Below are 219,633 nucleotides of genomic sequence, written 5' to 3' on the forward strand. Positions count from 1 at the left end.
ATCGTCTCGACCCGCAACTCGTCCGCCAACTGGCGTAACTGGCCAATTTCGAGGCGGCGAAGATCGGCGGGCATCGATACGGTATCGAGAAGCGGCGTGGGGCTGACGTCAGACATCAATCCCGTCTAGACCACACCAAATGGCGTGTCGATTGCCCTGCATCAACTGGCACCGAAGCGCACCCATTCTTGACGTATCCTGCACCAGTCGTGGACAGATCAGCCATGAGCTTCACACACCGTATTGCCGCGTCCGCCGACATCCCCGCCATCGCTGCGTTGATGGCGCGCGCGATCGAGTCGCTACAGACGTCGTTTCTCACCCCGGAACAGGTCGCAGCAAGCCGGCTCAGCATGGGGCTCGACACACAGCTCGTAACCGACGGCACGTATTTTCTGGTCGAGCAGGACGGCGCCCTGGCCGGATGCGGTGGATGGAGTCGCCGCGCGACGCTCTATGGCGGCAACCATAGCGCTGCACTGCGCGACGATCGCCTGCTCGACCCCGCCACCGAACCGGCACGTATCCGGGCGATGTATACCGATCCGGCCTTCACCCGGCGCGGTGTTGGCCGTTTGATCCTGTCCCTGGCCGAAGGCGCGGCGCGTGCAGCTAGGTTCCGGCGGGCGGAGATGATGGCGACGCTGGCCGGCGAACCCCTGTACCTGGCCTGCGGCTACACCCCGATCGAACGGGTGATGAAGATGGCTGCGGACGGACCGGCGGTGCCCGGCGTGCGCATGGGCAAGGCGCTGGTCTAACTCCTCTAACCCGGCGCGTCGCACTCCGCGCAGGTGCCGCGCACTTCGATCACCGGACGGATCGGTGAAAAGCCGGTCGCTTCGGCCGCGGATCGCACGCCACGCGTGATGACGTCGTCGTCCAGATGCACCGTGTTGCCGCACGAATCGCACACCAGGAAGATGCAGTCGTGCAGGCAATCCGGATGCGCGTTGGCGACATAGGCGTTGGCGCTCTCCACCTTGCGGGCGAGGTTCGAGGCCACGAACAAATCGAGGATGCGGTACACGCTGTTGGCGGCGACGCGGCGCCCCTCCGCTTTCGACACCGCCTCGGCGATGTCATAGGCCGAGGCGGGCTTGTCGAACGCGGCCAGCGCCTTGAAGATCTGTGCGCGCATCGCGGTCCATTGCTCACCGGATTTCTCCAGCGTCGCCTGTGCTGCGGTGGCCAGATCCTGGCCCTGCGGTTCGTGATGGTGATGATGCGCGGCCATGACGGGAACGTAAGCCTTCGGATCGCGTGCGGCAAGTTGCCAGAGGGTCAGTTCACCGCGCGACGGTTGAGATCATGGCCCAGAGCGAGCAGGCCGACACCGACCAAAGTCCAGATCGTCTCATTGCCCGAACTGTCATGCGGCAGGCTCATCGCACCGGCCATGATGCCCAGGCCCAGCGCGCCGACCGCCGCCGGCATCATATAACCGTGCTGCACGATCCCGCGGCCGAGCGCGAGAATGCCGAACCCGATCGCGATCGTCAGCCCAACCTCGTGGACCAGAGGATTGAGCAGCCCACCCGCCGTGGACAGCAAGGCGAGCAACACAGCACTGGTTAGGCAATGCACCATGCACAGCCCGGACAGCCCGATCGCCAGGCGATCGGCATGCGACTCGATCCACTCGAGATAACGGGGGTGTGCATGGGACGACATCGTGCGGCGGATATGGCACGGGATTGCGCAAGTTACAATATATCATGCGACGGATTTTATCCGTGCGCACCACATGTCCGTTAGAAGGGTTTCAACCACCGAAGTTCACACAAAGTCACGCGAAACGCCCGTTGCGATCGCGTCGCGCAACCCTCCAACGCCGTTCCAACATTTCAAGCGCCAAATGCCGATCGACGATCATAGACGGGTTCACCACGCTCAAGTATGCGGCGTCATGCTTAAGGCTTCCACCGACTCCTCCGCCCGCCCGCGCGCACTCTCCAACTGGCTGTTCATCGTCGCGGCACTGATCGTGCTGATCGTCGTCGTCGGCGGGATCACTCGGCTGACCGAATCCGGCCTGTCGATCACCGACTGGAAACCGATCACCGGCATCGTGCCGCCGCTCACCGATGCGCAGTGGCAGGCCGAATTCGCCAATTACCGCAAGATCCCGCAATATACCCAGCTGAATGCCGGGATGGAGCTGGCCGGGTTCAAGGCGATCTTCTTCTGGGAATATCTCCACCGCTTCCTCGGGCGGTTCATCGGCATGGCTTTCCTGTTGCCGCTGATCTGGTTCGCGGTGCGGCGACAGATCCCGCGCGGTTATGCCTTGCGATTGGTGGCCCTGTTTTCGCTGATCCTGCTGCAAGGGACGCTCGGCTGGCTGATGGTCCGTTCAGGACTGACCGATCGCACAGCGGTCGCGCCCGGCTGGCTCGCCACGCATCTGTTGACCGCTTTGTTCACGCTGGCCGGGATGGTGTGGACCGCGCTCGACCTGCGCGCGCTGGCGCGGCGGCGGGAGGTGCGGACGACGCGGCTGACGGCGCTCACCGTCACGGTCGGTATCGTGCTGTTCGTGCAGATCCTCTACGGCGCGCTGATGGCCGGATTGCGGGCCGGGCTGGTGGCGCACGATTGGCCGCTGATGAACGGCGCGATCTTTCCCGGTGCCAACAACAGCGGCGAATCGATCGTGACGATGCTGTTCGGCGATCCCGCGATCGTCCATTTCATCCATCGCTGGTGGGCGTGGGTCGCCTTCGCCGCCCTCGTCGTTCTGGCCCGCACGGTGAAGCGGGCGGGACAGCGCCAGGCGGCGATCGCCATCCATGCCGCACTCGGCGTGCAGATCCTGCTCGGTATCGCTACCGTGATGAGCGACGTGAACATCACGCTGGCCGCGTTGCACCAGCTGGTCGGCGCGCTGCTGCTGGTGGCTGCGGTGTGGGGCGCACATGCAATCGGGCAGCTGCGCCGCGCCTGATCGCAACACATGGTATCATAATACCCGTCAGGAAACCGGCGCAAAGCTTGACTTCACGGCCCTCCCCCATCATTAGGCCTGCATTCGCGCTGTTCGGAAACGGGCGGCGCGTTCTGTTTAACCTGGAAGGTCTGCCATGAAGGCGCTGATGAAGACCACCAAGTCGGTCAAGCCGTACGAGGTGGAGAAGAAATGGCATATTATCGATGCCGATGGTCTGGTAGTCGGCCGCATGGCGTCGATCGTCGCCAACGTCCTGCGCGGCAAGCACAAGCCGAGCTTCACCCCGCACGTCGATTGCGGTGACAATGTCATCATCATCAACGCCGACAAGGTGAAGTTCACGGGCAACAAGCTCAAGGACAAGATCTATTACCGCCACACCGGCTATGCCGGCGGCATCAAGGGCGTTCCGGCCGGCAAGATCCTCGAGGGTCGCTTCCCGGAGCGGATCATCGAAAAGGCGATCGAGCGCATGATCCCGCGCGGTCCGCTCGGCCGTGAGCAGATGCGCAACCTGCGCGTCTTCGCCGGCAGCGAACATCCCCATGCCGCTCAGGACCCGCAGGTCCTCGACATCGGCAGCATGAACCGCAAGAACAAGGTGGGCGCATAATGACCGACAACCGCCAGTCGCTTTCCGATCTCGCCGGCCTGACCGGCCAGGCTCCGGCCACCTCGAACAACGGCCAGGGCAGCACGCCCGTCCTCGCCGGTGACGAATACGCACCCGCCGCTCCGGTGATCGAGCGCGAGCCGATGCCGCTGCGCGAGCAGATCATCGACAAGCAGGGCCGCGCCTATGCTACCGGTCGCCGCAAGGATGCGGTCGCCCGCGTGTGGATCAAGCCCGGCACCGGCAAGATCACGATCAACGGCCGCGACCAGGAAGTGTATTTCGCACGTCCGACGCTGCGTCTCGTGATCAACCAGGTGTTCGGTGTGACCGAGCGCGAAGGTGCCTACGACGTCAACTGCACCGTCAAGGGCGGTGGTCTTTCGGGCCAGGCCGGCGCGGTCAAGCACGGCATCAGCCAGGCGATCACCAAGTACGAGCCGATCCTGCGCGCTCCGGTGAAGGCAGCAGGCTTCCTGACCCGCGACAGCCGCACGGTCGAGCGTAAGAAGTACGGCAAGGCGAAGGCGCGCAAGAGCTTCCAGTTCTCGAAGCGCTAAGCTTTTTCGGTTCACCCAGTCGCGAAGGGGCGGTCCAGAAATGGGCCGCCCTTTTTCGTTATCGCTGTCGATCGTCCCGCATCAATCGCTGCGATCGCTGCGATCTCGCCGCCAGGTCTGCGAGCGGCAGAGCATGAGCACGCAGCCGCGTACGTCCAGCGTGCGGCCGTCCGCCGTCGCGATGAACGAACGATAGGTCCGGCCGCTGCGCGGATCATAGACCTGCCCGCGCCAGCGTGCGCCATCCGCCACGAAACCGCTGAGGATGACCACGCTGTCGGCGCGACGATGGCGCAGGCGCGGATCGGGGTTGTTGACGTCGGTTTCCGGGGCACCGGGATCGCGGCGGAGGATCCGCGCGATACGCCCGCACAAGCCGCCCCCACACGGGCCGATCGCGATTATCGCCGTATTATCCTGCGTGATCCAGCGTCCGACCGGCGACGGCGCGGCCGGCACCGCCATCGCCGTGCCTGCGCCCATGATCGTGACCGCCGCCGCTACGCCTGCGCGCGCCAGTCGATCGCGCATCGCGGTCAAGACGTCGCACCGCACGTCAGGGTCGCGCCGCGCAATTCGTAACCGGCGATCAGCGCGTTCCAGCCGATATCGGGTGCCCGCACCAGCCGCAGGTTCGGCACGCGCAACAGCCGGTCGAGGAAGATCGCGCTTTCCTGCAACGCGACCTGCGCGCCCGGGCAACGATGCTCGCCATCGCCGAACGCCATGCCCGCGCCGCCAGCTTTGCCGATGATCGCACGATCGGGGTCGATCGCATGGGGGCAGCGCCCGACGACGGCCTCGTCCGCATTGCTCGCGCGGACGTCGATCCCGATCACATCGCCCTTCCCGCCGCCGGCCTCGTCGCCACCGACGCGCCGGTACAGCATGCCGACGACCGGCTCGAGCCGCAGGATCTCCTCAAGCAGCGCGATCTGGCCTGGTTCATCGGCATCGAGAAAGCGCTGCCGCAGATCGTCGCGCTCCAGCAGATGCCAGCCGGCCATGGTAATGAATTCGCGCGTGGTGATCATGCCCGCGGCGCCGTAGGTCAGGCATTCGGTCAGGATCTGGCGGTCGTTATAGCCCTCCGCGAGCAGATGCGAGATGACGTCCTCACGCGGCGCGCGGCGGCGGGCGCGGATCGCCGGCTTCACGTCGCGGTAGAAGAAGTTCATCGCCCGGGCCTGACCGCGCAGATAGCCCAGCAACCGGTCGCGCCAAGTCGCCTGCTCCTGCATGCCGCTCGCCAGCACCTCAAGTCGCGTCGCCATGCCGGCGGGGTCGCTGTTGGTCAGCCCGACGATTTCCGCCGCCACCGTCACCGCCAGTTCCAGCGACAGCGTATCGAGATCGGCGCGTTCTTCGCGCACCAGCCGGTCCACCAGCAGGCCGGTGGTCTGCTCCATCAGCACGCGATAGTCCGCCGTGACGACGCGCGGCGCGAAGAACCGCGCGGTGGCGCTGCGCTGCCGGCGATGCGCGGCACCGCTGAGATACAGGACCGGCGCCCGCATCGTGCCGAAGCGGGTGACGAGATCGGCCAGGAACCCCGCCTGCCGCGCCGAAGGATCACGCAGGACGCGGCGCGCCGCCGCGAAATCCGCCCCGATCATGCGCGCCTGCACCATGCCGCCGCGCATCGCGATCCCCGCCGATTTGCGGTCGTCGGTATCGGCAAGGTGTGGGCAGGATTGGACCGATCGCTGTGGTTGCGCCATGATAGCCTCCAGTTATGATATACAGTGGATCATAAATGCGCATTGCGGCGAAAAGTTCAAGGGAAGATGCGCGGATCGGCAAAACGCGAGAGGCGCTGCAAACCGCGCTGATCAGCCTGATCGGGACCGAGCCGTTCGAGACGCTGACCGTGACGGCGATCACGCAGCGCGCGAATATCGGCTATGCGACGTTCTTCCGGCACTATCCGGACACGCAGGCGCTGTTGGCGGAGATTGCGGACGGGTTGATGGACGAGGTGATCGTGGCGATCGCGCCCAGGGTGCTGGCGCAGGACAGCCGGGGCATGGCGCAGGTGCTGACGGAGTTCGTCGCCACCCGCCGGCCGTTATGTCATGCGCTGCTGATCGGTGCGGGCGACGCGATGCGGCGAGAGATCACCGCCCGCGCGCTGGCGGCGGCTCGGATGACCGAGACGGCGATGCCCGCCGGGCTGCCGCGCGATCTGGCGCTGATCCACGGCGTCGGCGCGACGCTGACGATCCTGGCGTGGTGGCTCGGCCAAGAGGAGGTCGAACCCGGGGCCGAACCCGATATGGTGGCGATATTGGAACGTCTGGTGTTCGAACCGCTCAGCCAGACGGTGCGCTGAGCGGCCTTACTTGCCGTCCAGCCCGGCCACCGTGCCCGTCGCCGGCGGTTCGCCCTTCATCGCCGTTGCGACTCGCTCCGCGCCTTCCATCACGCGCAGCACGTTGCCGCCGGCCAGCTTGGCGAGATCCGCGTCGCTCCAGCCGCGCCGGACCAGTTCGGCGAACAGGGCGGGATAGGTCTCGACCCCGCTCAGGCCCTGCGGCACTTCGGGCACGCCGTCATAATCCGATCCGATCCCGACATTGTCGTGCCCAGCGACCTTGGCGACATGATCGATGTGATCGGCGACCTGCGCCAGGGTGACGACCGGCTTGGGATGCGCCTTCTCCCACTCGGCCAGCGCGGCCTTGGCGCGATCGGGCTGGCCGATATAGAGACCACCGAAGGGCGGCGCGTTGTAGCTGGCGATCTCGCCGTTGCGCGCGGCCTCCCAGCGGCGGCGCGCATCGGACACGTAGCTCGGCGCGTAATCGACCATCACCACGCCCTTGTTCACCGCGACCAGCTTCAGCACGGCGTCCGACACGTTGCGCGGATGATCGTTCACAGCGCGTGCGCCGGAATGCGAGAAGATCACCGGTGCCTTGGTCACGCGCAGCGCGTCGAGCATCGTGCCCTCGCTGACATGGCTGAGATCGACCAGCATGCCGAGCCGGTTGAGTTCGCGCACCACCGCCTCGCCGAACTTGGTCAGGCCGCCATGTTGCGGATCGTCGGTCGCCGAATCCGCCCAGGAGATCGTGCGCGAATGGGTCAGCGTCAGGTACGACGCGCCGAGCCGGCGATAGGCGCGCAGCACGTCGAACCGCCCGTCGATCTGCCCCCCGCCCTCGACGCCGAGCATCGAGGCGATCCTGCCCTGCGCCTGGATACGCCGCACGTCAGCCGCCGTCGTCGCCGCCTCGAACACATTCGGGTAACGGCGGAAGATATCGTGCATCAGCCCGATCTGCTCGATCGTCTGTTCGACCTGTTCCGGCCCCGGCAATTTGGCATCGACCCAGACCGACCAGAATTGCCCACCGACATGCCCGGCGCGCAGCCGCGCGATATCGGTGTGGTATTTCGCCGGGTCCAGCTTAGTCAGGTCCATCGACCAGCGTGCATCGCCCGCCCGACCGACCAACGTCTCCGCCCAGTCGTTATGCCCGTCGATCACCGGACTGGCCTTCAGCACACGCTCGACGCGCGCCTTGATCGTGGCATCCCCCGCCTTCGAATTGTCTTCGGGCGCGGCGGCGAGGAGCAGCGGCGCGAGGGCGAGCAGGAGGGCTGGCTTCATGCGCTCCAGCATAGCCGCGTCGCAATCGCCTACAAGGCCTCGACATGCTCCTTGGGCAGGATCACGTCCGGCTCCGGACTGAACGTACGCAGCTTCACGTCGAAGCCTTCATCGGCGATGCGGATTTCGTTGAAACATGGCGGCATCGCGCGCGTGCGTTCGGACAGCGTGCCCGCGCCGATCATCCTGAGCGGACGCCCGCCGACCTCGTGCACGATGTCGAACGGATCGTGGACGTGACCGGTCAACACCGCCACCGCGCCGGCCCTGGCAAGCGCCTCGAACGCCTGTGCGCCACGCCGCGTGTCGGACGTCGCCTGCGTTTCCCCCTCGATCAGCGGATGATGGCAGGCGACGAATACCTGCGCCTCGGGCGGCGCGGCCGCGATCAGCGCCAGGGTCTTTCGCAACTGATAACCGGAGACATAGCCCTTGGACCAGTTGCGGAACTGGAACCGCACCGTCGTGACCAGCGGCACGATCGCGACGCCGGGCAGATCGAGCGGTCGTTCGATCATGCGCTCGATCTTGTGATACCGGTGATACGGTCGAAGGAAGCGGCGGAACAGGTTCCATAGCGGCAGATCGTGATTGCCCACCTCGACCGTCACCGGCACGTCGAGCCGTTGCAGCCAGGCCAGCCCCGCATCGAACTCGGCCGAGCGTGCGCGCATCGTGAGATCGCCAGTCATCACCACCGCATCGGGCCGTTCGGCCTTCACCAACGCCTCGAACCACGCCACCGCCGCGCGATCCTCGCGGCCGAAATGGACATCGCTGACGTGGAATAGGCGGATCATGCGAGGTCGAACGCGCGAAGCGGGGGAAAGTCCCGGTCGATATGCTGCGCCGTCAGGTCAAAATGCGGTGCCGTCACCGATGCCGTGGTTGGTGCGGCGATCATAATCCACATCGCGGGCGCTGATCCGCTTGACCGCTGCCAGCGCCGCAGCGTTCGCCGTGGCACATGTCGCGCCGGCGATTGCCGTCAGTATTTCCGCTCGTCCGGAATAACCGTTGCCCACATGCCATGACTCATGTCGCTCCAGCGTCGCGACATAGGCATCCCAGCTCGCCAGCACGTTGGCCGGCACGACCGTTCGATCGGCGAGACGCGGCATCCGCACTTTCGCACTAAACGACAAGGTCGCGCCGGTCAGATCGCATCCACGAGCCGTGCCCCGCCAGGACCAGCGCCAGAACCAGCTGCTCAGCGCATCGACCCGCTGTCCGTCGTTCGGATCGGTCGGCCGCACCTTGAGCATCGCCGCACGGATCGTGCCGAGCGTACGTCCGGGCAGGTCGTAATAATCGAAGGCGACATCGGGTGCACCGGCGAAGTCCGCATGCGTCTGCGCCACCGCCGGCATCGCGATCAGCGACGTGGCGAAAAAGAGGACGTAAAGCTTCACACGTCCGCCCAACGGCGCAGGAGATTGTGATACACGCCGGTCAACTGCACCACCGCCGCATCGCCCTGCCCCTGCGCCGCCGCGACCGATTGCACGGCGGAATCGAGATCGAACAGGATGCGTCGCGCGCCATCGTCGCGCACCATCGACTGAATCCAGAAGAAGCTGGCGGTACGCGTGCCTCGCGTCACCGGTTCGACGCGGTGCAGGCTGGAGGCGGGATAGAGCAGCATATGCCCGGCAGGCAGCTTGACCGATTGCACGCCGAACTGATCCTCAATCACCAGTTCGCCGCCGTCATAATCCTCCGGTGGTTCGAGGAAGAGCGTTGCTGACAGGTCGCTGCGGATGCGGAAGTCACTGCCGCGCCGGATGCGGATCGCATTGTCGACATGCATGCCGAACGCCTGCCCGCCGGCATAGCGATTGAACAAGGGCGGGAAGACCTTGAGCGGCAAGGCGGCGGCGACGAACAGCGGTGAGGCGGACAGCGCATCGAGCACCAGATTGCCCGCGCGCTTCGCCGCGTCCGAATCCTCCGGCAATTGCTCGTTGCGCTTGGCGAGCGCGCTTTGCGCACCGGAGGTGGCGTTACCATCGATCCAGTCGGCGGCATCGATCAGCGTGCGGATATCGGCGACGCCATCGGCATCCAGCACGTCCGGGATGGAAATCATCATCGCACACCGCCCCTGAGTGCCGCGACGCCGTCCGTGGCGAAGCGGGAGATTGGGGAGGCCGCGAGCCACGTCGCGGCCTTTTCGACGAAGGCCGGCGTCGCCGTCTCGCCGACGCGGCCGAGCCAGATCAGCGCATCGTCGATCCGCCCGGCTTCACCGAGCATCCGGGCGTGGTTGAACTGGCCGCGAAAGTCGCCGCCTTCCGCCGCCCGCGCATAGCAATCGGCGGCGACCGTCATGTCGCGCGCCACGACCCAGCCATCCTCGTGGAAGCTGCCGACGAAATTGATCGCTTTCGCATTCCCCAAATTCGCAGCTTTCCGGAGCCAGTCGAGTGCCGCCGCCTTGTCCTCGGCGACGCCGTCGCCGAGCGCCAGCAACGTCGCGTAATTGTACATCGCCCAATCCAGCCCCTGCCCCGCCGCGATGCGGTAGCATTCCGCCGCGCGGCGCTTGTCCGGCGCGGTGCCCCAGCCGAGATCGTAGCAGCGCCCGACCATGTTGAGCGCCATCACATGATGCTGCGCCGCCGCTTTGGTGAACCAGCCGAACGCGGCGCGCGGATCTGCGGCCACGCCCGCGCCGTCGAGCAGCATCTGGCCATAGACCGCCTGCGCTTCGGCCAGGCCGGCCTCCGCCCCCACACGCACCAACGCCGCCCGCTCCTCCGGGGAACCGGAGAGGCTGGCGGCGATGGCATCGGGACTGAGCGTATCGAGATCGATCGTCATCCGGTCCTTCAGAACTTCACGTTTACCGTGCCGAACACGGTACGGGCCGGCGCGATCGTCGCATAGTGGTTCGCATAGGCCTGCGAGAAATACACCTTGTTGGTCAGGTTCTGCGCATTGACGCTGAGCGAGACATTGTCGGTGACCCGATAGCTGGCCCGAGCATCGAAGCGCCAGTAGCTCGGGATTTCGCGGCTCAGCAGCTTGGTGGCGGCGTTGATCGTCACCACGCCCGCCGCATTCTGCGTCGCGCTGCGATTGTCGGAATAGCCGCCGAACTGCTTATCCATGTAGATCGCGGTGCCGCCGACCTGCAGGCGCGGCGTGACATCGACATTGCTCGTCAGCGTGAAGCTGTTCTTCGCGGTCTGCGGAGTCTGCTTGCCGTTGTTGACCGACGGTACGTACACGATCTGCGCGGCGCGATCGGTGATCACGACACCGCCCACCGTCCGCGTCAGTGCGGGTGCGGTCAACGCGCTGTTGCCGGCATCGATAATCTTCGGGTCGAGATGCGTGTAGCCGCCGAACACCGTCCAGCCGGGCAGGATCGTGCCGCTGACGTTCAGTTCCACGCCGCGAATGCGCGTGTTGCCGAGGAAGGCGACGGTATTGGCATCCACCTGCGTGCGGGCATTGGTGATGTCCGTCTGGAACACCGCCGCGCCCAGTTGCAAACGCTCGCCGAACAGGCTGGCCTTGGCCCCGACCTCATAGCTCTTGGTCTTCTGCACCTTCAGCTGATCGAGCAGGTTCTGCGTGGTCGTCGTGGTGGGCAGCGCATTGCCTTCCTGCCCTTCGCCGAGCAGCGCGTTGGGCGGCGTCGCGGCGGTAGCGTAGCTGGCGTAGAGGCTGGTGTCCTTGGTCGGCTTGAACACCGCACCCGCCTGCCAGTTGAACAGTTCGTCGACCCGCGACACGGGCGGCAAGCCGTTGGCGATCGGCACCGTCAGCTTCGACTGGAAGCGATCGTAGCGCGCGCCGAGGTTCACGATCAGCGCAGGCACGATCGTGATCGAATCGAACGCATAGACCGCGCGGGTGTTGGCATCGTTCTGCGTCTCGCCGGCGGTGCCGATCTTGGTGATCGGCGTCTGCACATTGGACGTATCGCTGACGTAATTGACCCAGGGATCGCTCGGATTGGGATTGAACAGATCGGTGCAATTGTAGCGCGACACGGTCGAGGTGTTGCAGCGCGGAGCCGCGGTCGCGCCGGTCGCCAGCACGAAGGTGCCGCGCCGCGTCTTTTCCCAGGCGAATTCGGTGCCGACCGAGAAGCTGTGCTCGATGCTGCCGGTGTTGACCTTGCCGAACAGATCGGTCTGGTTGATCAGGCTCTCGCTATAGCCGTAGCGCGTGTTGGCGCGGCGCCACACGTAGCCACCTGTGAGCAGATCGCCACGCGTCCCGGCTGCCCCGGTTGTTGGGTTGGTGGCCGCAGTGCCATAGACGTTGCCCTGCGTGTCGTCGGGCTGGGTGAAGATATAGGCCTGATAATTGTGGTTGTAGCGCGCGGTGTTGCGCAGCGTGACGCCACCGAAATCATGTTCGGCCCGCACCGTCACCTGATGCGTCCTCGTGTCGCGGAAATCGCGATCCGTGAGGCCGTAGAAGGTGTTGCGCGACACGGTGCCGGTGCGACCGCCGGCCGTGGTGATCTGGCCGATGGCCGGGCGCGACGCGATGTTGCCGGTGCCCGGCGCATTGCCGATCGAATAGAGATACGGAATGCCGCTGTCGGGCAGTTCGTGGCTTTCGAGATAATAATAGCCGACCGTCAGGCGGGTCGGCGTGCCGAGGCCGAGCGTGACCGAGGGTGCCACGCCCCAGCGGCGCGAATAGAGCGCATCGCGCCCGGCGACGTCCTGATCGTGCCACACGCCCGAGATGCGGAAGGCGGCCATATCGGAAAGCTTCAGGTTCAGATCGCCGGTGACGCGCTTGAAATCGGCCTCGCCGTAGCTGCCGCTGACCGAGCCGAACGTGCCGAGCTGAGGCTGCTTCGACAGGATGTTGATCGTGCCGCCGGCGCTGCCGCGCCCGCCCAGCGTCGAATCCGAACCGCGCACGACCTGCACGGATTCGATCGCGAAGACTTCGCGGCTCTGCGAACCGATGTCGCGGACGCTGTCGACATAGATGCTGCCCTGGCTGTCGAAACCTCGGATGAACGGACGGTCACCGATCGGGTTGCCGCCCTCCGCCGCGCCGAAGGTGATGCCGGGCACGGTGCGCAGCGCATCCTGCAGATTGACCGAACCTGTCTGTTCGATGATCTCCTTGGGCAGCAGGATCACCGAGCGCGGGGTGTTGACGATCGGCGCGACATCCTTGGCCTGGCGCTGTTCCTTCAGCCGCTGGCCGTTGACCAGGATTTCCTGATCCTTCGAATCGCCAGCGTCGGCGGAGGCATTGGTGTCGGCCGGCTCGTTCGCCCAGGCGGCGCTGCTGGCGAAGGCGCCGACGCACGACATGGCGAGGAACGCCGGCTTGATGAAGGACGGCCGGCGGTGGGAGGTATTCACGTCAGATCCCCTTTTTTGGTGTTGGGGGCCGGCTATTGCGAGTCACTCTCATTGTCAACGCTATTGAGAGTGAATCGCGCTTTTGCCGCGCATCGCGGCGGTGGCTACGACCGAGGGTTGCGCGCAGCCACCAACCGCGGCACCGCTGGCGGATGGACTTGGACGCTCTCCTCAATCATTATTTCGACACCACCGAGCTCGACACGCTCGAAGAAGCCGCGTTCGAACGCGGCGTGGAACGGCTCGGCACCGCATTCGGCATGGAAAAGGAACCCGGCCGCCGCTTCGCGCTCTGGTCGCTGCTCCATACGCTCGGCGACGCGCCCGATCCGGCGGTCGCGTTCGAGGATCCACAGGAACGCCGCGCGGCGGAGGCCTATGCCCGCGCCACCAGCCGGGCGACCGAGACCTGATCGAGACGCTCCCCCTGCCCCAGGCCCGCCGGATCGCGCTCGCCGCGCAGGGCTTCGGCGCGGCGCATCCGGAGCGCGTGACGCAGGCACATATGCGCCGCACGATCGATCGCCTTGCGCTGCATCAGATCGACAGCGTCAACGTGCTTTCGCGCGCGCATTACCTGCCCGCTTTCTCGCGCCTCGGCGCCTATGATCGCGGCTTGCTGGAGGCCGCCGCCTGGGGCCGCAAGCCGGAGCGGCGGCTGTTCGAATATTGGGCGCACGAGGCGTCGCTCCTGCCGCTCGATCTCCACCCGCTGCTGCGCTGGCGCATGGCGCGCGCCGATCGTGGCGAGACGGGCTGGGCCGCAATGCGCCGCTACGCCACCGAAGGGCGAGCGGAGGCCGAGGCGATCCTCGCCCGCATTCGCGTCGACGGCCCCCTCGCCGCCTCCGATTTCGAGGAGGGCAAGAGCAGTTCCGGCTGGTGGGCGTGGGGCGACACCAAGCGCGCGCTGGAATGGCTGTTCTGGGCGGGGCACATCACCACCGCGACCCGGCGCAACAGTTTCGAGCGCGTGTACGATCTCACCGAACGGGTCATTCCACCCGCCATTCTTGCGCTACCGACGCCGGACGAGGCAGATGCCCACCGCGCACTGATCGCCCGCAGCGCCGCCGCGCTCGGCATCGCCACCGAAACCGACCTGCGCGACTATTTCCGGTTGAAGCCCGACGACGCCCGGCCGGCGATCGCGGCGTTGGTCGAGGAGGGCGTGCTGATCCCCACGCACGTCGCCGGCTGGCCGAGGATCGCCTATCTCCACCGCGACGCCCGCCGACCGCGCCGGATCGCAGGCGCCGCCCTTCTCGCCCCGTTCGACCCACTGGTCTGGGAGCGGGCCCGCACCGAACGCCTGTTCGGCTTCCACTATCGCATCGAGATTTATGTGCCCGCCGAGAAGCGCCAGCACGGTTACTACGTCCTGCCCTTCCTGCTCGACGACCGCCTCGTCGCCCGCGTCGATCTCAAGGCCGATCGCCAGAACGGCCGCCTGATCGCGCATCGCATCGGCCTGGAGCCGCTCGCCCCACCCGAGACGATCGAGCGGCTCGGACTGGAATTGCGCCGCATGGCGGGCTGGCTGGGGCTGGCGGAGGTTCGATCGCCACCCTGAACTATCGATCGAGGATCCAGCCCGTCGCATCGTCCAGCGCCCGATCGCGGCCCGACGCGATGTCCCGGGATGTCGGCGCGACGAGCATATCGGGCGCGATGCCAGCATCGGGCGGACTGCCGGGCGGGAAATAGCCGATCAGCGGCAGATCGAATTCGATGCCGCTGGCCGGCAGTCGCACGAAGAAGAAGCACCCGCCGTTGATGCCGCGCTGGTTGCCGCCGGTGCCCTGGCCGAACAGCCGCACCCGACCGCTACTGCGAGCTTTTTGTGCGAACTGGAAGGTGGCGGAACTGTTCACCGGGCCGATCAGGGCGACGACCGGCAAATCGATGTGCGGTCCGACCGGCTGGATCGTGTCGTCGGCGTGATCGCCCTGCAATTGCAGGAATCCATTCTCCACCGGCACGGCATCCTGCCCCAATCGCCGGAAACTGTCGTCCCAGGTATCAAGATATCGGTCGAGATCGGCCGGCGTCCGGCGAAACCGCACTAGCCGCCGCGCGCCCGGCTCGACCAACGTCCGCCGGATCAGGCGCGCCAGGATCAGGTCGCCGCAATCCTGCCCGCCTTCATTGTCGCGCAGATCGACGATCAGGCCGCGCGCACCCTTCAGGCTGTCCAGCCGGTCGTTCAGCCAGCTTCGCCAGTCCCATTTGCTGTCGTACAGCGCCCAGCCCGGCATCGTCAGCACCGCCACATTGTCGGCCCGCACCTTCCAGTCCCACACCGGTTGATCGCCACGATAATCACGCACCGGCATTGGCGCGCGACGCTGTGCGAGATCGATCGCCGGCAGTTCGATCGCTCGGCGCACCCCATCGGGTCCGCGCAAAACGATATGATGCGCTCCGCCGATCGGCCGGGCCGCGACGAGACCGTGGAACACGTCGAAGAACTCGATCGGGTCGCCACCGGCGACGCCGAGCAGCGACACGCGCTTGGCATCGTTATGGCCATCGGCGCGGGCATAAGGCATCAGGCTGCGCAGCAAGGCGCCGCCATCCTGCCCGTTGATCGACAGGATCTCGCTACCCGCCGGCACGCCGAACCGGCCGGGATCGGCGGTCACGATCATTCGCCCGCCGATCCAAATGAAGTGGAACGGCAGCCGCGTCGGACGATCGAACAAATCGGCAGCAACCTGCTTCTTCTGATTGAAGAAGTTGCAATAGCTGTGCCCGCAGCGGATTTCGGCCAGGAAGCGCGACAGCAGGAGATAGCGCTGTTCGAGCGACGACGAGGCCACGAAGCCCTGCCGCAGACGCGCGATGCGCTCTTCGATCTGGCGCGGGGTGGTGTAACGATACAGGCCGGGATGAAGCTTCAGTGCCTCCGTCAAAATCGCTATGTCGCCGGCAAGGTCAGCCGGGCTGACCGCGGCGGGCGGGAATGCGGCGGCGGGCAGTATTGCGGCTGCACCGAGGGCGGTGATGAGTTGGCGTCTGTTCATGGCCCCGGCCTGCCATTCCGCCACCGCCGATGCGCCTCAAAACCGCGTGAGGCACATCTTATTCAGGAATTGAGCCGTGTCGGCGATAGGCACTGGGGCTCATGCCGAAGGTCGCCCTGAAGGCGCGATTGAAACTGGCCTTGGATGCGAACCCGGCCTCCAGCGCCAGATCGATCAGATCCTCCGCTCCACCGCCGCGCAACCTCTCGGCCACCGCTTCGCTGCGCAGTCCGTTGACGAACGCCGAGAAGCCGATACCCAGCCCTTCGTTCAGCGCTCGCGACAGATAGCCGCTGTTGGTGCCGAGCAATCGTGCCAGCGATGCCAGGCTCAGTTCCGGATCGGCGGCCCAGCCGCCCGCGCGCACCGCTTCCGCCCATGCCGCGCCTTGCGCTTGCCAGTCGCGCGCTGCGATCGGCGTAACAGGCGCTTCGGCGAAGTGCGGAAAGGCCAAGGCGGCATGCCGCCAACCCTCGATCGCCAGATACAGCGCAAACGCCGCGATGGCGAGGTAAAGCCCCATCAGGTTCAAATAGCCAAGCGGCGACACCGCGTCCCACACGGCATAGACGCTCCACACCGGCAGCAGCACGAGCATCGCGCCCGTCGCCCGGCTTAGCCAAAGCGCGGCATATCGCACGTCGTCGCTGCGCTCGTCAGCCAACCGGTGCCGATAGCGGCGGAGCAGTCGCAAACCGGCAAGGCCATAGGCCGCGATGCTCACGATCGTCGCCAGCCCGAACACCGCGCTCGAAATCGCGGCACTGGCATCCGACCAGCGATCCTTGAGCGGCATCGGCAAGAGAAAGCCGATCGCCAGAAACGCAAATTGCACGGCGGCAGGCAGCAGGTGCCGCCATCCCCGGGCAGGCCAACGTCCGTCGATCAGCGTGGCGATGTACAGCCATAACAGGGGCGCAACCGCCAAGGGAATCGAGAATGGCGCGAACGTCAGCCAGCGCCAGCGATCGTAGAAGCCGGCAAAGCCGATCATCCACGGCGTCACCACCCCCGCCAGTACGATCAGCAAGGCGGCGAGCGTGCGATTGGCGACATGGTTGCGAAGCGCGCGCGTGAGCGCGAAAGCGATGATCAGCAACTGCACGACGACCACTGCCAGGATCGCCGTACGCCAGCCGAAGACCAGTCCCTCCATCGCGCGCACTATGCGATGGATATCGTCTTCGGGATAGCGCCTAGCTACGCGGATGGTGGCTGAAAATCTGGAGCGGGTGAAGGGAATCGAACCCTCGTCGTAAGCTTGGGAAGCTTCTGCTCTACCATTGAGCTACACCCGCGAAGCCCCGATGGGGCGGAAGCAGCCGATACAGAGGGACCGGCGTGCGCGCAAGCGCGACGATCCCCGAAACGATCTTCAGCTCAGCGATAATTCTTCGGCACGCCGCTGACGTGAAAGATGCCGCCGCGCTGCAACTCGATCACATATTGCGCGCCTTTGTTGCATTCTACCGCCCAGCTTGGCTTGCCGTCGATCCTGCCGCGCGACACGACGTTGTCGATCGACTGGCAATCGTAATCGGCATCGTTGATCGCGCGGAAGAAGGTGGTGCGCTGCAGCGTGGGGGGCAGCGCGGCGATCTTCGCTTCCATCGGATCGGGGCCAGCCTCCGCCGCCGTCGCGGTATTGCCGCCGCGCGGGGGTGGATCGCCGCAGCCGGCGAGCATCGCGCAGCCTAGCACCAATCCGGCGATCGCTTTCTTCACTTGCCGTCTCCCAAAGATCAGATGCCGCCCGTAATCACCTCGCGCCCGGTGGCGACCAGGGCGGTGGTGAGATCAACGATGCAGCGGTCCAGAAGTTCGGCATCGGTGGCACGGACGACGAAATTCGCACCCGTCCGCCCTTCGCGGAAGAACGGATAGCTGCCGATCGCGACGCCCTCGTGTGTCTTTTCGGCGGTGCGCAGCAGCTCGGCGATCTCGCTTTCCGCGACCCAGCATCCGACCGTGGCCGACAGGACCGGCAGGCCGCCCTCCAGCGTGCCGGTCAGCGCATCGAGCATCCCCGCCGTAATGTGCGGCACGCCGGCCATGATGAAGATGTTGCCGATGCGGATGCCCGGCGCGCCGGACATGCGGTTCTCGATCAGGTCCGCCCCCTCCGGCACGCGCGCCATGCGCTTGCGCGTCTCGGTCAGCCCGCCGCGCGTCTCGTAATAGCGCTCCAGCACCGCGACCGCCTTGGGGTGGAACACGACCGGCACGCCCAGCGCTTCGGCGATCGCATCGACGGTGATGTCGTCATGCGTCGGCCCGATCCCGCCGGTGGTGAACAGATAATCGTTGCGGGCGCGCAGCGCGTTGACCGCCTCGACGATCGCTTCGGTCCGGTCGGGCACAACGCGCACCTCGGCTAGGCGGATGCCCTGCACGTTGAGCCACAGCGCGATCTGCGCGACATTCTTGTCCTGCGTGCGCCCGGAGAGAATCTCGTCGCCGATCACCGCGAGCGCGGCCGTCCAGATACGTTGGGTCATGAAACACGGCATAGCCGGTCGCGCACCATCTCGCAAAGCCCGCGCGGTATCGCTATAGAAGGAGGATGACCGATTACGTAACCGTCACCGCCGACGCCCCGATGGGCCGCACCGGCGCGATCAAGCTCCATGGCCGCCATGCGTTCGACGCGATGCACAAGGCCGGCCGCCTCGCCGCCGAGACGCTCGACATGGTAGTGCCGCATGTCGTGCCTGGCGTGACGACCGGCGAGCTGGACGATCTGATCCGCAACTTCATCGTCGCGCGCGGCGGCGTGCCGGCGACCCTTGGCTATCGCGGCTATACGCATGCGAGCTGCATCTCGATCAACCATGTCGTGTGTCACGGCATTCCGGGTGTGAAGACGCTGAAGAGCGGTGACATCGTCAATATCGACGTCACGCCGATCGTGGATGGCTGGCATGGCGATTCGAGCCGGATGTATCTGGTGGGCGATGTGCCGATCAAGGCGAAGCGGCTGGTCGAGGTGACGTACGAATGCCTGATGCTCGGTATCGAGCAGGCCAAGCCGGGCAACACGATGGGCGACGTGGCGCATGTGATCCAGAGCCATGCCGAGAAGAATCGCTACGGCGTGGTGCGCGATTTCTGCGGGCATGGCCTGGGGCAATTGTTCCACGATGCGCCGGAGGTGGTGCATGTCGGCCGTCCGGGCACCGGGCCGGAATTGAAGCCGGGAATGATCTTCACGATCGAACCGATGATCAATATCGGCCGCCCCGACGTTAAGCTGCTCGACGACGGCTGGACGGCAGTGACGCGCGACCGATCGCTTTCGGCGCAGTTCGAGCATTCTATCGGGATTACCGAGGACGGGTGCGAGATCTTCACGACCAGCCCGGGCGGGTTCGACAAGCCGCCTTACTGAGCGCCGGCGAGGGATTTAGCGAAAGCTAAATCCGAGCGCACGAGGCGCGATCGGCCGGCGCGGCCAAAAGCCGCGACCGACAACGCGGCTTTGCCGCGACGCGCCACCACACTCTACCACTGCCACAAAAGCAGGCACCTGCCCTATCCTGCCCCCGCGTTAGGCATTCCTTAACCCGCAAAATCCCCCGCCCCCACGCATTCCCGCCTCTCGCGCGACTGGCACGCTTGTTGTAAGAGACGCGCACGGGCGATGCGTCTTTCGCCCATCCGAGGGGCCATTTCGTGAAAAAGATCGAAGCGATCATCAAGCCGTTCAAGCTGGACGAGGTGAAGGAGGCGCTGCACGAAGTCGGCGTCAGCGGCATCACCGTGACCGAGGCCAAGGGCTTCGGGCGGCAGAAGGGCCATACCGAACTCTATCGCGGCGCCGAATATGTCGTCGATTTCCTGCCCAAGGTGAAGCTCGAGGTCGTCGTCGAGGACGCACTGGCCGAGCGCGTGGTCGAGGCGATCGCCGCCGCCGCGCAGACCGGGCGGATCGGCGACGGCAAAATCTTCGTCATTCCCGTTGAGACCGCGCTGCGCATCCGCACCGGCGAACGCAACGACGACGCGATATAAAGAACGGGCGATCCGACGAATTGGTCACCTGACGATTTGACGCAGCGCAACATTTCGTGACAGCGTTATCCCTACCGGGGCAACTTCATTCCCGATTCTGTCGGGCGAACTATTCGATAACGAAAGGGCATGGGGCTTTATGGCTAACACCGCAAAAGACGTTCTGAAGATGGTCAAGGACCAGGAGATCGAATGGATCGACCTGCGTTTCACCGATCCCAAGGGCAAGTGGCAGCATCTGACCATGGTCGCCGGCGTCGTCGGCGAGGATGAGCTGGACGACGGCTTCATGTTCGACGGCTCCTCTATCGAGGGCTGGAAGGCGATCAACGAATCCGACATGATCCTGAAGCCGGATCTGGACGCGGTCTGGACCGACCCCTTCTCGGCGACCCCGATGCTGATCCTGGTGTGCGACATCGTCGAGCCATCGACCGGCGAACTCTATGCCCGCGATCCGCGCTCGACCGCGAAGCGTTCCGAGGCGTATCTGAAGACCACCGGCATCGGCGACACGATCTATATCGGGCCGGAAGCCGAATTCTTCATGTTCGACAACGTGCAGTTCGAGACGAGCTACGCCACGTCCTATTACAAGATCGACGATATCGAACTGCCGACCAACACCGGCACGTCGTATGAGGGTGGCAACCTTGGCCACCGTCCGCGCGCCAAGGGCGGCTACTTCCCGGTCGGCCCGGTCGACAGCGCAGTCGATATCCGTGGCGAGATGGTTTCGACCATGCTCGAAATGGGCCTGCCGTGCGACAAGCATCACCACGAAGTGGCGGCCGGGCAGCACGAACTCGGCCTGACCTTCGGCACGCTGACGCTGACCGCGGATCGCATGCAGATCTACAAATATGTCTGCCATCAGGTTGCGCAGGCTTATGGCAAGACCGTCACGTTCATGCCCAAGCCGATCAAGGAAGATAACGGATCGGGCATGCACACCCATCTGTCGATCTGGGAAAAGGGCAGCCCACTGTTCGCCGGCAACGGCTATGCGGGCCTGAGCGATACCTGCCTGTATTTCATCGGCGGGATCATCAAGCATGCCAAGGCGCTGAACGCCTTCACCAACCCGTCGACCAACAGCTACAAGCGACTGGTTCCGGGCTATGAAGCGCCGGTGCTGCTCGCCTATTCGGCACGCAACCGCTCGGCCTCGTGCCGCATCCCGTACGGCACGGGTGCCAAGGCGAAGCGCGTCGAAGTGCGCTTCCCCGATGCGATGGCCAATCCGTACCTCTGCTATGCGGCTTTGCTGATGGCGGGTCTCGACGGCATCCAGAACAAGACCCATCCGGGCGAAGCGATGGACAAGAACCTGTACGATCTGCCGCCGGCGGAACTCGCCGAGGTTCCGACCGTCTGTGCATCCTTGCGCGAGGCGCTCGACAGCCTGGCCGCCGATCACGACTTCCTGCTCAAGGGCGACGTGTTCACCAAGGACCAGATCGAAAGCTATATCGAGCTGAAGTTCGTGGATGTGGCGCGTTGGGAAATGACCCCGAGCCCGGTCGAATACGATATGTACTATTCGTACTAAGGCGCGACCGCGTTCGCGCCGGTGCGCGTGAGCGCATAGGGCGAAGCGGCCGGCGTCGCCATAGCGACGACCGACGACGTGGCTTCGCCACGGCGCTGACAAAAAGGAAGGGCGTCCGGATCAGATCCGGGCGCCCTTCCTGCGTTCATCGCCCCGGAAAAACAGATGCCGCCCTGAAGAGCCGCCCAAACCATTACGAATAGTTTTTCGTGTCGCTTTTATACTATAACAAATCCGCAATGTCGTATTTATACAATTACACCCAGTTCAAGTTGCACCGCACAATTCGTTAATATTCTGTAATATATTCTTACACTCCGATTCTAGACAACTTACAACTTACTTCGAATCCTGAATTTTATTCATTGGCACACCATTTGCATCTTCCCCATCGGTCAAACACCAAGGGGAGATTGTCACATGAAGAAGATCGCTTTAGCCGCCGCCGCATTTATGTCGGCCGCCGCACCTCAACTTGCTCACGCCGCGACGATCGTGCTGACGTTCGAAGGCTTGAACAGCAGCGTCAACGAGAGCCCGCTCAACTATTACAATGGCGGCGCAGGCAGCGCGGGCACGACGGGCGGCCCCAATTACGGCATCACCTTCTCGTCCAACACCATCACCGGCTGCACCCAGCCGAATGCGTGCGCAAACACCAATGCGGCGCTGAACCCGTCGGGCACCAACATCATCTTCTTCCTCGGCGGTGGTGCCAGCACGATGAACGTCGCGGCCGGTTTCACCACCGGTTTCTCGTTCTTCTACAGCGCCGCCAACAATCCGGGCGTCGTCAACGTCTATAGCGGCCTGAACTCGACCGGCACGCTGCTGGCGTCGCTGACGCTGCCGGTAACCGGTAACGGCGCAGCCCTGCCGGGTTGCCAGTCGACCAACTTCTGCCCATTCACGTCGATCGGCGTGACCTTCACCGGCACCGCGCAGTCGGTCGATTTCGGCGGCACCAACAACCAGATCGCGTTCGACAACATCACGCTCGGCAGCGCGACCGCTGGCGGCGCGGTGCCGGAGCCGGCCACCTGGGCGATGATGCTGATGGGCTTCGGCATGGTAGGCTATGCCCTGCGTCGCCGCGCCAAGGTCACGACGGGCGTGCGTTTCGCCTGAGACCGAACTACGCGTAAGAACAGAAGAGAGCCGCCGTTCGCGAGATCGGCGGCTCTTGGTTTTTCATAGAGAGCGGCTCTCGGTTCAGGGCAACAGAACCGTCGCGCCCTTCGTCTCGCCCGCCTCCAGCGCCCGGTGCGCGTCGGCCGCATCTTCCAGCGCGAAAGTCTGGCCGATCTCGGCGGTGATCGCGCCCTTCGCTAGCATCGCGAACACGCGCGCGAACCCGGCCTCTCGCTCTTCCGGCGTCACGTAATAATCGAACATGGTCGGCCGGGTGACGAACAAGGATCCGTTGCGCGCCAGCACGCCGATATTCACGCCGTCCACCGGCCCGCTGGCATTGCCGTAGCTGACGATCAGCCCACGCCGTGCCGCGCTCGCCAGCGACACCTCCCACATCGCCTTGCCGACGCCGTCCAGCACCACGTTCACACCCTTGCCGCCGGTCAGCGCGCGCACCTCCTTCGCGACATCGACCTGCTTGTGCAGCAAGACATGGTCCGCCCCGGCCGCCTTGGCCTGTGCCGCTTTCTCCTCGCTGCCGACGGTGCCGATCACCGTCGCGCCGATCGCCTTGAGCCAGCCGACCAGCAGATGCCCGACGCCGCCGGCTGCGGCGTGGACCAGCACGGTCTGGCCGGCCTGCACCCTGGCGCAGCGTTCGATCAGGAATTCCGTCGTCCCGCCCTTCAGCAGCAAGGCCGCCGCCGTACGGTCATCGACATCATCGGGCAGCGCGATCATCTGCGCGGCGGGCACGTTGCGCGCGGTGGCATAGGCACCGAGCGCGGGGCCGAACGTGCCGACCCGGTCCCCCACCTTCAGATGGTCAACCCCTACCCCCAGCGCCTCGACCACGCCGACCGCCTCCGATCCCAGGCCGCTCGGCAGCGGTGCGGGGTACAGGCCCTTGCGGAAATAGACGTCGATATAATTCAGCCCGACCGCGGTGTGCCGCACGCGCACCTCGCCCTCCGCCGGATCGACCGGCGCGACGTCGACCCATTCGATCACCTCCGGGCCACCAATTTTCGTGATACGGGCTGCGCGGTCCATCGGTCGATCTCCTGAAGCTGTCGGCTGAAAATAGGGCTCGCGTTTCAGGTTGCAACCGATCGTGCCGCGCGCCATCTAGACGCCAGCGTACCGCATGTTCAAAAAAAGTGGAGACGATCATGAAGAGCTACCTCAAGCATTACATCGACGGCGCCTGGGTCGAGAGCGACGGCGGCACGCGGCATGAGGTGATCGATCCCTCCACCGAACAACCGGTCAGCGAGATCACGCTGGGCAGCCAGGCCGATGTCGACAAGGCGGTCGCCGCCGCGAAGACGGCGTTCGGCAGCTTCTCGCGCACCTCGGTCGCCGATCGCGTCGCTCTGCTCGAACGCATCATCGAGGAATATAAGGCGCGCATGCCCGATCTGGCCGCCGCCACGTCCGAGGAAATGGGCGCGCCGATCGGCTTCGCCAATGCGGCGCAGGCCCCCGCCGGGCTCGGCTATTTCATCGGCACGCTGAAGGCGCTGCAGGACTTCGAATTCAGCGAACAGGTCGGCAAGAACCGCGTCGCGCACGAGCCGCTCGGCGTGGTGGCGATGATCACGCCGTGGAACTGGCCGCTGAATCAGATTTGCGCCAAGGTCGCCCCAGCGCTTGCCGCCGGCGACACGATGATCCTGAAACCGTCGGAAGAAGCACCGGGTTGCGCGGTGATCCTGGCCGAAATCCTCGACAAGGCCGGCGTTCCGGCGGGCGTGTTCAACCTCGTCAACGGCGACGGCCCGGGTGTCGGCGCGGCATTGTCCACCCACAAACATGTCGACATGGTCAGTTTCACCGGATCGACGCGCGCCGGCATCGCCGTGGCGACCGCCGCCGCCGCGACGGTGAAGCGCGTGCATCAGGAACTGGGCGGCAAGGCCCCGAACCTGGTGCTGGAGGGGGCCGATCTCGCCACCGTCCTGCCGCCGACCGTGCAGGGCGTGCTCGCCAATTCGGGCCAGAGCTGCATCGCTCCCACCCGCCTGCTCGTGCACAAGAGCCAGGTCGCGGATGCCACCCATGTCGTCAAAACGATCATGGAAGCGGTGAAGGTCGATGCCGCCAGCGTGATGGGCGCGCATATCGGCCCGGTCGTCAACAAGGCGCAGTTCGACAAGATCCAGGGCCTGATCCAGTCCGCGATCGACGAGGGTGCCACGCTCGTCACCGGCGGCACCGGCCGCCCCGATGGCCGCAACGCCGGCTTCTTCGTGAAGCCGACTTTGTTCGCCGACGTTACGCCCGAAATGCGCATCTATCGCGAGGAAGTGTTCGGACCCGTCGCCACCATCTCCAGCTATGACGATGCCGAACAGGCGATCGAGATGGCCAACGATACCGATTACGGCTTGTCCGCCACGATCTCCGGCGATCCCGCCGCCGCCGCCAAGGTCGCACCGCGCCTGCGCGCCGGCATGGTCACGATCAACGCCTGGGGCCCGAGCGGACCCGTTCCGTTCGGCGGCTACAAGCAGTCCGGCAATGGCCGCGAGGGCGGGAAATACGGCCTGACCGACTTTATGGAGCTGAAGGCGATCTGCGGCGAGCCGGCCTGATATCGGCATGCCGATGACGGTGGATGTGTTGATGCCGGCCAGCGGCGACGCTTATGCCGAGGGGGCGGCGCGTGGGCTTGATGCCTATCGCGCCGCTTTCGCCGCAAATGGCATCACGCTGAACGCCCGGCCCTGGACCTCGGGCCCGGGCGAAGCGGACGCCACGCTGGCGCTGTTCGCCTGGGGCTATCATTTCGATGTCGCGCGGTGGCTGAAGATGCTGGCGGACTGGCCGGAGGAGCGGCCATTGTTCAACCCGCCTGCCCTGCTCGCCTGGAATACGCGCAAGACCTATCTCGCCGAACTGGAGCGCGCCGGAATCGCGATCGTGCCGAGCATCTTCGGACGCGCCGATGCGGACAGCGTCGCGACCGCCTTCGCGCGGTTCGGCGGGGAGGAGCTGGTGATCAAGCCACAAGTCTCCGCCGGCAGCGACCGTACAATGCGCGTCGGCCGCGATACGCCGGTCGCCCCGATGGACGATGCGATCATCCAGCCACTCCTCGCCGCGGTCGGTGGCGAGGGCGAACTGTCGTTCCTGTTCGTCGGTGGCACCTTCAGCCATGCGGTGCGTAAAGTTGCGGTAAGCGGCGAGTTCCGCATCCAGCCGCAATTCGGCGGGGTCTTCACCCGCTTCGATCCCGAGACCGAGCAATTGGCGCAGGCCCGGCAGGTCATCGCCGCTTTGCCCGTCGCGCCGCTATATGCCCGCGTGGACCTGATCCGGCTGGCCGATGGCACGCTGGCGCTGATGGAGATCGAGGCGATCGAGCCCGATCTGTATCCGCACCTTGAACCGGCGCTGCCGGACCGGCTTGCCAAGGCGGTGCTGGCCGCGATGTAGCCCTGCCCGCGCCGATCACCCTAGGGGCGTTGGCGACGGGCAGCAAAAAGCCGCCGGTCTTGCGACCGGCGGCTCAGCATTCTCAAGGGAGAGAAGTCGTTCAGGCGAAGCTGACATTCGTCTTGGTCGAGCGACGGCGCATCGCGCCACCCATCAGACCGAAGCCAAGGATCATCATGCCCCAGGTGGCCGGCTCGGGAACGGCCGCGACATTGAAGCGTACGTTATCGAGGACCGCATAGCCGCCGCTCTGCGAAACGGTCACGCGGTTGAACGCGTCGCTGCCCGTCAGGCCGAAGAACGAACCCGTGCCCGACGCGACCGAGACGTTGTAGGTGCCGACCAGCGACGAGCCGTTGAACAGCGAGACGAGGAACGCGGCGTTCAAACCGCTCTGGTTGCCACCGCCGAAATTCTGGAACAGGTCGGAGCCGAACGCAGTGGCCAGGCTGTTCAGGCCGATCGTGATGTTGCCACCCAAGGGAAGATTGAGGCCCAATGCGGTCGTCGTATTGCCCGACTGCCCTGCGCCGGCAATATAGAGATTGTTGTTCGTCGGTGCCGAGAAGGTCACGCCGGTCGGAACACCAGAGCAAGGCCCGCTGCTGCTCACGGTCTGGTTGGCGCTCAGCGAAGAGGCGGAACAGCCCTGGAAGTCCACCGTCGTGACGGTGCCCGCTGCGGCGTTGAACGCCGTACCGCTGGTGTAGATTACCGGTGCCGCAAAAGCCGAACCGCTTACGACAGCGCCGGCAAGCATGGTGGCCGCGAAAAGCCCCTTCGTGATGGTCATCGTAATTTCCCGATCAAGCGTGGACCCCGAAGAGATTGCCGGCACCCAGCGCCCTTATCCCCCGAAGAATGACCGTGCTGTTAATAGTCCATTAAAGATATGTCGTGTGTTATTTCGTACAATTTTCGTGATGTATCAATGTGATACGGATATTAGTTAATTTAACTAAGGCACCCGTTTCCATCGTCCCGCAAGGGTCGACCACGCCACCTTCGCCAACTTCCAAAAAACGCATTCTCCGGGGCTGGCGCTGCGCACGGAAAATCGCCACCAGCGAATTCTATGTCGATCGAACTGCTTATCACCCGCTACGGCCTTGCCGCCGTGTTCTTCGGCGCCGGGATCGAGGGGGAGACCATGGTCGTCACCGGCGGGCTATTGGCGCATGACGGGTTGATGCCGGTCGCAGGCGTAGCGATCGCCGCAGCCGCGGGATCGTTCGTCGCCGACCAATTGTTCTTCGCCGCCGGCCGCCGCTTCCGCGATCATCCGCGCGTCAAGAGGATCGAGGCCAAGCCCGCCTTCGCCAAGGCACTCGGCCTGTTCGAGCGGCATCCGACCGCCTTCGTCTTCGGCTTCCGATTTTTATACGGGCTGCGCACGGTCAGCCCGATGGCGATCGGCACCACGGCGATCCGGACGCGCAAGTTCGCGGTGCTGAACCTGGCGGCGGCGGCTTTGTGGGCGGCGCTGTTCACCGGCATCGGGTTCATCTTCGCGGACGGGATCGAGGAGATATTCGGCAAGATCAAATCGGTCGAACATGTCGCGATCGGCGTCGTGGTTGCGGCGGCGGTCGTGTTCGGCGCGGTGAAGCTGTGGAAATGGCAGCGGGGCTGAGGATATCCCCAAACCGCGGCAAAGCCCGCTCAATAATCCTTCGAAACCCGCACGTTGGCGCTTTGCCGGCCCAGCGTCGAGATGCTCGACAGCAAGGATAGCCAGCGCGTGACCTGATATTCCACCTGCGTCGCGGAATAGCCCTGCCCGTCGGTGATGATCTCCGCGAACAGCCGCCGCGTGACGTATTTGCCCGCCGCCACGGACGTGCCCTGCCCGGTCTGCGGATCGGCCGGCAGGATGCGCAACCGGTCCAGCCCCGCCGCGCGGCGCACCGCGTTGATCGGGTTCAGCCCGCCGCTGCCGCTCTGCAACGCCGCCACCGCCGCCGCCAGTTGCAACGCCTCGGGCGCGGAGAGGTTGGTGATCGACGTGCCGAACAGCAGGCGCGAGAGCAGTTCGTCCTCGGGCAAGGCCGGCACGCTGGAGAAGTTGATCTCCGGTTTCAGCGCATTGCCCGTCACCCGGATCGTCGCGTTCAGGCCGGTTGTGTCGGCATTGGCGGCGATATCGAGCGAGGGGTTGGCCGGCACCGATCCGTCGAACAGGATGATGCCGCGCTCCAAATTGAATTCGCGGCCCGAGAATTCGTAATTGCCGCGCACCAGATCGGCGCGCCCGGTGATCGCGGGATTGTCCGGCACGCCGCCGATCTTGAGGTCCGCCGACCATTCGCTCGCCAGCCCCAGGCCGCTGACCCTGAGCGCCTTGGTCGCCCGCGCGCGCACATCGAGCCGCCAGGGCTTGCGCACCACATCGTCGCCGGCATCCAGATCGCCCGGCACGTTGATCTCGCGCAGGTTCAGTTTCGGCACCGCGCTCGCCACGGTCGCGCGGCCCAGCCGGTAGCGGCTGTCGTTGAGCTTCACGTCGCCCGAGATCACGCCACCCGAGCCATCCGACTTGAAGCTCAGCGGACCGGTGACGGTCGCGCCGATATCGTCGCGGTTGATCAGCGCGGCGTGATCCGCCTGCACGTTCAGGTCGATGCCGAAGCCGTTGGCGGCGGACAGATCGAACGTCCCGCTGCCCGTCACCTTGCCGCCCTTGCCCGCATCGGCGGTGAAGCTCGGAATGCTGAGCCGCGATCCGGCGAACTGGCCGTTCGCCTGTAAATTGGTCAGCACCGTACCGGTCGTGCCGCTCTCGATCTTCGCACCCCGCGCCTGCACGACGCCGCGGATGCGCGGATCGTTGACCTTCCCGGTCAGATCGGCGGCGATCGCGACCGGGCCAGTGAGATCGAACAGCTCGATATTGGCCAGCCGCCACAGCGTGTCCGCCGGGCCGGTATAGCGTAGCTGCGCGAACAGATCGGCATTGGCGAGGCGGCTGGCGAGATCGCCCGAGCCGAGCGGCATCAATTGCGCCTGCGCGCGGCCCACCGTCTTGCCGCCGCTCGCCATCACGGCGCGCGCGACGGCCTTGTTGGCCTGCAGCACCGCCGCCACACCGACATCGATCGGCTGCGACGACAGGACCAGCCCGGAGCGCGTCAGCCCGTGCACCGTCATGTCGATCCGCCCGGTCGGGGCCTGCCCCTGCCCCTGCGCATAGGACAGCTTGCCCGAAGCGCTCCCGCCCAGCCCGAGCCCGGGATAGCCGATGTCGAGGATCGCCAGCGGCATCCGCGTCAGGCTGGCGTCGATCGCGCTGGACGTGCCGGTGAAGCGGCCGCCGATCTCCGCCGTGCCGCCGGCGAAGCTCAATTGCGTCGGCGCGATCCGCCAGCCGTCTCCGTCGCGCGTGATGATCGCCGGGGTGATGAGCTTCAAAGGGCGCCGGTCGAGCGTACCCTGCGCCGAAACGCTGTAGCTGTCCGCCGTCACCTGAGTGATCGACTGGATATCGAACGCGCGACCGCGATTGCCCGCGATCGACGCGGTCACCTGCCCCACGCCGCCGCGCAGTTTGGCATTGGCAGCGAACCGCCCGACCGTCAGCGCGCCGCGCCTGAGGCCATTCCCGGTAACGGTCGCCTCGATCGACGTGCCGGCCGGATCGAGCAACGCGACCATGTCGATCCGCCCGCGCCGGAGCGTCACCTGATCCGCCAGTCTGGCCGAGGCGGCATCGATATGCGCCTCGATCCGCTGTACGTCGCCGACCGGCCGGAACAACAATTCACCGGTCAAGCCGCCGCCCGCCACCGCCAGCCGCCCGTCGAACCCGCCGGTCACCACCGTCAGCGCGCCGCTGGCCCGCGTGCCGCTGACGTCGAGCCGCGCGATCGCAATCGTCGCATCCTCGCCGGGCGGCAGCAGGATCTCGCCATCGCCGCTGAACGGCCCGAGCCGCGATTGCCCCTGCGCGGTGAAGGCGAACCCGGCGGCATTGGGATCGAGGTGCGCGGTGACGTTGCTCAACCCCAACGCCTCGTTTGGACGTTCGAACACAAGATCGAGCGTCGGCTTGTCGATCTTGCCGTCCAGTTTCAGAGTCAGCGGACCATAGGTCGCCTGTCGCCCGCTGCCCTCGAAATGGAAGGTGCCATCACGCCTGCGGAAGCCATTGCCGCGCAGCTGGATCTGTGGCGCGGTCAGCACCAGATTCTTGAAATGCAGCACGCCGTCGGTGGTGCGCTCCAGCCCCGTCACCATGCGCGGCAATCCACCGGCGAGCGAGCGGAAGAAGGCATTGTCGAGCCGGATCATCTGCGCCGTGCCGGTGCCGATCACGCGCGTGCCATGCCCGTCCGCGCCCGGCACGACCTGCAATTTCGTCATCACATCGACGACGCCCAGACCGGGGATGAGGTAGCGCCCCAGCCCGCCATTCAATCCGATCTCGTAACGCCCGGTCTTCAAATCGAGGATCAGGTTGAAGCGCCCGTTCAACTTGTCCGAACTCAGTTTCAGGTCGGTGCCGGTCACGTCCGCCGAGGTGATCTTCAGCACGCCGGCAACGCTCAGATTGCGCAATATGCCCCCGGCGACATCGCCGACGCCGGTGACGCGCTGCGCCACCATCGTGATCGGCACGCTGACCGGGGCCTTGGAGAACCGCCCCTTGCCGGCTGCGTGGACGCCCTCGAACCCGGTATCGTCGAACGCGAAGCGATCGGCGGTCAGGCGATAGTCGAACCCGGCGGTGGCGAACGCCCCGTCCAGGATCGCGCGCAACGCGATGTTCCGCCCGGTCATGTTCGGGAACAATGCCGATGGCCGTAACAGGTTCGCGGCGATGCGGACGTTGCGATAGGCGTTCGCCGCGAGATCGATCGTGCCGGTCGTGTCCACGCTCAACGCCGCAGAGCGGAGCGACAGCTTGCCCTCCAGCCGACGGTTGGCGAACATCGCGCCGCCAGTCACCAGCACGCGCGGCGAGGTGAGCCGCATCCCCTTGCCGTGCAGGAACGGTGCCGGGATCAGCGTACCGCCAAGCGTGTACGCCCCCTTCTTCGCGCCGAGTTTCAGGTCCACCGCGCGGATATCGCCGATATCGGCCTGCGCCATGCCGTGCCACGCGCGCCAATTGCCCTCGCCCGACACGTCGAGCGCGATCGGACGGCCAAAGCCCGACAGCTTGGCCATCACTCCATCCGCCGTGCCGCGCGCCTGCACCGACAGGTCGAAGCGGTCGCGATCCGGTTCGGCGTCCAGCGTCATCTTCAGCATGTCTTTGCCCTGCACCGCCGCCGACAGATCGACCAGCGCGCGCCCGGCATGGATGTCCGCCCGGCCCCGGATCTGCGCGTTGCGCGGCGTGCCGGCGATGGCCGCGCCGATCGTCAGCCGATCGATCCTGAGTGCGCCGATGCGGATGTCGAAATCGGGCAGGATCGGCCCGGTCTTGCCGGTCGGAATCGTCTTGGGCAGCCGCGCGAGGACCGCGCGCGGGATAATCAGGCGGCTGATGTCGAGCCGGTTCGAAATCCACGCGAATGGCGTCCAGCCCAATTCCGCGCGCGGCGCGAAGAAGAACACGCCCTTGGGATCGCGCACGCGCACGTCGATCAGCACGGCATTCGCATAGAGCGAGCCGTCGATCCGCCCGACGCTGTAGCGCAGGCCGTTCGATGGCCGCTGGCTGGCGATCTGATTGGCGACCCAGCGATGCCCGACGCTGGTATCGAGCACGAACAGCACCAAAGTGACGAGGCCGGCCAGCCCGACCAACGTATAGACCGGCCAGCGCCACCAGCGGCGCGGGCGGGGCGCGACGATTGCGGGCACGGCCTCGTTCAAAACGCCTGCCCCAGCGACACATAGACCGCGACGCGCGCATCGCCCGGCTGCGGGTTGAGCGGCGTGCCGACATCGACGCGGATCGGCCCGAAATTCGAATAATAGCGTACGCCGAGGCCAGCACCGAAGCGGAACTCGCTGAACTTCGGCAGCGGCGAGGTGTAGATATTGCCGCCGTCGAGGAACGGCACCACGCCGAAATTGCCGAACGCCTTGACCCGCGCCTCGAGCGAGAATTCGGTCAGGCTGCGTCCGCCGACCGGATCGTTATTGGGGTCGCGCGGCCCGATATCCTGATAGCCGTAACCGCGCACCGACGCGCCACCGCCGGCATAGAAGCGCCGCGACGGCGCCACCGCATCGCGCGGCGCGCCGACGATCGTGCCGAGCCGCACGCGCCCGGCGACGATCAGCGCCGGCGTGACCGATTTGTAGGCGCTGGCGTCGAATTGCACACGGGCATAACCGAACACCTTGCCCTGCAACGACACCTCCGGCGACACGCGCCCGCCGAGCCGGAAGCCGCGCGTCGGGTTGAGCAGATCGTCCGACCCGTCATAGGTCAGGCTGGTCGGGAGCGCGCCGATGAAGAAGGTCCGGCGGCGCGGCTCACCGGTATCGAGGATCACGTCGCGCTCGTCGGTCGCGACCAGTTCCGCCCCCAGCGACCAGGTCCAGGTCTTCTGGAAGAAGATGTTGGTCTGCCGTTCCAGCGTGCCGGACAGCGAGAAGCTGGTCGCTTGATAGGCATCGCGCAGCAGATTGGAGGCGACCGCCTGAAACGTCAGCACCCGATCCCGCGCATGGAAATTGTTGCGCCGGAACACCACGCTGCCGAGCTGTTCCTTCGTCCCGAGCACGCCGCGCAGCGTCAGTGCGCCTTCGGGCGGGAACAGGTTGCGGTGCGTCCAGCTGACTTCCGCGCGCGCGCCTTCGCCGGTACCATAGCCCAGTTCGCCGGCGATGGTATGCGGCGGTGCCGGCTCGACCGCGATCGCGATATCGACGACGCCCGGGTCCTTCGCCTGGACCGGCTTGATGTCCACCGTCGAGACAAGCCCGGTCTGGATCAGCGCGCGGCGCAGATCGGCGATCTGCACGTCGCTATAGGGATCGCCGGGGCCGAAGCGCGCGATGTCGGCCATGTGCGCGGCATCGAACACCTTGTTCGGCGGGCTGGTGATCTGCCCGAAGCGTTTCTCGCCGCCGGGCTTGATCGTCATATCCAGCGTCGCGGTGCGCGTGGCGCGATCGACCACGATTTCGGGATCGCCGACCTGGGCGAAGGGGAAACCGTCCGCGCCGATCTTGCGCGTCAGGTTGGTCTGCCCGGCGACGATCGTATCGGCATTGACCGGATCGTCGGCCTTCACCCCGAACGCTGTGCGCAAATCGTCGCTCTTGGCACCCGCATCCGTCAGCCCGTTCAGCGTGACCCCGGCGAAGCGGTACAGCGTGCCCGGCTCGGCCTCCAGCGTGACCAGCGGCTTGCCCCCGCGCGGCTCGATCCGGCTGGTCACGCGTGCATCGTAATAGCCCTCGCCACGAAGCAGGCCGGTGAGCAGGTCGACATCCTCGGTTGCCCGCCGGTCCAGCTGAGCGGCGTTGGCGGGGGCGTTCGCATGCTGTTTCAGGGTGGAAAGTTCGTCGAACCGCTGGCGCAGCAGGGGGCTGGCCACCGCATCGATCCCGTTCACCGCATAGGAGTAGCGCGTCTCGCCCACCAGTTCGAGGGTCGCGGCGGAGTCGACTGGCTCAACCGCAGCCCTAGCAAGATCGGGCCAATCGACGCCCAGATCGGGCAACGCCGCCATCGGCGCATTCGGATCGAGCTGGGTCGCATCCGGCGTGCCCGGCACCGGAACACCGGCCGGCGCGGCGACCTGCGCACGGGCCGCGGGGGCCGTGACGGCGAGGAGAACCACGGCGGCACCACACATCGCGCCATGCCGTCCGACCGGAAGAGACATAAGCCCGCTCTAGCGACAGTCATGCGCCAGCGACAGGCCCAAGCGCCCGATTTCTGGTGAGTCGTGCTTAGTGGATCGTACCCACGGCACGATTGACCGACAGCAATACGATCAGCCGTTCGATCTGGCGCCAGCGGCAGAAGTGAACGTGGTTGCCGACATCGCGACTGCGGTCCGCGCGGGCGGCCGCTTCGAAGCCGGCATCGTCGCCGAAGGTCGACATCAGGTCCGCCGCGTCGAATACTTCGGCACGGTCGGCGAGGTACGGCAAATAAGACATCAAGTTCCCCGGCATATCGTGCGGGGAGGATTGCATCGCGCGTGCCAGAACTACGCGGGCACCGGACAGCGCGGCAGACGGTGGTAAACGATTTTTTGAAAGCCGCCCCACCGGTCCCGCTGCGGGACGCTGGCGTGCCGCTGCGGGACATGGCAGAGGGCGACGATGGCGAACCATACCCCCAATACTCCCCCGAACCATCAGGCCGGCGGCTTCCTGATCGCGGTCGGCGCGACGCTCGGCGCAGGCATCGGGTTCATCTACGGGCAGGCGACGCCGGGCTTTCTGATCGGCTCCGGCGCGGGCATCGCGCTGGCGGTGGCGATCTGGCTGATCGATCGGCGGCGGGGATAATCGTTCCTGCTCCCCTCCCTGGAAGGGAGGGGTTGGGGGTGGGTCGGTATGGGGTGAGGACAACGCTCGCTCGAGAGCGACCCACCCCCGCCCCCTCCCTTCCAGGGAGGGGAGTTAGGCTACCGCAACGCTCGCGACAGCCACACCACCTTTCCGATAATTTCCACCTCCGCCGCATCCCGTGCAGGGATCGCCGGATAGTCGGGATTATCGCTGACGATCGTCATCCTGCCGCCCGCCAGCGCGATACGTTTGACCATCAGCGCCCCGTCCAGCCGGATCACGTAGATCCCGCCGCGCGCGCCGACCCGGCGATCCGCCTCATCGACCATGATCCGGTCGCCATGTTCGATCCCCGGCGCCATCGAATCGCCCGCCGCATCGATCATCGCCAGTCTGGTCGATCGGATGCCCAGCCCTTCCAGCATCGCGCGATCGAACGGTAACGTTGCGGTGGCGCGCTCCGCCTCGACCAGTCGGCCCGGCCCGGCCGACGCGGCGATATCCAGCATGCGCACCGCGATCGTCGGCAGCGGCGCAGGTGTGGCCGGTCCGCCCAGCACCGCTTCGTCCACGCGGAAATACGCCGACAACACCCGCCGATCCTGCTCCGCCAACACGCGCGGCGTACCGCGCCGCACGAACTGCTGCAGATAGGCATCGTTACGCCGGAGCATGCGCGACAGCGCGGTGAAGCTCTCGCCGCCCCCGGCGACGAGATCCTCCAGAACCCGGCGCGGATCGGCTTGCTCCATTATCGATCAATAGCCCTAGGAAATTTCCTAGACAAGTTGGAAAGTGGAGAACATTTCAGGAACAGAATCGAGACTCGGGGACCATGGAGATCGCAAATGTCGGTGTTGAGAAAGATCGAACGCTACCTGCGGGTGAGCGAAATGCCGGAAACGAAATTCGGGCGCCTGGCGCTGAACGACCCGCGGCTGGTGCGCGATCTGCGCAACGGGCGCGAGCCCGGCGCACGGGTGACGGCGCGGATCGAGGCGTTCCTCGCCCGTCGGGTGCAAAAATGAGCCGCGGCCCGGATATCGGCATGCTGTTGGTGCGCGCCCTCTACCGCGATTCGGTCGCGAACGGCTGCCCGATGAAGATCGTCACGTCCGATTGCGTCCGCTGGGCCAGCGCGACCTTCGTCGGCGCACGGCACGCGATGAAGTGGACCGCCCTGCCCTCGCCGGCTTTGGATGCGTGGCTCGCGGAATTGCCGGAAGCGGAGTTCGAGATGCGTGGTCACCTGCTCGCCGACATCGATGTCATCGCGATCACGCGCACGGCGACCAGCGTGGGCATCGAGTTCGAGGCGCTTACGGTGGAGGCGCTGGATGCCTAGCGCGTCGCAAGCCGGCGCAGCGTCGTGAGTGCTTCCTGCAGCGAATCGTGGCGCGGCGGGACGGTCGGGACGACGACTTTGACTTCGACCTCGCGTCGCGCGACACTCTTTTCCAGCCGGTCGAGCAGCGAGTGGATGCTGGCCGACGCATCGAACTCGGATCGCGCCGGCTTGGCCGGGACGGGCTTCAATTCGAACGTCTCGAACCGCTCGCTGGACGTAAAGGTCTGCGGGCGATCGGGCTGGACGAACGGCGCGGCCGGTGGCGTCGGGCGGGGCGGCACGAACCATGCGATCGGCTGGTCGGGGATCGCCTGCGGGTCGAATGCGGCCAGCGGTTGATCGAGATCGGCCGGCAGCGCGGCTTCGACCGGAGGCATGCGCACGACCGGTTCGACGATTGGTGGCGTGGGTAGTTCGGGAACGGCCACCACCGCCGCGATCTCCTCGGCGACGATATGCACCGGCGCGCGGACGTCCAGAAATGGCGTGCCGAGATCGCTATTGGCGAATAGCGGCCGACGTGCCGGCGCATCGGGATGCGCGTCGGCGCGGCGCAGGACGGGGATGTCGGCGGTCTTCAAATCGGATCCCAGAATCGCGATCGATCGCGTGCCGATCAGCAGATACAAGGCGAACCAGGCGATCGCTCCCATTCCGCCGCCGCCGATCAGCACCAGCATCGCGCGCGCCGTAAGCCCGAGCGGCGGTTCGGCCGCCGGGATCAGCGCCACGACGCCGCTATCGAGGACGAGATTGCCGAGGATGCTGCCAGGCAGCAGCGCGAAGACCAAAGCCGTCACCGCCGCCACGCCGCCCGCGACGAGCGGTGCGACGGGAAGGTTCAGGCGCTTGCGACGGGATATCTCGACCATGTCCCGTTAGATGCACCAGCTTCGGTAAGTTTTTGGTAAACGGGCGCATAACGGGCAACGTTAACGGACCAGTTACGCTCGTCCTCGACGAACGCACGCCCGCGTGCCCGCCGCGACTCCCACAGATGACGGTCGCCGAGCAGCCCGCCCAACGCCCGCGCCATCGCCGGCGGATCGTTCGGCGCGAACAATGTGCCCGTTTCTACGTCGCGAATCAGTTCGCGATGCCCACCGACATCCGATGCCGCGACCAGCCGTCGCTGCGCCATCGCCTCCAGCGGCTTCAGCGGCGTGACCAGATCGGTCAACCGCATCTGCTTGCGCGGATAGGCCAGCACATCGATCAGGCTGTAATAGCGATCGACCTCATGATGCGGCACCCGCCCGACGAAGCGGATATGATCGGCGACCGGCGATGCCGCCGCCTGTGCGCGGAGCGCCGCCTCCATCGGCCCGCCACCAACCAGCACGAGATGCGCATCGGGCCGTGTCGCGACCAGCATGGGCATCGCCGCGATCAGATCGTCCAGCCCCTCATAATTGTAGAAGCTGCCGATGAAGCCGATCACGTCCTTGCCCGTCAGCCCGAGCGACAGCGCGAGCGGCGCATCATATTCCAGCGGCGCGCCGAACATCTCCAGATCGACGCCGTTGGGCGATACGAGAATTTTCTCCGCCGGCACGCCCCGCGCGACGAGATCGCGGCGCAACCCGTCGCAGATCACCGCGACGCCGTCCGCCTTGTTCACCGCCCAGGTTTCCAACGCACGAATCGCCTTGTATTTCAGCGATCCTTCCGTCCCCGTCCCGTTGCCGACCGCCGCATCCTCCCAAAAGGCGCGGATCTCGTAGAGCAACGGTAGGCCGCGTTTCTTCGCCACCTTCAGCGCGGCCAGCGCATCCAGCACCGGCGAATGCGCGTGCAGGATATCGGGCCGGAAGGTGTCGATCGCCGACTCGATCCGCCGGGCGAACGCGGAAATCTCACGCAATTCACCGAACGGACTCGGCCATGCGCCTTTGCCGGGCGTACGATGGAAATCGATCCCGTCGATCGTCTCCATCCCCGCATCCGAACTTCCGTGCCGGGGCCCGGTGACGGCAGCGACCTGCCACCCCCGCCGCATCTGGCTCTTCAGGATCGCACGGGTGCGGAAGGTATAGCCGCTCTGCAGCGGCAAACCATGATCGAGGATGTGGAGGATGCGCATCGTGAGCCCTCCCTGCCACGCGAGTGTTTAACGGCCCGTCAACCCCGTGAGGATTACAAGCCCAGCTCTTACACCGTTCGCCCTGAGCTTGTCGAAGGGCCGTCTTTCTGTTGCACGCTGCGAAAGAAGGACGATGCTTCGACAGGCTCAGCACGAACGGATATTTGGGGCGGGCGGAAACCTATGATCGACAATCTCGCGCTTGCCATCAGCCACGGCCTAATGCTGCTTGCCGCGTGGCTGTTGCTCAAGCGGCCCGATCTCGACGACGATTCCGCCTCCCCGACCGCGCCGCCGCCCGCGACAAAGACGAGGAAGGGCGATCCGCGTGCGTGATCTCGTCTTCGTCGCGTTCCTCGCCGCGTTCTTCGCGTGCGGGTTCAAGCGGCCGTTCATCTTCGTCCTGTCCTACGTCTATATCGACATCGTCAGCCCGCAACGGCTGACCTATGTCCTACTCAACACCGTGCCGATCTCGCTGATCGCGGTCGGCCTCGCGGTCGGCGGCTGGGCGCTGGTGGACAAGAAGGCGGACAGCCGCGCCGCGCCGCGCCAACTGTTGATCGTGCTGCTGCTGGTCTATTGCTACATCACCACGCTCACCGCCGATTTCCCGGTCGAGGCGCGGGACAAATGGGATTGGGTGTGGAAGGCCCTGGCCTTCGCTGCCTTCCTTCCGCTCACCCTGCGCACGCGGCTGCGGATCGAATCGCTGTTGCTGTTCATGATCCTCGCCGCCTCGTCGATCATCATGGTCGGCGGGATCAAGACGATCGCGTCCGGCGGCGGCGGGTACGGCCAGCTCGATCTGATGGTCGCCAACAATTCGGGCCTTTACGAAGGCAGCACGATCAGCACCGTGGCGATCGCGATTATTCCGCTGATCCTGTGGTTCAGCAAATACGGCACGATCTTCCGGCCCGACTGGAAGGTGAAGGGCTTCTGCTACGGCCTCGTCTTCGCTTGCCTGCTGATCCCGGTTGGCACCTCGACGCGCACCGGCCTGTTGTGCATCGGCCTGCTCGCGGTGCTGATGTTCCGCGATACGACGCGCAAGATGCTCTATCTCGGCTTGCTGGCCATGGCCGGCGTGGTGGCGGTACCGTTCCTGCCCAGCACCTTCACCAACCGGATGAATACGATCCAGACCTATAAGGGCGACGAATCCGCCTCGACCCGCCTCGCGGTGTGGAAATGGACCTGGGACTATGTGCAGGATCATCCGCTGGGGGGCGGCTTCGAAATGTATCGCCAGAACCAGATCCGCTACGACACCGACATATTGGAACGCGGCGACGACGGGCAGCAGCGAATGGTCCACAAGGTGCTGGTCGACAAGGCGCGCGCCTTCCACAGCGCCTATTTCGAGACGCTGGGCGAACAGGGTTTCCCCGGCCTGATCATGTGGCTGATGATCAACGTGATCGGCCTGTTCCGCATGGAGGTGATCCGCCGCCGCTACCGCAAGCCGGATGAGGGCCAGGAATGGATCGCGCCGCTGGCCGGCGCGCTACAGGCGGCACAGCTCTGCTATTTGCTAGGCGCGACGTTCATCGCGATCGCGTTCCAGCCGTTCATCTACATGCTGCTCGGCGCGCAGATCGGGCTCGATACGTATCTGGCGCGCAAGCGCAAGGAGACGAGCTTCCGCCCGATGCGCAAGGCCAGTCGCCATGACCGCGAACCCGTGCCGGCATGAGCGCCAGACCCGAACTCCGCGCCCTGACCAGCATGCGTGGCATCGCGGCGTGGTTCGTCGTTTTGTACCATATCCGCCTGTCGGTCGCCGGGCTGCCGGCGGCGTGGGTGGCCTTTTTCGCCAAAGGCTATCTCGCGGTCGATTTCTTCTTCCTGCTCTCGGGCTTCGTCATCTGGCTCAGCTGGAATGAGAAATTACGCAGCGGCGGATTCGCCGCGGTGCCGGGGTTTCTGCGCAAGCGCATCGCGCGCATCTGGCCGCTGCACCTGTTTGTCCTCGGCGGAACGGTGGCGCTCGCGGTGCTGCTGCTGGCTACGGGGCGGCACGATGCGGCGAAATATCCGTTCGACCTGCTGCCGCTGCACGTCCTGTTGCTACAAAATTGGGGCTTCACCGATCGGCTGGCATGGAACGACCCAAGCTGGTCGATCAGCGCGGAACTCGGCGCGTATCTGCTGTTTCCGCTGCTGACGCTGGCGATCGACTGGCGTCGCGTGCCGAGCTGGGCGATCTTAACCGCGATCGTCGCGCTGGCGCTGATCCTGAACACGGTGTTCGCCAGCACGGGACACGCATCGCTCGGCTACGACATCGCCCGCTTCGGGCTGATCCGCTGCCTGATCGAATTCGCCGCCGGCACCGCGATCTGCGCCCTGTGGCTGCGCTGCAAGGACCGCCCTGCCCGCCCGGCGATACTAGCTGGAGCAGCCGCCGCGATGTTGGCCCTGCTGTGGTACGCCGGCCTGCCCGAACCGCTCGTCGTACCGCTCCTGTTCGGCGCGCTTTTACTGGCCCTCGCCCTAACCTCCGGCATGCGACGCAACCCGCTCGACACGCCCGCGCTCCACTATCTGGGCGAGATTTCCTACGCGACCTATCTCGGCCACTTCATGCTGTTCGTCGCATTCAAGCTGGTGCTGGTGGATGACGCGCATGCCATCCACCCGCTCCTGATCGCGCTCTACCTCGCGCTCGTATTCGGCAGTTCGATCGCGCTCTACCATCTGGTCGAGCGCCCGGCGCAACGCTGGATCAACGGCCTCGACCTGCGCATACGCAGACCGAGGCCGCTCACTCCCTGACGCTTCAGGCCGCGACCGGCTCTTTCTCCAGCGCGGCGAGCAACGCCTTGCTGAACACCGGGATATCTTCGGGCTTGCGGCTGGTGATGAACTGGCCGTCGGTCACGACCTCCTCGTCCACCACATCTGCGCCGGCATTGGCCAGATCGGTGCGCAGCGACGGCCAGCTCGTCATGCGCACGCCATCCACCACGTCAGCCTCGATCAGCAACCACGGCGCGTGGCAAATCGCCGCCACCGTCTTCCCGTCATCGACGAACTCCTGCACGATCTCCACCGCGCGCTCCTCCATCCGCAGTGCATCGGGGTTGGCAAAGCCACCGGGCAGCAGCAACGCGGTGTAATCGTCGCTGTCCACGTCCTGCAGCGTAATATCGGGCGTGATCGTGTCGCCCTTCTCGTCATGCTTCATGCCTTGGATCGGATCGGTCTTGATCGACGCCAGCGTCACTTTCACGCCGGCGTCGAGCAAAGCCTGACGCGGATCGAACAATTCCGCCTGTTCGAAGCCATCGGTGGCGAGGATCAGGACGTGCGCTTGCGAAAAATCGGCCATGAAACGAATTCCTTATGCGTGGGAAGAGCAGTCCGAACCCCTGCCGCGCCGCCCTGTTCCGGAACGAAGCGACGAGCCGCGCATTTTCAGGGCTCTGACGAGGATGCCCGATGAAGATCATCTACCACGACGATTCCGACCCCGGCATCACCCGCAAGAAGATGTCGCACGGCTGGGGCTATTACGATCCCAAGGGCAAACGCATCACCGACCGTGACGAGATCGACCGGCTGAACGCCATCGGCCTGCCGCCCGCCTACAAGGATGCGTGGTTCTGCCCGAAGTCCAACGGCCATATCCAGGCGGTCGGCTGGGACGAGAAGGGCCGCAAGCAATATCGCTATCACGTTGAATTCCGCGAAAAGCAGGAAAGCGCGAAATACGATTTATGCGCTGCGTTCGGCCGCGATCTGCCCAAATTGCGCGCCCGTGTGGACAAGGATCTGAAGCGGCGCGGCCTTGGCAAGGACGCTGCCGTCGCCGCGATCGTCCGCCTGCTCGATCTCGGCCATGTCCGCATCGGCAACGAGGGTTACGTCAAAGAGAACAAGTCCTACGGTGCCACTACGCTGCGCAAGCGCCACGCGAAACTCAGCGGCAACACGCTGAAGCTTCAGTACAAGGCCAAATCCGGCAAGCTGCGCATGCTGACGATTACCGACGGATCGCTGAGCCGTTTTGTCAAGAAATGCTCGGACCTCAATTGCCAGCACCTGTTCAGCTGGGTCGATGCGGATGGCGGCTGCCACCCCGTTACCTCTTCGGACGTTAACGACTATATCCGTGACGCGATGGGCGACGATTACACCGCCAAGAATTTCCGCACCTGGAGCGCCAGCGCCATCGCGTTCGAAACGCTCGCCACCGCTACCCACGATCTCGGCCTGAAGACGATGCTCGAACCCGTAACCGAGGCGCTCGGCAACACGCCGGCCATCGCGCGCAAATCCTATGTTCATCCCGCGCTCATCGCGCTTGTGAAAGAGGGACAGACCGAATTTCGCCAGGGCCTGTCGCTGCCGCGCAAGACCCAATATCTGTCGCGGGCCGAACGAGGGCTGATCGCCTTCCTCGACCATGCTAAGCCGGGCCACACCGCCAAGGCTGCCTGAGAGTTTAGATGACCAATACAACGGCTGCCGAGCCGACCATCCCCGCCGCCGATCTCGGCACGCAGGCGCAGAGCCTGTTCCATGTCGGCTATGCCTGGGTGCAGACCCATTGGCTGCAGATCATCATCGCGTGCGCGATCGGCACCGGCATCTTCCTCGCGCTGCATGCCGGCCGCAAGCTCGGCGATCGCCTGTGCCGGAACAGCACCAGCCCGGCCGGATGGGGCACGGTCTTCGGGCGCGCGATCTCGCGCACCGGCAATTTCTTCATGCTGATGGTCGCGATCAAGCTGGTCGAGGGCTATGCCGGTGCGCCGGTGCAACTCGCCACCACGATCACCTTCCTGTTCACCATCGCCGCCGTCTTCCAGGCGGCGATCTGGGCGCGGGAGATCATTCTCGGCGCGATCGAACATCGCACCATGTCGGAAAACTATTCCGGCGAGGCGCTGGGCAGCGCGATGGGCATCATCCGTTTGCTCGTCACCTTCGCTCTGTTCGCGATCGCGCTGATCGTCGTGCTCGACAATCTCGGCGTGAACGTGACTGGCCTCGTCGCCGGTCTCGGCGTCGGCGGTATCGCGATCGGTCTCGCCGCGAAGGGCATCTTCGACGATCTGTTCGCCGCGCTGGCGATCATTTTCGATCGCCCGTTCCGCCGCGGCGATGCGATCACCTTTGGTGCGTCGGCCGGTTCGGTCGAGGCGATCGGCCTGAAATCGACCCGCATCCGCGCGACGAACGGCGAAGAGCTGATCATCGCCAACAAGAACCTGCTCGACAAGGAGATCATGAACAACACGCGGCGCGATTATCGCCGCATCAAGTTCACGCTCGGCCTGGTCCAGTGGACGTCCGTCGAGGTGATGGACCGCGTCCACGACATCCTGAAGGAAGAGATCGAGCGCTGCGGCCTGAAATTCGTCCGCGCCGGCTTCTTCCAGTTCGGCGCGAGCAGCTACGATTTCGACGTCGAATTCGATTCCGAAAGCGCCGCGTTCCAGGATTTCTTCGACGCGCGCCACACCGTTGGTTTGGCGATCATCCGCCGCTTCAATGCGGAGGGGATCGAATTCGCCTACCCGACCCAGACGGCCTTCACCGCCGCTCCGGACGGCCGCATGATCCTGCCCTATGAGAGCCATGACGAACCGGCTCCGGAACGGCCCAGACAGGACGGCCCACCGCCGACGCCTCGCGAAAAGTCGACCGACCGTTCGGCGGTGGACGGGTAGGATCAGTCGATCCTACCCGTTACCCGACATCAGATGATGTCGGGATCTTTCGACTTGCCGATCAGCTTCATGAAGAACCGCCCGACCACTCCGGCTGCGATCACCACCAGCACGATCAGCTTCTTGCCCAGCCCGAGCGCGATCGCCAGGAAACCCAGCTTCTTGGCCGCAGCAACACCGACACCGGCCGCAACCAGTCCGGCCAGCCCATATTCCGCTTTCTTATCGAGGTTCGGGTCGAAATCGGCATAAGCGTGCCCTCGCACGAACTCCGCCGCCCGGCCGAAGCCCGCTGCCGCCGTCCGCACTTCCGGCAGATGTGCCATGTCCGACACCATGTTGAGGCTCAACACCCCGCTCCGCCCCAGCAACCGCACATCGTAATTGAGGGAATCCGTTTTTTCGCCGTCGATGCGAAAATCGCGCGCCCAGATCAGCGTGTGCCGCCCCTGATCGTAGAACGGCGGCTGCGCCCACCCAACGAGATGCGATGCGGGAAAGCCTGCTTTGGCGCGTTCGGCGTTGCGCTCCTGCTCGCCGCTTCGCACATCGGCCAGCACCTGATCGTAATCCGCCGTCTTGGCATCGTCGTCGGCGACGTAGCCGCTCGGTTCATAGGTGACGACCGCGCCCCATACAGTGTCGATCACCGTCTTATCCTTCGGCAGGACGAGTCCGAGTACATCGCCCACCGTGTCCGGCGGATTGCCCCAAACGTCGGTCAAGACCTTTTTGGCCTCATCCGCGCCGAGGAAATAATAATCCTGTCCCAGATGCAACACGGCCTGAGCGTCCGGCACCGCCACATCGCCGGATTGCTTATGCAGCCCCTTTTCGAATTGTACGAGCGCTGGCGGAATTCCCGGCGACGGATCGGCAGGTGCATCCTTCGCAACAGCGGTCATCGCCACAAGCATCGCAGCAACAAGCACTACCACGCTCGCTTTCGCACCTATCCTCATTCGCCAGCCCCCTGGTTGTGGCAGCGAATCGCTCCCGGCTACAAATTGGTCATTTCGCTATCCGGCCGTCAAGCGAGTGGCCGATTAATGATTTTTTCGAAAGTCGGGTTTGTTTTTCGACCCGTCACACCATTGGTTTTCTGGGCATAGGTGGCATGCCCTGCACTCACTTCTAGCTTCCGGTCGGTCACAGGCTTGCGTCGCGCGGGCCGTGGTGCCATTTGCGCAGCGCAACATCTTTTCGAGGAAGCGCACCGTGACGACGATCACCGCACAGGAAATGGCCGGCCGCATCGGCAAGGAAAGCGTCTCCGAATGGGTCGAGGTGAGCCAGGAGATGATCGACAAGTTCGCCGACGCGACCGGGGATCACCAGTTCATCCACGTCAACCCGGCGATGGCCGCGATGACCCCGTTCGGTGGCACGATCGCGCACGGTTTCCTCACCCTCTCCCTGATGCCTTTGCTGTCGTCCAAGATCATCGATCCGGTGACGATCGAGGGTGTGAAGATGGGTGTGAATTACGGCGGCAACAAAGTCCGCTTCCTCACCCCCGTCCGCTCGGGCAGCAAGGTCCGTGGCCGTTTCAAGCTTCTGTCATTCGACGAGAAGAAGCCTGGCCAGTGGCAGCAGACCAACGAATTCTCGGTCGAGATCGAAGGCGCCGACAAGCCCGCGATGATCGCCGAATGGATCAGCCAAATCTTCGTTTAAATTCTTATCGCAACAACCAAATCCGTCACCCCAGCGCAGGCTGGGGTCTCCCGGTTCGGGCCGCAGCGCTCGCCCCACAAAGACCCCAGCCTGCGCTGGGGTGACGACCCAGAGATAGAAGGACCACCAATATGCGTTCAGCCGTCATCGTCTCCACCGCCCGCACCCCGATCGGCCGCGCCTATCGCGGCGCGTTCAACAACACGCCGTCGCCCACGCTGGCGTCGCACTCCATCAAGGCCGCCGTCGAGCGCGCCGGGATCGAGGGTGGCGAAGTCGATGACGTCGTGTTCGGCTGCGCGCTGCAACAGGGCCACCAGGCCGGCAACATCGCGCGCACCTCGCTGTTGCGCGCGGGTCTGCCCGTCACGGTCAGCGGCATGTCGGTCGATCGCCAGTGCGCGTCCGGCCTGATGGCGATCGCCACCGCCGCCAAGCAGATCATCACCGACAACATGGACATCACCATCGGTGGCGGCGTGGAGAGCATCAGCCTCGTCCAGACCCCACAGATGCGCGTCGCGCCCGATCCCGAGCTGATTGCGATGCACCGCGACGTCTACATGCCGATGCTGCAGACCGCCGAAGTCGTCGCCAAGCGCTACGGCATCAGCCGCGACGTTATGGACGAATATGCGCTCCAGTCGCAGCAGCGCACCGCCGCCGCCCAGGCCGCCGGCTATTACGACAAGGAGATCGTGCCGGTCACCGCCAACATGGCGATCGTCGACAAGGAAACGAAGGCGGTCTCCTACAAGGAAGTCACGCTCTCCAAGGACGAAGGCAACCGCGCCGATACCACGCTGGAAGGGCTGAAGTCGCTGAAGCCCGTCATGGGCCCCGAGTTCACGATCACCGCCGGTAACGCCAGCCAGTTGTCGGACGGCTCGTCGGCCAGCGTTTTGATGGAGGAAGCGATCGCCTCGAAGCGTGGCCTCCAGCCGCTCGGCCGGTACATCGGCATGGCCGTCGGCGGCACTGAGCCCGACGAAATGGGCATCGGCCCGGTCGTCGCGATCCCGCTGCTGCTCAAGCGTTTCGGCCTCAAGATGGACGATATCGGCCTGTGGGAGCTGAACGAAGCGTTCGCGGTGCAGGTGCTGTATTGCCGCGACAAGCTCGGCATTCCGGACGAGCTGCTCAACGTCTCGGGCGGCGCGATCTCGATCGGCCACCCCTACGGCATGACCGGCGCGCGCGCGACCGGCCACGCGCTGATCGAAGGCAAGCGTCGTGGCGCGAAGCATGTCGTCGTCACCATGTGCATCGGCGGCGGCATGGGCGCGGCCGGTTTGTTCGAGGTGCTGTGAGGCGATCTTGAATTTTAACCCCAATACGATATGTATTGGGCTGGCGCTGACATATCGCCTTTCTGAGGGCCCCGGTCGTTGCAGCGACCGGGGCTCAATGGTTTTGAGCCTCACGTTTGGGGTCCGGCTTGCAGGCCGAACCCCGCCCGTGTGACTTAATCCCGACGTGAAACTTCGATAATCTTCACGACCAGGGTCGCGAAGGCGAAGATTACGCCGAGGGTAAGGCACAGATCGGACACTGACATATCAGTCCTTTCTGAGCTTGACGGCAGAATCGCCGCCGCTGTCATTTCTGCCGGGCGAAGTGCCATCGCGCAACTCGACGGAAACCCTTTGCCTCCTGCGCGTTACCTCCCCGAACCCGATCGAGGAGCACGCAGATGGCCGACACACACGAAATCAAACAGACCCTGTGGGACAAGATGTCCGCCAGCCCGTTCGTCATGGTCGGTCTCACCGATGGCCAGCATAGCGAGCCGCTGACCGCGCAGCTGGACAAGGATCAGGTCGACACCTTGTTCTTCTTCATCGGCAAGGACAATCGCCTCGCCGGCGGCGGTGATGCGATGGCGCAGTTCGTGTCGAAGGGGCACGATTTCTTTGCGTGCCTGAGCGGCACGGCGCGCGTGGACAACGATTTCGCGATGATCGACAAGCTGTGGAACAAGCAGGTCGAGGCCTGGTTTCCGGGCGGCAAGGACGATCCCAACCTTGCACTGCTGCGTTTCGACATCGCCAGCGCGGAATTGTGGGAAGCGGATGTATCGCTCACCGGCAAGCTGAAGATGCTGTTCGGCGGCACGATCAAGCCGAGCGAAGCTGGCAGTCACGCCAAGGTCGATACGACCGCAGCCTAACCTAACCGTCACCCCAGCGCAGGCTGGGGTCTCTATGAGGCGGGCGTAACGCCCGACGCCTGAGACCCCAGCCTGCGCTGGGGTGACGACGTTAAGCGGGGCGTCGGACCCCGCCCGTTAGGCGGCGTTATCCGCCATCCACTTCACCACCACCGGTGCGATCTTGTCGCGCCAGCGGCTGCCGTTGAAGATGCCGTAATGCCCGGCCCCTTCGGCCATGTAATATTTCTTCTTCGCCGCCGGCAGCTTGGTGGCGATGGTCAGCGCGGCCTTGGTCTGCCCCAAGCCGGAGATATCGTCCTTCTCGCCCTCGATCGCCAGAATGCCGATATCGATGATCGCAGCCGGATCGACCCTGCGGCCGCGATGCTGCATCGTGCCCTTGGGCAGCGCATGATCCTGGAACACCACGTCGATCGTCTGCAGATAGAATTCCGCCGTCATGTCGCAGACCGAACGATATTCCTCGTAGAAATCCTTCGATAGATCGGCGCTGTCCTCGTCGCCCTGCACGAGGTGTTTGAACATCTCGTAATGCGACATCATATGGTTGCCGAGGTTCATCGACATGAAACCGGCCAGCTGCAGAAAGCCCGGATACACCCGGCGTCCTGCCCCCGGATAGGTCGCAGGAATCGTCGCAATCACGTTCTGCGAGAACCACGAATGCGGCCGCTCGGTCGCCAGCGTGTTCACCGCGGTCGGTGCCTCGCGCGTATCGACCGGCCCGCCCATCATCGTCAGCGTCGCGGGGCGATGCGGGTGCTTGTCCGCGCTCATAACGCAGGCGGCGGCATAGCACGGCACCGACGGCTGGCAGACTGCCAGCATATGCGGCCGCTTGCCCTTGGCGTCGCCATCTCCGCCCTTGCCGATCATGTCGAGGAACTCGATCACGTAATCGACATAATCGTCCAGATCGAACGTCCCGTCCGAAAGCGGCACCTGCTTCGCATCACGCCAGTCGGTGATGTACACGTCCGCCACCGACAGCATCCACTCCACCGTACCGCGCAGCAATGTCGCGTAATGGCCGGACATCGGCGCGACGATCAGCAGCTTCGGCCCGCCGGTCAAACCCTTGCGCTTGAACCGCTTGAGCTGCCCAAAGGCCTTCCGCAGCACGATCTCCTCCTCGACCGCGACATCCTTGCCGTCGATGATCGTGTGATCCAGCCCGAATGCCGGCTTGCCGCGCGGGGCGGACGCATGCGCGAACACCTCGAGCGCGGAGGCCAGCACCGTTCCGCCACCCAGATAGGAGAACGGATTGGCCGGATTGTTCAGCCATCCCGCACTGAAATCGGCCATCGCGCTGGCACCGGCCAGCATGGATTTCTGCATTTCGTAGGCATTATAAAGCATTGCATACCCAAACTTTGAAATCGGTTCTTTTCGCACGTGCAGCAATACGCATAACGGGCAAAGGTTACAATGACACAAAGGAGCAACACTCCCTGCGATCATGGCCCGTTGAGAGACCGCCCCCACCCTGCTAGCGCTGAGCGCCATGTCCGACATGCCCCCAATTCCGATTCCGCCAGCTTCGGCCCCGGTGGAACCCGCGCCGAAACGCCGCCTCGGCGATCTCGCGATGGTGTGGCAGCATGCCCGCAAATATCCGCGCCAGATCGCCACCGCCGGCCTGGCGCTGATCTTCACCTCGGCAGCGACGATCGGCATCCCCTACGGCTTCAAGCGCGTGATCGATCGCGGCTTCGGCCCCGGCCAGGACGGTTCGGTCGATTCCTCATTCCATTACCTGCTGATGATCGTCGTGGTTCTCGCACTGGCGACGGCGGTGCGTTTCTACTACGTCTCCTGGCTGGGTGAGCGCGTCGTCGCCGACATCCGCACCTCGGTGCAGGCCCATCTGCTGACGCTAACGCCGCGTTTCTTCGAGGAGAACCGCCCGTCGGAGATCGCCTCGCGCCTGACCTCCGATACCACGTTGATCGAACAGGTCGTCGGCACCACCGTTTCGGTCGCATTGCGCAACAGTTTCACTGGCGTCGGCGGGCTCATCTATCTGTTCGCGATCTCGCCCAAGCTGGCCGGCATGCTGATGCTCGGAATCCCGGTCATCATCCTGCCGATGGCTTTGCTCGGCCGTCGCGTCCGCAACCAGTCGCGTCAGTCGCAGGATCGCGTCGCCGATGTCGGATCGATCGCGGTCGAAACGCTCGGCGCGATGAAGATCGTCCAAGCGTTCGGGCAGGAAAGCCGCGAGGCCAAGCGCTTCAGCGACGCCGTCGCCGCAACCTTCGCCGCGGCCCGTCGCCGCATTGCCCTGCGCGCGGTGATGACCGCGATCGTCATCGGCCTGATCTTCGGGTCGATCACGCTCGTATTGTGGGAAGGCGCGGTGGATGTCGCGGCGGGCCGGATCAGCGGCGGATCGATCGCCGCCTTCGTGCTGACCGGCGGCATCGTCGCGGGCGCTTTCGGCGCGCTGACGGAAGTCTATGGCGACCTGTTGCGCGGGGCCGGCGCGGCCAGCCGCCTGGCGCAATTGCTCGCCGAACGGCCCGAGATCGCGCCGCCCGCGCATCCCGCCACCCTGCCCGTTCCGGCCCGCGGCAGCCTCACCTTCGATCATGTCGAGTTCCGCTATCCGACGCGGCTCGACATGCCCGCTCTGCACGATTTCTCGCTCGACATCGCACCCGGCGAGACGGTGGCGGTGGTCGGCCCATCGGGTGCGGGCAAGACGACGTTGTTTCAGTTGATCCAGCGTTTCTACGATCCCGCCGGCGGTGAGATCCGCCTCGACGGCGTGGCGCTGCGCGATGCCGATCCGGCCGAGATCCGTCGCCGCATCGCCATGGTGCCGCAGGAAACCGTGATCTTCGGGGCCTCGGCCCGCGACAATCTGCGCTACGGCAAATGGGAGGCCGGCGACGACGAACTGTGGGCCGCCGCCGAGGCCGCCAATGCCGCCGAATTCCTGCGCAAACTGCCCGAGGGGCTCGACACCTTCCTCGGCGAAGGCGGTGCGCGCCTGTCGGGTGGACAGCGCCAGCGCGTCGCTATCGCCCGCGCCCTGCTGCGCGATGCGCCGATCCTGTTGCTCGACGAAGCGACCAGCGCGCTCGATGCGGAAAGCGAACGCCTGGTCCAGCAGGCGCTCGAACGCCTGATGTCGACCCGCACCACGATCGTCATCGCCCACCGCCTCGCCACCGTCCGCGCGGCGCAACGCATCATCGTGATGAGCGACGGCCGCATCGTCGAAAGCGGCAGCCATGCCGGCCTGATCAGCCAGAACGGCCTCTACGCCCGCCTCGCCAGCCTGCAATTCAACGAGGCGGCGTAACTACTCTCCCCTCCCGCTTGCGGGAACGGCTCCCTTTTACGCCCCTCCCGCTTGCGGGAGGGGCTGGGGGAGGGCATGAAAGAGGGTATACCGCGCGGACGGTCGGGCCCTCCCCCGCCCCCTCCCGCAAGCGGGAGGAGAGACAAAATGGCAAAAGACTTCGACATCATCGTCTACGGCGCCACCGGCTTCACCGGCCGCCTGGTCGCCGAATACCTCCTCGCCCGAAACGCGCCGCGCTGGGCGATGGCCGGCCGCTCGCTGACCAAGTTGCAGGAGGTGCGCGACGAGATCGGCGCGCCCGCCGACACGCCATTGATCGTCGCCAACAGCGACGACCCCGCCACTCTGAAGGCGATGTGCGAGCGCACCACCGTCGTCCTCACCACGGTCGGCCCGTACCAGCTCTACGGCAACGACCTCGTCGCCGCCTGCGCCGAGACCGGCACCGCTTATGTCGATCTGTGTGGCGAGCCGGCCTGGATGCGCCACATGATCGATGCGCACCACGAAACGGCCAAGCGCACCGGCGCACGCATCGTGTTTAGCTGCGGCTTCGATTCCATCCCCTTCGATCTCGGCGTGCTGACGCTGCAGGAGGCGGCGAAGGCCAAGTTCGGCCACCCTGCTCCGCGCGTGAAGGGCCGCGTGCGCAAGATGCAGGGCACCTTCTCCGGCGGCACCGCGGCCAGCCTGAAGGCGACGCTCGCCGCCGCCGCGCGCGAACCGAGTATCCTCGGCCTGCTCATCAACCCCTTCGCGCTCACCCCCGGCTTCGACGGCCCGAGCCAGCCCAAGGGCCTGCTGCCCGAATATGACGGCACGATCGGCGCGTGGGTCGCGCCGTTCATCATGGCGCCGATCAACACCAAGAACGTCCACCGCACCAACTTCCTGCTCGGGCAGGCGTATGGCAGCGACTTCGTCTATGACGAGATGATGGTCGCCCCCGGCCTCGGCGACATGGGCAAGGCTGCGGCGGAGGCGATCGCCCGGATCAATCCGATGGCGAGCGACAAAGGCCCCAAGCCCGGCGAAGGCCCCTCGAAGGAAGAACGCGACAACGGCTTCTACGATCTGCTGTTCATCGGCGAGATGCCCGGCGGCGAGCGCATCGACGCGGTGGTGACGGGCGACCGCGATCCCGGCTACGGATCGACCAGCAAGATGATCGCCGAGGCGGCACTCTGTCTGGTGAACGACGTTCAGGGCGATGGCGGCATCTGGACCGCCGGTGCATTGATGGGCGCGCCCTTGCGCAAACGCCTGATCGAGCATGCGGGGTTGACGTTCACGGCCGCTTGAAAAAACTTAAGCCCCTCCCCTTCAGGGGAGGGGTTGGGGTGGGGCCGTGCCGCAGATACTTGCGCTGGTCTCTTCGAGACGGGACTGCCCCACCCCAACCCCTCCCCTGAAGGGGAGGGGCTAAGAAACTACGCCCCTCACCGCACCGCCGCGGCCGCCCGTTTGAGATACGGCTTCACATCCACCGATACATAACCCGGCACCGTCGCCGCAAAGTGTCGCAGCCAATATCCGTGCCCCGCGCCGTACACCACCAGCACGCGGTCCCCCGGCGTCGCGACGTTCATCAGCTTGGCGAAGATCTTCGCATTGCGCAGATACCACATCGCGTTGAGGTCGGCGCCCGGTTGCTTGTCGCCGTCGCCGAACGCAAGCATGCCGTAGGACACCTGCTGCCCCGCCATCGGCGACGTCTCGTCGTTATAGGGGACGAGCAATTGCGGGATCGTCTGCCTGCCCATGCGCGCCTCGGCCGCCTTGGCCGCTTCTTTCAGCGGCGCGAACACCGCATCCAGCCGCGCGGCCTCGCCCTTGTCCTTGGCATAGGCTTGCACCTTGTCGAACGGGAAATAGTCCGGCTCGTCGCCCTGCGGCTGCTCGTCGATACCCTGTACGGATTTCAGCCCGGCGCGGGCGGCGATGCGAAAGCCCAGCTGCACGGTCTCGTCCGGGTCCTTGGTCAGCACTGCCGGCGCGAAGGCGGCATATTCCTTGACGTCGTAATCCGGGCCGGGCCGCTGCCGCTCGACCATCACCCGCGTCGGCCGGAACTTCGCGATCGCCTCGGCCAGCGCCGCCAGTTCGCGCTGTCGCTTCAGGGTCCTGACATCGTCGGCCTTGATGTTGACGACGTCGCGGCCGGGATTATCGAAATGATAGCTACCGAGCACCATCACCTGCACCGGTGCCACCGGCGTCGCAACCGCGGCCGCAGCGGCCATCATCATCCCGATCATTCCATCCTCCCATGTGTACTATAAATATAATACACCCGGAAACGAAGCTGTCGAGACGCAAATCTCGGATTTAGCGCTTCTTCCCCTGATGCCGGATATTCGCCGGTCGCCCGCGCCGCTTGATCACCCGCGCCGGCGTCACGCCGCGCTCGCGGTCCGGCCGTTCCGCCTTTCCGTCGACCATCTCGAAACGCAGCCCGCCCGATACCGGGTTCGCCTCGGCCAGCCGCAATTGCAGCCGCTGCCCGCTGGCGAAGGTCGTGCCCGAATGCTCGCCGACCAGTGTCCGCGCCTTCTCGTCGAAGCGGAAATATTCCCCTCCGATGTCTCGCACCGGCATCAGCCCGTCGCCGCCGATCCCCTCGACCGTCGCGAAGAAACCGAAATTCGTTACGCCGGTGATCCGCGCATCCACCACGTCGCCGACCCGTTCGGCCAGGAACGCCGCGACATAGCGATCGATCGTATCGCGTTCCGCCTCCATCGCGCGGCGTTCGAGTGCGGAAATGCCCTCGCCGATCCGCTCCATCCCCGCCGCTTCGCCGTCGGTCAGCCCGCCCGGCCCGAGCTTGAACGCGCTTACCAGCGAACGATGCACGATCAGATCTGCATAGCGGCGGATGGGCGACGTGAAGTGCCCATAACTGCCCAAAGCCAACCCGAAATGCCCGAGATTGGCCGGCGCATAATAGGCCTGGGTCTGCGTGCGCAGCACCTGTTCCATGATCTGCTGCCGGAAATCCGCTTCACCCACGCGATCGAGGATGTGGTTGAACGTGCGCGGCTGCACCACCTGCCCGAGCGCGAATTCCACCCCGAACGTCTTGAGGTAATCCTTCAGTGCGACCAGTTTCTCGCGGCTCGGCGGCTCGTGCACGCGGTACATGACGGGGGCCTTGCGGCTCTCCAGCGCCTTGGCCGCCGCGACGTTCGCCGCGATCATGTAATCCTCGATCAGCCGCATCGAATCCAGGCGTTCGCGCGGGGCGACCGACATGATCCGGCCCTTCTCGTCCAGCACGACGCGGCGTTCGGGCAGGTCGAGATCGAGCGGCCCCCGCTTCTCCCGCGCCTTGTACAGCGCGTGCCAGCAGGCCCAGAGGGGCTGGAGGATTTCTAAAAGCCCCTCCCCTTCAGGGGAGGGGTTGGGGTGGGGCAGTCCAGCAATGCCAGTCTCGGTGAGACTTCCCCCACCCCCAACCCCTCCCCTGAAGGGGAGGGGCTTAGAATCTATAACCGCCTGCGCATCCTCATAAGCAATATTCGCTGCCAGCCGCACCACCGCCCGCGTGAAGCGCCAGCTCTTCAGCTCGCCATTCTTCCCCACCCGCAAATGGCACGCCAGAGCCGCCCGATCGACGCCCTCCTTCAGCGAACACACATCCGCCGACAGGATCTCCGGCAACATCGGCACGACGCGATCCGGGAAATACACCGAATTGCCACGCCGCCGCGCCTCGCGATCCAGATCGGAACCGGGCCGTACGTAGAAGCTCACATCCGCGATCGCGACGATCGCCTTCCATCCGCCCTCGTTGGCCGGGTCGTCATCCTCCGCCGCCCACACCGCATCGTCGTGATCGCGCGCATCCGCCGGATCGATCGCCACGATCGGGATATCGCGCAGATCCTCGCGATCGTCGCCCAGCGGCAGCGCCGCCATCCGCGTCGCCTCGGCCAAAGTCTCCGGCGAAAACACCGTCGGGATGCCCAGTTTGTGGATCGCGATCAGCGAGAAACTGCGCGGCGCGAACGGATCGCCCAGCACTTCCGTCACGCGCACGGTGATGCGCGGCGGTCGTCCGCCTTTCTCCGCCAGCACCAGATCGCCGGCTTCCGCCCCGCCCGCATCCGCGACCAGATATTCGCTGCGGTCGCGCTTCTCGACGCCGGTCAGCCACAGCTTCCCGCCTTCCTGCCGCAGCACGCCGAGCACCAGTTCCTCGCCCTTGGCCAGCGCCTTCATCGGGTGCGCGATCCAGCCCGCGCCCGCTTCTTCGGTCCGCGCCAGGATCCGGTCGCCGATTCCCAGCGCCCCGCGCCGGCCCTTCTCGCGCACCCGCAGTTTCGGCGGCGGCGTCTCGGCGTGCCAATTTTCCGGCACCGCCCAAACGTTTCCGCCGTCATCGACATCGGCGATGCGCAGCACCGTCACGCGCGGCACCCCGCCCATCTTGTGGAACGCCCGCGCGCCGGCGCCGTCGATCAGCCCCTCGTCGGCCATGTCCTTGAGCAGCGCCTTCAGCCCGATCTTCTCCTGCGCGGTCAGCCCGAACGCCTTGGCGATCTCGCGCTTGCCCGCCGGCGTCGCACTGGTGGAGATGAAGTCGATGATCTGGTCGCGCGACGGAAGGCCGGTGGATTTCTTGGACATGGCCATCAGCCTAGAGCGTCACGCTGCTGCCGTCACCCTTTCCTGCCGCCGCTTCAGGATCACGCCCGCGCGCCAGTAGTGGAAGATCGCCCAGGGCGTCGCCGCCACCGCCGCCACCAGCGCCCAGCGCAGCGATTCCGCCTTCCCCACATACGGCACCAATGCATCGCTCAGCAGCCCGATCGACGTCGGTCCCAGCCCCAGCCCGACCAGGTTGATCACCAGCAACGTGATCGCCGCCCACATCGCCCGCATCCGCAAGGGCGCCAGCCCCTGCAACATCGCGAAGGTCGGCCCGAGATAGGAATTGGCGAACAGCATGTTGAACGCATAGGCACCGATCGCCACCGCCGGAATGTCGGTCGTGAAGAAGATCAAAGTGAACGGCAACGCGGCGCATTTCAGCAGCCCGACCATCCAGCTCTGCGCGTGGATGCCCCAGCGCTTCGCCGCCCAGTCCGCCACGCGCCCGCCGCCCACGCCCGATACCGTGCCCAGCACCGCCGCGATCGGCGCGACGATCAGCGCCACCTGCCCGACCGAAAATCCCAGCGAGCGCTGCAGATAGCTCGGCCCCCAATAGGTCGTCGCATAACCGATCAGCGAGGTCAGCGTGACGGCCAGCACCAGATGCCGCGCCGCTGCATCACGCCACATATCGGCGAAGACGGACCAGATGCCGGGCAACTCCCCCGGTCCTGCAGCACTATCAACCGCGCGCGCCGCGTCGGACAATCCCCGTCGCGGCTCGACCACGAACATCCGCACGATCACCGCCAGCAAAATCCCCGGAATGCCGATCGCGATGATCGCCACGCGCCAGCCATAATGGCTCGCCAGCCACCCGCCGAGCATCGTGCCGAACCCGCCGCCCAGCACCACGCCCAGCGAATAGATCGCCATCGCGCTGGCCCGCTTCTCGACCGGATAGAGATCGGCGATGATCGAATGCGACGGCGGGCTGGACCCCGCCTCCCCCACGCCCACGCCGATCCGCGCGAGCAGCAATTGCACGAAATTCTGCGCCAGCCCGCACAAAGCGGTCATCAGGCTCCACAGCGCCAGCGACACCGCGATGATGTTGCGCCGGTTGGAGCGATCGGCGAAGCGCGCCACCGGAATGCCCAGCCCGGCATAGAAGACCGCGAACGCCAGCCCGCCCAGCATCCCCATCTGCGTGTCGGACAGTTTCAGGTCAGCCTTGATCAGCTCGACCAGGATCGAGAGGATCTGCCGGTCCATATAGCTGAAGAAATACACCATCGTCAGCAACGCGAGCGTCATCGTGCGCCGCTTCAGCGCCAGCGTATCGGCGATCTCGGGATGGGTCGCGGCGAGCGTCACGATGGCTCCCTCTTCATCCATGAGAGGAAACGGGCGCGCCGAATCCCATTGCCGTCACCCCGGGCTTGACCCGGGGTCCCGCTTCTTCGCCACCCAAGCGCCCGCTCGAGGAAAGCGGGACCCCGGATCAAGTCCGGGGTGACGGAGAATTGAGATGCAGGCTGCGCTTCACCGCACATGAATCCGGGATCAAAGATCATCGCAGGCCTTTTAAAAAAAAGCCCCCCGTCCTTCATGTCGGACGAGGGGCTGTCAGTCACTTCATTCCAACACTTTAGTCGGTAACATTATGTTGCTGGCGATCAGAACTTGCCACGCAGCGTAATGCCGTAAGTCCGCGGTTCGGCGAGGAACTGCGAGAACAGCTGGCGGCCACCCGGATACTGGCCGTCCTGGAATGCGGCCGTCGCGGCACCTTCCTGGAACGGCGAGTTGAACGCGACCTGGGCGTAGTTCTTGTTGAAGATGTTCTGGCCCCAGAACTCGATCGCCCAAACCTGGTTCTTGCCGCGCAGGCCCACGCGAGCGTTGAACAGTGCGTAACCGTCCTGCGCCTTTTGCGGGAACAGATCGGACCCGGTGTTGTAGTCGCTGGTCAGACGGCCATCGACATAGAACAATGCCGAGAGGCCGCTGTCGCCGATCTCCGGCGTGAACGACACGGAAGTCGTCGCGACGATACCGGCGGAGTTCGACAGGCGCTGACCCGGCAGCAGGCGAAGCGCCTGATCGAGTGGGGCGCCGGCCGAGTTGCCGACCAGATTGTTGCGATACTTCGTGCTGGTGAACGTGGCACCCATCGACACGCGGAAGTCGCGCGCCGGAACCAACGAGGCCTCCAGCTCGACACCCTGTGCCCGCACGCCGTAACCCACGCTGCTCGCCGCGCAGGCACCGGTCGTCGCGGCCGTCGCACTGTAATTGGCCGCTGCCGGGAACTTGCTCTGGTCGCGATCGCCACCGTTCAGGCTGTCGCTGCAACCGTTGATGTTCTGCACCAGGAAGACCGTGCCGTTGAACGTGTTCAGCTGGAAGTTGCTGAAGTTCTGGCGGAACGCGGCGACGTTCAGCGAGAACGGCCCGGTCGAGTATTTCGCGCCCAGTTCGAACGCGTTGACCGTTTCCGGGTCGAACTGCAGATTGTTGACCAGCGCCTGTGCGCCGCCGGCCGCTGCAAAGGTCGTGGTCGGCACGCCGTTCACGATCTGGATCGGGTTCTTCAATGCCGAACGATCGAGGTTGAAGCCGCCGGCCTTGTAGCCGCGCGCGAAGCTCGCATAGACGAGCAGATCGTCGATCGGCTTCCACGACAGTACGGCCGTGCCGGTGAACTTGCTTTCGCTGCGCTTCGAATTGATCGAGACGCCGTTCAGTTCGGCGGTCGAATTGCCCTGGCAGCCGAGACCGACCAGCGCCGCCGCAAGCGCGCGGCCCGTGGCCGTCGTCAGCGGGTTGCTGATATCGTCGGTCAGCGAGGATTCGAGCCGCGTGCACACCGTGTTATCGTTGCCGAACGTCGCGTTGAACTTCTTGCGTTCGTGCGTGTAACGGCCACCCAGCGTCAGGCTCACCGTGTCGGTAACATGGATGATGTTGTGCGTGAACGCGGCATAGCTGCGGCTGTTCTGCTTGTAGGTATCGTTGGTCGTGCCGAGATCGTTGAGCGAGTCCAGCAGCGTGAAGCCCGCCACCACGTCCGGACCGCTGAGGCCGCTGGCCCCGCCGATCGTCGCCGGGCCCACGCCGGGAACGACGCAGCTCGGGCTCGTCGGCGAATACAGTCCGGCTAGGCCACCACCGGAAATGATGCGGCAGGTGGCGAAGCGGCCATATTGGCTGCCGAAGCGCAGATTGTCGTGCACGGTCAGGTCTTCGTTGGCGAAGAACCCGCCGACCAACCAGTCCAGCTTGCCGTTGAACGCCTCGCCCTGCAGGCGAAGTTCCTGCGTGAAGGTCTTGAACTGACGCGAGGATCCGCCGTTGGCCGCGCGATACAGGATGTCTGCGCTGCTATAGTCCGTGTCCGAACCCTGATCCGACTTATAGTCGCGATACGCGGTGATCGACGTCAGCTTTGCACCGCCGAAATCGTAATCGATCTGCCCCGAAAAACCGTAATCCTTGGTGGTGCCGCCGAAGCCGCGGCCCGGCGTGGTCGAGATCGTACGCGAATAGCCCGCCGACTGCAGCCGATCGAGCGGCTGGCCGAGCGCGGTCAGAACGTTGACGATGTTGTTGCCGTTCGGCAGTCCGGTCGTCAGTGGCGTCGCCGGATCGTTCAGATTGCCGATATACGGATTGACCGAGCGCGTGACGTACGTCGCCGCGCAGCACTTTTCCTTGCGATGCGTGTAATCCGCGATCAGGCGGATCTTCAGGTCCGACGAAGGCTCGAACAGCAATTGACCGCGCACGAAATACCGGTTGCGGTTGTTGACGTCGGTGTTGTTGGCCGGATCGTAATAGAAACCGTCACGCTTGTTGTAGACCGCATCGACACGCGCCGCGATCGTCTCGCTCAGCGGCACGTTGACGTTACCGGCCAGGCGGATGTTGTTGTAATTGCCGTAGGTCGCCTCGCCGCCGGCGCTGATGCCGCTGAAGCTCGGCGACTTGCTGATGATGCTGAGCAAACCGGCGGTGGAGTTGCGACCGCCAAGCGTGCCCTGCGGCCCGCGCAGCACTTCGATCCGGTCGATCTCGCCCAGATCGTTCATGCCGATGCCGGCGCGCGAACGGTAGACGCCGTCGATGAACACCGCGACCGAGCTTTCCAGGCCGGGATTGTCGCCGACCGTGCCGATGCCGCGAATACGTGGCGACGCGTTCGCTTCCGAGCCGGTCGAGGAGACCAGCAGCGACGGTGCGACCTGGTTCAGCTGGCGGATGTCGTTCGCACCGGAATTCTGCAGCATTTCGGCCGACACGGCGGAAATGGCGACCGGCACGTCGGCCAGCGCCTGGGCGCGGCCCTGTGCGGTGACGACGATGTTGCCCTGATCCGAAGTATCGTCGGCCTGCGCTTCGGCCGGAGCTGGCGCGGCGGGCTGGGCCACCTGCGCGAATGCCGGCGTCGCCAATCCCAAAGCCAGGACCGTAAAGGCGCACGCCGACATATACTGCTTCTTACGCATCACTCTCTCCCATATTGGCCGAAGCGCTCACCGGCTCCGTACCTCATCCTCGAAATGACAGGGAGAGTGCGTCCGCGTCAAGCAGAACTAACGTTTCAAAACGCTACTTACGGAGGCGTGTTGCTCAAAAAGCATAGTCGGGAAACTTCCGAACCGGCCAGAACGGACATTCGAAACGGGTGTTTTGGGTGTTCGAAAACCGGGATGACGTAACGTTAACCGTAAGGGCATCCAAATAACCACCCCCGTCATCCCGGACTTGATCCGGGATCCCGCTGCCTTGCCCCGCACCTAGAAGAAGAAGCGGGACCCCCGCCTCCGCGGGGGTGACGAGATGGCGCTGACTGCTTTCCGGCTCCTCAATACCCGTTCAGCCGAGCGAACCGCTCGCGATGAAACGCCGCATTTCCCCACATCGTTTCAAGCACATAAGCCCGCTTCAGATAGAAGCCCGCATCATGCTCGTCGGTCATGCCGATGCCGCCATGCAACTGCACCATCTCGCGGCTGACCAGATGCAGCGTATCGCTGGCGATCGCCTTGGCCAGGCTCACCGCCTGATCGGTATCGCTGCGCCCGGCATCGATCGCCTCCAGCGCGCCTTCCACGGCAGAGCGCATCAGCTCCAGTTCGGTGAACATCTTCGCCATCCGGTGCTGCAACGCCTGGAACGTCGACAACGCCTGCCCGAACTGCACGCGCGTTTTCAGATAATCGTTGGTCACCGAAAACGCCTGCTCCGCCATGCCGAGCATTTCCGCCGACAGCGCAGCGGTGGCGAGGTCGATCACCTTCGCCGTCAGCTCCGGCCCGCCCAGCTTCTCGGCCTTGGCGGCGTCGAACTTCACCTGCGCATGGCTGCGGAAGTCCGCCATCTTGCGCGGCGATCGCGTCACGCCAGCATCGCCGGCGACCAGATACAGCCCGTCCACCGCCGCGACGACGAACACCTGCGCGCTGTCGCCCTCGGCGACGAATGCCTTCGTGCCGCTCAGCAGTCCGCCCGACACGCTCGTCGAGATCTTCGTCGGATCATGGTTCGGGCCTTCATCCACCGCCACGGTCGCAACGACCTCGCCCGCCGCGATCTTCGGCAACCACTCCGCCTTCGCCGCATCCGATCCGCCCAAGGCGATCGCCGCCGCAGCGGCAGCCGTCGAAGCCAGAGGTGACGCGGTCAGGTTGCGCCCCAATTGCTCCAGCACCATCCCGAGCGACAGATAGCCGAACGCCGATCCGCCGAATTCCTCCGGCACGACGATCCCGGCCCAGCCCATCTGCCCCATCTCGGCCCAGGCTGCGGCATCGTAACCCTCCGCCGGCGCGGCATTGCGCACCTTGCGAAACGCGCTCACCGGCACCTCGTTATCCGCCCATTCCCGCGCCATATCGCGCAGCATCGTCTGTTCTTCGTTGAGTACGGCCATGTCAGAATCCTCTTGTCCCAGTAACGTCATCCCGGCTCACGTCACCCCGGCGAAGGCCGGGATCGCCGGGCGGCGCGCGCAGCACCCGCCCCGCAGCGGCCCCGGCCTTCGCCGGGGTGACGCTAACTATTGATGATCCAGCATCCCCAGGATGCGCTTGGCGATCACATTGTTCTGAATCTCGCTCGATCCGCCATAGATCGACACCGCCTTGCCCCACAGCCAGGTACGCGTCTGGTTCAGTTCGTCCTCGCTGAAGCCCTCGCCTTCCCAGCCGAGGCCGTTCATTCCCATGATCTCAATCGAAAGTTCGGCGCGATCCTGTGTGATGCGCGCACCGACATTCTTCATGATCGAGGTCGCGGCGGAAGGCCCCTGATTGGAACGCGATTCCAGCGCCGCGCGCCGCAAAGTCAGCGCGAAGGCCCGGCTGTCCATCTCATGCCGCACGATCCGCATGCGCAGGTCGCTATCGTTGACCCGGCCGGCCTCGTCCGCGCCGCGATACTCCTTGGCCAGCGCGCCCATCGGTTTGCCCGCGAACATCCGCGCCGCCGATCCCCCACCGGACAGGCTGGAACGCTCATGCTGCAAGAGCCGCTTCCCGATCGTCCAGCCCTCGCCCTCGCGCCCGACCAGATTGCCCTTCGGCACGCTGACATTGGTGAAGAACGTCTCGCAGAACGGCGACGAGCCCGAGATCAGCCGGATCGGCTTCACCTCGACGCCGGGCGAGGTCATGTCGATCAGCAGGAAGCTGATGCCCTCATGCTTCTTGGTCTTGTCCGTCCGCACCAAGGCGAAGCACTTGTCCGCCCACTGCCCGCCCGACGTCCAGGTCTTCTGGCCATTGACGATGTAATGGTCGCCCTTGTCCTCGGCGAACATCTGCAAGCTCGCCAGATCGGAACCCGCGCCCGGCTCGGAATAGCCCTGGCACCAGCGGATCTCGCCGCGTGCGATCGGCGGGATATGCTCCTGCTTCTGCGCCTCGGTGCCATATTCCAGCAGCGTCGGGCCGAACATCATCACGCCCATCCCGCCGATCGGGTTCCAAGCGCCGATCCGCCCCATCTCCTCCTGCAACACGCGCACCTCGGCCTTGCCGAGCCCACCGCCGCCATATTGCGCGGGCCAGGCCGGCACGCCCCAGCCCTTGTCGCCGACCGCTTTCTTCCACTGCGCCTCGGCCGGAGACAATTCAGTCGGCCCGTCGATCGCGGACATCGCATTGTCCTTGCCCTTCAGCTCGGGCGGAAAGTTCGCAGCAAGCCAGTCGCGAGCATCCTTGCGAAACGCGTCGGTCGGGTTGACGGGAGCGTCGAGTTCGGCGGCGGAAGCCATGAATCCTCATCCTTTTATGCGAATCTGAATGTCGGGTATGGCGAACGAATGCCACAGAACGCCGCCCAAGCAAAGGGGCGCTGACGCTACCGTTCCCCGGCGCACTCGTTCCCCGGCGAAGGCCGGGGCCCAGTCGCGAAGGTCGAAGTAACTGAGCGTAACGCCCGCCAAAACCGGCGTCACGACTGGACCCCGGCCTTCGCCGGGGAACAAGATGCCAAGCGCCAACTACCGACACCGCTTTTCATAAGAAGTATTGCTCGCACGAAGGCGCGAAGCAGAAGAAGAAATCAGCCAGCGGATCGCGCAACGCGATGGCAACGCACCTTCTCCTTCTTAGTGCCTTTCTGCTTGGCGTCTTCGCGCGAGCTAAAACCTTCTTCTTGCTCCCCCGAAAGCGAAGTACAAACCCACCCGACCGGCAACCGACGGAAGGCCACGACATGCGATTCGATCACCGCGCCGTCCCCATCGTGCTCGCCGCCGTCCTGATCGACACGATCGGCTTCGGCATCGTCATGCCCGTCTTCCCCGCGCTCATCACGCAGCTCGGCCATGTCGATCTCGAACAGGCGACGCGGATCGCCGGCTACATGCTCGTCATGTTCGCGGTGACGCAATTCTTCGCCGGCCCGGTGCTCGGAAACTTGAGCGACCGGTTCGGCCGCCGCCCGGTCCTGCTCTTCTCGATGCTCGCCTTCGCCGCCGATTACGCGTTGATGTCGGTCGCCCCGACGCTCGCCTGGCTGTTCCTCGGCCGCGCCATCGCCGGCGCGGCGGGCGCGGTGTACGGCCCGGCCAGTTCGGTGCTGGCCGACGTCACCCCGCCGGAAAAGCGCAGCGGCGTGTTCGGCCTGATCGGCGCGGCGTTCGGCATCGGCTTCATCGTCGGTCCGGCGATCGGCGGGCTGCTAGCGCAGTTCGGCCACCGTGCCCCGTTCGTCGCCGCCGCCGTACTTGCGTTCATCAACGCTATCGTCATGCTGATCGCGCTGCCCGAGACGCTCAAGCCCGAGAACCGCCGCCCGTTCCACCTGCGCGACGCGCACGTCATCGGCGCGTTCCGCCCGCTGTTCGCCGCCGGCCTCGCCGCGCCGTTGCTGATCGCGTGGTTCATCTGGCAGCTCGCGCACATGATCTATCCCGCGACCTGGTCGTTCTGGGCCGCGATCCGCTTCGGCTGGGATGCCAAGGCGATCGGCTGGAGCCTGGCCTTTGTCGGCCTCGTCATGGCGATCGTGCAGGGCGGCCTCACCGGCAAGTTCATCGCCCGCTACGGCGAACGCCACGCGCTGGTCGTGGGATTGGCGGCGGGCGGCACTGCCTTCCTCGCCTACGCCTTCGTCACCGCCAGCTGGCAGGCATACGCACTGTTCCTCGTCAGCGCTTTGTCCGGCTTCGTCTTCCCGGCGATGAACGGCCTGCTCTCGCGCCTCGTCGACGCCTCGCATCAGGGCGCGTTGCAGGGCGGGATCGGCAGCATGACCAGCGTTTCCTCGATCATCGCGCCCTTGTTGCTGACACAGGCGCTGGCGTTCGGCGTCGATCGCGGTTTCCCCGGCGCGGCCTTCCTGCTCGCGGCGATCTTCGCCTTCGTCGCGCTCGGCATCATCGTGTGGAAGGTGCTGGACCGCGTGCCGCCACCTGCCCCGGTTGCGTAACGATCGGTCGCTCCCCACTTCGCGCGCACCATCCGAAGGAGCATGCGATGATCGACCTGCATTACTGGCCCACACCGAACGGCCACAAGATCACGCTGTTCCTGGAGGAAGCCGGGCTCGAATATCGCGTCGTCCCCGTCAACATCGGCAAGGGCGAACAGTTCGAACCCGATTTCCTGAAGATCGCCCCCAACAACCGCATGCCCGCGATCGTCGATCACGATCCCGTCGATGGCGGCGAGCCGATCGCGATCTTCGAAAGCGGTGCGATCCTGATCTATCTCGGCAACAAGACCGGCCTGTTCAACGGCGGCAACGATCTGCGCGATAAGGTCGAGATCGTGCAATGGCTGATGTGGCAGATGGGCGGCCTCGGCCCGATGCTCGGCCAGAACCACCACTTCACCCGCTACGCGCCCGAACAGGTGCCTTATGCGATCGACCGCTACGTCAAGGAAACCAACCGCCTGTACGGCGTTCTCGATCGCCGGCTGGAGGGCCGCGAGTTCATCACCGGCGCCGATTACACGATCGCCGACATGGCCAGCTATCCGTGGATCATCCCCGAGATCCAGGGCCAGAATATCGACGATTTCCCCAACGTGAAGCGCTGGCACGCCGCGATCAAGGCCCGCCCCGCCACGATCGCCGCCTATGAAAAAGGCAAGGCGATCCAGCCGACCCAGACCCCGATGACCGACGAACAGAAGAAAGTGCTGTTCGGCCAGACGGCTAAGGTCGGCGGCTGACGGGAAACCTCGACCGTCCGCCAAACACGAGTTCCCCGGCGAAGGCCGGGGCCCAGTCGGGAGACAGAAGTGATCATGCGCTGCACGACGTAACTCCGACCTCCGCTACTGGACCCCGGCCTTCGCCGGGGAAGCAATAGAGTGCAAAAAGGGGGCGGCCCGAAGGCCACCCCCACAAATCACTTCTTGGCTGGAGCCGGAGCAGCAATCGGAACCACCGGCGCAACCGCTCCGGCAACCGGCACGCTCGCCACCGGTGCCACCACCGTGATCGGCTTCACCGCAGCCGTGTTGACCACGAACGGCACGTCTTCATCGATGAAGCCCTTAACCGGTGCGCCGAGCGCGATCTTCGCGCTGGTGCCGGTCATGAAGAACCCGGCCGGCAGGAACACAACCGCCGACACGGCAGCAGCCCCGATGCCGCCCGCAGTGCCCTTGTCATCGAACGCACCCGACAGGCGGATCTGCCGCCCATTGACCGTCAGATACAGGATGCGCGCCGCGAGATGGCCCGATTTGCCCCACATGCCCTTGTTGCGCACATCGGTGATCTCGCCGACGGCTGGCGACCCTGCGGGCACCACGACCGATCCGTTGACCGTCATGTTCTCCGCGACTTCCATCTGGAAACGCTGCCCGACCTTCAGCTTCTTGCCCTTGGTCGTCAGTTCCTCGCTGGTCTTCAGCGGCACTGGCGTGCCCACGCGAAGGATGCTCTCGCCGGCGACCGGCTGCAACATCACGCCATTAGCGGACGGCGTCTGTACGACTTCGGTCGCGACGACGGGCTTTACGGTGGCGGCCGGAATGGCAACTTGCGCCATGGCGGTGCCGGAAACGGCAGACGCAACTATGGCGGTAAATACTAACGATCGCATGATTAATTTTCCCCCGGGACAAGATTAGCCCCCGGGGGAGTATTTCGATTAGTCCGATTTTTCTGTCAATCCATTATGAAACGGAAATGACGGGATTCAAATCTCCCGCCCCGGCCGCCGGCTCAGCCCGACATCCAGATGCGCGCCGGCGTCCAGCAGCATCACCTCGCCGGTGATCGCGCGGGCGTCGGGGTCGAGCAGCATCACGATCGGCCCGGCCACGTCGTCCGGCCCCGCCGCGATGCCCAGCGGCGTCTTGCTGGCGATCGAGGCGTTCAGCGCGGCGAACCCTTCCTCGCCCAGCCGTTTCTCGAACCAGCCGGTGCCGACATAGCCCGGCGCCACCGCATTGACCCGGATCGCCGGGGCCAGCGCGCGGGCCAGACTCCGCGTCATCGTCACCAGCGCGCCCTTCGACGCGGCATAGGCGACCGACGATCCGTTGCCGAACACCCCCGCCACGCTCGCCACGTTCACCACCGCACCGATCCCGCCCGCCCGCATCGCCGGCGCGCACGCCCGGATCATCTGGAACGGCGCGATCGTGTTCAGCCGATAGATGTCCACGAAATCCTCGGCATCCAGTGCATCGAGATCCTCGTGATTGGCGAATTTGGTCCGCCCCGAATTATTGACCAGAAAGTCGATCCGCCCGAACGCGTCCACCGCCGCCCCGGCCAGCGCGCGGCACGCCGCATCCTCGACGATATCCGCCTGCACCGCGATCGCCCCGTTGCCGACCTCCGCCGCCAGCGCCTCGGCCTCGTCGCGGCTCGACGCATAATTGATCACGCAGCGCACTCCGCGCTTGGCCAGCCTGCGCACCACCGACGCGCCGATTCCCGTACCGCCCCCGGTGACGATCGCAACCGCATCCTGCATCATCCGCCCCTTCCCGATTCCATTTTTCGAACTTCGCGTATGGCATTTCGCAAGAGGCTGGCCTAGCGATCTCGAACCATCGGAACCGAAAAGGCCTTTATGCCCACTGCCGCCGAGATGCTCGAAAGCGACTTCGCCACCCTCCCCGATCTGATCCGCGCCCACGCCCGGGAGCGGGGCGACAAGATCGCATTGGCCGAGGCCGGCGGAGAACTCGATTATGCCGGGCTGGATGCCCTGATCGACCGCATCGCCGCCGCCCTCCAGCGCGACGGGATCGCGCAAGGATCGTCGGTCGCGATCGTCGCCGCCGCCAGCATCGAATATGCCGCCGTGTTCCTCGGCGCCCTGCGCGCCGGCTGCGTCGCCACGCCGCTCGCCCCGTCCTCCACCGGTGCGGCGCTCGTCGCGATGATCGCCGATTGTGGCGCGCCCATCACCTTTATCGACGCCGACGCCGCAACCACGCTCGCCGGTCAGCACGTTCCCGGTAAACTCGTCCACCTGAAATCGCTAGGCACCTGGCTCGCCCCCGAAGGCGCGCAGCCTGAGCCGGTGACGATCACTCCGGACGACGGCTTCAACATCATCTATTCGTCCGGCACCACCGGCACGCCCAAGGGCATCGTGCAGAGCCACGCGATGCGCTGGGCCCATATCGCGCGCAACGCCGCCGCCGGGTTCGGCGATGCCGTCACGATGATCGCCACGCCGCTTTATTCGAACACCACGTTGGTCAGCTTCCTGCCGACGCTCGGCTGGGGCGGCACCGTAGTGCTGATGAAAAAGTTCGACGCGCGCGGGTATCTTCAATTGGCCGAACGCCACCGCGCCACGCACACCATGCTCGTGCCCGTCCAGTATCAGCGCATCATGGCACTCCCCGATTTCGACGGCTTCGACCTCACCAGCTTCCGCCTCAAGACCAGCACCAGCGCGCCCTTCTCCGCCGCGCTCAAATCGGATGTGCTCGCGCGCTGGCCCGGCATGCTGCTCGAATATTACGGCATGACCGAGGGCGGTGCCTCGACCGGCCTCAACGCCACCGCGCATCCGGACAAGCTCCACACCGTCGGCCCGCCGCTGCCCGGCCACGAAATCCGCCTGATCGATGAAGACGGCAACGAAGTCGCCCCCGGCGAGATGGGCGAGGTCGTCGGCCGCAGCCCGACGATGATGACCGGCTATCACGGCCGTGCGGAGGCCACCGCCTCGGCCGAATGGCACGATGCGGCGGGCAATCGCTACATCCGCCACGGCGATGTCGGCCGCTTCGACGAAGACGGTTTCCTCATTTTGATGGACCGCAAGAAGGACCTGATCATCTCGGGCGGCTTCAACATCTACCCGACCGATCTGGAGGCCGTCTTGCGCCAGCATCCCGCGGTCGCCGATTGCAGCGTCGTCGGCGTGCCGTCCGAGGCGTGGGGCGAAACCCCGGTCGGCTTCTACGTGCCGCACACCGGGATCGACGCCAGCGCGGAGGAAATCCGCCAATGGACCAACACGCAACTCGGCAAGACGCAGCGCCTGTCCGAACTCCATGCGATCGAGGAATTGCCGAGAAGCGCGATCGGCAAGGTGCTGAAACGCGAATTGCGCGATCGTCTTGCGGGGGCGGACGCATGAGCACCCTGCTCGAAATCCTCTCCGCCGCCACGCCGACCGATACCGGCTTCACCGCCAACATCCCCGCCAACTGGCTGCAGGGCCGCACCGCGTATGGCGGCTTGTCCAGCGCGCTCGCGCTCCACGCCGCGCAGGCGATCGAGCCGGACCTGCCCCCGCTCCGCTCCGCGCAGGTGTCCTTCATCGGCCCGCTCGCCGGCGACGTCACCGTCACCGCGACCAAGCTGCGCCGCGGCCGCAACGCCGCCTTCATCCAGTCCGACATAACGTCGGAGGCGGGCCTAGGCTACCGCGCCACCTTCGTGTTCATGGCCCCCCAGCGATCGCGCGTCGATCTCGACGCGGCGGAACCCGCGACCCGCAAACCGCCCACCGCCGACGACAAGCTCTATGTCGGCCCGCCCGAATTCTTCACCGGCAATTTCGAATTCTTCGATTACAAGGACGAACCCGGCGCGGCGACCTGGCTCCGCTGGGCACGGCTGCGAGATCGGTCCGCGCTCGATCCGATGGTCGAGATGATGGCGATCGGCGACGCCCTGCCGCCCGCCGCCTTCAAGCTGTTCGGCAAGGATTTCGTGCCGCTGTCCTCGCTCACCTGGATCGTCAATCTGCTCACGCCCGAGCCCAAGACGACCGACGGCTGGTGGCTGCTTGCCGCCGATTCCAGCTTCGCCCGCAACGGCTGCTCCAGCCAGACGATGGCGGTGTGGAACGCCGACGGGATCAAGGTCGCCGAGGGCATGCAGAGCGTTGCGATCTTCGGGTGATATCGGGCGGCACTGCTGGCCCGGTTCGGTGCTCATATACCTTTGCTGTTCCCCCGCGAAAGCGGGGGTCCAGGGGCCACAAGCGGCATCTTCTATGACCTTGGACTCCCGCTTTCGCGGGAGAACACGTGCGTAAATGTCCGATCTGTAGAAGTCCGACCCAACCCAACCCAAACCAACCCAACCTAACCCGTTCGCCCTGAGCCTGTCGAAGGGCGTGTCCCAAGCAAGGAACAGTGTTCGGGGCACCCGCTTCGACAAGCTCAGCACGAACGGGGGATCGTGGCTCAAACTCATGGATGAGCCCAAATCCCTGCGACAAGTTGCGACACTTTCCCCCACCCCCTGACACATCGCCACGACAGCCCCGGTGCATTACGCTGTTCAGGACGCGGATCGGCTGCGTCATCCGCTGAACAAGGAAATCCCAGGGCCATGAAGATGCTCGTTCTCGCCGCCGCGCTTGCCGGCACGATCTTGGGTGGCACCGCCATCGCCGCCCAGACCACCCCCTCACCCGCACCCGCTGCTCCCAAGCCCGGCCGCATGATGCAGGCCGACGTGAATGGCGACGGCACGGTCACGCGCGCCGAATTCCTCGCCCAGGCCGGCGCGCGCTTCGACGCCCGCGACACCAACAAGGACGGCACGATCTCCGGCGACGAGCTCATCGGCCGCAACGGCCAGATGCGCCCCAACGCCCAGCCGATCACGCGCACCTCGGCGATGGAACGCGCCGCCGCGATGTTCGACCGGCTCGACACCAACAAGGACGGCAAGCTTGATCCGACCGAGCGTCAGGCGATGATGGAGCGCATGGGCAAGATGCGGCGCGGCGGTGGCGGCGAAGGCGCGCCCGGCATGGCACCCACACCAGCGCCCGCCGGCACGGAAGGGCCGCACGCCATGAACGGCCACCGCCACGGCAAGATGCTGGCCAAGCTTGACACGAACAAGGACGGCAAGATCAGCCGCGACGAAATGCGCGCCCAGGCCGACGCTCGCTTCGCAAAGCTGGACACCAACAAGGACGGCTTCGTCGATCAGACCGAACTCGCCGCCGCCCGCGCGACCCGGAAGATGCACGCCCCCGGCGCCATGCCCCCGCCGCCGGTCGGGCAGTAGTCGCGCCGCTTACCTTCACTGTTCCCCCGCGGAAGCGGGGGTCCAGGGCCACAGCCGCATCACTTGCGACCCTGGGCTCCCGCTTTCGCGGGAGAACACATGCGTGGAGGCCCGCCGGCTGCCTAATCGAACGCCTCGCCCCTGCCCGGCACCTTCCCCCAAGCCTTCTTTCCTACAGGGATTATCATGCTAAGCCCGGACCCGATGGGAGATCTGCCACATCTGCTGCTGGTCGATGACGAGCGCTCGATCCGCGAGCCGCTCGCGCAATATCTGACCAAGCAGGGTTTCCGCGTTACCCAGGCCGGCGATGCCGAGACGGCGCGCACCCGGCTTGCCGCCTATGCGATCGATCTCGTCGTCCTGGACATCATGATGCCGGGCGAAGACGGCCTGAGCCTCACGCGCCACATCCGCGAGAGTGGCGAAATCCCCGTCATCCTGCTCACCGCGCGCAGCGAGGAGACGGACCGGATCGTCGGCCTCGAAATGGGCGCCGACGATTATGTCGTGAAGCCCTTCTCGCCGCGCGAACTTTCCGCCCGCATCAAGGTCATCCTACGCCGCGCCGCCGCCGGCGGCACGCGCCAGCATGCGCCGGACAGCGGATCGTTCGCGTTCGCCGGCTGGGTGTTGAAATCGGGCGAGCGTGCGCTGGTCGATCGCGAGGGCGTCTCCGTCCCGCTCTCCACCGGCGAATACAATCTCCTCCACGCGCTCGTCACCCGTCCGCGTCAGGTGCTGACGCGCGATCAATTGCTCGATCTGACGCAGGGCCGCGAAGCCGCCGCCTTCGATCGCGCGATCGACAATCAGGTCAGCCGCCTGCGCCGCAAGATCGAGGCCGATCCAAAGAATCCGGACCTGATCAAGACCGTTTGGGGCGGCGGCTACACGCTCGCGGCCGAAGTCACCCGCCTGTGAAGCACCTCCGTTTATGGCCGCGCAGTCTCGCCGGCCAAATGGCGCTGATCATCGCCGTCGCCCTGTTTCTCGCGCAGGCGATCAACTTCACGCTGTTGCTGCAGGAACGAAAGAACTTCCGCTACGAACAGGCCACCGGCCCTGCCGTCGCCCGCATTGTCGATGCCGTGGAGCGCGCCAATGCCGGCGGCTTCGTCGAGCGCTCCAATGGCCGCGTCCGCGTGATGGCCACCTCCCCGATCAAGCCCGGTGCCGAACATCGCGCCGAGATCGAACAGGGCGTGCACGAGGCGCTGGCCGAGGCCGGGCTGAAAGTCGGTCGCGTCGAAACCGGCGTACGCGATATCCGTGCCGATAGCCCTCGCCTGAAGGGCCTCAATCCGCGCTTGGCCCAGCGCATGATCCGTCGTGGCGGCGAACTGGTCATCGCGGTAGAACAGGCCGGCGGCACCTGGCTCGTCCTCACCTCGCCATGGCCGCGCGCCGACATGGACATGGTGTGGCGCACGATCGCGCAGACGCTGATCCTCTACGGCATCGTCCTGCTGCCGGTGCTGTGGATCGGCCGCCGCATTTCGCGCCCCTTGCGCAGCCTCTCGCTCGCCGCGCGCAACTTCACCCCCGGCGAGGTCGATGCGCCGATCGCGGAGGGCGGGCCGCAGGATCTGCGCGACGTGGTCAGCGCCTTCAACGCGCTGCGCCTGCGCGTCACTGCGATGCTGGACGAAAAGGACCGCATGCTGGGGGCGATCGGCCACGATCTGCGCACCCCGCTTGCCGCGTTGCGCGTCCGGATCGAATCGGTCGAGGACGATGCCGATCGCACCAAGATGGCCGACACCATCATGGAAATGGATCGCACGCTGGACGATATCCTCAGTCTCGCGCGCTTGGGCCGCCCGAGCGAACCGCTGACCGAGGTCGATCTCGCCGCCCTGGTCGATGCCGTGGTCGAGGATTTCCGCGATCTCGGTGCGGACGTAAGTTTCGACGAAGATACCCCCCGCCTGCAAATGCGCCTCCGCCCTTCGCTGATGCGCCGCGCGGTGCGCAACCTGATCGAGAATGCGGTGAAATACGGCAATACCGCCGCCGTCAGCATCGCCGCGACGCCGGGCAAGGTCGAGATCGTCGTCGCCGATTCCGGCCCCGGCATCCCGGCCGATCGCCTCGGCGACGTGTTCGATCCCTTCACGCGCCTGGAAACCTCCCGCAACCGCGACACCGGCGGCATCGGCCTCGGCCTGGCGCTCGCCCGCGCCATCGTCGGCGATGCCGACGGCCAGATCGTGCTGGAGAACCGCCCCGAAGGCGGCCTGAACGCGATCATCGCGCTCCCGCGCTGACTGGCCTGTCATTCGAAAAAGTTGGTGCGGGCGGTCGGAATCGAACCGACACTCCTTTCGGAACCGGATTTTGAGTCCGGCGCGTCTACCAGTTCCACCACGCCCGCATCGGCCAGGACGGATCGAGCGTTGCCGCTCCCGTAATCGCGAGCGGCGCAGATGGCATAACTGGTCCCGCCCCGTCCACCCCCTTTCGCTGCACTTGCCCGCCATGCTTTCTCCGGGAATGATCCGGCGATGAACTACGCCGCCTTCCCAATTCCCGTTTCCGACGTCGCCCATATCCGCGCCCTGCTGATCGCGGCGGCGCAGGAGCGGCGGGCGATGAGCTATTCCGAAATCCTCCTCGCCTTGGGCCATCGCTTCACCCGGCCGAAGATGCGCGCGATGTGCAAGACGCTCGACGCGATCGACGCCCGCGCCGCGGCAGACGGCGAACCCGAACTGGCGGTGCTGGTCGTGCGCGAATCGGATCGCCTGCCGGGGCAAGGCTGGTGGGTCGGGCTCGCGCAATCGCCACATGATTATGCCGGCCCCTGGGATGGCCCGGAGGCGCAGGCCTTTGTCCGCCGCCTGCACGACATCGCCTTCGACTATTGGGCCACGCATGCGCTTTGATCGCAGGAATCGGAAAGCATCGCTGCCCGTCCTGCCCTATCCAAAGGCGCGAGAAGGATGCGAACCATGACCTACGCCTGCAAGACGATGCCCTCCCCGGTCGGAGAACTAAAACTGGTCGCCAGCGCGAACGGCCTCGCCGCGATCTTGTGGGAAAACGACGCCCCCGACCGCGTCCGCCTCGATGCCATGATCGAGGACGCGAGCAACGCGATCCTCGCCGAAACCGAACGCCAGCTCGCCGCCTATTTCGCCGGCACCCTCACCCAATTTACCGTGCCGCTCGACTTCCACGGCACCGATTTCCAGAAAAGCGTCTGGGCCGCGCTGCTCACCATCCCGTTCGGCGAAACCCGCAGCTACGGCGAGATCGCGCGGGCGATCGGCCGCCCCACCGCCTCACGCGCCGTCGGTGCCGCGAACGGCAAGAACCCGATCTCGATCATCGCCCCCTGCCACCGCGTGATCGGCACCAACGGCAGCCTCACGGGGTTTGCGGGCGGGTTGGAAGCGAAGCGGCTGTTGATAGAATTAGAGCGTGGACATCACCCCCAATCCCGTCTGTGCTGAGCCTGTCGAAGCACTGCCCTTCTTCTCAACGGCAGAAAGAAGGACAGTCCTTCGACAAGCTCAGGACAGACGGGAATTTTGGCACGCGCGCCCCCTAACTCCGCGGTGCCTGCCGCCGATAACTCAACGCCTCCGCCACATGCACCCGCCCGACAATCTCGCTTCCGCCAAGGTCCGCGATCGTCCGCGCCACCCGCAGGATCCGCGTATAGCCCCGCGCCGACAGCCGCATCGCCTCGCTCGCCTGCGCCAGCAGCTTGCGACCCGCCTCGTCCGGCGTCGCTACCGCCTCCAGCAGCACGCCGTCGATCTCGGCATTGGTCCGCACCGGATGCTCCAGATACCGCGCCGCCTGCACCCCGCGCGCCACCGCCACCCGCGCCCGCACCTCCGCCGATCCCTCGGCCGGCGGCGGCAGCACCAGATCGGCCGCGCTCACCGCCTGCACGTCGACATGCAGGTCGATCCGGTCGAGCAACGGCCCCGACACCTTCGCCTGATAATCCGCCGCACACCTTGGCGCGCGCGAACAGGCCAGAGCCGCATCGCCGAGATGCCCGCACCGGCACGGGTTCATCGCCGCCACCAGCTGCACCCGCGCCGGAAACGTCACATGCGCATTGGCCCGCGCCACGCTCACCGTGCCCGTCTCCAGCGGCTGCCGCAACGAATCGAGCACCGAGCGCTGGAATTCCGGCAGTTCGTCCAGGAACAGCACCCCCAGATGCGCGAGACTCACCTCGCCCGGCTTCACCTTCAGCCCGCCGCCGACCAGCGCCGCCATCGACGCCGAATGATGCGGGCTGCGATACGGTCGCGTCCGCGTCAGCCGCCCGTTCTGCAACGTCCCCGCCACGCTCGCCACCATCGACACTTCCAGCGCATCGGCGGCATCCAGCGGCGGCAATATCCCCGGCAAACACGCCGCCATCAGCGATTTGCCCGCGCCCGGCGGCCCGACCATCAGCAGATTGTGCCCGCCCGCCGCCGCGATCTCCAGCGCGCGCTTCGCCGTCTCCTGTCCTTTCACCTGCCGTAAATCCGGCCCGGTGAACGCCTCGTCGGCCTGCCCCGGCTGCGGCGCGGACAGCAGGCCATGGCCCTTGAAATGGTTGAGCAAGGACAGCAGGTCCGGCGGCGCGATCACCTCGATCGATCCCGCCCACGCCGCTTCCGCACCCTGCGCCGCCGGGCAGATCAGCCCCTTGCCCTCTTCCGATGCATGCAGCGCCGCCAGCAGCACCCCCGGCGACGGCGCGATCCGCGCGTCCAGCCCCAGTTCGCCGACCGCGACATAGCCGCTCAGCGTCTCGGCATCGATCACCCCCATCGCCCCCAGCAAGGCGAGCGCGATCGGCAGATCGTAATGCGATCCCTCCTTGGGCAGGTCCGCCGGCGACAGGTTCACGGAAATACGCTTCGGCGGCAGCGCCAGCCCCATCGCGGCGATCGCCCCGCGCACCCGCTCGCGGCTTTCCGCCACCGCCTTGTCGGCCAGCCCCACGACGATGAAATTGGGCAATCCCGGTGCCAGCGACACCTGCACCTCGACCGCGCGCGCCTCCAGCCCGAGATACGCGACAGTCGATACGATCGCGACCATCCGCGCATTCCCCCAGAAGAGGCGCGACCATAACCGCAAACCGCTTATGGGAAATAGCCCTATCGCCATTTATCCCATACCGTGTTTCACGCTCGTCAGAGAATGACATAAGCTGTCTTGCGCAAACAAGACACCTGCCCCACATCCGCGCTCGTGACCGACACCGCGCCCGCCCCCGCACCTCGCCCGAGACGCCATCCCGCGCGGCGTCAGGCCGAACTCGCCGGCGGAGTCCTGCTCGTCGTCGTCACCCCCGCCGTGGCGATCCTGCCCGGCCCTGCGGGGACGATCGTGTTCGCCGGCGGCATGGTGCTCATCCTGCGCAATTCGCACTGGGCGCGGCTGCGCTGGGCCCGGCTGAAGCGACGTTTTCCGCGCATCGGCGGCTTCATCGATCGCATGATGCGCCGGGGCAGCGCGCTCCGTCGCCACGCCCGTGACAAGATGGCAGCAGAGAATTGACTTCCGCGCGACCTTTGCCTAATGGCCCTGGCTTCAAGGTCGCCCTCGTGGCGGCCCTTTTGCATTTAGACTTCCCCCCCGGGGTTCAGACGTCAGGGGGATTAGAATCTTAGGGAATGACCGATGAAGCGGACCTTTCAACCGAGCAACCTGGTGCGCGCACGTCGCCACGGCTTCCGCACGCGCTCGGCGACTCCGGGCGGTCGCAACGTCCTGCGCGCCCGCCGCAACCGCGGCCGGAAGAAGCTGTCGGCCTAACTGTTTTAGCGATTCGCCGCGATTTCCTCGCGGCGAACGCCGGTAAACGCGCACCGATGCCGGGCTTCGTCCTGCTCGTGCGCGATCGGCAGGACGGTTCGCCCGATATGCGAATCGGCTACACCGTCACCAAGAAGATCGGCAACGCCGTCGTCCGCAACCGCATGAAAAGGCGGCTGCGCGAATTGGCGCGCGACCTGCTTCCTGTCTCCGGGATTCGCGGCGCGGATCACGTGCTGATCGGGCGCGCCGGCGGCGTCGAACGCGATTACGCCCTGTTGCGGACTGAACTCGCCAAGGCGTTGGCCAAGGTGATGCGGTGACATCGCCGATGTCCGCTCCTCCCCAAACGCCATCACCCGTTCGCCCTGAGCCTGTCGAAGGGCAAGCGCAGGACGTGCCCTTCGACAGGCTCAGGGCGAACGGAGGGAGTGGGGGTTGCTGTGAAATGCATCACCCGAGCATCTTCGCCCGCCTCCTCATCCTCCTCGCCCGTGCCTGGCAACTCGGTCCCTCGGTCGTCCTGCCGCCCACCTGCCGCTACGCGCCAAGCTGTTCGGCCTATGCAATCGAGGCACTTCGCCGCTATGGCGCGCTCAAGGGGGGCTGGCTGGCCGCACGCCGTATCGGGCGCTGCCATCCCTGGGGCGGTTCGGGTTACGACCCGGTTCCCTAAAGCAACAGATTATCACGACAGGATTCCCGACCGGTGAAAGACGACCAAAAGAATTTCATCCTGTTCGCGGTGATCGCGGCGCTGATCCTGTTCGGCTGGCCGTTCCTACAGGGCAAGTTCTTCCCCACCGCCAACCCGCCGGTCACGCAGATCGTCGACGGCAAGGCGAAGGTCGTGCCCAACCCCTCGGCCGATCCAGCGGCGGACGGCGTCGCCGCCACGCGTGACCGCAAGGTCGTGCTGGCCGAATCCCCGCGCATCCGCATCCAGACCCCGACGCTCAGCGGCTCGATCAACCTTAAGGGCGCGCGGATCGACGATCTCGTGCTGACCAAATACAAGGAAACGATCGCCAAGGATTCGGCACCGATCCGCCTGCTCTCGCCCGCCGGCGCTGCGGATGCCTATTTCGCCGGTTTCGGCTGGCAGGATAACGGCCTGAAGCCGCCCGCAGCCAATACGGTCTGGACCGCCACCGGCGATGTCCTCGCCCCCGGTAAGCCCGTCCGCCTCGATGCCGCCAACGCACAGGGCCAGCGCTTCCGCATCGAACTGTCGGTCGACGACGACTACATGTTCACGATCCGCCAGACCGTGCTGAACACCGCCGCGAACGCGGTGCCGGTGGCCAGCTACGCGTTGGTCAACCGTTCCGGCCATTCGAAGGATCCGACGACCTGGACCACCCATGTCGGCCCGATGTCGGTCTTCGGCGGCGGCGCGAAATACGGTCCCAATTTCACCGATCTCGACAAGGCCGCCGATCCCGGCTTCACCATTCAGGGTGGCTGGCTTGGCTTCACCGACAAATATTGGCTGACCGCACTGATCCCCGATCAGGGCCAGCCGGTCTCCGCCGAATTCCGCAAGGGCGGCAACGACACCTATCAGGGCAATTTCGCCAGCGCCGCGCGCGTCCTCGCCCCCGGCCAGGCGATCACCCAGACCAGCCGTTTCTTCGCCGGCGCGAAGGAAGTGAAGCTGCTCCAGCGCTACGAGAATGACGGCAAGATCCTCATGCTCGACAAGGCGATCGACTGGGGCTGGTTCGAGATCGTCGAAAAGCCGATCTTCACCTATCTCGACTGGCTGTTCCGCATGATCGGAAACTTCGGCGTCGCGATCATCCTGCTCACGCTCACGATCCGTGGCCTGATGTTCCCGATCGCGCAGAAGCAGTTCAAATCGATGGCCGCGATGAAGCTGCTCCAGCCCAAGATGAAGGCGCTGCAGGAACGCTACAAGGACGACAAGCCGCGCCAGCAGCAGGAGATCATGGCGCTGTACAAGACGGAGAAGGTCAATCCCCTCGCCGGCTGCCTGCCCACCCTGCTGCAGATCCCGATCTTCTACGCGCTCTACAAGGTGCTGCTGCTGACCATCGAAATGCGCCACCAGCCGTTCGTTCTGTGGATCAAGGATCTGTCCGCGCCGGATCCGGCAACGATCCTCAACGCCTTCGGCTATCTCAACTTCACGCCGCCCCACTTCCTGGCGATCGGCATCGTGCCGGTGCTGCTCGGGATCAGCATGTACTTCCAGTTCAAGCTGAACCCCGCGCCGATGGACGACACGCAGAAGCAGATCTTCGCGATCATGCCGTGGGTGCTGATGTTCGTGATGGCCCCGTTCGCCGTCGGCCTGCAGGTCTACTGGATCACCTCCAACTGCCTGACGATCCTGCAACAGCGCGTGCTGTACGCCCGGCATCCCGGCATGAAAGAGGCGGTGGTGAAGTGAGCGATGCCACTCCCGAAACGCCCCCCACCGAAGGCTTCACGCCGGAACTGCTGGAACGCGCCCGGAAGACCTTCGCCGGCCCGGTCACGTTCCTGAAATCAGCGCCGAAACTGGAGTTCCTGCCCGACGCACAGGTGCCGGAGATCGCATTCGCCGGCCGCTCCAACGTCGGAAAATCGTCGCTGCTCAATGCGCTTACCGGGCGCAAGGCGCTCGCGCGCACCTCGGTCACGCCGGGTCGCACGCAGGAACTGAACTTCTTCGACGTCGGCGAGCCGCTCGCGTTCCGGCTGGTCGACATGCCCGGCTACGGTTTCGCCAAGGCCCCCAAGGATATCGTCAAGAAATGGCGTTTCCTGGTCAACGATTTCCTGCGCGGCCGCCAGGAACTCAAGCGCGTCTTGGTGCTGATCGACAGCCGCCACGGCATCAAGGACGTGGATCGCGAGATCCTGGAAATGCTCGATAAGGCCGCCGTCAGCTACCGCATGGTGCTGACCAAGGCCGACAAGATCAAGGCGACCGAACTCGCCGACGTCTACCAGCGCACGCAGGAAGAGGCCCGCAAGCGCCCAGCCGCGCATCCCGACATCCTGCAGACGTCGAGCGAAACCGGCCTCGGCATCCCCGAACTCCGCGCCGCGGTGATGGAAGCGATCGGCTAGACCGCCACCCCCGCCCCCGCTATCGCTGCCGCCCATGAAGCTCATCATCGGCAACAAGGCCTATTCGTCCTGGTCCCTGCGCGGCTGGCTCGCGTGCAAGCAGTCCGGCCTGCTGTTCGAGGAGGTCGTCGTCCCGCTCTACGACGCGGAATGGGACAAACGCCGTGAGGGCGACGAATTCGCCCCCTCGTCCGGCAAGGTGCCGATCCTGTGGGATGGCGACGCAGTGGTGTGGGACAGCCTGGCGATCGTCGAATATCTCGCCGAGAAGACCAGCCGAGACCTGTTCTGGCCCGAAGACAATGCCGCCCGCGCCATGGCTCGTTCGATGTCGGCGGAGATGCATTCCAGCTTCACCGCATTGCGCCGCAAGCACAGCATGAACATCCGCCAGTCCTTCCCGCCCAAGACCCCCGACGACGACGTCCTCGCCGATCTCACCCGCATCATGGAACTCTGGGCACAGGCCCGCGCGCGCTTCGGCGGCGATGGCGATTTCCTGTTCGGCGGCTTCGGCGCGGCGGACATCATGTTCGCCCCGGTCGTCACCCGCATCGTCACCTACGGCCTGCCGATCGCCCGCTTCGCCGCCGGCTATATGGATGCGGTGATCCGCCACCCCTTCATGCAGGACTGGATCGCCGCCGCGCAGGAAGAGGAATGGGTGATCGAGAAGTTCGAGCTGCCCGCCCAGTGACCGACCCAGTGACCGACGTCGTCGGCCTCGCCAGCGCGCTGATCGCCTGCGACAGCGTCACGCCCGCCAGCGGCGCGGTGTTCGACGTGCTGGAGGCGGCCTTGGTGCCGCTGGGCTTCGACGTAGACCGCTTCATGACCGGAGAGGCCCCCGACGGCCCGGTCGAGAACCTGCTCGCGGTGCGCGGCACCACCGGCCCGCATTTCGCCTTCGCCGGCCATCTCGACGTCGTCCCGCCCGGCAGCGGCTGGACGACCGGCGCGTTCGCCCCCGAAATCCGCGACGGCCTGCTCCACGGGCGCGGGGCGGTGGACATGAAGGGCGCCATCGCCGCCTTCGTCGCCGCCATTCCAGACACCGCCGACGGCACGATCAGCCTGATCATCACCGGCGACGAGGAAGGCCCCGCCACCTACGGCACGCCAGTCATCATCGATCGCATGGCCGCGCGAGGGCTCAAGCCGGACCTGTGCCTCGTCGGCGAACCCACATCCGCCAGACAGCTCGGCGACATGATCAAGATCGGCCGGCGCGGTTCGGTCAACATCTGGATCGACGTGCCGGGCAAGCAGGGCCATGTCGCCTACCCTCACCTCGCCGACAATCCGATCCCCAAACTGATCGCCGCCCTCGCCGAGATCGATGCGATCGTCCTCGACACCGGCAATGCCTGGTTCCAGCCTTCGAACATCGAGGTTACCGACATCATTGTCGGCAACCCGGCAACGAACGTCATCCCCGCCCACGCCTCGGCCCGGCTCAGCATCCGCTTCAACGACGACCAGACCGGCCCCGATCTGGTCGCGCGGATCGAGAGCATCGTCCACCGCCACGCACCCGAAGCCAAGGTCGTCGCGCGCATCTCCGGCGAGGCGTTCCTGACCCCGCCGGGCGCTTTCTCCACGCTGATCGGCGACGCGATCGAAGCCCATACCGGTCAGCGGCCAGAACTCTCCACCACCGGCGGCACGTCCGACGCCCGCTTTCTCTCCGCACTCTGCCCGGTGGTGGAATTCGGCCTGCTCAACGCGACGATGCACAAGCTCGACGAAGCGGTCGCGGTAGCGGACCTGGAAATGTTGCGCGATATCTACGCGGACATCCTCGCCCGCGCATTGGCCTGATCAGCCCGCCAAAGCCCGCCGCTCATCCGTCCGCGACCAGGCGATGAATGCATCCTCGTCCATCGGCTGCGCGATCGCATAGCCCTGGATCACGTCGCACCCGATCACGCGCAGCACGTCGGCCTGCGCCTGATGCTCGATCCCCTCGCCCACGGCCTCGCAACCCAGGCTGTGGATCAGCCCGATCACCGCATGCGCGATCGTCCGCGCCTCGGCACTGTCGGCGATATGCTCGATCAAACTCTGGTGCAGCTTGATGCGATCGACCGGCAACGCGCGCAGCCGCGCCAGATTGGAATAGCCCGTACCGAAATCGTCGATCGCGATCGTCGCGCCGTCCGCGCGCAGCAATTCCAGTGCGGCGATCACGTCCGACGAACAATGCATCGCCAACGTCTCGGTGATCTCCAGTTCCAGAAGATGCGCCGGAGCCTCCGCCGCCAGCATCGCGGCACGGAGGCGGTTGAAGAACGCCGCATGATCCAGCTGCCGTTGCGCGATATTGATCGCCAGGCGCTGCTCGATCCCCATCCGGCCCCAGCGCGCGATAGTCTCGGCCACGGTCGCGATCACCCACTCGCCGATCTCGACGATCAGCCCGGTTTCCTCGGCCCGCTGGATGAACGCCCCCGGCAGCTGCAACCCGCGCTGCGGATGCTGCCAGCGCAGCAATGCCTCCGCCGCCACGATCCGCCCGGCCGGCAGGCTGACCTGCGGCTGGAACACCAACGCGAACTGATCGTGGTCGATCGCCCGGCGCAGATCGCTTTCCAGCTCGACCCGGTCGGCCAGCCGGTCGGCCAGTTCCTGCGTGAAATATTCCGCCCGGCCCCGGCCATTGGCCTTGGCATGATACATCGCGGCATCGGCCGCGCGCATCAGGTCGGTCAGGTTCTCACCATGTTTGGGGCGCAGCGCGATGCCGATCGACGCGCCGATCTCCACCTCGTGCCCCATCAGGTCGAATGGCTCGGACAGCGCGAACAGCATCGCGCGCCCGATCTTGGCGGCCTCGCACGTATCCTTCAGGTCGCTGACGAACATCGTGAATTCGTCGCCCGCCAGCCGCCCGATGAGCGGTGGTGGCATCTCCGCCTCGGTCTGCACACGGTCCGCCACGGCACGCAGGCGATTGGCGACCATGCCGAGCAGCATATCGCCCATCGCATGGCCCATCGTGTCGTTGACCGATTTGAACCGATCCAGATCGATGAAGAACAAGGCGGCGATATTGCCCTGCGGCAACTCGCTCAGCGCGCGTTCGCAGGTGCGGCGGAAATTGGTGCGGTTGGGCAAGGCGGTGACCGAATCGAACATCGCCAGCCGGTGCACGCTCTCCAGATTCGTGCCGAGCTGCTGGAACAAACCGCGCATCGCGCTCGCCAGTTGCGGCACCTGTTCGCCGATCTCCGCCGGGATCTCGCTGTCCAGATCGCCATGCGCGGCACGCGTCAGGCGGGCGATTGCCGAATCGATCGCTCCCGCCGTGCTGGAAATGGCGCGCTCGGCCGAAGCCCAGCACATCGCCGCGCAGACGATCGCCGGAATGATCGCGCGTGCGACGTTATCGAGGCCGATATTACCATTGGACGTCGCCACCACCGCGAGGATGAACGCCACCGCCCCGGCGCACATCGCGAAGGCGACTGCGCGGCTTTTCAGCGTCACTCCTTCCATCGCGCTCGCGTATCCCCGCAATCTGCGACCCACAGGCCGGTCCATCGCGGAGACATGGACCCAATAGGTTAATAAATTCGATTCGGGTCGTTTCGCCGCAGGATGATGTACAATGCCCCGGCCCCGCCATGGCGTGGATGCGCGCCCCGCACGGCGGCAATCGCCGAGGCATGGCGCGATCCCGCCAGCCAATCCCCGACCGCCGCCCGGATCGCACCTCGCGCATGCGGCCGCTCGCTCTCCGCCCGCGGCGGCTTGCCGGTGACGAGCAATATCACGCGGTCCCCCATCCGGATCGACTGCTCCAGCGCGCCGTCCAGCGTGGCATGAGCGGTGGAGAGATTATGCCCGTGCAGATCGATCGAACAATCCGGCGAAACGAGACCACGAGACAGCTTCTTGTCCCACGAACCGTCCAGAGTGTTAGCCCGCTCTTTCTTAAGCCCCTCCCCTTTAGGGGAGGGGTTGGGGTGGGGCCGTGCGAAAAAGGCCCGCTTGGGCGATTCAATCCCCCCGACGCCAAGCTTCAAGAGCTTCTCGAACAGATCGACCGCGCTCGATCCAGCCCCAACCCCAGCCTTGCCGGGAGGGGCAGCAACGTGTGCCGCGGCCGTCGCACGAATGGATTTGGCCGACGCCGCCTTACCCGGCAAAACCTTCGCCACGGCAACCTTGGCCACCGGCTTGGGCGCCACCCGCAATGGCCGCACGGTGGCCAGCACCCGGTCCCACAGCGCGGCTTCGTCAGGAGATAGCGGTCGATCCGACACTCAAAAACCCGGGAAACGCGCCGGAATTGCCGGATCCCCGCCCCCCGCGAGCATCACGCCTCGTCGGTATCGGCAAGCTTCCAGTTCGGATCGCTGCTCTTCAGCGTCCGGGTGAAGGTCCACACGTCGTGCGTCTCTTCCGCATCGCTCATCGATCCGGCGACGATATTGCCATCGGCATCGCGCGTCACGGCGGCGATATCGGCATCGAAGCGCAGCGTGATCCGCGCCTGCTTCCCGTCCAGCCCCGCGTCGGAAATCACCGCGCGCTCGATCGAGACCAGCCGGTTGTCCAGCACATGGCCCGCCTCGCTGCGCGCCGCGATCGCCTCGGCGAACGCCTGCTTCACGTCCGGTTCGACCAGCCAGTCGAGCGAGTCCTCGTCGCCCTTCCAATAGGCCTCAAGGATCATGCGATACGCGCCCTGCGCCCCGTCGACGAACTGCCCGACGTCGAACCCCGGTTCCGCCGCCACGATCTGGCGCAGCCCGGCCTCGGCCTTCGCTTCGACATTGCGGTTGGCGATCTCGCGCGGTTCCGGCGCATTCTCGATCGGGCGCGGCAGCGTCGTGATCGGTGCGCGATCCTCGACCGGCTTGAGCAGCGACTGCTCGTGCCCGGTGCGCTTGCCGAGCACCATATACAGCCGGAGCGCCACGAACCCGGCGATCATCGCAAGAATAACAACGTAAAGCACCCGGTTCTCCGATATTGGCCGCGGTATCCGGCCGATACTCTACATAGGCCGAAGGAGGAAATGTTTCAAATGCCACGCGGGCACGGATTGTTCCCGACCGGTCCCCAAACCGTTGAACATGCCGCCCCCTCCTGCTAGGCGCGCCCATCTCCTACATACAAGGCAAGACTTCACATGGCAGAGCAGGACAACGGCGTCACCACCGAACCCTATAGCAACGGCGAAGACACGTTGCCCGCGGTCGGCCTCATCTCGCAATACATCAAGGATCTGTCGTTCGAGAACCCGAACGCCCCGGCGATCTACCAGAATCCGGAAGCGCCGCAGATCGACGTGCAGTTCAACATCGCCTCCAGCCAGGTCGGCGAAGACATTTTCGAAGTGATCCTGAAGGTCGAGGTCCGCGCCGAGAGCGACACGACCGTCGCGTTCATCGTCGATCTTTCCTATGCCGGCCTGTTCGGCATCCGCAACGTGCCGGCCGAGCATATCCAGCCCTTCCTGCTCGGCGAAGCGCCGCGCCTCATCTTCCCGTTCGCCCGCCGCGTGCTGGCCGATGCCGTGCGTGACGGCGGCTTCCCGCCGCTGCTGCTCGAGCCGATCGATTTCGCCGCGATGTACCAGCAGCAGGCCGCCGGCCAGCCGGCGGTGACGACGGCGGAAACCGGCACGGCCTGATTGCCCAATATATTCCCGTCATCCCGGACTTGATCCGGGATCCAGGCGCGGTCATCCGCCTCACGGATATTGTCTTTTGGGCCACCGACCGCGCCTGGATCCTGAAACGAGTTCAGGATGACGGAGACCGAGGGAAAAGACCGGCATGAACCTGACACGCGCGCTGGGCTCAGTCGGGGGCCTCACCCTCGCCAGCCGCGTGCTCGGGCTGGTGCGCGATTCGCTGTTCGCGCGCTTCGTCGGCGCCAGCTTCGCGTCCGACGCCTTTCTCGTCGCCTTCCGCCTGCCCAACATGTTCCGCGCCTTGTTCGCGGAGGGCGCCTTCTCCGCCGCCTTCATCCCGATGTTCAACAAGAAGGTCGGCGATAAGCAAGGCGCGGGATTGGGCGACGGCGTGCGCTTCGCCGAAGACGCGCTATCCGTCCTGCTGCCGATCCTGATCGTGATGACGGTGATCCTGGAGATCGCCGCATGGCCGATGACCTTCGCGCTGTCCGGCAAGTTCAACGGCGTCAGCCACGATCAGTTCGCCTTCGCCGTGCTGCTCTCGCGGTTCACCATTCCCTATCTGATGCTGATCAGTCTGGTGTCGCTGTTGGGCAGCATCCTCAATTCGCTGCACAAATTCTGGGTCAATGCCGCCGCGCCGATCCTGCTCAACCTCACGCTCATCGCGGCGTTGCTGTTCTTCCACGATCCCGATCCATTTCTCACTGCGCGCAATCAGGCGATCGCGGTCAGCGTGTCGGGCGCATTGCAACTGCTCTGGCTGATCTGGGCCTGCCGCGCCAACGGCGTGCGCCTGCGCCTGCGCCGCCCGCGCCTCAGCCCCGACGTGAAGCGATTGCTGTCGCTCATCTGGCCCGCCGCCGCCGGCGCGGGCGCGGTGCAGATCAATCTCGTGGTCTCGACCGCCCTGGCCGCGTCGCTGCTCGATCACGGCTCGGTCACGTACATCTACATGGCCGATCGCGTGAACCAATTGCCGCTCGGTCTGATCGGCATCGGTCTCGGCACCGTCCTGCTCCCGCTCATCTCGCGCCAGCTCGGCGCGGGCGAGGAAGCCGCGGCGATGGAAACGCAAAATCGCGGGCTGGAACTGGCGCTCTTGCTCACCCTGCCCGCTACGGTGGCCTTGGTGCTGTGCGGCGGCCCGATCGTCGCGGCCTTGTTCCAGCACGGCAAGTTCGGCGCGCAGGACACGCATTTCACGGCGCAGGCGCTCGCGGCCTTCTCGATCGGCCTGCCCAGCTACATCCTGGTCAAGGTGCTCACCCCCGGCTTCTACGCCCGCGCCGATACGCGCACGCCGGTGCGCTACGCGACGATCTCGATGGCCGTGAACCTCGTACTGAACCTCGCTCTGATCGTGCCGCTCAAACATATGGGGCCGCCGCTGGCGACGGCTCTGGCCTCGACCGTCAACGTCGCCTTGCTCTACGGCATGCTGCGCCGGCGCGGTCATTTCGTGCCCGATGCCCGCTTGAAGCGCCGCGCGTGGCGGCTGGCGCTCGCGGCGCTGGCGATGGGCGCGATCCTGTGGCTGCTGCAGGATCTTCTCATGCCCTACACCCATGGTAGCTGGCTCGTCCGCTCCACCGCGATGGTCGTGCTGGTCGGCGCAGGCGGGCTGGTCTATGCGATCGCCACGTTCGTCCTCGGCGCGTTCACCCGCGACGATCTTGCCTTCCTGCGGCGCAAGCGCGCCGCCTGACACGAGTTTCGATCACAATGCGCGTCGTCTCTGGCATCCAGCCCACCGGCAATCTCCATCTCGGCAACTATCTCGGCGCGATCAAGCAATGGGTCGCGCTGCAGGATGCGATGGGCCCGGGCGAGGACAGCCTGTTCTTCCTGGCGGATCTGCACGCGCTGACCGTCGCGATCGACCCGAAGGAACTCCACGCCAACACGATCGAGATGGCCGCGACTTTGCTGGCGGCGGGAATTGACCCCGATCGCGCGATTCTGTTCAATCAGGCCCGCGTGCGAGAACATAGCGAACTCAGCTGGTTACTCAGCGGAACCGCACGGACCGGCTGGCTCAACCGCATGACGCAATGGAAGGACAAAGCCGGCAAGAACCGCGAAGGCGCCAGCGTCGGCCTCTACACGTATCCCGTGCTGCAAGCGGCCGACGTGCTCCTCTACAAGGCGACGCACGTGCCGGTCGGCGACGATCAGAAGCAGCACCTCGAACTCGCACGCGACATCGCGACCAAGTTCAATCAGGATTTCGGCGTGGACCTGTTCCCCCTGCCCGAGCCGCTCGTGTCCAAGGCCGCGCCGCGGATCATGAGCTTGCGCGACGGATCGGCCAAGATGTCCAAATCCGATCCCACCGACGCCTCGCGCATTAACTTGATCGATAGCGACGACACGATCGTCCAGAAGTTGAAAAAGGCGAAATCCGACGGCGACCTGCTGCCCGAAACCTTCGCCGACCTGGCCGACCGCCCCGAGGCGAAGAACCTCGTGACGATCTACGCTGCGCTGGCAGACGTCGCCCCCGATACGGTAGTGGCGGAGTTCGCCGGCAAAGGCTTCGGCGCATTCAAGCCCGCGCTGGCCGACCTCACCGTCGCCAAACTCGGCCCGATCCGCGATCGCCTGACGGCATTGCTGGAGGATCGTACCGCCGTGAGCGAAGCGCTGGCCAAGGGTGCAGCGCGGGCGACGGCACTCGCCGCCCCGACGCTGGCCGAAGCACAGCGCGCGGTCGGGCTGCACGTCTAGACGGCGAACGGATTGCGGATCGTCAGGCGGCCATCGATCACAAGGCCATCGTGCATGTCTTCGGACCAGAGCGTATCGCAATCGGCAAGCAACGCCGATGCGACGATGGCCGCGTCATAGAACGCCAGATTGTAGCGCCAGGATAAGGCGACGGCACGATCATGGACTGCGGTATCGAGCGGCACGACGTTCAGAAGGAGCTTGAGCCGCTTCAGATAGGCCACGATTATCGGCCAATCCAGGCGCAGCTTGCGGCGGCTTACACTGACGATTTCGTTCAGGACCTGCACGCTGATCGTGCCGCCCTCGGCAATCAGGAAACGACCGCGTTCCGCCTTGTTCGGATCGTCGGCGAGGATATAGATCAGCACATTGCTGTCGAAGGCGTTACCGGGCATTTGCCTCTTCGCGATCGAACTTGAAATCCGCCGAGATCAACCCTTCGAAGCGACGTAGGTCTTCAAGCGCCTGTTCGCGCGTCAATGAACGGGAAATCTCGATCGTACGCGGCCCGACCGCGTCCATGTCCACCTCGTCCCCGATCTTGAGCTTAAGCGACTCGACCACGTCCTTGGGTATTCGAATGGCAAGGCTGTTGCCCCATTTCGCGACCTGCATCACAACCTCCGATGATATACATTTCACTTAATGTATATCATCGCGAAGCAAGTTGCAATCTCAGCCCTCCAGCTCCCGCAGCAGCATCCGCACCGCACCGTCGATCTCGCGGTCCGTATCGCGCAGTTCCTCGATCCGCCTCACCGCGTGGATCACGGTGGAATGATCCCGCCCACCGAACTTCCGCCCGATCTCGGGCAGCGAGCGCGTCGTCAGGCGCTTGGCCAGATACATCGCTATCTGCCGCGGCCGCGCCACAACCACCGCCCGCCGTGCCGACACCAGATCGATCGTCTTCAGCTCGAAATGCGCCGACACCGCCTTCTGGATCTCGTCGATCGTCACGCGCCGCTCGGCCCCGCGCAGCACGTCGCCCAACGTCGCCACGGCGAACTCCAGATCGAGCCGGTCGCCGGTCAGCTGCGCATAGGCCACGACACGGCCCAAAGCGCCTTCCAGATCGCGGATGCTCTGCGTGATCCGCGCCGCCAGCAGGTCGAGCACCTCGTCCGGCACGCTGGCGCCCGGCATATCGGCCAGCTTGCGCGTCAGGATCGCGCGGCGCAGCGTCAGGTCCGGCGCCTTGATGTCGGCCACCAGCCCGACCGACAGGCGCGACGTGATCCGCGCCTCCACGCCGTCCAGCCCCTGCGGGCAACGATCGGCGCAGATCACCAGCCTTTTGCCCGCCGCCATCACCTCGTTGATCGTGTGGAAGAATTCCTCCTGCGTGGAATCCTTGCCAGCGATGAATTGCAGATCGTCGATCAGCAGCAGATCAGCGGAGCGCAGCCGCGTCTTGAACGCATGCGTGTCGCGCGCGCGCATCGCCGCGACGAATTCGAACATGAAGCGCTCGGCCGACATCAGGATCACGCGCGCCTCCGGCACCGCCGCCAGATAGGCCGCACCGATCGCATGCATCAGGTGAGTCTTGCCCTGGCCCGTGCCGCCATGAAGGAATAACGGGCTGAAGCGCGGCACGCCCGGCTCGGCCAGCGCCTTGCCCGCATTGAACGCCACCTTGTTCGAAGCATCGACCACGAAGCGGTCGAACGTGAAGCGCGCATCGAGCGGCGGGCGCTCGGAGGGCGCAGGCGCGACCACCGCAGGCGCGGCGGAGGTCTCCACCGTCAGCACCACCGGCTGGGCCACGGACGCGGCCCGAGTCTCGATCGCCACGCTGCGCACATCGGGCAGGATCGCGCGGAACTCGGCGGTCAGCCGGTCGGCATAATGGTTGCGCACCCAGTTCGTCATAAACGCCGATGGCAGCGCCAGGCGGATCGTGTCGGCCTGCTCGTCCTCGATCAGCTCGATCGGCTTGAGCCACTGGTCGAACAGGCGTGCGCCCGCCGACTCGCGCAGATGCCCCCGCACGGTCGCCCATGCGCGCGCGGCATCACCCGGTCGGTTGATCGCAGACACTGACAAACACCAATCCTCTCACCCCACGGCGAAGCTTGAAGCCCCCTTCGCCGAATTGATTTCGCGGCAAAACTCTCCCGCAGCCGGAATCGTATCCGCCTGACGCCGAAGCTTTTGCATCTGGAACACGGTGGCGAGTCCGCCGCCGCGTGAGATGGGTTAAAGGAGATCGGCTTGAGTCGATCAACATCATTATTTCGGATTTGTGACCTTGACAGCGAATGCGCCAAGGTTTCCCGTCGATTTTCTTACAAGCCGCTGGAATCGCTTCATTATCCAGACGAATGCGACATCGCCCGGCAATCGGGGCGGCGCGAATCGCGGTGAATCCTGCCTTTTCCCAACACCTCGCCATTTCGGGGTATTTTGTTCGCAATCGCACATCGATCCGGATCGAAAACCGGTCTCACGCACACGACAAAAAGCCCGCCGGGAATGCTCCCGGCGGGCGATATGTCTGTCACCAAACGCTTTTTAGGCGAGGGCGGCGATCGCCTTGGTCAGGCGCGAGAACTTCCGCGATGCGGTGTTCTTGTGATATACGCCCTTGGCCACGCCACGCATCAGTTCCGGCTGGACCTGCGCCAGCGCGGCGGTCGCTGCCGTCTTGTCGCCCGATGCCAGTGCCGATTCGCACTTCTTGACGAAGGTGCGGATACGACCGACGCGGTTGCCGTTCACGATGGTGCGCGCCGCGTTACGACGGATACGCTTTTTGGCCTGTGGCGTGTTCGCCATGAAATCCTCGTTTCAGAAATAGAAAGGGGCGCGGAATCGCTCCGGCCCCGGAAAGCGTCGCCCTTACCGGCGCATCACGATTCGGTCAAGACTTGGTCGGTCAAGACTTGGCGCGCCAAGACGTGGCGCGCCGATACGAGTGCCAAACGTCATCGCTGGCATTTGGGGCACCAGAAGGTCGATCGCCCGCCCTCGCTGTAGCGCTGCACCTTGCCCCCGCACCCGCACGGCTCGCCCTCGCGCCCGTACACCGCGAACTGTTTGGAGAAATAGCCAAGTTCCCCGTCGGGCCGGGCATAATCGCGCAGCGACGATCCCCCCGCCTCGATCGCCGCCAGCAACACCTCGCGAATCGCCGGCACGAGCCGTTCCAGCCGGGCCAGCGATACCCGCCCCGCCGCCGTCTTGGGTGAAATGCGCGCCAGGAACAGCGCCTCGCAGACATAGATGTTGCCCAGCCCCGCCACGATCCGCTGGTCGAGCAGCATCAGCTTGATCGACGCCTTGCGCCCGGCCAGCGCCGCGTGGAGATAGTCGGCGCTCAGCCCCTCCCCCAGCGGCTCCGGCCCCATCGCCGCGAACGGCGGGTACGCGTCCAGCGTGTCGGTCGCCCACAGATCGACCGAGCCGAATCGCCGCGCATCGTTCAGCGCCAGTCGCCGCCCGGCCTCGGTCGCGATCAGCAGATGATCGTGCGGCAGCAGTTCGCCCGGATCGACCCGCCACCGCCCCGACATGCCGAGATGGAAGATCATCGTATCGCCGCGATCGGTATCGATCAGCCCGTATTTCGCGCGCCGATGCAGCCCGGTAACGGTCGCCCCCGTCATCCGCTGGCGCAGATCGTCCGGGAACGGCCGCCGCAAATCGCCGCGCCGCGTTTCCACCGACGCCAGCCGCTGCCCCTCCAGCACGGGCCGCAGGCCGCGCACGGTGGTTTCGACTTCGGGCAGTTCGGGCAAGGATCGCGCTCCCCCTGCCGTTCGCCCTGAGCTTGTCGAAGGGCACGGGCGACGCCTGGGCTTCGACAGGCTCAGCCCGAACGGATGTGGTTGTTCCTTAAGGCAGCTAGGTTGCGTTTGCCCCTGCCACAAGGCCCCGCTAGAGCCACGCCATGACCGCGCCCAACACCGATACCGTTTCCTTCGGCTACGAAGACATCGCCGCCTCCGAAAAGACCGCCCGCGTCGGCGGCGTCTTCACCAGCGTGGCCGCGAAATACGATCTGATGAACGATGCCATGTCCGGCGGCATGCACCGGTTGTGGAAGGACCGCTTCGTACGCCGCGTGAAGCCGCGCGAGGGCGAACAGATTCTCGACATGGCCGGCGGCACCGGAGACATCGCCTTCCGCCTCGCCGCCAGCGGCGCATCGGTGACGGTGGCGGACATCAACCCGGCGATGCTCGAAGTCGGCATGGAACGCGCCGGCACGCGCGGCCTCGACGGGCTCGTGTGGACCGAGGCGAACGCCGAAATCCTGCAATTCCCCGATCGCTTCTTCGACGCCTACACGATAGCGTTCGGCATCCGCAACGTCACCGACATCCCGGCGGCGCTGAAGGAAGCGCACCGCGTGCTGCGCCGGGGCGGACGCTTCTACTGTCTCGAATTCTCGACCACGCTCTGGCCCGGCTTCGGCGAAATCTACGACGCCTATTCGCACAGGCTCGTGCCCAAACTCGGCCAGTTGCTCGCCGGCGACAGCGAATCCTATCGCTACCTGATCGAATCGATCCGCCGCTTCCCCGACATGGAAAAGTTCAAGGGCATGATCGCCGATGCCGGCTTCGTGCAGACACGCATCGAACCCATGCTCGGCGGACTGGTCGCGATCCACAGCGGCTGGAAGATTTGATGGCGCTGCTTCGACTTCTCCCCTCCCGCTTGCGGGAGGGGGCGGGGGAGGGCCTGTCCGAATTGCATCGACAGCCGTCGGATCGAGCCCTCCCCCAGCCCAGTGACGGGTTAGCTGTGCCCCCGGCACAGCTTGAACGATGCGGGGCATCGTTCACCCGTCACTCGCAAGCGGGAGGGGAGCTTAAATGACCACCTCCGCCACCCACCTCTGGCGCCTCGTAAAATGGGGCCGCATCCTCGCCCGCCACGGCGCGCTGCGCGGGATCGAGCGTGATCCCAACACGCCGACGCCCGTCCGCCGCCTCGTCCGCATCGCCCGGATCGGCGCGCGCGTGCCCAAGATCCCGGCCTATGCCGACGCGCTGCAAGCGATCGGCCCCGCCGCGATCAAGCTCGGCCAGACGCTCGCCACCCGCCCCGACATCGTCGGCGAAGCCGCCGCGACCGATCTGCTGCGCCTGCAGGACGCGCTGCCCCCCGTCCCCTACGAGACGATCCATGCCGCGATGACGCGTGCGTTCGGGCGCGATCCCAGCGCCCTGTTCCAGTCGATCGATCCCGTCCCCGTCGGCGCCGCCTCGATCGCGCAGGTCCACCGCGCGATCACCACCGACGGGCGCACCGTCGCGGTGAAGGTGCTCCGCCCCGGCGTGGAGGAAGATTTCGCCCGCGCGATCGACACCTATCAATGGGCCGCCGCGCAGATCGAGGGGATGGGCGGCGAACTCTCCCGCCTGCGCCCGCGCCTCGTGATCGAGACGTTCAAACGCTGGACCGCGCGCGAACTCGATCTGCGTCGCGAGGCCGCCTCGGCCTCCGAACTCGCCGATTCGATGGCCGCCGAACCCGATTTCGTCGTGCCCGCGATCGATTGGCAGCGCACCAGCGGCAAGGTGCTGACGCTCGAATGGGTCGACGGCATTAAGCTCAGCAACCGCGCCGCTTTGATCGCCGCCGGGTACGACACGCACCGCCTCGCCGAAACGCTCGTCCACGCCTTCCTGCGTCAGGCGATCGCGGAAGGATTCTTCCATGCCGACATGCATCAGGGCAATCTGTTCGCGCTGCCCGGCAACAAGATCGCCGCGATCGATTTCGGCATCATGGGCCGGATCGATCGCCGCGCCCGCGTCTGGCTGGCGGAGATTCTCTACGGCCTGATCACCGGCAATTACAAACGCGTCGCGGAGATCCATTTCGAGGCCGGCTACGTCCCCGCGCACCACAATGTCGCCGAATTCGCCACCGCCCTGCGCGCGGTAGGCGAGCCGATGCGCGGCCTTGCGGTCAAGGACATGTCGATCGGCATGATGCTCGACGGCCTGTTCAACATCACCCGCGATTTCGACATGCAGACCCAGCCGCATCTGCTGCTGCTGCAGAAGACCATGGTGATGGTCGAGGGCGTCGCGACCAGCCTCGATCCCGACATCAACCTGTGGGATTCCGCCGCGCCGTTCGTGCGCGAATGGATCCGGACCGAACTCGGCCCCGAGGCCTATGTCGCCGATCGCCTGATCACCGATCTGCGCACCTTCGCGCGCCTGCCCGAACTGATCCGCAATATCGAGGCGCGGTATCCCACGCCCGGTGGCGCGCCCCCCGCCCCGCCGCTGCGCGAGATCGAGGTCGTGCGGATCGGCGGCGGCTGGCGCTATATCGCGGTCGCTGTGGTGAGCGTCGCCGTTACGGCCCTCGTCAGCTGGGCATTGCTGCCGTGATCGTCCTTCCTCTACTGCTGGCGCTGGTTCAGGCGACCCCCGCGCCGCCGCCGCCAGCGGCGGAAGCGACCGACGAGATCGTCGTGACCGCGATCGACCGCAGCAAGAAATGCCGCATCCGCTTCGCGGATCGCGACATGAACGACGCCGAGTTGAAGCGCCGCTCCGTCGAATGGGCTGCAGGCAAGCCGCTGCGCGTCGTCGCGCGCGCCAGCACCGACATCAAATGCCTGGCGAAGATCGCCTTCAAGCTGGCCGATCGCGGCGTCACCCGCATCGATTTCGTCGAGCCCAAGGATCTCAGGCCCGCCTCCGTTCCTGCCCCGCCGCAATGATCCCGCGCACGCTCACCCCGCTCTGGCTCTCCACGCCCAGCCGTTTCGCCGGCATCAAGCCCGCGCGCGCGCGCTGGGCGCTGGCTCTGCTCGCGTTGCTGCTTGCCGCCAGCCTCACCGCGCTCGCCACGCCCGGCCCGCCGCCGGTCAGCCACGATGCCGCAAACCGCGCCGACGATCAGGCCGATGTAATGCTCTACGAATCGATCGTCGCGGGGGTTCGCGCCGGCGGCAATTACTACGCCGTCACCGCCGCCGCGCTCCGCGCCGGGGATTATCCGCTCAAACCCTTCGTCACCTTCCGCCTGCCCACCCTCGCCATGCTGCAGGCGAACCTGCCGCAGTCCGCGACCGTGGCGATGCTCTACCTGCTTGCGGCGGCGGTCATGCTCGCCTGGTTCATCCGTCTTCGCGGCGCGTTCGCCCGCCCGCCGCCCCGCGCCATCGCCCTGACCCTGCTCGCCGCCGGAATGGTCGCGTTCGTGCAGGCCGATCTGGTCGGCTTCCACGAAATCTGGGCCGGCCTGCTCGTCGCGCTCTCGCTTGCGCTCAGGAAGCCCGGCCGCTGGGTCGAGGCGGTCGCCTTTGGGATGATCGCGATGCTGGTCCGCGAAACCGCCGCGCTGTACGTCGGCATCATGGCCGTCATGGCCTTTGCCGAAGGCCGCCGTCGCGAAGCCTATGGCTGGGCCGCTGCGATCGCATTGTTCGCGATCGTCGTCATCCTCCACGCCCGCGCCGTGGGGCAGGTCATCCATCCGCTCGATCCTACCTCGCCCGGCTGGTCCGGCATGCTCGGCTTCGGCTTCTTCGTGAAGACGATGGTCCTGTCCACCGCATTGAACCTCGCCCCCGGCTGGCTCGCCGCTTTGCTCGTCGCGCTGGCGCTGTTCGGCTGGTCGGCCTGGAACGACCCGCTGGCACTGCGCGCGCTGGCGGTCTTCTCGTGCTATGCCGTATTGCTCGGCCTGTTCGGGCGGCCCGATACCTTCTATTGGGGGCTGATGATCGCACCCACGATCCTGATCGGCCTCGCCTTCGTGCCCGATGCCCTGCGTGACCTGATCGCCGCCGCGCGCGACCGCCGCAAGATCACCGTGACGAGGCTCACGCGATGAAGATCCTTCTCATCGTCGCCGGCGGCATCGCGGCCTACAAGGCGTGCGAACTGATCCGCCTGTGCCGCAAGGCCGGGATCGAGGTGAAGTGCGTCCTCACCGCCGGCGGCGCGCATTTCGTCACGCCGATGACGCTCGCGGCACTGTCGGAAAATCAGGTCTACACCACCTTGTGGGATCTCAAGGACGAAGCCGAGATGGGCCATATCCAGCTCAGCCGCGAAGCCGATTTGATCGTCATCGCCCCTGCCACCGCCGATCTGATGGCCAAGATGGCCGCCGGCATCGCCGACGATCTCGCCACCACCCTGCTGCTCGCCACCGACAAGCCGGTCCTCGCGGCACCGGCGATGAACGTGCGCATGTGGCAGCACCCCGCCACCGTCCGCAACGTCGCCACCCTGCGCGGCGACGGCGTGACCGTGCTGGAACCGGACAAGGGCGCGATGGCGTGCGGCGAATACGGCCCCGGTCGCCTGCCCGAACCGGCGGCGATCCTCGCGGCGATCCAGAGCGCACTCGCTCGTTGAACATGCTCGGGGGCAAGCACATCCTCGTCACCGCCGGCCCGACCCATGAGCCGATCGATCCGGTGCGCTATCTTGCCAACCGCTCCTCCGGCCGTCAGGGGTTCGCCATCGCCGCCGCGCTCGCCAGGCTCGGCGCGCGCGTCACGTTGATCGCCGGCCCGGTCGCGCTCGACACGCCCGCCGGCGTCACCCGCATCGATGTCGAGACCGCGCTCCAGATGACGGCCGCAGTCGAGGCCGCTTTGCCCGCCGACGCCGCCGTCATGGTCGCCGCCGTCGCCGACTGGCGCGTCGAGGGCACTCCGCAGAAGATCAAGAAGTCCGGCGCCCCCCCCGTGCTGCACCTGGTCGAGAACCCCGACATCCTCGCCACGCTCGCCCGCAGCCCGCACCGCCCGAAACTGCTGATCGGCTTCGCGGCGGAAACCGAAAAGGTCATCGAACACGCCACTGCCAAACGCATCCGCAAGCAGGTCGACTGGATCGTCGCCAACGACGTATCCGGCGACGTGATGGGCGGCAGCGCCAACACCGTCCACATCGTCACCGCCGCCGGCGTGGAAAGCTGGGAAAAGCTGCCCAAAGACGATGTCGCCACCCGCCTGGCCGATCGCATCGCCGCCGCGCTGGCCTGAGCAGATGGCCGACCTCGACACGATCATTGCCGACATCGCCGCCGAAATCGCCGACGCGCCCGATCGCGGCAAGGTCGCCGCGTATATCCCCCCGCTCGCCGCGATCGATCCGGCGCGCTTCGGCATCGCAATCGTCACCGCGGACGGCACGCTCCATCAGGCCGGCGATACCGACCAGCCCTTCTCGATCCAGAGCGTCGCCAAGGTCTTCGGCCTGACGATGGCGCTCGGCCAGCACGGCGAGGCCCTCTGGCGACGCGTCGGGCGCGAACCTTCCGGCACCGCGTTCAACTCGATCGTGCAGCTCGAATCCGAACACGGCATCCCGCGCAACCCGTTCATAAACGCCGGCGCGATCGTCGTCGCGGACCTGCTGCTCGGCCATGGCCGCCCGGCCGAGGTGCTGGGCGAACTGCTCCGTTTCGTCCGCGCATTGGCCGGCGACGATGCGATCTTCATCGACGAAACCGTGGCCGAGGCGGAGCGCACCACCGGATATCGCAACATCGCGCTCGGCAATTACATGCGATCGTTCGGCAATATCGACAACGACGTGGACCGCGTGCTCGGCGTCTATTTCCACCAATGCGCGATCGCCATGACGTGCCGGCAACTGGCACAGGCCGGCGCGTTCCTGATGCATGGCGGCCGCAATCCGATGACCGGACGCAGCATCGTCTCGCGCCAGCGCGCGCGCCGCATCAACGCGCTGATGATGACGTGCGGCCATTATGACGGATCGGGCGAATTCGCCTTCCGCGTCGGCCTTCCCGGCAAATCCGGCGTCGGCGGCGGCATCCTTGCCATCGTGCCGGGCAAGGCGAGCATCGCCGTCTGGTCCCCCGGACTCAACGATCGCGGCAATTCGCAACTCGGCACGCTGGCGCTGGAACGGCTGGTGCAGCGCACCGGCTGGTCGGTCTTCGATCCGCCGGAAAGTTAGTTCGCGATCTTCCAGATTGTGCGCTTCCCCGGCGAAGGCCGGGGTCCAGCCGCGGAGGTCGAGGTTACATCGCTCAGCGCCCGATCACTTCTGTGTCCCGACTGGGCCCCGGCCTTCGCCGGGGAAGCATCAATGATCCGATCGGTCCCAGCAAACCCTACCCCTCACCCACCGACAGCAATTCCGCCAGCGCCCGCGCGATATTCTCCAGCGTATAGGGCTTCTGCACGACGATGCGGTTCTGGTGATCCGTCGGCAATTGCGCCTGCTCGCCATAACCGGTGGCGAAGACGAACGGCACGCCCAGTTCCAGCAACTGGTCGGCGATGGCGAAGCTGTTGCGATCACCCAGATTGATGTCGAGCATCGCCACCGTCGGCCGAGCCGCCTCGATCAATTCCAGCGCGGAATCCACCGTCGCCGCCGTGGAGATCGTGTCCGCCCCCAGTCGCCCGACAATATCCTCCGCATCCAGCGCGATGATCAGGCTGTCCTCGACCACCAGCACGTCATGACCGACGAGCAGGCGCGGCGGCGGTGTCTGCGGATGGCCGATCGCCGGCCGTGCGAACTTGATCGCCGGTCCGGCAAAGCTCTTCGGCTCCGACACGTGCCGCGCCGGAATGCGGAAACTCGCCTCCAAGCCGTTGCCGGCATAATCGACCTTGGCCGTCCCGCCGAGATCGTAAGGCACGGAGCGGTGGATGATCGTCGTGCCGAAGCCCTTGCGGGTCGGCTTCTTCACCATCGGGCCGCCCGTCTCGCGCCAGTCGATCAGCAAGTCGCCCGCGTCGTTCCGCGTCCAGCTCAGATCCACGCGCCCCTCGGGCACCGACAGGCTGCCATATTTGGCCGAATTGGTGATCAGTTCGTGGATCACCAGCGCCATGGTCGAATAGGCCTGCGGGTTGAGCAGGATCGGCGCGCCGTTCGAAACCACGCGCTCGCTTTCGGTGACGAATGCCGCCGCCTCGGCATCGATCAGCGCCTGCATCGGCGCCGGGCCCCAATGATCGTCGGTGATCTGGTTGTGCGCGCGCGCCAGCGCATGGACGCGCCCGTCGATCACCCTGACGAAATCCTTCACCGCATCCTCATTCGGCTGCGATTGGCGGATGAGGCCACGGATCACGCCCAGGATGTTGCGCACACGGTGATTCAGTTCGGCGATCAGCACTTCCTGCCGCGCGCCCGCCTGTTGCCGCTCGGCCGAAGCTTCGTCGGCCAGCCGCAATACCACCTCGATCAAAGTCGCCCGCAACGTCTCCGCCACACGCACTTCGGATGGGGTGAACGGCTGCGATTTATCCTGCACCAATTCCTTCCACTCGGCGAAGCTTTCGCGCGGCGACAGGCGCGGGCCATTCGGGCCGTATACGATCGGCTTTTGCGGATCGCCTGCCCAGCGCACCGAGCGCACCAGTTCCGACCGGAACAGCACGACATAATCGCGCGGCGACCGGGAGATCGGAATCGCCAGCATCCCTGCGGCTTCCGACGCGAAACTCTCGGCACCCTGCACGATGCCGGCAATATGGTCGGTCGCATACACCTTGCCCGCGGCCGTGGTGTTCAGCGTCCGCACGATCTTGCGGAAATCCTCGATCCCCGGCGTCACGCCCGAAAAGGCGTGATTGCCCGCGATCCACACACCCACGCCGTCCGCCGGGATCGCATTGGTCAGGATGTCGCCCAGCCAGTCGGGATCCTTCAGCAACGTCTCGTCGGACGCGACCGCGCCGAGCAACTGATCGGAAATGTCGCGCGCGCGGCGCTCATATTCCACCATCAACTGCCGCTCGCGGCTTTCCAGGCGCATCGCGAACATCTGCGCGAACAGTTCGGAAACGGATCGCCGCTCGAAACTCGGGCAGCGCGGCGCATAATGGTGGCAGGCGAACAGCCCCCACAATTTGCCCTCGACGATGATCGAGATCGAAAGGCTCGCCTCGACGCCCATATTCTTCAGATATTCGATATGGATCGGCGACACCGCGCGCAGCAACGACAGCGACAGATCGAGCGGCGCACCGCTAGCGTCGCGCTGTGGCACGATCGGAACTGGCACGGAATTCACATCGGTGATGATACGTAACAGGTTGCGGCGATACAATTCGCGCGCCTGCACCGGGATATCGCTCGCCGGATAGCGCAGCCCCATGAACTTCCCGATCCCAGCCCGTGCCGCCTCCGCCACGACCTCGCCCGATTGGTCGGCGGCGAAGCGATAGACCATGACCCGGTCGAACCCGATCAGCGCACGCACCTGACGTGCGCCTTCCTTGAAGAACGCCGCCATGTCGCCGCACTGGTCGAGCCGCGTGATCATCGATCGCACCATGCCGCCGGCATCGCCATGCTCCCCCGACGCCGGCTCGCATTCGATCACGACATGTCCGTTCGAGACATGCACCGCAACGTCGAAGCGGTGCCCGGTGCCGATCAGGTCGCAATCGAACAACCGTTCAATCGCATCCGGGCCGCGCAGCATCGCGGAGCGATTGCGCAGGTCATGGATGACGCTTGCCGGCAGGAGGTCGGCGATCGGTCGGCCGATCACGTCCTCGGGCGTGCGACCGATAAAGTCGGCCAGATTGGCCGATGCGCGCGCCACCAGCCAGTCGGCGGTCAACGCAAGCAGGAAGCCGATCGGCTGGATCGCGCCAAGGATATGAATCGGTTCGCGATCGCAATTGGTCAGATCGACAATGCTATGTTCGTCCAAGATTACGCTACCTTCATACTCGCTTGACCGGCTCGCTCGAACAGTCCGAACACGGTTCGCGCCGCCGCCACTGCTTCCCCGATCTCCGCGTCGGATCGGAGCCGCGCATCGATGAACTGCATCAGATTACGCCACGCCCCCGGCACGGATGCGCCGAGAAATCGGTGTGGCAAATCGGTCGGTACAGATCGCACCAGCATCGCTCCCCCAAGCCGCGATCCTTCCAGAACATAGATCGCCCCCAACACCGCTGGTTCGGTTTCGAACTGCGGTTCGATGCGAAACGCAGATGCGGGGAATCCGATCCCTGCCAGATCCTGCATCAGCAACGCTGCCCGCCGGCGCATCGGCCAATCGGGTACGATCCGCTCAGCCTGCGCGTGGTCGAGCGCCGCCTCGCACGGGATATGCGCCGCCGCCTGCGCCGCCAGGAACGCACCATATCCTTCCCGGGTATCGAGCCGAAAGGTGGAATAGACCGCATCGACCCGGTCGTGGCAATCGCGCGTCTCGCGTCGCAGAGCCTCGCGCGCGCCGCTCACGCGCGCAGCAGATTGTCGACGCGCCGGGCAAGTTCGTCGATCGCGAACGGCTTGGTCAGCACCTGCATGCCGCGCTTGATATGGCCGTGGTTCAAGACCGCATTCTCTGCATAGCCGGTCACGAACAGCACGCGCAGATCGGGCCTGATGGCGCGCGCGGCATCGACGACCTCGCGGCCGTTCATGCCGCCGGGCAGGCCGACATCTGTGATCAGCAGGTCTATCGCCGCGCCCTTCTGCAGGATCTTCAGCCCCGTCGGACCGTCTCCCGCCTCGATGCAGCGATAGCCGAGATCGCTCAGCGCATCGACGATCAGCATGCGCACGGTCGGCTCGTCGTCGATCACCAGCACGGTTTCGCCCTGCGCGGTCTCGATCGCGGCGTCGGTCGACGCGGCGACGTCCTCCTCCTGCTCGCCGTCATGGCGCGGCAGGTAGATGCACACCATCGTCCCCTCGCCCACCTCGGAATAGATCCGCACATGGCCGTGGCTCTGCCGTGCGAAGCCATAGACCATCGACAGGCCCAGGCCGGTGCCTTGTCCTATGGGTTTGGTGGTGAAGAAAGGTTCGAACACACGTTCGAGCGTCGCCTTGTCGATGCCGCTGCCGGTGTCGCTGACGCAGATCGTGACGTATTGGCCGGGATCCAGCCCGCGATCCTTGCCCGCCTTGCGATCGAGCCATTTGTTGCCGGTCTCGATCGTGATCCGTCCGCCGCCCGGCATCGCGTCGCGTGCGTTGATGCACAGGTTCAGGATCGCGTTCTCAAGCTGGTTGGAATCGACCGAGGTCGCCCACAACCCCGCCGCCGCGACCGTCTCGACCGCGATTTCCGGCCCCACCGTGCGCCGGACCAGATCGACTAGGTCGGTCATCAGCTGGTTGATGATCACGGGCTTGGGCGACAGCGTCTGCCGCCGCGAGAAAGCGAGCAACCGGTGCGTCAGCGCCGCCGCCCGCCGCGTCGCGCCCTGTCCGGCGGAAATATACCGTTCGACATCGGCCGAGCGCCCTTGCGCCACGCGCAGCCCGATCATCTCGAACGCGCCCGAAATCCCCGCCAGCAAATTGTTGAAATCGTGCGCCAATCCGCCGGTCAGCTGCCCCACCGCCTCCATCTTCTGCGCCTGCCGCAACGATTCCTCGGCCACTTCGCGTTCCGCCAGCGCATCGGCGATCCGGCTTTCCAACTGCACGTTCAACGCCTTTAGCGCATTCTCGGCGTTCACCCGATCGCTGACGTCCTTGAACAATACGGCGACCTGACGGTCCTCCAGCGTTCCTACGCGGAACGACGACACCTGCAGATGCCGTCCGGTGGCAACCAGTTCGCGTTCGAAGCGGATCGGCTTGCCCGTCCTCAGCACGCTGCCATAGAGTTCGACCCAGCCATCGGCCTCGTCCGGCACCATCTCGCGCAGTTTCTGCCCGACGATATTGTCGATGCCCGCATTGGTCGCGTACGCGGCATTGGCCTCGATATGGATATAGTCGCTCAGGGGGCCATGCGGGCCATCGAAGAACTCGATGATGCAGAACCCTTCGTCCAGCGTGTCGAACAACGTGCGATACCGCTCCGCGCCGTGGGAACCGGAGTTCGATGGCACTTCGGACGAATTGGCGTCTGGATCAGTCGGCATGGCGCTTGATTACCAGCGCGGGCCGCGACGGATACCCTCTTTTATGTATGAATGTCCCCAACATGTGCGCGTAAACGCGATGACGCACATGAAGTTGCGTCGCCGTCAAAGGGGACCCTAAATTTCGTTGCGGTGGCGACCAAACGCCTTTTTGTGACGACGACATGCGTCGATCCGCGTTTTCATGCGTTTCGGCGTTTCAAATCCCACTCAGGAGTCGCATCCATGATCTCGAAACACTCCGTGCTGGCCATGGTCGCACTCAGCCTGTCGGTCACGGCGCAGGCGCAGGAAAAGAAGAATACCGGCCAGGTCGCGGGCGACATCGCCAGCCAGCCGGTGCGCGATGTCGGCATCGCCAAGACCTCGATCCCGCCGGTGCTGAAATCGGCCGCTGCCGCGCCCTATGCGCAGCTCAAGTCCTGCGCGCACCTCAATAGCGCGATCCGCGAATTGACCGGCGCACTCGGCCCAGATCTCGATTCGGGCAGCACCGCGCCCCGCGCTGGCATCGCCGAAGTCGGCGGCCGCGCCGTGGTCAACTCGCTCATCCCGTTTCGCGGTGTCGTTCGCGAAGTCTCGGGTGCAGCGCCGGCACAGCGTCGCCTGGATGCGGCGATCAGCGCGGGCTATGCGCGGCGCGGTTTCCTGCGCGGGCTGAAGATCGCCAAGCGCTGCTGATACTTCGCCAACCGAAACTTGCCTTTCCCGTTCGTGCTGAGCTTGTCGAAGCACCTGTCCCAAACACGCCCTTCGACAGGCTCAGGACGAACGGGGGAAAAATTAGGGCGCAGTCCGACGCGCGCTCAAATCAACCCGCTAAGCGGACTAGACGGATCGGCATACATGCGTTTGCCCATCCGGCCCGCCAGATAGGCCATCCGCCCGCTCTCCACGCCAGCCTTCATCGCCGCCGCCATCAGGATCGGATCCTTGGCCTCGGCGATCGCGGTGTTCATCAGCACGCCGTCGCAGCCGAGTTCCATTGCCGCCGCCGCATCCGATGCGGTGCCGACGCCGGCATCGACCAACACGGGGACACTCGCGCCCTCGACGATCAGGCGAATCGTCACCCGATTCTGAATGCCGAGACCCGAGCCGATCGGCGCGCCCAGCGGCATGATCGCCACCGCGCCGACATTTTCCAGCCGCTTCGCCGCGATCGGATCGTCCACGCAATAGACCATCGGCTTGAAGCCCTCGTTCGACAGGATTTCGCACGCACGCAGCGTTTCGACCATGTCGGGATACAGCGTCTTCGCCTCGCCCAGCACCTCCAGCTTCACAAGCTCCCAGCCCCCTGCCTCGCGCGCCAGCCGAAGCGTGCGGATCGCGGATTCGGCGTCGAAACAGCCGGCGGTGTTGGGCAGGTAGGTGATCTTCTTCGGATCGATGAAGTCGGTCAGCATCGGCGCATTGCGATCGCTGACGTTCACCCGGCGCACCGCGACGGTGACGATCTCCGCGCCCGAGGCCTCGACCGCGGCAGCATTTTGCACGAAATCTTTGTATTTGCCAGTGCCGACGATCAGCCGCGACGTAAAGGTCTGGCCCGCCACGGTCCAGGTATCGGCCTTGACCGGGGCGGAATGATCGCCACCCCCGACGAAATGGACGATCTCCAGTTCATCGCCATCCTCGACCGTCACATCGCCCAGCGTGGAGCGCGGCACGATCTCCAGATTGCGTTCCACCGCCACCTTTTCCGGCACGAGGCCCAGATCGGCGGCGAGTTGCGCAATGGTCAGGCCGGCGGAGATGCGGCGGTGTTCGCCGTTGACGCGGATCGAGACGGTGTGGTCGGAATGCATTTTTACCCCTTGCCGTTCGCTTCGAGCGAAGTCGAGAAGCCTACCACCGGAACCCGTATCTCGACTTCGCTCGATACGAACGGGTAAAGGGGAGGCAGACGCGATATAGGCCGTAGCGCCTTGGTCGCAACCGAAAGGCCATCCGCTTGTCCGCTACCATCTACGTCCTCAACGGCCCGAACCTCAACCTGCTCGGCCTGCGCGAGCCGGATATCTACGGCCATGACACGCTCGACGACATTGCCGGCATGTTGGAGGATCGCGCGCGCGATCTCGATCTGAAGATCGATATGCGCCAGTCCAATCATGAAGGGCATATCGTCGACTGGCTGCACGAGGCGCAAGCCGAGGGTGCGAAGGCGGTGATCCTGAATGCCGGTGCCTATACCCACACCTCGATCGCGATCCACGACGCGATGAAAGGGATCAAGACGCCGGTGATCGAGGTGCATCTTTCGAACCCGCATGCCCGCGAAAGCTTCCGCCATCGTAGCTATATCGCACGCGCCGCCAAGGGTACGATCGCCGGGTTCGGCGCGCTTTCCTACGTGCTGGCGCTTGAAGCCGCCGCGCGTCTCTGACAGGACGCGGGCCGTATAAAGGGAAACATCCCATAAAAGGAGTTCATGGTCGCATGACCGACACAAACACTGAAGACGCAATGCGGATCGACGTCGATCTGGTGCGCCAGCTCGCGCAATTGCTGGACGATACATCGCTGACCGAGATCGAGGTCGAAGACGGCGGACGCAAGATCCGGATCGCGCGCAAGGCCGCATCGGTCGCCGCCGCGCCGGTACACTATGCGGCAGCGCCTCTGGCCGCTGCCCCGGTTGCCGCGGCCGCCCCCACCGAAGTCGGCACACCCGCCCTGGCCAGCACCGCTGATGCGGTGAAATCGCCGATGGTCGGTACGGCCTATCTTTCGTCGGATCCGACGTCGAAGCCGTTCATCGCGATCGGCGACAAGGTCGCGGCCGGTGCCACGTTGCTGATCGTCGAGGCGATGAAGGTGATGAACCCGATCGTCGCGCCCAGCGCCGGCACGGTGAAGGCGATCCTGGTTCAGGACAAGCAGCCGGTCGAGTTCGACCAGCCGCTCGTCGTGGTCGAGTAACCAGCCTTGGCTCAAATTAAAAAGCTGCTGATTGCCAATCGCGGCGAGATCGCGTTGCGCATCCACCGCGCGTGCCATGAAATGGGAATCCAGACGGTCGCGGTACATTCCACCGCCGATGCCGATGCGATGCACGTGCGCCTCGCCGATCAGGCGATCTGCATCGGCCCGCCATCGGCGACCGATTCCTATCTGAACATCGCCAACATCATCTCGGCGGCCGAGATCAGCGGTGCGGATGCGATCCACCCCGGCTACGGCTTCCTCAGCGAGAACGCCAAATTCGCCGAGATCGTCGAGGCGCACGGCATCATCTTCGTTGGCCCGAAGCCCGAACATATCGTCACGATGGGTGACAAGGTGGAGGCCAAGCGCACCGCCGGTCGGCTCGGCCTGCCGCTGGTGCCCGGATCGGACGGCGCGATCAGCGACGTCGCCGAGGCGAAGGAAATCGCCGCGCGGATCGGTTATCCGGTGATCATCAAGGCCGCCTCGGGCGGCGGCGGGCGCGGCATGAAGGTGTGCACGTCGGAAGACACGCTCGAGACGCTGATGAGCCAGGCCGGCAGCGAGGCCAAGGCCGCGTTCGGCGACGCCACCGTCTATATGGAAAAGTATCTCGGCAATCCGAGGCACATCGAATTCCAGGTGTTCGGCGACGGCAACGGCAATGCGATTCACTTGGGCGAGCGCGATTGCTCGCTGCAGCGCCGACACCAGAAGGTTCTGGAGGAGGCCCCCTCCCCCGTGCTCGGCGAGGAAGATCGCGCACGCATGGGCGCGGTGTGCAGCAAGGCGATGGCCGACATGGGCTATCGCGGCGCGGGCACGATCGAGTTCCTGTGGGAAGACGGCGAATTCTACTTCATCGAGATGAACACCCGCCTGCAGGTCGAACATCCGGTGACCGAGATGATCACCGGCCTCGATCTGGTGCGCGAGCAGATCCAGATCGCCGAAGGTCGCCCGCTGACGTTGCGCCAGCAGGACGTGGTGTTCCGTGGCCATGCGATCGAATGCCGCATCAACGCCGAAAACCCGCGCACCTTCGCCCCATCGCCGGGGCTGGTGACGATGTTCCACGCGCCGGGCGGCATGCATGTCCGCGTCGATAGCGGGCTGTACGCCGGCTACCGCGTGCCTCCGTATTACGATTCGATGATCGCCAAGCTGATCGTCTACGGCACGACGCGCAACGGCGCTTTGCGGCGTTTGCGGCGGGCGCTGGAAGAGTTCGTGATCGAGGGGCCGACGACGACGATCCCGCTGCATCAGGCGCTGCTCGACGATCCGGATTTCCAGGCCGGAGATTACACGATCAAGTGGCTGGAGGAGTGGCTGGCCAAGCAGGAGTGACCCAATCTTAGCCCCTCCCCTTCAGGGGAGGGGTTGGGGTGGGGCAGTGCAATCTCACCGAGACCAGCGCCAGTTCATGCGGCACTGCCCCAACCCCTCCCCTGAAGGGGAGGGGCTAAGAAACGGCGCCAAGCCTCCCACCACTTCCCCCTCCCTCCCGCCTCTGCCAGAACCATCCCCGTAACAGGGGAGAATCGCCATGATCCGTTTGCCCGCCGCCACCGCGCTGGCGCTGGTCCTCACCGCGCCGGTCGCCACGTCCTTATGGGCGCAGGTGAAGACGCCCGACCGGCCCGTCACCGATCCGAAATCCGTCACCTCGCCCGTCAACCCGAACGCCCGCGCCGTGCCGGTCGAGGATATCGGCACGTCGCGCTCGCTCGGCAGCACGGCGTGGAGCGCGGACGGCAAGCAGATCTTCGTCGCCACCAACCTCACCGGGCGCACCAACATCTGGCGCACCGACACCGCCGGCAGCTGGCCGGTACAGCTGACGCAATCGGACGATTCGCAGACCGGCCTCGCACCCTCCGCCGACGGAAAATACGTCTATTTCCAGCAGGATGTCGGCGGTAACGAATATCCCGACATCTATCGCGTTCCGGTCGGCGGCGGCGCGGTCGAGCAGATCACGAAAACGCCCGACCGGCGCGAGGGCAGCATGCTCGTCGGCGGCGCGAACGGCGCGATCGCTCTGTCCACCAAGCTGAAGACCGAGGGGCAGACCAACCTCGCGGTGCTCGATGCGAACGGCACTGTCCGCGTGCTGACGAAGGAGGCCGACCCGCAATTCGCCTGGGGCGCGGTCGCGTGGGTCGACAACGGCACGGCGATCATCGCCAATCGCGACCGGGTCGATTCGAAGGTCGGCGAGGTGTGGCGCGTCGATGCCGCCACCGGCGCGGCGACGAAGCTGATCGCCAAGGCCGACACCGACTATCAGGCCGCCGACGCCACGCCGGACGGGAAATGGATCGCGGTCAGCACCGACGACGGCACCGGGCAATTGCATGCCGGCCTGTACGATACCGCTGCGAAGACGTGGAAATGGCTCAAGCCCACGCCGTGGGAGCAGACCGCGAGCAGCTTCACGCGCGACGGCAAGGCGCTGATCTTCGCCACCAACGCCGATGCGCGCAGCACTCTGTACCGCTACGATATCGCGAAGGGCACCGAGACCGCGTTGCAGGTGCCGCCCGGCGTGAACTACCTTACCGGTGCCGATCCGCGCTCGCCGGACGGGCGCACATTGCTGGTCGGCCATTCCGGGGCGGATTCGCCGACCAACCTGTATCTCTACGATCTCGCCAGCGGTGCGGCCCGCCCGGCGACGCAGCTCGCCATCGCCAGCCTGTCGCCCGAGGTGCTGCCCAAGTCGGAGGTCGTGACCTACAAGAGCTTCGACGGCACGCTCGTCAGCGCGGTGGTGACGATGCCCGCCAACCTGAAGCGTGACGGTCACAATCCCGCGATCGTCCTGCCGCACGGCGGCCCCACCGGTCAGGCGCAGGACGGCTACAGCCGCTACGCCACCGCCTTCGCCAGCCGCGGCTATATCACGATCCAGCCCAATTTCCGCGGCTCGACCGGCTATGGCAAGGCGTTCCAAGAAGCGAACTTCAAGGATCTCGGCGGCGGGGATTTGAAGGATACGGTCGCGGCCAAGACGTTCCTCGTGAACACCGGTTATGTCGATGCGAAGCGCGTCGGCATCTTCGGCGGCAGCTATGGCGGGTTCATGACCCTGATGGCGATCGGCCGCGTGCCGGACGAATTCGCCGCCGCCGTACAATGGTTCGGCATCATCAACTGGCGCACGATGTACCGCGATCAGGACGAGTTGTTGAAGGCTTATCAGCGCGGCCTGCTCGGCACGCCGGAAAGCGACCCGAAGGTCTATGACGCCTCCTCGCCCCTCACCTATATCCGCGCCGCCAAGGCCCCGTTGCTGACGATCCAGGGCGAAAACGACATCCGCGTGCCGCGCGGCCAGGCGCAGGAGGTGAACGACATCCTGAAGGCCAAGGGCAATGTGGTCGAGACGGTGTTCTATCCGGCGGAAGGGCACGGCTTCCAGAAGCGCGAGAACCAGCTCGATTCGCTCAAGCGCACGGTGGCGTGGTTCGACAAATATCTGAAGACGCCGGTGGCGAAATGAAGGCGACCATCTGGCATAATCCGCGCTGCTCGAAATCGCGTGAGGCTCTGGCGATCCTGAACGACGCGCCGGGCGTGGACGTGTCCGTCATCGAATATCTCAAGCATCCGCCGACGCGCAAAACCCTAGCCGCGCTCTATGCCAAAGCGGGAATTTCGCCACGTGACGGGCTGCGGCGGAACGAACCCGACGCCAAGGCATTGGCGGGTGCGAGCGACGCAGCGATACTGGACGCCATGGCCGAGAACCCAATCCTGATCGAACGCCCCCTCGTGGAAACCGACAAGGGCGTTCGCCTCGGGCGTCCCCCGGAGACGGTTAGCGAAATCCTGTGAGTGCGCTGGAGCCGGGCCGCAATTGCTGGCGTATCGAAACCGCGACCCGCGCCACAGTGATCGTCGATGCGGATCGCTACTTCAAGGCGGCGCGCGCGGCGATGCTTAAGGCGGAACACCAGATCCTACTGATCGGCTGGGATTTCGACGCGCGCATCGATCTCACGCCGGATGGCGATACCGGCGACGGCGCGCCCCGCAACGTCGGCGATTTCATCTACTGGTTGGTCAAGCACCGCCCCGAATTGCAGGTCTACACGCTGCGCTGGGATGTCGGCGCGCTGAAGACGCTGGTGCGCGGATCGACCGTCTTCACGATCGCCAAATGGATGACGCACGCCCGCATCCACACCAAGCTCGACGGCTATCACCCGGTCGGTGGATCGCATCACCAGAAGATCGTCGTGATCGACGATTGCCTCGCCTTTGCCGGTGGGATCGACATGACGTCGGAGCGCTGGGACACGCGCGAGCATCTCGACGACCAGCCGTGCCGCACCGAGCCGGGCAGTACCGAGCAATACAAGCCGTGGCACGACGCCACCACCGCATTGTCCGGCCCGGTCGCGTCGGCGCTTGGCCAATTGTGCCGCGATCGTTGGGAATTGGCCGGGGGCAAGGCGATCGCGCCGCCGCCCGCCACCACCGATTGCTGGCCGGACGGGCTGGACGTGGATTTTGCCGACATCCGCGTCGCCGTATCGCGCACCGAACCGGAAATGCCGGAGCACCAGCAGGTGATCGAGATCGAGCAACTCTATCTCGATCTGATCGCCCGCGCGAAGCGGCACATCTATGCCGAGAGCCAGTATTTCGCCTCGCGCTGCATCGCCGAGGCCATTGCACTCCGGCTGGACGAAGCCGACGGCCCCGAAATCGTCATCATCAACCCGACCACCGCACAGGGCTGGCTGGAGCCGATCGCGATGGACACGGCACGGGCGCGGCTGTTCCAGGCGCTCAAGCATCACGACACGCACGGCCGGTTGCGCATGTATCACCCAGTTACGAAGGGCGGCAGGCCGATCTATGTCCACGCTAAGATCCTGGTGATCGACGATCAGGTGCTGCGCGTCGGATCGTCCAACTTCAACAATCGCTCGATGCGGCTCGACACCGAATGCGATGTGACGATCGATGCCGATCACGGCGCGGATCCGAAATGCATCGGCGCGATCCGCAACGGCCTGATCGCCGAGCATCTCGGGCTGGAAGTCGATCGTGTTGCGACGTGCTTGACCGATACGGGATCGCTGATCGCCACGATCGATCGATTGCGCACGCCGGGGCGGACGCTGGTGGATTACGAGGTGCCCGAATTGAGCGACGTCGAGAAATGGCTCGCCGACAATGAGGTGCTGGACCCCGAGGGACCGGGGGAGATGTTCGAGAGTTTGAGCAAGCGGGGACTGTTTCGGCGATTGCAGTTTTGGCGGAAGAAATAGGCGCCAGTCCTACCCCAGCATCTCCGCCGTGATATCCTGCTTCGTCCCATACAGGACCACCGCCTTGCCGTTCCGCTTTTGCACGTCGGCACTCAGCCGCATCCAGCGCAGATCTCCGTCCAGCCGCCGAATCTGCGCTTCGAACGTGAAGCTCCCGCACGTCTCCAATGCCGCGCTACGCAGCCGCCCGAGCAAGGCGCGCGATTCGGGCAGATACATTTCCAGCGTCGATCGGCGATCCACCGCCGTTCCCCGCGCTATGCCGAACAGATCGAACACCCCGTTCGTCCAGCGCAATTCCTCGGTGGCCAGATCGCATTGCCACGCCGCCGGCAGCGCCGGCAGGCCCACAGGCTCGTCCGACATGAAATCGCGCATCGCCGGATCGGGCATTTGCGACGGAAGCGCGTCGGCCCGCCGGAGCCAGAGACGTTTGAGATGCATGCCCATCGATCCAATATGCCGCGCCCGCAATTAAGGCGGCGTTAGCCCGGCGCATCATGACGATTATTCGCCGCTCATCCAGCCGGTTTATGGTGCATGGCAGCAAAAACCGCCGCACCCCACGGGGTGACGGATCGCCCACGCCCCGCTAAAGGCGCAGGCATGAGCCAGATCACGCCCGAGATCGTCGCCGAACACGGCCTGTCCCCCGATGAATATGAGCGCGTGCTGCACGCCATGGGGCGCGAGCCGAATCTGACCGAACTCGGCATCTTCTCGGTCATGTGGTCCGAACATTGCAGCTACAAATCTAGCCGCATCCATTTGAAAAAGCTGCCGACCACTGGCCCACAAGTGATCTGTGGCCCGGGCGAGAATGCCGGCGTGATCGATATCGGGGACGGTCAGGCGGCGATCTTCAAGATGGAGAGCCATAACCATCCGAGCTATATCGAACCCTATCAAGGTGCCGCGACCGGAGTCGGCGGCATCCTGCGCGATGTGTTCACGATGGGCGCGCGGCCGATCGCCAACCTCAACGCACTGCGCTTCGGATCGCCCGATCATCCCAAGATGAAGCATCTGATCGCCGGCGTCGTTCACGGCATCGGCGGCTATGGCAATTGCGTCGGCGTGCCGACGGTCGGCGGCGAGGTGAACTTCCACCCGGCCTATGACGGCAACATCCTCGTCAACGCGATGACCGTCGGCGTCGCGGATCAGGACAAGATCTTCTATTCCGCCGCATCCGGCGTGGGCAATTCGATCGTCTATGTCGGTGCCAAGACCGGGCGCGACGGCATCCACGGCGCGACGATGGCCTCGGCCGATTTCGGCGAGGATGCAGATGCCAAGCGCCCGACCGTGCAGGTCGGCGATCCCTTCACCGAGAAACTGCTGATCGAAGCGTGCCTGGAACTGATGTCCAGCGACGCGATCGTCGCGATCCAGGACATGGGCGCCGCCGGCCTCACTTCCTCCAGCGTCGAGATGGCCAGCAAGGGTGGCGTCGGCATCGAACTGATCATGGACGACGTGCCGCAGCGCGAAACCGGCATGACGCCGTACGAGATGATGCTCAGCGAATCGCAGGAGCGCATGCTTATGGTGCTGAAGCCCGGTCGCGAGGATTTCGCCGAAGCGATCTTCCGCAAGTGGGAACTGGATTTCGCGGTCATCGGCCATGTTACCGAAACCGGCCGCATGGTGCTTAAGTGGAAGGGTGATGTCGTCGCAGACATTCCGCTCGGCCCGCTCGCCGACGATGCCCCGCTCTACGATCGCCCGCACGTCCCCACCCCGCCGGCCAAGGCGCTGGTCGAGGTGCCGGAAAGCACCGATATCGCCGCCGATCTGCTGACGTTGATGGGATCGCCCGACATCGCCAGCCGCCGCTGGATCTGGGAGCAATACGACCACATGGTCGGCGGAGACACCGTGCAGCGCCCTGGCGGCGATGCGGCGGTGGTGCGCGTCCACGGCACGCCCAAGGGCCTCGCCATGACGACCGACTGCACCCCGCGCTACTGCTTCGCCGACCCCTATGAGGGCGGCAAGCAGGCGGTGGCCGAGGCGTGGCGCAATTTGAGCGCGGTCGGCGCGACTCCGCTCGCCGTCACCAACTGCCTGAACTTCGCCAACCCGCAGCGGCCCGAGATCATGGGCCAGATCGTCGGCTGCCTCGAAGGCATGAGCGACGCCTGCCGCGCGCTCGATTTCCCGATCGTGTCGGGCAATGTCAGCCTCTACAACGAATCGAAGGCCGCCGGTGGCGGCTCCGCGATCCTCCCCACGCCCGCGATCGGCGGCGTCGGCCTGCTCGCCGATTGGTCCAAAAGCGCGACGATCGCCTTCAAGGGCAGCGGCGACGTGATCCTTGCCGTCGGCACCCGGCGTGGCGATCTCGGCCAGACCCTGTGGCTGCGCGAATGCCATGGCCGCGAGGACGGCCCCCCGCCCCGCGTCGATCTCGCGCTCGAACGCAAGGCCGGCGATCTGATTCGCGAAGCCATCACGCTCGGCCAGCTTACCGCGGTCCACGATGTGTCCGACGGCGGCATTGCCGTCACGCTCGCTGAAATGGCGCTGGCCGGCGATATCGGCGCGATGATCGACCGCAAGCAACCGTTCGATTGCGCGCACAGCTTCTTCGCCGAGGATCAGGGCGTCTATATCGTCACGGTCGAGGATAGCGCGCTGATGGACTTTCTCGGCGCGGCGCATGCCGCCGGGGTCGAAGCCGAACCGCTCGGTCGTACCGGCGGCAAGCGCCTGATCTTCGAACGCCCCAACCGCGATGACGTTGTGATGCTGGACGCGCTCCGCACCACGCATGAAGGCTTCTTCCCGGCGCTCATGGGCACCGGCACCGTCTGACCAAGTGATTCGCTTCGATGCGCAATTCACTGTCTGCGATGCATCGCAGGCGGCGACGACCCGTGTTGCGCGTGCGACCAGCGTCGCATCATAATGCGAATCACACGCAAAAGAGCTTGCGAACAATTCTCATTAGCCCTAGTCATGTTCCCGAGAGGTGGAGCATCACATGGTCGTTTGCGTCTGTAATGCGATTAGAGAGACTCAAGTGCGCGAGGCCGCCCGCAATGGTGCGACCAGCGCGTGTCAGGCGTATCGCAGCCTCGGCCGCCAGCCGAAATGCGGCCAATGCGTACCGTTCGCGCGATCCATTATCGATGCGGAACGCGCTGCTGCGTAGCGTTCGCAGGCGCAACAATCGGCGGAAAACCGCCATTTTTTGACTGTCGCGGTCCGCCCGTTTGCGCTATCTAGCTGCGTAACGAACGGAGACTTTATCATGCGCGGCGATCCCAAGGTTATCGATTATCTGAACGAGGTGCTCAAGAACGAGCTGACCGCGATCAACCAATATTGGCTACATTACCGGCTGTACGACCATTGGGGCGTCCGCAAGCTCGCCGAGTTCGAGAAGCACGAATCGATCGACGAGATGAAGCACGCCGACTGGGTCGCCGAGCGCATCTTGTTCCTCGATGGCCTGCCCAATTTCCAGTTGCTCGGCCGCCTGCGCATCGGTGAATCGGTGCAGGAAGTGCTGCAGGCCGATCTCGATCTCGAAATGGAGGCCCTGCCCCCGCTGCGTGACGCGATCGAGCATTGCGAGAAGGTCCGCGACTATGTCAGCCGCGATCTGTTCCGCAAGATCCTCGACAGCGAGGAAGAGCATGTCGACACGCTGGAGCGCCAGTTCGAAATGATCCAGCGCATGGGCATCGAGAATTACGTCCAGTTGCAGAGCAAGCCGGCGAACGAGGAAATCGACCACGGTTGAGGTCGCCTTGTGATGGCACGAAAAAGGGGGCGGGCCTGCCAGGCTCGCCCCCTTTTGTTTTAGTCTTGGATTGTTCGGCGAATGCGTTTCCAAGCGAGCGCTAAGTAGCCGGTCAAACCGGCCGCCGGCCGAACCCTACCGATGGCCGCCGCGCAACGAGCGGGTTCGCCTCACGCTCCAGCAGCGCCAGCGTCTGCTGGAACAGCGGGCTGAGTTGCACGACATGCTCCAATGCTTCCTCCGGCGTATCGTGATTCTCCACGCAATCGCGGGCGATCGTTTCGATCGTTTCGGCCAGCATGCCGAGCGGTTCGGCACCGAACTGGCGCGCCTCCCCCTTCAGCGTGTGCGCCGGGATCACCAGGGCGGCGGCGTTGTTCGCGCGCATCGCCGTTTCGATCGCGGCGACAGATTTCACCCCATCCTCGCGGAAATAGCCTAGAATGCGTACGAATCCCGCGCCCAGCTCGCTCCGCGAACGCTGGTAGGCGGCCCAATCGACCAATGTGCTGCCTTCGAACGACACCGTCATCTCCTCCATTGGGCACGACGCGCCCCTTGAGAGTGTAGATCACCTTCTACGAGATTTGGGTAAACGTAAGGTTGACGGACAGAACCGATATGGGTTGACCACGACAGGACAACCCATTGAATCTAAATCACTTTTCCGTGAGCCGTCCGGCCGATCCGGTCCTACTAGCCGAACGGGTTCTTCGGCGCACGCAGCGTGAGCCGCACCGGCACCGCGCCGAAGCCGAGATCGCGGCGGATGCCGTTGATCAGATAGCGCTGATAGCTCATCGGCAATTGATCGACGCGGGTGCCGAACAGCACGAACCCCGGCGGCCGCGTCTTCGCCTGCGTCAGGTAGCGCAGCTTGATGCGCTTGCCGCCCGGCGCGGGGGGCGGATTGGCCTCCACCGCTTTCTCGAACCAGCGGTTGAGTTCGCCGGTGCCGACCCGCTTCGACCAGATTTCGCGCGTCTCGAACGCGACCTTGATCAGCATGTCCAGCCCCTTGCCGGTCGCGGCCGACACGGTCAGCACCGGCACGCCTTTCGCCTGGCTCAACCCCTCGTCCAGCGCCGCCTTCACGCCGTTGAACAGCGAACTGGCATGTTCGGCCACGTCCCATTTATTGAGCGCGATCACGAGCGCACGGCCCTCCTGCAGCGCGGCGTCGGCGATGCGCAGATCCTGCGACTCTAGCCCGCGCGTCGCATCCAGCAGCAGCACGACGACCTCGGCAAAATCGATCGCGTGCAACGCATCGGCGACCGAAAGCTTTTCGAGCTTGTCCTGCACGTTGGCGCGCTTGCGCATGCCGGCGGTGTCGATCAGGCGCACCGCGCGCGGCTCGCCCTCGGCATCATGCCACGTCCAATCGACCGCGATCGAATCCCGCGTGATGCCCGCTTCCGGCCCGGTGATCAGCCGCTCCTCGCCCAGCATGCGATTGATCAGCGTCGATTTGCCCGCATTCGGGCGCCCGACAATGGCGAGCTTCAGCGGCGCGCTGAGATCGTCCTCGCCATATTCCGGCTCCTCCTCGACATCTTCGCGGTCGATATAAGGCAGCAGCGCGTCGAACAGGTCGCCCATGCCCTCGCCATGTTCGGCGGAAAGCTGCACCGGATCGCCATAGCCCAGCGCCAGCGATTCGAGGATGCCCGCCTCGCCGGCCTTGCCTTCGGATTTGTTGGCGACCAGCACGATCGGCGTATCGGAGCCACGCAGCCAGCGGGAGATTTCCTCCTCCAGCGGCACGACACCGACGCGCGCATCGATCATGAACAGAGCGACATCGGCCTGCGCAACGGCGGCCTCGGTCTGCGCGCGCATCCGGCCGGGCAGTGTTGCGGCGTCCTCGTCCTCGTATCCGGCGGTATCGATGATGCGGAAATCGACGCCGACGAGCGTCGCATCGCCTTCGCGCCGATCGCGCGTCACGCCGGGGCGATCGTCGACCAGAGCGAGCTTCTTGCCGACGAGGCGGTTGAACAAAGTCGACTTGCCGACATTGGGACGGCCGATAATCGCGACCACGGGGAGTTTGGACATCGCCGCCCCTTAGCCGGGTTGGCGCAAAAGGTCACGCGGTGTGACGATATCTAAAGCCCCTCCCCTTCAGGGGAGGGGTTGGGGTGGGGCTGTGCCCAAAAAGCAGGCGCTGCTCTCTTCGAGATGGAACTGCCCCACCCCAACCCCTCCCCTGAAGGGGAGGGGCTTAAACTCGATCACTTATACGCCGCGATCCGGCCCTTCATGTCCATCACGTACAGCGTGTTGTTCACCACGATCGGCGACAGGTTGAACGGCGCGCCCGATTTGATGACCGTGCCGACTTCCCCCGTGGTCACCGCGACCGAGACGATCTGGCCTTCCGAATTGGTCAGCAGCAGACGCCCGCCAGCCAGCACCGGGCCGAACCACGTGATCGTGCCCGAACGCTTCTTTTCGTTGGTGAAGCCCTTCAACTGGCTGATCCACCGCACCTTGCCGGTCGCGCGCGACAGGCAGACGAGCTTGGCGTCGTCGGTGACGAGGAACAGCCATTCGCCGGCCAGCCATGGCGTGGAGATACCGGCGAAATTCTGCGACCAGACGCGCCGGCCGGTGCCGATATCGATCGACACGGTGCGCCCGCCCTGCCCGACCGCATAGACGCGGCCCTGATCGACCACCGGCGAGGCGTCGATATCGGCCAGCGACGATACCGAGGTTGAGATCGCGGAACGCGACAGTGCGTCCTGCCACAAGGCGCGGCCGTTCTCGTAACGATAGGCGTTGAGTTCGCCCGACGAGAAGCCGGCGATGATCGAGCCGGATCCGGCGGCAGGTGCAGCGACGCCGAACACGCCCTGCGATTCGAGGCTGCCCGACGATTGCCACGCCGTCTTGCCGTCCGTCTGGTTCAGCGCGAACAACTGGTTGTCCTGGCTCAGCACATAGACGTTGCCGTTGGAGATGGTCGGTGCGCCGCGCAGCGGGCCGCCCGGCTTGACGCGCCACACTTCCTTGCCGTCCGCCGCGTTCAGCGCGACCACGTCGCCCAGGCCGTCGGTCGCGAAGACCTTGCCGTCATCGAAACTGACGCCGCCGCCGAAACGCGCATCCTTGTTCTTCTTGCCCGACGTCAGATCGACCGACCACAGGCGCGCACCGGTATCTGCGGAGAAGGAATGCACCGTGGCCGTGACGTCCATCGCATAGAGTTTTCCGTCGGCAACCACCGGGGGTGCTGCAAGGCGCTGACGGTTGCTGCCGCCGTCGACGCTCGCCACCCAGACGCGCGACAGCGACTGGCCGAGCGATAGCTGGCCCATCGACTTGGCCGCGTTGCCACCCGGTTGCGCCCAATCCGTATTGGTTTCCGGCGCGGGTAACAGCACCTCGACCGCGGCGATGGTCTTGTCCGCCTCGACCGGCGCTTCCGACAACAGGATCGGCACACGATCGCCCAGCACCGGGGTCTTCTTGCCCCCGCCCTTGAAGATGCCGCAGGCGCTGAGCGCCATCAGCGCCGCAATCGCGACCGACGCCCTGGTCCGTGTCATCATGGTGCTTTCTTTTCCTCAACGGTATCGACCGCGTCGATCCCCAGTACGCCGGCCATCTGAACCGCGCGTTGACGGATGCTGGCCGGGACGGTCTCTTCCTTGGCGATCTGCGCGAACAACGGCCCGGCCAGATCCTTGCGGTTCATCTGCAGATAGGCGGCGGCGACCAGTTCGCCGGCGCTGCCGAACCACGGATTGCCCTTGACCACCAGCGGCTTCAGCCGGGTGACGACGACATCCGGCTTCAGCGTATCGAATTCGGCCGAGGTCTGGCGGATCAGCGCAAGATCGCGGAACGGCTGGGCCAGCGACGTATCGGCGGCGATCTCGCCGAACTTGGCGGCGGCACCCTTCAGGTCGTTCTTGTTGAGCAGCACATTGCCTTGGCTGAACTTCGCGCTGGCGCGGATCCCGCCGACGTCTGAGCCGGCGAGCTTTTCCAGCGGCACGGCGGCGGCATCGGTCTTCTGCGCGGTCAGATCGTCGATCGCGGCGCTGAGCTGTTCGCCCTGCACGCCGGCCGCCTCGGTCTGGCGATGATGCCAGTACAGCACGCCCCCGAACACCGCGAGGCCGAGGCCGATCGCGCCCAGCAGCCAACGGCCATAACGGGTCCAGAAACTGGTCAGCTGATCGCGGCGGAGTTCTTCATCGACCTCGCGCAGGAAAGCTTCGTCGGTAGGCGGCGTGACGGCCAAGGCAGGCTCCAGATCGGGTCGGGGAATGGGAAGCCGCGGACCTTAGCGACGCACGGCTGGAAGGGAAAGGGGATCAATCCTTCGGCTGATAGGTCTGCTCCGGCCCCGGGAAGGTGCGGGAGCGTACGTCCGAAGCATAGGTCTCGACCGCGGCGGAAATGCGGCCGGCCATATCGTCGAACTTCTTCACGAACCGCGCGGTCCGTTCGAACAGGCCGAGCATATCTTCTGTGACGAGCACCTGCCCGTCGCAGTCCGCCGACGCGCCGATGCCGATCACCGGGCACGACACTTCCGCCGTCACCGCCCGGGCGAGCGGTTCGACCACGCCCTCCAGCACCATCGCGAACGCCCCCGCATCCGCGATCGCCCGGGCATCGGCGATGATCTTGGCATGCTCCGAATTGCTGCGACCACGTGCCCCATACCCACCAAGCACGTTAACCGCCTGCGGCGTGAGGCCGATATGCCCCATGACCGGGATGCCGCGCGCCAACAGGAAGGCGATCGTCGGGGCCATCGCCTCCCCGCCCTCCATCTTCACCGCCGCCGCGCCGGTTTCGGCCATGACGCGCGCCGCCGAATGGAACGCCTGTTCGGGGCTGGCCTCGTAACTGCCGAACGGCATGTCGATCACGACCACCGAATGGTAGCTGCCGCGCACCACCGCCGCGCCATGCGCGCACATCATGTCGAGCGTGACGGGCAGCGTGGACGGCAGGCCGTAGATCACCTGCCCCAGACTGTCGCCGACCAGCAGGATGTCGCAATGCGGATCGAGCAACTGCGCCATGCGCACGGTGTAGGCGGTGAGCATCACCAGCGGCTCCTTACCCTTGCGGGCGAGGATCGCAGGCACGGTGAGGCGCTTCATGGGAGCGGGCGTGGGGTTCGCGCGGCTGGTGGAGGTGTCGATCGTGAAGGTCGTGGACATGCGCGGGGCTTACCGGGTTTGCGTCGAAGTTGCCAATGGTGGCGCACTATGCGGTCCACGGGATTGACGTGATGTTAAATTTATATAACATGGAGTTTATCGAATTTAACAGGAAAGCGGCGATGACGTTCAGGGAAAAGATGCTGTGGGTATCGATGATCGCGACTGCGGCGATCTGGGGATCGTATCTGTTCGACGTCGGGTCGCTGCTCGCGCGCGGCACCGTGAGCGCCGCGCAGGCTTATGGCGGGTTCACGAAATCGGTGATCCTGCTGGTCGTGGTGCAGGTCGCGGCGACGATCGTGCTGGCGATCATGGCACCGAACGACGCCAACGCGCCGGCGGACATGCGCGACAGGGAATTCGCTGCCAGCGCCGCGCTGCCGGCGTATAACCTGCTGAGCCTGGCGATCGTGGTCGCGATGCTCGCGATCCCGCTGCTCGTGCAGGCCGCCCCGCGCTACATCACCGGCGATCCGGCAACGGTGGTGGCGATCGTGCTGGGCAATGCGATGCTGCTGGCGTTGGTGATCGCGCACGTCCTGTATTGCGCCGCGCAGATCCACCGCTACCGGCACGGCTGACATGGCCAAACCGCACATAGCCAACCAGATCCGCATGCTCCGTTTCATGGCCGGCGAGATGACGCAGGCCGAGCTGGGCGAACGGATCGAGGTTACGCGTCAGACGATCGCGGCGATCGAACAGGGCAAATATTCCCCCACGCTGGAGGCCGCATTCCGCATCGCACAGGTGTTCGGCAAGCCGCTGGACGAAGTGTTCCAGTGGGTGGAGGAATAGGCCGGTCAGGATATCCAGTCGCGCTGCCGCGCATGACCGGCGAACCAGATCTGGAAGGCGGCGATGACGACGATCACGATCGGGAAACCCGCTGCGGCGGTGAAGCCCTTGACCGCGATCATATCGGTCTTGGCCAAGATATAGCCGAACATCACGACCACGGTGACGAGCGAGACCCAGAACAAGGGACGCGCCGTGCCCGATCGCAACAGCAAGGCGATCGCGCCGAACAGTCCGCTCCAGACACTCGCGCCATACAACCACATGAACCAGGACGGGCGGCTGGCGAGCAGTTTCTGGTCGTAGGCGGACATCTTCGCCAGCTGGGCCGGGGTGGTCATGAGGTCCATGTAGAAGGCCGCGACGCCCATCATGCCCCAGAGCAGGATCAGTACGCCCAAGATCCAGAACCAGAACGGTGCCTTGTTGCGAAATGACGCCATGACGGTCTCTCCCCTTTATGGGGCGGAGGATGCTCCGGATATTATTGTTGCGCAACTTTGGCTGTATCTGACCAACGAGACCCGTCCTCCTCGCGAAGGCGAGGATCCCGCTTCTTCTTCTGACTGCGGGGCAAGGCAGCGGGATCCCGGATCAAGTCCGGGATGACGGATCGACGCTAAACGACCTTCACGTCCTTCCAGAAGGCGAAGCGGCCCTTGATTTCGGCGGCGGCGGATTTGGGGTCGGGGTAATACCACGCCGCATCCGGGTTGCGCTGCCCGTCGACTACCACCGTCTTGTAGCTGGCATCGCCTTTCCACGGGCAATGGCTGTGCGTCCCGCTGTCCTCGAACAGATCGGTGTGGATGCTGTCGGCAGGGAAATAGTGATTGCCCTCGACGACGACCGTGTCGTCCGATTGCGCGAGGATCGCGCCGTTCCAGGTGGCAGTCGGCATGAAGAAATCCTTATGAGGCTATCCCGGCCTCAAGATAGGTATCCGGCTTGAACCCCGCCAGCAGCACGTCGCCATTCACGAGCATCGGGCGCTTGATCATCGACGGTTGCGCCAGCATCAGCGCGATGGCCTTGTCTTCGGTGATATCGGCGCGATCGGCCTCGGGCAGTTTGCGGAACGTCGTGCCAGCGCGGTTCAATACCGTCTCCCAACCGAGTTTCGCGGTCCAGCCGCGCAGCGTTGCCGCGTCGATCCCGGCCTTCTTGTAATCGTGGAACGTGTAGGCGACGCCGTGCGCATCGAGCCACACCCGCGCCTTCTTCACCGTGTCGCAATTGGGGATGCCGTAGAGAATGATTGCCACCTGACTTCCTTCATTTGATGGGCTTCGGTCCGCAGCGATGTCTCCTTCGAACCGATTGCGAATTTGCGAGTTTGATGCGACCTTTTGCAGATGCTCATCGCCATCGCCATAACCGCCGCTACGATCGCGTCCGAGGCTAAACACCCGGCTATGCCATTCGATTTCTCACAGAGCTACGCCGTTTGGGCCGGATCAAACCAAGGGCGTTGTTATTATTCGATCACCGATGTTCTTGAGAACGCAAAACAACTGACGCAGACACTTCGGGAAAACTATGATCTAAATGGGAGCATTGAAATTCTGACCAGCGATGGCACGCCCACACGATGTGCAATCAAAGGTGTTCGCGCCGCGCGAAAAGCAGGATTTCGCCATGTTCGAAGTAGAGTCGGCACCGAAGGGGACCGCTCGTCGGCCCTCCGCCTTCCGTGACGATCTTCTCAACTAATTACCCTTTCTTCTAAAGAAAACGGCCGAGCGTGACGACTCCTTGCTGCTCCAGCCCGAGCGCCGCGTAGAAATCGAGCGCGGCCGAATTATCGTCGCGCACCATCAACTGGATCTTCGGCGCGCCCTGCCCGCGCAGCCAATCCTCGGCCGCCGCCATCAATGCGCGGCCCAATCCGCCGCGGCGCGCATCGGGGTGGACGGCGAGATAATAGACCCAGCCGCGATGCCCGTCGAAACCGACCATCACGCTGGCGACGATCGCCCCAATCCTGTCATCGCCGTCGCGCACGATCAGGACGGTCGAGGTGGAGCCCTTCATGGCCAGCGCGAAATCGGCGGCGGGGTCGTTCCACGGCCGCGTCAGGCCGCATGCCTGCCACAAGGCGATCACCTGCGCACCGTCCGCCGCCTGCGCGGGTTCGGGCGTCACGGTTGCTTTTGCTGCTTGGCCAGTTCGACTGCGAACGCCGCGCGCGCATCCTGCACCATCTTCGGCAGCACATTGCGATCGATCAGATTGCCCCTGGCGACGCGGCCCATCAGATCGACCGTTTCGGGATGGAACGGCAGGACGATATCGGCCCGCAACGCGCCGATCCGGTCGAAGCTCCTGCGGAAATCGCCGACGATGCCGGGATAGGCGCGGTTGCCGACCAGCCGGTTGCCGGCAACGGTGAGGCTGCACGCGAACAGCACGTCGAGCGGCTTGCCGCGCTGGACGATCCGCATCTGATAGCTCGTGCAACCCGGCGTATGACCCGGCGTCGCCACGGCGGTGAGCGTGACGCCGCCAAGCGCGATGCGCTCGCCGTTCCGCACCGCCCGGTCCACATGCGCGGCGGGGAAGCGGATGACGCCGTAATTGGTCTCGCCGGGTGGAATGCCGCTGTCGAGCGCGGCGCGATCGCCCGCTCCGGCGACCAGTTTCGCACCGCTCATCCGTTTCAGCGCGGCGACCGCGCCGACATGATCGAAATGCGCGTGGCTGACGAGGATCAGCTTCACGTCGGGCATCTTCACGCCCCGAGCCGCGATGTTGCGCGCGACCGCATCCGCATTCTGCTCCATCGTCCCGTCGATCAGGATCGCGCCGGCGGGCGTGTGGATCAAATATGCGGCAAGCCCCTCGGTGCCGACATAATCGATCGCGCCGATCACCGGGAACGCCGCGATCGGGCGCGTCCAGGCGGGGGGATCCAGGCTGGCGGAGGCCGGGCCGGCGATAGCGACGGCAATCAGGGCAAATGCATGACGGATCATAACTCAGCTCCCTTGGCTGCGGCGGCTTTGCAGCCGCCGAATGACGAAGCCGCGATCATCACCCGGATGATCGGGAGTCTTCGTCATTCCCACTCGATCGTGCCCGGCGGCTTCGACGTGTAATCGTAGGTGACGCGGTTGATGCCCTTCACCTCGTTGACGATCCGCGTCGCGACGCGCGGCAGGAAGTCGCCGGGGAATTGGAACGCCTGTGCGGTCATGCCGTCGGTCGAGGTGACGGCACGCAGCGCGAGGACGAAATCGTAGGTCCGCCCGTCGCCCATCACGCCGACGGTGCGCACAGGCAGCAGCACCGCGAACGCCTGCCAGATCGTATCGTACAGGCCGGCGTTGCGGATTTCCTCGAGGTAGATCGCATCGGCCTTGCGCAGGATGTCGCAGCGTTCCCTGGTCACTTCGCCGGGGATGCGGATCGCGAGGCCCGGGCCGGGAAACGGGTGCCGCCCGACGAACGCCTCGGTCAGGCCGAGTTCGCGGCCCAGCACGCGCACCTCGTCCTTGAACAATTCGCGCAACGGCTCGACCAATTGCATGTTCATGCGCTCGGGCAGGCCGCCGACATTGTGATGGCTCTTGATCGTCACGCTCGGCCCGCCGGTGAAACTGACGCTCTCGATCACGTCGGGATAGAGCGTGCCCTGCGCCAGGAAGTCCGCGCCGCCGATCTTCTTCGCTTCCTGCTCGAACACTTCGATGAAGGTCGCGCCGATGAACTTGCGCTTGGCCTCTGGATCGGTGACGCCGGCGAGGCCGTTCATGAACAGATCCTGCGCATCCACATGGACGAGCGGGATGTTGTAATGGTTGCGGAACAGGCTGACGACCTGCTCGCTCTCGCCGGCGCGCATCAGGCCGTGATCGACATAGACGCAGGTAAGTTGCTCGCCGATCGCCTCGTGAATCAGCACCGCGGCGACGGAGGAATCGACGCCGCCGGACAGGCCGCAGATCACGCGACCCTTGCCGACCTGCTTGCGGATCTCCTCGATCTTGGCAGCGCGGAAGCCGGCCATCGTCCAGTCGCCTTCGAGGCCGCAGACGTGGCGGACGAAGTTGCAGATGAGCTTTGCCCCGTCGGGCGTGTGGACCACCTCGGGGTGGAACTGCATCGCGTAATAATGCCGGTCGTCATCGGCGATCACCGCGAACGGCGCGCCGGGGCTGGCCGCGACGGGGCGGAAGCCGGGGGCGAGCGCGGTCACCTTGTCGCCGTGGCTCATCCACACCTGATGGGTCTCGCCCGGCTGCCACAGGCCGTCGAACAGGTCGCAGCGGTCGCCGACTTCGATCACCGCATGACCGAATTCGCCGCTGTCACCGAGCGTCACCGTGCCACCGAGCTGATGCATCAGCACTTGCTGGCCGTAGCAGATGCCGAGTACCGGCAAACCGCTGTCGAGGATGACCTGCGGCACGCGCGGCGAGTTTTCGTCGAGGACCGAGGCCGGGCTGCCGGAGAGGATCACGCCCTTGGGTTGCATCCGTGCGAACGCCTCGGCGGCGTTCTGGAACGGGGCGATCTCGCTATAGACCCCCGCCTCGCGGACGCGCCGGGCGATGAGCTGGGTCACCTGGCTGCCGAAATCTACGATCAGGATAGAATTGGGCAGGATGGAGTCGCTGGGCTGGGTCATGCGGCCAGATAGCGGGGGTGGGCGGCAGATGCCAGCCCACCCCCCTCACCTCATTTCAACTCGCCTCACTTGACCGGCTTGACCGTCAGACCGGTCCACTTGGCCGCGAAGGCCCAATTGTCGGCGGCTTCTTCGATCACCTTGTCGGTCGGCTTACCGCTGCCGTGCCCGGCGCGCGTCTCGATGCGGGCGAGGTGCGGCTTGTCGCCGATGTCCGCCGCTTGAAGGGCCGCGGTGTATTTGAAGCTGTGACCCGGCACGACTCGATCGTCGGTATCGGCGGTGGCGACGAGGATCGCGGGGTAAGCCCGGCCGCCCTTCACGTTGTGATACGGCGAGTATTTGTAAAGCGTGCGGAAGTCGGCCTCCTTCGAGGGATAGCCGTAATCGTCGACCCAATAGCGCCCCGCCGTAAAGCGATCGAAGCGCAGCATGTCCATCACGCCGACCGCCGGGAGCGCGGCGGCGAACAGGTCCGGGCGCTGATTGGTCACCGCGCCGACCAGCAGGCCGCCATTCGATCCGCCCTGAATGGCGAGGCCGTCCTTGGTCGTGATGCCCTGCGCCTTCAGATATTCGCCGGCCGCGATGAAATCGTCGAACACGTTCTGTTTGTTGGCGAGGCGTCCGCCGTCATGCCACGTCTTGCCATATTCGCCGCCGCCGCGAATGTTGGCGACCGCGAGCACTCCACCCTGCTCCATCCACGCGATCCGCGTCGCCGAAAAGGCGGGCGTGGTCGAGATGTTGAAGCCGCCATAGGCGTAGAGCAAGGTCGGGGCGGGGCCTTTGGTGGCCTTTTTGCGGACGACGAACATCGGCACTTTGGTGCCGTCCTTCGAGGGGTAGAAGACCTGCGAGACGTCATAGGCTTCGGGGTCGAACGCGACCTTGGGCCTGGCGAATTGCTCGACGCGGTTGGTCTTCGCGTCGTAGCGCAGGATCCAGGCGGGGTAGTTGAAGCTGCTGAACGAGAAGAAGGTCTCTGCATCGTCGCCGTCGCCGTTGAAGCCGGACGTGCTGCCGATCGCCGGCAGCGGCACCTTGCCCTCGGCCTTGCCGTCGAGCGAATAGCGCCGCACTTCGCTCTTCACGTCGACCAGATAGGTCGCGATCAGCTTGCCGCCGATCAGGCTCGCGCTTTCGAGGACTGCCTTGTCCTCCGGCACGACATCCACGATCGGCGGGGTGGCGGAGCGGGCGTAGAGGTTCATCGCGACGATCTTCAGGCGTGGCGCGCCCTGATCGGTCATCCAGTAGAAATTGCCGCCGACATTGCCCGCCAGCGTCCATTCGTTTTCCAGCCCCTTCACGATCGTGCGGGGGGTGGGGCTCGGCGCGGTGAGGTCGATGACGGTGATCTGGTAGCGATTGTCGGTGCCTTGCGTGGTGGTGATCACCAACCACTTGCCGTCGTCCGTCACCTGCACCTGATGGCCGTATTTGGGGTTTTCCGGCGTCGCGTAGATCAGCGCGTCGGCGCTTTGCGCGGTGCCGAGCTTGTGGAAATAGACCTGCTGGTTCTCGTTCAGCGCCTGGAACTTGGCACCGGCGGCGGGGGCGGCGAAGCGCGAATAATAGAAGCCCAAGCCGTCCCTCGCCCAGGCGAGATTGGAGAATTTCACCCATTCGATCGTGTCGTCGGCGACTTTGCCGGTGGCGACGTCCAGCACCTTGACGGTGCGCCAGTCGGTGCCGCCGTCCTGGATCGCGTAGGCAAGCTTGGTGCCGTCGTTACTCGGTGCCCATTCGGCGAGCGCGGTGGCTCCGTCCTTGGCCCACAGGTTCGGATCGATCAGCACGCGGCCTTCGCCCTTCAGCGTATCGCGGACGTAGAGCGCCGCCTGATTCTGCAGGCCCGAATTGCGGCTGTAGAAATAGTGTCCGCCCTTCTTCACCGGGACACCGAAGCGTTCGTAATCGAGCAGCTGCTTCATCCGTGCCTTGAAGATGTCGCGGCCCGGCAGGGTGGCGAGATAGGCGTTGGTGACGGCGTTTTCCGACGCCACCCAGGCGGCGACCTCCTTGTCGGTGCGCACGTCGTTTTCCAGCCAGCGATAGGGATCGGCGACCTTCACGCCGAATTGCTCGTCGATCTGATCGACCTTGCGGGTTTCGGGGTATTGCATCGGGGCGGCCTTGGTCTGGGCATATGCCGGTGAAGAGACGGCGATCAGGGCGATCAGCGGAAGTACGCGGCGCATCTACAACTCCAGACATGCAAAAGGAGCCGCACTCATATCGAGTACGGCTCCTTTTGGAAGAGCTGGGTCCTCCCCGTGCCGGGGAGGATCAGGCGTTACGCCGCTTCGTTGTACTCGTCGTCCGAATAGACCGGACCCGAATCCTGGCCCTTGGCATCGACGTCGCGGTCGACGAATTCGATCACGGCCATCGGCGAGGCGTCCGACAGGCGGATGCCGGCCTTGATGATGCGGGTGTAGCCGCCGTTGCGGCCGGCATAACGATCGGCCAGAACGTCGAACAGCTTCACCAGCTGCGCATCGTCGAGCAGGCGAGCATGCGCCAGGCGACGGTTGGACAGGCCACCCTTCTTCGCCAGCGTGATCAGCTTTTCGACGTACGGACGCAGTTCCTTCGCCTTGGCGACGGTGGTGGTGATCTGTTCGTGCTTGATGAGCGCTGCCGACATGTTGCGGAACAGGGCGGTACGATGGGCCGAGGTACGCTGAAGCTTACGGCCGCCTACGCGATGACGCATTTTTTATATCCTTCTTCGTTCGTTAAGGGGCCGTTTTACGGTACCCCAGACCAGGCGGTGCGAAACGGGCCACCGCCCAAAACTCTTGGAAGTTCACACAAGGTCACACGGTATGGACCTGCGTTTCCTTCGAAGTTCACACAAGGTCACACGGTATTGGGTGTGTGACCTTCTCTGTTGCAGGCCCGACGTGGCGAAGCCACGTCGTCGGACGGCACCTTCGGGCCGCCGGCCGGGTTGATTTTCGTTTCCGGCGCAGCTTTCGCTGCGCCGGTGCGAAATCAACCCATAATTTCCTGCTCGAGCTTCTTGGCCATCTCTTCGATATTCTCGGGCGGCCAGCCGGGGATTTCCATCCCGAGGCGCAGGCCCATGCTCGAAAGCACTTCCTTGATCTCGTTGAGCGACTTGCGGCCGAAGTTCGGGGTACGCAGCATCTCGGCTTCGGTCTTCTGGACCAGATCGCCGATATAGATGATGTTGTCGTTCTTCAGGCAGTTGGCCGAACGGACCGACAGTTCCAGCTCATCGACCTTCTTGAGCAGGTAACGGTTGATCTGCTGCGTATCGCCCGCAACCTCGCCGGCGGCAGCCGGAGCGGCATGGCCGATCGGTGCCGAACGCGCGACGCTCGAATCGTCGAAGTGGACGAACAGAGCGAGCTGGTCCTGCAGGATGCGACCGGCATAGCCGACCGCGTCTTCCGGGGTGATCGTGCCGTCGGTTTCGATCGTCAGCGTCAGCTTGTCGTAATCGAGTTCCTGCCCGACGCGAGTGTTCTCAACCTTGTAGCTGACCTGCTTGACCGGCGAATACAGAGCGTCGACCGGGATCAGACCGATCGGCGCATCGGCCGGGCGGTTGGCGACGGCCGCGACATAGCCCTTACCGACATCGGCGGTGAGTTCCATGTTGAGGGTGGCGCCCTCGTCCAGGTGGCAGATCACCAGAGCGGCGTTCATCACCTCGATATCGCCCGACACGGCGATATCGCCGGCGGTGACGGTCGCGGGACCGGTGGCCGAAAGCTGGAGACGCTTCGGGCCTTCGCCCTGCATGCGCAGCGCGATCTGCTTCACGTTCAGGACGATGTCGGTGACGTCTTCACGAACGCCGGCGAGCGACGAGAATTCGTGCAGCACGTTCTCGATCTTGATCGAGGTCACCGCAGCACCCTGCAGCGACGAGAGCAGCACGCGACGCAGCGCGTTGCCGAGCGTCAGGCCGAAGCCACGCTCCAGCGGCTCGGCGATGAAGGTCGCCTTGCGCTTGCCGTCACCGGACTTTTTCTCGAGACCGTTGGGCTTCTTGAGTTCCTGCCAATTCTTTGCATTGACGGACATGGGCTTCCCCTTGGTTTTGGACCGGTGCGGGCGGGCACCGGCCATGAGAGAGTCGGCTCGCGCGGCGTGATCAACCGCGCGCGAGCCGAAGCGAGATCAGACGCGACGACGCTTGGACGGGCGGACGCCGTTGTGCGGGATCGAGGTCACGTCGCGGATCGAGGTGATCTGGAAACCGACCGCCTGCAGCGCGCGGAGCGCCGATTCACGACCCGAACCCGGGCCCTTCACTTCGACTTCCAGCGTGCGGACGCCGTGTTCGGCGGCCTTCTTGCCGGCGTCTTCGGCGGCGACCTGGGCCGCATACGGGGTCGACTTGCGCGAGCCCTTGAAGCCCATCATGCCGGCCGAGGACCACGAGATCGCGTTGCCCTGGGCATCGGTGATCGTGATCATGGTGTTGTTGAAGCTAGCGTTCACATGGGCGACGCCCGAAGTGATGTTCTTGCGCTCACGCCGCTTAATGCGTTGCGGTTCACGTGCCATTTTGAATTCCTAATCCTGATATAGGAGCGAGCCGCAGTCACCTGCGGCTCAAGCTCACTTCTTCTTACCGGCGATCGGCTTTGCCTTGCCCTTGCGGGTACGAGCGTTCGTGTGCGTGCGCTGACCCCGGACCGGCAGGCCCTTACGGTGACGCAGACCACGATAGCAGGCGAGATCCATCAGACGCTTGATGTTCATCGACACCTGACGACGAAGATCACCCTCTACGGTGTAATCGGCGTCGATCGTCTCGCGGATCTGCAGCACTTCCTGATCGGTCAGGTCCTGCACGCGACGCTCTGCTGCAATGCCCAGCTTTGCGGTGATGGCCTTGGCATGGGTGTTACCGATGCCGTGGATGTAGGTGAGCGCGATGACGACGCGCTTGTTGGTCGGGATATTGACCCCGGCGATACGAGCCATGAATTAAATTCTCCTGCTCCACGGGGCGGCATGGCAGCAGCCCCATCTCATAGCGTTGATGCACATTCCTCGACGCACAGAAGCGGCGAACGCAGACAAGCGCCGCCGGGACCGGTGTTTCGGAATGATCGCCAGATAAGGTGCCCCCACGCACGAGTCAAGCGACGGGTTCCCGCCCCTTACGCAATTTTAGCCATTTGTTGAATGCGACCGCCGTCCAGGCGAGCTCGACCAGTCCGAACGGCCACGCGCCCTGCAGGAAGCCATAGGCCGATCCCATCAGGCACCCGGCGGCGAAGGCCAGCGTCCACCAATGGCTGCCGGCCTCCTTCATGTAGCAAACCAGCATGAAAGTGACGGCGAACAGGCCGAAAAGCGTCAGGGCGTCCATGGCGGCACCCCTGCCCGGTTCGGGCCGTTGCGCCAAGGGCGGATGTTGGGATTTGGGTGTCGACGCTTCCCCCTCGCCGCCCCGGACTCGATCCGGGGTCCCGCTTTCCTCGCACGCGCGCGCCTTCGGCGAAGAAGCGGGATCCCGGATCAAGTCCGGGATGACGGGGGTTAGGGCACAAAAATACCCCCAAAATACAAAGGGATTCACGACAAAATCATCCGATCCGGTTCGCTTACCTTCGGTTAACTCCGACAGGGAAAAACGGGCTTCAGGAAAGGGATGCCCGATGCACACCATTGAAAACAATCTGAAACTCGGCTTCATCGAGGTGACCGTCGAGGGCCTGTGGAGCGAAGACCATTTCGACCAGTTCGTTGCCGATCTGCGCGCCGCGATCCTGACATTCCCGGATACGGGCAGGCCGACAATGACCCTCTACAATTACACCCGCGCGCAGATCCAGACGCAGTCGGTGATCGGGCGCATGCAGGCGCTGGCCAATCATCCCGCGATGGTCGATCGCAAGGTGGCGCTGTACACTGAAGGATGCCTCGCGCGGCAACAGGCCAAACGCGTGGCGGGCAGCCGTGAGAACATGCGCGTGTTCGACAGCCGCGAGGACGCGATCGCGTTCCTGCTCGACGATGGCGCGGGCATGATGCCAGTGCCGACCGATGTTTCATATCGGCAACACGCTTCGCGTTAGCCGCCGATACCGTTCGTCCTGAGTAGCGGCTGAGCTTGTCGAAGACGCGTATCGAAGGACACCAAAGATGCTTCGATACGAGCCTTCGATACGCCTTCGGCTACTCAGTCTCTACTCAGCACGAACGGGTCATAATAGCCTCAGCTAGGCAGCACGATCGCGGCGATCAGCCCCGGCGCGTTGTCGCCCAGTTCCAGTCGCCCGCCGTGCAGCCGCGCGACCGCGGCGACGAGCGACAGGCCGAGCCCGGCGCCGGGAATGGTCCGCGCGCTGTCGAGCCGGCCGAAACGGCTGAGTGCCTGTTCGCGATCGCGCTCCGCGATGCCGGGGCCGCGATCCTCCACTTGCAGGCGGATGCCGCCCGCTCCGCCCTTCAATCGCAGCGTGATCTGCCCGCCCCCGTTCACGCCTTTGGGCCCGGCATGGCGCAGCGCATTGTCGATCAGATTGGTGATCGCCTGAGTCATCAATTCGCGGTGCATGACGATGTGCGGCGGATGCGACTCGATCAGCGCCGTGAAGATGATGCCGGCATCATCGGCGACGGGTTCGTAGAGTTCCGCGATCTCCTCGACCAGCGCCGCAGGATCTATATCGGTGAAGCGGTCGCGCGAGACGGATTGCGAGCGCGTGATCTCCAGCAGCGTGGAAAGCATGCGCATCACGAGATCGGTCTCGACCAGCAGACCGGACAGGGCTGCGTCGCGCTGCACCGGATCGGTGACGAGGATCGCCGTTTCGGTTTTGGCGCGCAGCCGGGCGATTGGGGAACGCAGATCGTGCGCGAGGCTGTCGGTGACGATGCGAAGTTCGCCCATCAGCCGTTCGACCTTGTCGAGCATCGCATCGAGCCGGATCGACAGCCGGTCGAACGCATCGCCACCGCCCGCGACCGACCCGACGCGGCGGCTGAGATCCCCCTGCCCCACGCCCTCGATCACCGCCGCGATGTTGTTCAGGCGGCGCCCGACATAGCGCGCGACGACCAGACCGCCGACCACGCCGAGCATCAGCGAGAGGATGGTGGCGAGCAGCAAGGCGCGTTCGATGCCGCGCTGCTCCTGTTGCCAATCGTCCATCAGATGGCCGCTGACCAGGCGGTACGTGCCGACCCGCCGCACGATGTACCCCGCCTCGCGCCCGGTCCACGGCTCCGCAGTGCCGAGCGACCCGACGTGGAACGAGCCGGGTGCCGTAGCGGAGAGCGGGAGTTGGTCGGGGCCGATGCCGTTCACCTTGCGCCCGGCCCCGTCCACGATCAGCGCGACGAGTGACGAATCGTGAGAACGGCTGGCGTCGTGGATCGCCTGCACCAGAGCGGTCAGTCCGCCGGAACGATAGACCGAGACGAAAGCATCGGACTGCTCGGTGGTGTCGCGCCGCACGGCATCGACCGCGTCGCTATGGATCTGCTGCCACAGGAACGTCGCCAGCACGAGATTCGTGACGATCGCCAGCGCGATCGCAAGCAGCGCGATGCGCGCCGTGACGGACAGGCGCAGCAGCCGGGACGGTATCAGGCGTCGAGCGATAGCCGATACCCCGCGCCGCGCACCGTGTGCAGGATCGGCTGGGTGAAGCCGTCCTCCAGCTTGCGGCGCAACCGGCCGATATGCACGTCCACCACGTTCGATCCCGGATCGAAGTGATAGTTCCAGATCTTCTCCAGCATCATCGTGCGCGTGACGACCTGCCCGGCATGGCGCGCGAGATATTCGAGCAGGTTGAATTCGCGCGCGCCGAGCGGGATCGCCCGGCCCTGCCGCACGACGGTGCGCGCGAGCAGATCGATCTCGAGATCGCCGACGCCGAGCCGCGTGGTCTGCGCCGCCGCCTGCGGACGTTCGAACCGGCGCAACAACGCTTCCACGCGAGCGGAGAGTTCGGCGAAGGAGAAGGGCTTGGTGAGATAATCGTCGGCGCCAGCGTGCAGCCCGTCGACCCGGTCGTCCACGGTGGCGAGGGCGGACAGCACCAGGGTCGGCGTCGCCACGCCCGCCGCGCGGACCGCGTTGATCATCGACAGGCCATCGAGGCCCGGCAGCATGCGATCGGCGATGATCAGGTCGAAGATGCCCTCGCTCGCCAGGAACAGCCCGTCGCGCCCGTCACCGCACGTCTCGACCGCGAAGCCCGCCTCGGTCAGGCCCTTGGCGAGATAGGTGGCGGTGGCGGTATCGTCTTCGACGATCAGGATCTTGCGCGTCATAAGTGGCTTATCCGGCTATACCCCGCTGTGTAGGATATGAAGAGGCCGGCGGAAAGCTTTCACTTTCCACCGGCCTCCGGCGCGCCCAGGGGTCGCGTTAGCGCCGAAGTCGCTATGCCTGTACCACCCGAACGATGCGCATCCGGGCGATAGGGGTTGGCTTCGCTGCCTCTTCCCCGCCTTTATGCGCGCTGCGCCCCGCGGGAATCGGTGACGGCGACATGACAAATCCGTCATCAGCGCCCTTCGGTCTTGGTCTTTTCGGGCTTGTCGGCCTTGACCGGCGCGGTTTCGGCGAAGGTCTTGAGGTTGAGGATCTGGAGCGCGAGCACTTCGTCCACCTTGGGCGCCAGCGTATCGGCCCCGGCGCGGACATAGCCGCCGACGACATAGGTCATCGTCACCCGAGTCTTCTCGCCTTCGGGATCGAACTTGAAAGTCAACGTGCCGGTCACCGCCTCGGCCTGAAGCGGCCCGAGCGACCCGACCATGCGGATCATCCGCCCCGGCGCGACATAGACGATATGGGCATGCTCGACGCTGCCCTTGCCGTCGGGAATACGCTCGCAGAAGCAGCCGGTTGCCTGCGCATCCATGTACAGGTTGGCCGGATCGTCCGAATAGGTGTGATCCTTGTCCCACCAATATTGCGGCACCTTGAGCGCGGCCCAGACGCGCGCGACCGGCGAGTCGATCGTCAGCGCCTGCTTGAGTTCGAACCCGATCGCGCTGGATTGAACGATGTCGGCGGCGGCGGATGTGGGCGCGGCGGCGAGCAGCAGTGCGGATAGTGCAAGGCGTTTCATGTGGCGCTCCCCCGGTGGAGTAGCCAGCATATGCGGATTGGAGGGTGCTGCAACTATCTGCGGCACATCCTCCGCCAACCTCTCGTCATTCCCGCGAAGGCGAGGATGACGAGACGCTACTTCCCGTCGAGGATCGTCACGATCGCCGTCGTCACCTGATCGATATCGGCCATGCCGTCGACCCGGTTCACCAGTCCGCGCGCTTCGTAGATCGGGAGGATCGGGGCGGTCTTGCCGCGATATTCCTCCATGCGCGTGCGCACGGTGTCCTCGTTATCGTCGGGGCGGCGTTTGAACTCGGTGCCGGCGCACGTGTCGCAGACACCGGCGATCTTCGGCTTGTGGAAGCTGTCGTGATAACCAGCGCCGCAATTGGCGCAGGTGTAACGGCCGACGATCCGCGCGACGAGTGCGTCCTCATCGACTTCCAGTTCGATCACGTGATCCAGCGTGCGGCCGCGATCCTGCAGCAGCGCATCGAGCTGATGCGCCTGCGCCGCGGTGCGCGGATAGCCGTCGAAGATCACGCCGCCGACCGTATCGGCCTCGTCGAGCCGTTCGCCGATGATACCGGAGACGATGTCGTCCGACACCAGCCCGCCCGATTCCATCACCGATTTGGCCTTCAGACCCGTCGGCGTGCCCGCCTTGACCGCCGCGCGCAGCATGTCGCCGGTGGACAGCTGAACCATGCCGTATCGCGTCATCAGCCGTGCGGCCTGAGTACCCTTGCCGGCACCAGGCGGGCCAAGGAGGATGATATTCAAGACCGCATTCCCCTCACGTGCTTCAGGTCAGCCCCGCTTAGCGGAGGCGCCCGCCCTTCAGCTTCGCCTTCTTGATCAGATCGCCATACTGATGCGCCAGCAGGTGCGACTGGATCTGCGTCACCGTATCCATCGTTACGTTGACCACGATCAACAGGCTAGTGCCACCAAGGTAGAACGGAATGGACAGCGCCGACACCAGATATTCCGGCAGCAGGCAGATCACCGTCAGATAGGCCGCACCGATCACGGTGATGCGCGTCAGCACGTAATCGAAATACGTCTCGGTGTTCTTGCCGGGGCGGATGCCGGGGACGAAGCCGCCATAGCGCTTCAGATTGTCCGCGGTCTCTTCCGGATTGAACACCACGGCGGTGTAGAAGAACGAGAAGAAGATGATGCCGGCACCGTAGAGCAGCATATACACCGGGCTGCCGTGCTGCAGATACTGATTGAGGCCGATGATGAAATCGCCCCATTTCGATTCGCCCGCCACGCGTTGACCAGCGAACTGGCTGATCGTCAGCGGCATGAGCAGCAGCGACGAGGCGAAGATCGGAGGGATCACGCCGGCAGTGTTGATCTTGAGCGGCAGATGGCTGCGATCGGCCTGCATGCCGCGTTGCGTCTGGCGCTTGGGATATTGGATCAGGATGCGGCGCTGCGCACGTTCCATGAAGCAGATGAACAGAACGAGCATGACGACCGCCGCGATGATCGCGATCAGCGTGCCGCCGCCCATGCTGCCCGAACGGCCGCCTTCGAACAGGTTGAACAAAGTGGTCGGCAGGCTGGCGACGATGCCGGCCATGATGATCAGCGACATGCCGTTGCCGATGCCGCGCGCGGTGATCTGCTCACCCAGCCACATCAGGAACATCGTGCCGCCGACGATGCTGATCACCGCGACGATGCGGAACAGCATGCCGGGATCGACCACCGCCCCGCCCGCTTCGTAACCGACGGCGAGGAAATAGCCCTGCACGGCGGTGAGCGCGACGGTGCCGTAGCGCGTATATTGGTTGAGCCGCTTGCGCCCGCTCTCGCCATCCTTCTTGATCGCGGCAAGCGTCGGCGACAGCGAGGTCGCGAGTTGCACGACGATCGAGGCGGTGATGTAGGGCATCACGCCCAGCGCGATCAGGCTGGCGCGACCGAGCGAACCGCCCGAGAACATGTTGAAGAAATCGAGCACGCCGCCGCTGGTGCGGTTGGCCAGACTCACCAGCTTAACCGCATCGATGCCGGGCAGCGGCACGTAGGACAGCATCCGGAAGACGATCAGCACGCCGATCGTGAACCACAGGCGCTTCTTGAGATCGGTCGCCTGCGCGAATTTCGACAGGCTGAGGCCTGAGGCCATCTGGTCGGCTGCGGATGCCATCGTAGTTTTACGTCCCAAATTACTAACGGGGCCAAATTTCCGACGGGCCAAATTCTGGCTCGGGAAACAAAAGCGGCGGGAAACGTTATCCGCCCCCCGCCGCTCATATAGTCACGCTTGGAGGCTTGTCTAACCTTCCCGAAAATTTGTTCCCCGGTTCACGCCGAGGTCCAGATCGGGAGGCTCCAGTTGGCGAGTGGTGCGCTATAGTAGCGCGACCCGCCATACTGGACCCCGGCCTGCGCCGGGGAACAGCAGATCAGCCCTTGAACGAGGCCTTGTGTGCCTTGCGCTCCTGATACTTCACGCCTTTCTTGGCAGCGGCCTTGTCGGCGGCGGCGACGACTTCGATCACCGAAACCGAACCACCGGCCTTTTCGACCGCCTCGATCGCGCCCTTCGACGCGCCGGCGACGGTGAAGCTGAGCTTCGCCGAAAATTCGCCCTTGCCGAGCAGACGGACGCCGTCCTTGCCACCACGTGCCAGGCCAGCGGCCTTCAGCGCGTCATGGTCGAGGCTCGCACCGGCTTCGATCTTGCCGGCATCGATCGCCTTCTGGATCGCGCCGAGGTTCACCTCGGCATAATCCTTGGCGAAGATGTTGTTGAAGCCGCGCTTAGGCAGACGCATGTGCAGCGGCATCTGGCCGCCTTCGAAGCCGGCGATGGACACGCCCTCACGGCTCGTCTGGCCCTTGATACCACGGCCGGCGGTCTTGCCCTTGCCGGAGCCAATGCCACGGCCGACCCGCATACGGGACTTACGGGCGCCTTCGTTGTCGCGGAGATCGTTCAGTTTCATGATGTGCACTCGCTTTCGCTTTTTTCGCGCTGAATATATTTCGGGACGGGCGCGGTAGCGGACGGATCCGCCGCTGTCACGCCCTGAAAACCCGAACCCTCCCCCGCTGGTGCGGGAGAGGGCTTGGCTAGGTTCTTACTTCTCGACGCTCAGCATGTGCGAAACCTTGCGGATCATGCCCCGGACTTCAGGGGTATCCTCCAGTTCGCGCGTCTTGTGCATCTTGTTCAGGCCGAGACCGATCAGCGTCGCGCGCTGATCCTTCTCGCGGCGGATCGGCGAACCGGTCTGCGTCACTTTGATCGTTGCCATTATCGCTTACTCCACGATCGCTTCGGCTTCGGCCTGGGGTGCTTCCGCACCGCCGCGGCCGAGCAGGTCGGCGATCTTCTTGCCACGGCGCTGCGCAACCGACTTCGGCGAAACCTGGGCGGTCAGCGCTTCGAAGGTCGCACGGATCATGTTGTACGGGTTCGATGTGCCGACCGACTTGGTCACCACGTCGCCCACGCCCAGAGCTTCGAACACAGCGCGCATCGGGCCACCGGCGATGATGCCCGTACCGGCAGGTGCCGAACGGATCGTCACGAGGCCGGCACCGAAGTGACCGCGACCGTCATGATGCATCGTGCGGCCGTCCTTGAGCGGAACGCGGATCATGGCCTTCTTCGCGGCCGCAGTGGCCTTGGAGATGGCTTCCGGCACTTCGCGTGCCTTGCCGTGGCCGAAGCCGACGCGGCCCTTGCCGTCGCCGACGACGACGAGTGCTGCGAAGCCGAAGCGCTTGCCGCCCTTCACCGTCTTCGAAACGCGGTTGATGTGAACCAGCTTCTCGATCAGCTCTTCACCGCCATCGTCGCTGCCGGGACGGCCGCCACGATTGTCACGGCCGCCGCGATTGTCGCGACCGCCACGGTTCTGACCGCCGCCACCGGGGCCGCCACGGCCACGGCCGCCGCGAGGTGCGCCACCGGGACCACGATTGTCCGTCGGAACCGGCGCACCGTCTGGCGAAGCTGCTGCTTCGGTCGGGATGATGTCGTCAGCCATGTCTTAGAACTCCAATCCGGCAGCGCGGGCGGCTTCCGCCAGCGCCTTTACGCGACCGTGGAACAGGAAGCCGCCGCGATCGAACACGACCTGCGTCACGCCTGCTGCCTTGGCCGCTTCGGCGACGCGGGTGCCGACCGAGGTCGCCGCATCGATCGTCGCGCCGGTCGTGCCACGCACGTCCTTCTCGAGGGTCGAGGCCGCAGCCAGTGTCTTGCCCTGCGCATCGTCGATGATCTGGGCGTAGATGTGCCGGCCCGAACGATGGATCGACAACCGGGGACGGGTGCCGCCACGAGCGCGGAGCGCGGTGCGAACGCGAAGACGACGCTTCGCGAAGAGGGAGAGACCTTTGGTGCTCATTACTTCTTTTTCCCTTCCTTGCGGAAGATGAACTCGCCGTCGTACTTGATGCCCTTGCCCTTGTACGGCTCGGGCTCACGCCACTGGCGAATTTCCGCGGCCAGCTGGCCGACCTTCTGCTTGTCCGAACCCGAAATCTCGACCGTGGTGTTATCCGGGGTCTTGACCTCGATGCCTTCCGGCACGTCGATGTTCACGTCGTGGCTGTAGCCGAGCTTCAGGTTCAGCTTACGCCCCTGAGCCGCCGCACGATAGCCGACGCCGGTGATCAGCAGCTTCTTGGTGAAGCCGTCCGACACGCCGGTGATCAGGTTCTGAACCAGCGTACGCTGCATGCCCCAGAATGCGCGGGCACGCTTCGTCTCGTTGGCCGGGTTCACCGAAATGCCACCGTCTTCGAGCACGTACGTGATCTCGTCGCGCATCGGCATGGAGAGGGTGCCCTTGGGACCCTTCACGCTGAGAACCGCGCCTTCGATGTTCGCCGTCACGCCCGATGGGATCGTGACCGGCTTCTTGCCGATGCGGCTCATCAGAATACCTCCGCCAGCACTTCGCCACCGACATTCTGTTCGCGCGCTTCGGCGTCGGACAAAACACCGCGAGGCGTCGATACGATGGTGATGCCCAGGCCGTTCATGACGCGGGGCAGTTCGGTCGAGCCCGAATAGACGCGGCGACCCGGCTTGGAAACGCGGGCGACGTGCTTGATCGCGGGCTGGCCCTCGAAATACTTCAGCTCGATGCGGATGCCGGCCGCGGGGCCCATCTGCTCTTCACTATAACCACGGATATAGCCTTCGCGCTGCAGCACGTCGAGCACGCGGGCCCGAAGCTTGCTGCCCGGAGTCAGGACGGAGTCCTTCTTCGCGCGCTGGCCGTTGCGGATGCGGGTGAGCATATCACCCAGGGGATCGGTCAATGCCATCTTCGGATCCTTACCAGCTCGACTTCGTAACGCCCGGGATCATGCCCTTGTTGGCGAGATCACGAAGCTGAATACGGCAGAGGCGGAACTTGCGGTAATATGCGCGCGGACGACCGGTCGTCTCGCAACGGTTGCGGACGCGCGTCGGGTTACCGTTGCGCGGGATTTCGGCCATCTTCAGACGGGCTTCGATCCGCTCGCCGTCCGACAAGGATTTGTCGCCGGCGATCGCCTTCAGCTTCGCGTACTTCGGGGCGTACTTCTTGACGAGCTTCTTGCGAAGTTCGTTCTTATTGATGGAGCTTACCTTAGCCATCTTATGCCGCCTTCTTTTCGTCTGCGGATTCTTCCTGCGGGAACGGGAAACCGAACAGGCGGAGCAGCTCGCGCGCTTCCTCGTCGGTCTTCGCGGTCGTCGCGACGATCACGTCCATGCCGCGGATCTGATCCACCTGGTCGTAGCTGATTTCCGGGAAGATCAGCTGTTCCTTCAGGCCGCAGGCATAATTGCCGCGCCCGTCGAACGACTTGGGGTTCAGGCCACGGAAATCGCGAACGCGCGGGAGCGCGATCGTGATGAAGCGGTCGAGGAACTCGTACATGCGCTCGCGACGCAGCGTGACCTTCACGCCGATCGGCATGCCTTCGCGCAGCTTGAACTGTGCGATCGACTTCTTGGCCTTGGTCACGACGGGCTTCTGCCCTGCGATCAATTCCATTTCGCCGGCGGCCTTGTCGACCTTCTTCTTGTCCTGCGTGGCTTCTCCGACGCCCATGTTCAGCACGATCTTGTCGATCCGCGGAATTTCCATGACGTTCTTGTAGCCGAACTTCTCGGTCATCGCCTTGATGATCGTGTCGTCGTACATCTGCCGCATGCGCGGCTTTGCGTTCTGGGCCTCAGCCACCGATCTTCTCCCCGGTCTTGACGGCCACGCGGACCTTCTTTCCGTCCTGGGTCTCGAAACGGACGCGGGTCGGCTTGCCGTCGGCGGTCACGTGGGCGACCTTCGAGGCGTGCATCGGCGCTTCCGAACGGACCAGACCACCCTGCGGGTCGCCCTGGCTCGGCTTGGTGTGACGAACGGCAACGTTGACGCCCGATACGATGACCTTGCCGTCGCGCGGCAGGGCCTGGGTAACTTCACCGGTCTTGCCCTTGTCCTTACCGGACAGGACGATGACCTTGTCACCCTTCTTGATCTTCGCAGCGGCCATTACAGCACCTCCGGCGCGAGACTGATGATCTTCATGTGCTTCTTGCCGCGCAGTTCGCGCACGACTGGGCCGAAGATACGGGTGCCGATCGGCTCCTCGTTCTTGTTGACCAGCACGGCGGCGTTGCCATCAAAGCGGATCACGGTGCCGTCAGCGCGACGAATGTCCTTCGCCGTACGCACGATGACGGCGCGGTGGACGTCGCCCTTCTTAACGCGGCCGCGCGGTGCGGCTTCCTTGACGCTGACGACGATGATATCGCCCACGCCTGCAACACGACGCTTGGACCCGCCAAGCACCTTGATGCACTGAACCCGCTTCGCGCCGCTGTTGTCAGCGACCTCGAGATTGGATTGCATCTGGATCATTGATCCGCTTCCTTCTCACTAAGACACCGATTCCGACCGGTGCCGCCTACAAAAAGCCGTTAGGCCCCAAAAAACCCCTGGCCGTTAGGCCGAAGCGTCCGTCTCGACCCGTTCCGGCGTCGCATGGGTGTTCACCCGATCGATCACCTTCCAGGTCTTCAGCTTGGAAATCGGCGCGGTCTCTTCGATCCGCACGGTCTCGCCCTGCTTGAACTCGTTGCCCTCGTCATGGGCATGATACTTCTTCGAACGACGGATGATCTTGCCGTACAGCGCGTGCTTGACCTTGCGCTCCACGTTCACAACCACCGTCTTGTCGCCCTTGTCGGAGACGATCAGCCCCGTCAGCACGCGCTTCGGCATGTCTAAATCCTTACTTGGCTGCCGCGTCGCGCGAGCGAGCGGTTTGCAGCGTCTTGATGCGAGCGATGTCGCGGCGGACTTCCTTGACCCGGCTCGGCTTTTCGAGCTGATTGGTCGCGGCCTGGAAACGCAGGTTGAATGCCTCGCGCTTCAGGTTGCCGAGTTCTTCACCCAGCTGGTCCTCGGTCTTCGCCTTGAGGTCGTCGATACGGGCCATCTTATGCAACTCCCAGATGCGAGGTGTCGCCGAGACGGGCAACGACCTTCACCTTGATCGGCAGCTTCATCGCTGCGCGGCTGAATGCCATTGCGGCAATGTCACCCGGCACGCCGTCCAGTTCGAACAGGATCCGGCCCGGCTTGACGCGAGCGGCCCAATATTCCGGCGAACCCTTGCCCTTGCCCATGCGGACTTCGGCAGGCTTGCCCGTGACCGGCAGATCCGGGAACACGCGGATCCACAAACGACCCTGACGCTTGATGTGACGCGTGATCGCGCGGCGGGCCGCCTCGATCTGACGCGCGGTCAAACGCTCCGGCTCCATCGCCTTCAGGCCATACGACCCGAAGTTCAGCGTGGTGCCACCCTTGGCATCGCCATGGATCTTGCCCTTGAACGCCTTGCGAAACTTGGTTTTCTTCGGTTGAAGCATGTCTTGCGTCCTTAGCGGCGGTCGTCGCGCGCCGGGCGCACGCCGGAGGTCTGAGCCTCCATCATGATCCGGTCGGTCGCCATCGGGTCGTGACCCAGGATTTCGCCCTTGAAGATCCACACCTTCACGCCGCACACGCCATAGGCGGTGTGGGCCGAAGCTTCGGCATAATCGACGTTCGCGCGCAGCGTATGCAGCGGAACGCGACCTTCACGATACCATTCCGACCGTGCGATTTCGGCGCCGCCGAGACGGCCACCGCAGTTGATCCGGATGCCTTCGGCGCCCAGACGCATGGCCGACTGAACCGCACGCTTCATGGCGCGACGGAATGCGATACGGCGCTCGAGCTGATCGGCGATGCCCTGTGCGACGAGCTTGGCATCGACTTCCGGCTTGCGGATTTCGACGATATTCAGGCTGACGTCCGACGAGGTCATCTTGCCGAGGGTACGGCGAAGCTTCTCGATGTCCGCGCCCTTCTTGCCGATGATAACGCCGGGGCGTGCGGCATAGATCGACACGCGGCATAGCTTGGCCGGACGCTCGATCACCACCTTGGAGATCGCGGCCTGCGGCAGCGTCTTCATGATGTAAGCGCGCATCTTGAGATCTTCGAGCAGGAGGCGGCCGTAATCGGCGCCTTCCGCATACCAGCGGCTATCCCAGGTGCGGTTGATCTGCAGGCGCAGACCGATGGGGTTCGATTTCTGACCCATTACGCTTCTTCTTCTTGCTGTTCGCGAACGACGATGCGCAGGCGGCTGAAGGGCTTGAGGATGCGCGTCGACTTGCCGCGACCGCGCGTGGCGAACCGCTTCATGGTGATCGACTTGCCGACCGACGCCTCGGCGACGACGAGCGCGTCGACATCGAGGTTGTGGTTGTTCTCGGCATTGGCGATGGCGGAGGCGAGCACCTTGCGGGCGTCGACGGCCATACCCTTGGTCGAGAACTGCAGGATGTTCATCGCATCGCCGACCTTGCGGCCACGGATGAGCGCGGCGACGAGGCCGAGCTTCTGCGCGGAACCGCGGATCTGCGTGCCGACCGACAACGCTTCGTTATCGGCCACCTTGCGGGGGGATTTAGGCTTGGACATCAGCGCTTGCCCTTCTTGTCGGCGGCGTGGCCGGGGAAGTAGCGCGTGGGCGCGAACTCGCCGAGCTTCATGCCCACCATGTCCTCGTTCACCGTCACCGGCACGAACTTGCGACCGTTATAGACGCTGAACGTCAGGCCGACGAACTGCGGCAGGATCGTCGAACGACGCGACCAGGTCTTGATCGCACCGCGCGCGTTGGTTTCCTGCGCGGTCTCTGCCTTCTTCAGCAGATGAAGGTCCACGAACGGACCCTTCCAAATGGAGCGAGCCATTTACTTCTTCCTCGCGTGGCGCGAACGGATGATCATCTTATCCGTCGACTTGTTATGACGAGTGCGGGCACCCTTGGTCGGCTTGCCCCACGGAGTGACCGGATGACGGCCGCCCGAGGTCCGGCCTTCACCACCGCCGTGCGGATGGTCGACCGGGTTCTTCGCAACACCGCGCGTCAGCGGGCGGATGCCCTTCCAACGGTTGCGGCCGGCCTTGGCGAGGTTGGTGTTGCCGTTGTCCGGGTTGGACACGGCACCGACCGTCGCCATGCAGTTCGCATGGATGTAGCGCTGCTCGCCCGAGTTCAGGCGGACCATCACCATGCCCTTGTCGCGACCGACGACCTGCACGTACGTGCCGGCCGAACGGGCGATCTGGCCACCCTTGCCCGGCTTCATCTCCACGTTGTGGACGATCGTGCCGACCGGCATCTGGCCCAGCTCCATGGCATTGCCCGGCTTAACGTCGGTCTTCTTGCCCGCGATGATCTTGTCACCGACGGCGAGACGCTGCGGCGCGATGATGTACGCGACGTTGGGCTTGCCCTCGTCCGTATCACCATAGTTGATCAGCGCAATGAACGCGGTGCGGTTGGGATCGTATTCGATCCGCTCGACCGTACCCTCGACTTCCCACAGGCGACGCTTGAAATCGATGATACGATAGCGCTGCTTGTGACCGCCGGCGATGCCGCGCGACGTGACGTGACCCTTGTTGTTGCGGCCACCGGTCTTGCGCTTGCCTTCGGTCAGCGCCTTGACGGGGCCGCCCTTGTGCAGGCCGGACCGGTCGACGAGGATAAGACCGCGTCGTGCCGGGCTGGTCGGATTATAATGCTTGAGTGCCATTACGCGCTGACCCCCTGCGTCACGTCGATCGACTGGCCGTCGGCCAGCGTGACGATCGCCTTCTTGATGTCGGACTTGGTGTAGGGAACGCCCTTCCACCGCTTGGTCTTGCCCTTCTGGACGATCGTGTTGACCCCCAGAACCTTAACCGAGAACAGCGCCTCGACGGCAGCCTTGATCTCGGGCTTGGTCGCGTCGTTGCTGACGCGGAACACGACGGCGTTGTTCTCGCTGAGCAAGGTCGCCTTCTCGGTGATGTGCGGTGCAACGATCACGTCGTAATGACGCAGATCGATGTCGCCTTTCTGCTTCTTAGCCATTGAAGCGCGCCTCCAGCATTTCGACGGCAGCGCGGGTCAGGACCAGCGTGTCGTGCTTCAGGATGTCATAAACGTTGGCGCCGGCAGCCGGCATCACGTTGATCGTATGGACGTTGCCCGCGGCGAACGCGAAGCTCTGCTCGACCATGTCACCGTCGATGACCAGAGCGGTCTTGCCGGTGCCGAGGTTGGCCCAGTTGGCCAGCAGCGTCTTGGTCTTGCTCTCGGCAACCGCGAGGCTGTCCATGATGACCAAAGTACCTGCCTGAGCATGGCTCGAAAGCGCCATCTTCAGGCCGAGCGCGCGAACCTTCTTGTTCAGCGACGGGTTGAAGTCACGAACGCGAGCGCCGTGAGCCTTACCACCACCGATGAACACCGGAGCGCGGCGATCGCCGTGACGTGCCGTACCGCCGCCCTTCTGGCGACCGAACTTCTTGCCGGTGCGGGCGACATCGGCGCGCTCGCGCGTGCCACGTGCCGTCGCGCGGCGCTTTTCGAGCTGCCAGGTGACGACCCGGTGCAGGATATCCGGACGCGGCTCGATCCCGAAGACCTCGTCGTTGAGTTCGATGTCCGCGCCCTTGGCGTTGGCATCGAAGGACTGAATGGTGACCTTCATGTTCAGCCCTCCTGGCCTTCGGTCGCTTCGACGGCGGAGGTATCCTCGGCGGGCGTTTCAGCGGCGGTGTTGTTATTGGCGACCTGACGGAGGCCGGCGGGATAAGGCGCGTCCGCGTGGCGGGCGACCTTGACCGAATCCTTGACGAGCAACCAGCCGCCCTTCGATCCGGGCACCGAGCCCTTGATGAAGATCAGGCCACGCTCGACGTCGGTCGAAACGATTTCCAGGTTCTGCTGGGTGCGGTTCTTGTTACCCATCTGACCGGCCATCTTCTTGTTCTTGAAGACCTTGCCCGGATCCTGGCGCTGACCGGTCGAACCAAGCGAACGGTGCGAGACGGACACGCCGTGCGTGGCGCGCAGACCGCCGAAGCCCCAACGCTTCATGCCGCCGGCAAAGCCCTTACCCTGGGTCACGCCCTGGATATCGACGATCTGGCCTGCGACATAATGGTCGGCGGAGATGCTCGCACCGACTTCGAGCAGCGCATCGTCGCTGACACGGAATTCGGCGACCTTCGCCTTGGGTTCGACTTCGGCCTTGCCGAAATGGCCACGCTGCGGCTTGGCGACGTTCTTCGCCTTCGCAGTGCCAGCGCCCAGCTGGACGGCGGTGTAACCATCACGGTCGGCCTCGCGAACGGCCACGACCTGCAGATTTTCCAGTGCAAGGACGGTGACGGGCACATGGCGCCCATCGTCCTTGAACAAGCGGGTCATCCCCATTTTCTTCGCGATCACGCCAGTGCGCATGATCTTGCTCCTTCAACAGAGGCACCCCGGAACCATTTCCGAAGGTGCGTGTGAACACCGCGAAAGTTGCCCTTCGCGGTGCTCGTCAGCCCAATAGATTTTATACTGCTGCCCCGACCCGGGCTGGTGCCTCCCTGGGGAGGCGTGTCGGGGGACGCAGACCCGGATAAATCCGGCGGTATCCCTGTATCAGGCTCGCTTTTCAGCGGAACCGAATCTCGTGGAGGCGGGCTATTAGGCCAGCTTGATCTCTACGTCAACGCCTGCGGCAAGGTCGAGCTTCATCAAAGCGTCGACCGTCTGCGGCGTCGGCTGGACGATGTCCAGCATGCGCTTGTACGTGCGCACTTCGAACTGCTCGCGCGACTTCTTGTCGATGTGCGGGCCACGGTTGACCGTGAACTTCTCGATGCGCGTCGGCAAAGGGATAGGACCGCGGATCAGTGCGCCGGTGCGACGGGCGGTATCGGCGATGTCGCCGGTTGCCTGATCGAGCACGCGATGATCGAATGCCTTCAGACGAATCCGAATGTTCTGCGTTTCCATAATCCCTACCGATGCGAAAGAGCGGGCCGCCTGTTGACGGCTCTGGTTGTTCGAACTGCTGGCAACACCTGAAAGATGCTGCCCTCATTAAATAGCAACCGCCCGATCCCCTGTCCGGTGACGAACAGGGAATCGGGCGGTGGCGGCGTCTATATTACGCGGTGATGCCGCTGACAATACCCGAACCGACGGTCCGGCCACCTTCACGGATCGTGAAGCGCTGGCCGACGTCCATTGCGATCGGGGCGATCAGCTTGACGCCCAGAGCGATGTTGTCGCCCGGCATGACCATTTCGGTGCCCTCAGGCAGCTCGACGGTGCCGGTGACGTCCGTGGTGCGGAAGTAGAACTGCGGACGATAGTTGGCGAAGAACGGCGTGTGACGGCCACCCTCTTCCTTCGACAGCACGTATACTTCCGACTGGAAGTCGGTGTGCGGCTTGATCGAGCCCGGCTTGCAGAGAACCTGGCCACGCTCGACTTCTTCACGACCCACGCCGCGGATCAGCGCGCCGATGTTGTCGCCGGCCTGGCCCTGATCGAGCAGCTTGCGGAACATTTCGACGCCCGTGACGGTGGTCTTGCGCACGGCAGGCTGGATGCCGACGATCTCGACTTCCTCGCCGACCTTGACGATGCCGGTCTCGACGCGGCCGGTGACGACCGTACCGCGACCCGAGATCGAGAACACGTCCTCGATCGGCATCATGAACGGCTTGTCGAGCGGACGCTCAGGCTGCGGCAGATACGTGTCGACCGCTTCCATCAGCTTCAGCACGGCGTCATGGCCGATTTCCGGGGTCTTGTCTTCGAGTGCGGCAACGGCCGAACCCTGGATGACCGGGATGTTGTCGCCGTCGAAATCGTACGAGCTGAGCAGTTCGCGGATTTCCAGCTCGACCAGCTCGAGGATCTCGGCGTCGTCGACCAGATCGACCTTGTTCATGAACACGACCATCGTCGGCACGCCGACCTGACGTGCGAGCAGGATGTGCTCGCGGGTCTGCGGCATCGGGCCGTCGGTGGCCGAAACGACCAGGATCGCGCCGTCCATCTGGGCGGCACCAGTGATCATGTTCTTCACATAATCGGCGTGGCCCGGGCAATCGACGTGCGCGTAGTGACGTGCGGTCGTCTCATACTCGACGTGTGCGGTCGAGATCGTGATGCCGCGCTCGCGCTCTTCCGGAGCCTTGTCGATGTTCGCATAGCTGGTGAACGTAGCGCCACCGGTCTCGGCCAGCACCTTGGTGATCGCCGCGGTCAGCGAGGTCTTGCCATGGTCGACGTGACCGATGGTGCCGATGTTGAGATGCGGCTTGTTCCGCTCGAACTTTGCTTTTGCCATTTTCGCCTCTTCTTGAATCAGATTCGCGGCCTTCAGGGCGCCACGCGAACGTGGCCCCTTAACGGCCTATTTCAGGATACACCAGCCCTTAGCGCTACAACGCGTCAGGCGAGCTTCGCTTTCACTTCGTCGGCCACATTCGACGGCACTTCGTCGTAATGCGAGAACTGCATGCTGTACTGCGCGCGACCCTGCGTAAACGAGCGGAGCGCGTTCACATAGCCGAACATGTTGGCCAGCGGGACCATGGCTTCGACGGTCTGCGCATTACCGCGGCTGTCGGTGCCCTGAATCTGGCCACGACGGCTGTTCATGTCGCCGATAACGTCGCCCAGATAATCCTCCGGGGTGACGACCTCGACCTTCATGATCGGCTCGAGCAGCGTGATGCCCGACTTCTGGGCCGCTTCGCGCATCGCGCCGCGGGCACAGATTTCGAACGCCAGTGCCGACGAATCGACGTCGTGATAGGCGCCGTCATACAGGTTGATCTCGAAATCGATGATCGGGAAGCCGACCAGCGATCCGGTTGCAGCCGTTTCACGGAAGCCCTTCTCGATCGCCGGGATATATTCCTTGGGAATATTACCGCCCTTGATCTCGTCCTTGAAGACGATGCCCGAACCGCGCTCACCCGGCGTCAGCTTCACCTTGACGCGACCGAACTGGCCGGTGCCGCCCGACTGCTTCTTGTGCGTGTAGTCGATATCGACGGGCTTCTTCAGATACTCGCGATACGCAACCTGCGGCGCGCCGACATTGGCCTCGACCTTGAACTCGCGCTTCATGCGATCGACCAGAATCTCGAGATGGAGCTCGCCCATGCCCTTGATGATGGTCTGGCCGCTCTCGGCATCCGAGGTGACGCGGAACGAAGGATCCTCGCGTGCCAGGCGATTGAGCGCGACGCCCATCTTCTCCTGGTCGGCCTTGGTCTTCGGCTCCACCGACAGCTCGATCACCGGCTCGGGGAATTCCATCCGCTCGAGAATGATCGGGGCGTTCATCGCGCACAGCGTGTCACCGGTCGTCGTGTCCTTGAGACCCGCAAGCGCGACGATGTCGCCGGCATAGGCCACCTGGATGTCCTCACGCTCGTTCGCATGCATCAGCAGCATGCGGCCGACCTTTTCCTTCTTGTCCTTGACCGAATTCGTCACCTGCGACGAGGTCTCGAGTTTGCCGGAATAGATGCGCGCAAAGGTCAGCGTGCCGACGAACGGATCGTTCATGATCTTGAACGCCAGCGCGGAGAACGGCACCTCGTCCGAGGACGGACGCTCGTCCGGCGTCACTCCGTCGAGCTTCAGACCCTGAATGGCGGGAACGTCGAGCGGGCTCGGCAGATAATCGACAACGGCGTCGAGCAACGGCTGCACGCCCTTGTTCTTGAACGCCGAGCCGCACACCACCGGCACGAAGGCCATGCTGAGCGTACCCTTGCGGATCAGCTTCTTGAGGTCGGCGACGCTCGGCTCGTTGCCTTCGAGATACGCTTCCATCAGGTCGTCGTCCTGCTCGACGGCCATCTCGATCAGTTCGCTGCGATACTTCGCGGCCTTCTCGGCGAGGTCATCCGGGATGGCCTGATATTCGAACTTCGCGCCCAGCGACTCTTCGAGCCAGATGATCGCACGGTTCTCGACCAGATCGACCAGGCCCTTGAAGCCGCCCTCGATGCCGATCGGGAGATACAGAACGGCCGGACGGGCGCCCAGGCGATCGATGATCGAGTCCACACAGAAATAGAAATCGGCGCCGGTGCGATCCAGCTTGTTGACGAAGCACATGCGCGGCACGCCATACTTGTCGGCCTGGCGCCACACGGTCTCGGACTGCGGCTCGACGCCGGCAACGCCATCGAAGCACGCGACCGCACCGTCGAGCACGCGCAGCGAACGCTCGACTTCGATCGTGAAGTCGACGTGGCCGGGGGTGTCGATGATGTTGATCAGATGCTCTTCGCCCTTGCCCTCTTCGGCGCGCCACTTGCACGTCGTAGCGGCGGACGTGATCGTGATCCCGCGCTCCTGCTCCTGCTCCATCCAGTCCATCGTCGCGGTGCCTTCATGCACTTCGCCGATCTTGTAGGACTTGCCGGTGTAATAGAGGATGCGCTCGGTCGTCGTCGTCTTGCCGGCGTCGATGTGCGCCATGATGCCGATGTTACGATAGCGGTCGAGCGGATGGCTGCGGGCCATGATCGTTGTTCCTTGAAGATATGGGGAGCGGGCCGAAGCCAGCTCCCCAATATATAGGTTTGAATGTTACCGGCGAAAGACCGGAAACATGATTACCAGCGGTAGTGCGAGAACGCGCGGTTGGCTTCCGCCATCCGGTGCGTATCTTCGCGCTTCTTCACCGCGTTGCCGCGGTTGTTGGCGGCGTCCATCAGCTCACCCGACAGACGGGCGGCCATGGTGTTCTCGCTACGGTTGCGGGCCGCACCGATCAGCCAACGGATCGCGAGAGCCTGCGACCGCTCGAAGCGGACTTCGACCGGAACCTGATAAGTCGCACCACCGACGCGGCGGCTGCGCACTTCGATGTTCGGCTTCACGTTGTTCAGCGCGTCGTGAAACACGCTGAGCGGATCCTTCTTCGCACGGGCTTCGACGGTTTCGAGCGCACCGTAGACGATCAGCTCCGCGACAGACTTCTTACCGTCGAGCATGACCGAATTCATGAACTTCGAGAGAACCTCATCACCGTACTTCGGATCGGGGAGGATGATACGCTTTTCTGGGCGACGACGACGTGCCATTTCAAATTCCTTCGTTCTTCAGCTGGTCCGGAACGCGTCCGGGGCTTACTCTGGCTATTATTTGGGACGCTTGGCGCCGTACTTGGAACGCGACTGGCGACGATCCTTCACGCCCTGTGTATCGAGCACGCCGCGCAGGACGTGATACCGAACACCGGGAAGATCGCGCACACGGCCGCCACGGATCAGGACCACGGAGTGCTCCTGGAGATTGTGGCCTTCGCCCGGAATGTACGAAATCACTTCGCGCTGGTTGGTCAGGCGAACCTTGGCCACCTTGCGCAGAGCCGAGTTCGGCTTCTTCGGGGTCGTCGTGTACACGCGGGTGCAAACGCCGCGCTTCTGCGGGTTCTGTTCCATCGCAGGGACCTTGGACTTGGCCTTCTGCGGATCGCGGCCCTTGCGGACCAGCTGGTTAATCGTCGGCATTGAAGCCTTCACCTTTCAAATGGTTACTTTGCTGGAGCCTTGAGGCACCTAGGAATACAAAAAGGACCGTTAGGAGCGGTTTTGCTCCCCGGGCCCTGGAATGCATCCAGCAATGTTCAAGCTTGCCCAGGGAGACACAGGTCCACCGGAGCAGCGGCGCCTATATACGCCGACTCGGATGGGGTCAACATCGGGCAGCGAAAGAGGCAAGCGGTCGGATTTCGCGATCCGTTCCGATCCCGCTCCCGTCCTCTCTTCGCCTTTTGCAATATAGGAAGCAGCGAAAAAGGCATCGGCGTCCCCGCTTTCGCGAGGAGGACGGCTGGGCTACGGGATGCGCGTGACCTACGATCTCCTCATCATCGGCGGCGGCATCAACGGCTGCGCCATCGCGCGCGAAGCGTCGTTGCTTGGCCTCAAGGTGTTGCTGCTCGAACGCGACGACCTTGCCGGACACACGTCGTCCGCCTCGACCAAGCTGATTCACGGCGGCCTGCGCTATCTCGAATATTACGACTTTAAGCTCGTCGCCGAAGCGCTTCGCGAACGCGAGCGGCTTGTAAAGGCCGCGCCGCACATCATCCGTCCGATGCGCTTCGTCCTGCCGCAGGAGAATGCGGTGCGCCCGTGGTGGATGGTCCGGCTGGGCCTATACCTGTACGATTTCCTCGGCGGGAAGATGACCCTCGCCCGATCGCGCGGCCTGCGCAAGACGGACACGCTGTATACCGCTCCTTTAAAAGGCGGGGATCGCGGCTTCGTCTATTCGGACGCTTTCGTGGACGATTCGCGCCTCACCGTCCTCAATGCGATCGACGCCGCCGATAACGGCGCGGAGATCCTCGTCGGCACCGCGCTGGAATCCGCGCGGCGCGAGGGCGGCGTATGGCGCGCCACCTTGTCGGATTGGCGCACGGTCGAGGCGCGCGCGATCGTCAACGCCGCCGGGCCGTGGGTCCACCAGATGCTCGGCAATCTCGGCGTCAACGCCGCCAGCAACGTGCGCCTCGTGAAGGGCAGTCACATCGTCGTGCCCAAGCTGTTCGAGGGCGACCACGCTTACATCCTGCAACAGCCCGACCGCCGCATCGTCTTCGCCATCCCCTATCAGGACGGCACCGAGATCGGCACCACCGACGTGCCGGTCGACAAGCCCGAAGACGCGCAGATCGACGCTGACGAGATTGCGTATCTGTGTGAGGCGGCCAACCGCCACTTCACCAAACAGATCGCGCCCGCCGACGTCACCTCAACTTGGTCCGGGGTGCGACCGCTCTATGACGATGGGGCGAGTGACGCGAGGGCGGTGACGCGGGATTATGTGCTGGAACTCGACGAAAACGGCCCGGCTTTGCTCAGCGTGTTCGGCGGCAAGATCACCACCGCCCGTCACCTCGCCGAAGAGGCGATGGAGAAGCTCGCGCCCGTCATGGGCTTCAAGGCGCATCCAGTCACCCGCGCCCGCGTGTTTCCCGGCGGCGCGATTGCCGAATTCGATATCTTCCTCGCACAGGTCCGCGAAACCTGGCCGTTTCTGGGCGAGGCCCGCAGCGCGCGCATGGCGCATGCCTACGGACAGATGCTCGCGGACCTGCTGGAGGGCGTGACCGACGAAGCCGGCATGGGCGCGGACCTGGGCGGCGGGCTGACCGAGACCGAGGCGCGCTGGATGCACGATCGCGAATGGGCGCGCACGCCGGATGACGTGCTCAAGCGCCGCAGCAAGCTGGGCCTGCACCTGACCAATGAGCAACAGACGAGCATCGCGGATTGGTGGAAAGCCCAATATGGCTGAACCGATCCGGGTGGCCGCGCTCTACAAGTTCGCCCGCTTCCCCGACCCTATTGCTTTGCGAGGTCCGTTGCTGGACGTCTGCACCGCGCACCAGATCAAGGGCACGCTGCTGCTCGCCCGCGAAGGCATCAACGGCACGATCGCGGGCACGTCCGGGGCGATCGACGCGGTGCTGGCGCATATCCGCACCCTGCCCGGCTGCGCCGATCTCGACGTGAAATTCAGCACGGCCGACACCCTGCCCTTCCACCGCATGAAGGTGCGGCTGAAGCGGGAGATCGTGACGATGGGGCAGCCGGACGTCGATCCGCTGACCGGGACGGGCCATTATGTGAAGCCCGCCGAGTGGAACGCGCTGATCGACGATCCCGATACGGTGGTGATCGACACACGCAACGATTACGAAGTGAAGGTCGGCACTTTCGCCGGCGCGATCGACCCGCAGACGCGCAGTTTCAGCGAATTCCCCGACTGGTTCCGCATGCATCGCGACGAGCTGGCCGGCAAGCGCATCGCGATGTTCTGCACCGGCGGCATCCGTTGCGAGAAATCCACCGCGTTCCTGAAGGGCGAAGGGGTGGATGACGTCTATCACCTCGAAGGCGGCATCCTGAAATATCTCGAACAGGTGCCTGAGACGGAGAGCCGATGGGAGGGCGAATGCTTCGTCTTCGACCAGCGCGTCGCGGTCGGCCACGGGCTGGAGATCGGCACGCACGGCCTGTGCCACGCCTGCCGCATGCCGGTCAGCCCCGAGGACCGCGCGTCGCCGCTATACGAAGAGGGCATATCCTGCCCGGCCTGCCACGCCACCCGCGACGAAACGCAGCGCGCGGGGTATGCGGAGCGGCACCGGCAGGTCGTGCTCGCCGAGGCGCGCGGGGAGGCGCATGTCGGGGCGGAGTTTGTCGGCAAGGATTGAACTGGGGAACAGCTACTCCCCAATTCGTCATCCCGGGCTTGACCCGGGATCCCGCTTCTTCGGAGATAAGACGTAGCTGGACCCCGGCTCAAGGCATCTCCGTTCGTCCTGAGCTTGTCGAAGGACGTGTTCCAAGCGCAACCGGAGAGTGTGGAACACGTGCTTCGACAGGCTCAGCACGAACGGTTCTATTTGAAGTAATTATGTTTTAATCGTCCACCTTGGGCCCGACATGCGCGGCGATGTTGATCGTCAGCTGCAAACTCAATGCATGATCCATCTGCGCCCGCGCGCCGCCTCGCGCGAACCGGTACTGATTGAGATACCCGACATCCGCACTCACCTTGCGCCCGATCGGCAGCGTCAAGCCGAGGATGTTGCGCATCCGCTCATACCCGCTGCGCTGTCCCCACGATGTGCTGTTGGGCTGGAAGAAACTCTCATGGCTGGCGAACAGCGCCCAGCCCTTCTTCGCCAGCGGGCGATTGTAGCGGACGAGCGGGCGGATGCGGAACCCGATCTCGCTGCCGCCGGGGTTGAAGCGTTCGTCCACCCGAAACCGCGTGACGACATGCCCGAACGTCGCGACCACCTGCTGCCGTATGCGATTCTCGTCCGCCGCCGTGTTGCCGTTATAGGCGCCGACCCGACGATAGCCGAAGCCGAGTTCGATCCCGTCCGCCACTTGATAGCCGAGCAGCGCGCCGATCTCGGTCTGAAACAGCCCGCGCTGCCGATCGCTGAACCGCGCGATCTGCTCCAGCGTCACGCGCAGTTTCTTCGCGACCGGCACGTTGGTGTTGACCTGCAACCAGAGCTGCCCGTCCTGCTGCTGCGCGTGCGCCGGCAGGGTGGCCAGCGCTAGGACCGTGACCGCTGCCAAACAAAGAGATTTGGAAGTGATCGCCCCCATCGTCATCCGTTCGTTTCGAGCGTAGTCGAGAAACCGCCAAGGCACACCAGATCGCGGTTTCTCGACTTCGCTCGAAACGAACGGATGGGGAGGGGCATCCCCCTTCACTCGCGTCGATCGCTCAATAGCTCCGCCCGACCAGCACCCGCTCCACCGCCACGTCGCCGGTGAATACGCACGGCGCATCCACCGCGGCCTGCTCCATCGGGGCGTTGCGCAGCGTCAGCTTCAGCGCCTTCAGTTTCTCGACCACCGCCTCCAACGCCGCGCCGGTCGGCTTCGACCATTGCACTTCCAGCCAGCCGGGGTTCTTCTGCCCCTCCGCAAAGTGCTTCTCGATCGCGGCGAAGTCCGCTGCCGGTACGATGTTCGCCACCAATCGCGCCCGCGCCTCGGTGTGGAGCGACGTTTGCACATCCTCCAGCATCGCCGCGATACCGGCTACGAAATCGCCCTGCGCGACCACCGCGCTGTCGAGCTTGCCGTCCTCGCGGTACAGCCGGTCGCGGCGGATGACGGACACATTGCCGCCCGCCATGTCGCGCCCGCCGACCTCGACGATCACCGGCGCGCCCTTCTTCACCCAGCCCCAGCGCTTGGTGGCCGCCTTGCCGAACTTCAGGTCGAGCAACGCACGCACCGGCTCGCCCAATGCGGACTGCTTGGCCAGTTCGCCCTGCAAAGCCTTGCAATAGGCGACGATCTCCTCGTCCTCCGGCTGGTCGCGCAGCATCGGCACGATCACCACCTGCCACGGCGCGATGCGCGGCGGCACGCGCAGCCCGTCGTCATCGCCATGCACCATGATGACGCCGCCGATCATCCGCGTTGACACGCCCCAGCTCGTCGTATTGGCGAACTCAAGCTCGCCCGCCGCATTCTGGAAACGGATGTTCTGGGCATGCGCGAAATTGGTGCCGAGGAAGTGCGACGTGCCGGCCTGCAACGCCTTGCCGTCCTGCATCATCGCCTCGATCGAATAGGTCGCGACCGCGCCGGGGAAGCGCTCGTTCTCCGGCTTCTCGCCCGCCACCACCGGCAGCGCGAGACAGTTTTCGGCGAACTCGCGATACACTTCGAGCATCTTGAGCGTCTCTTCACGCGCTTCGTCCGCAGTGGCATGGGCGGTATGCCCCTCCTGCCACAGGAATTCCGACGTGCGCAGGAACATCCGCGTGCGCATTTCCCAGCGCACGACGTTGGCCCATTGGTTGATCAGCACCGGCAGGTCGCGCCACGATTGCACCCAGCGTGCGAACGCCGTGCCGATCACCGTCTCGGACGTCGGCCGCACGACCAGCGGCTCCTCCAGCTTGGCCGAGGGATCCGGCACCAGCCCGCCCTTCCCGTCCGAGATCAGCCGGTGATGCGTGACGACCGCCATTTCCTTGGCGAACCCCTCGACATGCTCGGCCTCCTTTTCGAAATAGGAGAGCGGGATGAACAGCGGGAAATAGCAATTCTCGTGCCCCGTCGCCTTGATGCGATCGTCGAGCAGGCGCTGGATCCGCTCCCAGATGCCGTACCCCCATGGCCGGATGACCATGCACCCGCGCACGCCGCTTTCCTCGGCCAGATCGGCCTCCAAGATGACGGATTGATACCAGGCAGCGAAATCGGCTTCGCGGGTGACGGGGAGTGCACGCTTTATCATGGGCGGAGCCACTAAGGCGCGCGGGCCCATCCCGCAAGGATCAGCGATTTCTGACGGCGAACGTCTCCCCCCGCCACAGTAGATGTGTAGAAGCGCTGCCATGGCCGCCACCTCTCCCGATCGAATCCTGCTTGCCGTGGGGCTGAGGCTGACGTCGGTCCTGCTGTTCGCGGGCATGAATACGCTGATCAAGCTGAGCGAAGCGGCCGGCGCGACGATCGGGGAAATCCTGTTCTTCCGCCAGGCCGGGGCCTCGGCGTTCATGGTGGTGGTGCTCGTCACGGGGCCGGGGCTGCGCTCCGTCGCGACGAAACGCCTACCTGCGCACATCCTGCGCATGGCGATGGGGCTGTGCGCGATGGCGCTGACCTTCGCCACGATCCTCGCGCTGCCGCTCGCCGAATCGACCACGATCGGCTTCACCATGCCGATCTTCGCCACAATCCTGGGCGCGCTGCTGCTGCGCGAACCGACCGGCTGGCATCGCTGGGCCGCGGTGGTGATGGGGTTCGCCGGCGTGCTGATCGTCGCGCAACCGGGCACCGGGCATTTTCCGTTGGTCGGCGCGCTGACGGGGCTGGGCGCGGCGTTGCTGACCGCCGGTGTCTCGATCCTGCTGCGCCAGATCTCGCGCACCGAAAGCATCACGACGACGGTGTTCTGGTTTTCGACGCTGTCGCTGGGGCCGCTCGGCATCGTCTACGTCTTCGCGATGCAGCCGCACGCGCCGCTGATCTGGTTGCTGCTCGCCGGTGTCGGGCTGATCGGCGGCGCGGCGCAACTGGCGATGACCGGTGCGTTGCGCTTCGGCCCGGTCTCGGTCGTCGTGCCGATGGATTATTCCAGCCTGTTATGGGCGACGCTCTCCGGCTGGGCGGTGTTCGGCGTGCTGCCGGATACCTGGACGTGGATCGGAGCACCGGTGATCATCGCCAGCGGCCTGTACATCGTTTGGCGCGAACACGTCCGCCGCCGCATCGACACCGATCAGGCGGTCGTCGAGGGCTGAGGCGGACCTAAGTTCGCCTGCTGGATCATTGATTTAGGGAAAATGGTGGAGCCGAGGGGGATCGAACCCCTGACCTTTCGCATGCCATGCGAACGCTCTCCCAGCTGAGCTACGGCCCCATCTCCCGGGCGGGTTGGCCCCGGGAAGGCGCTGCCCCTACCGAGGCGTCGCCTGCTTGGCAAGCGGCGTTGCGCGCCGCTTGCCAAAATAACTTGAGTTTCAGGAACTCAATGCTCGTCGTCTTCGACCGGCGCTTCCACGCCGATATCGTCGTCACCGCCGAGATCGACCTCGTCGTCGGGCGAGATTTCCTCGTCCTCACCGGTGTCGATATCCTCGTCGTCACCCGCCAGATCGTCATCCTTCTTGACCAGATCGGGCTTGGCCTGCTCGAACGGCAGCGGCTGCTTGGACTTGAGAATCGGCTCGGGCGACCAGGTCGATCCGCATTCGATGCACGTGACCGGCTCGTCCTTGCCCAGATCGTAGAAGCGCGTTGCGCATTTCGGGCACGTTCTCTTCGTGCCCCATTCGGCCTTGACCATAGCCTTGGTTGAACCTTTCGAATTTCGGAGTTTGCGGGATATGCCCAGCAAAGTGGGGCGCGCCTTGCCATAGCACAAGCGCACTGTCAAAAGCCCGGCGCTCATGTCGCACCCTGATCCCCATAATGCTCCGGCACCCCGCCAGATCCACGCCTCCGGCCCGTTGCGCGGCTCCGTCGCCGTGCCCGGCGACAAATCGATCAGCCATCGTTCGCTGATGCTTTCCGCGCTGGCGGTCGGCGAAAGCCGCATCGAGGGCCTGCTGGAGGGCGAGGACGTGCTTGCCACCGCCGCCGCCCTTCGCGCCATGGGCGCGACGATCATCAAGGAAACCGTCGCCGAAGGCGACGGTGGGCGCGCGATGGGGGCGACGATCACGCGGCACGAGGACGGCATCTGGACCGTCAACGGCGTCGGAGTCGGCGGGCTGATGCAACCGGCGGGCGCGCTGGAGATGGGCAATTCCGGCACATCGACTCGCCTGCTGATGGGGCTGGTGGCGAGCCACGCCATCACCGCCACCTTCACCGGCGACGCTTCTCTCTCGGGCCGGCCGATGGCACGCGTGATCGATCCGCTGTCGCAGATGGGCGCGGACATCACCGCCAGCCCGGGTGGCCGCCTGCCGCTGATGGTGCGGGGCATGAACCCGGCGATTCCGATCACCTACACCCTGCCCGTCGCCTCCGCGCAGGTGAAGTCGGCGATATTGCTCGCCGGGCTCAACACGCCGGGCATCACCCGCGTGATCGAGCCGGTCGCCACGCGCGATCACAGCGAACGGATGCTGGCCGGATTCGGCGCGGACCTGACCGTCGAGGAAACTCCCGAGGGCCGCGTGATCTCGCTGGTCGGCGAGGCCGAACTGAAGCCGCAGCAGATCGTCGTGCCGGGCGACCCCTCCTCCGCCGCCTTCCTGGTCGTCGCGGCGACGATCGTGCCGGGATCTGACGTGGTGGTGATGAATGTCGGGCTGAACCCGACGCGCGCCGGCATCTTCACGGCGCTGCGCATGATGGGCGCGGACATCACCGAACTGGATCCGCGCACCGTCGGTGGCGAGCCCGTCGCCGATCTGCGCGTGCGCCATGCGAAGCTCACTGCGATCGAAGTGCCGCCCGATCTGGCTCCGAGCATGATCGACGAATATCCCATCCTGTTCGTCGCCGCGGCCTGCGCCGAGGGTACGACCATAGCGCGCGGTGCGCACGAATTGCGCGTCAAGGAATCGGACCGGATCGCGGCGATGGCCGCGGCATTGGGCGCGATCGGCGTGCGCACCGAGGAATTCGAGGATGGCCTGGCGATCCACGGCTCGGGCGGCACCGCCCTGCCCGGCGGCGGCACGATCGCCACCAGGCTCGACCATCGCATCGCGATGAGCCTGTCGGTCGCCGCTCTGGTGTCGGCCACGCCGGTGACGATCGACGATGCCTCGCCGATCGCGACGAGTTATCCTATGTTCTTCGCCTCGCTCGACGCGCTCAGGGGAACGAACGACGTGGCTGCCGCATGATCATCGCCGTCGATGGACCCGCCGCCTCGGGCAAGGGCACGATCGCGCGCGCTTTGTCGCGGCATTACGCGCTGCCGTATCTCGACACCGGCCTGCTCTACCGCGCGGTCGCCGAGAATGTCCGCCGGATGGAATTGAACCCGGAGATCGAGGCGGACGCGGTCGCCGCGTGCAATTTCGATGATGCCCTGCTCGAAGACGCCGTGCTGCGGACGGACGAGGTCGGCAAGCTCGCGTCAATAGTGTCGGTGCATCCGTTGGTCCGCGCGACCCTGTTCCATCGCCAGCGGCGCTTCGCCAACCAGCCGGGCGGCGCGGTGCTCGACGGGCGCGATATCGGCACGGTGATCGCGCCGGAGGCCGACGCCAAATTGTTCATCCGCGCGACCCCGACGATCCGCGCCAAGCGTCGCCATGCCGAACTGCGCGAGAACGGATCGACCGTCAGCCTGGACAAGGTGCTGGCCGACATCCGCGCTCGCGACCTGCGCGATTCGACCCGCAGCGCCGCCCCATTGGTGGCGGCGAACGACGCGGCCTTGCTCGACACCAGCTTCCTGTCGATCGAGGCGAGCCTGCAGCGCGCGATCGAACTGGTCGACCGGCAGATTAGATTGAAAGCCGAGAAGGCCGCCTACAAACCCGGCTAACGCATAAGGCGGCTGCCAATCATGGCCGCCATCTTGCCTTTTGCCCGCCTTTGCGCTAGGGGCGCGTCCGTCCGGCGGGCTATGCTCTCGGAGGAAGGCGCGGATGGCATGTCCATCGCGCCCTTTTCGCTTCCAAGACGCGCAAGAGACTCCTCCTTCACTGCCCGAACGGATGCCGCGACCGGCATTCGGCCGCCGTGGCGTTTTGGCCAAGACCATCGGACACAACCGATTGGCCGGAAACAGACTTTAGGACGACCCATCTTTATGGCCACTCAGGCACATCCCACCCGTGACGATTTCGCAGCCATGCTCGATGAGCAGTTCGGCGGCGCCGACAGCTTCGAAGGCCGCGTCGTCAAGGGCACCGTTACCGGAATTGAAAACGACCTCGCCGTCATCGACGTCGGCCTGAAGTCGGAAGGCCGCGTGCCGCTGCGTGAATTCGCCGCGCCGGGCCAGAAGGCCGATCTGAAGATCGGTGACGAAGTCGAAGTCTATGTCGATCGCGTCGAGAACGTGCACGGCGAAGCGATGCTGTCGCGCGATCGCGCCCGTCGCGAAGCCGCATGGGACAAGCTGGAAACCGAATTCGCCAAGACGGCGCGTGTCGAAGGCACGATCTTCGGCCGTGTGAAGGGTGGCTTCACCGTCGACCTGAACGGTGCCGTGGCGTTCCTGCCCGGCTCGCAGGTCGATATCCGCCCGGTCCGCGACGTGACCCCGCTGATGGACATCCCGCAGCCGTTCCAGATCCTGAAGATGGACCGCAAGCGCGGCAACATCGTCGTTTCGCGCCGCGCGATCCTCGAAGAAACCCGCGCCGAGCAGCGTTCGGGCCTGATCCTCAGCCTTGCTGAAGGCCAGATCATCGACGGCGTCGTCAAGAATATCACCGATTACGGTGCGTTCGTCGACCTGGGCGGCATCGACGGCCTGCTGCACGTCACCGATCTCAGCTACAAGCGCGTCGGCCATCCGAGCGAAGTGCTGAACATCGGCGACGTCGTGAAGGTGCAGATCATCCGCATCAACAAGGACACGCAGCGCATCAGCCTCGGCATGAAGCAGCTCGAGAGCGATCCGTGGGATGGCGCGATGGCGAAGTACCCGATCGGCGCCAAGCTGTCGGGCCGCGTCACGAACATCACCGAATATGGTGCGTTCGTCGAGCTGGAAGCCGGCATCGAGGGCCTCGTCCACGTTTCGGAAATGAGCTGGACCAAGAAGAACGTCCATCCGGGCAAGATCGTTTCGACTTCGCAGGAAGTCGAAGTCATCGTTCTCGAAGTCGATTCGGAAAAGCGCCGCATCTCGCTCGGCCTCAAGCAGGCTCAGTCCAACCCGTGGGAGGCCTTCCTGGAAGCGCATCCGATCGGTTCGACCGTCGAAGGCGAAGTCAAGAACGCGACCGAATTCGGCCTGTTCATCGGCCTCGACAACGATGTCGACGGCATGGTCCACATGTCCGACATCGCCTGGGGCGTTTCGGGCGAGGACGCGCTCAACCTGCATCGCAAGGGTGAGACCGTTCAGGCCATCGTGCTCGACATCGATGCCGAAAAGGAGCGCATCTCGCTCGGCATGAAGCAGCTCGAGCGTGGCGCGCCGGCAGCCGGCGGCGTCGCCGCAGGCGGCACGGCAGCAGCGGGTTCGGGTCTCAACAAGAACCAGATCGTCACGGTCACCGTTCTGGAGGTCCGCGATGCGGGTCTCGAAGTGCAGGTCGGCGACGACGGCGCGACGGGCTTCATCAAGCGCACCGATCTCGGCCGCGACCGCGACGAGCAGCGTCCGGAGCGTTTCCAGGTCGCACAGAAGTTCGACGCGATGGTCACCGGCTTCGACCGGTCCAAGAAGCCGACCTTCTCGATCAAGGCGATGCAGATCTCCGAAGAGAAGCAGGCCGTTGCGCAATATGGTTCGTCCGATTCGGGCGCATCGCTGGGCGACATCCTGGGTGCCGCACTGAAGGCACAGAACGAAGACAAGAAGTAAGCGGTGTTCGGCGGGAGGGGTTTAGGCCTCTCCCGCCGCCCGACTTGCCCATCTACTTTTGATCCGGGCATAATTTTGTCCGCAAGCGTTGCATCTTTTCTGGCGGATTGAGCCAGATCAAGTTATGTCCAGTTCGACATCCACTCCGGATGACCGATTCTCGTTTCGGCCATGGCGATTTCAGGCGCCGGTCGAGACGGCCTTTTGGGGGGCCGCCGCCATGATCCGTTCCGAACTCGTCGATATGCTCGCCGCCGAAAATCCGGACCTGTCGGTTCGCGACATCGAAGCGATCGTCGGCACCTTCTTCGATGAAATCACCAAGCGACTGGCACAGGACGGCCGCGTCGAACTGCGCGGTTTCGGGGCCTTCTCCACCCGCGCCCGCGACGCTCGCACCGGCCGCAACCCGCGCACCGGCGAAACCGTCGATGTCGATGCCAAGCGCGTGCCCTATTTCAAGCCCGGCAAGGAAATGCGCGCCCGTTTGAACGTCTGACCGCACTGACCGGTTGACGCGCCAAGGCGCTCACGCCACGAGGTTCGGCACGCGGACGTGGCGAAATTGGTAGACGCACGGGACTTAAAATCCCTCGCCCTTTGGGTGTGCGGGTTCGAGTCCCGCCGTCCGCACCACCATCGAAAATGGATTAAGGCAACAACGCAGCGCTAGCGCCGCCGGCGCCGGTCGCGGATCGTCTGCGCGAGCGCACGATGGCGGCCCCGCTCGACGCGCAAGGCGGCGGGCACGCGTCGGCCCTGCACGATCAGGACGAGGCCGAAAAGCGCGAGACCGAAGGCCGGCAAGCCCAAAACCGCCTCCTCGCCTGGCCGGATGGTCAGGCCGAGTGCAATGGCGGTGGCGAACGCACCGACGCCGATGCCGCGCCACGCGAAATCCCGACGCGTCATGCCACCACCACCGGGTCTGCGATCAGCCTGTGCCCGGCGCAAGCCACCGCCTGCACCTCCTCCGCGCTGCACCCGGCACAGCCGTGCCACATCACGATATCCGCAGGAAAATCGGCTTCCTCGTCCAGCGCGCGAACCAGGTCGCCTTTCTCGAACGTGATGCCGATCGCCGCATCGTGCAGCACCATCGCCGAGGCGCGCGCCCGTCCGACCAGCGCGGGAGTATCGTCGATGCCGCGCGCCTCGATCGCGGTGAACCCCAATGCGCGAGCGTATCGCACCGCGCACAACAGCAGCGCCCCTGAGCCGCAATCGGCATCCACGATCCGCACGCTGCAACGCCGGGCCGCGCGCAGCGACACGAGCGCCGCAGCGACTTCCGGCCAGCGACGGTCGCGACAGCGAGGCCGCGCCCTGGCCGAAGCAACGCGTCGCGGGCGGATCGCCCGGCGCAGCAACGGCCCTGCGATGCAATGCTCGGCGACATGGGTCATGTTCGAAATGTCCTGAAAGCAATCGGATCAGGCGGCTGCGCGATGGCGCACGGCCGGCTCCTGATGCACGGAAATCCACCACAACCGAACGCTGCGGTGATCCTGCTTGCCGCGATATAGGGCTGGCCTGAATTAAGATTCGAGAGCGATTTGCGGGCCGCCGCATATAGGCCGCGTTAAGCTCTGCTTCGCCTCTGCTCGGACCCGATTGACAATGTTGCGGTGCGGGAGCAATCGCCCCGCGTCGGCCGAATCGCCGACGATCAGGATCGAACAAAAATGCCAAGCGACAGTAGTCGAACGAACGCGCCGTCGGAGGCGCCCGGCCGAGCCTGATCCTGTCAGTCTCGCCCCGGGTGGTCGTCGACGGCCGCCCGATGAGGTGAGACAATGCGTGAAATGCCCCCGATTGCCCGTGGCGTGCGGCCCTTTTCGCGTACATGGCGCGCGACAGCCTCAGGGTCGGGGCCGAGCTGGGCCGATGCCATCGCCTTCCTGCTGCTGGCGGGTCTTGCCGTGCTCGTCGCGCGCGGCGCGGCGGGCGTGGCCCAGCCGCTGTCCGAGCTTCGCCTCGATCCGATCGCGCTCGATCCGTGGAACCTGCCGGCCTATGCGCTGCGCACCACGCTCCGGATGTTCGCCGCGCTCGGCGCGGCGCTGGTCTTCACCTTCGTCGTCGCCACGCTCGCGGCCAAGAGCAAGCGCGCGGAAATGGTCATCGTGCCCGCGCTCGACATCCTGCAGTCGGTGCCGATCCTCGGCTTCCTGACGTTCACCGTCACCTTCTTCATGGGCCTGTTTCCGGGTCAGCAATTGGGCGTCGAACTGGCGGCGATCTTCGCGATCTTCACCAGCCAGGCCTGGAACATGGCGTTCAGCTTCTACCAATCGCTCCGTTCGGTGCCGGGCGACTTGGAGGAAGTGTCGCGAGGTTTCGCACTGTCGCCGTGGCGGCGCTTCATCCGGCTGGAACTGCCCTTCGCCACGCCATCGCTGGTTTGGAATGCGATGATGTCGATGTCGGGCGGGTGGTTCTTCATCGTCGCGGCGGAGGCGATCAGCGTCGGCAATACGCGGATCATGCTGCCGGGTATCGGATCCTGGCTCGCGCTGGCGATCGATCGCCAGGATTTCCGCGCCGTCGGCTGGGCGGTCGGCGCGATGGCGGTGGTGATCCTGCTCTACGACCAGTTCGTGTTTCGACCGGTCGTGGCCTGGGCCGATCGCTTCCGTTTCGAACAGACCGCGTCGCAGGACGGCCCGAAAAGCTGGGCCTATGACCTGTTTCGCCGCACGAAATTGCTACCCGTTTTGTTCGCGCCGCTGACCGGCCTGGGGCGATTGATGATGGCGATCGACCGACGGCCGGCGCGCGCCGCGAAGGCCCGGCGGGACACCGCACCGAATCCGCTCGGCCGAATCCTCTGGCTGGCGATCGTCGCGGCCACGTTGCTCGGCGCGGCGTGGCTGGTGATCGATTATATCGCATCCCATCTCGCCTGGGGCGATGCGTTCGTCGCCTTTGGCTTGGGCTGCATCACGATGCTGCGCGTCCTCGTGCTGATCGCGGTGGCGAGCCTGATCTGGGTGCCGATCGGTGTCTGGATCGGCCTGCGTCCGCGCTGGGCCGAACGGCTCCAGCCGGTCGCGCAATTCCTCGCCGCCTTCCCGGCCAACGTGCTGTTCCCGTTCGCAGTGATCGCGATCGTCCATTGGCGGCTCGATCCCGATATCTGGCTGTCGCCGCTGATGGTGCTCGGCACGCAATGGTACATTCTGTTCAACGTGATCGCCGGTGCCAGCGCGATCCCGAACGATCTGCGCGAGGCCGCCGGCATGTTCGGAATGGGCCGCTGGCAATGGTGGCGCACGCTGATCATCCCCGGCATCTTTCCGTATTACGTCACCGGGGCGCTCACCGCCTCGGGCGGATCGTGGAATGCCAGCATCGTCGCGGAGGCGGTGTCCTGGGGCAGCGAACATCTCGAGGCGCATGGCCTCGGCACGTACATCGCCAAGGCCACCACCGCCGGTGATTTCCCGCGCGTGACTTTGGGCATCGCGGTGATGTCGATCTTCGTGATCGGCTTCAATCGCCTGCTGTGGCGCCCGCTCTACGCTTATGCCGACCGCCGGCTGCGCCTCGCCTGACAGAAGGAAACGGATCATGGCCAAGACCCTTGCCCGCCCCACCATTTCGCCCACGCTCGTCAAGGTCGAACACCTCACCCACCGCTATGGCAAGGCCGGCGGCGGCGGGTTGCTGGTGCTGGACGATGTCGATCTGACCCTACGCGAGAACGAGATCGTCGGGCTGCTCGGTCGCTCCGGCTCGGGCAAATCGACGTTGCTGCGATCGATCGCCGGGCTGATCCGCGCCGACGAGGGCAACATCGATTTCGTCGCCGACGACACCGGCGCCGCGCCGACCGTCAGCATGGTGTTCCAGACCTTCGCATTGTTCCCGTGGCTGACCGTGTTGCAGAACGTCGAACTCGGCCTGGAGGCACAGCGCGTGCCCGCCGACGAACGGCGGACCCGCGCGCTCGCCGCGATCGATCTGATCGGGCTGGACGGTTTCGAAAACGCATATCCGAAGGAATTGTCCGGCGGCATGCGCCAGCGCGTCGGCCTCGCGCGCGCGATCGTCGTCAATCCGTCGCTGCTGCTGATGGATGAACCGTTCTCGGCGCTCGACGTGCTGACCGCCGAAACCCTGCGCACCGATCTGCTCGATCTGTGGGCGGAGGGGCGGATGCCGATCAAGTCGATCCTGATCGTCACGCACAATATCGAGGAAGCGGTGCTGATGTGCGACCGCATCCTCGTCTTCTCGTCCAATCCCGGCCGCGTCGCCGCCGAGATCAAGGTCGATCTGCCGCAACCGCGCGACCGGCTCGACCCGCCGTTCCGCGCATTGGTCGATGATATCTACGCGCGGATGACCGCACGTGCCGCGCCCGAACCCGCCCGCGACGGTGTGTTCCCCGGCACCGGCATCCAGATGGTGCTGCCGCGCGTCTCGACCAATTCGCTCGCCGGGTTGATCGAGGAGGTCGATGCCAGCCCATTCGATGGCCGCGCCGCGATGGCCGATCTGGCCGATCAGCTCCAATTGGAGATCGACGATCTCTTCCCGATGGCGGAAACGCTGCAATTGCTGCGCTTCGCCGATCTGCAGGGCGCCGACATCCAGCTGACGCCGATCGCCCGCCGCTATGCCCAGGCCGATGTCGACACGCGCAAGGCGATGTTCGCTCAGGCCCTGCTCGCGCACGTGCCGCTCGCCCAGCACATCAAGCGCATCCTTGACGAACGCGCCGGCCACGTCGCCCCGGCACGCCGTTTCCGCGACGAACTCGAAGATCATATGTCGCCCGATTATGCCGAGGAGACGCTGCGCACCGTGACGCTCTGGGGCCGCTATGCCGAGGTCTTCGCATATGACGAGGATGACGATCGCTTCTCGCTGGAAGACGCCGTGTGATCCGCTGGATCTTCGTCGTCGCCCTGTTCCTGCTGGCGCGTCCGGCATGGGCGCAGGACGAGCGGCCGACCGGCTATCCGCGCTCGGCGAATGAAGGCTCGACCCGGCCCGTCTCGCTCTCCGGCGTCTATACCGCCGATGTCCGCAGCGACATCGGCGGCGGCATCGCCCGTGGCACGCGCTATCTCGACAATCTCGATTTGCAGATCGCGGTCGATGCCGACCGGCTGGTTGGATGGCATGGCGCGCGGCTGTTCGCCTATGCGATCTATAATAACGGCCGGAATTTCTCGTCCGATCTCGTCGGCGATGCCCAGGGCGTATCCAACATCGAAACCGGCGTGCGGGCGCTGCGCCTGTTCGAGGCCTGGGTGGAACAGGATGTCGGGCGCAACGCATCGCTCAAGGCCGGGCTCTACAATCTCAACTCGGAATTCGACACGACTCAGAGCGGCGGGTTCTTCCTGATCTCGTCGCACGGTATCGGGCCGGATTTCTCGCAAAGCGGACGCAACGGCCCGTCGATCTTTCCGGTAACCTCGCTGGCGGTGCGCGCGGAGGGGAAGCTCGGCACGCACTGGCTGGCGCGGGTTGCGGTGCTCGATGGCGTGCCCGGCGACCCGGCGCACCCCGCCACGACCGCGATCAAGCTATCGGCCCGCGACGGCGCACTCGTCGTCGGAGAGGTGAACTATCTGAGCGGCGGCATGAAGGCGGCGATCGGCGCGTGGGGCTACACCGCGCGTTTCGACGCGATCCCGCTCGGCGACGCATCCTCGTCCGGCCGCGGCAATGCCGGGGCTTATGTCTTCGCCGAATACCGGTTGAAAGGCACGCGCGCAGACGATGCGGACGGTTTGGCCGGGTGGCTGCGCTTCGGCATTGCGGACACGCGCTATAATCCGATCGCACGATATCTGGGCGGCGGGCTCGTTTATTCGGGCACCTTCAAGGGCCGAAAGGACGATCAGATCGGCCTGTCCTTTGCGGCCGCCAGCTTCGGCAACCGCTATCGCCGCTCGCAGGCGTTGGCCGGCAAGTCGATCGGGGGACGCGAAATCGTGATCGAGGCAGGCTATCTTGCGGTGCTGGCACCCTGGCTGCGCGTGCAGCCGGACGTGCAATACGTCATCCGTCCCGGCGGCGATACGAGTTTGGGCAATGCGGTCGTCGTCGGATTCAGGCTCAAGGTCGGGCAATAAGCCCGCTCAGCGAAGGCGGACCTTAGCCGTCACCGACAAGCCGGGGCGCAAGCGATCGACCGCCGATTGGTTCGGATCGAACAGGATGCGCACCGGCACGCGCTGCACGATCTTGGTGAAATTGCCCGTGCCGGGCTCAAACGGCAGCAAGGAAAAACTCGCGCCCGATCCCGGGGCGAAGCTTTCGACCTTGCCAGTCAGATGCCCGCTGTCGAGCGCATCCACGTCAATCGTGACGGGCTGTCCCGGCAGCATCCGCGCGGTCTGCGTCTCCTTGAAATTCGCCGTCACATACAGAGCGTGCAGCGGTACGAGCGTCAGCAACCGCGTTCCGGCCTGAACGTAATCGCCCACCCGCACCTGGCGGTTGCCGACCGTACCGTCGATCGGCGCGACGATCACCGCGTGGCGGCGATCCTGACGCGCGAGATCGAGCGCCGCGCGCGCCTGCAGGACCTTGGCCTGCGCCGTCGCGAGCGTGGCGATCAGGCCGGCCCGCCTGGCGCTGGTAACCCCGGCAGTCTCCTGCGACACGGCGAGCAAGGCGCGGGCCTTGGCCGCCTCCTGCTGCGCCGTCACCGCCGCCGCACCGTAGCTATCGGCATCGCGCTTCGCGACCGCGCCGCCCGCGACCAGCGCCTCGTACCGCCGCCGATCCGCGCCGGCGAGGTCGGACCGTGCCTCCGCCGAGCGGATCGAGGTGCGTGCCGCGACGATGTTCGCGCCCGCCAGCCGTTCTTCCGCGGAAAGGCTGACCAACGCCGCGCGCGCCGCCGCGACACTCGCATCGGCATCGGCCAGCGCCCCCTCGGCCACGGCGACCTTGGCGTCGAATTCCTCCGGATCGATCTGCGCGAGCGGCTGTCCGGCGCGGACCAACTGGTTGTCACGCACATACACCCGCTCCACCAACCCCCGAACCTTCGGCGCGACCGATGTGGCATCCGCACTGACATAGGCATCGTCGGTGGATGCCACGCTGGGGGCGGACGTGATCCACGCCGCCCCGCCTAACGCGATCATTATCGCGGCCACCGACACGAGAGCGGTGCGGCGCGAAGGCAGTGGAAAGCGACGGCGTGCCGATGGAGCGTCGCTTTCGGAAAAGGTCGAACCCGTCACCGCATCCATCCAACGAAACTCCGTCTTGCCAATCTTATATTAGGCTTGTAATATTATGTTCATAATATCGCAAGGGCGTTTGGGATGGCGACATCAATATTCGGTGGAGGGTTCGGCCGAGCGCAGAAGGCGCGCGAGCGTCCCGACCCGGTGTCCTTGCCGACGTCGCGCAAGTTCCTGATCTTCGGTGTGTTGGCATTCGGCCAGTTCATGGCGTTGCTCGACATCCAGATCGTCGCCGCGTCCCTGAACGACATTCAGGCTGGCCTATCTGCGGGGCCGGACGAGATCAGTTGGGTGCAGACCGCCTATCTGATGGCAGAGCTGGTCATGATCCCCTTTTCGGCGTTCCTCGCCCAGGCCATGTCGACCCGCTGGCTGTTCGCCACCTCGGCGGCCTTGTTCACCCTCTCCAGCGTTGCGTGCGGCCTCGCCTGGAATATCGAATCGATGATCGCCTTTCGCGCGATTCAGGGGTTCGTCGGCGGCGCGATGGTGCCGAGCGTCTTCGCGGTCGGCTTCACCATTTTCGAGGGCAAGCAGCGCGCGTTGATTCCGGCGATCCTCGGCATGGTCTCGGTTCTCGCGCCCACCCTTGGGCCAACCGTCGGCGGGATCATTACCGAGACGATCGACTGGCGCTGGATCTTCTTCATCAACGTGGTGCCGGGCCTCGCCGTCACCTTGCTGACGATCAAGCTCGTCGATGTCGATCAGGCCGATACCAGCATGTTCGGCAAGATCGACTGGTCACACCTGATCGCGATGGCCGTCGCCCTCGCCTGCCTGCAATACGTGCTGGAAGAAGGCCCGCGGAAGGACTGGTTCGGCGATCCGCACATCGTGATGGCGACATGGTTTTCGATCGTCGGCTTCGCATTGTTCCTCGAACGATCCTTCTATTCGAAAAACCCGATCGTGCGGCTCAGCCCGTTCCGCAACCGCACCTTCGCCATCGCCTGCCTCTTCAATCTGGTGATCGGCTTCGGTATCTATGCCTCGACCTATCTGCTGCCAGTATTTCTTGGCCGCGTACGCGGGTTCAACAGTCTGGAGATCGGCACCACCGTATTCGTCGTGGGCTGCGGGCAATTGGTCAGCACCGTCATAGCCGCCCGCCTGTCGAACAGCGTGGATCGCCGCATCCTGATCGCGATCGGGCTCAGCGGCTTCGCTTTCAGCCTGTACCTCACGTCGCATCTCGCCTCGAACTGGGGGTTTGCCGAACTGTTTATACCGCAGACGATGCGCGGTCTCTTCATCATGCTGTGCATCGTCCCGAGCGTGAACATGGCGCTGTCCGGCTTTGCCGGTCAGGAACTGCGCTCCGCCTCCGGCCTGTTCAACCTGATGCGCAATCTCGGTGGCGCGATCGGCATCGCCACGGTCAACACCTGGCTGCAGGACAACAGCCGTATCCAGGCACTGCGCTTCGGCGAGGCGCTGGGTGCGAACGGTCGATCCGCGCAGGAAGCGACCCAGCAACTCGCGCAGCGCATCGCATCGGTCACGCCGGATCCCGATCGCGCGATGCTGATGGCGCAGGGGCTGATCGGCCGGATCGTCGGGCGCGAGGCGCTGACCATCGCGTTCGACGACGTGTTTCGCGTGATGGCGATCATGTTCGTCGCGGCCTTGGTGTTCGTGCCGTTCTGCAAATCGCAATTTCCCGGCGCGACCGTGTCGCCCGCCGACGCCCATTGAGAGGATGGTCCGCATGCGCCTGAAGATATTGCTCCTCGCCGCCGGCACGCTGGCCGGTTGCACGATGGGCCCCGATTACCATCCGCCGGAAATCGGTCTGACGCCGGGCTATATGTCGGCCGCCGGCATTGCCGCCGAGCGTGAGAACGCAAGCTGGTGGAGCGGTTTCGACGATCCGATCCTGGTCGATCTGGTCGCGCGCGCCACTGCCGGCAATCTCGACATCGCGCAGGCGGAGGCGCGCATCACCCAGGCGCGCGCGGTGGCACGGGCCGCCGGCGCGGCCCTGCTACCCAGCGTGGATGCCGCGGGCAGCGTCGTCTCCGCCAGCCAATCGCGCGAGACGCCGGTCGGCAAGATCACCCAGGCCTTCGGTCAGCCGCGCGGCAACACCCAATATGCCGTCGGCGCCGAAGCCTCTTGGGAGATCGACCTGTTTGGCGGACTGCGACGCGGGCGCGAGGCGGCGCGCGCCGATCTCGGGTCCGCCGAAGCGCAGGCGGCCGGCGTCCGCATCGCGATCGCGGCCGAGACGGCGGATGCCTATGTCGCGCTGCGCGGATTGCAGGCGCGTCTCGCGGTCGCCGAACGACAGCGAACAATCCAGGCGCAACTGGTCGATCTGATCCGCCAGCGCGTCGATCAGGGCCTGTCCGCCAATCGCGAACTGAACCGCGCGACCGGCGCGCTGGAGGGCGTGCGCGCGTCCCTGCCGCCGCTCCGGGCCGGTGTCGCGGCGCAACTCAACCGCATCGACGTGCTGGTCGGCGAGCAACCCGGCACCAATCGGGCCCTGCTGATCGCCGAAAGCGCCGTGCCGACCGCCCCGGCCCCCGAGGGCAGCGGCGCACCGACCGAATTGCTGCGCCGCCGCCCCGATATCGTCGCCGCGGAACGCCGCCTTGCCGCCGCCAACGCGCGAATCGGCGTTTCGATCGCGGACTATTACCCGCATCTCTCGCTGTCCGGCTTGTTGGGCGTCGCGAGCCTCGGCACCGGCACATTGTTCACCGGCAACGCGGTGCAAGCGTCCGGCGGCGCAGGGCTGCGTTGGCGACTGTTCGATTTCGGCCGCGTCGATGCCGAAGTGGCGCAGGCCAGGGGCGCACAGGCCGAGGCGCTGGCGGCATGGCGCGGATCGGTGCTGAAGGCGGCGGAAGATGTCGAGACGGCTTTGTCCCGCCTGTCCGAAGCGCATGTCGAACGCGGCGATCTGGCGCGGCAGATCGCCGCGCTGACCAAGGCGCGCGCCCAGGCCGACCAAGCTTATGCCGGGGGCGTGGTGGCGTTGATCGAGGTGATCGATGCCGATCGCGAGTTGCTCGCCGCGTCGGATCGCCAGGCGAGCGTACAAACCGAGGAGGCGCGCGCGGCGATCGCGGCATACCGCGCGCTCGGCGGGGGCTGGCACATCGGCGACACGGCGCTTGCATCCAATCCCGCCCGGTAGGAATTGAGAGAGGACATGACCACGTTAGCTATCGCCCCCAATCGCACGCAGGAGAAAAAAGCGGCGAGCCGCGAGCGCATCCTGAAGGAGGCCGCCGCCGCGATCCGGCTGGACGGCACCGAGCGAGTCAGCGTGCAAAGCGTGATGAAGCGGGCCGGGATGACCGTCGGCGGCTTCTACGCCCATTTCGAATCGAAGGACGACCTGCTAGCCCAGGCGATCGCCGAGATGTTCGCCGAACGCTATGCCTGGTTCCTCGCGCGGCTGGACGGCCCGGACCCGGCCGGGACGCTCAGCCGGTTCGTCGATAATTATCTCTCGATGCGACACCGCGAGGCGGTGGAGCATGGCTGCCCCATCCCCGCTTTGTCCGGAGAGATCGGACGCTTGCCCGATGCGGTGCGCGTGCAATTCGTCATCGGCATGGATCGGCTGACGGATGCGGTCGATCAATTGCTGTGCCGCCTGTCGCACCCGAATCCTCAGGCAGCAGCCAGTTCGGCGGTCGCGGAGATGACCGGCGCGATCGGCCTGGCGCGGGTCCAGCCCGATCCGGAAAAGGCCGCAGCGCTGTTGCTGGCCTCGCGCATAAGGGTGCGCGATCGGTTGGGGCTCGGCGCGGCGGATTAGGGTGGGGATCAGCCCGGCCGAACTTCCCCGGTAGCGCCCCGCGCCCGCGAATGGCAGAACGGGGCCCATGAACGTCCGCTTTGCCTTCCTCATCGCCGCGCTTCTGATGACGGCGGCGTGCGACAAGCGCCGCGATGCCGGGCGCGTCGTGGTCAGTGCGATCGGTGGCGATCTGGCGATCGGCGATCCTTCGCGCACGCCGCAAGGTTTCGCCGCACGGGTGATGATGGACTCCACCGCACAGGGCCTGGTGCGGTTCGATGCCAGCGGGCAGATCGAACCGGGCATCGCCGAACGCTGGATCGTGATCGACGACGGCATGAGCTATATCTTCCGTTTGCGCGATGCGGAATGGAGCAATGGCGACCCCGTCACGGCGTCGGAAGTGGTCGCGGTGCTGCGTCGGCAGATCGCCGACCGCTCGCGCAATCCGCTGGCCCCGTTCCTCAGCGCGATCGACGAGATCGTCGAGATGACGCCCGAGGTGATCGAGGTGCGCCTGAAGCGCCCCCGCCCCGATCTGCTCAAATTGTTCGCGCAACCCGAACTGGCCGTGTTCCGGACCAAGCCGTTCGGCGGCAGCGGCCCGATGCGCATCGTCAACCGGACGCGCGGCATGGCATTGCTGCGCCCGGCGATCGATCCGGCGCGCTCGCCCGACGACGTCGCCGATCCCACGCCCGAGGATGAGGTGCGGCTGATCGGCGAACGCGCGGCCCGCGCCATCGCGCGGTTCGCGGCGGGCGATTCGGATCTCGTCACCGGCGGCACCTTCGCCGATTGGCCGCTGATCGGTAGCGCGACGATCGCGCCCGCCAATCGCAGGATCGATCCGGCGGCGGGCCTGTTCGGGCTGGCGATCGTCAACCGCACCGGCTTCCTTGCCGATCCCCGCACCCGCATGGCGATCTCGGGCGCGCTGGATCGTCAGTCGATCGTCGGCACCTTCCTGCCGGAATGGACCCCGGCGGCGCAGCTGCTGCCCGAACAACTCGATTCCGCCACCGTCCCCGTGGTGCCGGACTGGAGCGCGGTGGCGCAGGACGACCGGTTGCAGGCGGTTCGCGCGCTGGTCGGTACGTGGCGATCGGCGCATCCCGGCCCGCTCACGCTCCGCCTGGCGCTGCCCGCCGGGCCGGGTGCGACGATATTGTACGGCCTGATCGGCGCGAGTTTCGGTACGATGGGCATCCGGGTGCAACGCGTCGGCCTGGATGACGAAGCCGAGCTGCGCCTGATCGACTCGGTCGCGCCGTACGACAGCGCGCGCTGGTATCTCGCCACCGCCTGCGCACCGTGCGGCGAGCAGGCGATGGCGGCGGTCGATGCCGCCCGCGATGCCCCGGACATGGCGTCGCGCGCGCAGCGGATCGCCGAGGCCGACATCGCGCTCGCCGCCGATGCCGCATACATTCCGATTGCACGGCCGCTGCGCTGGTCGCTCGTCGCGGTGCGGCTCAAGCAATGGGAGCCGAACGCGCGTGCATGGCACCCGTTGAATCATCTGCGCGCCGCCCCCAATTGACACTCATGGCCAACACCACGCGCATCGATAACGATCCCATCCGCCGCATGGCGGGCATGCTGCCCTTGGGCACCGACGCCGCCGCGATCCGGCAGCGCGTGGTGGCGATGGAGCATCTGCTGGAGGGATTGTTCACCATCCCGGGTACCAACCGCAAGGTCGGGCTGGACGTGCTGATCGGGATCGTTCCGGTCGCCGGCGACGTGATCGCCGCCGCGATGGGATCATGGCTGGTGTGGGAAGCACGCAACCTCGGCATGTCGAAGCTGCAGATGGCGCGGATGTTCGGCAATGTCGGCACCGATTTCCTGCTCGGTCTGATCCCGATCATCGGCGTCGTGCCGGACTTCTTCTTCCGATCGAACACGCGCAATCTGCGCATCATCAAGAAGCATCTCGACAAGCATCACCCGTCCACGGCGACGGTCGAGGGGTAAGGATACCCCGTTCCTTCCTCCTCTTCCCCGGCGAAGGCCGGGGTCCAGTCGGGAGACGGAAATAATCGGACGCAGCGCTAAGTAACTGGGACCGTCGCGACTGGACCCCGGCCTCCGCCGGGGAAGCATGGGTATTCAATCGGGAGCGCTACTCCTCAACGCCGCCCGCGCCAGATCTTGAGGTCTGCACTTGCCGGCAAGCCGCCCGAATTCGGCCGGCAGCGTTCGTAATTATACGCCTTGTCCAGGCACAGCCAAATCTCGTCCAGCCAGCCCTGCTTCGTCGCCGTCACGCGGATCGACGTCACCGGCAGGCCCGGATTGACCTTCGCGAACGCGGCCGAGAAATCGCCGACCGTCAGGGCCCCGCGCGACAGACCGTCCATGTCGGGATAGCGCAGCCCTGCAAACAGACGAGTCGAACTGCGGAAATAGGCGGCCGGCGTCGTGCCCATGCAGGTGCCGTGCTTGGCCCATTCGTGCTGAATCAACTGCGGCGACGGCGTCAAGCACAGCGTGTCGCGGATCACCTTTTTCGGTACGATCGGCGTGGCGGCGCAATATTGCGGCCAATCCTTGCCCACGCCGTCCGGCCACAGGCCGTGCAACGTGAAGCCGAAGCGATTGCCGCCGCCGCACTGGAAACGTGCCGAGCGATCGTCTTTGTGCGCGCGGCAATATCCCGGTGCCCAAGTGATCGCGAGCGTATAGCTGCCGATCGGCAACACGCGCTTCGGCTGGTCGGCCGACGGCAGATCGGCGCGCGGCGTCGGCACATTGCCGGGAATGGCGCATTGATAGGCCTGGGCCTGTGCCACGCCGGGCAGGCCGAGCGCGACGAGGGCGAGAAGCTTCAGGTTCATGCGGGCATCTCCTTGAAATCCAGGCCGATATCGGCGGCGGGCGCGGACTGCGTCAACCGGCCGACGCTGACATAGGTCACGCCGGTTTCGGCGAGCGCGCGGATCGTATCCAGCCGCACGCCGCCCGACGCCTCGGTCGGCACGCGTCCGCCGACCAATGTCACCGCGCCGCGCAGGGTGGGCGCATCCATATTGTCGAGCAGCAGATGAGTCGCGCCCGCCGCCAGCGCGGGTTCGATCTGGTCGACCCGGTCGACCTCGACGATGATGCTGGCGATCCCCGCTGCCTTCGCGCGCGCTACGGCCGGACCGACACCGCCGGCCACGGCGACATGATTGTCCTTGATCATCGCCGCATCCCACAGGCCCATGCGATGATTGGTGGCACCACCCATCTTCGTCGCATATTTCTCCAGCCGACGCAGGCCGGGGATGGTCTTGCGCGTATCGAGCAGGGTCGTGCCGGTGCCGACGATCTTGTCGACATAGCTTCGCGTCATCGTGGCGATACCGGACAGATGCTGCACCGTGTTCAGCGCCGAGCGCTCCGCCGTCAGCATCGCCCGCGCCGAGCCTTCGAGGCGCATCAGATCGGTGCCGGCGGGCACCCGCTGCCCATCCGTGACCAGCATCTCGATCCTGACATCCGGATCGAGCGCGCGAAAGAATGCCTCGGCGATGCCCAGACCGGCAACGACGATCGCATCGCGGCTGTCCATCACGCCGCTGAAACGCGCCTCGGCCGGAATGACTGCGGCGGAGGTAATGTCGCCCCCCTCCCCCAGATCCTCGGCCAGCGTCGTGCGGACGAACGATTCGAGATCGAAACCGGGCAGATCGAAGCTCATGCCTGCCCCCCGAAAGTCACGAAAGTCACACGATATCGGGCTTGGAACGCCCTCGCGCGAAACATTTGCAGGGTCGGTTGCAGGCATAGGCCCGGATGCGATCGGCTGAGCATGATCGCCCTGTGGCATGGATCGGGGTTTGTAGGACAGTGGGTATGGGACGGGACGACATGGATAAGGGCGGCGGGGGCAGCCCCGTCGATACCAATCCATATCTTTGCACGAGTCGCACCAGGGTGTACAACGCCGGTCGATGACGGGGAAAGAGGGCGAGATCGCGGCTGCGGGAGAGCGCAAGACCGCCTGGCGTACCATCATGCTGATCGTGATGGCGGTGCTGGGTGCGGTCGTGCTCGTCGGCCTGACCTTCACGCTGGGCGAGGCCAATCGCCAGCGTGATCGTGCGCTGCGCCTGCAATCGCACAGCTACGAGGTGATGATCCTCGCGCGCACCTTCTCCAGCACGATTGCGCGGTCCGAGGCATCGCTCGGCCGCTACGTGATCAGCACCGACAAGCAACTCGGGCGGCTCTATTCGGACGATTGGAAGATCGCGGGGCAACAGATCGAGCGGCTCGACCAGGTCACGCGCGACAATGCGGGGCAGAACCGGCTGATCACCCGGCTGCGCAGTGCCTACAACACGCGCGGCGAGGAATTGTCGGATACCGCGCTCAGCACGAATTACGGCAAGAACGACATGGCGCTGAAGCGCTATTACAAGGTACGCGGTTCCGTTTCGCTGCGCCAGATCAACGATCTGCTGGACGAGATCATCGCGCACGAACGCGCCCTGCTCGATGCGCGCACCAGCAATGCGATGAAATCGGCGGATCGCTCCAACCGTTCGGCGGCGGTGCTGGCGGTATTCGGCATGCTCATCGTGATCGGCGCGATCGTGCTCGGCTGGCTGACGGTCAAGGCGCTCGGCGAGCGCGCCAGCGCGCGGGCCGAGGCGGAGCAGCAGCGCGAGCGGGCGATGGAACTGGAGTTCGCGGTCGAACATGCGACGAGCGAACTGAAGAAGCAGGAAGGCAAATTGCGGCAGGTTCAGAAGATGGAGGCGGTGGGCCAGCTGACCGGCGGGATCGCGCATGATTTCAACAATATGCTGGCAGTTGTCGTCGGCGGTTTGGAGCTTGCCAAGCGTAGTTTGGAGAAAGATAGCGACGCGACGCCGCGTCATATCGACAATGCGATGGAAGGCGCCAACCGCGCCGCCGCGCTGACGCGGCAATTGCTCGCCTTCAGCCGCGAGGAAACGCTGCGGGTCGAGCCGATCGCGGCGGGCGAACTGATCGCCGGCATGTCCGACCTGCTCGATCGCACCTTGGGCGACGCGATCACGGTCGAGGCGCGCGACAAGGGCAAGAACTGGCTGACCTGCGCCGATCGGCATCAACTCGAAAACGTCGTCCTCAACCTTGCCGTCAACGCCCGCGATGCGATGGACGGGCGCGGGCAGATGACGATCGTCACCGCGGGCACGCATCTCGCCGAACACGCCGTCGGCCGCTGCCCGGCGGGCCAATACGTCACCATCGCCGTCACCGATACCGGCCACGGCATGACGCCCGAAGTGATGGAACGTGTGTTCGAACCTTTCTTCACCACCAAACCCATCGGCCAAGGCACCGGCCTAGGACTCAGCCAGATCTTCGCCTTCGTGCGCCAGGCGAACGGCGAGATCGGGCTTCAGTCCAAGCCCGGCAAGGGCACCACGGTGACGCTCTATCTGCCGCGCCACATCGCGGACGCGCCGGCCAAGTCGGCCCGCCCCGCGCCGCTGCCGGACATCGGGCCGACCGCTTCACTCGACATTCTGGTGGTCGAGGACGATCCGCGCGTGCTGACCGCGACGATCGGCGCGCTGGAGGATCTCGGCCATCGTCCGATCCCGTGCAGCGATCCCCGCGCCGCGCCGGCGATGCTGGCCAAGGCAGGCTCCGTCGATCTGATCGTGTCCGACGTGCTGATGCCGGGCCAGACAGGTCCGGAACTGATCGCCGAACTCACCGCCGATTATCCGCACATCGCGGTGTTGTTCGTCACCGGCTATGCCGGCGAAGCAGGTGGCGAGGCGGAATTCGGCGGGCATCATGTGCTGCGCAAGCCGTTCACGATCGCCGGCCTGGAACGTGCGGTGGGCGCGGCGATGGCGGCGGAGCGGCCGGCACCGCAGAGTATCGCGGCGGAGTGACGTCGGCGATGGTCTCCGAATAATTCCATTCCGTCATCCTCGCGAAGGCGAGGATCCCACTTCTTCGTCTGGCTGCGGGGCAAGGCAGCGGGATCCCGGATCAAGTCCGGGATGACGGGTTGGTCGGCACTTGGGATGCTCGCCAATTAACGGCTGACGGACGGCTCAGACCCGGATATAGCTGCCCGTCCAATATCCCGGCGCGCCGTAGCGTCCCCGTTCCGAAAGCCCCCCGCCCCCACCATGAAGTCGATCGATCGCTACATGGTCCGGCTGATCCTCGTGCCGCTGCTGTCGACGCTGACGATCTCGGCGATGCTGCTCGTGCTCGATCGCATGCTGCGGCTGTTCGACTTCGTCGCGACCGAGGGTGGCCCCATCACGGTCGTGTGGAAGATGCTGGCCAATCTGCTGCCGGAATATCTCGGGCTGGGCATTCCGATCGGCCTGTTGCTGGGCGTGCTGCTCGCGTTCCGCAAACTTGCGACGTCTTCGGAACTGGACGTGATGCGCGGCGTCGGGATCAGCTATTGGCGGCTGCTGCGCATCCCGTACGTTTTCGCCATCGTGCTGGCGGCGATCAATCTGGCGATCGTCGGCTATATCCAGCCGACCGCGCGCTACGCGTACGAGAATCTGCGCTACGAATTGCGCACCGGCGCACTCGGCGCATCGATCAAGGTCGGCGAGTTCACGCATTTCGGCGACAAGATGACGATCCGCATCGAACAGAGCCGTGACGAGGGCCGCAAGCTTTCCGGAATCTTCGTGCAGGCGGTGGGCAAGGACGGCACGTCGTTCGCGGTGACGGCGGCGAGCGGCAAGTTCCTTGCCACCGACAATCCCGACGAGATCGTCTTCCAGCTCAGCAACGGCGTCCTGATCAGTCAGGCACCGAAGATCCCGACGCCGCGCGTGCTGACCTTCACCACGCACAATCTGCCGATTCCGCTGCCCAAATATGGCAGTTTCCGCCAGCGCGGCGAGGGCAATATGGAACTCACGTTGCCCGAACTGGTGCGCATCGGCAGCAATCCGCAGACCAGCGAGGATCTGCGCGACACCAGCCGATCCGCCTTCCATTTCCGCGTTGTCGAGATCGCGACGATGTTCCTGCTGCCACTGCTCGCGCTGGCACTCGGCATCCCGCCCAAACGCTCGACCTCGGCGCTCGGCGTGTTTCTGGCGATCGTGATGGTCGTCACGTATCACAAGGTGAACCAATATGCCGAGGCGATCGGCGGGCTGGGCAAGATCGATCCGTTGATCGCGCTGTGGACGCCGTTCGCGATCTTCGCCGCTTTGGTTCTGTGGATGTATTACGTCATCGCCTATGTGCCCGATGGCCAGCCGATCGGCGCGCTGGAGCGCGTGTTCGGGAAGATCGGCAAGTGGATCGTGCGCCGTATGCGCGGCCCCCGGCGCCAGGACGCAGCGGAAGTGCAGGCGGCATGAACTTCTTCCCCTCCCGCGTCGTCGCGATCTACATGGCGCGGCTGTTCGTCATACGCACCTTCGCGGTGATGGCCGGCCTGGTGCTGGTGCTGCAGGCGCTCGATCTGCTCGGCCAATCGGGCAACATCCTGGCCTATCCCGGCAACGGCGATGCGCAGGTGTGGCATTATATGAGCCTGCGCGCGCCGCAGATCATCGCCTTCGTCCTGCCGTTCTCCGTGTTGCTCGGCACGATCCTGACGCTGAGCCAGATGAACCAGAACAGCGAAGTCATCGCGCTGAAGGCATCGGGGCTCTCCGCACATCAGGTGCTGGCACCTCTGGTAATGGCGAGTCTGGTCGTCGCGGTGATTTCCTTCACCTTCAACGACCGCATCGTCGCGCGGGCCACGTCGGCGCTCAACCAATGGCAGAACGTCAATTACGGCCCGCTGCCGATCGACCGCGGCGATCGCTCCAACGTGTGGGTGCGCGATGGCGACGACCTGATCCAAGCCGACCAGATCAACGGCCGCGGCACGGCGGCGCAACTCGGCGGGATCACGCTCTACGATCGCGAGAAGGGCAATCTCGTCGGCATCATCGAGGCGAAGCGTGGACGCTATGCCGCGCCGGGCTGGCAGATTTTCGACGCGACCCGCTTCGACGTGGCAAGCGGCAAGAAAACGAAGATCGGCAACCCGGTGGTAGCCAAAAGCGTGCGGCCCGACCAGTTCACGCTCGCCACGGTCGATGCCGATTCCCTGTCGTTCGGCGCGTTGCGCAGCGCGATCGGCGACCTGTCCGACGCCGGGCGCCCGACCAAGGCACTCGAAGGGTCGGCATGGCACAAGCTTTCCGCGCCATTGTCGTCGGTGCTGATGCCGTTGCTAGGCGCGGTGGCGGCCTTCGGGCTGGCGCGATCGGGCAAGCTGTTCCTGCGCGCCGCGATCGGCATGGGGCTAGGCTTCGCCTATTTCGTCGCCGACAATTTCGCGCTGGCAATGGGCAATCTGGGTGCCTACCCGCCGTTTTTGGCGGCCTGGGCACCGTTCCTGCTGTTCTTCCTGATCGGCGAAGCGGTGCTGGTGCGCACCGAGGAATAGTGGCCGGGTCCGGCGAAAGATTGCCCGTTCGAATTAGAGCATGATGACGTGAGGTCGACCCATCCCTCTCTCCGTTCGTCCTGAGCTTGTCGAAGGACGTATTCCAAGCGCAACCGGAGATTGTGTGGCACGTGCTTCGACAAGCTCAGCACGAAAGGTTCTATTTAAGTCATCGCACTCTAGCCGGGAATGCGGGTCCAGGGATCGGCCTGCCGGACGTCGAGCCGGCACAGGTCGCGCAGATCGTGGCGGCGCGCATATTCCAGCACCCGGGCGTCGTAATCCGGGGCGAGCGGGTCGGCGAACTTCCAGTCGGGCGGATTGAAGGTCGAGAAGCCGTTGATCGTCGGCACGCGCCAGAATTCGGCGAGGAACATCGCATCGACATTATGCGGATAGATGCCATTCACCTCCGCATTGATGTAGACCGGTTCGTCACGGCGGGTGGCGACGACGTAGAAGCTAGCGCAGGCCGCTGGCGGCGCGGGGACCGTTCCCAAAGCCGAATATTGTGCCGAACGGCTGAGCTGCGCCGGCGATTCCGCACTGAGATTTTCGGCGACCAACACCATGACGATCGCGCCAGCCAAGAATGGCCTGGATCGCGCCAGCATGCTCGCCCGCTCCCGCCACGCCACGACCACGAGCAGCAAGAACGGCAGCACCAGCCAGAGCTGGTAGCGCGACACGACCCGCATGCCCTTCGCGCCCGGCACCAGTTCGAACACCAGACCCCAAGGCGATGCCACGTTGAATTGCAAGGTCAGGAACCACGCCACGATCATTGCCAGCGCAAAGGCGCGCAACTCGATCGAGACCGGCCGATTCTGCCCGGCACGCCGCAGCACGATGATCCGCCTAGCCGCCGTCACGATCAGGATGAACGAGACCAGCGGAAGTCCCGATTGATGTTCCCCACCAAGCAGACGTGCGGGCAGCGTTGGACTGTCCGGATTGATCGCATGGATCAGCGCGGCCAACGCCTGGAAGATCCAGCCCCAGACGTAATTGCCCGGCCCGACATTGATCATGTCGATCAACGGCGTGACGAGGTAGCCGAGCATCTGGTGATAGGATTGCCCGCCGGTCTCGCGCGCCTTCGGCAGATAGACGATGAGGAAGGGAATGATCAGGACGATGAAGGCGCAGACACCGCAGAACAAAGTGCCGGCATGCCGGCGCAAGAAGCCGACCAAAGCAGCGGGCCGCCAGTTGCCGCTCACGACGCACCAGCAGACGACGAACAGGCCCGCGGAAAAGATCGTGAACCAGGCCATGTAATAGGAGGTCAGCAGCCAGGCCGCCATCAGGGCGGCGAGCGCGACGGCCAGCAATCGCGCCTGCAGATGGCGGCCATCCTCCTCCGCCCGAACCATCGCGATTGCCGCAATCATCGCGACCGGCAGCAACGCCACGCTCTGCAACTGGGCATGCACCGCCTGAAGCGAGATGTTGCTGGCGATGGTCCACAGCAACGCCACGAACAACGCGCTCGATCGTCCCCAGCCGAGCGTTCGGGCGACCAGCAGATAGGCGGCCGCGAAACCGATCGTCTTGAAGGTCAGGATGTTCAGCGTGTCGGCGTGAAACGGATCCGCGAACAGCCGCCAGAAGGAATAGACCAGTCCGTAGAGGAAATACCCGTCATTATAGCCAAGCGTGCCGGTATAGGGATGAAAATAGCCGGTCGTATTCCAGACGGCGGCACCGCTCAGAACATTGCGCCAATGTTCGAGAATGCTGATCTCGATCATCCCGTCCGCGCGATCGCCGAAGCCGAGGTCGAACCCGCTGAAAATAGGCGCGCGGAAGAACAGCGCCATCGCCACGACGTAGACGAACGCAAAAGCAGCGATGCTGGTGATCGACCGCTCAGGCACGGTCTTGGGGCCGGCGCTCAAGGCCGACGCTCGTTAGCGATGGCCGGGGTTACAAAGTCGGCAGGCGATGGTTCCATGGCGCACGCCTAACTGCGTCGTGGGGCCATGTCGATGTGGCCGGGGCCATCGCCGAGAGGCGTCGCATTCCGGTTGGGGCAGCCCCTGCCCTTAGCGCGCCACCATAGTGCTGCGCGCGATCTTCGCCACCAGACCTGGCAGGCCCGGATAGCTCGCCTTGTGATAGGGCGATTCCGTTTCCAGCGCGGCGGAGATACGGCGGTGCGCCTCGCCCAGTGCGTGATATGGCAGGCCGGGCAGCAGGTGATGCAGCGCATGATAGCGCAGGCCGACCGGTGCCCATAGCATCGGCAGCAGGGCCGGCGGCGGCACGTTGACGGTGTCGAGATATTGCGCGGTGACGGTCATCGCCTCGCCCTCATTTTCCCACAGATGCGCGACCAACGTGCGCACCTGATTGATCACCATCACCGCCGAGGCGATGCCGAGGCCGATCAGGAAGACGCGCAGCGGCACGATGCCGGTCGCGACCATCGCGATCACCGCGATTGCCCACACGCTGGCGGCGGCTTCCTGCCACAGCCATTGCGTGCGCGCGGCGCCTTCCGGTGCGCGGCGGCGGAAGGCGGGGTTGATCGACAGCGACGAATAGCGCTCGATCACCAGCCGCCGCACCGCCGGGATCACCGACAGCGGCGTCAGCACGGCGAAACGGAACAGCAACGCGACCGGGCCGAGCGCGGACACGATTATGAACAGCGGCAACGACCATGGCTTCATCAGCGCGAGCGGCAGATATTCCGGATCCTCCGCCGTGCCGTAACGCGTGCGGGCGTGGTGCAGGCTGTGCACGCCTTCGTACATGAAACTGGGCACGAGCAGCGGGATGCCGGCGATCGCGTTCCAGGCGATGTGGAAGCCCGGCACGGCGGACGGCTTGAAATGCGTCAGTTCGTGGATGAACGATCCCGCCCGGTACAGCGCCAGGACCGAGATGATCGCGGCCAGCACGGCCCAGCCGCCCGGCGCGAGCAATGCAGCGGCGAAGGCGGCATAGCCGACGACCGCCGAGGCGATCAGGTCCGTCCAATAGATGGCCGGGCGATGTGCCAGGATATCCCGCGTCAGATCGGCGGCGGCGCGGAGCATCGCGCGATCGTCGGCGATGCGTTCCCGCGCGGCGCGCGGCGCGACGACGGGCGCGGCAGCGCGGCGATCGAAGGAGAGAGTGCTTTCCATAATGCGTTCCATTATCCCCAGATAGTGGCGGCAGCGTGGCGGCGAAAGGTCCGCCGTGTTGCAGAGGGTGCAGCCTTGACAGCGGACCACGCACGCGGGACTGAAACGACCTCTTTTCCGCAAAAGGCGCGTAGCTTGGCCGACCAATCCCTCATCATCCGTCCGATCCACAGCAAGGCCGATCGCAAGGCGTTCATCGACCTCGCCTTCCGCCTCAACGCAGACGATCCCAATTGGGTGCCGCCGCTGAAGGGCGAAGCTTTGGGACTGATCACGCCGGAGAAGAATGGCTGGTTCAGCCATGCCGAGGCGCAACTCTATCTGGCCGAGCGCGGCGGCAAGATCGTCGGGCGGATCTCCGCGCATATCGATACGCTGGCGCTGACGCTTCCGGCCGAGCAGGGTTTTGGCCCAGGCGTCGGCTGCTGGGGGTTGCTGGAGGCGGAGGATCGCGATCTGGCGCACGCGCTGATCGCCACCGCCGAGCAATGGTTGCGGGACAAGAACATGGTGCGCGCGCTCGGGCCGATCAGCATGTCGATCTGGGAAGAGCCGGGGCTGCTGATCGAGGGGTTCGATCATCCGCCGACGATCATGATGGGCCATCACAAGCCGCATTATCAGGAATGGATCGAATCCGCCGGGTATCACGGCGTTAAGACGCTCTACACCTACGATCTCGACATCACGAAAAACTTCCCGCCATTGGTCGGCCGGATCATCGCCGCGGGCGAGAAGAATGCGCGCATCCGCATCCGCAAGGTCGACAAGTCGAAGTTCGACAAGGAAGCCGCGATCATCCTGGCGATCCTCAACGATGCCTGGTCGGATAATTGGGGTTATGTGCCGCTGACCGAGCCGGAAATCGTCGATGTCGGAGTGAAGCTGAAGCCGATCGTGTTCGAGGATCTGATCCGCATCGCCGAGGTGGATGGCGAACCCGTCGCGTTCATGATCGTCCTGCCCGATTTGAACGAGGCGATCGCGCCGCTGAACGGCAGCCTGCTTCCCTTCGGCTGGGCGAAATTGCTGTGGTGGTTGCGCAAGCCCAAGGTGCGCACGGTGCGCGTACCGCTGATGGGCGTCGTCAAACGCCTGCAATCGTCGCGCCTGGCGAGCCAGCTGGCGCTGATGATGATCGAATATATCCGCCGGTCCGCCGTGGCCGAATATGGCGCATCGCGCGGCGAGATCGGCTGGATCCTCGAGGACAATCAGGGGATGCGATCGATCGCGGATCTGATCGAATGCAAGATCAACAAGAAATACGAGATTTACGAACGCACGCTGTGAGAGGCGCGGCCCGCGACGTTTATGTACGTCGCGGGCCTGTCACCTCACTTGGCGAGCGGATCGAAGCCCTGTGCCAGCCAATCTTCCCGGGTATTGCAGACACGGGTGGGAAGGCGCGAACCGGTGATCGTTTCCTTGATGCAATAGCGCGTCGGCTTCACGGCGCTTTTCGGAGCAGCCGTCGCGGCCGGTGCCGTCGAAACTTCGGCGGATGCATCGGACATGGGCTTAGCGACATCGGCGAATGCCGGGGTAGCGACGGCGATGAGCGCACCGGAAACGGCGGCGATTACGGTCTTGATCATGAAATCCTCCATCGATCGATCCGGCTTCATGCCGATCGTGACTGTGTTAGTGCATTATGCATGCCAAACACTCGATGGACGTATCTTCAATAGCTTACCGGAAAGTCGGCACCAACCGCTCGGCAATCACGGCGATAGTTTGGGAATTATCGCCAACCATCGGCGCGCTGCGCGCCAATGCCGTCAAACCGATTCAAAAGCGCCGTGAAACGCCGAGATAGAGTTCAACGTCCGGCGCATAATGGTTCAGGCCGGCATTGGCACCGGCATCAATCTGCATATTCTTGCCCAGCATGCAGGCGAGCGAGAGCCCGGCGAGCATTTGCGTCGTCGCGCCCGATGGATCGTCGTCGCGGAGCGCCTGCAGCTCGGCCGTCGCGGTCAGCGATTTGGTCAGCGCGAATCCCAGCCCGACCGTTTCGCTGAACGCGACGTGGCGGCCATGACCGCCCTCATTCACCGCCGCATCGATCTCCGAGGTCGATTCGAGATTGAGGGCGTCGCTCAGGTCGTAGGTCACCGGGACGAGCAGCCCCGCCCCCCAATCGCCCGCGCCGACGGGCGTCCGACCGACCGGCAGCGTGGCGAACGGAAGTAGCGCGGCGGAAAAGCCGCTGCCGTCGGGATTGCTCAGATTGACCTTGAACCCGATCGACGCATCGCCGACGCGGTTCGCACTATCGATATCGCCGGCGACCTTGTCGCGGGTGCGCACATGGCCGAACGGCGTGAAGCCCAATTGCAACTCGATCGCGTCGGCCAGACCCACGCGAACGAGCGTATCGCCGATCAGGATCGTATCGGTGCGCTGATCGGCATCCTGATCGAGCGTCCAATCGGCCAGGGCCGTTTCCACCGACACATTGCCCGGTGCCATCGTACAGGCGGGCGTGCCCAGGCCGGGACGCTGCGGGCAATAATCGCGATCCTCCGCATAAGCCGGCGCAGCGACGATCAACAACAGTCCGGCGATCATCCTGCGCACAAGCGGCCCCTTTGAAATTCAGCTATTTAGAGGAGAGCTTAACCCAGGTCGGCGCGTGATCGCTGGCCTTTTCGCGCCCGCGATACTCTTTGTCGACGCCGGCATCGGCCAGCCGATCGGCGGCGACGGGTGACAGCAACAGATGATCGATGCGGAAGCCGGCGTCGCGCTGCCACGCGCCGGCCTGATAATCCCAGAAGGTCCACACGCCGCCTTTGGGGAAGCGCGTGCGCAGCGCATCGGTCCAGCCCTGCGCGATCAGCCGGCGGAGGCCCTCGCGGCTTTCCGGCTGCATCAACGCATCGTCGGCCATCGCACGGACCGAATAGGTATCGTCGTCATTGGCGATGACATTATAGTCACCGGCCAGCACGACCGGCTTCTCCTCGGCGAGCAGGACGCGCGCGCGGTCGGACAGGCGTTCGATCCAGCGCAATTTGTAATCGAATTTCGGCCCCGGCTGAGGGTTGCCGTTGGGCAGATAGAGCGAAGCGACGATCACGCCGTTCACCTCGCATTCGAGGTAGCGGCTATGTTCGTCCTCGGGCTCGCCCGCCAGCCCGCGCTGGCGTTCGATCGGGTCCGCGCCCCTGGCCAGCACGGCCACGCCGTTCCAGCTCTTCTGCCCATGCCACACCACGCCGTATCCCGCCGCGCGGATATCGGCCTCGGGAACGGTCTCGTCGCTGGTCTTCAGTTCCTGCAGGCAGACCACGTCGGGCTGCTGCTCGGTCAGATATTCGACCAGACGCGGCAGGCGCGCCTTGATGCCGTTGATATTGTAAGTGACGATCTTCACTGCGGGGGTCAGACCGAGAAGCTGGAGCCGCAGCCGCAACCGGAGGCGGCGTTGGGATTTTCGACCTTGAACGCCGCGCCGCCGAGCGATTCGACATAATCCACCGCACAGCCGCGCACGAGATCCAGGCTGATCGCGTCCACCACCAGCCTCACCGCATCGGTTTCGGCGACGACATCGTCATCGGCGACCGCATCGGCGAGTTCGAACTTGTACTGAAACCCCGAACATCCGCCGCCATCGACTGCCAGACGCAGGATGGCAGGCTTGCCCTGCCGCTCCGCAATCGCCGCGACCCGCGCGGCGGCAGAGGGCGTCAGGGAAACGGGGGATGGTGCGATGGTGGCCATCGTTCGGAGATAGGCGGTCGCGGGAGGAACGGCAACGGGGTGTCTGCGCTCGACCATTTAGGAGATAGCCCCGTCACCCCGGACTTGTTCCGGGGTCCACCAAGCGGCTTTCGACGAGATTATAAATTAAGTGCTGAGATCCCGGGCCAGTGGACCCCGGAACAAGTCCGGGGTGACGGTGAGCGATGATTGCTCGAACTGGATCGCGAAGAACGGTCTTAGCGATTTACGATCTAGAGCAGGCTTCCCTTACTCCGCGCCGTCGGCTGCCGGGCCGCCGACCGATACCGGCGTCATCTTCGGGCCATTATGGCCGGACGCGAGATAATCGGCGGTCTGCAGGAACGGCACCGGGTTCACGGCATGGCCGTCGATGCGCACTTCGTAATGGAGATGCGGGCCGGTCGAACGGCCGGTCGAGCCCATCAACGCGATCAACTGGCCGCGCTTCACGCGGGTGAAGGGGGCGACGAGAATCTTGGAGAGGTGGCCGTAACGGGTCTGGATGCCCTTGCCGTGATCGATCTCGACCAGATTGCCGTAGCCGCCCGAACGCTCGGCGCGATCGACGTAACCGTCGGCGGTGGCGTAGATCGGCGTGCCGACCGGACCGGGGATATCGACACCGGCATGCATCGCCGCGGTGCCACGGAACGGATCGGCGCGGACGCCGTAATTGCTGGTGAAGCTGAGCCGCTCGACCGGCTGGGCCGAGGGAATGGCGATGACCGACTGCTCGAGCGAATCGAGTTTCTTCCAGGTCATGAACAAGGAGCGGAACTGCTGATCGGCTTGCAGATCGACGCTAGCTTCGTTGCTGTCGGCGGCCTCGAACGGGCCACCCATTGCAGGCATCTTGGCCAGACGCTTGGCGGCGACGCCCAGGCGGCTGACCTTCTGCGTGGTCATAGCGATACGCTGTTCGACGACGCGGCGGGCCTGCACGGCCAACACGACCTGGCGGCGTTCGATCTTCTCCAGCGGGGCGACGACATCGGCGGCGAGCTTCGCGGCCTTGGGGTCGATGACGGTGGAGGCGACTTCGCGCGGGGCGCCCTTGCCGGTAACGACAGCGGTGATGAGGGCCTGACGCTCTTCGACGCGGACGGCGTGCGCCTGGGCGACGCTCTTGATCGTGGCGACATCGGCCTGCATCGCGGCGACCTTCGCCTGCATCTGCGCGACCTTCGCATCGGCCGAGGAATGCGCATCGACCATACCGGTCAGCGCCACGGCGCCGACGGCGGCCTGTGCAACGCCGTACACCGAGAAACACATCGTGACGGCGGCGACGCTGGCGGCGATCGCCTGGGTCCGGCCACCGATGCTGAAGCGGCGCAGGGCGCGGCCATCATGGAAGATGAAGTCCCGCGTGATGAACCACGCCCGGAACCGCGCAAGCTTGTTCGCGGTGTCTTCCGCGACGTGCGCGATGGAAATCTTGGTCATTAATCCCCGGCGATCTTGCTAGGGACACCGGAACATTCCGGCATCCAACCCCTGATTTGCCTCGATCGCAGCCCCTCCGCGTTCTTGACCCAGCCTTTGTGACCCACAGAGTCTTTAACTAACAACCCCAAGCGCCGGTTTGCGCGGTCAGTTGCAGGAGTCGCGCGGCGAGTCGTTGAATGGCACGTGAACTTTCGCGGATATTTCTGGTGCGGCGCACAATTCAAGTGCGCATATGGGCCGAATCCGTTGAGCGGATTGGGGAATTTGCCGGGTGCGAATGCCCGGTCAGCCCAGCGCTTTCGCAGCTTCCATTACCGCAGCGGCGTGGCCGGGCACCTTCACCTTGCGCCAAACCTTTTGCAGTGTTCCGGCCGCATCGAACAGCCAGGTCGAACGATCGATGCCCATATAGGTTTTGCCGTACAACTGCTTCTCGATCCACACGCCGAACGCCTCGGTTACGGAGCCATCCTCGTCGCTGGCGAGCGGCACCTTCAGATCGTATTTCGTGATGAACTTCGCGTGTTTCGCCGGCGTATCCTTCGATACGCCCAGCACCTCGACTCCGATCGCCTGAAAGTCCGGATAGAGCGCACCGAAATCCTGCGCCTCGCGGGTGCAGCCGGTCGTGTCGTCCTTGGGATAGAAATACAGCACCAGCGGCGTGCCGATCGAGGCGCGCAGATCGATCTTCGTGCCATCCGGCCGCGTCAACGCCACGTCCGGCAGGGTATCGCCCAATTCAACCGACATCGTCGCCTCCTACGCTGGCCCAGAATCGCATCACCTCCTGCCGCGTCCGATCGAACGCGGCAAGCGTCGCCGGCCAATCGGGCAGGCCGACGGCGCGGGCGATCAGCGCCTGCGTGGTCGGCTCGGGCACCTGCGCATCGGGCGCGACGAGGCGCAGCGTGACGATCAGGCGGGTGAGCAGATCGTGCGCGCCGCGCATCTCCGGCGGGGCCAGCCCCGCGACGATCAGCGCATCGATCGCGTGGCCGAGATTGGCGTCGAAGCCGGTACGGTGGACAAGCTGCGCGACATGCGTGGCGAACTCCAGATCGACCAGTCCACCGGGCGAAAGCTTGGCGTCAAGCGGCCCGGCGGGCGGCTTGTGCGCGGCCATGTCGGCGCGCATCGTCACCGCATCGGCGATCAAATCGCGCTCCGGGCGCTCGCCGTGCAGCACGGCCTGGATCACCGCGACCGTTTCGGCCTGCGCCGCCCCCGATCCGAACACCGGCCGGGCGCGGGTCAGCGCCATATGCTCCCATGTCCACGCACTCTCGCGCTGATAGCGCGCGAAGCCGTCGAGCGAGACGGATAGCGGCCCCTGCGTGCCCGAAGGGCGCAGCCGCGTATCGACCTCGTAGAGTGGTCCGGACGCGGTGGCGACGGACAAGGCCGCGGTGAGACGCTGTGCTAGACGGTTATAGTAAAGCACTGCCCCCAGACGTTTTTCGCCATCGGATTCTGCGGCGAAATCACCGGTGAACAGATAGATCAGGTCGAGATCCGAGGCGTGGGTCAACGCCCCGCCCCCCATGCGCCCCAGCGCCAGGACGACCAGTTCGCTATCCGGCACGCGGCCATGTTTCGTGGCGAAATCGGCGACCGTGGCATCTGCCAGCACCCGGATCGCGGCCTCCGCGACGCGCGCATAACCTGCCGATACGTCGAGCGGATCGGACACGCCGGCGACGATCTGCGCGCCCAAGGCGAAGCGCTTCTCGCCCACCACCTTACGCACATGATCGAGCCGCGCTTGATAATCCGCGCCCTCCCCCATCTCTGCGGCGAGGTCGGCGACCGACCCGACCGCCTCCAGCGCGGTCGCGTCGATCAGCCCGTCGAGCAGGTCCGCGCGCCGCCCCAGCGCCTCGGCCAGCGGCTCGGCATGGCAGAGGATCGCGCCGAGCAAACGTGCCAGCGCCGGGCGCGCCTCGAGCAGGCGCAGGAAATTGATCGCGCTGGGCAGCCGCGATAGCATCGCATCGAGCCGCAGGATCGCAGCATGAGGATCGGGTGCCGTGCCGAGCGCATCGATCAAAGCGGGCAGCACCGCCTCCAGCGCCTGTAGCGCCGCCGGGCTGCGCAACGCGGCATAGGACCCGGCGCGCCATTGCGCGACGCGCTGCACCGCGCCTGTCGTATCGGCAATGCCGGCGGCGGCGAGTTGATCGGCCAGCCGCGCCGGATCGTGCGACAGCGCATCGCCTTCGTCCGGCTCGATCGAATCGTAAATGCGCGCGGTGCCGGCGACATGCGGGCGCAGGAGATCGAGCAACGCCGCGCCATCCTCCACCCCGTGCAGCCGCGCCACGCCGTCCAGCGCGGGGCCGACCGGCAGGTGATGCGTCTGGCGATCATCGATCATCTGCACGCGGTGTTCGATCGTGCGCAGCAGCGTATAGCTCTCCGCCATCGCCGCCGCCTCGTCCGCGCCGATCCACCCGGCCCCCGCCAGCGCCGCCAGCGCATCGCGCGTCGCCGGTGCACGCAGACCCGGATCGCGCCCACCGTGGATCAATTGGTGGATCTGCGCGAAGAACTCGACCTCGCGAATACCGCCGCGCCCGCGCTTCAGGTCGAAGCCGGGGCCGAACGCCTGGCCCTGCGCATGATGATCGCGGATCCGGCGCGATATGCCGCGGATTTCACCGATCGCGCCGAAATCGAGCGCGCGCCGCCACACGAACGGGTGGATCGTGTCGAGGAAGCGCTGGCCGAGCGCGATGTCTCCCGCTGCGGCCCGGGCACGGATGAAGGCCGCCCGCTCCCACGGCAGCGCCTGCGATTCGTAATAGGCGATCGCGGCATCGACCGGTAGCGCGAGCGGCGTCGCCTCGGGCGAGGGACGCAGGCGCAGATCTACGCGCAGGACATAACCGTCGCCGTCGCGCGCCTGGAGCAGTTCGACGACGCGCTTGCCGATCCGCACCGCCGCCTCCTGCGGCTCCTCGCGGCCCCGACACGGAAGCGTCGCGGGATCGAACAACAGGATCGGATCGATGTCGGACGAATAATTGAGTTCGTGGCTGCCCTGCTTGCCGAGCGCGATGCCGACGAAGCCGACCGGTTCGACCCCCGGCGTACGTTCCTCGATCGCGGTGCGGATCGCCAGATCGAGCGCGCGATCGGCAAAATCGCTGAGTGCTCCGGTTACCGCAGTCAGATCAAGCACACCGGCCAAATCGCCGATCGCCACCAGCAGGGAAATCCGCCGTCGCGCTAGTCGAAGTGCGCGGGATATTGGCGCATCGGGCAAGCCCGGATCGAGCGGCGGCAGGATACCGGCGTCGAGCATAAAGGCGAGATCGGGCTCGCGGCCCAGCACCATCGTCAGGAACGGAGATTCCGCGCGTGCCCGCGATACGGCGGCGATGATCCGGGGGTCTGGCGTAGGGCTATCCATGCGGCAAGTCGCTACATCGGCGCTCCTTTGGCCTATTGGCAAGCAACAAATGTGCTGTTCGACCGTTTGTGCAGGATGATGGCCGAGGCTTTTCTCAACGCGGCGCAAGTCGCAACCCCGAGCGCTTTTCGCGTAACGGCACCGTTCGCTGGCGATGTAATGGCCGGTGCGCTGCATCGTGCTTACGACGAGCAGGACGAGTTGCCAAAGGATTGGCGGCAATTGTTTGATAGTCTCGACCGGATCGATTGAACCGTCGGCAAATCCGATAATGGAATGAGGCCCGTGTTCATCGGGATTCAACCTGCCGCACGCGTACCCCGACCCAACTAGGCGCATCGAAAGCCGCTAGTTGGACCCCGGATCAAGTCCGGGGTGACGGTGGATGATTTTACATTCCGGGCACCCGACCACAGCACAGCGGTTGCGCAAATCACCCCCGATCGCGGCTCAGGCTTTCGACTTCACCCATGATCGTATCGAGCGCCGTCATGCCCGGCTCGTTGCTGTGCGTGCGGCGCGATGGCAGCGAACCGTCCCCGAGGATCGTTTCGAGCGCCACGCGACCACGCGCCACACGGCTCTTGATCGTGCCCACGGCGACGCCGCAAATCTCGGCCGCTTCTTCATACGCGAAGCCACCCGCGCCCACCAAGATCAGCGCCTCGCGCTGCGGCTGCGGCAGATGCAGCAACGCCCGCTGCATATCGCCGAGTTCGACATGCCGATCCTGGCTCGCCGGCGCGGCGAGAATCTTGTCGGCAACGAGATCGTCCCATTCGCCCTTGAAGCGCGCCCGGCGCATCTGGCTAAGATACAGGTTGCGCAGGATGATGAAGGTCCAGGCGCGCATGTTCGTGCCGGCCTGGAACCGCTGACGCGCGGCCCATGCCTTCATCAGAGTTTCCTGCACCAGATCGTCGGCGAGATCGCGATTGCCCGACAGCGAGCGCCCGAAGGCGCGCAGATGCGGAATGACCTGTGCCAGCTCTTTCTTGAACTCGGGATCGGATAACGCGACGTGCTCGACGACCTCGTTGGCGGCATCTGCGCCGATCTCGTCGTCGTTCGTTTCGGATTCAGACATGAACACCCGCTTTTGCCTTATTCTTGTCAGACATAGGGATAAGACCGGCAGAAAGCCAGCACGCCCCCGGAAATCAAACGCTTAGCCTGCGCTATTTCATGAACAGGAACGCGAAGATCACGATGACGAGCACCAGCGAGATGCCCAGGATGTAGCGTGTCATATGCGGCGTGGCACCCGCACGGGCGTCCTGGCCGGAGACACGAATTTTTTCGTTTGGGTCGGTCATGCAGGGTAAACCCGCGAAAACCGTTTTGGGTCCGTATCGTTGGGAACTTTCGTTTCCAAAACAGCGCCGTCATGCTGAACTTGATTCAGCATCCATGCGCGGTCAGCCGACCCAAGGACACTGTCCATGAGGCAATTGACCGCGCCTGGATCCTGAAACGAGTTCAGGATGACGACCGGGCTTAAAGCGCCGGAACGGTCGCTGAATCGAAGAACAAGGCCTGTGCGATCGCCGCCTTGACGGTGGAGCGCTGGAACGGCTTGGTGATCAGGAACGTCGGCTCGGGCCGCTCGCCGGTCAGCAGACGTTCCGGGAAGGCAGTGATGAAGATCACCGGCACCTGGAATTCGGCGAGGATGTCCTTCACCGCATCGATCCCCGACGAATCGTCGGCCAACTGGATGTCGGCCAGCACGAGGCCCGGGCGATCTTCCATCGCCAGCGCAACGGCTTCGTCGCGCGTCACTGCGACACCGGTCACGTCATGGCCGAGATCGCGCACGATCGTCTCGATATCCATCGCGATCAGCGGCTCGTCCTCGATGATCAGCACGCGGGCGCGGGTCTGCTTCTCGATTTCGGCCAGTGCTTCGGCGACGAGCGAATCGACATCGGATGTTTCGACCTCGATCAAATAGGCCGCGTCCTCGGGGGTGAAGCCTTCCATCGCGGTCAGCAACAATGCCTGACGCGACAGCGGCGTCATCCGCGCCAGCCGCGCCCGCGCGATCGATTCCTGATCGTCACCGTCGTCGGCGGAGGAATTCTCCAGCGTCTCGTCATAATTGGTCGAGCCCCAGATCGCCTGAAACATGCGGTACAGCCCGAGCCGGGGATCGACATCGCGCGGAAATTCGCTCGGCGCGGCGACGATCGCTTCCAGCGTGGCACGAACGTAACGGTCGCCATGCGTCTGGCTGCCGGTGAGTGCCCGACCATAACGGCGCAGGAAGGGGAGATGGGGGGCAAGCTGCTGTCCAAGCGACATGGCTGTCGGGGTCTCCTGACATGAAAAATCGCCGTCCTTGTGGAAGCGGCTCGGCTGGTTTGCAATGCGATTCAGTCGAATAGGAATTTTCGCATCGCAGGTGGAACAATCGGCGCGCTATTTGGTTTCATGCAGTCGTCGCACGATGTACGTGCGATTAATCGGTTCGTGATCGCGGGCCGGTTTCTTGTCATCGGGCCGATCCCAAATCGGTGTTTCAAATCGTACCCGGCTGCCGCCGGCGTGTTCAGGGGGGACGGCATTGCGTTCGGGCGACGAGTCTTCAAAGTCTGCGAAGAAGCCGGCACCGGCCGGAAAGACTCCGGTTGGATCCACCAGGGTGCAGAGCAAGGATCGCGACATGGGCGCGGCCCTGCGCACGGTGTATCAGAAGACCGTGGAGGAAGACATTCCGGCCGATCTGCTCGATCTTCTGGGTAAACTCGATTGACCGAATAGTGACCGACGATACCGTTACTGTCCCGCCCGCCGACACACGCGCCTTATCTGGCGCGGTCGGCAATATACCCCTGCGATCCTCCCTGTTCGTCGCCGCGATTCCGACCGGGGCCAAAGTCTTCCTGATCCTGAGCGCGGCCTTGTTGCCGCTCGCCGTGATCGCCTTCTTCGCCACGCTGAACACCGCGCAGAACGCCACCGCCGATGCGCGGGCGCGCGTGCGCGTCGCGTCATCGGAAAGTGCGCGCCGGCTGGCGATCGAGATGATCGGCGACATGACTGCACTGCGCGTGGCGCTCAACGCGCTCGACACCGATGCCGGCGACGCACCGAGCTGCGCCCGTGCACAAGGCGTGTTCGCGCAGCAGGCCGCGAGCGGCACGCGCTTCGCGATCATCGATGCCAGCCGCCGCGTATTGTGCGGCACCGCGTTGCCACCCGATCTCACCCTGCTCGCCACCCCCGGCACCGCGCAGATCGCCGCACGCGTCGTGCCCGGAAAGGGTGTGGTGCTGGCGATCGGTGGCAATCGCAGCGGAGCGAGCGCCAACGCCTTCTTCCCTGCCCGCTTCCTCGCCGATATCGGCCAACCGAGCGGCTTCCCGATCCCGTTCGAAACCCGGCTGGCACAAGCCGATGTCGAATTGACGCTGACCCCCCTGCCCGAACGCGCCACGCTCGAACGACGCGAGACGCAGCGGGTCGCGCTCGGCCTGGGCGATCTCGATCTCGAAATGACGATCCGCAGCCAGCCGATCACGCCGCCGGTGATGATCGCCTTGCTGTTCCCGATCCTGATGTGGTTCGCCGCCGCCAGCATCGGCTGGTTCATCGTCGATCGCCTGCTGATCCGTCCGCTGCGCCGCCTGCGCACCGCGGTGGCCGCTTACGTTCCCGGCGAGGAAATCGATCCCGAGGAGGTCCGCGCGCTGCCTGCGCAGGAGATTCGCGAGCTTGGCGATACGTTCCGCAACATCAGCCGCACCGTGGCCGCGCACGAAGCCGGCCTGGCCGAGGGACTGGTGCGCCAGACCAAGCTGACCCGCGAAGTGCATCACCGCGTGAAGAACAACCTGCAGGTCATTTCCAGCCTGATCAATTTCCACGCCCGCAGCGCGAAATCGGTCGAGGCCAGCGCGGCCTATGCCGGCATCCAGCGTCGCGTCGATGCGCTGGCCGTGGTCCACCGCCACCATTTCGCCGAGATGGAGGAGCATCGCGGCCTCTCGCTACGCTCGGTGATCGGCGAACTCGCCTCCAACATCCGCGCCACCGCGCCCGACAATTCGTCCGGCCTGGGCATCCTGCTCGATGTCGAACCGTGGCTGGTCAATCAGGATATCGGCATCGCCGTGGCGTTCCTGATCACCGAGATCGTCGAACTGGCGATGAGCTGCAACCCGGCGGCGCAGATCCGCATTTCGGTGAAGCCCGGCGAAACCCAGGAGCGCGCGGTACTGCGCATCAGTTCGCCTTCTTTGGTCGATTGCGATGCGTTGCAGGTCGCGATCAAGGATCGCTACGGTCGCGTCATGGAGGGCCTTTCGCGCCAGTTGCGCTCGAAGCTGCACCATGATCCGCTGATCGGTGCCTACGAAATCACGATCGCGGTGACCGGCCGCGACTGAAACTGCGGCCGATCGAAAAAAGATTCGGTTTTTGTAAGAATCGCCGGAACCGATGGTCGTGCAGCCCGTTATGATATTCGGATAGCGAACTTATGCCCCCCCGCTCTCGCTATCCAAGACATGGGCCCGGAAGCGTCTACCCTCCCCCCCCCGGAGGCGCTTCCGGGCCCAATAACTTTCCCCACATCGCGAATATTCGAACGGCACCACGGGTCGCCGCAAATGTCGCGTCGTGACCGGAACGAACCGGCGATCCGATCATTCTCAGCTCAGGTTCTCAACCATATCAACAGCAAGGAGTATCCCGATGCGTAAATTCGCAGGAATGGCCGTCGTCGCCGCAGCCCTTTTGGTCAGCGCGTGCAACACGATCGAAGGTGCCGGCAAGGACGTGTCCTCAGCCGGCCAGACGGTCGCCAAGACGGCCAAGGACGCCAAGTAAGCTTTCGGCTCAGGCCGGAACAGGAAAGGCCCTCTCCCACCCGGGAGGGGGCCTTTTTCTATGCGCGTCCTCGTCATGCTGAACTTGTTTCAGCATCCAGGCGCGGTCAGTGGCCACAAAGACAGTGTCCGTGGGTGATCCGTCCCCGCCTGGATCCTGAAACAAGTTCAGGATGACGGAGGAATGGACCTTACTCCGGAACGACCTCAGGCGTTTCCGCCGCGACCTTTGCGCGCTTGCGCTCGGTGAACCAGATGCCGATCAGCGCCATCTCGTACAGCAGCACCAGCGGTATCGCGAGCAATAGCTGGGAGCCGACGTCGGGCGGCGTCAGCACCGCCGCGATCGCGAACGCCGCGACGATCGCGTAGCGCCGCGCGGCGACCAATTGCTTGCGCGTGACGATCCCGGCGCGCTCGAGCAGCATCAGCAGCACCGGCAGCAGGAACGACAGGCCGAACGCGAACAGGAATTGCATCACGAACGACAGGTAACTCGTCACCGTTGGCAGCGCCTCCTGACGGATCCCGCCGAGATCGCCCTGATAAGACAGCAGGAATTTCAACGCCATCGGCACGGCGATGAAATAGGCCATCGATGCGCCGGCGATGAACAGCACCGGCGTGGCGAGCAGGAACGGAAACAGCGCGCGCTTTTCCTGGCGGTAGAGGCCGGGTGCCACGAACTGCCACAATTGGTTAGCGATCACCGGGAACGACATCATCATCGCGGCGAAGAACGCCACCTTCACCTGCACCAGGAAGCCGCCGAACACTTCGGTCGAAATGATCGTCTTCTGCCCCGCCATCACCAGCGGGTGGACCAGAAAGGCGAAGATCGGGCGCGAGAAATAGAAGCCGATCAGGAACGTCAGCAGCATCGCGACAGCGCAATACAGCAAGCGGCGGCGCAACTCGATCAGATGATCGAGCAGGGGCGCACGCGATGCGTCGATCTCGCTTGGTTCGTCGCTCACGATGCGGCCTTGGGTTCGGTGCTCTTCGCGCGGGGCTTGCGCGCTTTGGCCGTCTTGGTCGCTGGCGCGCCGGGTTCGAGTTCGAGCTGCGGTTCGGCGGCAGGCACGACGACCGGCGGCGCGATCGTCGGTGCTTCGACCATCACCGGTGGCGCGTCTTCCGACACGTGATCGACGACGGTCTCACCGGCATGATCGGCCGGCGTGCTGGGCAGGGCCGCCACCGGATCGGCATGCTCGCGCATGATCCGGGCGTTTTCCTCGGCCCACTTCTTTTCCATTTCCTGAAGCTCGGCTTCGCGCACCATCGTGTCGAAACCGGAACGGACCTGCCCCATCACGCCACGCGCCTTCGCGACCCAATGACCGACGAAGCGCATCGCGCGCGGCAGATCCTTGGGCCCGATGACGACCAGCGCGACGACCGCGACGAGCATCAATTCGGTGGGCGCGATGTCGAACATGAAGGGCTATCGTTCAATCAGAAGTGCTGGGAGATAAACCAAACCGTTCGCCCTGAGCCTGTCGAAGGGCCGTTCTTCTTTCCGCCGTAGCGCAGAAGTGCGGCCCTTCGACAGGCTCGGGGCGAACGGGATTGAGCGAGGCGTCAGCGCTCTTCGCGCAGCTTTTCGCCATCGCGGTCGAACGCCGGATCGGCCGCCGGCTTCGCGTCGATCCGCGACGGCTCCGGCTTGCCGTCTTCCTCGGCCATGCCCTTCTTGAACTGCTTGATGCCCTTGGCGACGTCGCCCATCATATTGGAGAAGCGGCCGCCGCCCAGCACGAGCACCATCACGACGCCCAACACCAGCCAATGCACGAGGCTGAAACTACCCATGAAACTTCTCCTTGGAGTTACGCCCTATCTAGTCTTCCTCATACGGATTGACCACCTCGATAGTTTCAAAAGCGATGTCGACCGGATCGAGCAGCCCCGCCGCCTTGAGATCGTCGAGCCCCGGCAGGTCACGGCGGCTGGACAGGCCGAAATGCGCGAGGAAATCCGCCGTCGTGGCGTACAGCAACGGTCGGCCCGGCACCTCGCGCCGCCCCGCCGGCCGAACCCAGCCCGCCTCCATCAGCACATCGATCGTGCCTTTAGATATCTGCACGCCGCGAATCGCCTCGATCTCCGCGCGCGTCGCCGGTTCGTGATAGGCGATGATCGCCAGCGTCTCGATGCCCGCGCGGCTCAGCTTGCGCGGTTCCTCGCGGTCGCGGCGCAGCAGGTGCGCCATGTCCGCCGCGGTCTGGAAATGCCAGCGGTCGCCGCGCACCACCAGTTCCACGCCGCGCCCGTCATAATCCGCCTGCAGCCGCGCCAGCGCCTCGCCCACGCCGGTCGCTCCGTTCAGGTGCGCGCGGATCGCCTCCGCCGTCATCGGTTCGTTCGCGGCGAACAGCACCGCCTCAACCGCGCGGGTCAGATCGTCGGGCCCAGAATTGAACGGCGTCATGCCGGCGCACGCAGATATAGCGGAGCGAAGGGCGATTTCTGGCGCAGTTCCACCCGCCCCTGCCGCGCCAGTTCCAGCGCGGCGAGGAAGCTGCTCGCCAGCGCCGATTTGCGAAAAGGCCCCGCCGCCGCATCGGGCAGGAAACTTTCGATCGTGCCCCATTCGACAGTCATGCCGAGCAGTCTCGATACGCGCTCGAGCGCCGCGTCCAGCGTCATCACATGGCGATCGGCGACGACATGCATCACCGGGCGCGTCCGCGCGGTGATCCGCCCATAGGCCGCGATGAGATCGAAAATCTCCGCCTGCCACAACGCCTTGCGCACCGTCCGCAGCCCCTCAGGACTGCCCCGCACGAACACGTCGCGCCCGATCCGGTCGCGCGCGATCAGCCGCGCCCCGGCCTCGCGCATCGCGTTGAGCCGTTCGAGGCGGAGTTGCAGCCGGAGCGCCAGTTCCTCGGGATCGGGCTGCGCCTCCGGATCGCGCGGCAGCAGCAGCGCCGATTTCAGATAGGCGAGCCACGCCGCCATGACGAGATAATCGGCGGCCAGCTCCAGCTTGATCGCCTTCGCCTCCTCGACATAGCGCAGATATTGATCGACCAGCGCCAGGATCGAAATCTCGCGCAGATCCACCTTCTGCCGCCGCGCCAGATCGAGCAGCAGATCGAGCGGCCCTTCCCACCCGTCGATATCCAGCGTCAGTTGTTCGGGTTCGTCGGTCACGGCGACACATTACGCATAATCGCGACGCCACCTAAACCCCTTCGTCACCAACCCCGTCGTCATCCCAGCGAAGGCTGGGATCTCAATGGGGTGTGCGATCCGCGCGCCTCGGGGAGACCCCAGCCTGCGCTGGGGTGACGGGTTTTGGGCCAAGGATCATTCACACCACGGCCAGCAGCGCATCCCGCTTGGCGATCAGTTCCGCCAGATCGCCCTGCGGCACCGCCCCCGCGATCGTCGCCATCGCCCGGTCCAGCCGCGCCCGCGACACATCGGAGATCGCGCTCACCCGCCCGGCAATGTCCTCCATCTCCGGCATCCTCGCCCAGCAATCGAGCACGATGTCGCACCCCGCCGCGATCGCGCCCGCCGCCTTGTCGCCCGCGCTTCCGCTCAGCGCCTTCATGTCGATATCGTCGGTCATCAACAGCCCGTCGAAGCCGATCCGCTTGCGGATGATATCCTGCACGATGATCGGCGATAGCGTTGCGGGGCGCTCCGGATCCCAGGCTTCGAATATGATGTGCGATGTCATGCCCATCGGCGCATCCTTCAGCGCGATGAACGGCGCGAGGTCGATCTCCAGTTCGGCATCCGATGCCGTGACGGTCGGCAAATGGTAATGCGTATCGACGATCGCCCGCCCATGCCCCGGCATATGCTTGACCACCCCGACGACCCCACCGCGCCTGAGCCCGTCCAGAATCACCCGCCCCATCGCCGCCACCCGCAACGGCTCACTCCCCAAAGCGCGGCAGGTGATCGCCTCGGTCGTATCGGGCTGCGCCACATCGAGCAGCGGCAGGCAGTCGACCGTGATGCCGACCTCCGCCAGCATCAGCGCGATGCCCTGCGCATTCACCCGCGCCGCCTCGATCCCGGAAATCGGCGCGCGTTCGTACAGCGCATCGAAGGCCGGGCCCGCGGGGAATTCCGGCCATTCCGGCGCGCGCATCCGCGCCACGCGACCGCCCTCCTGATCGATCAGGATCGGCAGGTCGTCCCGCCCGGACATAGCACGCAGATCGTCGGTCAGCGCGCGGGCCTGCGCGCGGTTCTCGATATTGCGTTTGAACAGGATGTAGCCGGCAGGGTTCGCGGCGGAAAAGAAACTGCGTTCTGCCGCAGTGATTTCGAGGCCCGACAGGCCGAAGATTACGGGGATCATGCCCCGTTCTAACAAGCTCCGCCCGCCCTGAGTAGGGATGATGTCCTCAGGACGGACGGAAACGATTGCCCGAGCTCAATTGCTCGGAATGAAACACGCCTCGCCCGCGACCTTCAGCTTGCCGCACAGCGTCTTGGCCTGGCCCGCGCTGCCGGCGTTCACGCGCAGGCGGTAGACGGTGTTGCCGTTGACCTCGGCCTTCTGGACCGACTTGCCGAGCGGCGCGAGATCGGTGAATCGCTTGGACAGTTTCGCCCAGACCGCATTGGCCTCCGCTTCGCTGCCCAGCGACCCGAGCTGGACCAGCGACCCGCCCGAAGCACCCGCGCCTGCCACGTTGATGTCGGGACCGGTCGGTGCTGCCGTCAGCTTGCCGCCGGATACAGGCACCGGTGCCACCGTTTTGGCCGCGCCGGCGGCCGGCGCCGGAGATCCCGGCTTGGCCTTGGTGCCCGCCACCGGCGCTTCCGGTGCGGCGTCGAGATTGATCACGCCATTGCTGGTGCCCGCGCCATCGCTGGTCGCGATCGCGGTATCGCCCTCGCCCTTCACCTTCAGCCCGCCCGGCTCCTCGGGCTTGACCTTATAGTCGCCCTGCTGCGCTTCGATCAGCGCACCGTTTCCGTCAGCCCCCCGGCTTTTCTGGAAATAGTGATAGCCGAAGATCGCCGCCGCGATCACCGCCAGGCCGATCACGACCAGACCGAGAATCCGCGCGATGCTCGGCCCGTTGTCGTAATCCTCCTCGACCGTTTCCAGCCAGGGCAGCCGATCCTCGTCACGCACCGCGTGGTTGTCGGAAGCCATCAATTCATCTCCTGGACCGCCTGCACCCCCATGATGCCAAGTCCGTTGCGGATGATCTGCCCGATTGCGTCGGCCAAGAAAAGACGCGCGCACGTGACCACCGGATCGTCGGCAATCAGGAAGCGACGGGCCGGATTGTCGTTGCCGACATTCCACAGCGCGTGGAACGCCGCCGCCAAGTCATAGAGATAAAACGCGATTCTATGCGGCTCCCGTGCCGCTGCGGCGGTATCCACCACCCGCGGGAACTGCGCGGCGAGCTTCACCAGCGCCAGATCGTCCGTTTCAAGCTGGGACAGATCGATGCCAGCACACGCGATTCCGGCCTCCTTGGCGCGGCGATGCAGCGACATGATGCGGGCGTGCGCATATTGCACGTAGAATACCGGATTGTCCTTCGATGCCTCGACAACCTTGGCAAAGTCGAAATCCATCTGCGCATCGGCCTTGCGCGTCAGCATCGTGAAACGCACGACATCCTTGCCGACCTCATTCACGACATCGGCAAGCGTCACGAAGTTACCGGAACGCTTCGACATTTTCACCGGCTCGCCGGCGCGGAGCAGCCGTACCATCTGCACGATCTTGATGTCGAACTTCGTCTTGCCGCCCGTCAGTGCTTGCACCGCCGCGACGATCCGCTTGACCGTGCCGGCATGGTCCGCGCCCCAAATATCGATCAGCGCGTCCGCCGACTGTGCCTTCTGATAATGGTAGGCGAGGTCGGCACCGAAATAGGTCCAGGCACCGGACGACTTGCGGATCGGCCGATCCTGATCGTCGCCGAACTGGGTCGAACGGAACAGCGGCAGCACCACCGGCTCCCAATCTTCGGGCGTCTCGCCCTTCGGCGCTTCCAGCACGCCGTCATAGATCAGGCCGCGCGACCGCAATTCCGCCTCGGCCGCCTCGGGCTTGCCCGCCGCCTGCAATTCCGCCTCCGACGAGAACAGGTCATGATGGATGCCGAGCAGCGCCAGATCGGCCTTGATCAGCACCAGCATAGACGCGACCGCGCCCTTGCGGAACAGATCGAGCCATTCGGCCTCCGGCGCATCGACATACTTATCGCCGAATTCCTGCGCCAAAGCCTGGCCGACCGGGATCAGGTAGTCACCCGGATACAGGCCTTCCGGGATCTCGATCGTCGCACCCAGCGCCTCGCGGTAGCGCAGGTGCACGGAGCGCGCGAGGACATCGACCTGCCCACCGGCATCGTTGACATAATATTCGCGGATCACCGTGTTGCCGGCGAACTCCAGCAACGACGCCAGCGCATCGCCGACCACCGCACCACGGCAATGCCCCATATGCATCGGCCCCGTAGGATTGGCCGAGACATATTCGATATTGACCGTAATGCCCTTGCCGCGCGACGACCGCCCGTAATCCGCCCCGCCATCGGTGATCGCCGACAATTCGGTGCGCCAGATATCCTCGGTCAGCGTCATGTTGATGAAGCCCGGTCCGGCGATCGACACCGTTTCGACCTCGTCGAGCTTGCCCAGTTCGGCGGCGATCTTCTCGGCCAGCGCGCGCGGATTGGTGGCTGCGGGCTTGGCCAGCACCATCGCGGCATTGGTCGCCAGATCGCCATGCGTCACGTCACGCGGCGGCTCCACCGTCACGGCCGTGCGATTGAGCCCCTCCGGCAGATCGCCCGAAGCAACGAGGGTATCGAGCACCGCATCGAGATGCGCGGCGAAACGGGTGTAGAGCGTCATGGAAAAAGTCCGAACCTGAAAGCGAGCGCGGGCCTTAGCGGAGATGCGCGATGGCTTCAAATCTACCGATGCCGGCCTGAGCAATTATGCCGGCAAGATCCCGCCCTGGAAGCGTGGCCTTCGAAAGCCAACGCCGGCTCAGGCTTTTATTTTTTCCTGAAACGATCGGAAGGTCGGGTCGCTTGCCTGCGCACACGGCTCATCGGACGGAGACGCCAGTGTCCCCATATCGCGTAAAATCCGTCTGGCCGGTTCCGCGCTAACCAGCCGGGAGTTCTTACCGCCCAGGATAACAGCCGGGTTCGTGGCCAAATGCCGAAGGAAGGCCACCAACTCCCGCGTGCATCCCCCAACTGCCACATTCCACCTTGCTCCGCGCCAAGCGGCACGCCGCCGCGCCGCATCGAAATCGACATCACGGCTCGCCATGCCATCGGGAACAATCGGCAGGAACTTGGTGTTCGAACTCTGACCGTCAGTAGCCCCGCCCGTCAATGCCGTTAGCGCAACGACCGCAGCGACCTCACCTGCCGATGGCCCGCGTTTGGCTCGTGCATCTTGCCTTTGATAAGCGACGACCATCGACAATACGCCATCCAGCGCCTGCTCCGACGGGGCGGTAGCCACCAAAGATTGCGGGATGGCGACCACCGCGCCGCGTTGTTCCAGCCGGAGATCCTCGGTTGACGACCAGTGCGCTTCGATAGATCCGGCCGATTGACCTGCTGCAACCAATATTCGATCCAGACGCTGCTGGAGCCAGGCGTCCGGTCGAGGCTCAGGTGCTGCTGCGGCAAACAGGAAAATGATCGGCAGCGTCGCCAGCATCTTCATCATCACATCCCGCCGGTTAGAAACGAAAAGGAAATCCGAGCATGAACAGATTGCGTGTGCCGTCAAGATGTTGGAATTCGAATCGAACACGGCCTCGGCGCGAAAACGCATACTCCGCGCCACCGCGTAAAATAAAACTTCGGGTATGGGTCATGTCGCTATCGGCAGCCGATGACGCCGAATCGACGACCCGATAATCATGGCCTCCGAAACCGCCCCCGGCATAAAGTAAAACGCGGGAACCAGCTTTGTAGCCAGGTCTCACTGAAAGGCTGAACCCATGACGGGGAACTATTCCGAATGTATAATCCCGATTGCTCTCAATTGCCGATCGACCGCCAAAATCAAACGCTGCTTCTGCGCCAACAACTATTTTTTGAGTAACGGCTAGATCGTAACCGGCGAAGCCTTCGCCACCAATCCCCCAACGCGTCACATTGAACTGCCGGATCGGTCCACCGCTGGTGGACTCTTCAAGCACAAAGTGATGATCAACCGCACCAATCGCCGGACCAGCATGAAAACCGGTAAAAGGCTCCGCCGCTGATTGAGCATACGCGCCGCCGGGCAAAGCTATCAAAGCGATCAACAAAATCGTCTTCCGCATCGTAACTTTTGCTCCATCGATTTGAGCAATAGCTGACCGATCAGGCTTTGGATGACAAGTGATATTGTTGTAAATATATATAGGACTGTCTGTGTGGCAACGACAGGTTAGACCCGCGTCAAACCCTGTACCGCCGCTGTCCGGCTCGTCGCCGGAAACAGTGCCGCCATCGCCCGCCCCGGCTCCACCCCGAAATGCGCCGAGACCGCGCCGCCGATCAGGGCATCCAGCTGCATCGTCGGTTTCAGGTCGCGCCCTTCGTAAAGCGCCGCCGTGCCCAGCCCCGGCCAGTCGGCCATCACGCGCCCGCCCTTCACGCCGCCGCCGATCAGCATCGCCGAACTGCCGGTGCCGTGATCGGTGCCGCCGGTGCCGTTGACGGCCACGGTGCGGCCGAACTCGGTCGCGACCAGCACCATCGTGTCGGCCCAAACCGGACCAAGTCCCGCCTGCAAAGCGCCGATCATCGCGTCCAGCCCTTTCAGTTGCTGTCCGAGGCGTGCGCTTTGCTGGGCGTGCGTGTCCCAGCCGCCGGTTTCGATCATCGCGATGCGCGCGCCATTGGCCGGGGCGATCAGCCGAGCCGCGAGCGCGCCGGTCGCGGCGGCGTTGCGGCCATTGTCGCCCGCCAGGTCGCTCGTCAGCATCCGCGTACCCATCGCCTCGCTCCACAGCGCGTGAAGCTGACTGTCGCCTTCATAGAGCATGGTCACGCGCTGCAGCAGGTCATCCGAGGCATCGGGCAGGCTGGAGGGCGCGTAGGACCCCACTTCGTTCCGACCGCGCAGCGCCAGCGGCACCGTGGCCGCGACGGCGATCGCCTTGGCCTGTTGCGGCGGAAGGACGGAGAGCAGGCGGTTGAGCCAGCCGTCCTTGACCTGATACGCCCCCGTCCCACCGGTTTCGAGCACGTTCTGCCCGTCGAAATGCGATCGATCGCGATATGGCGAGGCGACCGCGTGCGCGAACAGCGCCTCGCTTTTGGTGTACATCCCGCCGACCGTCGCCAGCGAAGGATGCAGCGCGAACATCGAATCCAGCTTCATCGCATTGGCGAAATCTGCCGCCAGCGCACCGCGCGCACCGACGAACGCCGGGTCACCGACCGGCGCGATCGTGCCGAGCCCGTCCGCCGCGCCGCGCTGGATGATGAACACGAACCTATTGTCCGTCTCCGCCTTGGCGAAGGCCAGGCGCGGCGCAAGGCCGAGGGCGGCGATGCCGAGCGCACCGCTGCGAACGAAATGGCGTCGATCGATCATTGGATTATCTCCGCATGAATTCTGGGGCGACGAGCAGCAAGGCCAGTGCCTGGGACGGGCTTTCCGCCCGCGTCAGCGCCTGCGCGGTGGCCGGGCTGACCGCCGCCGGGAACAGTCTGGGCGCGAGCGTGCGCGCGTCAATCGTCTGCCCGGCGCGCCCGGCGAACCGCTCCGCCGCCTCGACCCGGCGCATCACCGCGTCCGGCCCGGCCCAGGACCCCGCGATATCGTCATAGCCGGCGGGCGATCCCGGCCGCCAGGTCGGCTGACCGAGTTGCGTCAACAGCCCGGTCATCACCTGCGGCTGCACGGCCATCGCGCCCATCGCGCGATAGGCGGACACCGACCATTCCCACGGCGTCTTGAACTTGGCCGGCGCCGGAGCCCAGGTTTCGGGCGAGTCGATCAGCACGCGGTACACGCTCGGCAAGTCCCCGCCCGATTTGAGATAGGCGGCCTGCATCCGCGCCACGAGCGCCGGCGGCGGCGTATCGCCGGCAAAGTGTCGCGCGAGCTTGGTCGCGAGATGCGTAGCGGTCGCCGGGTGGACGGCGAGGTCGTTCAGCACCGCCTGCGCCTGCGCCTCACCCTGCTGGGCATAGCCATTGCCCATGATCGTGCGCCCGCCCGGTTCGTGCAGCCGGTCCGCGAAGACGAAGTCGCCGGGCTGGCCCGCCGCATCGACGAAGCGCGCGCCCGGCCCCCGCGCGATGCCAGCAACGGTCCAGCCGGTCATCGCGCGGGCGAATTCGGTCACATCGCTCTGGGTATAGCCGCTGCGCGCGCCCAGCGTGTGCAGCTCCATGATCTCGCGCGCGAGGTTCTCGTTGAGGCCGATCTTGCGCTGTCCCCCCCCGACTTGACTTGGGCCGATCCGGCCCGATCGCGCACCGATAAAGCTGTTCGGCCCGACCGACTGCGCCTGATCGAGATACAGCAGCATCGCCGGATGCCGCTCCACCGCGTTCAGCATATCGCCGAACTTGCCCAGCACATGCGGGCGGATCGCCTCGAACTCCATCAGCCCGGCCAGCCCGATCACGGTCAGCTTATCCGCCGAGACCGCGAAATGATTGGCCCAGAAATACACCAGCCGCTCGACAAATGGTGCCGGCGTGACGAGTGCGGCGGTGGCGCGCGCGCCGACCGCGCCGACATAATATTGCTGGCCCTGCCTGCGGGCGAATTGCCGGGCCTGCTTCACCGGATCCGGAGCGCCGCTCTCCATATCGGCCTTGGGCGGTAGCATCTTGTCGCCGGGCAGTGCGCCGGCCTGCTCGGTCATCGCCGGGGCGGCCATCGCCGCGCCTTCCGCCATCGAAGACGGTCGGCCCTGAACCGCCTGTGTCTTCCGCTGGTTCGGGCCCAGCCCCTGCTGACGCGCCAGTCGCTGCTGTTCGAGATAATCGGCAAGTTCGTTGGCCACCTCCCGTCGCCCGGGCATCGCGGCCAAGGCGGGTGGGGTCGCCTGATAGGAATCGAATTGCCCGATCAGCCAGCGCTTCGCGTCGTTGGGCACCGGTTCGTCCGGGCGGGCACCGAGGCCGAACCGGTTCAACGCGATATTGACGTCCGCCATGGCACCACCCTCATATTCGCTGATCCTGCCTACGCCGCCTTTGTCGCAGAAGTGTACCAACCGCACGAACCATCGTGCGTTTGGTGCAACCGGTCGCGCAATCTTTGCGCTTGGGATTATGCTGCACTGCAATATGATGATGGCAACAAACGACGATCACAGGACGGGATGCTGATCCGGCTTCGTAATTCGAAGGGACCAGACCATGACTAAGCTCCTCACCGCCGCCGCCCTGCTCGCCACGCTCGCCGCCGCCCCAGCGTTCGCCAAGGACACGGCCGGCCAGCGCAGCTTCACCCGCGACGGCGAAACCTATGTCTACACCGCCGCCGTCAAGGGCGACGCGACGATCCTGTCGGGCCGCAGCTCCTCGGGTCGCGACTTCCGCCTCACCGTGCGGGACGGCCATGTGACCGGCCGTTCGGGCGGCGTACCCGTGTCGTTCGATGTCGCCAGCGCGAATGCCGAAGGCATGGAATTGGCTGCTCGCTGATCCGAAACCCCGTTCGCTTTGAGCTTGGAAGCTCAAAGCGAACGGGCGGATCTCAAAACCCCTCGGGCAGATCCACCGGCCCCACCGCCTCGCGGTATCGCGTCACGGCGTAGCGATCCGTCATTCCGGCAATGAAATCGGCGATATGCCGACTGCGCTCGGGTTCGCTCGCCGGCAGGCGTTGCGGCCAATCCCCCGGCATCAGCGCCGGATCGGCGTGATACGCCGCGAACAGCCCCGCGACCACCCCGTGCGCTGCCTTCGCCGCCTCCAACTGGCGCGGATGGTGATACAAATTGGCGTACATGAAGCGCTTCAACACGCGCTCGTCCTCGCGCATCGCGTCGGAGAATCCGACCAATTGCCCTGCCGCCCGCACGTCGTCCGCCGTCTCGATCCGCGCATCGGCCAATCGCGTACGCGTTTCGGCGATCACATCGTTGACCATCGCGCCGATCTGCGCCCGGATCAGTTCGCCCACCAGCTTGATCGGCGGGATATCGTCATTGTCGGAACAGGTCTGCCGCCACCCGTCCGCGACGAAGCCGACCGCCATCATCTGATCGATGCTGAGCAGTCCGGCGCGCAGGCCATCGTCGATATCGTGATTGTCATAGGCAATGTCGTCGGCGATCGCCGCGACCTGCGCCTCGAGGCTCGGCCAGCGCGTCAGATTCAGCGAAAATGCCGCATCCGCCTGCGCCAGCGCCCAGCCAACATCGTGGATCGGCCCGTTATGCTTGGCCAGCCCCTCCAGCGTCTCCCACGTCAGGTTCAGCCCCGGCCAGCGCGGATAGGGCGAATCGATCGTCATCAACGCCCGCAGCGTATTGCCGTTGTGATCGAACCCGCCATGCTCCGCGAGCGCGGTCTTCAGCGCATCCTCCCCGGCATGGCCGAACGGCGGATGGCCGATATCGTGGGCGAGGCAGAGCGCCTCCGTCAGATCCTCGTTCAGGCCCAGCGCGCGCGCGATCGTCCGCCCGATCTGCGCCACCTCTAAGCTGTGCGTCAGGCGAACGCGAAAATGATCGCCATCGGGCGACATGAAAACCTGGGTCTTGTGGCGCAGCCGGCGGAAGCTGATCGAATGGATGATGCGATCACGGTCGCGCTGAAACGCATCGCGCGGGCCGCGCACGGAGCCGACGCGTTCGGGATGCAGGCGGCCTCGGCTGTGTTCGGGGTTGGACGCCCATGGGGCGGGCGTGTTCAAACCCAGCCCTCGCCAAACCCATAACCGTCATCCCGGACTTGATCCGGGATCCAGCGTGCCGCGGAAGCAACGCCTGCGATCCGTGCGGCACGTTCGATCCCGGATCGAGTCCGGGATGACGACGATAATTGAGCATAGCGCAAACTCACTTCCCGCCCAGCCGCGTAACCTTCTGCCCCGCCTCGCTGGTGAACGTGAAACCCGACATCCCCTCCTTCGCCAGCGCGTTGACGAACGACCGCGCCTCCGCATCGGTCTTGAACGGCCCGGTCAGCACGCGATTGGTCGCGCGTAGCGGCGTCATCCAGCCGCTCTTGCCCTTGAACGCGGCGGGCGTCTTCTCGCGCACCTTGGCCCATTCCTTGGGCAGATCGCCCTCGTTCGCGCCGCCCGCCACCTGCACCCAGATCCGCGAGGGTTCGAGGATCTTGGGATCGTTCTTGCGCTTCAGCTCCTCCGCCTTCTTGGCGTCGGCCAGCTTCTTGGCATCGGCAGCTTTCTTGTCCGCCAATTTCTTGTCGGCGAGTTTCTTGTCGGACAGCTTCTTGTCCGCCGCCTTCTTGTCGGCCAGCGCCTTCTCGGCGGCGGCCTTGGCTTCGATCTCGGCGGGATCGGGTTCGGTCCGCACCGGAGCCTTGGCGATCGGACGCGGTGCGACCTCCGCCAGCTTGACCGGGTCCGCCGCAGCGACCGGCGCCGCTTCGCGCTCCGGCGTCGATACATCGAGTTCGGAGCCCGGCACGGTGATGTTGGCGATGATCTTGGCGAGGATCGAATCCTCGCCCTTGATCGGCCCCGGCACTGGCGGCAGCGATTTCGGCGCAGCCTGCGCGATGGTCGGCTCCCGCACCGCGACGGTCGGCGTCGCCAATTCCGGCGAGGTCGATTGGGGTGCCGGTGCAGGCGTAACGTCCGCCTTGGGAGCGGCGACGATGGTCGGCGCTGGCACGGACGGCGCAGGAGACGCTTTGGCGACAATCGCCGGAGTGATCGGTTCGTACGGACCCGCCGCCTCACCGAGCGGAGCGGGCGTCGGTGCCGGTGCCGGTGCCGGTGCCGGTGCCGGTGCCGGTGCCGGTGCCGGTGTGGAAGACAGCGCAGACCGCGCCGGCACCAGCCCCGAGCGGGCCATCGGCGCGATCGACCGATCGGGCACGACGCTCGTCACGCGCATGTCCGTCTCCGCCGCCGCGCGATTGGGTGCCACGGTGTCGCGACGCGGCACTGGCAGAGCGCTCGGCAGGTTCGCCCGGTTCGAGGCGAGCACAACCGATTGCGACGGAGTTGGGGTCGGGGTCGGAGTGGGCGTCGACGAGAGCAGTGGCGAGCGCGTCAGCGGGGCGTAGGTCGGCCGCGTCGGCAAGGCCTGCACCATCGCCACGGCAGGTGCCTGATAGGTCGGCGGCGGTGGCAGCGGCACCGGTGCCTGTTCCGCGACCGCCAACACGATCTTGTCGCGCTTGCCACGTTTCTTGTCGCGCTTGTTCGTGCTGATCGCGACCTCGACCGGGCGCGCAGCGACGACCGCGACCGCCACCGGCTTGTCCGGATCGGGCCCCAATGCAGCAAGTACCGGTGCCATCCGTGCATCGGCCAGACGTTGCGGCGTCATGCGCACCTCGCCGAAATGCACCGCGAAGGCGCGATCCGCCGGCCCCAATGTCGCCAATTTGTCGAAGAACGGCTGCAGGCCCTGCCCCAGCCCGCCCGGCATCATGCTCGCCGCGATCCGCTCCGCCCCGCGCCCGTCGCCGTTCATCGCCAGGATGAAGGCGCGCGCGCGCCACGCGCCGCGATCGCTGCGGCGAAGCAACGGATCGATCTGCGCCAGCGCCTCGTCGCGCTTGCCCGAAATGCCCAACGACAGTGCATAACGACGCGCAGTTTCGTCCGCACCCACCTCGTTCAGCGCGCCGGATTTCAGCGCCAGCCGGTAATCGCGCTTCGCCCGTTCCTGTTCGCCGATCAGATCGTAAGCGAGAGCGCGTTCGGCCGCGAAGGTGCGCACGTCGCCGCGCAACTGCTCGGCCTCGGCAAAACGGCGCAGCGCCTCGCCCGGTCGGCCAGACCGGAGCAGGATGATGCCCTTGCCCGCCTTGATGCGTGGATTGTTCGGGTCGATCCGTTCCGCGCGCGCGAAGAAACCCGATGCCGCCGTCGCATCGTCCAGCTTGAGCGTCAGTTCGCCGGCCCGCACCATCGCGCGCACATCGGTGGGGGTGACGGCGAGCACGCGCATCTCGCTGGCCAGTTCATCGGCCGGGGATTGCGGACCATATTGTGGCTGACCGGGCGTCGGCTGAACGAACACCTGCGCGCCGGCGGCAGGAATCGTCATCACCATGGCTAAAGCCATCGCAGCGGCGGATGTCATCAGAAGCGGTTTCATCGGGCCGAGAGCCTAAAGCAAGATTGGCCTGAATTGATAACCCCACTCCGTTCGCGCTGAGCTTGTCGAAGCACTGTTCTTTTCCGTTACCGGCGGCAAGGATAGATGAACCTCGACGGGGTCAGGGCGAACGTGGGTGGCGAAACAACCCAGAACGAACCTGTTCTAGACGCCAAGCCGGGTGAACCGGCAATGTCCCACATCGCCGGCACGCGACGGGACGACGCGGGCCGGCGACAAGCCGGTCCGCGTCGTCCGTATCACCTCACTGATTGTTCTGGCGATGCAGGAAACGCGGGATATCGAGCGCGTCTTTCTCGCTCTTCTCGGCTTCCTCGTCGCGCGCGGCACCGCGCGTCGCGCCGGACATGCGCTCGAACAAGGTGCCACCCAACTTCACGCGTGGTGCGGGCGCGACCGGCTCGGCCGGGGCTTCGGCGGCAGGCGTCTCTGCCGGCGCACCGGGCGACAACCACCGCCGACGCGCGCCACCTTCGGCAACATCCAGCGCCGGTGCCGCAGGTTCGTCGCCGAACGTGATCGGCGTCTTCGCCGCCGGCGTCGCGGGCGGCGCGACGATGTCGCTGCCCAGCACCAGTTCGTCGGCCGCTTCGGGCGCAGGAGCGACAGCTTCCGGCTCCGGCGTCGCAAATTCGTCCACGGTCGCTACCGGTGCGGTCTGCGGCTCCGCCACGGGCGCTGCGGCAACCGGAGCCTCCTCGGCTTTTTTCGGCGCGGAGAAGCTGAAGGCGCGCGACGATGGCGCGGCTTCGGCCGGACGCGCGGTCGCCTCGATCCCGGTCGCGACGACCGACACGCGGATCTTGCCTTCCAGTTCGGGGTTGAATGCCGAACCCCAGATGATATTCGCGTCCTCATCGACCAGTTCGCGGATATGGTTCGCGGCCTCGTCGACTTCGAGCAGGCGCATGTCGTCGCCGCCGGTGATCGAGACGATCACGCCCTTGGCACCCTTCATCGACACGCCATCGAGCAGCGGGTTGGCGATCGCCTTCGACGCCGCCTCGATCGCTCGATTGTCGCCGGTCGCTTCGCCGGTGCCCATCATCGCCTTGCCCATTTCCTGCATGACGGAACGGACGTCGGCGAAATCGAGGTTGATCAGGCCCGGCATGACCATCAGGTCGGTGATGCCGCGCACGCCCTGCTGCAGCACCTCGTCCGCCATCTGGAAAGCCTCCTTGAAGGTGGTGTTCGCATTGGCGACCAGGAACAAATTCTGGTTCGGAATGACGATCAGCGTATCGACGTACTTCTGCAATTCCTCGATGCCTGCCTCGGCGCTCTTGGCGCGACGGCTGCCTTCGAAGGCGAACGGCTTGGTCACCACGCCCACCGTCAGGATGCCCATGTCGCGCGCCGCCTTGGCGATGACCGGAGCCGCACCGGTGCCGGTGCCGCCACCCATGCCGGCGGCGATGAACACCATGTGGCTGCCCTCGAGCATCTTGGCGAGCGCGTCGATCGTCTCTTCCGCCGCAGCGCGACCGATCTCGGGCCGGCTGCCGGCACCGAGGCCCTGCGTGATCTTAGCACCCAGCTGGATACGCTTCGATGCGGTCGACTGCTTCAGCGCCTGCGCGTCGGTATTGGCGACCAGGAAGTCCACACCCTGCACCTCGGCAGCGATCATGTTGGCGATCGCGTTGCCGCCCGCGCCGCCCACACCGATCACCGCGATGCGCGGGGTCAATTCGTCGACTTCGGGGGCAAGAAATTCGATGCTCATGGTCTGGTCTCCAACGCGCGCCCACACCCCGGCGCCAAAGTTTTAATGTTAACCGTTCTGCACCAACACTTGGCGGCGTGCCAGCGCGAAACACACCAGATGTCGTAAATCTTCAATAATTCGCCCGCGCCATCGCGATCAGGCGGCGGATCGCCCCCAGCCCTTTCGGCCGGTGCACCGTCTGATGCTTGCTCGATAACGACCGCAGATCGACCGGGTCGGACGCGGCATAGAAGGCCAGCCCCGCCAGCGTCGCGAATGCCGGCCCGGAATGTGCCTCCGGCAACGCCGTCAACCCGCGCGGACGCCCAATGCGGACCGACCGCCCCAACGCCTGCTGCGCATAATCGGCAATGCCCTTCATCTCCGCGCCACCACCGGTCAGCACCACCTGCCGCCCCACGGGCCCGGAGAATTTCAGCTCGGTCAGCGCCTTCTGCACCTCGCCGATCAGGTGATCGAGCCGCTGACGGATCACCGCGATCAACTGCGCCCGCGTGATGCGGCTGCCCTCGGCCTGCCCGTCCTCGCTGATCGGCGCGACCTCGATCATGTCGTGATTGTCGCGCGGCGAGGCATTGGCCGATCCGTAGAAGCATTTCAGCCGCTCGGCCTGCGCCCGGCTGGTGCCGAACGCGCTGGCGATATCGTCGGTGATGTCCTGCGCGCCGTAGGGGATCGAGGTCAGCCCCACGAGCATCCCGCCCGCGAACAACGAGACGTTGGTGATCCCCGCCCCCATCTCGACCAATGCCACGCCAAGCTCGCGCTCCTCGTCGGACAGGCATGCCATGCCGGTGGCGACCGGTGCGGCGATGATCGACTTCACCTCCAGATGCGCGTTCGCCACACACAACCCGAGATTGCGCACCGGCGACCCGTCCGCCGCGACGACATGGATATGCACACCCAGCCGATCGGCATGCAGCCCCAGCGGCTTTTTGACGCCGGTCAGCCCGTCCAGCGTGTACAGCGCCGGTTGCGCATGCAGCACCATGCGCCCGGCCGGATCGATCGACTCCCGCCCCGCATGCAGCAGCGCGTCGATATCGGATTGCTCCACCCGGTGGCCGCCCAGTTCGAACTCGATCGACGCCACATCGCTCACCAGCCCCCCGGCCGAAAAGCTCACCCACACGTTCTGGATGTTGACGCCCGCGATCCGCTCGGCCTGCTCGACCGCCTCGCGCACAGCCGCCTCGGTCGCGTCGGCATCGGCGATATAGCCGCGCTTCACGCCCCGGCTCTCGCGCTGGCCGGTGCCGAGCACGATCAGTTCGCCCCCGTCGCCCTTCTGCGCGATCATCGCCGAAACCTTCGACGACCCGATGTCGAGCGCCGTGATCAGTCCCTCTGGTGCTACCTTCGCCATTCCCCGTTACCCCTTTTAGCCCTGCCCCAGGCTGCCCACGCGCTTAACCGTCTTCTTCGCCTCGATCACCGCCGGCTTCGGCGCGGCATTCGTTTCGTTCGGGTCGGTGATCGCCCGACCCTCCGCCTCGCCCGGGCGCCGCGCGACCAATTTGCTCGGATCGCGCATGTCGAACCGCAGCCAGCCCTTGCCCAGCAACGGCTTCACCCCGTCCAGTTCGGCAAATTTCACCAGCGCATGCGCCGCCGCCATATCGCCCTCCGGCAACGCCAGAGTCTCCCCGCTCTCGAAAGTCAAATTCCAGCGCCGATTGCCGACCCAGGTCGCCGCCTTCACGCTCGGGCGCAAAGCAGGCGCGGCGCTCAGCAGCTTCTGATAGGCCGCTTCCTGCTCATTCGCGCCCGGCCCGATCACCAAAGGCAGATCGGGCATCGCGTCGGCGCGAACCCGCTCCAGCCACACGCCGTTCGATCCGATCAGCGCCAATTGCCCCTTGTCCTGCCACACCGCCGTCGGCTTGCGCTCGACGATATGGACCAGCAACGTGTCGGGCAACCGCCGCGAGACATGCGCGTCCTGGATCCAGCCATATTTCAACAGCTTCTCGCGCGTATCTTCCAGGCTGACCAAAGGCATCGCGCGCGATTTCTGGTCCAGCGCCACGGCATAGACCGACATCCGGTCCATACGCGACAGGCCCGTTACCTCGATCTGCTCGACCCGGAACCCGGCACGCCCGACCCCCTCAGCCAGCGCCGCTCCGATCGCGGCCGGAACGCCCGCCCACACCGCCAGCGTACCGAGACCCGCAATCACCGCGCCGGTGATCGTCCAGGTCGCGATCCGGTGCAGCGCAACCTCGCTGATCGGCAGCGCGGCGATGATCCGATCGAGGATCGACGTGCGCGGCACCTTGCGCTTCGGCACCGGCCGCCGCGCCGGAGCGCGCTTCAGCGTGCGGCTGCTCACGACAGCGCCTCGTCCAAAATCTTTTGCACCAGTTCGGAATAGCTCATCCCGTTATGCCGCGCCTGTTCCGGCACCAGGCTGAGCGCCGTCATGCCTGGCTGCGTGTTCACCTCGAGCAGGAACAGCCCGTCCACCCCACGCTCATCGTCCCAGCGGAAATCGGAGCGCGAACACCCCTTGCACCCCAGCAACCGATGCGATTCCAGCGCCAGCGCCTTGCACGCCTCAGTGATCTCGTCGGGGATATCGGCCGGGTAGATATGCTCGGTCAGCCCGTCGGTATATTTGGACTCGTAATCGTAGAAGCCGCTCTTCGGGCGAAGCTCGGTCACGCCCAGCGCTTCCCCGCCCAGCACCGCAGTCGTCAATTCGCGCCCGCGAATGAACGGCTCGGCCAGCAATTCGTCGAACTCCTGCCACGGCCCCACCGAAGCGGCCGCAATCGGGTTGCCATAATTGCCCTGATCCGTGACGATCGCCACGCCGACCGACGACCCTTCGTTGACCGGCTTCAGCACATAAGGACGCGGCAGCGGATCGCCCTCGTAGAGCGTCGCCGTATTCACGATCCGCCCGCCCGGCATCGGAATACCATGCGGCACGAGCGCCTGCTTGGTCAGCACCTTGTCGATCGCGATCACCGACGTGGCGAGGCCCGAATGGGTATATTTCAATCCCATGATGTCGAGCAGCCCCTGCACCGAGCCGTCTTCCCCCGGTGTGCCGTGCAGCGCATTGAACACCACGTCCGGCGCGATCTCCTTCAGCTTGACGGCAATATCGCGGTCCATATCGACCCGCGTCACCCGGTGGCCGAGCGACTCCAGCGCCTCGGCCACGCCCGCGCCCGACAGGAGCGACACCTCACGCTCCGCCGACCAGCCGCCCATCAACACGGCAATGTGAAGTGGCACGCTCATAGCCCGTCACCCCGGCGAAGGCCGGGGCCGCCGCGTTGTGACCCGCAACCGATGTTCCGCGCAGAATCCAGCGGTCCCGGCCTACGCCGGGACGACGATATCTTGATCACGTCATCACCCCCACGCGCTGAATTTCCCACTCCAGCTCGACCCCGGATTGCGCGCGCACCCGATCGCGCACCTCTTCGCCCAGCGCCTCGATATCCGCGCTCGTCGCCGATCCGAGATTGAGCAGGAAATTGCAGTGTTTTTCAGACACCTGAGCATCACCGCGCGTCAATCCACGGCACCCGGCTGCATCGACCAAAGCCCAGGCCTTGTGCCCCTCCGGATTCTTGAACGTCGATCCCCCGGTGCGCGAACGCAACGGCTGCGCAGCCTCACGCTCGAACGAAATGCGATCCATTTCCGCCTGCACCACCGCCGGCTCCTCGGCATGCCCGCGAAACGTCGCGCCGACTACGATCGCACCTTCGGGCAAACCGCTGTGACGATAGGTATAGCCGAGATCAGCGACCGCCAGCGTCACCAATTCACCCGACCGCAGCACCACATCGCAATCGACCAGCACGTCCTTCACTTCGCGCCCATAAGCGCCGCCGTTCATCCGCACGAACCCACCGACCGTGCCCGGGATCGAGCGCAGGAATTCGACCCCGCCGATCCCCGCATCCCGCGCCTTGGACGACACGAGAATGCCCGAAGCCCCGCCCCCGCACTTCAGCGCGGTCTCATCCAGTCGCTCGACCTGCGCGAACGCCTTGCCAAGCCGCACGACCACGCCCGGCACGCCACCATCGCGCACGATCATGTTCGAGCCGAGGCCCAGCGCTATCACCGGCACGGCAGGGTCGAGCGCCGCAAGGAAATCGTGCAGGTCGGCCACATCCTTCGGCTCGAACAGCCATTCCGCCGCACCGCCCGATTTGAACCAGACGAGCGGTGCTAGCGGTGCGTTCGCGGTCAGACGCCCCTTAAGCCCCTCCCCTTCAGGGGAGGGGTTGGGGTGGGGCCGAGCCGCAGAAACTTGCGCTGCCGACTGAGGCACGGGGCCCCCCCCCCCCCCCCCCCCCCCCGGGGGGGGGGGGGGCGAAGGGGCACCCCCCCCCACCCCCCCCCCCCCCACCCCCCCCCCCCCCCCCCCCCCCCCCAACTGGTATAACCAACCCCCACCCCCACACCCCA

223 protein-coding genes, 4 tRNA genes and 1 pseudogene are annotated in these 219,633 nt (G+C 65.1%); 92 read left to right on the forward strand and 136 right to left on the reverse strand.

Going from position 1 to position 219,633, the window contains the following annotated elements:
* Nucleotides 1-224 precede the first annotated feature (224 nt).
* Nucleotides 225-761 (forward strand): GNAT family N-acetyltransferase, encoded by a 537-nt coding sequence (locus tag U1738_RS16585; protein ID WP_332790166.1) that lies wholly within the window; start codon nt 225-227, stop codon nt 759-761.
* Nucleotides 762-766: 5 nt separating this feature from the next.
* Here U1738_RS16585 and U1738_RS16590 read toward each other — a convergent pair whose 3' ends face one another.
* On the reverse strand, nt 767-1,237 hold the full coding sequence (locus U1738_RS16590; RefSeq protein ID WP_332790167.1) for a Fur family transcriptional regulator: 471 nt from the start codon (nt 1,235-1,237) through the stop codon (nt 767-769).
* A gap of 47 nt (nt 1,238-1,284) precedes the next feature.
* Nucleotides 1,285-1,674: a MerC domain-containing protein gene (locus tag U1738_RS16595; protein WP_332790168.1), complete on the reverse strand. Its 390-nt coding sequence runs from the start codon at nt 1,672-1,674 to the stop codon at nt 1,285-1,287.
* 235 nt (nt 1,675-1,909) lie between these two features.
* On the opposite strand from U1738_RS16595, the gene U1738_RS16600 reads away from it, so the two are divergent.
* The 3 genes from U1738_RS16600 to rpsI all read left to right on the forward strand — a co-directional run bounded on the left by U1738_RS16600 (nt 1,910) and on the right by rpsI (nt 4,123).
* On the forward strand, nt 1,910-2,947 hold the full coding sequence (locus U1738_RS16600) for a COX15/CtaA family protein (RefSeq protein ID WP_332790169.1): 1,038 nt from the start codon (nt 1,910-1,912) through the stop codon (nt 2,945-2,947).
* Nucleotides 2,948-3,083: 136 nt separating this feature from the next.
* Nucleotides 3,084-3,563, forward strand: a complete 480-nt coding sequence (rplM, locus tag U1738_RS16605; RefSeq protein ID WP_055780894.1) for a 50S ribosomal protein L13 — start codon at nt 3,084-3,086, stop codon at nt 3,561-3,563.
* Entirely contained in the window at nt 3,563-4,123 is a 561-nt protein-coding gene (gene rpsI, locus U1738_RS16610) for a 30S ribosomal protein S9 (RefSeq protein WP_332790170.1), read from the forward strand. The genes rplM and rpsI overlap by 1 nt, the downstream gene beginning before the upstream one ends.
* 81 nt (nt 4,124-4,204) lie before the next feature.
* Here the strand turns inward: rpsI and U1738_RS16615 are convergent, their stop codons facing one another.
* Both U1738_RS16615 and U1738_RS16620 read right to left on the reverse strand, forming a co-directional pair.
* Nucleotides 4,205-4,654 carry a DUF2147 domain-containing protein gene (locus U1738_RS16615; RefSeq protein ID WP_332790351.1) on the reverse strand — a complete coding sequence of 150 codons (450 nt, stop codon included), beginning with the start codon at nt 4,652-4,654 and terminating at the stop codon, nt 4,205-4,207.
* Between the two features lie 5 nt (nt 4,655-4,659).
* A complete protein-coding gene (locus tag U1738_RS16620) occupies nt 4,660-5,844 on the reverse strand; it encodes a cytochrome P450 (protein ID WP_332790171.1) in 1,185 nt (394 codons plus the stop codon).
* A gap of 35 nt (nt 5,845-5,879) precedes the next feature.
* Between U1738_RS16620 and U1738_RS16625 the strand changes: the two genes are divergently transcribed.
* Entirely contained in the window at nt 5,880-6,455 is a 576-nt protein-coding gene (locus U1738_RS16625; protein ID WP_332790172.1) for a TetR/AcrR family transcriptional regulator, read from the forward strand.
* Nucleotides 6,456-6,461: 6 nt separating this feature from the next.
* Here the strand turns inward: U1738_RS16625 and U1738_RS16630 are convergent, their stop codons facing one another.
* From U1738_RS16630 to U1738_RS16655, 6 genes are read right to left on the reverse strand one after another with little or no spacing between them, the layout of a single operon-like run.
* The gene (locus U1738_RS16630; RefSeq protein ID WP_332790173.1) at nt 6,462-7,739 is read right to left on the reverse strand and encodes a dipeptidase; all 1,278 of its coding nucleotides are present in this window, start codon (nt 7,737-7,739) and stop codon (nt 6,462-6,464) included.
* 29 nt (nt 7,740-7,768) lie between these two features.
* Nucleotides 7,769-8,539: a metallophosphoesterase family protein gene (locus U1738_RS16635; protein WP_332790174.1), complete on the reverse strand. Its 771-nt coding sequence runs from the start codon at nt 8,537-8,539 to the stop codon at nt 7,769-7,771.
* A gap of 57 nt (nt 8,540-8,596) precedes the next feature.
* Nucleotides 8,597-9,151, reverse strand: a complete 555-nt coding sequence (locus tag U1738_RS16640; protein WP_332790175.1) for a DUF922 domain-containing protein — start codon at nt 9,149-9,151, stop codon at nt 8,597-8,599.
* Nucleotides 9,148-9,831: a Fe2+-dependent dioxygenase gene (locus tag U1738_RS16645; RefSeq protein ID WP_332790176.1), complete on the reverse strand. Its 684-nt coding sequence runs from the start codon at nt 9,829-9,831 to the stop codon at nt 9,148-9,150. The genes U1738_RS16640 and U1738_RS16645 overlap by 4 nt, the downstream gene beginning before the upstream one ends.
* Entirely contained in the window at nt 9,828-10,562 is a 735-nt protein-coding gene (locus tag U1738_RS16650) for a tetratricopeptide repeat protein (protein WP_332790177.1), read from the reverse strand. Before U1738_RS16650 ends, U1738_RS16645 begins: the two co-directional genes overlap by 4 nt.
* Nucleotides 10,563-10,570: 8 nt before the next feature.
* Entirely contained in the window at nt 10,571-13,090 is a 2,520-nt protein-coding gene (locus tag U1738_RS16655) for a TonB-dependent receptor (RefSeq protein WP_332790178.1), read from the reverse strand.
* 152 nt (nt 13,091-13,242) lie between these two features.
* On the opposite strand from U1738_RS16655, the gene U1738_RS16660 reads away from it, so the two are divergent.
* Nucleotides 13,243-13,503 (forward strand): hypothetical protein, encoded by a 261-nt coding sequence (locus tag U1738_RS16660; protein ID WP_332790179.1) that lies wholly within the window; start codon nt 13,243-13,245, stop codon nt 13,501-13,503.
* 77 nt (nt 13,504-13,580) lie between these two features.
* A complete protein-coding gene (locus tag U1738_RS16665) occupies nt 13,581-14,663 on the forward strand; it encodes a winged helix-turn-helix domain-containing protein (RefSeq protein ID WP_332790180.1) in 1,083 nt (360 codons plus the stop codon).
* Between the two features lies 1 nt (nt 14,664).
* Here the strand turns inward: U1738_RS16665 and U1738_RS16670 are convergent, their stop codons facing one another.
* The 5 genes from U1738_RS16670 to U1738_RS16690 form a co-directional block, all read right to left on the reverse strand.
* Complete coding sequence (locus U1738_RS16670) at nt 14,665-16,116, reverse strand: S41 family peptidase (protein WP_332790181.1); 1,452 nt, start codon at nt 16,114-16,116, stop codon at nt 14,665-14,667.
* Between the two features lie 58 nt (nt 16,117-16,174).
* On the reverse strand, nt 16,175-17,272 hold the full coding sequence (locus U1738_RS16675) for a helix-turn-helix domain-containing protein (RefSeq protein WP_332790182.1): 1,098 nt from the start codon (nt 17,270-17,272) through the stop codon (nt 16,175-16,177).
* Nucleotides 17,273-17,340: 68 nt separating this feature from the next.
* A tRNA-Gly gene (locus U1738_RS16680) sits at nt 17,341-17,414 on the reverse strand.
* Between the two features lie 82 nt (nt 17,415-17,496).
* A complete protein-coding gene (locus tag U1738_RS16685) occupies nt 17,497-17,841 on the reverse strand; it encodes a hypothetical protein (RefSeq protein ID WP_332790183.1) in 345 nt (114 codons plus the stop codon).
* Between the two features lie 17 nt (nt 17,842-17,858).
* Nucleotides 17,859-18,614, reverse strand: coding sequence for a competence/damage-inducible protein A (locus U1738_RS16690; RefSeq protein ID WP_332790184.1), 756 nt, complete (start codon nt 18,612-18,614; stop codon nt 17,859-17,861).
* 65 nt (nt 18,615-18,679) lie between these two features.
* On the opposite strand from U1738_RS16690, the gene map reads away from it, so the two are divergent.
* The 4 genes from map (at nt 18,680) to U1738_RS16710 (ending at nt 22,807) form a co-directional block, all read left to right on the forward strand.
* Nucleotides 18,680-19,504 carry a type I methionyl aminopeptidase gene (gene map, locus U1738_RS16695; protein WP_332790185.1) on the forward strand — a complete coding sequence of 275 codons (825 nt, stop codon included), beginning with the start codon at nt 18,680-18,682 and terminating at the stop codon, nt 19,502-19,504.
* Between the two features lie 284 nt (nt 19,505-19,788).
* A complete protein-coding gene (locus U1738_RS16700) occupies nt 19,789-20,127 on the forward strand; it encodes a P-II family nitrogen regulator (protein ID WP_055780924.1) in 339 nt (112 codons plus the stop codon).
* A gap of 139 nt (nt 20,128-20,266) precedes the next feature.
* Nucleotides 20,267-21,679: a type I glutamate--ammonia ligase gene (gene glnA / locus U1738_RS16705; RefSeq protein ID WP_332790186.1), complete on the forward strand. Its 1,413-nt coding sequence runs from the start codon at nt 20,267-20,269 to the stop codon at nt 21,677-21,679.
* A 420-nt stretch (nt 21,680-22,099) separates the two neighbouring features.
* Nucleotides 22,100-22,807 carry a PEPxxWA-CTERM sorting domain-containing protein gene (locus U1738_RS16710; RefSeq protein WP_332790187.1) on the forward strand — a complete coding sequence of 236 codons (708 nt, stop codon included), beginning with the start codon at nt 22,100-22,102 and terminating at the stop codon, nt 22,805-22,807.
* A gap of 84 nt (nt 22,808-22,891) precedes the next feature.
* On the opposite strand, the gene U1738_RS16715 is transcribed toward U1738_RS16710, so the two are convergent.
* Entirely contained in the window at nt 22,892-23,866 is a 975-nt protein-coding gene (locus U1738_RS16715) for a quinone oxidoreductase family protein (RefSeq protein WP_332790188.1), read from the reverse strand.
* Nucleotides 23,867-23,985: 119 nt separating this feature from the next.
* On the opposite strand from U1738_RS16715, the gene U1738_RS16720 reads away from it, so the two are divergent.
* Nucleotides 23,986-25,410, forward strand: coding sequence for an aldehyde dehydrogenase family protein (locus tag U1738_RS16720; protein ID WP_332790189.1), 1,425 nt, complete (start codon nt 23,986-23,988; stop codon nt 25,408-25,410).
* A gap of 7 nt (nt 25,411-25,417) precedes the next feature.
* Nucleotides 25,418-26,254, forward strand: a complete 837-nt coding sequence (locus U1738_RS16725; protein WP_332790190.1) for an ATP-grasp domain-containing protein — start codon at nt 25,418-25,420, stop codon at nt 26,252-26,254.
* A 100-nt stretch (nt 26,255-26,354) separates the two neighbouring features.
* Here the strand turns inward: U1738_RS16725 and U1738_RS16730 are convergent, their stop codons facing one another.
* Nucleotides 26,355-27,047 (reverse strand): PEPxxWA-CTERM sorting domain-containing protein, encoded by a 693-nt coding sequence (locus U1738_RS16730; protein WP_332790191.1) that lies wholly within the window; start codon nt 27,045-27,047, stop codon nt 26,355-26,357.
* 282 nt (nt 27,048-27,329) lie between these two features.
* On the opposite strand from U1738_RS16730, the gene U1738_RS16735 reads away from it, so the two are divergent.
* Nucleotides 27,330-27,887 carry a DedA family protein gene (locus U1738_RS16735; RefSeq protein ID WP_332790192.1) on the forward strand — a complete coding sequence of 186 codons (558 nt, stop codon included), beginning with the start codon at nt 27,330-27,332 and terminating at the stop codon, nt 27,885-27,887.
* A gap of 29 nt (nt 27,888-27,916) precedes the next feature.
* Here U1738_RS16735 and U1738_RS16740 read toward each other — a convergent pair whose 3' ends face one another.
* The 3 genes from U1738_RS16740 to U1738_RS16750 all read right to left on the reverse strand — a co-directional run bounded on the left by U1738_RS16740 (nt 27,917) and on the right by U1738_RS16750 (nt 34,324).
* Nucleotides 27,917-32,074: a translocation/assembly module TamB domain-containing protein gene (locus U1738_RS16740; protein WP_443027040.1), complete on the reverse strand. Its 4,158-nt coding sequence runs from the start codon at nt 32,072-32,074 to the stop codon at nt 27,917-27,919.
* Nucleotides 32,071-34,044 carry an autotransporter assembly complex protein TamA gene (locus U1738_RS16745; RefSeq protein ID WP_332790193.1) on the reverse strand — a complete coding sequence of 658 codons (1,974 nt, stop codon included), beginning with the start codon at nt 34,042-34,044 and terminating at the stop codon, nt 32,071-32,073. The genes U1738_RS16740 and U1738_RS16745 overlap by 4 nt, the downstream gene beginning before the upstream one ends.
* Nucleotides 34,045-34,111: 67 nt before the next feature.
* A complete protein-coding gene (locus U1738_RS16750) occupies nt 34,112-34,324 on the reverse strand; it encodes a hypothetical protein (RefSeq protein WP_055782652.1) in 213 nt (70 codons plus the stop codon).
* Between the two features lie 165 nt (nt 34,325-34,489).
* Between U1738_RS16750 and U1738_RS16755 the strand changes: the two genes are divergently transcribed.
* Nucleotides 34,490-34,678 carry a hypothetical protein gene (locus tag U1738_RS16755; RefSeq protein ID WP_332790194.1) on the forward strand — a complete coding sequence of 63 codons (189 nt, stop codon included), beginning with the start codon at nt 34,490-34,492 and terminating at the stop codon, nt 34,676-34,678.
* A 119-nt stretch (nt 34,679-34,797) separates the two neighbouring features.
* Here the strand turns inward: U1738_RS16755 and U1738_RS16760 are convergent, their stop codons facing one another.
* Nucleotides 34,798-35,433 carry a S24 family peptidase gene (locus U1738_RS16760; RefSeq protein WP_332790195.1) on the reverse strand — a complete coding sequence of 212 codons (636 nt, stop codon included), beginning with the start codon at nt 35,431-35,433 and terminating at the stop codon, nt 34,798-34,800.
* A 96-nt stretch (nt 35,434-35,529) separates the two neighbouring features.
* Here U1738_RS16760 and U1738_RS16765 point away from each other — a divergent pair, with 96 nt between their 5' ends.
* Together U1738_RS16765 and U1738_RS16770 are read left to right on the forward strand one after the other, a co-directional pair.
* Nucleotides 35,530-35,709 carry a hypothetical protein gene (locus U1738_RS16765; RefSeq protein WP_332790196.1) on the forward strand — a complete coding sequence of 60 codons (180 nt, stop codon included), beginning with the start codon at nt 35,530-35,532 and terminating at the stop codon, nt 35,707-35,709.
* The gene (locus U1738_RS16770; RefSeq protein ID WP_332790197.1) at nt 35,706-36,026 is read left to right on the forward strand and encodes a hypothetical protein; all 321 of its coding nucleotides are present in this window, start codon (nt 35,706-35,708) and stop codon (nt 36,024-36,026) included. Before U1738_RS16765 ends, U1738_RS16770 begins: the two co-directional genes overlap by 4 nt.
* Here the strand turns inward: U1738_RS16770 and U1738_RS16775 are convergent.
* A complete protein-coding gene (locus tag U1738_RS16775) occupies nt 36,023-36,901 on the reverse strand; it encodes a hypothetical protein (RefSeq protein WP_332790198.1) in 879 nt (292 codons plus the stop codon). The genes U1738_RS16770 and U1738_RS16775 overlap by 4 nt on opposite strands.
* Entirely contained in the window at nt 36,871-38,112 is a 1,242-nt protein-coding gene (locus U1738_RS16780) for a TIGR04063 family PEP-CTERM/XrtA system glycosyltransferase (RefSeq protein WP_332790199.1), read from the reverse strand. Before U1738_RS16780 ends, U1738_RS16775 begins: the two co-directional genes overlap by 31 nt.
* 183 nt (nt 38,113-38,295) lie before the next feature.
* Between U1738_RS16780 and U1738_RS16785 the strand changes: the two genes are divergently transcribed.
* Genes U1738_RS16785 through U1738_RS16795 form a run of 3 tightly spaced genes read left to right on the forward strand, consistent with a single transcriptional unit; the run spans nt 38,296 to nt 40,893 of the window.
* Complete coding sequence (locus U1738_RS16785; RefSeq protein WP_332790200.1) at nt 38,296-38,448, forward strand: hypothetical protein; 153 nt, start codon at nt 38,296-38,298, stop codon at nt 38,446-38,448.
* On the forward strand, nt 38,441-39,811 hold the full coding sequence (locus U1738_RS16790) for a putative O-glycosylation ligase, exosortase A system-associated (RefSeq protein WP_332790201.1): 1,371 nt from the start codon (nt 38,441-38,443) through the stop codon (nt 39,809-39,811). The genes U1738_RS16785 and U1738_RS16790 overlap by 8 nt, the downstream gene beginning before the upstream one ends.
* Nucleotides 39,808-40,893: an acyltransferase family protein gene (locus U1738_RS16795; protein ID WP_332790202.1), complete on the forward strand. Its 1,086-nt coding sequence runs from the start codon at nt 39,808-39,810 to the stop codon at nt 40,891-40,893. Before U1738_RS16790 ends, U1738_RS16795 begins: the two co-directional genes overlap by 4 nt.
* 4 nt (nt 40,894-40,897) lie before the next feature.
* Here the strand turns inward: U1738_RS16795 and U1738_RS16800 are convergent, their stop codons facing one another.
* Nucleotides 40,898-41,449, reverse strand: a complete 552-nt coding sequence (locus U1738_RS16800; RefSeq protein ID WP_332790203.1) for a type 1 glutamine amidotransferase domain-containing protein — start codon at nt 41,447-41,449, stop codon at nt 40,898-40,900.
* 110 nt (nt 41,450-41,559) lie between these two features.
* Between U1738_RS16800 and U1738_RS16805 the strand changes: the two genes are divergently transcribed.
* Nucleotides 41,560-42,561 (forward strand): DNA topoisomerase IB, encoded by a 1,002-nt coding sequence (locus U1738_RS16805; RefSeq protein WP_332790204.1) that lies wholly within the window; start codon nt 41,560-41,562, stop codon nt 42,559-42,561.
* A gap of 8 nt (nt 42,562-42,569) precedes the next feature.
* Nucleotides 42,570-43,796, forward strand: a complete 1,227-nt coding sequence (locus tag U1738_RS16810) for a mechanosensitive ion channel family protein (protein ID WP_332790205.1) — start codon at nt 42,570-42,572, stop codon at nt 43,794-43,796.
* 29 nt (nt 43,797-43,825) lie between these two features.
* Here U1738_RS16810 and U1738_RS16815 read toward each other — a convergent pair whose 3' ends face one another.
* Nucleotides 43,826-44,701 carry a DUF2167 domain-containing protein gene (locus U1738_RS16815; protein WP_332790206.1) on the reverse strand — a complete coding sequence of 292 codons (876 nt, stop codon included), beginning with the start codon at nt 44,699-44,701 and terminating at the stop codon, nt 43,826-43,828.
* Between the two features lie 337 nt (nt 44,702-45,038).
* Here U1738_RS16815 and U1738_RS16820 point away from each other — a divergent pair, with 337 nt between their 5' ends.
* From U1738_RS16820 to U1738_RS16830, 3 genes are all read left to right on the forward strand, one after another.
* Nucleotides 45,039-45,473, forward strand: coding sequence for a MaoC family dehydratase (locus tag U1738_RS16820; protein ID WP_332790353.1), 435 nt, complete (start codon nt 45,039-45,041; stop codon nt 45,471-45,473).
* A 131-nt stretch (nt 45,474-45,604) separates the two neighbouring features.
* A complete protein-coding gene (locus U1738_RS16825; protein ID WP_332790207.1) occupies nt 45,605-46,783 on the forward strand; it encodes an acetyl-CoA C-acyltransferase in 1,179 nt (392 codons plus the stop codon).
* 383 nt (nt 46,784-47,166) lie between these two features.
* Nucleotides 47,167-47,643 carry a pyridoxamine 5'-phosphate oxidase family protein gene (locus tag U1738_RS16830; protein WP_332790208.1) on the forward strand — a complete coding sequence of 159 codons (477 nt, stop codon included), beginning with the start codon at nt 47,167-47,169 and terminating at the stop codon, nt 47,641-47,643.
* A gap of 117 nt (nt 47,644-47,760) precedes the next feature.
* Here the strand turns inward: U1738_RS16830 and U1738_RS16835 are convergent, their stop codons facing one another.
* On the reverse strand, nt 47,761-49,008 hold the full coding sequence (locus U1738_RS16835; protein WP_332790209.1) for a polyhydroxyalkanoate depolymerase: 1,248 nt from the start codon (nt 49,006-49,008) through the stop codon (nt 47,761-47,763).
* Between the two features lie 154 nt (nt 49,009-49,162).
* Here U1738_RS16835 and U1738_RS16840 point away from each other — a divergent pair, with 154 nt between their 5' ends.
* Together U1738_RS16840 and U1738_RS16845 are read left to right on the forward strand one after the other, a co-directional pair.
* Nucleotides 49,163-50,959, forward strand: coding sequence for an ABC transporter transmembrane domain-containing protein (locus U1738_RS16840; RefSeq protein WP_332790354.1), 1,797 nt, complete (start codon nt 49,163-49,165; stop codon nt 50,957-50,959).
* A 147-nt stretch (nt 50,960-51,106) separates the two neighbouring features.
* Nucleotides 51,107-52,264, forward strand: a complete 1,158-nt coding sequence (locus tag U1738_RS16845; protein ID WP_332790210.1) for a saccharopine dehydrogenase family protein — start codon at nt 51,107-51,109, stop codon at nt 52,262-52,264.
* 137 nt (nt 52,265-52,401) lie between these two features.
* Here U1738_RS16845 and U1738_RS16850 read toward each other — a convergent pair whose 3' ends face one another.
* The 6 genes from U1738_RS16850 to U1738_RS16875 all read right to left on the reverse strand — a co-directional run bounded on the left by U1738_RS16850 (nt 52,402) and on the right by U1738_RS16875 (nt 62,843).
* Entirely contained in the window at nt 52,402-53,220 is an 819-nt protein-coding gene (locus tag U1738_RS16850; protein ID WP_332790211.1) for a DUF5694 domain-containing protein, read from the reverse strand.
* Between the two features lie 70 nt (nt 53,221-53,290).
* A complete protein-coding gene (locus U1738_RS16855; protein WP_332790212.1) occupies nt 53,291-55,594 on the reverse strand; it encodes a ribonuclease R family protein in 2,304 nt (767 codons plus the stop codon).
* An 18-nt stretch (nt 55,595-55,612) separates the two neighbouring features.
* Nucleotides 55,613-56,938 (reverse strand): spinster family MFS transporter, encoded by a 1,326-nt coding sequence (locus U1738_RS16860; protein WP_332790213.1) that lies wholly within the window; start codon nt 56,936-56,938, stop codon nt 55,613-55,615.
* A gap of 302 nt (nt 56,939-57,240) precedes the next feature.
* Complete coding sequence (locus U1738_RS16865; protein WP_332790214.1) at nt 57,241-60,072, reverse strand: TonB-dependent receptor; 2,832 nt, start codon at nt 60,070-60,072, stop codon at nt 57,241-57,243.
* A 359-nt stretch (nt 60,073-60,431) separates the two neighbouring features.
* Nucleotides 60,432-61,499, reverse strand: a complete 1,068-nt coding sequence (locus U1738_RS16870; protein WP_332790215.1) for an acyl-CoA dehydrogenase family protein — start codon at nt 61,497-61,499, stop codon at nt 60,432-60,434.
* A gap of 126 nt (nt 61,500-61,625) precedes the next feature.
* A complete protein-coding gene (locus tag U1738_RS16875; protein WP_332790216.1) occupies nt 61,626-62,843 on the reverse strand; it encodes an acyl-CoA dehydrogenase family protein in 1,218 nt (405 codons plus the stop codon).
* Nucleotides 62,844-63,286: 443 nt separating this feature from the next.
* Between U1738_RS16875 and U1738_RS16880 the strand changes: the two genes are divergently transcribed.
* Nucleotides 63,287-64,504: an MFS transporter gene (locus U1738_RS16880; RefSeq protein ID WP_332790217.1), complete on the forward strand. Its 1,218-nt coding sequence runs from the start codon at nt 63,287-63,289 to the stop codon at nt 64,502-64,504.
* A 47-nt stretch (nt 64,505-64,551) separates the two neighbouring features.
* Nucleotides 64,552-65,253 (forward strand): glutathione binding-like protein, encoded by a 702-nt coding sequence (locus U1738_RS16885; protein WP_332790218.1) that lies wholly within the window; start codon nt 64,552-64,554, stop codon nt 65,251-65,253.
* Between the two features lie 179 nt (nt 65,254-65,432).
* On the opposite strand, the gene U1738_RS16890 is transcribed toward U1738_RS16885, so the two are convergent.
* Both U1738_RS16890 and U1738_RS16895 read right to left on the reverse strand, forming a co-directional pair.
* The gene (locus U1738_RS16890) at nt 65,433-66,080 is read right to left on the reverse strand and encodes a hypothetical protein (protein WP_332790219.1); all 648 of its coding nucleotides are present in this window, start codon (nt 66,078-66,080) and stop codon (nt 65,433-65,435) included.
* A gap of 150 nt (nt 66,081-66,230) precedes the next feature.
* Nucleotides 66,231-67,019, reverse strand: coding sequence for an SDR family NAD(P)-dependent oxidoreductase (locus U1738_RS16895; protein ID WP_332790220.1), 789 nt, complete (start codon nt 67,017-67,019; stop codon nt 66,231-66,233).
* Nucleotides 67,020-67,115: 96 nt separating this feature from the next.
* Between U1738_RS16895 and U1738_RS16900 the strand changes: the two genes are divergently transcribed.
* From U1738_RS16900 to U1738_RS16920, 5 genes are all read left to right on the forward strand, one after another.
* Nucleotides 67,116-68,645, forward strand: coding sequence for a class I adenylate-forming enzyme family protein (locus tag U1738_RS16900; RefSeq protein WP_332790221.1), 1,530 nt, complete (start codon nt 67,116-67,118; stop codon nt 68,643-68,645).
* The gene (locus tag U1738_RS16905) at nt 68,642-69,415 is read left to right on the forward strand and encodes a thioesterase family protein (protein ID WP_332790222.1); all 774 of its coding nucleotides are present in this window, start codon (nt 68,642-68,644) and stop codon (nt 69,413-69,415) included. Before U1738_RS16900 ends, U1738_RS16905 begins: the two co-directional genes overlap by 4 nt.
* A 435-nt stretch (nt 69,416-69,850) precedes the next feature.
* The gene (locus tag U1738_RS16910; RefSeq protein WP_332790223.1) at nt 69,851-70,540 is read left to right on the forward strand and encodes an EF-hand domain-containing protein; all 690 of its coding nucleotides are present in this window, start codon (nt 69,851-69,853) and stop codon (nt 70,538-70,540) included.
* A 204-nt stretch (nt 70,541-70,744) separates the two neighbouring features.
* Nucleotides 70,745-71,464, forward strand: a complete 720-nt coding sequence (locus U1738_RS16915) for a response regulator (RefSeq protein WP_332790224.1) — start codon at nt 70,745-70,747, stop codon at nt 71,462-71,464.
* A 38-nt stretch (nt 71,465-71,502) separates the two neighbouring features.
* A complete protein-coding gene (locus U1738_RS16920) occupies nt 71,503-72,810 on the forward strand; it encodes a sensor histidine kinase (protein ID WP_332790225.1) in 1,308 nt (435 codons plus the stop codon).
* Nucleotides 72,811-72,832: 22 nt separating this feature from the next.
* Here the strand turns inward: U1738_RS16920 and U1738_RS16925 are convergent.
* Nucleotides 72,833-72,917, reverse strand: a tRNA-Leu gene (locus U1738_RS16925).
* A gap of 130 nt (nt 72,918-73,047) precedes the next feature.
* On the opposite strand from U1738_RS16925, the gene U1738_RS16930 reads away from it, so the two are divergent.
* Together U1738_RS16930 and U1738_RS16935 are read left to right on the forward strand one after the other, a co-directional pair.
* Nucleotides 73,048-73,428, forward strand: a complete 381-nt coding sequence (locus U1738_RS16930) for a ribose-phosphate pyrophosphokinase (RefSeq protein WP_332790226.1) — start codon at nt 73,048-73,050, stop codon at nt 73,426-73,428.
* A 66-nt stretch (nt 73,429-73,494) separates the two neighbouring features.
* The gene (locus U1738_RS16935) at nt 73,495-73,998 is read left to right on the forward strand and encodes a methylated-DNA--[protein]-cysteine S-methyltransferase (protein ID WP_332790227.1); all 504 of its coding nucleotides are present in this window, start codon (nt 73,495-73,497) and stop codon (nt 73,996-73,998) included.
* 94 nt (nt 73,999-74,092) lie between these two features.
* Here U1738_RS16935 and U1738_RS16940 read toward each other — a convergent pair whose 3' ends face one another.
* The gene (locus U1738_RS16940; RefSeq protein WP_332790228.1) at nt 74,093-75,601 is read right to left on the reverse strand and encodes a YifB family Mg chelatase-like AAA ATPase; all 1,509 of its coding nucleotides are present in this window, start codon (nt 75,599-75,601) and stop codon (nt 74,093-74,095) included.
* A 153-nt stretch (nt 75,602-75,754) separates the two neighbouring features.
* Between U1738_RS16940 and U1738_RS16945 the strand changes: the two genes are divergently transcribed.
* From U1738_RS16945 to dapE, 8 genes are all read left to right on the forward strand, one after another.
* The gene (locus U1738_RS16945; RefSeq protein WP_332790229.1) at nt 75,755-76,063 is read left to right on the forward strand and encodes a hypothetical protein; all 309 of its coding nucleotides are present in this window, start codon (nt 75,755-75,757) and stop codon (nt 76,061-76,063) included.
* Between the two features lie 123 nt (nt 76,064-76,186).
* Nucleotides 76,187-76,321, forward strand: coding sequence for a 50S ribosomal protein L34 (gene rpmH, locus U1738_RS16950; RefSeq protein ID WP_260598518.1), 135 nt, complete (start codon nt 76,187-76,189; stop codon nt 76,319-76,321).
* Nucleotides 76,322-76,332: 11 nt separating this feature from the next.
* Nucleotides 76,333-76,644 (forward strand): ribonuclease P protein component, encoded by a 312-nt coding sequence (gene rnpA, locus U1738_RS16955; RefSeq protein WP_332790355.1) that lies wholly within the window; start codon nt 76,333-76,335, stop codon nt 76,642-76,644.
* Nucleotides 76,645-76,784: 140 nt separating this feature from the next.
* On the forward strand, nt 76,785-76,997 hold the full coding sequence (yidD, locus tag U1738_RS16960; RefSeq protein WP_332790356.1) for a membrane protein insertion efficiency factor YidD: 213 nt from the start codon (nt 76,785-76,787) through the stop codon (nt 76,995-76,997).
* 33 nt (nt 76,998-77,030) lie between these two features.
* Nucleotides 77,031-78,737 (forward strand): membrane protein insertase YidC, encoded by a 1,707-nt coding sequence (yidC, locus tag U1738_RS16965; RefSeq protein WP_332790230.1) that lies wholly within the window; start codon nt 77,031-77,033, stop codon nt 78,735-78,737.
* Nucleotides 78,734-79,402, forward strand: coding sequence for a ribosome biogenesis GTP-binding protein YihA/YsxC (gene yihA / locus U1738_RS16970; RefSeq protein WP_332790231.1), 669 nt, complete (start codon nt 78,734-78,736; stop codon nt 79,400-79,402). Before yidC ends, yihA begins: the two co-directional genes overlap by 4 nt.
* Before the next feature lie 34 nt (nt 79,403-79,436).
* Complete coding sequence (locus tag U1738_RS16975; protein WP_332790232.1) at nt 79,437-80,099, forward strand: glutathione S-transferase family protein; 663 nt, start codon at nt 79,437-79,439, stop codon at nt 80,097-80,099.
* Nucleotides 80,063-81,223, forward strand: coding sequence for a succinyl-diaminopimelate desuccinylase (gene dapE / locus U1738_RS16980; protein WP_332790233.1), 1,161 nt, complete (start codon nt 80,063-80,065; stop codon nt 81,221-81,223). The genes U1738_RS16975 and dapE overlap by 37 nt, the downstream gene beginning before the upstream one ends.
* Here the strand turns inward: dapE and U1738_RS16985 are convergent, their stop codons facing one another.
* The 3 genes from U1738_RS16985 to U1738_RS16995 all read right to left on the reverse strand — a co-directional run bounded on the left by U1738_RS16985 (nt 81,224) and on the right by U1738_RS16995 (nt 84,368).
* Nucleotides 81,224-82,900, reverse strand: a complete 1,677-nt coding sequence (locus U1738_RS16985; protein WP_332790357.1) for a putative bifunctional diguanylate cyclase/phosphodiesterase — start codon at nt 82,898-82,900, stop codon at nt 81,224-81,226. It lies immediately after the preceding gene.
* Between the two features lie 68 nt (nt 82,901-82,968).
* Nucleotides 82,969-83,670: a Smr/MutS family protein gene (locus tag U1738_RS16990; RefSeq protein WP_332790234.1), complete on the reverse strand. Its 702-nt coding sequence runs from the start codon at nt 83,668-83,670 to the stop codon at nt 82,969-82,971.
* A 53-nt stretch (nt 83,671-83,723) separates the two neighbouring features.
* Nucleotides 83,724-84,368, reverse strand: a complete 645-nt coding sequence (locus tag U1738_RS16995) for a Tim44/TimA family putative adaptor protein (protein WP_332790235.1) — start codon at nt 84,366-84,368, stop codon at nt 83,724-83,726.
* A 174-nt stretch (nt 84,369-84,542) separates the two neighbouring features.
* Here U1738_RS16995 and secB point away from each other — a divergent pair, with 174 nt between their 5' ends.
* From secB to trpS, 3 genes are all read left to right on the forward strand, one after another.
* Complete coding sequence (gene secB / locus U1738_RS17000) at nt 84,543-85,046, forward strand: protein-export chaperone SecB (protein ID WP_332790236.1); 504 nt, start codon at nt 84,543-84,545, stop codon at nt 85,044-85,046.
* 145 nt (nt 85,047-85,191) lie between these two features.
* A complete protein-coding gene (gene murJ / locus U1738_RS17005) occupies nt 85,192-86,760 on the forward strand; it encodes a murein biosynthesis integral membrane protein MurJ (protein ID WP_332790237.1) in 1,569 nt (522 codons plus the stop codon).
* A 17-nt stretch (nt 86,761-86,777) separates the two neighbouring features.
* Nucleotides 86,778-87,782: a tryptophan--tRNA ligase gene (trpS, locus tag U1738_RS17010; protein WP_332790238.1), complete on the forward strand. Its 1,005-nt coding sequence runs from the start codon at nt 86,778-86,780 to the stop codon at nt 87,780-87,782.
* Here the strand turns inward: trpS and U1738_RS17015 are convergent.
* The 5 genes from U1738_RS17015 to mutM all read right to left on the reverse strand — a co-directional run bounded on the left by U1738_RS17015 (nt 87,779) and on the right by mutM (nt 91,528).
* Nucleotides 87,779-88,180, reverse strand: a complete 402-nt coding sequence (locus U1738_RS17015; protein ID WP_332790239.1) for a PIN domain-containing protein — start codon at nt 88,178-88,180, stop codon at nt 87,779-87,781. The two genes, trpS and U1738_RS17015, sit on opposite strands and share 4 nt — an antisense overlap.
* Entirely contained in the window at nt 88,170-88,400 is a 231-nt protein-coding gene (locus U1738_RS17020; RefSeq protein ID WP_332790240.1) for an AbrB/MazE/SpoVT family DNA-binding domain-containing protein, read from the reverse strand. The genes U1738_RS17015 and U1738_RS17020 overlap by 11 nt, the downstream gene beginning before the upstream one ends.
* 60 nt (nt 88,401-88,460) lie before the next feature.
* A complete protein-coding gene (gene dnaA / locus U1738_RS17025; RefSeq protein WP_332790241.1) occupies nt 88,461-89,828 on the reverse strand; it encodes a chromosomal replication initiator protein DnaA in 1,368 nt (455 codons plus the stop codon).
* Nucleotides 89,829-90,302: 474 nt separating this feature from the next.
* Entirely contained in the window at nt 90,303-90,566 is a 264-nt protein-coding gene (gene rpsT / locus U1738_RS17030; protein WP_332790242.1) for a 30S ribosomal protein S20, read from the reverse strand.
* 149 nt (nt 90,567-90,715) lie between these two features.
* Nucleotides 90,716-91,528, reverse strand: coding sequence for a bifunctional DNA-formamidopyrimidine glycosylase/DNA-(apurinic or apyrimidinic site) lyase (mutM, locus tag U1738_RS17035; protein WP_332790243.1), 813 nt, complete (start codon nt 91,526-91,528; stop codon nt 90,716-90,718).
* Nucleotides 91,529-91,680: 152 nt separating this feature from the next.
* Between mutM and U1738_RS17040 the strand changes: the two genes are divergently transcribed.
* The 6 genes and pseudogenes from U1738_RS17040 to U1738_RS17065 all read left to right on the forward strand — a co-directional run bounded on the left by U1738_RS17040 (nt 91,681) and on the right by U1738_RS17065 (nt 97,708).
* Entirely contained in the window at nt 91,681-92,424 is a 744-nt protein-coding gene (locus U1738_RS17040) for a class I SAM-dependent methyltransferase (protein WP_332790244.1), read from the forward strand.
* A gap of 187 nt (nt 92,425-92,611) precedes the next feature.
* Nucleotides 92,612-94,147, forward strand: coding sequence for a 2-polyprenylphenol 6-hydroxylase (gene ubiB, locus U1738_RS17045; RefSeq protein WP_332790245.1), 1,536 nt, complete (start codon nt 92,612-92,614; stop codon nt 94,145-94,147).
* Nucleotides 94,144-94,482 (forward strand): hypothetical protein, encoded by a 339-nt coding sequence (locus U1738_RS17050; protein WP_332790246.1) that lies wholly within the window; start codon nt 94,144-94,146, stop codon nt 94,480-94,482. The genes ubiB and U1738_RS17050 overlap by 4 nt, the downstream gene beginning before the upstream one ends.
* Nucleotides 94,479-95,600, forward strand: a complete 1,122-nt coding sequence (locus U1738_RS17055; RefSeq protein WP_332790247.1) for a hypothetical protein — start codon at nt 94,479-94,481, stop codon at nt 95,598-95,600. Before U1738_RS17050 ends, U1738_RS17055 begins: the two co-directional genes overlap by 4 nt.
* Nucleotides 95,597-96,765: pseudogene (gene coaBC / locus U1738_RS17060) on the forward strand (bifunctional phosphopantothenoylcysteine decarboxylase/phosphopantothenate--cysteine ligase CoaBC). The gene U1738_RS17055 and the pseudogene coaBC overlap by 4 nt, the downstream one beginning before the upstream one ends.
* Nucleotides 96,766-96,769: 4 nt before the next feature.
* Nucleotides 96,770-97,708 (forward strand): glutaminase, encoded by a 939-nt coding sequence (locus U1738_RS17065; RefSeq protein WP_332790248.1) that lies wholly within the window; start codon nt 96,770-96,772, stop codon nt 97,706-97,708.
* Nucleotides 97,709-97,865: 157 nt separating this feature from the next.
* Here U1738_RS17065 and U1738_RS17070 read toward each other — a convergent pair whose 3' ends face one another.
* Genes U1738_RS17070 through U1738_RS17080 form a run of 3 tightly spaced genes read right to left on the reverse strand, consistent with a single transcriptional unit; the run spans nt 97,866 to nt 102,618 of the window.
* Entirely contained in the window at nt 97,866-100,433 is a 2,568-nt protein-coding gene (locus U1738_RS17070) for an HWE histidine kinase domain-containing protein (RefSeq protein WP_332790249.1), read from the reverse strand.
* Nucleotides 100,434-100,435: 2 nt separating this feature from the next.
* The gene (locus U1738_RS17075) at nt 100,436-100,975 is read right to left on the reverse strand and encodes a biliverdin-producing heme oxygenase (protein WP_332790250.1); all 540 of its coding nucleotides are present in this window, start codon (nt 100,973-100,975) and stop codon (nt 100,436-100,438) included.
* The gene (locus U1738_RS17080) at nt 100,972-102,618 is read right to left on the reverse strand and encodes an ATP-binding protein (RefSeq protein WP_332790251.1); all 1,647 of its coding nucleotides are present in this window, start codon (nt 102,616-102,618) and stop codon (nt 100,972-100,974) included. Before U1738_RS17080 ends, U1738_RS17075 begins: the two co-directional genes overlap by 4 nt.
* A gap of 225 nt (nt 102,619-102,843) precedes the next feature.
* Between U1738_RS17080 and U1738_RS17085 the strand changes: the two genes are divergently transcribed.
* A complete protein-coding gene (locus U1738_RS17085; RefSeq protein WP_332790252.1) occupies nt 102,844-103,299 on the forward strand; it encodes a hypothetical protein in 456 nt (151 codons plus the stop codon).
* A 125-nt stretch (nt 103,300-103,424) separates the two neighbouring features.
* On the opposite strand, the gene thiS is transcribed toward U1738_RS17085, so the two are convergent.
* A complete protein-coding gene (gene thiS, locus U1738_RS17090) occupies nt 103,425-104,429 on the reverse strand; it encodes a sulfur carrier protein ThiS (RefSeq protein WP_332790253.1) in 1,005 nt (334 codons plus the stop codon).
* Between the two features lie 146 nt (nt 104,430-104,575).
* Between thiS and aroQ the strand changes: the two genes are divergently transcribed.
* From aroQ to U1738_RS17120, 6 genes are all read left to right on the forward strand, one after another.
* Nucleotides 104,576-105,010, forward strand: a complete 435-nt coding sequence (gene aroQ, locus U1738_RS17095; RefSeq protein ID WP_332790254.1) for a type II 3-dehydroquinate dehydratase — start codon at nt 104,576-104,578, stop codon at nt 105,008-105,010.
* Nucleotides 105,011-105,063: 53 nt separating this feature from the next.
* Nucleotides 105,064-105,546 carry an acetyl-CoA carboxylase biotin carboxyl carrier protein gene (gene accB, locus U1738_RS17100; protein ID WP_332790255.1) on the forward strand — a complete coding sequence of 161 codons (483 nt, stop codon included), beginning with the start codon at nt 105,064-105,066 and terminating at the stop codon, nt 105,544-105,546.
* Between the two features lie 6 nt (nt 105,547-105,552).
* A complete protein-coding gene (gene accC, locus U1738_RS17105) occupies nt 105,553-106,902 on the forward strand; it encodes an acetyl-CoA carboxylase biotin carboxylase subunit (RefSeq protein WP_332790256.1) in 1,350 nt (449 codons plus the stop codon).
* Between the two features lie 199 nt (nt 106,903-107,101).
* On the forward strand, nt 107,102-109,060 hold the full coding sequence (locus tag U1738_RS17110; RefSeq protein ID WP_332790257.1) for a S9 family peptidase: 1,959 nt from the start codon (nt 107,102-107,104) through the stop codon (nt 109,058-109,060).
* Nucleotides 109,057-109,395 (forward strand): arsenate reductase (glutaredoxin), encoded by a 339-nt coding sequence (gene arsC, locus U1738_RS17115; RefSeq protein ID WP_332790258.1) that lies wholly within the window; start codon nt 109,057-109,059, stop codon nt 109,393-109,395. Before U1738_RS17110 ends, arsC begins: the two co-directional genes overlap by 4 nt.
* The gene (locus tag U1738_RS17120; RefSeq protein ID WP_443027041.1) at nt 109,392-110,840 is read left to right on the forward strand and encodes a phospholipase D-like domain-containing protein; all 1,449 of its coding nucleotides are present in this window, start codon (nt 109,392-109,394) and stop codon (nt 110,838-110,840) included. The genes arsC and U1738_RS17120 overlap by 4 nt, the downstream gene beginning before the upstream one ends.
* A gap of 9 nt (nt 110,841-110,849) precedes the next feature.
* Here the strand turns inward: U1738_RS17120 and U1738_RS17125 are convergent, their stop codons facing one another.
* Entirely contained in the window at nt 110,850-111,284 is a 435-nt protein-coding gene (locus U1738_RS17125) for a PAS domain-containing protein (protein ID WP_332790259.1), read from the reverse strand.
* 162 nt (nt 111,285-111,446) lie between these two features.
* On the opposite strand from U1738_RS17125, the gene purL reads away from it, so the two are divergent.
* From purL to bfr, 3 genes are all read left to right on the forward strand, one after another.
* Nucleotides 111,447-113,660 (forward strand): phosphoribosylformylglycinamidine synthase subunit PurL, encoded by a 2,214-nt coding sequence (purL, locus tag U1738_RS17130; protein ID WP_332790260.1) that lies wholly within the window; start codon nt 111,447-111,449, stop codon nt 113,658-113,660.
* 169 nt (nt 113,661-113,829) lie between these two features.
* A complete protein-coding gene (locus U1738_RS17135; RefSeq protein WP_082472903.1) occupies nt 113,830-114,000 on the forward strand; it encodes a (2Fe-2S)-binding protein in 171 nt (56 codons plus the stop codon).
* A gap of 99 nt (nt 114,001-114,099) precedes the next feature.
* Nucleotides 114,100-114,594 carry a bacterioferritin gene (bfr, locus tag U1738_RS17140; RefSeq protein ID WP_332790261.1) on the forward strand — a complete coding sequence of 165 codons (495 nt, stop codon included), beginning with the start codon at nt 114,100-114,102 and terminating at the stop codon, nt 114,592-114,594.
* A gap of 112 nt (nt 114,595-114,706) precedes the next feature.
* Here the strand turns inward: bfr and U1738_RS17145 are convergent, their stop codons facing one another.
* The 5 genes from U1738_RS17145 to panB all read right to left on the reverse strand — a co-directional run bounded on the left by U1738_RS17145 (nt 114,707) and on the right by panB (nt 119,786).
* Nucleotides 114,707-115,120 carry an Hpt domain-containing protein gene (locus U1738_RS17145; protein WP_443027042.1) on the reverse strand — a complete coding sequence of 138 codons (414 nt, stop codon included), beginning with the start codon at nt 115,118-115,120 and terminating at the stop codon, nt 114,707-114,709.
* Between the two features lie 170 nt (nt 115,121-115,290).
* Nucleotides 115,291-116,655 (reverse strand): ribosome biogenesis GTPase Der, encoded by a 1,365-nt coding sequence (der, locus tag U1738_RS17150; RefSeq protein ID WP_332790262.1) that lies wholly within the window; start codon nt 116,653-116,655, stop codon nt 115,291-115,293.
* A 176-nt stretch (nt 116,656-116,831) separates the two neighbouring features.
* Entirely contained in the window at nt 116,832-118,154 is a 1,323-nt protein-coding gene (locus U1738_RS17155; protein ID WP_332790263.1) for a PQQ-like beta-propeller repeat protein, read from the reverse strand.
* A complete protein-coding gene (locus tag U1738_RS17160; RefSeq protein WP_332790264.1) occupies nt 118,151-118,852 on the reverse strand; it encodes a tetratricopeptide repeat protein in 702 nt (233 codons plus the stop codon). The genes U1738_RS17155 and U1738_RS17160 overlap by 4 nt, the downstream gene beginning before the upstream one ends.
* A 73-nt stretch (nt 118,853-118,925) precedes the next feature.
* Nucleotides 118,926-119,786, reverse strand: coding sequence for a 3-methyl-2-oxobutanoate hydroxymethyltransferase (gene panB / locus U1738_RS17165; protein ID WP_332790265.1), 861 nt, complete (start codon nt 119,784-119,786; stop codon nt 118,926-118,928).
* A 122-nt stretch (nt 119,787-119,908) separates the two neighbouring features.
* Between panB and U1738_RS17170 the strand changes: the two genes are divergently transcribed.
* Together U1738_RS17170 and U1738_RS17175 are read left to right on the forward strand one after the other, a co-directional pair.
* On the forward strand, nt 119,909-120,370 hold the full coding sequence (locus tag U1738_RS17170) for a hypothetical protein (RefSeq protein ID WP_332790266.1): 462 nt from the start codon (nt 119,909-119,911) through the stop codon (nt 120,368-120,370).
* Nucleotide 120,371: 1 nt separating this feature from the next.
* Nucleotides 120,372-120,587 carry a helix-turn-helix transcriptional regulator gene (locus tag U1738_RS17175; RefSeq protein ID WP_332790267.1) on the forward strand — a complete coding sequence of 72 codons (216 nt, stop codon included), beginning with the start codon at nt 120,372-120,374 and terminating at the stop codon, nt 120,585-120,587.
* Nucleotides 120,588-120,592: 5 nt separating this feature from the next.
* Here the strand turns inward: U1738_RS17175 and U1738_RS17180 are convergent, their stop codons facing one another.
* From U1738_RS17180 to U1738_RS17190, 3 genes are all read right to left on the reverse strand, one after another.
* The gene (locus U1738_RS17180; protein ID WP_332790268.1) at nt 120,593-121,030 is read right to left on the reverse strand and encodes a hypothetical protein; all 438 of its coding nucleotides are present in this window, start codon (nt 121,028-121,030) and stop codon (nt 120,593-120,595) included.
* A 176-nt stretch (nt 121,031-121,206) separates the two neighbouring features.
* Complete coding sequence (locus U1738_RS17185) at nt 121,207-121,488, reverse strand: DUF427 domain-containing protein (RefSeq protein ID WP_332790269.1); 282 nt, start codon at nt 121,486-121,488, stop codon at nt 121,207-121,209.
* A gap of 10 nt (nt 121,489-121,498) precedes the next feature.
* Nucleotides 121,499-121,852, reverse strand: coding sequence for an ArsC family reductase (locus U1738_RS17190; RefSeq protein WP_332790270.1), 354 nt, complete (start codon nt 121,850-121,852; stop codon nt 121,499-121,501).
* Between the two features lie 90 nt (nt 121,853-121,942).
* Between U1738_RS17190 and U1738_RS17195 the strand changes: the two genes are divergently transcribed.
* Nucleotides 121,943-122,284, forward strand: coding sequence for a hypothetical protein (locus tag U1738_RS17195; RefSeq protein WP_332790271.1), 342 nt, complete (start codon nt 121,943-121,945; stop codon nt 122,282-122,284).
* Nucleotides 122,285-122,312: 28 nt separating this feature from the next.
* Here the strand turns inward: U1738_RS17195 and U1738_RS17200 are convergent, their stop codons facing one another.
* The 9 genes from U1738_RS17200 to U1738_RS17240 form a co-directional block, all read right to left on the reverse strand.
* Nucleotides 122,313-122,732 carry a GNAT family acetyltransferase gene (locus tag U1738_RS17200; RefSeq protein WP_332790272.1) on the reverse strand — a complete coding sequence of 140 codons (420 nt, stop codon included), beginning with the start codon at nt 122,730-122,732 and terminating at the stop codon, nt 122,313-122,315.
* Nucleotides 122,729-123,562: a subclass B3 metallo-beta-lactamase gene (gene bla, locus U1738_RS17205; protein WP_332790273.1), complete on the reverse strand. Its 834-nt coding sequence runs from the start codon at nt 123,560-123,562 to the stop codon at nt 122,729-122,731. The genes U1738_RS17200 and bla overlap by 4 nt, the downstream gene beginning before the upstream one ends.
* 83 nt (nt 123,563-123,645) lie before the next feature.
* On the reverse strand, nt 123,646-125,217 hold the full coding sequence (gene guaA / locus U1738_RS17210; protein WP_332790274.1) for a glutamine-hydrolyzing GMP synthase: 1,572 nt from the start codon (nt 125,215-125,217) through the stop codon (nt 123,646-123,648).
* Nucleotides 125,218-125,282: 65 nt separating this feature from the next.
* Nucleotides 125,283-127,421: a prolyl oligopeptidase family serine peptidase gene (locus U1738_RS17215; RefSeq protein WP_332790275.1), complete on the reverse strand. Its 2,139-nt coding sequence runs from the start codon at nt 127,419-127,421 to the stop codon at nt 125,283-125,285.
* A gap of 95 nt (nt 127,422-127,516) precedes the next feature.
* Complete coding sequence (rplQ, locus tag U1738_RS17220; protein WP_332790276.1) at nt 127,517-127,939, reverse strand: 50S ribosomal protein L17; 423 nt, start codon at nt 127,937-127,939, stop codon at nt 127,517-127,519.
* Nucleotides 127,940-128,220: 281 nt separating this feature from the next.
* Nucleotides 128,221-129,282 (reverse strand): DNA-directed RNA polymerase subunit alpha, encoded by a 1,062-nt coding sequence (locus U1738_RS17225; RefSeq protein ID WP_332790277.1) that lies wholly within the window; start codon nt 129,280-129,282, stop codon nt 128,221-128,223.
* A gap of 96 nt (nt 129,283-129,378) precedes the next feature.
* Nucleotides 129,379-129,768 carry a 30S ribosomal protein S11 gene (gene rpsK / locus U1738_RS17230; RefSeq protein ID WP_034161671.1) on the reverse strand — a complete coding sequence of 130 codons (390 nt, stop codon included), beginning with the start codon at nt 129,766-129,768 and terminating at the stop codon, nt 129,379-129,381.
* 54 nt (nt 129,769-129,822) lie between these two features.
* A complete protein-coding gene (gene rpsM / locus U1738_RS17235) occupies nt 129,823-130,191 on the reverse strand; it encodes a 30S ribosomal protein S13 (RefSeq protein WP_332790278.1) in 369 nt (122 codons plus the stop codon).
* 157 nt (nt 130,192-130,348) lie between these two features.
* On the reverse strand, nt 130,349-130,582 hold the full coding sequence (locus U1738_RS17240; protein WP_332790279.1) for a hypothetical protein: 234 nt from the start codon (nt 130,580-130,582) through the stop codon (nt 130,349-130,351).
* A 289-nt stretch (nt 130,583-130,871) separates the two neighbouring features.
* On the opposite strand from U1738_RS17240, the gene U1738_RS17245 reads away from it, so the two are divergent.
* The gene (locus U1738_RS17245) at nt 130,872-131,291 is read left to right on the forward strand and encodes a hypothetical protein (RefSeq protein WP_332790280.1); all 420 of its coding nucleotides are present in this window, start codon (nt 130,872-130,874) and stop codon (nt 131,289-131,291) included.
* Nucleotides 131,292-131,431: 140 nt separating this feature from the next.
* Here the strand turns inward: U1738_RS17245 and U1738_RS17250 are convergent, their stop codons facing one another.
* The 30 genes from U1738_RS17250 to rpsL form a co-directional block, all read right to left on the reverse strand.
* Complete coding sequence (locus U1738_RS17250) at nt 131,432-132,796, reverse strand: HAMP domain-containing sensor histidine kinase (protein ID WP_443027045.1); 1,365 nt, start codon at nt 132,794-132,796, stop codon at nt 131,432-131,434.
* An 11-nt stretch (nt 132,797-132,807) separates the two neighbouring features.
* Nucleotides 132,808-133,500 carry a response regulator transcription factor gene (locus U1738_RS17255; protein WP_332790282.1) on the reverse strand — a complete coding sequence of 231 codons (693 nt, stop codon included), beginning with the start codon at nt 133,498-133,500 and terminating at the stop codon, nt 132,808-132,810.
* Between the two features lie 236 nt (nt 133,501-133,736).
* Complete coding sequence (locus tag U1738_RS17260) at nt 133,737-134,306, reverse strand: SRPBCC family protein (RefSeq protein WP_332790283.1); 570 nt, start codon at nt 134,304-134,306, stop codon at nt 133,737-133,739.
* Between the two features lie 116 nt (nt 134,307-134,422).
* Complete coding sequence (locus tag U1738_RS17265; RefSeq protein WP_332790284.1) at nt 134,423-135,073, reverse strand: adenylate kinase; 651 nt, start codon at nt 135,071-135,073, stop codon at nt 134,423-134,425.
* Between the two features lie 37 nt (nt 135,074-135,110).
* Nucleotides 135,111-136,457, reverse strand: a complete 1,347-nt coding sequence (secY, locus tag U1738_RS17270; RefSeq protein WP_332790285.1) for a preprotein translocase subunit SecY — start codon at nt 136,455-136,457, stop codon at nt 135,111-135,113.
* Nucleotides 136,458-136,716: 259 nt separating this feature from the next.
* Nucleotides 136,717-137,259: a 50S ribosomal protein L15 gene (gene rplO, locus U1738_RS17275; RefSeq protein ID WP_332790286.1), complete on the reverse strand. Its 543-nt coding sequence runs from the start codon at nt 137,257-137,259 to the stop codon at nt 136,717-136,719.
* A 135-nt stretch (nt 137,260-137,394) separates the two neighbouring features.
* Nucleotides 137,395-137,571, reverse strand: coding sequence for a 50S ribosomal protein L30 (gene rpmD, locus U1738_RS17280; RefSeq protein ID WP_055781256.1), 177 nt, complete (start codon nt 137,569-137,571; stop codon nt 137,395-137,397).
* 6 nt (nt 137,572-137,577) lie between these two features.
* Nucleotides 137,578-138,309: a 30S ribosomal protein S5 gene (gene rpsE, locus U1738_RS17285; protein ID WP_332790287.1), complete on the reverse strand. Its 732-nt coding sequence runs from the start codon at nt 138,307-138,309 to the stop codon at nt 137,578-137,580.
* Nucleotides 138,310-138,312: 3 nt separating this feature from the next.
* The gene (rplR, locus tag U1738_RS17290) at nt 138,313-138,672 is read right to left on the reverse strand and encodes a 50S ribosomal protein L18 (RefSeq protein WP_055781261.1); all 360 of its coding nucleotides are present in this window, start codon (nt 138,670-138,672) and stop codon (nt 138,313-138,315) included.
* Nucleotides 138,672-139,205 (reverse strand): 50S ribosomal protein L6, encoded by a 534-nt coding sequence (gene rplF, locus U1738_RS17295; protein ID WP_332790288.1) that lies wholly within the window; start codon nt 139,203-139,205, stop codon nt 138,672-138,674. Before rplF ends, rplR begins: the two co-directional genes overlap by 1 nt.
* A complete protein-coding gene (gene rpsH / locus U1738_RS17300) occupies nt 139,205-139,600 on the reverse strand; it encodes a 30S ribosomal protein S8 (protein ID WP_055781266.1) in 396 nt (131 codons plus the stop codon). The genes rplF and rpsH overlap by 1 nt, the downstream gene beginning before the upstream one ends.
* A 10-nt stretch (nt 139,601-139,610) precedes the next feature.
* Nucleotides 139,611-139,916, reverse strand: coding sequence for a 30S ribosomal protein S14 (rpsN, locus tag U1738_RS17305; protein ID WP_055781268.1), 306 nt, complete (start codon nt 139,914-139,916; stop codon nt 139,611-139,613).
* A 1-nt stretch (nt 139,917) separates the two neighbouring features.
* On the reverse strand, nt 139,918-140,478 hold the full coding sequence (gene rplE / locus U1738_RS17310; protein ID WP_055781272.1) for a 50S ribosomal protein L5: 561 nt from the start codon (nt 140,476-140,478) through the stop codon (nt 139,918-139,920).
* Between the two features lie 22 nt (nt 140,479-140,500).
* The gene (gene rplX / locus U1738_RS17315; protein WP_332790289.1) at nt 140,501-140,818 is read right to left on the reverse strand and encodes a 50S ribosomal protein L24; all 318 of its coding nucleotides are present in this window, start codon (nt 140,816-140,818) and stop codon (nt 140,501-140,503) included.
* Complete coding sequence (gene rplN, locus U1738_RS17320; protein WP_055781278.1) at nt 140,818-141,186, reverse strand: 50S ribosomal protein L14; 369 nt, start codon at nt 141,184-141,186, stop codon at nt 140,818-140,820. The genes rplX and rplN overlap by 1 nt, the downstream gene beginning before the upstream one ends.
* Before the next feature lie 84 nt (nt 141,187-141,270).
* Complete coding sequence (rpsQ, locus tag U1738_RS17325) at nt 141,271-141,549, reverse strand: 30S ribosomal protein S17 (protein ID WP_332790290.1); 279 nt, start codon at nt 141,547-141,549, stop codon at nt 141,271-141,273.
* 10 nt (nt 141,550-141,559) lie between these two features.
* A complete protein-coding gene (rpmC, locus tag U1738_RS17330) occupies nt 141,560-141,766 on the reverse strand; it encodes a 50S ribosomal protein L29 (protein WP_055781284.1) in 207 nt (68 codons plus the stop codon).
* A gap of 1 nt (nt 141,767) precedes the next feature.
* Nucleotides 141,768-142,202, reverse strand: a complete 435-nt coding sequence (gene rplP / locus U1738_RS17335; RefSeq protein ID WP_055781287.1) for a 50S ribosomal protein L16 — start codon at nt 142,200-142,202, stop codon at nt 141,768-141,770.
* 11 nt (nt 142,203-142,213) lie between these two features.
* On the reverse strand, nt 142,214-142,921 hold the full coding sequence (rpsC, locus tag U1738_RS17340; protein WP_055781290.1) for a 30S ribosomal protein S3: 708 nt from the start codon (nt 142,919-142,921) through the stop codon (nt 142,214-142,216).
* Nucleotides 142,921-143,304 (reverse strand): 50S ribosomal protein L22, encoded by a 384-nt coding sequence (rplV, locus tag U1738_RS17345; RefSeq protein ID WP_055781293.1) that lies wholly within the window; start codon nt 143,302-143,304, stop codon nt 142,921-142,923. Before rplV ends, rpsC begins: the two co-directional genes overlap by 1 nt.
* Nucleotides 143,304-143,579: a 30S ribosomal protein S19 gene (gene rpsS / locus U1738_RS17350; RefSeq protein ID WP_055781296.1), complete on the reverse strand. Its 276-nt coding sequence runs from the start codon at nt 143,577-143,579 to the stop codon at nt 143,304-143,306. The genes rplV and rpsS overlap by 1 nt, the downstream gene beginning before the upstream one ends.
* A complete protein-coding gene (gene rplB / locus U1738_RS17355; protein WP_332790291.1) occupies nt 143,580-144,428 on the reverse strand; it encodes a 50S ribosomal protein L2 in 849 nt (282 codons plus the stop codon). It lies immediately after the preceding gene.
* Nucleotides 144,428-144,748, reverse strand: coding sequence for a 50S ribosomal protein L23 (locus tag U1738_RS17360; protein WP_055781302.1), 321 nt, complete (start codon nt 144,746-144,748; stop codon nt 144,428-144,430). Before U1738_RS17360 ends, rplB begins: the two co-directional genes overlap by 1 nt.
* The gene (gene rplD / locus U1738_RS17365) at nt 144,741-145,370 is read right to left on the reverse strand and encodes a 50S ribosomal protein L4 (protein WP_332790292.1); all 630 of its coding nucleotides are present in this window, start codon (nt 145,368-145,370) and stop codon (nt 144,741-144,743) included. Before rplD ends, U1738_RS17360 begins: the two co-directional genes overlap by 8 nt.
* 2 nt (nt 145,371-145,372) lie before the next feature.
* Nucleotides 145,373-146,125 carry a 50S ribosomal protein L3 gene (gene rplC, locus U1738_RS17370; protein ID WP_332790293.1) on the reverse strand — a complete coding sequence of 251 codons (753 nt, stop codon included), beginning with the start codon at nt 146,123-146,125 and terminating at the stop codon, nt 145,373-145,375.
* Between the two features lie 234 nt (nt 146,126-146,359).
* The gene (rpsJ, locus tag U1738_RS17375) at nt 146,360-146,671 is read right to left on the reverse strand and encodes a 30S ribosomal protein S10 (protein WP_034161642.1); all 312 of its coding nucleotides are present in this window, start codon (nt 146,669-146,671) and stop codon (nt 146,360-146,362) included.
* 154 nt (nt 146,672-146,825) lie between these two features.
* A complete protein-coding gene (gene tuf / locus U1738_RS17380) occupies nt 146,826-148,019 on the reverse strand; it encodes an elongation factor Tu (RefSeq protein ID WP_332790294.1) in 1,194 nt (397 codons plus the stop codon).
* Between the two features lie 104 nt (nt 148,020-148,123).
* Complete coding sequence (gene fusA / locus U1738_RS17385) at nt 148,124-150,220, reverse strand: elongation factor G (RefSeq protein WP_332790295.1); 2,097 nt, start codon at nt 150,218-150,220, stop codon at nt 148,124-148,126.
* Between the two features lie 92 nt (nt 150,221-150,312).
* Complete coding sequence (rpsG, locus tag U1738_RS17390) at nt 150,313-150,783, reverse strand: 30S ribosomal protein S7 (protein ID WP_055781315.1); 471 nt, start codon at nt 150,781-150,783, stop codon at nt 150,313-150,315.
* 57 nt (nt 150,784-150,840) lie between these two features.
* Nucleotides 150,841-151,212, reverse strand: a complete 372-nt coding sequence (rpsL, locus tag U1738_RS17395) for a 30S ribosomal protein S12 (RefSeq protein WP_019516007.1) — start codon at nt 151,210-151,212, stop codon at nt 150,841-150,843.
* A 334-nt stretch (nt 151,213-151,546) separates the two neighbouring features.
* Between rpsL and glpD the strand changes: the two genes are divergently transcribed.
* Together glpD and trhO are read left to right on the forward strand one after the other, a co-directional pair.
* Entirely contained in the window at nt 151,547-153,007 is a 1,461-nt protein-coding gene (gene glpD, locus U1738_RS17400; RefSeq protein WP_332790296.1) for a glycerol-3-phosphate dehydrogenase, read from the forward strand.
* The gene (gene trhO, locus U1738_RS17405; protein WP_332790297.1) at nt 153,000-153,929 is read left to right on the forward strand and encodes an oxygen-dependent tRNA uridine(34) hydroxylase TrhO; all 930 of its coding nucleotides are present in this window, start codon (nt 153,000-153,002) and stop codon (nt 153,927-153,929) included. Before glpD ends, trhO begins: the two co-directional genes overlap by 8 nt.
* 208 nt (nt 153,930-154,137) lie before the next feature.
* On the opposite strand, the gene U1738_RS17410 is transcribed toward trhO, so the two are convergent.
* Nucleotides 154,138-154,812 carry a DUF2490 domain-containing protein gene (locus tag U1738_RS17410; protein WP_332790298.1) on the reverse strand — a complete coding sequence of 225 codons (675 nt, stop codon included), beginning with the start codon at nt 154,810-154,812 and terminating at the stop codon, nt 154,138-154,140.
* Nucleotides 154,813-154,963: 151 nt separating this feature from the next.
* Nucleotides 154,964-156,496: an aminoacyl--tRNA ligase-related protein gene (locus tag U1738_RS17415; RefSeq protein ID WP_332790299.1), complete on the reverse strand. Its 1,533-nt coding sequence runs from the start codon at nt 156,494-156,496 to the stop codon at nt 154,964-154,966.
* Between the two features lie 100 nt (nt 156,497-156,596).
* Between U1738_RS17415 and U1738_RS17420 the strand changes: the two genes are divergently transcribed.
* A complete protein-coding gene (locus tag U1738_RS17420) occupies nt 156,597-157,505 on the forward strand; it encodes a DMT family transporter (protein ID WP_332790300.1) in 909 nt (302 codons plus the stop codon).
* 43 nt (nt 157,506-157,548) lie between these two features.
* On the opposite strand, the gene U1738_RS17425 is transcribed toward U1738_RS17420, so the two are convergent.
* Together U1738_RS17425 and U1738_RS17430 are read right to left on the reverse strand one after the other, a co-directional pair.
* Nucleotides 157,549-157,624 (reverse strand) — tRNA-Ala (locus tag U1738_RS17425).
* A gap of 108 nt (nt 157,625-157,732) precedes the next feature.
* On the reverse strand, nt 157,733-158,050 hold the full coding sequence (locus U1738_RS17430; RefSeq protein ID WP_332790301.1) for a TIGR02300 family protein: 318 nt from the start codon (nt 158,048-158,050) through the stop codon (nt 157,733-157,735).
* Between the two features lie 103 nt (nt 158,051-158,153).
* Between U1738_RS17430 and aroA the strand changes: the two genes are divergently transcribed.
* From aroA to U1738_RS17455, 5 genes are all read left to right on the forward strand, one after another.
* Nucleotides 158,154-159,566 (forward strand): 3-phosphoshikimate 1-carboxyvinyltransferase, encoded by a 1,413-nt coding sequence (gene aroA, locus U1738_RS17435; protein ID WP_443027043.1) that lies wholly within the window; start codon nt 158,154-158,156, stop codon nt 159,564-159,566.
* A complete protein-coding gene (gene cmk / locus U1738_RS17440; RefSeq protein WP_332790302.1) occupies nt 159,563-160,216 on the forward strand; it encodes a (d)CMP kinase in 654 nt (217 codons plus the stop codon). Before aroA ends, cmk begins: the two co-directional genes overlap by 4 nt.
* 267 nt (nt 160,217-160,483) lie before the next feature.
* Nucleotides 160,484-162,214: a 30S ribosomal protein S1 gene (rpsA, locus tag U1738_RS17445; RefSeq protein ID WP_055781343.1), complete on the forward strand. Its 1,731-nt coding sequence runs from the start codon at nt 160,484-160,486 to the stop codon at nt 162,212-162,214.
* A gap of 220 nt (nt 162,215-162,434) precedes the next feature.
* Complete coding sequence (locus U1738_RS17450; RefSeq protein ID WP_055781347.1) at nt 162,435-162,713, forward strand: integration host factor subunit beta; 279 nt, start codon at nt 162,435-162,437, stop codon at nt 162,711-162,713.
* Nucleotides 162,714-162,764: 51 nt separating this feature from the next.
* Nucleotides 162,765-162,850, forward strand: a tRNA-Leu gene (locus U1738_RS17455).
* Nucleotides 162,851-162,883: 33 nt separating this feature from the next.
* On the opposite strand, the gene U1738_RS17460 is transcribed toward U1738_RS17455, so the two are convergent.
* Together U1738_RS17460 and U1738_RS17465 are read right to left on the reverse strand one after the other, a co-directional pair.
* On the reverse strand, nt 162,884-163,126 hold the full coding sequence (locus tag U1738_RS17460) for a hypothetical protein (protein ID WP_332790303.1): 243 nt from the start codon (nt 163,124-163,126) through the stop codon (nt 162,884-162,886).
* The gene (locus tag U1738_RS17465) at nt 163,123-163,620 is read right to left on the reverse strand and encodes an SAM-dependent methyltransferase (protein ID WP_332790304.1); all 498 of its coding nucleotides are present in this window, start codon (nt 163,618-163,620) and stop codon (nt 163,123-163,125) included. Before U1738_RS17465 ends, U1738_RS17460 begins: the two co-directional genes overlap by 4 nt.
* A gap of 399 nt (nt 163,621-164,019) precedes the next feature.
* On the opposite strand from U1738_RS17465, the gene U1738_RS17470 reads away from it, so the two are divergent.
* Genes U1738_RS17470 through U1738_RS17480 form a run of 3 tightly spaced genes read left to right on the forward strand, consistent with a single transcriptional unit; the run spans nt 164,020 to nt 168,309 of the window.
* Nucleotides 164,020-165,771 carry an ABC transporter permease gene (locus U1738_RS17470; RefSeq protein WP_332790360.1) on the forward strand — a complete coding sequence of 584 codons (1,752 nt, stop codon included), beginning with the start codon at nt 164,020-164,022 and terminating at the stop codon, nt 165,769-165,771.
* Nucleotides 165,772-165,787: 16 nt separating this feature from the next.
* Nucleotides 165,788-167,107, forward strand: coding sequence for an ABC transporter ATP-binding protein (locus U1738_RS17475; protein WP_332790305.1), 1,320 nt, complete (start codon nt 165,788-165,790; stop codon nt 167,105-167,107).
* Nucleotides 167,104-168,309 (forward strand): carbohydrate porin, encoded by a 1,206-nt coding sequence (locus U1738_RS17480; RefSeq protein ID WP_332790306.1) that lies wholly within the window; start codon nt 167,104-167,106, stop codon nt 168,307-168,309. The genes U1738_RS17475 and U1738_RS17480 overlap by 4 nt, the downstream gene beginning before the upstream one ends.
* Nucleotides 168,310-168,315: 6 nt before the next feature.
* Here U1738_RS17480 and U1738_RS17485 read toward each other — a convergent pair whose 3' ends face one another.
* Nucleotides 168,316-169,344 (reverse strand): HlyD family secretion protein, encoded by a 1,029-nt coding sequence (locus tag U1738_RS17485; RefSeq protein WP_332790307.1) that lies wholly within the window; start codon nt 169,342-169,344, stop codon nt 168,316-168,318.
* Nucleotides 169,345-169,515: 171 nt separating this feature from the next.
* Here U1738_RS17485 and U1738_RS17490 point away from each other — a divergent pair, with 171 nt between their 5' ends.
* The 5 genes from U1738_RS17490 to U1738_RS17510 all read left to right on the forward strand — a co-directional run bounded on the left by U1738_RS17490 (nt 169,516) and on the right by U1738_RS17510 (nt 175,177).
* The gene (locus U1738_RS17490) at nt 169,516-171,135 is read left to right on the forward strand and encodes a DHA2 family efflux MFS transporter permease subunit (protein ID WP_332790308.1); all 1,620 of its coding nucleotides are present in this window, start codon (nt 169,516-169,518) and stop codon (nt 171,133-171,135) included.
* Between the two features lie 13 nt (nt 171,136-171,148).
* Entirely contained in the window at nt 171,149-172,585 is a 1,437-nt protein-coding gene (locus tag U1738_RS17495; protein ID WP_332790309.1) for an efflux transporter outer membrane subunit, read from the forward strand.
* A gap of 15 nt (nt 172,586-172,600) precedes the next feature.
* Complete coding sequence (locus U1738_RS17500; RefSeq protein WP_332790310.1) at nt 172,601-173,215, forward strand: TetR/AcrR family transcriptional regulator; 615 nt, start codon at nt 172,601-172,603, stop codon at nt 173,213-173,215.
* Between the two features lie 67 nt (nt 173,216-173,282).
* On the forward strand, nt 173,283-174,740 hold the full coding sequence (locus U1738_RS17505) for an ABC transporter substrate-binding protein (RefSeq protein ID WP_332790311.1): 1,458 nt from the start codon (nt 173,283-173,285) through the stop codon (nt 174,738-174,740).
* A 5-nt stretch (nt 174,741-174,745) separates the two neighbouring features.
* Nucleotides 174,746-175,177 carry a DUF4112 domain-containing protein gene (locus U1738_RS17510; protein ID WP_443027044.1) on the forward strand — a complete coding sequence of 144 codons (432 nt, stop codon included), beginning with the start codon at nt 174,746-174,748 and terminating at the stop codon, nt 175,175-175,177.
* Between the two features lie 155 nt (nt 175,178-175,332).
* Here U1738_RS17510 and U1738_RS17515 read toward each other — a convergent pair whose 3' ends face one another.
* Nucleotides 175,333-176,040 (reverse strand): ribonuclease T2 family protein, encoded by a 708-nt coding sequence (locus tag U1738_RS17515; protein WP_332790312.1) that lies wholly within the window; start codon nt 176,038-176,040, stop codon nt 175,333-175,335.
* Nucleotides 176,037-176,888: a carboxylating nicotinate-nucleotide diphosphorylase gene (gene nadC, locus U1738_RS17520; protein ID WP_332790313.1), complete on the reverse strand. Its 852-nt coding sequence runs from the start codon at nt 176,886-176,888 to the stop codon at nt 176,037-176,039. Before nadC ends, U1738_RS17515 begins: the two co-directional genes overlap by 4 nt.
* A gap of 253 nt (nt 176,889-177,141) precedes the next feature.
* Between nadC and U1738_RS17525 the strand changes: the two genes are divergently transcribed.
* From U1738_RS17525 to lptG, 3 genes are all read left to right on the forward strand, one after another.
* Nucleotides 177,142-179,088 (forward strand): ATP-binding protein, encoded by a 1,947-nt coding sequence (locus tag U1738_RS17525; protein ID WP_332790314.1) that lies wholly within the window; start codon nt 177,142-177,144, stop codon nt 179,086-179,088.
* 243 nt (nt 179,089-179,331) lie between these two features.
* The gene (gene lptF / locus U1738_RS17530; protein WP_332790315.1) at nt 179,332-180,543 is read left to right on the forward strand and encodes an LPS export ABC transporter permease LptF; all 1,212 of its coding nucleotides are present in this window, start codon (nt 179,332-179,334) and stop codon (nt 180,541-180,543) included.
* Nucleotides 180,540-181,628 carry an LPS export ABC transporter permease LptG gene (lptG, locus tag U1738_RS17535; protein WP_332790316.1) on the forward strand — a complete coding sequence of 363 codons (1,089 nt, stop codon included), beginning with the start codon at nt 180,540-180,542 and terminating at the stop codon, nt 181,626-181,628. Before lptF ends, lptG begins: the two co-directional genes overlap by 4 nt.
* Before the next feature lie 179 nt (nt 181,629-181,807).
* On the opposite strand, the gene U1738_RS17540 is transcribed toward lptG, so the two are convergent.
* Both U1738_RS17540 and U1738_RS17545 read right to left on the reverse strand, forming a co-directional pair.
* Nucleotides 181,808-183,529 (reverse strand): hypothetical protein, encoded by a 1,722-nt coding sequence (locus U1738_RS17540; RefSeq protein WP_332790317.1) that lies wholly within the window; start codon nt 183,527-183,529, stop codon nt 181,808-181,810.
* 147 nt (nt 183,530-183,676) lie between these two features.
* Nucleotides 183,677-184,765 carry a fatty acid desaturase family protein gene (locus U1738_RS17545; protein WP_332790318.1) on the reverse strand — a complete coding sequence of 363 codons (1,089 nt, stop codon included), beginning with the start codon at nt 184,763-184,765 and terminating at the stop codon, nt 183,677-183,679.
* A 135-nt stretch (nt 184,766-184,900) separates the two neighbouring features.
* Between U1738_RS17545 and U1738_RS17550 the strand changes: the two genes are divergently transcribed.
* The gene (locus U1738_RS17550) at nt 184,901-186,058 is read left to right on the forward strand and encodes an N-acetyltransferase (protein WP_332790319.1); all 1,158 of its coding nucleotides are present in this window, start codon (nt 184,901-184,903) and stop codon (nt 186,056-186,058) included.
* Nucleotides 186,059-186,102: 44 nt separating this feature from the next.
* Here U1738_RS17550 and U1738_RS17555 read toward each other — a convergent pair whose 3' ends face one another.
* The 7 genes from U1738_RS17555 to glnE form a co-directional block, all read right to left on the reverse strand.
* Entirely contained in the window at nt 186,103-186,363 is a 261-nt protein-coding gene (locus U1738_RS17555) for a hypothetical protein (RefSeq protein WP_332790320.1), read from the reverse strand.
* 193 nt (nt 186,364-186,556) lie between these two features.
* Nucleotides 186,557-187,339, reverse strand: a complete 783-nt coding sequence (locus U1738_RS17560) for a transporter (RefSeq protein WP_332790362.1) — start codon at nt 187,337-187,339, stop codon at nt 186,557-186,559.
* Nucleotides 187,340-187,370: 31 nt separating this feature from the next.
* Complete coding sequence (gene xth, locus U1738_RS17565; protein WP_332790321.1) at nt 187,371-188,147, reverse strand: exodeoxyribonuclease III; 777 nt, start codon at nt 188,145-188,147, stop codon at nt 187,371-187,373.
* 8 nt (nt 188,148-188,155) lie between these two features.
* Complete coding sequence (gene erpA, locus U1738_RS17570; protein ID WP_332790322.1) at nt 188,156-188,497, reverse strand: iron-sulfur cluster insertion protein ErpA; 342 nt, start codon at nt 188,495-188,497, stop codon at nt 188,156-188,158.
* Between the two features lie 249 nt (nt 188,498-188,746).
* Nucleotides 188,747-189,946 carry a peptidoglycan DD-metalloendopeptidase family protein gene (locus tag U1738_RS17575; RefSeq protein WP_332790323.1) on the reverse strand — a complete coding sequence of 400 codons (1,200 nt, stop codon included), beginning with the start codon at nt 189,944-189,946 and terminating at the stop codon, nt 188,747-188,749.
* 288 nt (nt 189,947-190,234) lie between these two features.
* Nucleotides 190,235-190,702 carry a peroxiredoxin gene (locus U1738_RS17580; protein ID WP_332790324.1) on the reverse strand — a complete coding sequence of 156 codons (468 nt, stop codon included), beginning with the start codon at nt 190,700-190,702 and terminating at the stop codon, nt 190,235-190,237.
* Nucleotides 190,692-193,364 carry a bifunctional [glutamate--ammonia ligase]-adenylyl-L-tyrosine phosphorylase/[glutamate--ammonia-ligase] adenylyltransferase gene (glnE, locus tag U1738_RS17585; RefSeq protein WP_332790325.1) on the reverse strand — a complete coding sequence of 891 codons (2,673 nt, stop codon included), beginning with the start codon at nt 193,362-193,364 and terminating at the stop codon, nt 190,692-190,694. Before glnE ends, U1738_RS17580 begins: the two co-directional genes overlap by 11 nt.
* A 27-nt stretch (nt 193,365-193,391) precedes the next feature.
* Here glnE and U1738_RS17590 point away from each other — a divergent pair, with 27 nt between their 5' ends.
* Nucleotides 193,392-193,616, forward strand: coding sequence for a hypothetical protein (locus tag U1738_RS17590; protein WP_332790326.1), 225 nt, complete (start codon nt 193,392-193,394; stop codon nt 193,614-193,616).
* Nucleotides 193,617-193,797: 181 nt separating this feature from the next.
* Here U1738_RS17590 and U1738_RS17595 read toward each other — a convergent pair whose 3' ends face one another.
* From U1738_RS17595 to U1738_RS17605, 3 genes are all read right to left on the reverse strand, one after another.
* Entirely contained in the window at nt 193,798-194,451 is a 654-nt protein-coding gene (locus U1738_RS17595; protein WP_332790327.1) for a sigma-70 family RNA polymerase sigma factor, read from the reverse strand.
* Nucleotides 194,452-194,542: 91 nt separating this feature from the next.
* On the reverse strand, nt 194,543-194,680 hold the full coding sequence (locus U1738_RS17600; protein ID WP_055781399.1) for a hypothetical protein: 138 nt from the start codon (nt 194,678-194,680) through the stop codon (nt 194,543-194,545).
* A gap of 181 nt (nt 194,681-194,861) precedes the next feature.
* On the reverse strand, nt 194,862-195,668 hold the full coding sequence (locus tag U1738_RS17605; RefSeq protein WP_332790328.1) for a response regulator: 807 nt from the start codon (nt 195,666-195,668) through the stop codon (nt 194,862-194,864).
* A 340-nt stretch (nt 195,669-196,008) separates the two neighbouring features.
* Here U1738_RS17605 and U1738_RS17610 point away from each other — a divergent pair, with 340 nt between their 5' ends.
* From U1738_RS17610 to U1738_RS17620, 3 genes are all read left to right on the forward strand, one after another.
* Nucleotides 196,009-196,119, forward strand: a complete 111-nt coding sequence (locus U1738_RS17610; RefSeq protein ID WP_332790329.1) for a NepR family anti-sigma factor — start codon at nt 196,009-196,011, stop codon at nt 196,117-196,119.
* Nucleotides 196,120-196,126: 7 nt separating this feature from the next.
* The gene (locus U1738_RS17615) at nt 196,127-197,755 is read left to right on the forward strand and encodes a sensor histidine kinase (RefSeq protein WP_332790330.1); all 1,629 of its coding nucleotides are present in this window, start codon (nt 196,127-196,129) and stop codon (nt 197,753-197,755) included.
* 307 nt (nt 197,756-198,062) lie between these two features.
* Nucleotides 198,063-198,197 carry an entericidin A/B family lipoprotein gene (locus U1738_RS17620; protein ID WP_332790331.1) on the forward strand — a complete coding sequence of 45 codons (135 nt, stop codon included), beginning with the start codon at nt 198,063-198,065 and terminating at the stop codon, nt 198,195-198,197.
* A 190-nt stretch (nt 198,198-198,387) separates the two neighbouring features.
* On the opposite strand, the gene tatC is transcribed toward U1738_RS17620, so the two are convergent.
* The 12 genes from tatC to U1738_RS17680 form a co-directional block, all read right to left on the reverse strand.
* A complete protein-coding gene (gene tatC / locus U1738_RS17625) occupies nt 198,388-199,173 on the reverse strand; it encodes a twin-arginine translocase subunit TatC (protein WP_332790332.1) in 786 nt (261 codons plus the stop codon).
* Nucleotides 199,170-199,637: a Sec-independent protein translocase protein TatB gene (gene tatB / locus U1738_RS17630; protein ID WP_332790333.1), complete on the reverse strand. Its 468-nt coding sequence runs from the start codon at nt 199,635-199,637 to the stop codon at nt 199,170-199,172. Before tatB ends, tatC begins: the two co-directional genes overlap by 4 nt.
* 143 nt (nt 199,638-199,780) lie before the next feature.
* Nucleotides 199,781-200,011, reverse strand: coding sequence for a twin-arginine translocase TatA/TatE family subunit (locus tag U1738_RS17635; RefSeq protein ID WP_332790334.1), 231 nt, complete (start codon nt 200,009-200,011; stop codon nt 199,781-199,783).
* Nucleotides 200,012-200,039: 28 nt separating this feature from the next.
* Complete coding sequence (gene scpB / locus U1738_RS17640) at nt 200,040-200,630, reverse strand: SMC-Scp complex subunit ScpB (protein ID WP_332790335.1); 591 nt, start codon at nt 200,628-200,630, stop codon at nt 200,040-200,042.
* On the reverse strand, nt 200,627-201,358 hold the full coding sequence (locus tag U1738_RS17645; protein ID WP_332790336.1) for a segregation and condensation protein A: 732 nt from the start codon (nt 201,356-201,358) through the stop codon (nt 200,627-200,629). The genes scpB and U1738_RS17645 overlap by 4 nt, the downstream gene beginning before the upstream one ends.
* A gap of 160 nt (nt 201,359-201,518) precedes the next feature.
* The gene (locus tag U1738_RS17650) at nt 201,519-202,526 is read right to left on the reverse strand and encodes a glycoside hydrolase family 3 N-terminal domain-containing protein (RefSeq protein WP_332790337.1); all 1,008 of its coding nucleotides are present in this window, start codon (nt 202,524-202,526) and stop codon (nt 201,519-201,521) included.
* A gap of 75 nt (nt 202,527-202,601) precedes the next feature.
* The gene (locus U1738_RS17655) at nt 202,602-203,333 is read right to left on the reverse strand and encodes an SPOR domain-containing protein (protein WP_332790338.1); all 732 of its coding nucleotides are present in this window, start codon (nt 203,331-203,333) and stop codon (nt 202,602-202,604) included.
* Complete coding sequence (gene argS, locus U1738_RS17660; RefSeq protein WP_332790339.1) at nt 203,333-205,057, reverse strand: arginine--tRNA ligase; 1,725 nt, start codon at nt 205,055-205,057, stop codon at nt 203,333-203,335. Before argS ends, U1738_RS17655 begins: the two co-directional genes overlap by 1 nt.
* Nucleotides 205,058-205,195: 138 nt before the next feature.
* Complete coding sequence (locus tag U1738_RS17665; RefSeq protein ID WP_332790340.1) at nt 205,196-205,891, reverse strand: hypothetical protein; 696 nt, start codon at nt 205,889-205,891, stop codon at nt 205,196-205,198.
* Nucleotides 205,892-205,907: 16 nt separating this feature from the next.
* Nucleotides 205,908-206,498, reverse strand: coding sequence for an outer membrane protein (locus tag U1738_RS17670; RefSeq protein ID WP_332790341.1), 591 nt, complete (start codon nt 206,496-206,498; stop codon nt 205,908-205,910).
* Between the two features lie 107 nt (nt 206,499-206,605).
* Nucleotides 206,606-207,760: a DUF1501 domain-containing protein gene (locus tag U1738_RS17675; RefSeq protein WP_332790342.1), complete on the reverse strand. Its 1,155-nt coding sequence runs from the start codon at nt 207,758-207,760 to the stop codon at nt 206,606-206,608.
* A gap of 4 nt (nt 207,761-207,764) precedes the next feature.
* The gene (locus tag U1738_RS17680; protein ID WP_332790363.1) at nt 207,765-209,339 is read right to left on the reverse strand and encodes a DUF1800 domain-containing protein; all 1,575 of its coding nucleotides are present in this window, start codon (nt 209,337-209,339) and stop codon (nt 207,765-207,767) included.
* Nucleotides 209,340-209,544: 205 nt separating this feature from the next.
* Here U1738_RS17680 and U1738_RS17685 point away from each other — a divergent pair, with 205 nt between their 5' ends.
* Nucleotides 209,545-209,832, forward strand: a complete 288-nt coding sequence (locus U1738_RS17685; RefSeq protein ID WP_332790343.1) for a hypothetical protein — start codon at nt 209,545-209,547, stop codon at nt 209,830-209,832.
* Nucleotides 209,833-209,884: 52 nt separating this feature from the next.
* Here the strand turns inward: U1738_RS17685 and U1738_RS17690 are convergent, their stop codons facing one another.
* The 7 genes from U1738_RS17690 to murB all read right to left on the reverse strand — a co-directional run bounded on the left by U1738_RS17690 (nt 209,885) and on the right by murB (nt 219,415).
* A complete protein-coding gene (locus tag U1738_RS17690; protein WP_332790344.1) occupies nt 209,885-211,048 on the reverse strand; it encodes a deoxyguanosinetriphosphate triphosphohydrolase in 1,164 nt (387 codons plus the stop codon).
* Nucleotides 211,049-211,193: 145 nt separating this feature from the next.
* Nucleotides 211,194-213,422: an SPOR domain-containing protein gene (locus U1738_RS17695; protein WP_332790345.1), complete on the reverse strand. Its 2,229-nt coding sequence runs from the start codon at nt 213,420-213,422 to the stop codon at nt 211,194-211,196.
* A gap of 280 nt (nt 213,423-213,702) precedes the next feature.
* Complete coding sequence (ftsZ, locus tag U1738_RS17700; protein WP_332790346.1) at nt 213,703-215,187, reverse strand: cell division protein FtsZ; 1,485 nt, start codon at nt 215,185-215,187, stop codon at nt 213,703-213,705.
* Between the two features lie 112 nt (nt 215,188-215,299).
* The gene (gene ftsA, locus U1738_RS17705; RefSeq protein WP_332790347.1) at nt 215,300-216,559 is read right to left on the reverse strand and encodes a cell division protein FtsA; all 1,260 of its coding nucleotides are present in this window, start codon (nt 216,557-216,559) and stop codon (nt 215,300-215,302) included.
* 15 nt (nt 216,560-216,574) lie between these two features.
* Complete coding sequence (locus tag U1738_RS17710) at nt 216,575-217,528, reverse strand: cell division protein FtsQ/DivIB (RefSeq protein WP_332790348.1); 954 nt, start codon at nt 217,526-217,528, stop codon at nt 216,575-216,577.
* Nucleotides 217,525-218,448: a D-alanine--D-alanine ligase gene (locus U1738_RS17715; protein WP_332790349.1), complete on the reverse strand. Its 924-nt coding sequence runs from the start codon at nt 218,446-218,448 to the stop codon at nt 217,525-217,527. The genes U1738_RS17710 and U1738_RS17715 overlap by 4 nt, the downstream gene beginning before the upstream one ends.
* A gap of 106 nt (nt 218,449-218,554) precedes the next feature.
* On the reverse strand, nt 218,555-219,415 hold the full coding sequence (gene murB / locus U1738_RS17720; protein ID WP_443027046.1) for a UDP-N-acetylmuramate dehydrogenase: 861 nt from the start codon (nt 219,413-219,415) through the stop codon (nt 218,555-218,557).
* Between the last annotated feature and the right edge of the window lie 218 nt (nt 219,416-219,633).

It is taken from the genome of Parasphingomonas caseinilytica (assembly GCF_036663755.1).
Classification (GTDB): domain Bacteria; phylum Pseudomonadota; class Alphaproteobacteria; order Sphingomonadales; family Sphingomonadaceae; genus Sphingomonas.

What these genes read in the sequence shown, in the direction of transcription:
- U1738_RS16585 (WP_332790166.1), top strand. Translation starts at nt 225, where the DNA reads ATGAGCTTCACACACCGTATTGCCGCGTCCGCCGACATCCCCGCCATC.
- U1738_RS16590 (WP_332790167.1), bottom strand. Translation starts at nt 1,237, where the DNA reads ATGGCCGCGCATCATCACCATCACGAACCGCAGGGCCAGGATCTGGCC.
- U1738_RS16595 (WP_332790168.1), bottom strand. Translation starts at nt 1,674, where the DNA reads ATGTCGTCCCATGCACACCCCCGTTATCTCGAGTGGATCGAGTCGCAT.
- U1738_RS16600 (WP_332790169.1), top strand. Translation starts at nt 1,910, where the DNA reads ATGCTTAAGGCTTCCACCGACTCCTCCGCCCGCCCGCGCGCACTCTCC.
- rplM (WP_055780894.1), top strand. Translation starts at nt 3,084, where the DNA reads ATGAAGGCGCTGATGAAGACCACCAAGTCGGTCAAGCCGTACGAGGTG.
- rpsI (WP_332790170.1), top strand. Translation starts at nt 3,563, where the DNA reads ATGACCGACAACCGCCAGTCGCTTTCCGATCTCGCCGGCCTGACCGGC.
- U1738_RS16615 (WP_332790351.1), bottom strand. Translation starts at nt 4,654, where the DNA reads ATGCGCGATCGACTGGCGCGCGCAGGCGTAGCGGCGGCGGTCACGATC.
- U1738_RS16620 (WP_332790171.1), bottom strand. Translation starts at nt 5,844, where the DNA reads ATGGCGCAACCACAGCGATCGGTCCAATCCTGCCCACACCTTGCCGAT.
- U1738_RS16625 (WP_332790172.1), top strand. Translation starts at nt 5,880, where the DNA reads ATGCGCATTGCGGCGAAAAGTTCAAGGGAAGATGCGCGGATCGGCAAA.
- U1738_RS16630 (WP_332790173.1), bottom strand. Translation starts at nt 7,739, where the DNA reads ATGAAGCCAGCCCTCCTGCTCGCCCTCGCGCCGCTGCTCCTCGCCGCC.
- U1738_RS16635 (WP_332790174.1), bottom strand. Translation starts at nt 8,539, where the DNA reads ATGATCCGCCTATTCCACGTCAGCGATGTCCATTTCGGCCGCGAGGAT.
- U1738_RS16645 (WP_332790176.1), bottom strand. Translation starts at nt 9,831, where the DNA reads ATGATGATTTCCATCCCGGACGTGCTGGATGCCGATGGCGTCGCCGAT.
- U1738_RS16650 (WP_332790177.1), bottom strand. Translation starts at nt 10,562, where the DNA reads ATGACGATCGATCTCGATACGCTCAGTCCCGATGCCATCGCCGCCAGC.
- U1738_RS16660 (WP_332790179.1), top strand. Translation starts at nt 13,243, where the DNA reads ATGGACTTGGACGCTCTCCTCAATCATTATTTCGACACCACCGAGCTC.
- U1738_RS16670 (WP_332790181.1), bottom strand. Translation starts at nt 16,116, where the DNA reads ATGAACAGACGCCAACTCATCACCGCCCTCGGTGCAGCCGCAATACTG.
- U1738_RS16675 (WP_332790182.1), bottom strand. Translation starts at nt 17,272, where the DNA reads ATGGAGGGACTGGTCTTCGGCTGGCGTACGGCGATCCTGGCAGTGGTC.
- U1738_RS16690 (WP_332790184.1), bottom strand. Translation starts at nt 18,614, where the DNA reads ATGACCCAACGTATCTGGACGGCCGCGCTCGCGGTGATCGGCGACGAG.
- map (WP_332790185.1), top strand. Translation starts at nt 18,680, where the DNA reads ATGACCGATTACGTAACCGTCACCGCCGACGCCCCGATGGGCCGCACC.
- glnA (WP_332790186.1), top strand. Translation starts at nt 20,267, where the DNA reads ATGGCTAACACCGCAAAAGACGTTCTGAAGATGGTCAAGGACCAGGAG.
- U1738_RS16710 (WP_332790187.1), top strand. Translation starts at nt 22,100, where the DNA reads ATGAAGAAGATCGCTTTAGCCGCCGCCGCATTTATGTCGGCCGCCGCA.
- U1738_RS16715 (WP_332790188.1), bottom strand. Translation starts at nt 23,866, where the DNA reads ATGGACCGCGCAGCCCGTATCACGAAAATTGGTGGCCCGGAGGTGATC.
- U1738_RS16720 (WP_332790189.1), top strand. Translation starts at nt 23,986, where the DNA reads ATGAAGAGCTACCTCAAGCATTACATCGACGGCGCCTGGGTCGAGAGC.
- U1738_RS16725 (WP_332790190.1), top strand. Translation starts at nt 25,418, where the DNA reads ATGCCGATGACGGTGGATGTGTTGATGCCGGCCAGCGGCGACGCTTAT.
- U1738_RS16730 (WP_332790191.1), bottom strand. Translation starts at nt 27,047, where the DNA reads ATGACCATCACGAAGGGGCTTTTCGCGGCCACCATGCTTGCCGGCGCT.
- U1738_RS16735 (WP_332790192.1), top strand. Translation starts at nt 27,330, where the DNA reads ATGTCGATCGAACTGCTTATCACCCGCTACGGCCTTGCCGCCGTGTTC.
- U1738_RS16745 (WP_332790193.1), bottom strand. Translation starts at nt 34,044, where the DNA reads ATGTCTCTTCCGGTCGGACGGCATGGCGCGATGTGTGGTGCCGCCGTG.
- U1738_RS16750 (WP_055782652.1), bottom strand. Translation starts at nt 34,324, where the DNA reads ATGTCTTATTTGCCGTACCTCGCCGACCGTGCCGAAGTATTCGACGCG.
- U1738_RS16755 (WP_332790194.1), top strand. Translation starts at nt 34,490, where the DNA reads ATGGCGAACCATACCCCCAATACTCCCCCGAACCATCAGGCCGGCGGC.
- U1738_RS16760 (WP_332790195.1), bottom strand. Translation starts at nt 35,433, where the DNA reads ATGGAGCAAGCCGATCCGCGCCGGGTTCTGGAGGATCTCGTCGCCGGG.
- U1738_RS16765 (WP_332790196.1), top strand. Translation starts at nt 35,530, where the DNA reads ATGTCGGTGTTGAGAAAGATCGAACGCTACCTGCGGGTGAGCGAAATG.
- U1738_RS16770 (WP_332790197.1), top strand. Translation starts at nt 35,706, where the DNA reads ATGAGCCGCGGCCCGGATATCGGCATGCTGTTGGTGCGCGCCCTCTAC.
- U1738_RS16775 (WP_332790198.1), bottom strand. Translation starts at nt 36,901, where the DNA reads ATGGTCGAGATATCCCGTCGCAAGCGCCTGAACCTTCCCGTCGCACCG.
- U1738_RS16780 (WP_332790199.1), bottom strand. Translation starts at nt 38,112, where the DNA reads ATGCGCATCCTCCACATCCTCGATCATGGTTTGCCGCTGCAGAGCGGC.
- U1738_RS16785 (WP_332790200.1), top strand. Translation starts at nt 38,296, where the DNA reads ATGATCGACAATCTCGCGCTTGCCATCAGCCACGGCCTAATGCTGCTT.
- U1738_RS16795 (WP_332790202.1), top strand. Translation starts at nt 39,808, where the DNA reads ATGAGCGCCAGACCCGAACTCCGCGCCCTGACCAGCATGCGTGGCATC.
- U1738_RS16800 (WP_332790203.1), bottom strand. Translation starts at nt 41,449, where the DNA reads ATGGCCGATTTTTCGCAAGCGCACGTCCTGATCCTCGCCACCGATGGC.
- U1738_RS16805 (WP_332790204.1), top strand. Translation starts at nt 41,560, where the DNA reads ATGAAGATCATCTACCACGACGATTCCGACCCCGGCATCACCCGCAAG.
- U1738_RS16810 (WP_332790205.1), top strand. Translation starts at nt 42,570, where the DNA reads ATGACCAATACAACGGCTGCCGAGCCGACCATCCCCGCCGCCGATCTC.
- U1738_RS16815 (WP_332790206.1), bottom strand. Translation starts at nt 44,701, where the DNA reads ATGACCGCTGTTGCGAAGGATGCACCTGCCGATCCGTCGCCGGGAATT.
- U1738_RS16820 (WP_332790353.1), top strand. Translation starts at nt 45,039, where the DNA reads ATGGCCGGCCGCATCGGCAAGGAAAGCGTCTCCGAATGGGTCGAGGTG.
- U1738_RS16825 (WP_332790207.1), top strand. Translation starts at nt 45,605, where the DNA reads ATGCGTTCAGCCGTCATCGTCTCCACCGCCCGCACCCCGATCGGCCGC.
- U1738_RS16830 (WP_332790208.1), top strand. Translation starts at nt 47,167, where the DNA reads ATGGCCGACACACACGAAATCAAACAGACCCTGTGGGACAAGATGTCC.
- U1738_RS16835 (WP_332790209.1), bottom strand. Translation starts at nt 49,008, where the DNA reads ATGCTTTATAATGCCTACGAAATGCAGAAATCCATGCTGGCCGGTGCC.
- U1738_RS16840 (WP_332790354.1), top strand. Translation starts at nt 49,163, where the DNA reads ATGCCCCCAATTCCGATTCCGCCAGCTTCGGCCCCGGTGGAACCCGCG.
- U1738_RS16845 (WP_332790210.1), top strand. Translation starts at nt 51,107, where the DNA reads ATGGCAAAAGACTTCGACATCATCGTCTACGGCGCCACCGGCTTCACC.
- U1738_RS16850 (WP_332790211.1), bottom strand. Translation starts at nt 53,220, where the DNA reads ATGATCGGGATGATGATGGCCGCTGCGGCCGCGGTTGCGACGCCGGTG.
- U1738_RS16855 (WP_332790212.1), bottom strand. Translation starts at nt 55,594, where the DNA reads ATGTCCAAGAAATCCACCGGCCTTCCGTCGCGCGACCAGATCATCGAC.
- U1738_RS16865 (WP_332790214.1), bottom strand. Translation starts at nt 60,072, where the DNA reads ATGCGTAAGAAGCAGTATATGTCGGCGTGCGCCTTTACGGTCCTGGCT.
- U1738_RS16870 (WP_332790215.1), bottom strand. Translation starts at nt 61,499, where the DNA reads ATGGCCGTACTCAACGAAGAACAGACGATGCTGCGCGATATGGCGCGG.
- U1738_RS16875 (WP_332790216.1), bottom strand. Translation starts at nt 62,843, where the DNA reads ATGGCTTCCGCCGCCGAACTCGACGCTCCCGTCAACCCGACCGACGCG.
- U1738_RS16880 (WP_332790217.1), top strand. Translation starts at nt 63,287, where the DNA reads ATGCGATTCGATCACCGCGCCGTCCCCATCGTGCTCGCCGCCGTCCTG.
- U1738_RS16885 (WP_332790218.1), top strand. Translation starts at nt 64,552, where the DNA reads ATGATCGACCTGCATTACTGGCCCACACCGAACGGCCACAAGATCACG.
- U1738_RS16890 (WP_332790219.1), bottom strand. Translation starts at nt 66,080, where the DNA reads ATGGCGCAAGTTGCCATTCCGGCCGCCACCGTAAAGCCCGTCGTCGCG.
- U1738_RS16895 (WP_332790220.1), bottom strand. Translation starts at nt 67,019, where the DNA reads ATGATGCAGGATGCGGTTGCGATCGTCACCGGGGGCGGTACGGGAATC.
- U1738_RS16900 (WP_332790221.1), top strand. Translation starts at nt 67,116, where the DNA reads ATGCCCACTGCCGCCGAGATGCTCGAAAGCGACTTCGCCACCCTCCCC.
- U1738_RS16905 (WP_332790222.1), top strand. Translation starts at nt 68,642, where the DNA reads ATGAGCACCCTGCTCGAAATCCTCTCCGCCGCCACGCCGACCGATACC.
- U1738_RS16910 (WP_332790223.1), top strand. Translation starts at nt 69,851, where the DNA reads ATGAAGATGCTCGTTCTCGCCGCCGCGCTTGCCGGCACGATCTTGGGT.
- U1738_RS16915 (WP_332790224.1), top strand. Translation starts at nt 70,745, where the DNA reads ATGGGAGATCTGCCACATCTGCTGCTGGTCGATGACGAGCGCTCGATC.
- U1738_RS16920 (WP_332790225.1), top strand. Translation starts at nt 71,503, where the DNA reads ATGGCGCTGATCATCGCCGTCGCCCTGTTTCTCGCGCAGGCGATCAAC.
- U1738_RS16930 (WP_332790226.1), top strand. Translation starts at nt 73,048, where the DNA reads ATGAACTACGCCGCCTTCCCAATTCCCGTTTCCGACGTCGCCCATATC.
- U1738_RS16935 (WP_332790227.1), top strand. Translation starts at nt 73,495, where the DNA reads ATGACCTACGCCTGCAAGACGATGCCCTCCCCGGTCGGAGAACTAAAA.
- U1738_RS16940 (WP_332790228.1), bottom strand. Translation starts at nt 75,601, where the DNA reads ATGGTCGCGATCGTATCGACTGTCGCGTATCTCGGGCTGGAGGCGCGC.
- rpmH (WP_260598518.1), top strand. Translation starts at nt 76,187, where the DNA reads ATGAAGCGGACCTTTCAACCGAGCAACCTGGTGCGCGCACGTCGCCAC.
- U1738_RS16975 (WP_332790232.1), top strand. Translation starts at nt 79,437, where the DNA reads ATGAAGCTCATCATCGGCAACAAGGCCTATTCGTCCTGGTCCCTGCGC.
- dapE (WP_332790233.1), top strand. Translation starts at nt 80,063, where the DNA reads ATGGGTGATCGAGAAGTTCGAGCTGCCCGCCCAGTGACCGACCCAGTG.
- U1738_RS16985 (WP_332790357.1), bottom strand. Translation starts at nt 82,900, where the DNA reads ATGGAAGGAGTGACGCTGAAAAGCCGCGCAGTCGCCTTCGCGATGTGC.
- secB (WP_332790236.1), top strand. Translation starts at nt 84,543, where the DNA reads ATGGCAGAGCAGGACAACGGCGTCACCACCGAACCCTATAGCAACGGC.
- murJ (WP_332790237.1), top strand. Translation starts at nt 85,192, where the DNA reads ATGAACCTGACACGCGCGCTGGGCTCAGTCGGGGGCCTCACCCTCGCC.
- trpS (WP_332790238.1), top strand. Translation starts at nt 86,778, where the DNA reads ATGCGCGTCGTCTCTGGCATCCAGCCCACCGGCAATCTCCATCTCGGC.
- U1738_RS17015 (WP_332790239.1), bottom strand. Translation starts at nt 88,180, where the DNA reads ATGCCCGGTAACGCCTTCGACAGCAATGTGCTGATCTATATCCTCGCC.
- U1738_RS17020 (WP_332790240.1), bottom strand. Translation starts at nt 88,400, where the DNA reads ATGCAGGTCGCGAAATGGGGCAACAGCCTTGCCATTCGAATACCCAAG.
- rpsT (WP_332790242.1), bottom strand. Translation starts at nt 90,566, where the DNA reads ATGGCGAACACGCCACAGGCCAAAAAGCGTATCCGTCGTAACGCGGCG.
- U1738_RS17040 (WP_332790244.1), top strand. Translation starts at nt 91,681, where the DNA reads ATGACCGCGCCCAACACCGATACCGTTTCCTTCGGCTACGAAGACATC.
- ubiB (WP_332790245.1), top strand. Translation starts at nt 92,612, where the DNA reads ATGACCACCTCCGCCACCCACCTCTGGCGCCTCGTAAAATGGGGCCGC.
- U1738_RS17055 (WP_332790247.1), top strand. Translation starts at nt 94,479, where the DNA reads ATGATCCCGCGCACGCTCACCCCGCTCTGGCTCTCCACGCCCAGCCGT.
- U1738_RS17065 (WP_332790248.1), top strand. Translation starts at nt 96,770, where the DNA reads ATGGCCGACCTCGACACGATCATTGCCGACATCGCCGCCGAAATCGCC.
- U1738_RS17080 (WP_332790251.1), bottom strand. Translation starts at nt 102,618, where the DNA reads ATGCCGACTGATCCAGACGCCAATTCGTCCGAAGTGCCATCGAACTCC.
- U1738_RS17085 (WP_332790252.1), top strand. Translation starts at nt 102,844, where the DNA reads ATGATCTCGAAACACTCCGTGCTGGCCATGGTCGCACTCAGCCTGTCG.
- thiS (WP_332790253.1), bottom strand. Translation starts at nt 104,429, where the DNA reads ATGCATTCCGACCACACCGTCTCGATCCGCGTCAACGGCGAACACCGC.
- accB (WP_332790255.1), top strand. Translation starts at nt 105,064, where the DNA reads ATGACCGACACAAACACTGAAGACGCAATGCGGATCGACGTCGATCTG.
- U1738_RS17110 (WP_332790257.1), top strand. Translation starts at nt 107,102, where the DNA reads ATGATCCGTTTGCCCGCCGCCACCGCGCTGGCGCTGGTCCTCACCGCG.
- arsC (WP_332790258.1), top strand. Translation starts at nt 109,057, where the DNA reads ATGAAGGCGACCATCTGGCATAATCCGCGCTGCTCGAAATCGCGTGAG.
- U1738_RS17125 (WP_332790259.1), bottom strand. Translation starts at nt 111,284, where the DNA reads ATGCATCTCAAACGTCTCTGGCTCCGGCGGGCCGACGCGCTTCCGTCG.
- purL (WP_332790260.1), top strand. Translation starts at nt 111,447, where the DNA reads ATGAGCCAGATCACGCCCGAGATCGTCGCCGAACACGGCCTGTCCCCC.
- U1738_RS17135 (WP_082472903.1), top strand. Translation starts at nt 113,830, where the DNA reads ATGGTCGTTTGCGTCTGTAATGCGATTAGAGAGACTCAAGTGCGCGAG.
- bfr (WP_332790261.1), top strand. Translation starts at nt 114,100, where the DNA reads ATGCGCGGCGATCCCAAGGTTATCGATTATCTGAACGAGGTGCTCAAG.
- der (WP_332790262.1), bottom strand. Translation starts at nt 116,655, where the DNA reads ATGTCCAAACTCCCCGTGGTCGCGATTATCGGCCGTCCCAATGTCGGC.
- U1738_RS17155 (WP_332790263.1), bottom strand. Translation starts at nt 118,154, where the DNA reads ATGATGACACGGACCAGGGCGTCGGTCGCGATTGCGGCGCTGATGGCG.
- panB (WP_332790265.1), bottom strand. Translation starts at nt 119,786, where the DNA reads ATGTCCACGACCTTCACGATCGACACCTCCACCAGCCGCGCGAACCCC.
- U1738_RS17170 (WP_332790266.1), top strand. Translation starts at nt 119,909, where the DNA reads ATGACGTTCAGGGAAAAGATGCTGTGGGTATCGATGATCGCGACTGCG.
- U1738_RS17175 (WP_332790267.1), top strand. Translation starts at nt 120,372, where the DNA reads ATGGCCAAACCGCACATAGCCAACCAGATCCGCATGCTCCGTTTCATG.
- U1738_RS17180 (WP_332790268.1), bottom strand. Translation starts at nt 121,030, where the DNA reads ATGGCGTCATTTCGCAACAAGGCACCGTTCTGGTTCTGGATCTTGGGC.
- U1738_RS17185 (WP_332790269.1), bottom strand. Translation starts at nt 121,488, where the DNA reads ATGCCGACTGCCACCTGGAACGGCGCGATCCTCGCGCAATCGGACGAC.
- U1738_RS17195 (WP_332790271.1), top strand. Translation starts at nt 121,943, where the DNA reads ATGCTCATCGCCATCGCCATAACCGCCGCTACGATCGCGTCCGAGGCT.
- bla (WP_332790273.1), bottom strand. Translation starts at nt 123,562, where the DNA reads ATGATCCGTCATGCATTTGCCCTGATTGCCGTCGCTATCGCCGGCCCG.
- guaA (WP_332790274.1), bottom strand. Translation starts at nt 125,217, where the DNA reads ATGACCCAGCCCAGCGACTCCATCCTGCCCAATTCTATCCTGATCGTA.
- U1738_RS17215 (WP_332790275.1), bottom strand. Translation starts at nt 127,421, where the DNA reads ATGCGCCGCGTACTTCCGCTGATCGCCCTGATCGCCGTCTCTTCACCG.
- rplQ (WP_332790276.1), bottom strand. Translation starts at nt 127,939, where the DNA reads ATGCGTCATCGCGTAGGCGGCCGTAAGCTTCAGCGTACCTCGGCCCAT.
- U1738_RS17225 (WP_332790277.1), bottom strand. Translation starts at nt 129,282, where the DNA reads ATGTCCGTCAATGCAAAGAATTGGCAGGAACTCAAGAAGCCCAACGGT.
- rpsK (WP_034161671.1), bottom strand. Translation starts at nt 129,768, where the DNA reads ATGGCACGTGAACCGCAACGCATTAAGCGGCGTGAGCGCAAGAACATC.
- rpsM (WP_332790278.1), bottom strand. Translation starts at nt 130,191, where the DNA reads ATGGCTCGTATCGCCGGGGTCAATATCCCGACCAACAAGCGCGTCGTC.
- U1738_RS17240 (WP_332790279.1), bottom strand. Translation starts at nt 130,582, where the DNA reads ATGGACGCCCTGACGCTTTTCGGCCTGTTCGCCGTCACTTTCATGCTG.
- U1738_RS17245 (WP_332790280.1), top strand. Translation starts at nt 130,872, where the DNA reads ATGCACACCATTGAAAACAATCTGAAACTCGGCTTCATCGAGGTGACC.
- U1738_RS17255 (WP_332790282.1), bottom strand. Translation starts at nt 133,500, where the DNA reads ATGACGCGCAAGATCCTGATCGTCGAAGACGATACCGCCACCGCCACC.
- U1738_RS17260 (WP_332790283.1), bottom strand. Translation starts at nt 134,306, where the DNA reads ATGAAACGCCTTGCACTATCCGCACTGCTGCTCGCCGCCGCGCCCACA.
- secY (WP_332790285.1), bottom strand. Translation starts at nt 136,457, where the DNA reads ATGGCATCCGCAGCCGACCAGATGGCCTCAGGCCTCAGCCTGTCGAAA.
- rplO (WP_332790286.1), bottom strand. Translation starts at nt 137,259, where the DNA reads ATGAAACTGAACGATCTCCGCGACAACGAAGGCGCCCGTAAGTCCCGT.
- rpmD (WP_055781256.1), bottom strand. Translation starts at nt 137,571, where the DNA reads ATGGCAACGATCAAAGTGACGCAGACCGGTTCGCCGATCCGCCGCGAG.
- rpsE (WP_332790287.1), bottom strand. Translation starts at nt 138,309, where the DNA reads ATGGCTGACGACATCATCCCGACCGAAGCAGCAGCTTCGCCAGACGGT.
- rplR (WP_055781261.1), bottom strand. Translation starts at nt 138,672, where the DNA reads ATGAGCACCAAAGGTCTCTCCCTCTTCGCGAAGCGTCGTCTTCGCGTT.
- rplF (WP_332790288.1), bottom strand. Translation starts at nt 139,205, where the DNA reads ATGAGCCGCATCGGCAAGAAGCCGGTCACGATCCCATCGGGCGTGACG.
- rpsH (WP_055781266.1), bottom strand. Translation starts at nt 139,600, where the DNA reads ATGGCATTGACCGATCCCCTGGGTGATATGCTCACCCGCATCCGCAAC.
- rpsN (WP_055781268.1), bottom strand. Translation starts at nt 139,916, where the DNA reads ATGGCTAAGGTAAGCTCCATCAATAAGAACGAACTTCGCAAGAAGCTC.
- rplE (WP_055781272.1), bottom strand. Translation starts at nt 140,478, where the DNA reads ATGCGGCAGATGTACGACGACACGATCATCAAGGCGATGACCGAGAAG.
- rplX (WP_332790289.1), bottom strand. Translation starts at nt 140,818, where the DNA reads ATGGCCGCTGCGAAGATCAAGAAGGGTGACAAGGTCATCGTCCTGTCC.
- rplN (WP_055781278.1), bottom strand. Translation starts at nt 141,186, where the DNA reads ATGATCCAGATGCAATCCAATCTCGAGGTCGCTGACAACAGCGGCGCG.
- rpsQ (WP_332790290.1), bottom strand. Translation starts at nt 141,549, where the DNA reads ATGCCGAAGCGCGTGCTGACGGGGCTGATCGTCTCCGACAAGGGCGAC.
- rpmC (WP_055781284.1), bottom strand. Translation starts at nt 141,766, where the DNA reads ATGGCCCGTATCGACGACCTCAAGGCGAAGACCGAGGACCAGCTGGGT.
- rplP (WP_055781287.1), bottom strand. Translation starts at nt 142,202, where the DNA reads ATGCTTCAACCGAAGAAAACCAAGTTTCGCAAGGCGTTCAAGGGCAAG.
- rpsC (WP_055781290.1), bottom strand. Translation starts at nt 142,921, where the DNA reads ATGGGTCAGAAATCGAACCCCATCGGTCTGCGCCTGCAGATCAACCGC.
- rplV (WP_055781293.1), bottom strand. Translation starts at nt 143,304, where the DNA reads ATGTCCAAGCCTAAATCCCCCCGCAAGGTGGCCGATAACGAAGCGTTG.
- rpsS (WP_055781296.1), bottom strand. Translation starts at nt 143,579, where the DNA reads ATGGCTCGCTCCATTTGGAAGGGTCCGTTCGTGGACCTTCATCTGCTG.
- rplB (WP_332790291.1), bottom strand. Translation starts at nt 144,428, where the DNA reads ATGGCACTCAAGCATTATAATCCGACCAGCCCGGCACGACGCGGTCTT.
- U1738_RS17360 (WP_055781302.1), bottom strand. Translation starts at nt 144,748, where the DNA reads ATGGCTAAGAAGCAGAAAGGCGACATCGATCTGCGTCATTACGACGTG.
- rplD (WP_332790292.1), bottom strand. Translation starts at nt 145,370, where the DNA reads ATGAAGGTCACCATTCAGTCCTTCGATGCCAACGCCAAGGGCGCGGAC.
- rplC (WP_332790293.1), bottom strand. Translation starts at nt 146,125, where the DNA reads ATGCGCACTGGCGTGATCGCGAAGAAAATGGGGATGACCCGCTTGTTC.
- rpsJ (WP_034161642.1), bottom strand. Translation starts at nt 146,671, where the DNA reads ATGGAAACGCAGAACATTCGGATTCGTCTGAAGGCATTCGATCATCGC.
- tuf (WP_332790294.1), bottom strand. Translation starts at nt 148,019, where the DNA reads ATGGCAAAAGCAAAGTTCGAGCGGAACAAGCCGCATCTCAACATCGGC.
- fusA (WP_332790295.1), bottom strand. Translation starts at nt 150,220, where the DNA reads ATGGCCCGCAGCCATCCGCTCGACCGCTATCGTAACATCGGCATCATG.
- rpsG (WP_055781315.1), bottom strand. Translation starts at nt 150,783, where the DNA reads ATGGCACGTCGTCGTCGCCCAGAAAAGCGTATCATCCTCCCCGATCCG.
- rpsL (WP_019516007.1), bottom strand. Translation starts at nt 151,212, where the DNA reads ATGCCGACGATTAACCAGCTGGTCCGCAAGGGCCGCGATCCGCAGAAG.
- glpD (WP_332790296.1), top strand. Translation starts at nt 151,547, where the DNA reads ATGCGCGTGACCTACGATCTCCTCATCATCGGCGGCGGCATCAACGGC.
- trhO (WP_332790297.1), top strand. Translation starts at nt 153,000, where the DNA reads ATGGCTGAACCGATCCGGGTGGCCGCGCTCTACAAGTTCGCCCGCTTC.
- U1738_RS17415 (WP_332790299.1), bottom strand. Translation starts at nt 156,496, where the DNA reads ATGATAAAGCGTGCACTCCCCGTCACCCGCGAAGCCGATTTCGCTGCC.
- U1738_RS17420 (WP_332790300.1), top strand. Translation starts at nt 156,597, where the DNA reads ATGGCCGCCACCTCTCCCGATCGAATCCTGCTTGCCGTGGGGCTGAGG.
- U1738_RS17430 (WP_332790301.1), bottom strand. Translation starts at nt 158,050, where the DNA reads ATGGTCAAGGCCGAATGGGGCACGAAGAGAACGTGCCCGAAATGCGCA.
- aroA (WP_443027043.1), top strand. Translation starts at nt 158,154, where the DNA reads ATGTCGCACCCTGATCCCCATAATGCTCCGGCACCCCGCCAGATCCAC.
- cmk (WP_332790302.1), top strand. Translation starts at nt 159,563, where the DNA reads ATGATCATCGCCGTCGATGGACCCGCCGCCTCGGGCAAGGGCACGATC.
- rpsA (WP_055781343.1), top strand. Translation starts at nt 160,484, where the DNA reads ATGGCCACTCAGGCACATCCCACCCGTGACGATTTCGCAGCCATGCTC.
- U1738_RS17450 (WP_055781347.1), top strand. Translation starts at nt 162,435, where the DNA reads ATGATCCGTTCCGAACTCGTCGATATGCTCGCCGCCGAAAATCCGGAC.
- U1738_RS17460 (WP_332790303.1), bottom strand. Translation starts at nt 163,126, where the DNA reads ATGACGCGTCGGGATTTCGCGTGGCGCGGCATCGGCGTCGGTGCGTTC.
- U1738_RS17465 (WP_332790304.1), bottom strand. Translation starts at nt 163,620, where the DNA reads ATGACCCATGTCGCCGAGCATTGCATCGCAGGGCCGTTGCTGCGCCGG.
- U1738_RS17470 (WP_332790360.1), top strand. Translation starts at nt 164,020, where the DNA reads ATGCCCCCGATTGCCCGTGGCGTGCGGCCCTTTTCGCGTACATGGCGC.
- U1738_RS17475 (WP_332790305.1), top strand. Translation starts at nt 165,788, where the DNA reads ATGGCCAAGACCCTTGCCCGCCCCACCATTTCGCCCACGCTCGTCAAG.
- U1738_RS17490 (WP_332790308.1), top strand. Translation starts at nt 169,516, where the DNA reads ATGGCGACATCAATATTCGGTGGAGGGTTCGGCCGAGCGCAGAAGGCG.
- U1738_RS17495 (WP_332790309.1), top strand. Translation starts at nt 171,149, where the DNA reads ATGCGCCTGAAGATATTGCTCCTCGCCGCCGGCACGCTGGCCGGTTGC.
- U1738_RS17500 (WP_332790310.1), top strand. Translation starts at nt 172,601, where the DNA reads ATGACCACGTTAGCTATCGCCCCCAATCGCACGCAGGAGAAAAAAGCG.
- U1738_RS17505 (WP_332790311.1), top strand. Translation starts at nt 173,283, where the DNA reads ATGAACGTCCGCTTTGCCTTCCTCATCGCCGCGCTTCTGATGACGGCG.
- U1738_RS17510 (WP_443027044.1), top strand. Translation starts at nt 174,746, where the DNA reads ATGGCCAACACCACGCGCATCGATAACGATCCCATCCGCCGCATGGCG.
- U1738_RS17515 (WP_332790312.1), bottom strand. Translation starts at nt 176,040, where the DNA reads ATGAACCTGAAGCTTCTCGCCCTCGTCGCGCTCGGCCTGCCCGGCGTG.
- nadC (WP_332790313.1), bottom strand. Translation starts at nt 176,888, where the DNA reads ATGAGCTTCGATCTGCCCGGTTTCGATCTCGAATCGTTCGTCCGCACG.
- U1738_RS17525 (WP_332790314.1), top strand. Translation starts at nt 177,142, where the DNA reads ATGACGGGGAAAGAGGGCGAGATCGCGGCTGCGGGAGAGCGCAAGACC.
- lptF (WP_332790315.1), top strand. Translation starts at nt 179,332, where the DNA reads ATGAAGTCGATCGATCGCTACATGGTCCGGCTGATCCTCGTGCCGCTG.
- lptG (WP_332790316.1), top strand. Translation starts at nt 180,540, where the DNA reads ATGAACTTCTTCCCCTCCCGCGTCGTCGCGATCTACATGGCGCGGCTG.
- U1738_RS17545 (WP_332790318.1), bottom strand. Translation starts at nt 184,765, where the DNA reads ATGGAAAGCACTCTCTCCTTCGATCGCCGCGCTGCCGCGCCCGTCGTC.
- U1738_RS17555 (WP_332790320.1), bottom strand. Translation starts at nt 186,363, where the DNA reads ATGATCAAGACCGTAATCGCCGCCGTTTCCGGTGCGCTCATCGCCGTC.
- U1738_RS17560 (WP_332790362.1), bottom strand. Translation starts at nt 187,339, where the DNA reads ATGATCGCCGGACTGTTGTTGATCGTCGCTGCGCCGGCTTATGCGGAG.
- erpA (WP_332790322.1), bottom strand. Translation starts at nt 188,497, where the DNA reads ATGGCCACCATCGCACCATCCCCCGTTTCCCTGACGCCCTCTGCCGCC.
- U1738_RS17575 (WP_332790323.1), bottom strand. Translation starts at nt 189,946, where the DNA reads ATGACCAAGATTTCCATCGCGCACGTCGCGGAAGACACCGCGAACAAG.
- U1738_RS17580 (WP_332790324.1), bottom strand. Translation starts at nt 190,702, where the DNA reads ATGTCGGTTGAATTGGGCGATACCCTGCCGGACGTGGCGTTGACGCGG.
- glnE (WP_332790325.1), bottom strand. Translation starts at nt 193,364, where the DNA reads ATGGATAGCCCTACGCCAGACCCCCGGATCATCGCCGCCGTATCGCGG.
- U1738_RS17595 (WP_332790327.1), bottom strand. Translation starts at nt 194,451, where the DNA reads ATGTCTGAATCCGAAACGAACGACGACGAGATCGGCGCAGATGCCGCC.
- U1738_RS17600 (WP_055781399.1), bottom strand. Translation starts at nt 194,680, where the DNA reads ATGACCGACCCAAACGAAAAAATTCGTGTCTCCGGCCAGGACGCCCGT.
- U1738_RS17605 (WP_332790328.1), bottom strand. Translation starts at nt 195,668, where the DNA reads ATGTCGCTTGGACAGCAGCTTGCCCCCCATCTCCCCTTCCTGCGCCGT.
- U1738_RS17620 (WP_332790331.1), top strand. Translation starts at nt 198,063, where the DNA reads ATGCGTAAATTCGCAGGAATGGCCGTCGTCGCCGCAGCCCTTTTGGTC.
- tatB (WP_332790333.1), bottom strand. Translation starts at nt 199,637, where the DNA reads ATGTTCGACATCGCGCCCACCGAATTGATGCTCGTCGCGGTCGTCGCG.
- U1738_RS17635 (WP_332790334.1), bottom strand. Translation starts at nt 200,011, where the DNA reads ATGGGTAGTTTCAGCCTCGTGCATTGGCTGGTGTTGGGCGTCGTGATG.
- scpB (WP_332790335.1), bottom strand. Translation starts at nt 200,630, where the DNA reads ATGACGCCGTTCAATTCTGGGCCCGACGATCTGACCCGCGCGGTTGAG.
- U1738_RS17650 (WP_332790337.1), bottom strand. Translation starts at nt 202,526, where the DNA reads ATGATCCCCGTAATCTTCGGCCTGTCGGGCCTCGAAATCACTGCGGCA.
- U1738_RS17655 (WP_332790338.1), bottom strand. Translation starts at nt 203,333, where the DNA reads ATGGCTTCCGACAACCACGCGGTGCGTGACGAGGATCGGCTGCCCTGG.
- argS (WP_332790339.1), bottom strand. Translation starts at nt 205,057, where the DNA reads ATGACGCTCTACACCCGTTTCGCCGCGCATCTCGATGCGGTGCTCGAT.
- U1738_RS17665 (WP_332790340.1), bottom strand. Translation starts at nt 205,891, where the DNA reads ATGAAGATGCTGGCGACGCTGCCGATCATTTTCCTGTTTGCCGCAGCA.
- U1738_RS17670 (WP_332790341.1), bottom strand. Translation starts at nt 206,498, where the DNA reads ATGCGGAAGACGATTTTGTTGATCGCTTTGATAGCTTTGCCCGGCGGC.
- U1738_RS17675 (WP_332790342.1), bottom strand. Translation starts at nt 207,760, where the DNA reads ATGATCGATCGACGCCATTTCGTTCGCAGCGGTGCGCTCGGCATCGCC.
- U1738_RS17680 (WP_332790363.1), bottom strand. Translation starts at nt 209,339, where the DNA reads ATGGCGGACGTCAATATCGCGTTGAACCGGTTCGGCCTCGGTGCCCGC.
- U1738_RS17685 (WP_332790343.1), top strand. Translation starts at nt 209,545, where the DNA reads ATGACTAAGCTCCTCACCGCCGCCGCCCTGCTCGCCACGCTCGCCGCC.
- U1738_RS17695 (WP_332790345.1), bottom strand. Translation starts at nt 213,422, where the DNA reads ATGACATCCGCCGCTGCGATGGCTTTAGCCATGGTGATGACGATTCCT.
- ftsZ (WP_332790346.1), bottom strand. Translation starts at nt 215,187, where the DNA reads ATGAGCATCGAATTTCTTGCCCCCGAAGTCGACGAATTGACCCCGCGC.
- ftsA (WP_332790347.1), bottom strand. Translation starts at nt 216,559, where the DNA reads ATGGCGAAGGTAGCACCAGAGGGACTGATCACGGCGCTCGACATCGGG.
- U1738_RS17715 (WP_332790349.1), bottom strand. Translation starts at nt 218,448, where the DNA reads ATGAGCGTGCCACTTCACATTGCCGTGTTGATGGGCGGCTGGTCGGCG.